At 71.1% G+C, this 220,312-nt stretch carries 211 protein-coding genes, 1 tRNA gene, 21 pseudogenes and 1 riboswitch; of the genes and pseudogenes, 138 read left to right on the top strand and 95 right to left on the bottom strand.

Features of this window, described 5'->3' with window-relative positions; translation table 11 throughout:
* Positions 1 to 602 (bottom strand): annotated as a pseudogene (locus ACWCP0_RS09730) (hypothetical protein); the annotation flags it as partial.
* A 281-nt stretch (positions 603 to 883) separates the two neighbouring features.
* Here ACWCP0_RS09730 and ACWCP0_RS09735 point away from each other — a divergent pair.
* Positions 884 to 2,941, top strand: a complete 2,058-nt coding sequence (locus ACWCP0_RS09735; RefSeq protein WP_451078541.1) for a PhoX family protein — start codon at positions 884 to 886, stop codon at positions 2,939 to 2,941.
* Between the two features lie 72 nt (positions 2,942 to 3,013).
* On the opposite strand, the gene ACWCP0_RS09740 is transcribed toward ACWCP0_RS09735, so the two are convergent.
* Positions 3,014 to 3,988 carry a hypothetical protein gene (locus ACWCP0_RS09740; protein WP_451078322.1) on the bottom strand — a complete coding sequence of 325 codons (975 nt, stop codon included), beginning with the start codon at positions 3,986 to 3,988 and terminating at the stop codon, positions 3,014 to 3,016.
* A 73-nt stretch (positions 3,989 to 4,061) separates the two neighbouring features.
* Positions 4,062 to 5,537: an APC family permease gene (locus ACWCP0_RS09745; protein WP_451078323.1), complete on the bottom strand. Its 1,476-nt coding sequence runs from the start codon at positions 5,535 to 5,537 to the stop codon at positions 4,062 to 4,064.
* Positions 5,538 to 5,658: 121 nt separating this feature from the next.
* On the opposite strand from ACWCP0_RS09745, the gene ACWCP0_RS09750 reads away from it, so the two are divergent.
* Positions 5,659 to 6,066, top strand: a complete 408-nt coding sequence (locus ACWCP0_RS09750) for an RNA-binding S4 domain-containing protein (protein ID WP_451078324.1) — start codon at positions 5,659 to 5,661, stop codon at positions 6,064 to 6,066.
* A gap of 577 nt (positions 6,067 to 6,643) precedes the next feature.
* On the opposite strand, the gene ACWCP0_RS09755 is transcribed toward ACWCP0_RS09750, so the two are convergent.
* From ACWCP0_RS09755 to ACWCP0_RS09770, 4 genes are all read right to left on the bottom strand, one after another.
* Positions 6,644 to 8,587, bottom strand: a complete 1,944-nt coding sequence (locus tag ACWCP0_RS09755) for an FUSC family protein (protein WP_451078325.1) — start codon at positions 8,585 to 8,587, stop codon at positions 6,644 to 6,646.
* A 4-nt stretch (positions 8,588 to 8,591) separates the two neighbouring features.
* A complete protein-coding gene (locus tag ACWCP0_RS09760; RefSeq protein WP_451078542.1) occupies positions 8,592 to 9,644 on the bottom strand; it encodes an endonuclease/exonuclease/phosphatase family protein in 1,053 nt (350 codons plus the stop codon).
* 55 nt (positions 9,645 to 9,699) lie between these two features.
* Positions 9,700 to 10,152 (bottom strand): FxLYD domain-containing protein, encoded by a 453-nt coding sequence (locus ACWCP0_RS09765; protein ID WP_451078326.1) that lies wholly within the window; start codon positions 10,150 to 10,152, stop codon positions 9,700 to 9,702.
* 204 nt (positions 10,153 to 10,356) lie between these two features.
* Positions 10,357 to 11,094 carry a TetR/AcrR family transcriptional regulator C-terminal domain-containing protein gene (locus ACWCP0_RS09770; protein ID WP_451078327.1) on the bottom strand — a complete coding sequence of 246 codons (738 nt, stop codon included), beginning with the start codon at positions 11,092 to 11,094 and terminating at the stop codon, positions 10,357 to 10,359.
* A gap of 206 nt (positions 11,095 to 11,300) precedes the next feature.
* Here ACWCP0_RS09770 and ACWCP0_RS09775 point away from each other — a divergent pair, with 206 nt between their 5' ends.
* Positions 11,301 to 12,128, top strand: coding sequence for an MBL fold metallo-hydrolase (locus ACWCP0_RS09775; RefSeq protein WP_451078328.1), 828 nt, complete (start codon positions 11,301 to 11,303; stop codon positions 12,126 to 12,128).
* A 207-nt stretch (positions 12,129 to 12,335) separates the two neighbouring features.
* Here the strand turns inward: ACWCP0_RS09775 and ACWCP0_RS09780 are convergent.
* The 3 genes and pseudogenes from ACWCP0_RS09780 to ACWCP0_RS09790 all read right to left on the bottom strand — a co-directional run.
* A pseudogene (locus tag ACWCP0_RS09780) lies at positions 12,336 to 12,965 on the bottom strand (ATP-grasp domain-containing protein); the annotation flags it as partial.
* Between the two features lie 23 nt (positions 12,966 to 12,988).
* Positions 12,989 to 13,420 (bottom strand): DUF7144 family membrane protein, encoded by a 432-nt coding sequence (locus ACWCP0_RS09785; protein ID WP_451078329.1) that lies wholly within the window; start codon positions 13,418 to 13,420, stop codon positions 12,989 to 12,991.
* Between the two features lie 37 nt (positions 13,421 to 13,457).
* Complete coding sequence (locus ACWCP0_RS09790) at positions 13,458 to 14,276, bottom strand: alpha/beta fold hydrolase (protein WP_451078330.1); 819 nt, start codon at positions 14,274 to 14,276, stop codon at positions 13,458 to 13,460.
* 74 nt (positions 14,277 to 14,350) lie between these two features.
* Between ACWCP0_RS09790 and ACWCP0_RS09795 the strand changes: the two genes are divergently transcribed.
* From ACWCP0_RS09795 to ACWCP0_RS09815, 5 genes and pseudogenes are all read left to right on the top strand, one after another.
* Positions 14,351 to 15,718, top strand: coding sequence for an aminotransferase-like domain-containing protein (locus ACWCP0_RS09795; protein WP_451078543.1), 1,368 nt, complete (start codon positions 14,351 to 14,353; stop codon positions 15,716 to 15,718).
* A gap of 493 nt (positions 15,719 to 16,211) precedes the next feature.
* A pseudogene (locus tag ACWCP0_RS09800) lies at positions 16,212 to 16,645 on the top strand (RidA family protein).
* 72 nt (positions 16,646 to 16,717) lie between these two features.
* Positions 16,718 to 17,092, top strand: coding sequence for a hypothetical protein (locus ACWCP0_RS09805; protein ID WP_451078331.1), 375 nt, complete (start codon positions 16,718 to 16,720; stop codon positions 17,090 to 17,092).
* A gap of 214 nt (positions 17,093 to 17,306) precedes the next feature.
* Positions 17,307 to 18,302 (top strand): ATP-binding cassette domain-containing protein, encoded by a 996-nt coding sequence (locus tag ACWCP0_RS09810; protein WP_451078332.1) that lies wholly within the window; start codon positions 17,307 to 17,309, stop codon positions 18,300 to 18,302.
* The gene (locus ACWCP0_RS09815; RefSeq protein ID WP_451078333.1) at positions 18,299 to 19,153 is read left to right on the top strand and encodes an ABC transporter permease; all 855 of its coding nucleotides are present in this window, start codon (positions 18,299 to 18,301) and stop codon (positions 19,151 to 19,153) included. The genes ACWCP0_RS09810 and ACWCP0_RS09815 overlap by 4 nt, the downstream gene beginning before the upstream one ends.
* Before the next feature lie 460 nt (positions 19,154 to 19,613).
* On the opposite strand, the gene ACWCP0_RS09820 is transcribed toward ACWCP0_RS09815, so the two are convergent.
* Positions 19,614 to 20,240: an FMN reductase gene (locus ACWCP0_RS09820; RefSeq protein WP_451078334.1), complete on the bottom strand. Its 627-nt coding sequence runs from the start codon at positions 20,238 to 20,240 to the stop codon at positions 19,614 to 19,616.
* 2 nt (positions 20,241 to 20,242) lie between these two features.
* On the bottom strand, positions 20,243 to 21,331 hold the full coding sequence (locus tag ACWCP0_RS09825; protein WP_451078335.1) for an LLM class flavin-dependent oxidoreductase: 1,089 nt from the start codon (positions 21,329 to 21,331) through the stop codon (positions 20,243 to 20,245).
* A 128-nt stretch (positions 21,332 to 21,459) separates the two neighbouring features.
* Between ACWCP0_RS09825 and ACWCP0_RS09830 the strand changes: the two genes are divergently transcribed.
* From ACWCP0_RS09830 to cobM, 3 genes are read left to right on the top strand one after another with little or no spacing between them, the layout of a single operon-like run.
* The gene (locus ACWCP0_RS09830) at positions 21,460 to 21,588 is read left to right on the top strand and encodes a DUF6126 family protein (protein WP_451078336.1); all 129 of its coding nucleotides are present in this window, start codon (positions 21,460 to 21,462) and stop codon (positions 21,586 to 21,588) included.
* A 49-nt stretch (positions 21,589 to 21,637) separates the two neighbouring features.
* Entirely contained in the window at positions 21,638 to 22,891 is a 1,254-nt protein-coding gene (cbiE, locus tag ACWCP0_RS09835; protein ID WP_451078337.1) for a precorrin-6y C5,15-methyltransferase (decarboxylating) subunit CbiE, read from the top strand.
* Positions 22,888 to 23,637 carry a precorrin-4 C(11)-methyltransferase gene (gene cobM, locus ACWCP0_RS09840; protein ID WP_451078338.1) on the top strand — a complete coding sequence of 250 codons (750 nt, stop codon included), beginning with the start codon at positions 22,888 to 22,890 and terminating at the stop codon, positions 23,635 to 23,637. The genes cbiE and cobM overlap by 4 nt, the downstream gene beginning before the upstream one ends.
* 6 nt (positions 23,638 to 23,643) lie before the next feature.
* Here cobM and ACWCP0_RS09845 read toward each other — a convergent pair whose 3' ends face one another.
* Positions 23,644 to 24,396 (bottom strand): cobalt-precorrin-6A reductase, encoded by a 753-nt coding sequence (locus ACWCP0_RS09845; RefSeq protein ID WP_451078339.1) that lies wholly within the window; start codon positions 24,394 to 24,396, stop codon positions 23,644 to 23,646.
* An 11-nt stretch (positions 24,397 to 24,407) separates the two neighbouring features.
* Between ACWCP0_RS09845 and ACWCP0_RS09850 the strand changes: the two genes are divergently transcribed.
* Together ACWCP0_RS09850 and ACWCP0_RS09855 are read left to right on the top strand one after the other, a co-directional pair.
* Complete coding sequence (locus ACWCP0_RS09850) at positions 24,408 to 25,568, top strand: cobalt-precorrin-5B (C(1))-methyltransferase (RefSeq protein WP_451078340.1); 1,161 nt, start codon at positions 24,408 to 24,410, stop codon at positions 25,566 to 25,568.
* Positions 25,569 to 25,640: 72 nt separating this feature from the next.
* Positions 25,641 to 26,060: a flavin monoamine oxidase family protein gene (locus ACWCP0_RS09855; protein WP_451078544.1), complete on the top strand. Its 420-nt coding sequence runs from the start codon at positions 25,641 to 25,643 to the stop codon at positions 26,058 to 26,060.
* Positions 26,061 to 26,087: 27 nt separating this feature from the next.
* On the opposite strand, the gene ACWCP0_RS09860 is transcribed toward ACWCP0_RS09855, so the two are convergent.
* From ACWCP0_RS09860 to ACWCP0_RS09870, 3 genes are read right to left on the bottom strand one after another with little or no spacing between them, the layout of a single operon-like run.
* On the bottom strand, positions 26,088 to 27,602 hold the full coding sequence (locus ACWCP0_RS09860) for a precorrin-2 C(20)-methyltransferase (RefSeq protein ID WP_451078341.1): 1,515 nt from the start codon (positions 27,600 to 27,602) through the stop codon (positions 26,088 to 26,090).
* Between the two features lie 8 nt (positions 27,603 to 27,610).
* The gene (locus tag ACWCP0_RS09865; protein WP_451078342.1) at positions 27,611 to 28,252 is read right to left on the bottom strand and encodes a precorrin-8X methylmutase; all 642 of its coding nucleotides are present in this window, start codon (positions 28,250 to 28,252) and stop codon (positions 27,611 to 27,613) included.
* Positions 28,249 to 29,610, bottom strand: a complete 1,362-nt coding sequence (locus ACWCP0_RS09870; RefSeq protein WP_451078343.1) for a cobalamin biosynthesis protein CobG — start codon at positions 29,608 to 29,610, stop codon at positions 28,249 to 28,251. Before ACWCP0_RS09870 ends, ACWCP0_RS09865 begins: the two co-directional genes overlap by 4 nt.
* 73 nt (positions 29,611 to 29,683) lie before the next feature.
* A riboswitch (cobalamin riboswitch) is annotated at positions 29,684 to 29,827 on the top strand.
* Between the two features lie 34 nt (positions 29,828 to 29,861).
* On the opposite strand from ACWCP0_RS09870, the gene cobN reads away from it, so the two are divergent.
* The 3 genes from cobN (at position 29,862) to ACWCP0_RS09885 (ending at position 35,336) form a co-directional block, all read left to right on the top strand.
* On the top strand, positions 29,862 to 33,500 hold the full coding sequence (gene cobN, locus ACWCP0_RS09875; RefSeq protein ID WP_451078344.1) for a cobaltochelatase subunit CobN: 3,639 nt from the start codon (positions 29,862 to 29,864) through the stop codon (positions 33,498 to 33,500).
* A 102-nt stretch (positions 33,501 to 33,602) separates the two neighbouring features.
* Positions 33,603 to 34,169, top strand: a complete 567-nt coding sequence (locus ACWCP0_RS09880; RefSeq protein WP_451078345.1) for a DM13 domain-containing protein — start codon at positions 33,603 to 33,605, stop codon at positions 34,167 to 34,169.
* Positions 34,170 to 34,181: 12 nt separating this feature from the next.
* Complete coding sequence (locus ACWCP0_RS09885) at positions 34,182 to 35,336, top strand: methyltransferase (RefSeq protein WP_451078346.1); 1,155 nt, start codon at positions 34,182 to 34,184, stop codon at positions 35,334 to 35,336.
* A 398-nt stretch (positions 35,337 to 35,734) separates the two neighbouring features.
* On the opposite strand, the gene ACWCP0_RS09890 is transcribed toward ACWCP0_RS09885, so the two are convergent.
* Positions 35,735 to 36,145 carry a rodlin gene (locus ACWCP0_RS09890; RefSeq protein WP_451078347.1) on the bottom strand — a complete coding sequence of 137 codons (411 nt, stop codon included), beginning with the start codon at positions 36,143 to 36,145 and terminating at the stop codon, positions 35,735 to 35,737.
* Between the two features lie 378 nt (positions 36,146 to 36,523).
* On the opposite strand from ACWCP0_RS09890, the gene ACWCP0_RS09895 reads away from it, so the two are divergent.
* From ACWCP0_RS09895 to ACWCP0_RS09905, 3 genes are all read left to right on the top strand, one after another.
* Positions 36,524 to 36,934, top strand: a complete 411-nt coding sequence (locus tag ACWCP0_RS09895; RefSeq protein ID WP_451078348.1) for a rodlin — start codon at positions 36,524 to 36,526, stop codon at positions 36,932 to 36,934.
* A 176-nt stretch (positions 36,935 to 37,110) separates the two neighbouring features.
* The gene (locus ACWCP0_RS09900) at positions 37,111 to 37,344 is read left to right on the top strand and encodes a chaplin (RefSeq protein WP_451078349.1); all 234 of its coding nucleotides are present in this window, start codon (positions 37,111 to 37,113) and stop codon (positions 37,342 to 37,344) included.
* Between the two features lie 108 nt (positions 37,345 to 37,452).
* Complete coding sequence (locus tag ACWCP0_RS09905) at positions 37,453 to 38,304, top strand: chaplin (RefSeq protein WP_451078350.1); 852 nt, start codon at positions 37,453 to 37,455, stop codon at positions 38,302 to 38,304.
* 139 nt (positions 38,305 to 38,443) lie between these two features.
* Here the strand turns inward: ACWCP0_RS09905 and ACWCP0_RS09910 are convergent, their stop codons facing one another.
* Positions 38,444 to 39,595, bottom strand: coding sequence for a glycosyltransferase (locus ACWCP0_RS09910; protein WP_451078545.1), 1,152 nt, complete (start codon positions 39,593 to 39,595; stop codon positions 38,444 to 38,446).
* Between the two features lie 296 nt (positions 39,596 to 39,891).
* On the opposite strand from ACWCP0_RS09910, the gene ACWCP0_RS09915 reads away from it, so the two are divergent.
* The 6 genes from ACWCP0_RS09915 to ACWCP0_RS09940 all read left to right on the top strand — a co-directional run bounded on the left by ACWCP0_RS09915 (position 39,892) and on the right by ACWCP0_RS09940 (position 44,045).
* Positions 39,892 to 40,131 carry a chaplin gene (locus ACWCP0_RS09915; RefSeq protein ID WP_451078351.1) on the top strand — a complete coding sequence of 80 codons (240 nt, stop codon included), beginning with the start codon at positions 39,892 to 39,894 and terminating at the stop codon, positions 40,129 to 40,131.
* A 231-nt stretch (positions 40,132 to 40,362) separates the two neighbouring features.
* Positions 40,363 to 40,602 (top strand): chaplin, encoded by a 240-nt coding sequence (locus tag ACWCP0_RS09920; RefSeq protein ID WP_451078546.1) that lies wholly within the window; start codon positions 40,363 to 40,365, stop codon positions 40,600 to 40,602.
* Positions 40,603 to 40,875: 273 nt separating this feature from the next.
* On the top strand, positions 40,876 to 41,673 hold the full coding sequence (locus tag ACWCP0_RS09925) for a hypothetical protein (protein WP_451078352.1): 798 nt from the start codon (positions 40,876 to 40,878) through the stop codon (positions 41,671 to 41,673).
* 303 nt (positions 41,674 to 41,976) lie between these two features.
* The gene (locus ACWCP0_RS09930; protein ID WP_451078353.1) at positions 41,977 to 42,261 is read left to right on the top strand and encodes a hypothetical protein; all 285 of its coding nucleotides are present in this window, start codon (positions 41,977 to 41,979) and stop codon (positions 42,259 to 42,261) included.
* A 273-nt stretch (positions 42,262 to 42,534) separates the two neighbouring features.
* Complete coding sequence (locus ACWCP0_RS09935) at positions 42,535 to 43,038, top strand: DUF5949 family protein (RefSeq protein ID WP_451078354.1); 504 nt, start codon at positions 42,535 to 42,537, stop codon at positions 43,036 to 43,038.
* Between the two features lie 365 nt (positions 43,039 to 43,403).
* A complete protein-coding gene (locus ACWCP0_RS09940) occupies positions 43,404 to 44,045 on the top strand; it encodes a vitamin K epoxide reductase family protein (protein ID WP_451078355.1) in 642 nt (213 codons plus the stop codon).
* A 2-nt stretch (positions 44,046 to 44,047) separates the two neighbouring features.
* Here the strand turns inward: ACWCP0_RS09940 and ACWCP0_RS09945 are convergent, their stop codons facing one another.
* Entirely contained in the window at positions 44,048 to 45,688 is a 1,641-nt protein-coding gene (locus ACWCP0_RS09945) for an IclR family transcriptional regulator domain-containing protein (protein WP_451078356.1), read from the bottom strand.
* 141 nt (positions 45,689 to 45,829) lie between these two features.
* Here ACWCP0_RS09945 and ACWCP0_RS09950 point away from each other — a divergent pair, with 141 nt between their 5' ends.
* The 8 genes and pseudogenes from ACWCP0_RS09950 to ACWCP0_RS09985 all read left to right on the top strand — a co-directional run bounded on the left by ACWCP0_RS09950 (position 45,830) and on the right by ACWCP0_RS09985 (position 53,535).
* Positions 45,830 to 46,630, top strand: a complete 801-nt coding sequence (locus ACWCP0_RS09950) for a CoA transferase subunit A (protein ID WP_451078357.1) — start codon at positions 45,830 to 45,832, stop codon at positions 46,628 to 46,630.
* Complete coding sequence (locus ACWCP0_RS09955) at positions 46,630 to 47,256, top strand: 3-oxoacid CoA-transferase subunit B (RefSeq protein ID WP_451078358.1); 627 nt, start codon at positions 46,630 to 46,632, stop codon at positions 47,254 to 47,256. The genes ACWCP0_RS09950 and ACWCP0_RS09955 overlap by 1 nt, the downstream gene beginning before the upstream one ends.
* On the top strand, positions 47,253 to 48,443 hold the full coding sequence (locus ACWCP0_RS09960; RefSeq protein ID WP_451078359.1) for a thiolase family protein: 1,191 nt from the start codon (positions 47,253 to 47,255) through the stop codon (positions 48,441 to 48,443). The genes ACWCP0_RS09955 and ACWCP0_RS09960 overlap by 4 nt, the downstream gene beginning before the upstream one ends.
* 8 nt (positions 48,444 to 48,451) lie before the next feature.
* Positions 48,452 to 49,246 carry a protocatechuate 3,4-dioxygenase subunit beta gene (gene pcaH / locus ACWCP0_RS09965; protein WP_451078360.1) on the top strand — a complete coding sequence of 265 codons (795 nt, stop codon included), beginning with the start codon at positions 48,452 to 48,454 and terminating at the stop codon, positions 49,244 to 49,246.
* Positions 49,246 to 49,818, top strand: coding sequence for a protocatechuate 3,4-dioxygenase subunit alpha (gene pcaG, locus ACWCP0_RS09970; RefSeq protein ID WP_451078361.1), 573 nt, complete (start codon positions 49,246 to 49,248; stop codon positions 49,816 to 49,818). Before pcaH ends, pcaG begins: the two co-directional genes overlap by 1 nt.
* The gene (pcaB, locus tag ACWCP0_RS09975) at positions 49,802 to 51,187 is read left to right on the top strand and encodes a 3-carboxy-cis,cis-muconate cycloisomerase (protein WP_451078362.1); all 1,386 of its coding nucleotides are present in this window, start codon (positions 49,802 to 49,804) and stop codon (positions 51,185 to 51,187) included. Before pcaG ends, pcaB begins: the two co-directional genes overlap by 17 nt.
* Positions 51,184 to 52,345 (top strand): annotated as a pseudogene (gene pcaDC, locus ACWCP0_RS09980) (bifunctional 3-oxoadipate enol-lactonase/4-carboxymuconolactone decarboxylase PcaDC). Before pcaB ends, pcaDC begins: the two are co-directional and overlap by 4 nt.
* Positions 52,345 to 53,535 (top strand): 4-hydroxybenzoate 3-monooxygenase, encoded by a 1,191-nt coding sequence (locus tag ACWCP0_RS09985; RefSeq protein WP_451078363.1) that lies wholly within the window; start codon positions 52,345 to 52,347, stop codon positions 53,533 to 53,535. Before pcaDC ends, ACWCP0_RS09985 begins: the two are co-directional and overlap by 1 nt.
* A gap of 342 nt (positions 53,536 to 53,877) precedes the next feature.
* Here the strand turns inward: ACWCP0_RS09985 and ACWCP0_RS09990 are convergent, their stop codons facing one another.
* The 5 genes and pseudogenes from ACWCP0_RS09990 to ACWCP0_RS10010 all read right to left on the bottom strand — a co-directional run bounded on the left by ACWCP0_RS09990 (position 53,878) and on the right by ACWCP0_RS10010 (position 58,089).
* Positions 53,878 to 55,164, bottom strand: a complete 1,287-nt coding sequence (locus tag ACWCP0_RS09990) for a phosphoribosyltransferase family protein (RefSeq protein WP_451078364.1) — start codon at positions 55,162 to 55,164, stop codon at positions 53,878 to 53,880.
* A 289-nt stretch (positions 55,165 to 55,453) separates the two neighbouring features.
* Positions 55,454 to 55,795, bottom strand: a pseudogene (locus tag ACWCP0_RS09995) (contact-dependent growth inhibition system immunity protein); the annotation flags it as partial.
* On the bottom strand, positions 55,774 to 56,910 hold the full coding sequence (locus tag ACWCP0_RS10000; RefSeq protein WP_451078365.1) for a sulfite oxidase: 1,137 nt from the start codon (positions 56,908 to 56,910) through the stop codon (positions 55,774 to 55,776). The pseudogene ACWCP0_RS09995 and the gene ACWCP0_RS10000, both read right to left, overlap by 22 nt.
* Before the next feature lie 47 nt (positions 56,911 to 56,957).
* Positions 56,958 to 57,707 (bottom strand): flavodoxin family protein, encoded by a 750-nt coding sequence (locus ACWCP0_RS10005; RefSeq protein WP_451078366.1) that lies wholly within the window; start codon positions 57,705 to 57,707, stop codon positions 56,958 to 56,960.
* A 115-nt stretch (positions 57,708 to 57,822) separates the two neighbouring features.
* Positions 57,823 to 58,089 (bottom strand): hypothetical protein, encoded by a 267-nt coding sequence (locus tag ACWCP0_RS10010; RefSeq protein WP_451078367.1) that lies wholly within the window; start codon positions 58,087 to 58,089, stop codon positions 57,823 to 57,825.
* A gap of 47 nt (positions 58,090 to 58,136) precedes the next feature.
* On the opposite strand from ACWCP0_RS10010, the gene ACWCP0_RS10015 reads away from it, so the two are divergent.
* Positions 58,137 to 58,796: an NADPH-dependent FMN reductase gene (locus ACWCP0_RS10015; protein ID WP_451078368.1), complete on the top strand. Its 660-nt coding sequence runs from the start codon at positions 58,137 to 58,139 to the stop codon at positions 58,794 to 58,796.
* Positions 58,797 to 58,800: 4 nt separating this feature from the next.
* Positions 58,801 to 59,160: a UBP-type zinc finger domain-containing protein gene (locus ACWCP0_RS10020; protein WP_451078369.1), complete on the top strand. Its 360-nt coding sequence runs from the start codon at positions 58,801 to 58,803 to the stop codon at positions 59,158 to 59,160.
* Between the two features lie 7 nt (positions 59,161 to 59,167).
* On the opposite strand, the gene ACWCP0_RS10025 is transcribed toward ACWCP0_RS10020, so the two are convergent.
* The 5 genes and pseudogenes from ACWCP0_RS10025 to ACWCP0_RS10045 all read right to left on the bottom strand — a co-directional run.
* Positions 59,168 to 60,112, bottom strand: a complete 945-nt coding sequence (locus tag ACWCP0_RS10025) for a DUF5996 family protein (RefSeq protein ID WP_451078370.1) — start codon at positions 60,110 to 60,112, stop codon at positions 59,168 to 59,170.
* A gap of 169 nt (positions 60,113 to 60,281) precedes the next feature.
* Positions 60,282 to 61,022, bottom strand: coding sequence for a PP2C family protein-serine/threonine phosphatase (locus ACWCP0_RS10030; RefSeq protein WP_451078371.1), 741 nt, complete (start codon positions 61,020 to 61,022; stop codon positions 60,282 to 60,284).
* A 74-nt stretch (positions 61,023 to 61,096) separates the two neighbouring features.
* Entirely contained in the window at positions 61,097 to 61,597 is a 501-nt protein-coding gene (locus ACWCP0_RS10035; RefSeq protein ID WP_451078372.1) for a hypothetical protein, read from the bottom strand.
* Between the two features lie 126 nt (positions 61,598 to 61,723).
* Positions 61,724 to 61,975: a CBS domain-containing protein gene (locus ACWCP0_RS10040; protein ID WP_451078547.1), complete on the bottom strand. Its 252-nt coding sequence runs from the start codon at positions 61,973 to 61,975 to the stop codon at positions 61,724 to 61,726.
* Positions 61,958 to 62,176, bottom strand: a pseudogene (locus tag ACWCP0_RS10045) (SLC13 family permease); the annotation flags it as partial. The pseudogene ACWCP0_RS10045 and the gene ACWCP0_RS10040, both read right to left, overlap by 18 nt.
* Positions 62,177 to 62,380: 204 nt before the next feature.
* On the opposite strand from ACWCP0_RS10045, the gene ACWCP0_RS10050 reads away from it, so the two are divergent.
* Positions 62,381 to 63,340: a D-2-hydroxyacid dehydrogenase family protein gene (locus ACWCP0_RS10050; protein WP_451078373.1), complete on the top strand. Its 960-nt coding sequence runs from the start codon at positions 62,381 to 62,383 to the stop codon at positions 63,338 to 63,340.
* A gap of 263 nt (positions 63,341 to 63,603) precedes the next feature.
* Here ACWCP0_RS10050 and ACWCP0_RS10055 read toward each other — a convergent pair whose 3' ends face one another.
* Positions 63,604 to 64,455 (bottom strand): maleylpyruvate isomerase family mycothiol-dependent enzyme, encoded by an 852-nt coding sequence (locus ACWCP0_RS10055; protein ID WP_451078374.1) that lies wholly within the window; start codon positions 64,453 to 64,455, stop codon positions 63,604 to 63,606.
* 183 nt (positions 64,456 to 64,638) lie between these two features.
* On the opposite strand from ACWCP0_RS10055, the gene ACWCP0_RS10060 reads away from it, so the two are divergent.
* Positions 64,639 to 65,043 carry a YybH family protein gene (locus tag ACWCP0_RS10060; protein WP_451078375.1) on the top strand — a complete coding sequence of 135 codons (405 nt, stop codon included), beginning with the start codon at positions 64,639 to 64,641 and terminating at the stop codon, positions 65,041 to 65,043.
* Positions 65,044 to 65,157: 114 nt separating this feature from the next.
* A complete protein-coding gene (locus tag ACWCP0_RS10065) occupies positions 65,158 to 65,481 on the top strand; it encodes an FG-GAP repeat domain-containing protein (protein WP_451078376.1) in 324 nt (107 codons plus the stop codon).
* A 131-nt stretch (positions 65,482 to 65,612) separates the two neighbouring features.
* Here ACWCP0_RS10065 and ACWCP0_RS10070 read toward each other — a convergent pair whose 3' ends face one another.
* Positions 65,613 to 66,161, bottom strand: coding sequence for a DoxX family protein (locus ACWCP0_RS10070; RefSeq protein WP_451078377.1), 549 nt, complete (start codon positions 66,159 to 66,161; stop codon positions 65,613 to 65,615).
* Between the two features lie 288 nt (positions 66,162 to 66,449).
* On the opposite strand from ACWCP0_RS10070, the pseudogene ACWCP0_RS10075 reads away from it, so the two are divergent.
* Positions 66,450 to 66,830 (top strand): annotated as a pseudogene (locus ACWCP0_RS10075) (cation transporter); the annotation flags it as partial.
* A gap of 142 nt (positions 66,831 to 66,972) precedes the next feature.
* On the opposite strand, the gene ACWCP0_RS10080 reads toward ACWCP0_RS10075, so the two are convergent.
* Both ACWCP0_RS10080 and ACWCP0_RS10085 read right to left on the bottom strand, forming a co-directional pair.
* A complete protein-coding gene (locus ACWCP0_RS10080; protein WP_451078548.1) occupies positions 66,973 to 67,395 on the bottom strand; it encodes a hypothetical protein in 423 nt (140 codons plus the stop codon).
* Between the two features lie 277 nt (positions 67,396 to 67,672).
* Positions 67,673 to 68,836 (bottom strand): NAD-dependent formate dehydrogenase, encoded by a 1,164-nt coding sequence (locus ACWCP0_RS10085; protein ID WP_451078378.1) that lies wholly within the window; start codon positions 68,834 to 68,836, stop codon positions 67,673 to 67,675.
* A gap of 164 nt (positions 68,837 to 69,000) precedes the next feature.
* On the opposite strand from ACWCP0_RS10085, the gene ACWCP0_RS10090 reads away from it, so the two are divergent.
* The 8 genes from ACWCP0_RS10090 (at position 69,001) to ACWCP0_RS10125 (ending at position 78,799) form a co-directional block, all read left to right on the top strand.
* The gene (locus tag ACWCP0_RS10090) at positions 69,001 to 69,477 is read left to right on the top strand and encodes a fluoride efflux transporter FluC (RefSeq protein ID WP_451078379.1); all 477 of its coding nucleotides are present in this window, start codon (positions 69,001 to 69,003) and stop codon (positions 69,475 to 69,477) included.
* The gene (gene crcB / locus ACWCP0_RS10095; protein ID WP_451078380.1) at positions 69,474 to 69,845 is read left to right on the top strand and encodes a fluoride efflux transporter CrcB; all 372 of its coding nucleotides are present in this window, start codon (positions 69,474 to 69,476) and stop codon (positions 69,843 to 69,845) included. The genes ACWCP0_RS10090 and crcB overlap by 4 nt, the downstream gene beginning before the upstream one ends.
* A gap of 179 nt (positions 69,846 to 70,024) precedes the next feature.
* On the top strand, positions 70,025 to 70,303 hold the full coding sequence (locus ACWCP0_RS10100) for an FmdB family zinc ribbon protein (protein ID WP_451078381.1): 279 nt from the start codon (positions 70,025 to 70,027) through the stop codon (positions 70,301 to 70,303).
* Positions 70,304 to 70,384: 81 nt separating this feature from the next.
* Positions 70,385 to 71,023 (top strand): AmiS/UreI family transporter, encoded by a 639-nt coding sequence (locus ACWCP0_RS10105; protein WP_451078382.1) that lies wholly within the window; start codon positions 70,385 to 70,387, stop codon positions 71,021 to 71,023.
* 25 nt (positions 71,024 to 71,048) lie between these two features.
* Positions 71,049 to 72,299, top strand: coding sequence for a formamidase (gene fmdA, locus ACWCP0_RS10110; RefSeq protein WP_451078383.1), 1,251 nt, complete (start codon positions 71,049 to 71,051; stop codon positions 72,297 to 72,299).
* A gap of 547 nt (positions 72,300 to 72,846) precedes the next feature.
* On the top strand, positions 72,847 to 74,076 hold the full coding sequence (gene thrS / locus ACWCP0_RS10115) for a threonine--tRNA ligase (RefSeq protein WP_451078384.1): 1,230 nt from the start codon (positions 72,847 to 72,849) through the stop codon (positions 74,074 to 74,076).
* 561 nt (positions 74,077 to 74,637) lie between these two features.
* Positions 74,638 to 78,216 (top strand): phosphodiester glycosidase family protein, encoded by a 3,579-nt coding sequence (locus ACWCP0_RS10120; protein WP_451078385.1) that lies wholly within the window; start codon positions 74,638 to 74,640, stop codon positions 78,214 to 78,216.
* 109 nt (positions 78,217 to 78,325) lie between these two features.
* The gene (locus ACWCP0_RS10125; protein WP_451078386.1) at positions 78,326 to 78,799 is read left to right on the top strand and encodes a hypothetical protein; all 474 of its coding nucleotides are present in this window, start codon (positions 78,326 to 78,328) and stop codon (positions 78,797 to 78,799) included.
* Here the strand turns inward: ACWCP0_RS10125 and ACWCP0_RS10130 are convergent.
* The gene (locus ACWCP0_RS10130; protein ID WP_451078387.1) at positions 78,725 to 79,579 is read right to left on the bottom strand and encodes an alpha/beta fold hydrolase; all 855 of its coding nucleotides are present in this window, start codon (positions 79,577 to 79,579) and stop codon (positions 78,725 to 78,727) included. The genes ACWCP0_RS10125 and ACWCP0_RS10130 overlap by 75 nt on opposite strands.
* A 307-nt stretch (positions 79,580 to 79,886) precedes the next feature.
* On the opposite strand from ACWCP0_RS10130, the gene ACWCP0_RS10135 reads away from it, so the two are divergent.
* From ACWCP0_RS10135 to kdpA, 8 genes are all read left to right on the top strand, one after another.
* Positions 79,887 to 80,597 (top strand): response regulator, encoded by a 711-nt coding sequence (locus ACWCP0_RS10135; RefSeq protein WP_451078388.1) that lies wholly within the window; start codon positions 79,887 to 79,889, stop codon positions 80,595 to 80,597.
* The gene (locus tag ACWCP0_RS10140) at positions 80,594 to 81,697 is read left to right on the top strand and encodes a sensor histidine kinase (protein ID WP_451078389.1); all 1,104 of its coding nucleotides are present in this window, start codon (positions 80,594 to 80,596) and stop codon (positions 81,695 to 81,697) included. Before ACWCP0_RS10135 ends, ACWCP0_RS10140 begins: the two co-directional genes overlap by 4 nt.
* Positions 81,698 to 81,772: 75 nt before the next feature.
* On the top strand, positions 81,773 to 82,216 hold the full coding sequence (locus ACWCP0_RS10145) for an N-acetyltransferase family protein (RefSeq protein WP_451078390.1): 444 nt from the start codon (positions 81,773 to 81,775) through the stop codon (positions 82,214 to 82,216).
* Positions 82,217 to 82,426: 210 nt separating this feature from the next.
* Positions 82,427 to 82,855 (top strand): SAV_915 family protein, encoded by a 429-nt coding sequence (locus ACWCP0_RS10150; RefSeq protein ID WP_451078391.1) that lies wholly within the window; start codon positions 82,427 to 82,429, stop codon positions 82,853 to 82,855.
* Positions 82,856 to 82,994: 139 nt separating this feature from the next.
* Positions 82,995 to 83,084 carry a K(+)-transporting ATPase subunit F gene (gene kdpF, locus ACWCP0_RS10155; RefSeq protein WP_351228163.1) on the top strand — a complete coding sequence of 30 codons (90 nt, stop codon included), beginning with the start codon at positions 82,995 to 82,997 and terminating at the stop codon, positions 83,082 to 83,084.
* The gene (kdpB, locus tag ACWCP0_RS10160; RefSeq protein WP_451078392.1) at positions 83,084 to 85,246 is read left to right on the top strand and encodes a potassium-transporting ATPase subunit KdpB; all 2,163 of its coding nucleotides are present in this window, start codon (positions 83,084 to 83,086) and stop codon (positions 85,244 to 85,246) included. Before kdpF ends, kdpB begins: the two co-directional genes overlap by 1 nt.
* Position 85,247: 1 nt before the next feature.
* Positions 85,248 to 86,129 (top strand): potassium-transporting ATPase subunit C, encoded by an 882-nt coding sequence (locus tag ACWCP0_RS10165; RefSeq protein WP_451078393.1) that lies wholly within the window; start codon positions 85,248 to 85,250, stop codon positions 86,127 to 86,129.
* Between the two features lie 2 nt (positions 86,130 to 86,131).
* Positions 86,132 to 87,781, top strand: coding sequence for a potassium-transporting ATPase subunit KdpA (kdpA, locus tag ACWCP0_RS10170; protein ID WP_451078394.1), 1,650 nt, complete (start codon positions 86,132 to 86,134; stop codon positions 87,779 to 87,781).
* A gap of 606 nt (positions 87,782 to 88,387) precedes the next feature.
* On the opposite strand, the gene ACWCP0_RS10175 is transcribed toward kdpA, so the two are convergent.
* From ACWCP0_RS10175 to ACWCP0_RS10200, 6 genes and pseudogenes are all read right to left on the bottom strand, one after another.
* The gene (locus tag ACWCP0_RS10175; protein ID WP_451078395.1) at positions 88,388 to 89,881 is read right to left on the bottom strand and encodes a nucleobase:cation symporter-2 family protein; all 1,494 of its coding nucleotides are present in this window, start codon (positions 89,879 to 89,881) and stop codon (positions 88,388 to 88,390) included.
* A 298-nt stretch (positions 89,882 to 90,179) separates the two neighbouring features.
* A pseudogene (locus ACWCP0_RS10180) lies at positions 90,180 to 90,578 on the bottom strand (DUF6114 domain-containing protein); the annotation flags it as partial.
* The gene (locus tag ACWCP0_RS10185) at positions 90,569 to 91,210 is read right to left on the bottom strand and encodes a DUF6230 family protein (protein ID WP_451078396.1); all 642 of its coding nucleotides are present in this window, start codon (positions 91,208 to 91,210) and stop codon (positions 90,569 to 90,571) included. The gene ACWCP0_RS10185 and the pseudogene ACWCP0_RS10180, both read right to left, overlap by 10 nt.
* Before the next feature lie 689 nt (positions 91,211 to 91,899).
* On the bottom strand, positions 91,900 to 94,014 hold the full coding sequence (locus ACWCP0_RS10190) for an MMPL family transporter (protein WP_451078397.1): 2,115 nt from the start codon (positions 94,012 to 94,014) through the stop codon (positions 91,900 to 91,902).
* 180 nt (positions 94,015 to 94,194) lie between these two features.
* Positions 94,195 to 94,452, bottom strand: coding sequence for a hypothetical protein (locus ACWCP0_RS10195; protein WP_451078398.1), 258 nt, complete (start codon positions 94,450 to 94,452; stop codon positions 94,195 to 94,197).
* The gene (locus tag ACWCP0_RS10200) at positions 94,449 to 94,814 is read right to left on the bottom strand and encodes an ArsR/SmtB family transcription factor (RefSeq protein ID WP_351228181.1); all 366 of its coding nucleotides are present in this window, start codon (positions 94,812 to 94,814) and stop codon (positions 94,449 to 94,451) included. The genes ACWCP0_RS10195 and ACWCP0_RS10200 overlap by 4 nt, the downstream gene beginning before the upstream one ends.
* A 371-nt stretch (positions 94,815 to 95,185) precedes the next feature.
* Between ACWCP0_RS10200 and ACWCP0_RS10205 the strand changes: the two genes are divergently transcribed.
* The gene (locus ACWCP0_RS10205; RefSeq protein ID WP_451078399.1) at positions 95,186 to 96,406 is read left to right on the top strand and encodes an FG-GAP-like repeat-containing protein; all 1,221 of its coding nucleotides are present in this window, start codon (positions 95,186 to 95,188) and stop codon (positions 96,404 to 96,406) included.
* A gap of 360 nt (positions 96,407 to 96,766) precedes the next feature.
* Here ACWCP0_RS10205 and ACWCP0_RS10210 read toward each other — a convergent pair whose 3' ends face one another.
* From ACWCP0_RS10210 to ACWCP0_RS10265, 12 genes are all read right to left on the bottom strand, one after another.
* A complete protein-coding gene (locus tag ACWCP0_RS10210; RefSeq protein ID WP_451078400.1) occupies positions 96,767 to 96,940 on the bottom strand; it encodes a hypothetical protein in 174 nt (57 codons plus the stop codon).
* A gap of 26 nt (positions 96,941 to 96,966) precedes the next feature.
* On the bottom strand, positions 96,967 to 97,392 hold the full coding sequence (locus ACWCP0_RS10215) for a hypothetical protein (protein WP_451078401.1): 426 nt from the start codon (positions 97,390 to 97,392) through the stop codon (positions 96,967 to 96,969).
* A complete protein-coding gene (locus ACWCP0_RS10220) occupies positions 97,392 to 98,858 on the bottom strand; it encodes a phytoene desaturase family protein (RefSeq protein WP_451078402.1) in 1,467 nt (488 codons plus the stop codon). Before ACWCP0_RS10220 ends, ACWCP0_RS10215 begins: the two co-directional genes overlap by 1 nt.
* Positions 98,855 to 100,573, bottom strand: a complete 1,719-nt coding sequence (locus ACWCP0_RS10225) for an ABC transporter ATP-binding protein (protein ID WP_451078403.1) — start codon at positions 100,571 to 100,573, stop codon at positions 98,855 to 98,857. Before ACWCP0_RS10225 ends, ACWCP0_RS10220 begins: the two co-directional genes overlap by 4 nt.
* Positions 100,570 to 100,749, bottom strand: a complete 180-nt coding sequence (locus ACWCP0_RS10230; protein WP_451078404.1) for a hypothetical protein — start codon at positions 100,747 to 100,749, stop codon at positions 100,570 to 100,572. Before ACWCP0_RS10230 ends, ACWCP0_RS10225 begins: the two co-directional genes overlap by 4 nt.
* Before the next feature lie 22 nt (positions 100,750 to 100,771).
* Complete coding sequence (locus ACWCP0_RS10235) at positions 100,772 to 101,509, bottom strand: class I SAM-dependent methyltransferase (RefSeq protein ID WP_451078405.1); 738 nt, start codon at positions 101,507 to 101,509, stop codon at positions 100,772 to 100,774.
* Entirely contained in the window at positions 101,506 to 102,051 is a 546-nt protein-coding gene (locus ACWCP0_RS10240) for a hypothetical protein (protein WP_451078406.1), read from the bottom strand. The genes ACWCP0_RS10235 and ACWCP0_RS10240 overlap by 4 nt, the downstream gene beginning before the upstream one ends.
* Positions 102,048 to 103,064 carry an alpha/beta fold hydrolase gene (locus ACWCP0_RS10245; protein WP_451078407.1) on the bottom strand — a complete coding sequence of 339 codons (1,017 nt, stop codon included), beginning with the start codon at positions 103,062 to 103,064 and terminating at the stop codon, positions 102,048 to 102,050. Before ACWCP0_RS10245 ends, ACWCP0_RS10240 begins: the two co-directional genes overlap by 4 nt.
* Positions 103,061 to 103,897 (bottom strand): hypothetical protein, encoded by an 837-nt coding sequence (locus tag ACWCP0_RS10250; protein ID WP_451078408.1) that lies wholly within the window; start codon positions 103,895 to 103,897, stop codon positions 103,061 to 103,063. Before ACWCP0_RS10250 ends, ACWCP0_RS10245 begins: the two co-directional genes overlap by 4 nt.
* A 102-nt stretch (positions 103,898 to 103,999) precedes the next feature.
* Positions 104,000 to 104,179: a hypothetical protein gene (locus tag ACWCP0_RS10255; RefSeq protein ID WP_073756738.1), complete on the bottom strand. Its 180-nt coding sequence runs from the start codon at positions 104,177 to 104,179 to the stop codon at positions 104,000 to 104,002.
* A gap of 104 nt (positions 104,180 to 104,283) precedes the next feature.
* A complete protein-coding gene (locus ACWCP0_RS10260) occupies positions 104,284 to 104,484 on the bottom strand; it encodes a hypothetical protein (RefSeq protein ID WP_451078409.1) in 201 nt (66 codons plus the stop codon).
* Positions 104,485 to 104,808: 324 nt separating this feature from the next.
* A complete protein-coding gene (locus tag ACWCP0_RS10265; RefSeq protein ID WP_451078410.1) occupies positions 104,809 to 104,991 on the bottom strand; it encodes a hypothetical protein in 183 nt (60 codons plus the stop codon).
* 337 nt (positions 104,992 to 105,328) lie between these two features.
* Here ACWCP0_RS10265 and ACWCP0_RS10270 point away from each other — a divergent pair, with 337 nt between their 5' ends.
* Complete coding sequence (locus ACWCP0_RS10270) at positions 105,329 to 106,261, top strand: ABC transporter ATP-binding protein (protein WP_451078411.1); 933 nt, start codon at positions 105,329 to 105,331, stop codon at positions 106,259 to 106,261.
* Positions 106,262 to 106,272: 11 nt separating this feature from the next.
* Positions 106,273 to 107,022 (top strand): ABC transporter permease, encoded by a 750-nt coding sequence (locus ACWCP0_RS10275; RefSeq protein ID WP_451078412.1) that lies wholly within the window; start codon positions 106,273 to 106,275, stop codon positions 107,020 to 107,022.
* Between the two features lie 285 nt (positions 107,023 to 107,307).
* Here the strand turns inward: ACWCP0_RS10275 and ACWCP0_RS10280 are convergent, their stop codons facing one another.
* Complete coding sequence (locus tag ACWCP0_RS10280; RefSeq protein ID WP_451078413.1) at positions 107,308 to 108,042, bottom strand: ABC transporter permease; 735 nt, start codon at positions 108,040 to 108,042, stop codon at positions 107,308 to 107,310.
* Between the two features lie 2 nt (positions 108,043 to 108,044).
* A complete protein-coding gene (locus tag ACWCP0_RS10285; RefSeq protein ID WP_451078414.1) occupies positions 108,045 to 108,986 on the bottom strand; it encodes an ABC transporter ATP-binding protein in 942 nt (313 codons plus the stop codon).
* A gap of 106 nt (positions 108,987 to 109,092) precedes the next feature.
* Here ACWCP0_RS10285 and ACWCP0_RS10290 point away from each other — a divergent pair, with 106 nt between their 5' ends.
* Together ACWCP0_RS10290 and ACWCP0_RS10295 are read left to right on the top strand one after the other, a co-directional pair.
* Positions 109,093 to 110,307: a sensor histidine kinase gene (locus ACWCP0_RS10290; protein ID WP_451078415.1), complete on the top strand. Its 1,215-nt coding sequence runs from the start codon at positions 109,093 to 109,095 to the stop codon at positions 110,305 to 110,307.
* A 14-nt stretch (positions 110,308 to 110,321) separates the two neighbouring features.
* Positions 110,322 to 110,984, top strand: coding sequence for a response regulator (locus ACWCP0_RS10295; RefSeq protein WP_451078416.1), 663 nt, complete (start codon positions 110,322 to 110,324; stop codon positions 110,982 to 110,984).
* A 340-nt stretch (positions 110,985 to 111,324) separates the two neighbouring features.
* On the opposite strand, the gene ACWCP0_RS10300 is transcribed toward ACWCP0_RS10295, so the two are convergent.
* Positions 111,325 to 111,525 (bottom strand): hypothetical protein, encoded by a 201-nt coding sequence (locus ACWCP0_RS10300; protein ID WP_451078417.1) that lies wholly within the window; start codon positions 111,523 to 111,525, stop codon positions 111,325 to 111,327.
* Between the two features lie 429 nt (positions 111,526 to 111,954).
* Between ACWCP0_RS10300 and ACWCP0_RS10305 the strand changes: the two genes are divergently transcribed.
* The 3 genes from ACWCP0_RS10305 to ACWCP0_RS10315 all read left to right on the top strand — a co-directional run bounded on the left by ACWCP0_RS10305 (position 111,955) and on the right by ACWCP0_RS10315 (position 112,730).
* Entirely contained in the window at positions 111,955 to 112,089 is a 135-nt protein-coding gene (locus ACWCP0_RS10305) for a hypothetical protein (protein WP_451078418.1), read from the top strand.
* A gap of 270 nt (positions 112,090 to 112,359) precedes the next feature.
* Positions 112,360 to 112,575, top strand: coding sequence for a hypothetical protein (locus tag ACWCP0_RS10310; RefSeq protein WP_451078419.1), 216 nt, complete (start codon positions 112,360 to 112,362; stop codon positions 112,573 to 112,575).
* On the top strand, positions 112,554 to 112,730 hold the full coding sequence (locus ACWCP0_RS10315; RefSeq protein ID WP_451078420.1) for a transcriptional regulator: 177 nt from the start codon (positions 112,554 to 112,556) through the stop codon (positions 112,728 to 112,730). The genes ACWCP0_RS10310 and ACWCP0_RS10315 overlap by 22 nt, the downstream gene beginning before the upstream one ends.
* Positions 112,731 to 113,061: 331 nt before the next feature.
* Here the strand turns inward: ACWCP0_RS10315 and ACWCP0_RS10320 are convergent, their stop codons facing one another.
* Positions 113,062 to 113,271, bottom strand: coding sequence for a hypothetical protein (locus ACWCP0_RS10320; protein WP_451078421.1), 210 nt, complete (start codon positions 113,269 to 113,271; stop codon positions 113,062 to 113,064).
* Positions 113,272 to 113,670: 399 nt separating this feature from the next.
* On the opposite strand from ACWCP0_RS10320, the gene ACWCP0_RS10325 reads away from it, so the two are divergent.
* The 4 genes from ACWCP0_RS10325 (at position 113,671) to ACWCP0_RS10340 (ending at position 116,880) form a co-directional block, all read left to right on the top strand.
* Entirely contained in the window at positions 113,671 to 114,219 is a 549-nt protein-coding gene (locus ACWCP0_RS10325; RefSeq protein WP_451078422.1) for a SigE family RNA polymerase sigma factor, read from the top strand.
* Positions 114,216 to 115,160: a hypothetical protein gene (locus ACWCP0_RS10330; protein ID WP_451078423.1), complete on the top strand. Its 945-nt coding sequence runs from the start codon at positions 114,216 to 114,218 to the stop codon at positions 115,158 to 115,160. Before ACWCP0_RS10325 ends, ACWCP0_RS10330 begins: the two co-directional genes overlap by 4 nt.
* Positions 115,161 to 115,763: 603 nt before the next feature.
* Positions 115,764 to 116,150, top strand: coding sequence for a hypothetical protein (locus ACWCP0_RS10335; protein ID WP_451078424.1), 387 nt, complete (start codon positions 115,764 to 115,766; stop codon positions 116,148 to 116,150).
* Positions 116,143 to 116,880 carry a histone-like protein gene (locus ACWCP0_RS10340; protein WP_451078425.1) on the top strand — a complete coding sequence of 246 codons (738 nt, stop codon included), beginning with the start codon at positions 116,143 to 116,145 and terminating at the stop codon, positions 116,878 to 116,880. The genes ACWCP0_RS10335 and ACWCP0_RS10340 overlap by 8 nt, the downstream gene beginning before the upstream one ends.
* A gap of 371 nt (positions 116,881 to 117,251) precedes the next feature.
* On the opposite strand, the gene ACWCP0_RS10345 is transcribed toward ACWCP0_RS10340, so the two are convergent.
* Positions 117,252 to 117,719, bottom strand: a complete 468-nt coding sequence (locus ACWCP0_RS10345; RefSeq protein ID WP_451078426.1) for an NUDIX hydrolase — start codon at positions 117,717 to 117,719, stop codon at positions 117,252 to 117,254.
* Positions 117,720 to 117,737: 18 nt separating this feature from the next.
* Here ACWCP0_RS10345 and ACWCP0_RS10350 point away from each other — a divergent pair, with 18 nt between their 5' ends.
* The 12 genes from ACWCP0_RS10350 to ACWCP0_RS10405 all read left to right on the top strand — a co-directional run bounded on the left by ACWCP0_RS10350 (position 117,738) and on the right by ACWCP0_RS10405 (position 125,049).
* Positions 117,738 to 118,517 (top strand): GntR family transcriptional regulator, encoded by a 780-nt coding sequence (locus ACWCP0_RS10350; RefSeq protein ID WP_451078427.1) that lies wholly within the window; start codon positions 117,738 to 117,740, stop codon positions 118,515 to 118,517.
* A gap of 138 nt (positions 118,518 to 118,655) precedes the next feature.
* Positions 118,656 to 119,012: an SCO3933 family regulatory protein gene (locus tag ACWCP0_RS10355; RefSeq protein WP_451078428.1), complete on the top strand. Its 357-nt coding sequence runs from the start codon at positions 118,656 to 118,658 to the stop codon at positions 119,010 to 119,012.
* A gap of 2 nt (positions 119,013 to 119,014) precedes the next feature.
* Entirely contained in the window at positions 119,015 to 120,373 is a 1,359-nt protein-coding gene (locus tag ACWCP0_RS10360) for an FtsK/SpoIIIE domain-containing protein (protein ID WP_451078429.1), read from the top strand.
* Between the two features lie 87 nt (positions 120,374 to 120,460).
* The gene (locus ACWCP0_RS10365) at positions 120,461 to 121,108 is read left to right on the top strand and encodes a DUF2637 domain-containing protein (protein WP_451078430.1); all 648 of its coding nucleotides are present in this window, start codon (positions 120,461 to 120,463) and stop codon (positions 121,106 to 121,108) included.
* A gap of 19 nt (positions 121,109 to 121,127) precedes the next feature.
* Complete coding sequence (locus ACWCP0_RS10370; RefSeq protein WP_451078431.1) at positions 121,128 to 121,322, top strand: hypothetical protein; 195 nt, start codon at positions 121,128 to 121,130, stop codon at positions 121,320 to 121,322.
* Position 121,323: 1 nt separating this feature from the next.
* Positions 121,324 to 121,518 (top strand): mobile element transfer protein, encoded by a 195-nt coding sequence (locus ACWCP0_RS10375; RefSeq protein ID WP_451078432.1) that lies wholly within the window; start codon positions 121,324 to 121,326, stop codon positions 121,516 to 121,518.
* A gap of 16 nt (positions 121,519 to 121,534) precedes the next feature.
* Positions 121,535 to 121,690, top strand: coding sequence for a hypothetical protein (locus ACWCP0_RS10380; protein WP_329163099.1), 156 nt, complete (start codon positions 121,535 to 121,537; stop codon positions 121,688 to 121,690).
* 25 nt (positions 121,691 to 121,715) lie between these two features.
* Positions 121,716 to 122,033, top strand: coding sequence for a SpdD-like protein (locus ACWCP0_RS10385; RefSeq protein ID WP_451078433.1), 318 nt, complete (start codon positions 121,716 to 121,718; stop codon positions 122,031 to 122,033).
* A gap of 91 nt (positions 122,034 to 122,124) precedes the next feature.
* Positions 122,125 to 122,310: a hypothetical protein gene (locus ACWCP0_RS10390; RefSeq protein WP_451078434.1), complete on the top strand. Its 186-nt coding sequence runs from the start codon at positions 122,125 to 122,127 to the stop codon at positions 122,308 to 122,310.
* Positions 122,307 to 123,677, top strand: coding sequence for a replication initiator protein RepSA (gene repSA / locus ACWCP0_RS10395; protein WP_451078435.1), 1,371 nt, complete (start codon positions 122,307 to 122,309; stop codon positions 123,675 to 123,677). The genes ACWCP0_RS10390 and repSA overlap by 4 nt, the downstream gene beginning before the upstream one ends.
* Positions 123,674 to 123,886 carry a helix-turn-helix domain-containing protein gene (locus ACWCP0_RS10400; protein WP_451078436.1) on the top strand — a complete coding sequence of 71 codons (213 nt, stop codon included), beginning with the start codon at positions 123,674 to 123,676 and terminating at the stop codon, positions 123,884 to 123,886. Before repSA ends, ACWCP0_RS10400 begins: the two co-directional genes overlap by 4 nt.
* Positions 123,886 to 125,049, top strand: a complete 1,164-nt coding sequence (locus tag ACWCP0_RS10405; RefSeq protein ID WP_451078437.1) for a site-specific integrase — start codon at positions 123,886 to 123,888, stop codon at positions 125,047 to 125,049. The genes ACWCP0_RS10400 and ACWCP0_RS10405 overlap by 1 nt, the downstream gene beginning before the upstream one ends.
* A 51-nt stretch (positions 125,050 to 125,100) precedes the next feature.
* Here ACWCP0_RS10405 and ACWCP0_RS10410 read toward each other — a convergent pair.
* Positions 125,101 to 125,174 (bottom strand) — tRNA-Gly (locus ACWCP0_RS10410).
* Positions 125,175 to 125,451: 277 nt separating this feature from the next.
* On the opposite strand from ACWCP0_RS10410, the gene ACWCP0_RS10415 reads away from it, so the two are divergent.
* The 3 genes from ACWCP0_RS10415 (at position 125,452) to ACWCP0_RS10425 (ending at position 126,813) form a co-directional block, all read left to right on the top strand.
* Positions 125,452 to 125,652 carry a hypothetical protein gene (locus ACWCP0_RS10415; protein ID WP_351237509.1) on the top strand — a complete coding sequence of 67 codons (201 nt, stop codon included), beginning with the start codon at positions 125,452 to 125,454 and terminating at the stop codon, positions 125,650 to 125,652.
* Positions 125,653 to 125,714: 62 nt separating this feature from the next.
* A complete protein-coding gene (dcd, locus tag ACWCP0_RS10420; protein WP_451078438.1) occupies positions 125,715 to 126,290 on the top strand; it encodes a dCTP deaminase in 576 nt (191 codons plus the stop codon).
* A 13-nt stretch (positions 126,291 to 126,303) separates the two neighbouring features.
* Positions 126,304 to 126,813, top strand: coding sequence for a phosphoribosyltransferase (locus ACWCP0_RS10425; RefSeq protein ID WP_451078439.1), 510 nt, complete (start codon positions 126,304 to 126,306; stop codon positions 126,811 to 126,813).
* A gap of 343 nt (positions 126,814 to 127,156) precedes the next feature.
* On the opposite strand, the gene ACWCP0_RS10430 is transcribed toward ACWCP0_RS10425, so the two are convergent.
* The 4 genes from ACWCP0_RS10430 to ACWCP0_RS10445 all read right to left on the bottom strand — a co-directional run bounded on the left by ACWCP0_RS10430 (position 127,157) and on the right by ACWCP0_RS10445 (position 132,524).
* On the bottom strand, positions 127,157 to 128,059 hold the full coding sequence (locus ACWCP0_RS10430) for a Yip1 family protein (protein ID WP_451078440.1): 903 nt from the start codon (positions 128,057 to 128,059) through the stop codon (positions 127,157 to 127,159).
* Positions 128,060 to 128,152: 93 nt separating this feature from the next.
* The gene (locus tag ACWCP0_RS10435) at positions 128,153 to 129,295 is read right to left on the bottom strand and encodes an FG-GAP repeat domain-containing protein (RefSeq protein WP_451078441.1); all 1,143 of its coding nucleotides are present in this window, start codon (positions 129,293 to 129,295) and stop codon (positions 128,153 to 128,155) included.
* 325 nt (positions 129,296 to 129,620) lie between these two features.
* Positions 129,621 to 131,918, bottom strand: a complete 2,298-nt coding sequence (locus ACWCP0_RS10440) for a heterodisulfide reductase-related iron-sulfur binding cluster (protein WP_451078442.1) — start codon at positions 131,916 to 131,918, stop codon at positions 129,621 to 129,623.
* Between the two features lie 84 nt (positions 131,919 to 132,002).
* Positions 132,003 to 132,524, bottom strand: coding sequence for a sugar transferase (locus ACWCP0_RS10445; RefSeq protein WP_451078443.1), 522 nt, complete (start codon positions 132,522 to 132,524; stop codon positions 132,003 to 132,005).
* 222 nt (positions 132,525 to 132,746) lie between these two features.
* Here ACWCP0_RS10445 and dnaK point away from each other — a divergent pair, with 222 nt between their 5' ends.
* From dnaK to ACWCP0_RS10465, 4 genes are read left to right on the top strand one after another with little or no spacing between them, the layout of a single operon-like run.
* Positions 132,747 to 134,615, top strand: coding sequence for a molecular chaperone DnaK (gene dnaK, locus ACWCP0_RS10450; protein ID WP_451078444.1), 1,869 nt, complete (start codon positions 132,747 to 132,749; stop codon positions 134,613 to 134,615).
* Positions 134,615 to 135,274 carry a nucleotide exchange factor GrpE gene (gene grpE, locus ACWCP0_RS10455; RefSeq protein WP_351234814.1) on the top strand — a complete coding sequence of 220 codons (660 nt, stop codon included), beginning with the start codon at positions 134,615 to 134,617 and terminating at the stop codon, positions 135,272 to 135,274. The genes dnaK and grpE overlap by 1 nt, the downstream gene beginning before the upstream one ends.
* A gap of 51 nt (positions 135,275 to 135,325) precedes the next feature.
* Complete coding sequence (gene dnaJ / locus ACWCP0_RS10460) at positions 135,326 to 136,504, top strand: molecular chaperone DnaJ (protein WP_451078445.1); 1,179 nt, start codon at positions 135,326 to 135,328, stop codon at positions 136,502 to 136,504.
* A gap of 4 nt (positions 136,505 to 136,508) precedes the next feature.
* Positions 136,509 to 136,958 carry a heat shock protein transcriptional repressor HspR gene (locus ACWCP0_RS10465; protein WP_451078446.1) on the top strand — a complete coding sequence of 150 codons (450 nt, stop codon included), beginning with the start codon at positions 136,509 to 136,511 and terminating at the stop codon, positions 136,956 to 136,958.
* Between the two features lie 81 nt (positions 136,959 to 137,039).
* Here the strand turns inward: ACWCP0_RS10465 and ACWCP0_RS10470 are convergent, their stop codons facing one another.
* Positions 137,040 to 138,758 (bottom strand): PA14 domain-containing protein, encoded by a 1,719-nt coding sequence (locus ACWCP0_RS10470; protein ID WP_451078447.1) that lies wholly within the window; start codon positions 138,756 to 138,758, stop codon positions 137,040 to 137,042.
* A 105-nt stretch (positions 138,759 to 138,863) separates the two neighbouring features.
* Positions 138,864 to 139,859 (bottom strand): helix-turn-helix transcriptional regulator, encoded by a 996-nt coding sequence (locus ACWCP0_RS10475; protein WP_451078448.1) that lies wholly within the window; start codon positions 139,857 to 139,859, stop codon positions 138,864 to 138,866.
* Positions 139,860 to 140,193: 334 nt separating this feature from the next.
* On the opposite strand from ACWCP0_RS10475, the gene ACWCP0_RS10480 reads away from it, so the two are divergent.
* Positions 140,194 to 140,511: a (2Fe-2S)-binding protein gene (locus tag ACWCP0_RS10480; protein ID WP_451078449.1), complete on the top strand. Its 318-nt coding sequence runs from the start codon at positions 140,194 to 140,196 to the stop codon at positions 140,509 to 140,511.
* Between the two features lie 121 nt (positions 140,512 to 140,632).
* Here ACWCP0_RS10480 and ACWCP0_RS10485 read toward each other — a convergent pair whose 3' ends face one another.
* Positions 140,633 to 141,046 carry a pyridoxamine 5'-phosphate oxidase family protein gene (locus ACWCP0_RS10485; protein WP_451078450.1) on the bottom strand — a complete coding sequence of 138 codons (414 nt, stop codon included), beginning with the start codon at positions 141,044 to 141,046 and terminating at the stop codon, positions 140,633 to 140,635.
* A 148-nt stretch (positions 141,047 to 141,194) separates the two neighbouring features.
* Between ACWCP0_RS10485 and clpB the strand changes: the two genes are divergently transcribed.
* Together clpB and ACWCP0_RS10495 are read left to right on the top strand one after the other, a co-directional pair.
* Positions 141,195 to 143,780 (top strand): ATP-dependent chaperone ClpB, encoded by a 2,586-nt coding sequence (gene clpB, locus ACWCP0_RS10490; protein ID WP_451078451.1) that lies wholly within the window; start codon positions 141,195 to 141,197, stop codon positions 143,778 to 143,780.
* 153 nt (positions 143,781 to 143,933) lie between these two features.
* Positions 143,934 to 144,476, top strand: a complete 543-nt coding sequence (locus ACWCP0_RS10495; protein WP_451078452.1) for a YbjN domain-containing protein — start codon at positions 143,934 to 143,936, stop codon at positions 144,474 to 144,476.
* A 24-nt stretch (positions 144,477 to 144,500) separates the two neighbouring features.
* Here the strand turns inward: ACWCP0_RS10495 and ACWCP0_RS10500 are convergent, their stop codons facing one another.
* Positions 144,501 to 145,577, bottom strand: coding sequence for a mannosyltransferase family protein (locus tag ACWCP0_RS10500; RefSeq protein ID WP_451078453.1), 1,077 nt, complete (start codon positions 145,575 to 145,577; stop codon positions 144,501 to 144,503).
* A 239-nt stretch (positions 145,578 to 145,816) separates the two neighbouring features.
* Positions 145,817 to 147,031, bottom strand: a complete 1,215-nt coding sequence (locus tag ACWCP0_RS10505; RefSeq protein ID WP_451078454.1) for a pyridoxal phosphate-dependent aminotransferase — start codon at positions 147,029 to 147,031, stop codon at positions 145,817 to 145,819.
* Positions 147,032 to 147,728: 697 nt separating this feature from the next.
* Between ACWCP0_RS10505 and ACWCP0_RS10510 the strand changes: the two genes are divergently transcribed.
* The 8 genes from ACWCP0_RS10510 (at position 147,729) to ACWCP0_RS10545 (ending at position 156,357) form a co-directional block, all read left to right on the top strand.
* Entirely contained in the window at positions 147,729 to 148,247 is a 519-nt protein-coding gene (locus ACWCP0_RS10510) for a DUF2617 family protein (RefSeq protein WP_451078455.1), read from the top strand.
* Positions 148,248 to 148,331: 84 nt separating this feature from the next.
* On the top strand, positions 148,332 to 149,861 hold the full coding sequence (locus ACWCP0_RS10515) for a polyamine aminopropyltransferase (protein WP_451078456.1): 1,530 nt from the start codon (positions 148,332 to 148,334) through the stop codon (positions 149,859 to 149,861).
* A 69-nt stretch (positions 149,862 to 149,930) separates the two neighbouring features.
* Positions 149,931 to 150,848 carry an SRPBCC domain-containing protein gene (locus tag ACWCP0_RS10520; RefSeq protein ID WP_451078457.1) on the top strand — a complete coding sequence of 306 codons (918 nt, stop codon included), beginning with the start codon at positions 149,931 to 149,933 and terminating at the stop codon, positions 150,846 to 150,848.
* Positions 150,849 to 150,919: 71 nt separating this feature from the next.
* Entirely contained in the window at positions 150,920 to 151,669 is a 750-nt protein-coding gene (locus tag ACWCP0_RS10525; protein ID WP_451078549.1) for an aldose epimerase family protein, read from the top strand.
* Positions 151,670 to 151,679: 10 nt separating this feature from the next.
* Positions 151,680 to 152,219, top strand: a complete 540-nt coding sequence (gene pyrE / locus ACWCP0_RS10530) for an orotate phosphoribosyltransferase (RefSeq protein ID WP_351234842.1) — start codon at positions 151,680 to 151,682, stop codon at positions 152,217 to 152,219.
* Positions 152,220 to 152,374: 155 nt separating this feature from the next.
* Positions 152,375 to 153,397: a class II fructose-bisphosphate aldolase gene (gene fbaA / locus ACWCP0_RS10535; RefSeq protein ID WP_451078458.1), complete on the top strand. Its 1,023-nt coding sequence runs from the start codon at positions 152,375 to 152,377 to the stop codon at positions 153,395 to 153,397.
* Positions 153,398 to 153,467: 70 nt separating this feature from the next.
* A complete protein-coding gene (locus tag ACWCP0_RS10540) occupies positions 153,468 to 154,619 on the top strand; it encodes a MalY/PatB family protein (RefSeq protein ID WP_451078459.1) in 1,152 nt (383 codons plus the stop codon).
* 256 nt (positions 154,620 to 154,875) lie between these two features.
* A complete protein-coding gene (locus tag ACWCP0_RS10545) occupies positions 154,876 to 156,357 on the top strand; it encodes an MFS transporter (protein ID WP_451078460.1) in 1,482 nt (493 codons plus the stop codon).
* Positions 156,358 to 156,424: 67 nt separating this feature from the next.
* On the opposite strand, the gene ACWCP0_RS10550 is transcribed toward ACWCP0_RS10545, so the two are convergent.
* From ACWCP0_RS10550 to ACWCP0_RS10560, 3 genes are all read right to left on the bottom strand, one after another.
* Positions 156,425 to 158,659 (bottom strand): xanthine dehydrogenase family protein molybdopterin-binding subunit, encoded by a 2,235-nt coding sequence (locus ACWCP0_RS10550; protein ID WP_451078461.1) that lies wholly within the window; start codon positions 158,657 to 158,659, stop codon positions 156,425 to 156,427.
* Positions 158,656 to 159,651 (bottom strand): FAD binding domain-containing protein, encoded by a 996-nt coding sequence (locus tag ACWCP0_RS10555; RefSeq protein WP_451078462.1) that lies wholly within the window; start codon positions 159,649 to 159,651, stop codon positions 158,656 to 158,658. Before ACWCP0_RS10555 ends, ACWCP0_RS10550 begins: the two co-directional genes overlap by 4 nt.
* Before the next feature lie 128 nt (positions 159,652 to 159,779).
* Positions 159,780 to 160,316 carry a (2Fe-2S)-binding protein gene (locus tag ACWCP0_RS10560; RefSeq protein WP_451078463.1) on the bottom strand — a complete coding sequence of 179 codons (537 nt, stop codon included), beginning with the start codon at positions 160,314 to 160,316 and terminating at the stop codon, positions 159,780 to 159,782.
* 130 nt (positions 160,317 to 160,446) lie between these two features.
* Between ACWCP0_RS10560 and ACWCP0_RS10565 the strand changes: the two are divergent.
* Together ACWCP0_RS10565 and ACWCP0_RS10570 are read left to right on the top strand one after the other, a co-directional pair.
* Positions 160,447 to 160,695 (top strand): annotated as a pseudogene (locus tag ACWCP0_RS10565) (antibiotic biosynthesis monooxygenase); the annotation flags it as partial.
* 155 nt (positions 160,696 to 160,850) lie between these two features.
* Positions 160,851 to 160,964, top strand: a pseudogene (locus ACWCP0_RS10570) (DUF3151 family protein); the annotation flags it as partial.
* A gap of 42 nt (positions 160,965 to 161,006) precedes the next feature.
* Here the strand turns inward: ACWCP0_RS10570 and ACWCP0_RS10575 are convergent.
* The gene (locus ACWCP0_RS10575) at positions 161,007 to 161,426 is read right to left on the bottom strand and encodes a DUF3151 domain-containing protein (protein ID WP_451078464.1); all 420 of its coding nucleotides are present in this window, start codon (positions 161,424 to 161,426) and stop codon (positions 161,007 to 161,009) included.
* 121 nt (positions 161,427 to 161,547) lie between these two features.
* Here ACWCP0_RS10575 and ACWCP0_RS10580 point away from each other — a divergent pair, with 121 nt between their 5' ends.
* From ACWCP0_RS10580 to ACWCP0_RS10595, 4 genes and pseudogenes are all read left to right on the top strand, one after another.
* Positions 161,548 to 162,996 (top strand): recombinase family protein, encoded by a 1,449-nt coding sequence (locus ACWCP0_RS10580; protein ID WP_451078465.1) that lies wholly within the window; start codon positions 161,548 to 161,550, stop codon positions 162,994 to 162,996.
* A 489-nt stretch (positions 162,997 to 163,485) separates the two neighbouring features.
* Positions 163,486 to 163,599, top strand: a pseudogene (locus ACWCP0_RS10585) (plasmid mobilization relaxosome protein MobC); the annotation flags it as partial.
* Between the two features lie 39 nt (positions 163,600 to 163,638).
* Positions 163,639 to 163,776: a hypothetical protein gene (locus tag ACWCP0_RS10590; RefSeq protein ID WP_451078466.1), complete on the top strand. Its 138-nt coding sequence runs from the start codon at positions 163,639 to 163,641 to the stop codon at positions 163,774 to 163,776.
* Between the two features lie 62 nt (positions 163,777 to 163,838).
* Complete coding sequence (locus ACWCP0_RS10595; protein ID WP_451078467.1) at positions 163,839 to 165,101, top strand: VanZ family protein; 1,263 nt, start codon at positions 163,839 to 163,841, stop codon at positions 165,099 to 165,101.
* Positions 165,102 to 165,182: 81 nt separating this feature from the next.
* Here ACWCP0_RS10595 and ACWCP0_RS10600 read toward each other — a convergent pair.
* Both ACWCP0_RS10600 and ACWCP0_RS10605 read right to left on the bottom strand, forming a co-directional pair.
* Positions 165,183 to 165,345: pseudogene (locus ACWCP0_RS10600) on the bottom strand (FAD-dependent oxidoreductase); the annotation flags it as partial.
* A 93-nt stretch (positions 165,346 to 165,438) separates the two neighbouring features.
* Positions 165,439 to 165,901, bottom strand: a pseudogene (locus ACWCP0_RS10605) (hypothetical protein).
* A 309-nt stretch (positions 165,902 to 166,210) separates the two neighbouring features.
* On the opposite strand from ACWCP0_RS10605, the pseudogene ACWCP0_RS10610 reads away from it, so the two are divergent.
* The 8 genes and pseudogenes from ACWCP0_RS10610 to ACWCP0_RS10645 all read left to right on the top strand — a co-directional run.
* Positions 166,211 to 166,361: pseudogene (locus ACWCP0_RS10610) on the top strand (DUF3151 family protein); the annotation flags it as partial.
* A gap of 214 nt (positions 166,362 to 166,575) precedes the next feature.
* A complete protein-coding gene (gene kynA, locus ACWCP0_RS10615) occupies positions 166,576 to 167,421 on the top strand; it encodes a tryptophan 2,3-dioxygenase (RefSeq protein WP_451078468.1) in 846 nt (281 codons plus the stop codon).
* A complete protein-coding gene (gene kynU / locus ACWCP0_RS10620; RefSeq protein ID WP_451078469.1) occupies positions 167,414 to 168,649 on the top strand; it encodes a kynureninase in 1,236 nt (411 codons plus the stop codon). The genes kynA and kynU overlap by 8 nt, the downstream gene beginning before the upstream one ends.
* A gap of 77 nt (positions 168,650 to 168,726) precedes the next feature.
* Positions 168,727 to 169,611: an alpha/beta hydrolase family protein gene (locus ACWCP0_RS10625; protein ID WP_451078470.1), complete on the top strand. Its 885-nt coding sequence runs from the start codon at positions 168,727 to 168,729 to the stop codon at positions 169,609 to 169,611.
* A 53-nt stretch (positions 169,612 to 169,664) separates the two neighbouring features.
* On the top strand, positions 169,665 to 170,513 hold the full coding sequence (locus tag ACWCP0_RS10630; RefSeq protein ID WP_451078471.1) for an NmrA family NAD(P)-binding protein: 849 nt from the start codon (positions 169,665 to 169,667) through the stop codon (positions 170,511 to 170,513).
* An 85-nt stretch (positions 170,514 to 170,598) separates the two neighbouring features.
* Positions 170,599 to 171,939, top strand: coding sequence for a sensor histidine kinase (locus ACWCP0_RS10635; protein ID WP_451078550.1), 1,341 nt, complete (start codon positions 170,599 to 170,601; stop codon positions 171,937 to 171,939).
* Positions 171,936 to 172,595, top strand: a complete 660-nt coding sequence (locus tag ACWCP0_RS10640; RefSeq protein ID WP_451078472.1) for a response regulator — start codon at positions 171,936 to 171,938, stop codon at positions 172,593 to 172,595. Before ACWCP0_RS10635 ends, ACWCP0_RS10640 begins: the two co-directional genes overlap by 4 nt.
* Before the next feature lie 306 nt (positions 172,596 to 172,901).
* Positions 172,902 to 174,161, top strand: a complete 1,260-nt coding sequence (locus tag ACWCP0_RS10645) for a cytochrome P450 (RefSeq protein WP_451078473.1) — start codon at positions 172,902 to 172,904, stop codon at positions 174,159 to 174,161.
* A gap of 92 nt (positions 174,162 to 174,253) precedes the next feature.
* Here the strand turns inward: ACWCP0_RS10645 and ACWCP0_RS10650 are convergent, their stop codons facing one another.
* Both ACWCP0_RS10650 and ACWCP0_RS10655 read right to left on the bottom strand, forming a co-directional pair.
* On the bottom strand, positions 174,254 to 175,930 hold the full coding sequence (locus ACWCP0_RS10650) for an ABC transporter permease (protein WP_451078474.1): 1,677 nt from the start codon (positions 175,928 to 175,930) through the stop codon (positions 174,254 to 174,256).
* The gene (locus tag ACWCP0_RS10655; protein WP_451078475.1) at positions 175,927 to 176,856 is read right to left on the bottom strand and encodes an ATP-binding cassette domain-containing protein; all 930 of its coding nucleotides are present in this window, start codon (positions 176,854 to 176,856) and stop codon (positions 175,927 to 175,929) included. Before ACWCP0_RS10655 ends, ACWCP0_RS10650 begins: the two co-directional genes overlap by 4 nt.
* Positions 176,857 to 176,945: 89 nt before the next feature.
* Between ACWCP0_RS10655 and ACWCP0_RS10660 the strand changes: the two genes are divergently transcribed.
* Positions 176,946 to 177,452 (top strand): GbsR/MarR family transcriptional regulator, encoded by a 507-nt coding sequence (locus ACWCP0_RS10660; protein WP_451078476.1) that lies wholly within the window; start codon positions 176,946 to 176,948, stop codon positions 177,450 to 177,452.
* A 297-nt stretch (positions 177,453 to 177,749) separates the two neighbouring features.
* Here ACWCP0_RS10660 and ACWCP0_RS10665 read toward each other — a convergent pair whose 3' ends face one another.
* Positions 177,750 to 178,565, bottom strand: a complete 816-nt coding sequence (locus tag ACWCP0_RS10665; RefSeq protein ID WP_451078477.1) for a diacylglycerol kinase — start codon at positions 178,563 to 178,565, stop codon at positions 177,750 to 177,752.
* A 142-nt stretch (positions 178,566 to 178,707) separates the two neighbouring features.
* Between ACWCP0_RS10665 and ACWCP0_RS10670 the strand changes: the two genes are divergently transcribed.
* A complete protein-coding gene (locus tag ACWCP0_RS10670; RefSeq protein ID WP_451078478.1) occupies positions 178,708 to 179,991 on the top strand; it encodes an adenylosuccinate synthase in 1,284 nt (427 codons plus the stop codon).
* A gap of 535 nt (positions 179,992 to 180,526) precedes the next feature.
* Here ACWCP0_RS10670 and ACWCP0_RS10675 read toward each other — a convergent pair.
* The 3 genes from ACWCP0_RS10675 to ACWCP0_RS10685 all read right to left on the bottom strand — a co-directional run bounded on the left by ACWCP0_RS10675 (position 180,527) and on the right by ACWCP0_RS10685 (position 182,977).
* A complete protein-coding gene (locus ACWCP0_RS10675) occupies positions 180,527 to 182,053 on the bottom strand; it encodes a substrate-binding domain-containing protein (RefSeq protein WP_451078479.1) in 1,527 nt (508 codons plus the stop codon).
* Between the two features lie 76 nt (positions 182,054 to 182,129).
* Positions 182,130 to 182,540 (bottom strand): DUF4180 domain-containing protein, encoded by a 411-nt coding sequence (locus ACWCP0_RS10680; protein WP_451078480.1) that lies wholly within the window; start codon positions 182,538 to 182,540, stop codon positions 182,130 to 182,132.
* On the bottom strand, positions 182,537 to 182,977 hold the full coding sequence (locus ACWCP0_RS10685; RefSeq protein ID WP_451078481.1) for a helix-turn-helix domain-containing protein: 441 nt from the start codon (positions 182,975 to 182,977) through the stop codon (positions 182,537 to 182,539). The genes ACWCP0_RS10680 and ACWCP0_RS10685 overlap by 4 nt, the downstream gene beginning before the upstream one ends.
* Positions 182,978 to 183,139: 162 nt before the next feature.
* Between ACWCP0_RS10685 and ACWCP0_RS10690 the strand changes: the two genes are divergently transcribed.
* Entirely contained in the window at positions 183,140 to 184,048 is a 909-nt protein-coding gene (locus ACWCP0_RS10690; protein WP_451078482.1) for a GNAT family N-acetyltransferase, read from the top strand.
* Here the strand turns inward: ACWCP0_RS10690 and ACWCP0_RS10695 are convergent.
* Complete coding sequence (locus ACWCP0_RS10695) at positions 184,036 to 185,904, bottom strand: serine/threonine-protein kinase (protein WP_451078483.1); 1,869 nt, start codon at positions 185,902 to 185,904, stop codon at positions 184,036 to 184,038. The genes ACWCP0_RS10690 and ACWCP0_RS10695 overlap by 13 nt on opposite strands.
* Before the next feature lie 222 nt (positions 185,905 to 186,126).
* On the opposite strand from ACWCP0_RS10695, the gene ACWCP0_RS10700 reads away from it, so the two are divergent.
* A complete protein-coding gene (locus ACWCP0_RS10700; protein ID WP_451078484.1) occupies positions 186,127 to 187,029 on the top strand; it encodes a glycoside hydrolase family 19 protein in 903 nt (300 codons plus the stop codon).
* An 85-nt stretch (positions 187,030 to 187,114) separates the two neighbouring features.
* Here ACWCP0_RS10700 and ACWCP0_RS10705 read toward each other — a convergent pair whose 3' ends face one another.
* Positions 187,115 to 187,366 carry a DoxX family protein gene (locus tag ACWCP0_RS10705; protein ID WP_451078485.1) on the bottom strand — a complete coding sequence of 84 codons (252 nt, stop codon included), beginning with the start codon at positions 187,364 to 187,366 and terminating at the stop codon, positions 187,115 to 187,117.
* A 417-nt stretch (positions 187,367 to 187,783) separates the two neighbouring features.
* Positions 187,784 to 188,677, bottom strand: a complete 894-nt coding sequence (sigJ, locus tag ACWCP0_RS10710) for an RNA polymerase sigma factor SigJ (protein WP_451078486.1) — start codon at positions 188,675 to 188,677, stop codon at positions 187,784 to 187,786.
* Between the two features lie 629 nt (positions 188,678 to 189,306).
* On the opposite strand from sigJ, the gene ACWCP0_RS10715 reads away from it, so the two are divergent.
* The gene (locus tag ACWCP0_RS10715) at positions 189,307 to 189,606 is read left to right on the top strand and encodes a hypothetical protein (protein ID WP_451078487.1); all 300 of its coding nucleotides are present in this window, start codon (positions 189,307 to 189,309) and stop codon (positions 189,604 to 189,606) included.
* Positions 189,607 to 189,855: 249 nt separating this feature from the next.
* Positions 189,856 to 190,131: a hypothetical protein gene (locus tag ACWCP0_RS10720; protein WP_451078488.1), complete on the top strand. Its 276-nt coding sequence runs from the start codon at positions 189,856 to 189,858 to the stop codon at positions 190,129 to 190,131.
* On the opposite strand, the gene ACWCP0_RS10725 is transcribed toward ACWCP0_RS10720, so the two are convergent.
* The gene (locus ACWCP0_RS10725; RefSeq protein WP_451078489.1) at positions 190,124 to 190,807 is read right to left on the bottom strand and encodes a class I SAM-dependent methyltransferase; all 684 of its coding nucleotides are present in this window, start codon (positions 190,805 to 190,807) and stop codon (positions 190,124 to 190,126) included. The two genes, ACWCP0_RS10720 and ACWCP0_RS10725, sit on opposite strands and share 8 nt — an antisense overlap.
* A 417-nt stretch (positions 190,808 to 191,224) precedes the next feature.
* Between ACWCP0_RS10725 and ACWCP0_RS10730 the strand changes: the two genes are divergently transcribed.
* On the top strand, positions 191,225 to 192,352 hold the full coding sequence (locus ACWCP0_RS10730; RefSeq protein WP_451078551.1) for a CapA family protein: 1,128 nt from the start codon (positions 191,225 to 191,227) through the stop codon (positions 192,350 to 192,352).
* Between the two features lie 105 nt (positions 192,353 to 192,457).
* On the opposite strand, the gene ACWCP0_RS10735 is transcribed toward ACWCP0_RS10730, so the two are convergent.
* Both ACWCP0_RS10735 and ACWCP0_RS10740 read right to left on the bottom strand, forming a co-directional pair.
* On the bottom strand, positions 192,458 to 192,922 hold the full coding sequence (locus ACWCP0_RS10735; RefSeq protein WP_451078490.1) for a MarR family winged helix-turn-helix transcriptional regulator: 465 nt from the start codon (positions 192,920 to 192,922) through the stop codon (positions 192,458 to 192,460).
* On the bottom strand, positions 192,919 to 193,539 hold the full coding sequence (locus tag ACWCP0_RS10740) for a DJ-1/PfpI family protein (RefSeq protein ID WP_451078491.1): 621 nt from the start codon (positions 193,537 to 193,539) through the stop codon (positions 192,919 to 192,921). The genes ACWCP0_RS10735 and ACWCP0_RS10740 overlap by 4 nt, the downstream gene beginning before the upstream one ends.
* A gap of 273 nt (positions 193,540 to 193,812) precedes the next feature.
* On the opposite strand from ACWCP0_RS10740, the gene ACWCP0_RS10745 reads away from it, so the two are divergent.
* From ACWCP0_RS10745 to ACWCP0_RS10760, 4 genes and pseudogenes are all read left to right on the top strand, one after another.
* Positions 193,813 to 195,174: an aminotransferase class III-fold pyridoxal phosphate-dependent enzyme gene (locus tag ACWCP0_RS10745; protein WP_451078492.1), complete on the top strand. Its 1,362-nt coding sequence runs from the start codon at positions 193,813 to 193,815 to the stop codon at positions 195,172 to 195,174.
* 77 nt (positions 195,175 to 195,251) lie between these two features.
* Complete coding sequence (locus ACWCP0_RS10750) at positions 195,252 to 195,932, top strand: GntR family transcriptional regulator (protein ID WP_451078493.1); 681 nt, start codon at positions 195,252 to 195,254, stop codon at positions 195,930 to 195,932.
* Positions 195,933 to 196,227: 295 nt separating this feature from the next.
* Complete coding sequence (locus ACWCP0_RS10755; RefSeq protein WP_451078494.1) at positions 196,228 to 196,878, top strand: hypothetical protein; 651 nt, start codon at positions 196,228 to 196,230, stop codon at positions 196,876 to 196,878.
* 67 nt (positions 196,879 to 196,945) lie between these two features.
* A pseudogene (locus ACWCP0_RS10760) lies at positions 196,946 to 197,166 on the top strand (TetR/AcrR family transcriptional regulator); the annotation flags it as partial.
* A gap of 126 nt (positions 197,167 to 197,292) precedes the next feature.
* Here ACWCP0_RS10760 and ACWCP0_RS10765 read toward each other — a convergent pair.
* Positions 197,293 to 198,066 (bottom strand): SLATT domain-containing protein, encoded by a 774-nt coding sequence (locus ACWCP0_RS10765; RefSeq protein ID WP_451078495.1) that lies wholly within the window; start codon positions 198,064 to 198,066, stop codon positions 197,293 to 197,295.
* Between the two features lie 312 nt (positions 198,067 to 198,378).
* Between ACWCP0_RS10765 and ACWCP0_RS10770 the strand changes: the two genes are divergently transcribed.
* The 8 genes from ACWCP0_RS10770 to ACWCP0_RS10805 all read left to right on the top strand — a co-directional run bounded on the left by ACWCP0_RS10770 (position 198,379) and on the right by ACWCP0_RS10805 (position 205,989).
* Positions 198,379 to 198,729 (top strand): YbaB/EbfC family nucleoid-associated protein, encoded by a 351-nt coding sequence (locus tag ACWCP0_RS10770; RefSeq protein ID WP_351229760.1) that lies wholly within the window; start codon positions 198,379 to 198,381, stop codon positions 198,727 to 198,729.
* Positions 198,730 to 198,847: 118 nt separating this feature from the next.
* Positions 198,848 to 199,447 (top strand): recombination mediator RecR, encoded by a 600-nt coding sequence (gene recR / locus ACWCP0_RS10775; RefSeq protein WP_242328889.1) that lies wholly within the window; start codon positions 198,848 to 198,850, stop codon positions 199,445 to 199,447.
* The gene (locus ACWCP0_RS10780) at positions 199,440 to 200,108 is read left to right on the top strand and encodes a DUF5063 domain-containing protein (protein WP_451078496.1); all 669 of its coding nucleotides are present in this window, start codon (positions 199,440 to 199,442) and stop codon (positions 200,106 to 200,108) included. Before recR ends, ACWCP0_RS10780 begins: the two co-directional genes overlap by 8 nt.
* 137 nt (positions 200,109 to 200,245) lie before the next feature.
* Positions 200,246 to 200,998, top strand: coding sequence for a hypothetical protein (locus ACWCP0_RS10785; RefSeq protein ID WP_451078497.1), 753 nt, complete (start codon positions 200,246 to 200,248; stop codon positions 200,996 to 200,998).
* 327 nt (positions 200,999 to 201,325) lie between these two features.
* Positions 201,326 to 202,597 carry an aspartate kinase gene (locus ACWCP0_RS10790; protein WP_451078498.1) on the top strand — a complete coding sequence of 424 codons (1,272 nt, stop codon included), beginning with the start codon at positions 201,326 to 201,328 and terminating at the stop codon, positions 202,595 to 202,597.
* Positions 202,598 to 202,640: 43 nt separating this feature from the next.
* Entirely contained in the window at positions 202,641 to 203,714 is a 1,074-nt protein-coding gene (locus tag ACWCP0_RS10795; protein ID WP_451078499.1) for an aspartate-semialdehyde dehydrogenase, read from the top strand.
* A gap of 278 nt (positions 203,715 to 203,992) precedes the next feature.
* Entirely contained in the window at positions 203,993 to 204,706 is a 714-nt protein-coding gene (locus ACWCP0_RS10800) for a SigE family RNA polymerase sigma factor (RefSeq protein WP_451078500.1), read from the top strand.
* A 119-nt stretch (positions 204,707 to 204,825) separates the two neighbouring features.
* Complete coding sequence (locus tag ACWCP0_RS10805; protein ID WP_451078501.1) at positions 204,826 to 205,989, top strand: hypothetical protein; 1,164 nt, start codon at positions 204,826 to 204,828, stop codon at positions 205,987 to 205,989.
* A 266-nt stretch (positions 205,990 to 206,255) separates the two neighbouring features.
* Here the strand turns inward: ACWCP0_RS10805 and ACWCP0_RS10810 are convergent, their stop codons facing one another.
* Complete coding sequence (locus ACWCP0_RS10810) at positions 206,256 to 207,005, bottom strand: SURF1 family protein (RefSeq protein ID WP_451078502.1); 750 nt, start codon at positions 207,003 to 207,005, stop codon at positions 206,256 to 206,258.
* Positions 207,006 to 207,116: 111 nt separating this feature from the next.
* Positions 207,117 to 208,952 carry a prolyl oligopeptidase family serine peptidase gene (locus ACWCP0_RS10815; RefSeq protein WP_451078503.1) on the bottom strand — a complete coding sequence of 612 codons (1,836 nt, stop codon included), beginning with the start codon at positions 208,950 to 208,952 and terminating at the stop codon, positions 207,117 to 207,119.
* A gap of 71 nt (positions 208,953 to 209,023) precedes the next feature.
* On the opposite strand from ACWCP0_RS10815, the pseudogene ACWCP0_RS10820 reads away from it, so the two are divergent.
* The 3 genes and pseudogenes from ACWCP0_RS10820 to ACWCP0_RS10830 all read left to right on the top strand — a co-directional run bounded on the left by ACWCP0_RS10820 (position 209,024) and on the right by ACWCP0_RS10830 (position 211,313).
* Positions 209,024 to 209,783 (top strand): annotated as a pseudogene (locus tag ACWCP0_RS10820) (class I SAM-dependent methyltransferase).
* A gap of 248 nt (positions 209,784 to 210,031) precedes the next feature.
* The gene (locus tag ACWCP0_RS10825) at positions 210,032 to 210,742 is read left to right on the top strand and encodes an alpha/beta fold hydrolase (protein WP_451078504.1); all 711 of its coding nucleotides are present in this window, start codon (positions 210,032 to 210,034) and stop codon (positions 210,740 to 210,742) included.
* A 322-nt stretch (positions 210,743 to 211,064) separates the two neighbouring features.
* The gene (locus ACWCP0_RS10830; RefSeq protein WP_451078505.1) at positions 211,065 to 211,313 is read left to right on the top strand and encodes a hypothetical protein; all 249 of its coding nucleotides are present in this window, start codon (positions 211,065 to 211,067) and stop codon (positions 211,311 to 211,313) included.
* A gap of 79 nt (positions 211,314 to 211,392) precedes the next feature.
* Here ACWCP0_RS10830 and ACWCP0_RS10835 read toward each other — a convergent pair whose 3' ends face one another.
* Positions 211,393 to 211,770 (bottom strand): hypothetical protein, encoded by a 378-nt coding sequence (locus ACWCP0_RS10835; RefSeq protein ID WP_451078506.1) that lies wholly within the window; start codon positions 211,768 to 211,770, stop codon positions 211,393 to 211,395.
* 258 nt (positions 211,771 to 212,028) lie between these two features.
* The gene (locus ACWCP0_RS10840) at positions 212,029 to 212,316 is read right to left on the bottom strand and encodes a hypothetical protein (RefSeq protein ID WP_451078507.1); all 288 of its coding nucleotides are present in this window, start codon (positions 212,314 to 212,316) and stop codon (positions 212,029 to 212,031) included.
* A gap of 6 nt (positions 212,317 to 212,322) precedes the next feature.
* Between ACWCP0_RS10840 and ACWCP0_RS10845 the strand changes: the two genes are divergently transcribed.
* On the top strand, positions 212,323 to 213,102 hold the full coding sequence (locus ACWCP0_RS10845) for a MerR family transcriptional regulator (protein ID WP_451078508.1): 780 nt from the start codon (positions 212,323 to 212,325) through the stop codon (positions 213,100 to 213,102).
* 515 nt (positions 213,103 to 213,617) lie between these two features.
* Here ACWCP0_RS10845 and ACWCP0_RS10850 read toward each other — a convergent pair.
* Positions 213,618 to 213,848, bottom strand: a complete 231-nt coding sequence (locus ACWCP0_RS10850) for a response regulator transcription factor (RefSeq protein WP_451078509.1) — start codon at positions 213,846 to 213,848, stop codon at positions 213,618 to 213,620.
* A 178-nt stretch (positions 213,849 to 214,026) separates the two neighbouring features.
* Between ACWCP0_RS10850 and ACWCP0_RS10855 the strand changes: the two are divergent.
* A pseudogene (locus ACWCP0_RS10855) lies at positions 214,027 to 214,158 on the top strand (MarR family winged helix-turn-helix transcriptional regulator); the annotation flags it as partial.
* A gap of 97 nt (positions 214,159 to 214,255) precedes the next feature.
* Here ACWCP0_RS10855 and ACWCP0_RS10860 read toward each other — a convergent pair.
* Both ACWCP0_RS10860 and ACWCP0_RS10865 read right to left on the bottom strand, forming a co-directional pair.
* Positions 214,256 to 214,664 (bottom strand): annotated as a pseudogene (locus tag ACWCP0_RS10860) (sigma factor); the annotation flags it as partial.
* A 447-nt stretch (positions 214,665 to 215,111) separates the two neighbouring features.
* Positions 215,112 to 215,679: pseudogene (locus ACWCP0_RS10865) on the bottom strand (IS982 family transposase); the annotation flags it as partial.
* Between the two features lie 64 nt (positions 215,680 to 215,743).
* Here ACWCP0_RS10865 and ACWCP0_RS10870 point away from each other — a divergent pair.
* Positions 215,744 to 216,244 carry a GNAT family N-acetyltransferase gene (locus ACWCP0_RS10870; protein WP_451078510.1) on the top strand — a complete coding sequence of 167 codons (501 nt, stop codon included), beginning with the start codon at positions 215,744 to 215,746 and terminating at the stop codon, positions 216,242 to 216,244.
* Positions 216,245 to 216,289: 45 nt separating this feature from the next.
* Here the strand turns inward: ACWCP0_RS10870 and ACWCP0_RS10875 are convergent.
* A pseudogene (locus ACWCP0_RS10875) lies at positions 216,290 to 216,988 on the bottom strand (transposase family protein); the annotation flags it as partial.
* A 40-nt stretch (positions 216,989 to 217,028) separates the two neighbouring features.
* Between ACWCP0_RS10875 and ACWCP0_RS10880 the strand changes: the two are divergent.
* Positions 217,029 to 217,725 (top strand): annotated as a pseudogene (locus tag ACWCP0_RS10880) (LacI family DNA-binding transcriptional regulator); the annotation flags it as partial.
* 1,243 nt (positions 217,726 to 218,968) lie between these two features.
* Here ACWCP0_RS10880 and ACWCP0_RS10885 read toward each other — a convergent pair.
* Positions 218,969 to 219,358, bottom strand: a complete 390-nt coding sequence (locus ACWCP0_RS10885) for a hypothetical protein (RefSeq protein ID WP_451078511.1) — start codon at positions 219,356 to 219,358, stop codon at positions 218,969 to 218,971.
* Positions 219,359 to 219,572: 214 nt separating this feature from the next.
* Here ACWCP0_RS10885 and ACWCP0_RS10890 point away from each other — a divergent pair, with 214 nt between their 5' ends.
* A complete protein-coding gene (locus ACWCP0_RS10890; RefSeq protein WP_451078512.1) occupies positions 219,573 to 220,004 on the top strand; it encodes an SMI1/KNR4 family protein in 432 nt (143 codons plus the stop codon).
* Positions 220,005 to 220,312: the final 308 nt, after the last annotated feature.

The following is a 220,312-nucleotide window of genomic DNA, read 5'->3' on the forward strand; positions in this document are numbered from 1 at the left end:
GCGTCGCGGGACTCAGCCGGCTCCGGCTCGGTGGCGGGCTCCGCGTCCGCCTGTGGGGCGGTTTCGGTGCCGGTGTCGGTGGCCACGTGGTCCTTGGCGGGCTTCGCGTCGCGGGACTCAGCCGGCTCCGGCTCGGTGGCGGGCTCCGCGTCCGCCTGTGGGGCGGTTTCGGTGCCGGTGTCGGTGGCCACGTGGTCCTTGGTGGGCTTCGCGTCGCGGGACTCAGCCGGCTCCGGCTCGGTGGCGGGCTCCGCGTCCGCCTGCGGGGCGGCCTCGGCGTCCGTGGTCGCGCGATCCTCGGCGGGCTCCGGTTCCCCGGAGGGGGTGACGGCGTGCTCGCCCCCGTCCGCCGTCACCTGCTCGGTCGTGTGCGCCGATTCCTCCGTCGTCCTCGCCGACGGGATCGCCGCGCGCGGCGTCGGGTTGTCGAAGGACGCCGCCACGAGGTCCGCCGCGCGATCCTCCGGGGAGGCGGTCCCGTCGGGGGCCTCGGCCTGGGACGGGACGGCGGCGGGGGCCTGGGTCGTTGTCGAGGCGGCCGAGGACGACGGCTCCGTACGCTCGCGTCCGAACACCTTGCGCAGCAAGCTCCGAATGCCCATGGGCGAGGCCTTTCGCGTGATTTGGGTGCGATCCATGTCCGGTCCGAGGACGTTGGGGCGGCAGCCCCGCATCCCTGGCCACGACGGACACGTAAGGTTAGCGGCCGCCCGCGCGTGAGCTCGGCAACCCCCTCCGGTGTCAAGGCCGCCCCGGTCGACCCGCATTCATTCCGTGTTCACTTGACCGCCGCCGCAGTGCACATGTGTGCCCCTAGCGTCGCGGCCGGACATATTCCGACACGATGTCGGCGCAGAGTGCGCCGAGAGGTCTGGGGGAAGAAGTGCGCAAACTGCTGCCGCTCCTGGGTACGAACCACGCGGGCGGCCGGTCCGCCCTCACCTGCCGTTACCGCTGTGGTGACGCCTGCTTCCACGAGGTGCCGAACACCAGTGGAAACGAGTACGCCGGCGACATCATCGCCGGTGCGCTCTCCCGCCGTTCCATGATGCGCGCCGCCGCCGTCGTGACCGTCGCCACCGCCGCGGGCGGTGCCGTCGTCACGCAGGGCGCGTCGCCCGCGCAGGCGGCGACGGCCGCCGCCGCTGCCGGCACCAGCCACGGCAGCACCGGTTCCGGCGCCCGTGGTCTCCGCTTCACACCGGTCGCGCCGAACACCGCCGACCAGGTGACCGTTCCTGAGGGTTACACCCAGAATGTCGTCATCCGCTGGGGTGAGCCCATCCTCCGCGGCGCCCCGGCCTTCGACGCCGACAAGCAGACCGCCAAGGCGCAGGCCGGCCAGTTCGGTTACAACAACGACTTCCTGAGCCTGCTCCCGCTGCGCGAGCACGGCCGCCAGGTCCTCGTGGCCAACCACGAGTACACGGACGAAGTCCTGATGTTCAAGGGCTACGACCCGGCCAACCCCACCCGCGAGCAGGTCGAGATCGCCTGGGCGGCCCACGGCCTCTCCGTCGTCGTGGTCCAGGAGGAGCGCAAGAGCGGCAAGCTCACGCCCGTCACCCGCCACTGGCTCAACCGCCGCCTCACCGCGACGAGCGAGTTCCGTCTCACCGGCCCGGCCGCGGGCAGCGATCTGCTCAAGACCTCCGCCGACCCGACCGGCACCAAGGTCCTCGGCACGCTCAACAACTGCGCCGGCGGCACCACTCCCTGGGGCACCACGCTCCACGGCGAGGAGAACTTCAACCAGTACTTCGCCAACGGCACCAGCGCCACCGACAAGCGCTACGGCCTCGGCACCGGCGCCACCGAGCGCAAGTGGGAGCGCTTCGACAAGCGCTTCGACGCCGCCCAGGAGCCCAACGAGTCGCACCGCTTCGGCTGGGTCGTCGAGCTCGACCCCTACGACCCCGACTCCACGCCCCGCAAGCGCACCGCCCTCGGCCGCTTCAAGCACGAGGCCGCGCAGCCCCGCCTCACTCGTGACGGCCGCCCGGTCGTCTACATGGGCGACGACGAGCGCTTCGACTACTTCTACAAGTTCGTCTCGTCGAAGCGGATGAAGAAGGGCGACTCGCGCGCCGCCCGCGAGCACAACCTCACCCTGCTCGACGAGGGCACCCTGTACGTCGCCAAGCTCACCGGCGACTCCCCGGCCGCCGAGATCGACGGCACCGGCAAGCTCCCGAACGACGGCGAGTTCGACGGCGCCGGCGTGTGGATCCCGCTGGCCACCGGCGATGTCTCGCACGTCGAGGGCATGACCGCCGAGGAGGTGTACGTCTTCACCCGCCTCGCCGGTGACAAGGTCGGCGCCACCAAGATGGACCGCCCCGAGGACGTCGAGCCGAGCCCCCGCACCGGACGCGTGTACGTCGCGCTGACGAACAACACCGACCGCGGCAAGCCCGGCAAGGCCGGCGCGGACGAGGCCAACCCGCGCAACCTCAACAAGCACGGCCAGATCCTCGAGCTCGCCGAGCACTGGGACGACCCGACGAGCGACGGTTTCGCCTGGCGGCTCTTCCTGGTCGCGGGTGACCCGGAGGACCCGGCCACGTACTTCGCGGGCTACCCCAAGGAGACGGTCAGCCCGATCTCCTGCCCGGACAACGTGGCCTTCGACCCGCACGGCAACCTGTGGATATCCACCGACGGCGCCCAGCTCGGCTCGCACGACGGCCTGTTCGGTGTCGCCACACAGGGCGAGCGGCGCGGTGAGCTGAAGCAGTTCCTCACCGTTCCGAAGGGCGCCGAGACCTGCGGTCCGATCATCCAGGACCGCCGCGTCATCGTCGCCGTGCAGCACCCGGGCGAGCTCGACGGCGCGACCGTCGAGAAGCCCGCGTCGGTGTGGCCCGACGGACCGGGCAAGATCGTGCGCCCGTCGGTTGTCGCCGTCTACCGCAAGGACGGCCGCGACATCGGCGTCTGACTCCAGTGACCCCCGTGGGCCCGGCCGCTCCCGCCGGGCCCACGGGGAGGAGCCCGCGCCCACCGCAAGGCGTCAGTCGAGACCCGTCGCCTTGCGGAAGCGTACGAACTGCTCCGCCGGGTCGCCCGTGTACGACCACGGCACCCGCGCCGCCCGCGTGCCCAGCATCCCGAACAGTCCGCGGGCGAGCTCCGTCTCCCCGGCGTAACAGGCCGCGTGCGTCAGATAGTTGAGTTCGGGGATCTCCTCCGGGAGCACGGGGCCGTTCTCCCGGCCGCCGATCCACCGCTCCCAGGTGCGCCGCACCTCCGTCACGGCCAGCTCGTGCTTCCAGTGCTGGCCGTAGTCCGGGGAGTCCCCGTGCCTGCGGCCGCGGCCCAGGGAGCCCTCGGCGACGTACCGGAACTCCTCCACGCGCGCGATCTGCACCAGGACCGGGAGCGGGGATCCGGACGGCGCCGCGCCCGCCGCGTCACGCGCGACGTCGTACATCGCGCCGTGGGTGCCGTGCCACCGCGCCGACCAGTAGCGCAGCAACTGCACATGCCCCTCGACGTTGTCGGGGTCGCGACGGCGCAACTCGTCCCACCAGCCGCGCAGTTCGCGCCGCCCCACCCCGCCCTCGTACAGCCGGGCCACCGTCAGCAGCGACACCCAGGGCATCGGGTCGGCCGGCGCCGACTCCGCCGCGCCGAGGCAGACCATCACCGCCACGTCGAGCCGGGCTCGGTCGATCCCGGCGCCCCGGCCCGCCGCGATGGCCTGGTCGAAGACCCTGACCACCTCGGTCGCGGCGCGCAGCACGGCCGCGTCCGGGTTGTCGGGTTCGGCCGCGCGCCACGCCTCGACCGCCGACGAACCCGCCGCCGCATGCGACAGCTGGCGCACCCGGTGCGTGCGGCGCGGCCAGTCGGCGCCGGTGGCGTGCAGCAGATCCCGTACGCCCTGCCAGCGGCCGATCACGATGTCGTGGCGGGCCTCGGTGAGCGCGCGGTCGCCGGAGTCGGGGTCGAAGACGGGCTCGAAGCGGCGGCGAGCAGCGGCCATGGGGGGTGCCTGCTTTCTCGGGTCCCCCCACGCCGCAGGGCGTAGGGGGAGGTCTGCCTACTGCTGGGGGTGTTCAGAAGTCGGTGGCCAGGGCGTCGCGGGCGGCATCGGGGCGGCCCGATGCGGCATCCGCGTACGGCTGCTCCACCTCGATCGCGCGGACCGCGTCGAGCTTCGCCGGCCGGTAGTAGGCGCTCCCCCGCCGCCAGTACCAGAGCATCGGCACCAGGCCGACCCCCAGCCCGCCCAGACCGATCGCGATCGCGACGCCGCTGAGCTCGCTGAGCGAGGCGAAGAACGTCCAGAACATGAAAGCGGCGCCGAGGAGCGGCCACAGCCCGCCGAGGAGGAAGTTTGACACCGTTGTCAGCAGCATCTTGCGGTACGCGACGACCGCGGCGACTCCCGCGAGGCCGTAGTAGACGGCGATCTGCAGCGAGATCGCGCTGACCGCGTCGCTGAGGATCTGGCCGACCGAGCCGAGGGCGGTCGCGGCGGCGAACATCGCGAGGGCCACCACCCCGACGACGGCGATCGCCACCCAGGGCGTGTTCCAGCGGCGGTGCACCGTGCCGAGCGCGGGCGGCATCGTACGGTCGCGGCCCATCGCGAAGAGCGAGCGCGTGACCTGGATCAGGGTCGTCTCCAGCGTCGCAACCGTCGACAGCATCACTGCGACGATCAGGAGTTTTCCGCCGACGCCGGGCCAGATCTCGTCGCCGAGCACGCCGAGGACGTTTCCGCTGCCTTCTTGGATCTGCTCGGAGCTGAGGATGACGTTCACGGCGATCGTGACGGCCTCGAAGAGCAGGAAGACCACACCGACGCCGACGAGGGCGGCGAGCCCCGCGGTCCTGCGGCTGTTACGGGTCTCCTCGCTGAGGTTGCTGGTGACGTCCCAGCCCCAGTAGTAGAACGCGGCGATCAGGGCGCCCGAGGCGAAGCCGGAGGCCCCGTCGAAGTGCGAGAAGCCCAGCCAGGACCAGTCGAAGGCGTGCGCGGCGCCCTTGTGCAGCAGGGCCGCGAGGAGGAAGAGCACGAGGAGGACCAGCTCGACGCCGGTCATCAACAGCTGCGCCCTTACGGTCAGCCGGGCGCCGCCGAGGACGACGAGCAGCATGACGAGGAACCAGCCGGCACCGACGACCGTGGCGAGCAAGGTGTTGTCGGCGAGGCCCGGGTCGAAGAGCGCGAGGGTCATCGCGCCGGCCGGCAGTGAGCCGGCCACCATGAAGATCGTCGCGGAGACGACCAGGGCCCAGCCGGAGAGAAAGCCGAGGAAGGGGTGGAGTGTGCGGCCCACCCAGGAGTAGCTCGCTCCCGCGTTGACGTCTATCCGCCCGAGGCGGCTGAACGCCAGGACGATGCCGAACATGGGTATCGCGCAGTACAGGAGCGCGGCGGGGCTCGCCAGCCCGGCGGCTCCGGCCAGGACCGCGGTGGTGGCGGCGAGCGAGTACGCGGGAGCGCTGCCCGCGATGGCCATCACGATCGTGTCGAACGTACCGAGGACATTGGGCTGGAGCCCTCTGCCGGAGTTGCTGCTCATCGAATGTCCTTGTGTGGCAGGGCATATGGCGATGTATCAGGATTCGTTCGCCGAGCTGAAGCGATCCTTCCGCGCCCGGGGGACGGAGCGCATCGTAGTCCTCCCACGTACAGTCGGTCGTATGGCGGATCACGAAGGGCCCGCGGGGCCGGCAGGGGCCGAGGGGACCGTACGGGTCGACAGCTGGATCTGGTCCGTTCGGCTCACCAAGACCCGCTCCCAGGCGGCGGCGGCCTGCCGCGGCGGCCATGTCCGCGTGAACGGCGAGCGCGTCAAGCCCGCGCATGCGCTGACGACGGGGGACGAGGTGCGGCTGTTCCACGCGGGGCGGGAGCGGATCGTCGTCGTTTCGCGGGTGATCCGCAAGCGGGTGGGCGCGCCCGCGGCGGTGAAGTGCTATGTGGACAACAGCCCGCCGCCTCCGCCGCGCGAGCTCGTGGCGCCGATGGGCGTCCGCGACCGCGGCGCGGGCCGCCCGACGAAGCGCGACCGCCGCGACCTGGACCGCCTGCACGGGCGCCCGGGGTAGGCGCCGCGACCCCCGCGCGGGCGTGCAGGGTACCGCCGGGCGGGGCGGGCGTCCGACGAAGCGCGACCGCCGCGACCTGGACCGCCTGCACGGGCGCCCGGGGTAGGCGCCGCGGCCCCCGCGCAGGGCGTGCACGGTACCGCCGGGCGGGGCGGGCGTCCGTCCTCGCCCCCGTGCTGTCCTGAGGCGCCGGACGGGCTGGAAACGCCTCGGTGCTGTTCTCCTGCGCCGGAGGGCTGGGAATGCCCGCGGTGCCGCCGGGCGGGGTGGGGGTGTCTCTCCTCAAGCGCCGAACGGGCTGTAAGGGTGCCCCTGTGCTGTCCTCGCGCGCTGGACGGGCTCAGTGTGCGGGTGCGGGCCGGTGGGTCGGTGGTGCCCACCCTTCCCCAGGGCTTTGCCCGGGGATGCTCCCATCGCTGCGGAGTCCCGGAAATTCATCCTCTCCGGCGTTTGAGGAGCGGGGATCCGAGGGCGGAGCCCCCGGGAGCGGGTCCGGGGCGAAGCCCCGGCGGGGGCTGGGGGCTCACCCCCGGTTCGGGAAGGGGCGGGGCAGGGAGAAGGCCCCCCGCAGGCGCCCCTAGCCGCCGCGGGGCGACGCGATGGCACGGGCTGCCGTCACTTCCTGGCGGAGCGCGGAGAGGACGCTGCGCTCGTCGCCGTGGAGGTCGGCCCGTACCTCGTAGAGCTCCTTGCTGGAGCGGAGGCCGTCGGACAGTTCGCGCAGGTGGTGGACGACCTCCGCGACCTCCGCGGGGGCAGGGGGCGGCGCCCCGTGCCTGACGCGGACCCGCGCCGCGGTCGTCGCGTCGGCGATGCGCTCGACGGCGACGACGAGCGGCCACCACGCGGTCGCACGGGTCCCGGTCGGCGGCGGCTCGGTCAGGGCCCGCTGGAATTCGCAGCGCACGGCGGAGAGCTCCCGGTACAGCCGCCGTCGCGACCGCGCGCGCATCCCCTGGCCGGCGTCCGCCGCGAAGGACAGCTCCACGTAGCGGGCCGCGTCCGCGACGGCGTCGGCGAGCCGGTCGCCGATGCGCGTGTGCCAGCTCTCCGGCCACAGCAGATAACCCGCGACCAGCGCGATCGCACAGCCGATGAGGCTGTCGACGAGCCGCGTCAGGATCAGGCCGGTGCCCTGCCGGTTGATCAGGTCGGAGAGGAGCAGGATCACGGGGGTGATCGCCGCGGTCTGGAAGGCGTACCCCTTCGCCGAGAACGCCGGGATGAGCGCGCCGAGCACCATCATCACCGGCACGTCCCACCACCCCCGCGGCACCTCCGCCAGCACGGCCGCGGCCACCACCAGCCCCGCCGCCGTGCCCAGACCCCGCGCGACGGCCCGCGAGAAGACCGAGCCGAAGTCGGGCTTGAGGACGAAGGTGACGGTCAGCGCGACCCAGTACGAGCGGTCCAGCGCGACCAGCGAGACCAGGGCCTGGGCGAGGCCGATGCACAGGGCGAGCCGGAGCCCGTAGCGCCAGGAGGCCTCGGAGAGCAGCACGTTGCGGGCAGTGCGGCGGGCCCGGATGCGCAGGGCGGCGGGGCGGCCGAGACGGTCGTCCACGTTGTTCGGGTCCGGGTCGGCCGCGTGGACGACCGTGGCCGCGTGGCGCACGGCCTCGTCCACGGCCCGTTCGGCGGTGGTGCGGGGAGGCGGCAGAGCGAGGCCGGGGTCGCCGGTGCGGCCCTCCTCGACGGCATCCGCGAGGGTCCTCACGGCGGCGGGGACCGCTGCGGGCACCGGGCGTCCCCGCTGATGGGCGGCCGGGGCGGCCTCGACGACGGGGATGACGGCGTTGAGCTGTGCGAGCAGCCGTGTGAGGGACGGGTTGCGGCCGTGGTCGCGGGTGCGGCGGGCGAGCATCACGTCGTAGGTGGTGTTGAGCGATTCGGTGGCCGCCTGCCGGCGGGTGTCGTAGGTGCCGATGTCGCCGCCCGCCGCTTCGAGGAGGTCGGCGACCGCGCGATAGGTGGCGGCGACCGCCGCCCGCTCGGGCACGCCGCCGCGCAGCGGCCAGCCGAGGAGGGCGAGCGCGAGGACCACGCAGCCGCCCAGGGCGAGCAGCAGCGGCGCCATCCACCAGGGGCCGGGCAGCGGCAGGCCGGACCCGACCACCGCGTTGAGCAGCAGCAGCAGACCGGACACGGAGGCGACCGCACCGATCGACGAGATCATCCCGGAGACGAGCGCGACGAAGGTGAGGACGCCGACGGCGAGCCAGCCCTGGCCGTACACGAGTGTGCCGAGGGTGACGCCGACGGCGCCGAAGAGCTGCGGGACCGCGATGTTGAAGATCCGCATCCGGTACGCGTCAGCGGTGTCGCCGATCACCCCGGTCAGGGCGCCCATCGACACGAGTGCCCCGTACACCGGCCGGCCGGTGGCGAAGCCGACCGCGAGGGGCGCCGACAGCGCGACGGACGCACGGACCACGGCGGCCCAGGGGATGGGCGCGGGCTGCGGGCGCAGGCCCCTGACCAGCCACGGGGGCGGGGAGAGCGGTCCGCGTTCCTGCGCCATACGGTCAGCCTCCGTGCAGTTCGAGGCGTACGAGCAGGGCACGGTGGTCGGTGTCGGCGAAGTCGAGGATCCTGGCGTCCAGGACCCCGAAGTCGTCGCTGACCAGCACGTGGTCGATCTGCGCGCCGAAAGGACGGGGGCTCGTCGCGGGCCAGGTGGGGGTGCGGAAGGCCCCGGCGACGCGGGCGCTGTCGTGCAGGGCCCCGGCGTCGAGGATGCCGCGGAAGGCGGCGTGGTCCTGGGTGGCGTTGAAGTCGCCCGCGAGGATCGTGGGCGTGCCCCTGCTGTCGGCGGCGTACGCGCGCACCCGGCCGAGGTCCTCGCGCCAGGACCCGATGCCGCCGGGGATGGGCGGCAGCGGATGTGCGAGCTGCAACCGGACCGCCCGGCCCCCGATCCGCGCCTCGGCCCCCGGCATGGCCAGCTCGCCGGGAATGCCCGGGCTGTTCCTGAGCGGATGGACGGAGAGGATCGCGGAGCCATGGGCGAGATCGCCCTCGACGACGTGCCGGTACGGGTAGTCGGCGCGCGGGATCCGGGCGGCGAGGGCGTCGCTGCAGGCGCGGGCGCACTCCTGGACGAACACCAGGTCCGGCTTCTCCCGGCGGACGGTGTCGATGAGGTCCAAGGCGGCCTGCCCGAACTCCACGTTCGCTGTGAGCACCCGGAGTTGGGCGACGGCGGGGCCGCGCGGGTGGGTCGCTCCCGCCCCGTACGGCCGCACGTACCAGCCCGTCACGGCCAGGACCACGACCGCGCACACGACGAGCACGCGGTGCCGGGCCAGCGCGGCGAGGAGCAGGGCGAGCCCGGCGGGCACCAGCAGCCAGGGCAGGAACGCGAGGAGCTGCGGAACGGGCGTGTACGCGTCCACTCCGGCGGCTCGGCAGCCGACGACGACGGCGACTGCGGCGAGCAGCAGCCCGGCGGACCAGGCGGTTGCGGTCCGGGCCGGGCGTGCCGTCCGCGCCGTCCACGTCGTTCGCGCCGCCGTCCGTGCCGCAGAGGCGGGGTCCGTGGTGGACTGCCTCGCCCGGCCGGTGTCGAGAGGGTCCATGCCCGTCGAACGGTCGGCGCCCGGGAAGAGTTCTGCGGCCACCGCCGTCCGTGCCTCAGTGCCGTACCGCCCGGGCGATCTCGGCCTCCGGGGTGCCGGACAGATCGCGGTTGCTGCGCGCCTCGCCCGTCTTCGAGCCCCCTGCCGGGACGTCGGTGATGGTGACGACCGCGGCGTCGAGGAGGTTGCCGTCCGCGTCCTTGAAGTTCACCTGGATCGTGTAGTCCGTGGTGCCGCCCGAGCTGTTGGTCGCCGTGATCTCGGAGACGGCACGGCCGTCCTTGTTCTCGGTGGCGCCCGCCTTCACGTCGCCCTTGGCGTTGAAGCCGCCCTGGATGTCGGACAGCCGGGCCGTCGCGGACGCGATGGCCTCGCTCGCCTTCGAGGCGAGGGACTCGGGTGTCTGGTCGGTGTCGGAACAGGCAGTGGCTCCCGCCGCGATCAGTACGGCGGTGGCGACGCCTATGAGTGCGTTGCGGGCGCGCGAGGCGCCTCGGGCCGTTCTCATACGCCCAAGCCTGCGCCGGCGCGCGGCGTTCGGCCACTCGGGCGTGTGGGGCCGGGGGCAAGCCTTCAGGCCCTCAGGCCCAGGCCCGGCCCGTCCGGGTTGCGCCGGACACCCTGGTCCCTCCTGCCGGTACGGGGCGCATACCGAGCCGGTCCGGGCGTTTGAGGACGGACCCCGGGCCGCAGGGGCGGTGCCGGGCAGACCTCAGACCGTCCGGCGCTGAGGCCCGCCGTCCGGCACCGGGACCGCAGCGGGCGCGGAGGCCCGGTCGCGGACCGGAGCGAGGCTCCGGAGCGCGTCGATCAGGAGTTCGACGCCGAACGCGAAGTCCGCCTCGTGGTCGTTCACCGCGAGGATCGGCGCGACCTTCGCCACGGCGGGGAAGCCCGAGCCCGCGAAGTACGCGGTGCGGGCTTCCCGTATCGCCGCCGGATCGCGGCCGGCGCCCGACGGCGACGTATGGACGTGCCACAGCAGGGAGCCGACCTGGAAGGAGATGAACAGCCGCAGCGCGTGCACCGCCGTCTCCTCGTCGAAGCCGTGGTCGAGCATCATCGCGAGCATCGTGTCGACGGGCGCGAGTGCCGTCGGCGTCGACAGCTGGCGCAGCAGGACCAGTTCGCACGCGCGCGGGTGCCGCAGCGCCGCCTGCCGGAAGGTGTACGCGATCGAGCGGACGCCGTCCTCCCAGCTTCCCGTCATCCGCCGAGGCATGCGCATCTGCGTCGTGACGTACTCGGTGACTCCGTCCAGGATGTCCGACTTGCCCTGTACGTGGTTGTACAGCGACATCGCCTGCACCCCGAGGCGGGCGGCGATCCGGCGCATGGACAGTCCGTCGACCCCCTCCTCGTCGATGATCACCAGTGCTGCTCCGACGATGCGCTCCCGGGTCAACGGTTCGCGGGGTCGGGGCAGTTCGCGTCCTGATCCGTGGGCCATGGATGGTGGCTCCTCTTTCGGGTGGCTACGCGCGGTAACGCTTGACGACTTACAGCGTAAGTGCTTCTCTCCTCTTCATACTTACGGTGTAAGTGGCACAACTGAACGGGAGGCGGGGCGAGATGCACGCATCCACGTCAGTACCGCGACCATCCTCTCCCAGCCCGGCCTCCCGCCGGGTCTCCCCCTGGCAGCAGGAGGCACAGATGTCTGTGCGTACCACCCCCACCCCTCAGCGGCGTTCCTCGCTGACCATTCACCACCTCGACTGCGCACCCATGCGCCCTCTCGGCGGCGCTCCGCTCGTCTCGCACTGCCTGCTGATCGCGACCGGCAGCGGGCTGGTGCTCGTCGACACCGGTCTGGGTGCTGCGGAGGTCTCGGAACCGCGGCGGCTCGGTGCGCTGTTCCGCCACACGCTGCGGCCCGAGCTCGATCTGTCCCGTACGGCCGTACATCAGGTGAGGGCGCTCGGCTACGACCCGTACGACGTGAGCGACATCGTCATCACCCATCTCGACCTGGATCACGCCGGAGGCATCGCCGACTTCCCGCACGCCCGGGTGCACGTGATGGCCGACGAGTACCGGTCGGCGATGCGCCGTGACACCCGCCTCGAGGCGAACCGCTATCTGCCCGCCCAGTGGGCGCACGGCGTGGACTGGATCGTCCACGACACCGCTGACTTCGACTGGTTCGGCTTCCCCGCGTCCCGTGTGCTGCGCGCTCCCGACATCCTGCTGGTGCCGCTGCCGGGCCACACCCGTGGCCACAGTGCGGTCGCCGTCCAGGAGCCGGACCGCTGGCTGCTGCACGCGGGCGACGCGTACTTCTTCCACGGTGAGATCGATCTCCGCCGGCCACGCTGCCCGCGGGCGCTCGCGCTGCACCAGCGGCTCGTCGCGGACGACCACGAGCTGCGGTTGAGTCAGTTGGAGCGGCTGATGCAGCTGCGCCGCGCGCATCCGCGGCTGGTCCGCATCTTCTCGTCGCACGACGCGCACGAGTTCGACGTCCTGGCCAACGGCGAGTAGGGGGCGAGCACCTGGCCCCGGTGCCGCCGGGTGGCCCGGGTGTCCCTCATCGAGGCGTGTGCCCGGCACCGGCGGGCGCAGGTCCCCGGAGATACCGGACATCCATCGGCGCGACCCGTCGGCGGGGCCGGCCGCGCGGACGACGACCTCGAGGATCGCGGCGGGCTCGGCGGCGTAGCTCTGCGCGAACCACGGCATGTTGGCCTCCACGACCGCCCACCGCCCGTCCCCGAGCCGCCCTATGCCGACGCCCACCGCGCTGGGCAGCGTCCCGCGCGCCGCCGCGAGTACGCCGCGGGCGAAGGCGCAGGCGTCGGCGTCGACCGGTGCGGGGTCGAGGCGGCCGTGCACGGCGTAGCGGCTGCCGGTGACGACCTCGCCGTCCAGCACGAACAGCCGGTACTCCGCCGCGAAGTCCACGACCTCGGAGACGAGTACGGGCGTCCCGGGCCCGATGCGCTCACCCGTGCGCGGCAGGCAGGTCCCGTCCTCGTACACCGCGGCCGGGACCGAGTTGTCGGACGGTGGCTTGACGAACGACCGCGAGGTCAGCGTCCAGGCGTCGGCCGGCGTGGTCAGCCGGATGCGGCGCCGCGTCAGCTCGTACGGGAGCGACGTCAGCCAGTCGTCGGAGGGCTCCAGCAGGCCGAGCCCGAGCGGCCCGCCGATCCGGTCGGCCGCGAGCGGGCCGCCGTACCGGTGGACGTCACGCCCCCGCACCTGCCCGGGCGCCGTGGCCACCTCGAACCCCCGCCACGCGGCCGCCCGGCCGAGGAGTTCGGCCGTGCCGGACCGGGGCAGGGGCGCGAGGAACACGGGCGCGGCGGAACGGGGCATGCGGGGACGGTACCCCGCGTCCCTCAGACCTTGGCAGGGGTTTTGTCCGTCGCCAGCGCCCAGATCACGAACACCGAGATGGCCATCGAGAAGATCGCCCACACCGGTGCGTAGGGCAGGAACAGGAACTGGAGGATGATGTTGAGCGATGCCAGGGCGATACCCAGGGCCCGGCCCCATTCCATGCCCTTGAGGATGCCGAAGCCCGCGATGACGGCGAGGATCCCGATGATCAGATGGATCCAGCCCCAGGCGGTGAGGTCCCAGGAGTAGATGTAGCTGCCGATGCGGACGTACACGTCGTCCTCTGCGATGCCGGCGATCCCCTCGAGGATGCCGATCACTCCGACGACCGCCAGCAGGATGCCGGCGAAGAGTGTGCCGCCCTCGGCCCAGCCGCTCTTGGCGCTCGTCCCGGAGGTCCCGGGAGAGGTCGGTGCTGTGTTCTGGCTCATGGCGCCAGCATGCGGCCGGGAATGCGGATCGGATATTTCAGCTGAGCCGTTCGAGGTACGCCCGCAGCGCCGCGTCGAACTCCTCCGGCCGCTCGAGATTCGGCATATGGGCCGCCCCCTCGATCACGCACAGCGTGGAGTCCGGGATCGCCGCGTGCATCGCCTCGGCATCGGCCACCGGGGTGTACGCGTCGTCGCGGCCCACGACCACCAGCACCGGGACCGGGACCCGCGTGAGCAGCTCGCGGTAGTCCGGGCGCTCGGCGCGCCCGCGCAGCGCGGCCGCCGCGCCCTCCGGCGGGGCGGCGAGCATCATCCGGTGGACGGTCTCCGAGGCCGCGGTGTTGTACGGCGCCACCATCGTGTCCCGCACCTCGTCCGCGTACCCCCGCATCCCCTCCCTGACGAGCCGGTCCGCCATGGCGTCGCGCCACACCTTGCCCTCCTCGGTCTCGGCGGCCGGGAAGGTGTCGGCGAGGACGAGGCCGGTGATGCGTTCGGGGAAGAGGCGGTAGCACTCCATCGCGATCTGGCCGCCCATGGAGAGGCCGCCGAGGACGAAGCGGGGCACGCCGAGCCGGTCGAGGAGGGCGGCCAGGTCGGTGGCGAAGTCGGTGAGGCGCGTCGTACCGGGGACGACGGTGGAGGCACCGTAACCGCGCAGGTCAGGGGCGATGACCCGGTGCGTGGCCGAGAACGCGGCGAGCTGCGGGGCCCACATCGAGCGGTCGAAGGGATGGCCGTGGACCAGGACGAGCGCCGGGCCGGAACCCTTGTCGTCGTATCCGACGGTGAGGCCGTCAGTGAGGTCGTCGGTCAGGTCGTCGGTGCGGGTGGCGATGAGTGCGGAGGGCATGCACCCGACGCTAGGCGCCTCAACTCCTCGGTGCAATAAGATCTTTGCTCTCGGTGCAATCCTGGGAGGCGGAGATGCAGGACTTCCGGCGGCTCGCCGACGAGATCGCGTACGACATCGCGGAGGGGCGGCTGCGGCCCGGCGACCGGCTGCCGCCGCAGCGGACGTACGCGCGCAGGCGCCGGATCGCGCCCTCGACGGCGATCCGGGTGTACGGCGAACTCGTGCGACGGGGCCTCGCGGTGGGCGAGGTGGGACGCGGGACGTTCGTACGGTCGGCGCCTTTGCTGCCCGGGCCCGCGCTCGCCGAGGCGGTCGGCGACGCCCCGGTCAACCTGGAGCTCAACTACCCGGTGGTGGAGGGTCAGTCGGGGCTGATGGCGCGCGTGCTCGCGGCCCTGGCCCGACCCGATGTGCTCGCAGAGGCGACCAGGCCTGCCGCGCCGGACGGCACGCCCGAGGCGCGCCGCGCGGCGGCCGCCGTGCTCGCCAGGAACGGCTGGGCGCCCGACCCGGACCGGGTGCTCTTCGCCGGCAACGGCCGCCAGGCGATCGCCGCCGCGATCTCCTCGCTCGTGCCGCCCGGTGGTCGCCTCGGCGTCGAGTCGCTGACGTATCCGCTGGTCAAAGTGGTCGCGGAACGGCTCGGCGCGAGCCTCGTGCCGATCGGGCTCGACGCGGAGGGCATGCGTCCGGACGCGCTTGCCGCGGCTCACCGCGGGGCGCCGCTGGCCGCCGTCTACGTACAGCCGACCCTGCACAATCCGCTGACGGTGACGGCGGGGACCGCGCGGCGGGCCGAACTGGCGGCGACACTCGACGGGTTGGGGCTCGCGGCGATAGAGGACACGACCTGGGCGTTCCTCGCGCCGGAAGGCCCGGCCCCGCTCGCGGCGCACGCGCCCGGGCGGACCGTCCTGGTCGACAGCCTGTCCAAGCGGCTCGCGCCCGGGCTGACGCTGGGCTATCTCGTTCCGCCCGAGGGGCACCGGGAAGCCCTCGTGCGGGCGCTGCGGTCCGGCGCTTGGACCGCCGCCGGCTACAGCCTCGCGGCGGCCACGCGATGGTCGGACGACGGGATCGTGGCGGCGGTGGCCGAGGCCAAGCGGGCGGACGCGGCGGCGCGCCACCTGCTGGTGCGGGAGTGCCTCGGCCGCTTCGACATCGGCACCGACCCGCGCGCGTACTTCTGCTGGTGGCGGCTGCCCGCTCCCTGGCGGGCGGAGACCTTCGTCGCGGCCGCCGCCGAGCGCGGGATCGCGGTGACGCCGGGCTCGGCGTTCGCGGTGGGCGTGGCGGGAGCAGGGGGAGCGGCGGGCGCGCACCCGGCGCCGGACGCGGTCAGGATCGGGCTGGCGTCGCCGCCGGCGGACGAACTGGCGCGGGCGCTGAGGACGCTTGCCGATCTCGCATCCCGTGCACCGGAAATCCTGGATATCTAACATCCAGGACATGAGGAGGGGCGAGGGCGTCGAGTGGGCGCTGCAGAGCTGCCTCGACCTGGCCCGGGTCGGTCCCGAGCGTGCGGTCACGGCTGCCCGGCCGGCGGCGTACCACGACCTGCCTCCCGCCCGTCTCAGCAAGCAGCTCCAGGCCCTCGCCCGGAGATCCGGCGGCAGGGGCCGGGAGCCGGGTCCGCGGACGCACCGGCTCCCCGGTGCGCCGTCGCCCGGGCGATGGGCGCGCCGAGCTCGCTTGGCGGCGTGGACCGGCCGGCCGGACGCCGGACGCGGTGCGGGAGCACGCGGAAGCCGGGCACCTGCCGCGCCGGAGCAGATCCGCAGTCGGCTCGTGGGCACATGACCGCCGGCCGGCCGCCTTGCCCCGGGCCGCCGCGACCGACGCCCCCCGGCCGGCACCGGCACCGGTGCCATTGCCGGCCGCGCGGGCCGCGCCCTGTGGCGGCAGCAGCCATCTCCGAAAGGACATCACGTCATGAGCGACAACCGGACCCTCACCAACCCGTCCGGCCTGCACAACCCCGTCCCCTTCGGCTACAGCCATGCCGCCTCCGCCCCCGGCGAGACGGTCCACATCGCGGGCCAGTACGCATCCGACGGGACCGGACAGGTCGTCCCGGCGACTTCGCGGCCCGGGTCGAGCGGGCCTTCGCCGATCTGCGCACCGCGCCGGCCGCGGTCGGGCTCCGCTTCGAGCACGTCGTACGCCTCGGCTCGTACATCGTGGAGCACGACCTGGAGAAGCTGGAGATCCTCGGCGAGGCGCTGCACGCCGCGCTGGGCGAGCGGCTGCCGGCCCGGACGCTCAACGGGGTCGCCTCGCCGGCGCTGCCCGGGATGCTCTTCGAGATCGACGCGGTGGCGGTCCGCCCCGCGGCCGGCGGCACCACCGCGGACGGGACCGCCTGATCCACTTGCCACGTGCGCCGTGCGGGTGTCCGCTGGTGGGGGAGTAGCGGTTGGAGCGGAAGGAGCTCTGCCATGGCACATGCGGCGGTACCGGCCCGGCACCACGGCACTCTCGGATGGGCGCTGCCCCTCACCATCGGCGTGATCTACGGCTTCTACACGTCGTTCATGACGCGTGAGGCCGGGGCGTCCGTCGGGGCACAACTCGTGATCGGCTTCGTCTCCGGCCTGGTGCTTGCGGGGCTGTGCTTCGCGCTGGGCCGCTTCCAGCAGTCGCTGCCCCGTGAGCTGCGCGCGGCGGCGTACGCGTCGCTGACAGGCATCGCGGTCGGCTACCTGTACAGCCTGAGCGGGCGCAGCATCCTCACGGTGACGGTGCTCGCCCTGGTGCTCGCGGCGGCCACGTTCTGCGTCACCTTCTACTACCTCTATACACACGAGGACTGACGTGCGGGACTGACCTGCGGGGTTGACCTGCAGAGCTGACCTGCCCGTCCTCACCCGGCCCACCGCGCGGCCGCCGGATCCGATCCGGCGGCCGCGCGGCGTCCGGTTTTCACCGGGCTTCATGCGGTGAGTTTGTGCAACGGCGGGAGTCTGCACCTCCTGGAAGACCGTTCCGCCCCGACCGAGCCGCCGAAGGAACCGAGGAAACCCGACGATGAGTACAGATCTGGCCATCGAGACGACGGGCCTGGTGAAGACGTTCGGTGAGAACCGCGCCGTCGACGGCGTCGATCTCCGCGTGCCCGCCGGCACCGTCTACGGCCTCCTGGGGCCGAACGGCGCCGGCAAGACGACCACGGTGAAGGTGCTGGCCACCCTGCTCAGGCCGGACGGCGGCGAGGCGCGGGTCTTCGGCAAGGACGTGCTGCACGACGCCGACGCCGTACGGAGCCGGGTGAGCCTCACCGGACAGTACGCCTCGGTGGACGAGGACCTCACCGGCACCGAGAATCTGCTGCTGCTCGCCCGGCTGCTCGGCCACCGCAAGCCGGCCGCCCGGGAGCGGGCCGGGCAGCTGCTGGACGCCTTCGGGCTGTCGGAGGCGGCCGACCGGCAGGTGAAGAACTACTCGGGCGGTATGCGGCGCCGTATCGACATCGCCGCGTCCATCCTCAACACCCCGGACCTGCTGTTCCTGGACGAGCCGACGACCGGCCTGGACCCGCGCAGCCGCAACCAGGTGTGGGACATCGTGCGGGCCGTGGTGTCGCAGGGCACGACGGTGCTGCTGACCACGCAGTACCTGGACGAGGCCGACCAGCTGGCGTCCCGCATCGCCGTCATCGACCACGGCAGGGTGATCGCCGAGGGCACGAAGGGCGAGCTGAAGGCATCCGTCGGCTCCGGAGCGGTCCATGTGCGACTGCGGGACGCCGACCAGCGCCCGGACGCCGAGCGCGTGCTGACCGCCGCGCTGAACGCGGTGGTCCAGCTGGACCCGGACCCGGTCGCCCTGACGGCCAGGGTCAACGGCCACGGCACCGAGCTGGGCGCGGCCGAGCAGGCCGCGCGGGCACTGTCCGAGCTGGCCAGGTCGGGCATCACCGTCGACAACTTCGCGCTGGGCCAGCCCAGCCTGGACGAGGTCTTCCTCGCCCTCACCGACAAGAAGGCCACCGCGGTGGCGGACACGAAGGAGACCGTGGCATGAGCACCGTGGCCACCAAGGAAGCCGACGACCTCGCCCTCGTCGCCCCGAAGGCCGAGGACCTGGCGGCCCTGCTCGTCGCCAAGGACCGCCCGCCGCGGCCGAGCGCGCTCTCCGCGTCGCTCACCTTCGGCTGGCGGGCCATGCTCAAGATCAAGCATGTGCCCGAGCAGCTCTTCGACGTGACCGCGTTCCCGATCATGATGGTGCTGATGTACACCTACCTCTTCGGAGGGGCGCTGGCCGGCTCGGTCGACGCGTACATCCAGTTCCTGCTGCCCGGCATCCTCGTGATGAGCGTCGTGATGATCACGATGTACACGGGAGTGGCGATCAACACCGACATCGACAAAGGCGTGTTCGACCGCTTCCGTACGCTCCCGATCTGGCGCCCCGCCCCGATGGTCGGCTACCTCCTCGGCGATGTCGTCCGCTACTTCATCGCCTCCGTCGTGATGCTGACGGTCGGAGTCGTCATCGGATACCGCCCGGAAGGCGGCGTCGTCGGCATCCTGCTCGGTGTCGCGCTGCTGATGGTGTTCTCCTTCGCCTTCTCCTGGATCTGGACGATGTTCGGCCTGCTGCTGCGCACGGAGAAGTCCGTGATGGGCGTCAGCATGATGGTGATCTTCCCGCTGACCTTTCTGAGCAACGTCTTCGTCGATCCGAAGACCATGCCGGGCTGGCTGCAGGCGTTCGTCAACAACAGCCCTGTCACCCATCTGGCCACCGCGGTGAGGGAGTTGATGGCGGGCAACTGGCCCACGGCGGACATCGCCTGGTCGCTGGGCTGGTCGGCGGCCTTCGTGGTCGTCTTCGGCGCGGTGACGATGCGCCTCTACAACCGCAAGTGAGGGACGCGGGCCGGGGGCGACGGCGGCCTGTGGCTCCGCGGGGGATGGAGCCACGGGCCGCCGCCGAGTTCGACTCCCTGCTCGACCTTCCCGGCGGGGGGAGCCCCGGCATCGGCGGGGCCGGACGAGGCGCCCGGTACGAGGAAGAGGGCGGGGATCGGGCATGGCGTCGCTGCTGGCCATCGGAGCTTTCGCACGGGCCTCCCGGCCGTCAGCGAAGACCCTGCGGCGCTACGACGACCCGGGCAGGGGACCGCTGTCTCCTCTGCTTCGACGACCCGTTCACGGTCGTCCCGGAAACGGACCTGCGCCGCGTGACGGTGATTGTCCCCGAGCCCGAGGAGGCGGTACGAGCCCTGATCGCGCCGGCGAACGAGGCGGGCGGGCCGGACAAGCGTGGGGTGTGTGGTGGCGGATGTGGTGGAGCGGTGAGGCGGCGGGTCACCGCCGCCGCCTCGGATCAGTCGAAGCGGAGGTCCGCGAGCTGCCGTTCGAAGTCCGTCACCTCGTCGGCCTCGTCCGCCTCCCGCGCCGGCCGGGCCGCCATCAGCCCGGCCAGCTCGCCGCCGGCCCGCCGGATCCGCGCGGGCAGGCCCTCGGTGTACTCGTCGCCGCCCGAGCCCCAGTCCTCCGACGCCGCGTACACGGCGGTCGGTACGACCAGGGCCCGCAGGTAGGCGAAGAGCGGCCGCAGGGCGTGCTCGAGGACGAGCGAGTGACGGGCGGTGCCGCCCGTCGCCGCGATGAGCACCGGCTTTCCGGTCAGGGCGTTCGGGTCGATCAGGTCGAAGAAGGACTTGAACAGCCCGCTGTACGAGGCCGTGAAGACCGGCGTCACGGCGATCACCCCGTCCGCGTCCGTCACCGCGCCGATCGCGGCGCCCAGCGCGGGCGGCGGGAAGCCGGTCACCAGGTTGTTGGCGATGGCGACGGCCAGGTCGCGCAGCTCGACGACCTCGACCTCCACCTTGCGGTCCTGCTCGGCGAGTTCGCCGCGTACCGCCTCCGCGAGGCGGTCGGCGAGCAGCCGGGTGGACGAGGGGCTGCTCAGTCCGGCGGATATGGCCACGAGCTTCAACTGCTCCATGGTCAGGCCTCCTTGCCGGTCGCACGAGCGGCGGCGACGGCGGGGTGCAGGGGCGCGTCCGGGACCCCGGCGGGCCGCAGGTTCGCGAACTCCTTGCGCAGGACCGGGACGACCTCCTCGCCGAGGATGTCGAGCTGCTCCAGTACGGTCTTGAGCGGCAGGCCGGCGTGGTCCATGAGGAACAGCTGGCGCTGGTAGTCGCCGACGGTCTCGCGGAAGGACAGGGTCCGTTCGATGACCTCCTGCGGGGAGCCGACGGTCAGCGGGGTCTGCTGGGTGAAGTCCTCCAGCGACGGGCCGTGTCCGTAGACGGGCGCGTTGTCGAAGTACGGCCGGAACTCGCGCACCGCGTCCTGCGAGTTCTTGCGCATGAACACCTGTCCGCCGAGGCCCACGATGGCCTGCTCCGGGGTGCCGTGCCCGTAGTGCGCGTACCGCTTCCGGTACAGCTCGACCATCTGCCGGGTGTGCTCGGCCGGCCAGAAGATGTTGTTGTGGAAGAAGCCGTCGCCGTAGAAGGCGGCCTGCTCGGCGATCTCCGGCGAGCGGATGGACCCGTGCCACACGAACGGCGGGACGCCGTCCAGCGGCCGCGGCGTGGACGTGAAGCCCTGGAGCGGCGTGCGGAACCGGCCCTCCCAGTCGACGACGTCCTCCCTCCACAGCTTGTGGAGGAGGGCGTAGTTCTCGATGGCGAGCGGGATGCCCTGGCGGATGTCCTGCCCGAACCACGGGTAGACCGGTCCGGTGTTGCCGCGGCCCATCATCAGGTCGAGGCGGCCGTCGGCGAGGTGCTGGAGGTACGCGTAGTCCTCCGCGATCTTCACCGGGTCGTTGGTGGTGATCAGCGTCGTGGACGTGGACAGGATCAGGTTCTCGGTCCGCGCCGCGATGTGCCCCAGCAGGGTCGTGGGGGACGACGGCACGAACGGCGGGTTGTGGTGCTCACCGGTCGCGAAGACGTCCAGTCCGACCTCCTCGGCCTTCAGCGCGATCGCGACCGTCGCCTTGATCCGCTCGTGCTCGGTCGGGGTGCGGCCGTTGGTCGGGTCGGTCGTCACATCGCCGACGGTGAAGATCCCGAACTGCATCGCGTTCGCCTCCAGAGTTCCAGTTGGTTGAACCTTAAACTATCAGGGTAACGGGAGCGACCTCGGTCGTATTCCGCCCGTACTCTGGACCGACGTACCCCGTACGCTGTGACACCCGAGGAGCCCGGATGAGCGAGAGCGAGCGCTGGAAGGAGCGCGGCGTCGCCCTGCGCGTCTTCGTGTACGTCTTCGCGACGCATCTCTTCGCGGGCTTCGTCTGGCTGCTGTTCTACGTGGGCGAGCACGCCCAGAAGTGATCGGCCCGCCCGGGTCGGGGCCCGGGGGCACTGAGTAGAGTTCCGGTCCGTGAGCCCCGACCCCCGCCCGATCCACCGCGCCGTCTCCGTCGTCGGGATCGGTGCCGACGGCTGGGCCGGGCTCCCCGGCACCTCCCGCGCCGCCCTGCGCGCCGCCGACGTGATCATCGGCGGGGAGCGCCAGCTGGACCTGGTGCCGTCGGCCTACTGCCCGGGCGAGCGCGTGACCTGGCCCTCACCGCTGCGGCCCGCTGTGGCGGGGCTGCTCGCCACGCATGCCGGGCGTCACGTGGCCGTCCTCGCCAGCGGCGACCCCCTGTTCCACGGGATCGGCCGCGCGCTCGCGGAGGAGCTCGGCGCCGACGCCCTGCGCGTACTGCCGCACCCCTCGTCCGTGTCGTACGCCTGCGCCCGCCTCGGCTGGCCGCTGGAGGACACCGAGACCGTGACCCTGGTCGGCCGGCCCCTCGGCTCGCTCGCGGCAGCGCTGCACGACGGGCGGCGGGTGCTGGTGCTCAGCGCGGGGGCGGGCACGCCGGGCGAGGTCGCGGGGCTGCTGCGGGAGCGGGGGTACGGGCCGAGCCGGATGCACGTACTGGAACAGCTGGGTGCCGTGCGGGAGCGCCATGTCACCGGCACCGCGGACACCTGGGCGCACGCCCCGGGGGACCCTCTCAACATCGTCGCCGTCGAGTGCGCGCGGGCGCCCGGTGCGCTGCGGCTGTCGGCCGTGCCCGGCCTTCCGGACGAGGCGTACGAGAACGACGGCCAGCTCACCAAGCGCCATGTCCGCGCGGCGACGCTGGCCGCGCTCGCGTCGGCGCCCGGCGAGCTGCTGTGGGACATCGGCGGCGGGTCCGGGTCGATCGCGATCGAGTGGATGCGTACGCACCGGTCGTGCCGGGCGGTCACCGTGGAGCGGGATCCGGTTCGGGCGGAACGCATCGCCCGCAACGCGGAGGCGCTCGGCGTGCCGGGCCTGCGCGTCGTGACCGCCGCCGCGCCGTCGGGACTCGACGGACTCCCCGTACCCGACGCGGTGTTCATCGGCGGCGGGCTCACCGCGCCCGGTCTGCTGGACGCCTGCTGGTCCGCCCTGCCGGCCGGGGGCCGGCTCGTCGCCAACACGGTGACGCTGGAGTCCGAGGCGCTGCTGGCCGACCGGTACCGGCGGCACGGAGGCGAGCTCGTACGGCTCGCGGTGGCGCACGCCGTCCCGGTCGGCGGCTTCACCGGCTGGCGCCAGGCGATGCCCGTCACCCAATGGTCCGTCACCAAGTCCCCGGCAGGAGCTGCCCCATGACTGTGTACTTCATCGGCGCGGGCCCCGGCGCGGCCGACCTGATCACCGTGCGGGGCGCGCGGACGCTCGCGTCGTGCCGGGTCTGCCTGTACGCGGGCTCCCTCGTCCCCCGCGAACTGATCGCCGACTGCCCGCCCGACGCCCGCCTCGTCGACACGGCCCGGCTCGACCTTGACCGGATCGTCGCGGAGATGGTCCGCGCCCACGAGGAGGGCCACGACGTCGCCCGGCTCCATTCCGGCGACCCCTCGGTCTTCAGCGCGGTGGCGGAACAGATGCGGCGGCTGGACGTGGCCGGGATCCCGTACGAGGTCGTGCCAGGGGTGCCGGCGTTCGCCGCGGCCGCCGCCGCGCTGAAGCGCGAGCTGACCGTCCCGACGGTCGGCCAGACGGTCGTCCTCACGCGCATCGCCCAGCAGGCCACCCCCATGCCTCCCGGTGAGGACCTGGCCACCCTCGGCCGCAGCGGTGCGCTGCTCGTAGTGCACCTGGCGGCCCGCTACGTCGACCGCGTCGTCGCGGAGCTGCTCCCGCACTACGGCGCCGAATGCCCGGCCGCGGTGGTCGCCATGGCCAGCCGCCCCGACGAGGTCGTCCTGCGCGGCACGCTGGACGACATCGCGGAACAGACGAAGGCGGCGGGGATCACGAAGACGGCGGTGATCATCGTCGGCCGCACGCTGGCGGCGTCGCAGTTCCGGGACAGCCACCTGTACGACCCGGCGCGCGAGCGCCACGTCTGCTGACCGCCGTCAGACCGGGCCGAGGCCGTCCACCCACGCCAGCGCCTCCTCCGGCGTCGTCGCCACAGGCACCCCGTCCGGCACCGTCGGGCGGCGGACGATCACCACGGGGATGCCCGCCTCGCGGGCCGCGGTGAGCTTCGGGACCGTCGCGGCGCCGCCGCTGTCCTTGGTCACCAGGACGTCGATGCGGTGCCCGCGCAGGAGTGCGCGTTCGCCGTCGATGGTGAAGGGGCCGCGGTCCAGGAGGACTTCCATCCGGGCGGGGTGCGGGGGCTCGGGCGGGTCGACGGAGCGGACCAGGAACCAGAGCGTGTCGTCGGCGTCCGCGAAGGCCGCGAGGCCCATCCGGCCGGTGGTGAGGAAGACCCTGCGGCCCAGCGCGGGCAGGGCCCGTGCGGCCTCCTTCAGGGACCCCACGGAGTGCCAGTCGTCGCCCGCGACCGGGGCCCACCCGGGCCTGCGCAGGGCCAGCAGGGGAACATGGGCGAGGCCGGCGGCTCGAGCCGCGTTGAAACTGATCGTCCCGGCGAAAGGATGGGTGGCGTCGATGAGCACGTCCACGCGGTGCCCGCGCAGCCACGCCGCGAGGCCCTCCGCCCCGCCGAAACCCCCGATGCGCACCTCGCCCTCGGGGGGCCTGGGCGCCGCGACCCGGCCCGCGAGCGACGTCGTCACCCGCACCCCGCGGGCGTGCAGGGCCCCGGCGAGGGCGCGGGCCTCCGTCGTACCGCCGAGGACGAGGATGTGCGTGCGGTCCATGAGGTCTTCCGATGAGTGAGGCCGGTGGTGGGCGGGACGCCCAACTCAAGCACACCGGCCTGCGCCCCGGCTGGACCACCGGTGCCTGCGCCACCGCCGCGACGACCGCCGCGTACACCGCGCTGCTCGGCGGCGACTTCCCCGACCCGGTGACGATCACGCTGCCGAGAGGGCAGACCCCGGCGTTCGCGCTGGCCGCGGAGGAGCTGACGGACGGGTACGCCATGGCGGGCGTCGTGAAGGATGCGGGCGACGACCCGGACGTCACCCACGGCGCGCTGGTCCGTGCGACGGTACGGCTCCTGCCGGCGGGTTCCGGCGTCGTCTTCCGGGCCGGTCCCGGCGTCGGCACCGTCACCCGTCCCGGACTGCCGCTCGACGTCGGCGAGCCCGCCATCAATCCCGTACCGCGCCAGATGATGCGCGATCACGTCGCCCGGGTCGCGGCACGGCACCGCGCCGCAGCCGCCGACGTCGAGATCACGATCTCCGTCGACCACGGCGAGGAGACAGCCCGTTCCACGTGGAACCCACGGCTCGGCATTCTGGGCGGGCTGTCCATCCTGGGCACGACCGGGATCGTCGTCCCCTACTCCTGCTCGGCGTGGATCGACTCGATCCGGCGCGGTGTGGACGTGGCCCGGGCGGCGGGCCGTACACATGTCGCGGGCTGCACGGGATCCACGTCCGAGAAGACCGTCGTCTCGCTGTACGGGCTCCCCGAGGACGCCCTGCTCGACATGGGCGACTTCGCGGGCGCGGTGCTCAAGTACGTACGCCGGCATCCGGTGGAGCGGCTCACCATCTGCGGCGGCTTCGCGAAGCTGTCGAAACTCGCCGCCGGGCATCTGGATCTGCACTCCGCCCGCTCCCAGGTCGACAAGGGCTTCCTGGCGGAGCTGGCGCGGGCGGGCGGGGCGGACGAAGCGCTGTCGGAGGAGGTCGCGACCGCCAACACCGGCCTGGCCGCCCTGCAGTTGTGCGCCGCGCGCGGTGTGCCGCTGGGCGACCTCGTGGCCGCGGCCGCCCGCGACCAGGCGCTCGGCGTGCTCCGGGGCGCGCCGGTCACGGTGGACGTGGTGTGCATCGACCGCGCGGGGTCGGTGGTGGGGCGAAGTGCCCCGGTGGGGCCGGGGGCTGTTCCCCCGCCCCGCCTCTCCCCGAAACCCTGACGGGATCCGGGACGGCGCCGGCCCCGGCGATGCAGCTGGGCGTCGCACCCGGGAGCCGGTCGGCCGGACCGGATCGCTCCCGCTCCCCCCGGGCGGCCCGTGCCGATCACCATCGACCAGACTCCGCGCCCGGGGCGGCCGGGAGTGCTGAGCAGCTATGCGCTCGGGGCCGGGGCCGTGCGGCTCGGCCGCCTGGATCCCGAGGAGCGGCGGGACGTCTGGCTGGGCGCGCTCGCCGAGCGTTTCGGCGCGCAGGCGCGCCGTCCCACCGCATACCTGGAGGCCGACTGGTCCGAGCAACCGTGGTCGCCGGGCGGGATGGTCGCCCATTTCCCGCCGGGCGCGCTGACCGGTTACGGCAGCGCGCTGCGCGAGCCCGTGGGCCGTGTCCACTGGGCGGGTACGGAGTCGGCGACGCTGATGCACGGACTGATGGAGGGGGCGGTGCGCTCCGGCGAGCGCGCCGCCCGCGAAGTCCTGGCCGTGAACTGATCGCCCGCGCGGCGTGTGCCGCCCGGGCTAGACGGGGTACGTACGCGGGGTCCAGACGACGGTCTCGCCCTCACTCTCGCCCTCGCCGTCGCCCGAGCCCCGCCTGACCGTGCGCGTCTGCGAGGAACCGACCAGCAGCAGCGTCCTCATGTCGACCACCGCCGGGTCCAGTTCGCCGAGGCGCACGATCCGCACGCTCTCCTCCGGGCCGCCCACGTCGCGCGCGACGACGACCGGGGTGCCGGGAGCGCGGTGTTCCAGGAGCAGCTCGCGGGCCTTGGCCACCTGCCAGGTGCGGCTGCGCGAGCCCGGGTTGTAGAGGGCCAGCACGAGATCGGCCGCGGCCGCGGCATGCAGCCGTTCCGCGATGACCTCCCACGGCTTGAGCCGGTCGGAGAGCGAGATCGTCGCGTAGTCGTGGCCCAGCGGAGCGCCCGCGCGAGCGGCCGCAGCGTTCGCCGCGGTGACGCCCGGCAGGACGCGTACGGGCACGTCCGCGTACGGCTCCTGCGAGGCGACCTCCAGCACCGCCGTGGCCATGGCGAAGACGCCCGGGTCGCCGCCCGACACCACGGCCACGCGCCGCCCGCGCCGCGCGAGGTCCAGCGCGAACTCCGCGCGCTCCGACTCCACCTTGTTGTCGGAGCCGTGGCGGCGCTGGCCCGGCCGCACCGGCACCCGGTCCAGGTACGTCGTGTAGCCGACCAGGTCGTCGGCGGAGGCGAGCGCGCCCCGGGTCTCGGGCGTCAGCCAGAGCGGACCGGCCGGTCCCGTGCCCACGACGACGACCTCACCCTCGGCACGCGCGGCCGGAGGCACCTCGTCGACACGGCTCGGCAGCACCGCCACCGAGAAGTACGGCACCGAATCCGGATCCACGTCCGCCAGCCGGTCCGTGCGCTCGCCGTCCATCGTGGCGCGCTCCACGTACCGCGCGTCGTCCAGCCGCCCCGCGCGCTCCAGCGCCCGCCGCACCGCAGGGAACGTACGCCCCAGCTTCATCACGACGGCCGAGTCGGTCGAGGCCAGACGGGCCGTCAGCTCCTCCTCCGGCAGCGTGCCGGGGATGATCGTCAGGACTTCCTCCGCCTCGCACAACGGCTTCCCGAGCCGTGCCGCGGCCGCGCTCACCGACGTGACCCCGGGGATCACCTCGGTCGGATAGCGGTGGGCCAGCCGCTTGTGCATGTGCTGGTACGAGCCGTAGAAGAGCGGGTCGCCCTCCGCGAGCACGGCGACGGTCCGCCCCGCGTCGAGATGGGCCGCGAGGCGCTCCGCCGCCTCCTCGTAGAAGTCGTCGAGCGCGCCGCGGTAGCCGCCGGGGTGGTCGGTGGTCTCGACCGTGACCGGGTACATCAGGCGCTCCTCGATGTGGTCGGGGCGCAGATGCCTCGCGACGATCGAGCGGGCGATGGAACGGCCGTGCCGGGCACTGTGATACGCGACGACGTCCGCCTCCGCGACGACTTCGGCCGCCCGCAGGGTCATCAGGGACGGGTCGCCGGGACCGAGCCCGACTCCGTACAGCTTCCCGGTCGTCATCCCGCTGCTCATTCCGCCTCACTCGCCATCGCGTTGATCGCCGCCGCGGCCATGGCGCTTCCGCCGCGCCGCCCGCGTACCACCAGGTGCTCGATGCCGCTGCTGTGCCCGGCGAGCGCGTCCTTGGACTCGGCGGCGCCTATGAAGCCGACCGGGACGCCGATGACGGCCGCCGGACGGGGTGCGCCCTCCTCGATCATCTCCAGGAGCCGGAAGAGTGCGGTGGGCGCGTTGCCCACGGCGACGACCGAGCCTTCGAGGCGGTCGCGCCACAGTTCGAGGGCAGCGGCGCTCCGGGTCGTTCCGAGCTCGGCGGCGAGTGCCGGCACGGACGGGTCGGAGAGCGTGCAGATCACCTCGTTGTCGGCGGGCAGCCGCTTGCGGGTGACGCCGCTGGCGACCATCCGGGCGTCGCACAGGATGGGTGCGCCGGCGCGCAGGGCCTCGCGGGCGCGGGCCACCACGGCGTGCGAGTACGCGAGATCGCGGACGAGGTCGACCATGCCGCAGGCGTGGATCATCCGCACCGCGACCTGGCTGACGTCGGCGGGGAGCGCGGAGAGGTCGGCCTCGGCGCGGATGGTGGCAAAGGACTGGCGGTAGATCTCCGCGCCGTCCTTCTCGTAGTCGAACACGGTGCTCTCGCTCATTTCCTCGTACGTGACGCCGCCGTCACGGCGTCGGCCAGTGCAGTTCGGGTGACGGGCACGCCGTTCACCTCGTAGCGGTCGCCGCCCGTCGCGACCACGTCCACGTACGCCCCGTGGGGACGCCCGCAGCGCCGTTCGCAGCCCGACCAGTACACGGGCAGGCCGCCGCCCGGCGCCGCGTCCGCCCGTACGTCGGACAGGGACTTGGCGCACCCGGGCCGGCCGGTGCAGGCGCCGTACCAGGCGGAGTGAGGTGCGGTGATGAACCCCGCCCGCGCGAGTGCGGCAAGCCGTGCATCGGCCGCGTCGCGATCCGCGAAGCCGGGCACGACCACCCCGCGCCACGGAGTGAGCCGCACCTCGCCCCCGGGCGCGGGCAGCAGCGCCCGCACCTGGCGGACGGTGAGCCGTCCGAGCGGCGCTCCGACCGACAGGGCCCAGCTTTCGGCCCCTTGGACGACCCCGGGGAGGGGGCCCGCGGCCGGCCGGCCTCCGGCGGTGTCCTCCCCACCCCGCCCCTTCCCGGACGGGGGCTCCGCCCCGGACCCCGGGACAGGACCGGGAACCGGCTGCGGGCCCGGATGTCCGTCCTCGACCGCCGGACGGGCTCCGAACGGGAAGAGCTCCGCCGCGACACCCGCCGCCTCCAGATACGCCCCCACCGGCACGGCCTGCCCCACGGGCAGCTCCCGCACCCGCCACGCCCCCGTGCCCGCCGCGGCCGCCGCGGCGAGGAACGCTTCGGCCGCGGCGAGGGCGGCACGCGGCGCGTCAGCGGTGCGGACGCGGAAGGCCTGCGGCCCGACGCGCAGGACCGCCACACCTCCCGGCTCTGCGAGCAAGGTCACATCCGCACCGAGCCCCGCCACATCCCCGCGCCCGTCGTCCAGCGCGAACAGGAAACGCCCCGAAAGCCCGGCCGCCCAGTCGCTCGCGCACAGCAGTTCGTCCAGTCGTCGTGCCCACAACTGCACATCGGCACAGCCGAGTCCGTCGAGTCCGGCGAGCGGCGATGCCACCAGGTTCCGTACCCGCTCATGGGTCTCGGAGGGAAGCAGCCCGGCTTTGCGGAGCAGCGCCGCGAGTTCTGCCCCGCAGCCCTCGCCGAGGCCGCGCAGCTCCACGTTCCCGCGCGAGGTGATGCTCAGCGCACCGTCTCCCAACGCCTCGGCGGACGCGGCCAGAACCTCGACCTGACGAGACGTCAGAAGACCTGCGGGAAGCCGGAGTCGGGCCAGCCCGCCGTCGTCCGCCGCATGCAGCCGCAGTGCTCCCGGGCAGGCATCTCCCCGGTCCCGTATGCGGGTTTCGCCCCGGTCCGGGGGTGTTGGTGGTGTCGGCGGCATGGCGGCGAGCATACCCACGTCCTCCCCACGTCCCTGCCCGCGTCCTTCGGGCTCCTCCGAGGTGACCGCCCCGGTGGCAGCGAGCAGCCTCTACTATGCAGACGGCACAGGGTCCCAGGACCCTAGGGAGGAAGCCCGGTGAGATTCCGGCGCGGTCCCGCCACTGTGAACCGGGCCTCGTCACGCGGCCAGGTGAGTCAGGAACTCCCGCCGTCCTACGACCACCCGGGGCGCGGACACCCCGAGGAAGGCCTGCGCACGCGATGACGCACGCGACGATCCTGCTGCTGTCGACCTCCGACACCGACCTGCTCAGCGCCCGCGCGGCCACAGGCCCGGTCGACCACCGCTTCGCCAACCCCTCCCGCCTCGCGCTGGAGGAGCTGCCCGCGCTGCTCGACGGCACGGACCTCGTCGTCGTACGCCTCCTCGGTGGCATCCGTGCCTGGCAGGAGGGGATCGACGCACTGCTCGCGCAGGCGCGGCCCGTGGTGGTCCTCACCGGCGAACAGGCCCCCGACGCACAGCTGATGGAGGCGTCCACCGTCCCCATCGGCATCGCGGCCGAGGCGCACGCCTACCTCGCGCACGGCGGGCCGGCCAACCTGGAGCAGCTCGCCCGGTTCCTGTCCGACACGGTCCTGCTCACCGGCCACGGCTTCGAGCCGCCGGCGCCCGCCCCCACCTGGGGCCCCCTCGACCGCACCCCGCGCAGCACGACCGGCCCCACGGTCGCGGTCCTCTACTACCGCGCCCACCACATGAGCGGCAACACCGCCTTCGTCGGCGCCCTCTGCGACGCCGTCGAGGACGCGGGTGGTCAGGCCCTTCCCCTCTACGTCGCATCGCTCCGCGCCCCCGAGCCCGAGCTGCTCGACCGGCTCCGAGGCGCCGACGCCGTCGTCACCACCGTCCTCGCCGCGGGCGGCACCAGGCCCGCAGAGGCACAGGCCGGCGGCGACGACGAGTCCTGGGACGCGGGTGCGCTCGCCGCGCTCGACGTGCCCGTCCTGCAGGCGCTGTGCCTGACCGGGTCGCGCAGCACATGGGAGGAGAGCGACGAGGGGCTGTCCCCGCTGGACGCCGCGAGCCAGGTCGCGGTCCCCGAGTTCGACGGCCGCCTCATCACCGTCCCGTTCTCCTTCAAGGAGATCGACGAGGACGGCCTGCCCGCGTACGTCGCCGACGCCGAGCGCGCGGCCCGCGTCGCCGGGATCGCCGTACGGCACGCGCGGCTGCGCCACATCCCGAACGCCGGCAAGCGCCTCGCGCTCGTCCTGTCCGCGTACCCGACGAAGCACTCCCGCATCGGCAACGCCGTCGGCCTCGACACCCCCGCGTCCGCCGTCGCTCTGCTGCGCCGACTCCGCGACGAGGGCTACGACTTCGGTACGGAGGAGATCCCCGGCCTCTCCCCCGTGGCCTCCGGCACGGGAGGTGCCCCCGGCCGCTCCGGCGACGAACTGATTCACGCGCTCATCGAGGCGGGCGGCCACGACCGGGACTGGCTCACCGACGAGCAGCTCGCCCGCAACCCGGTCCGTATCCCGGCGGCCGACTACAGGCGCTGGTACGCCACGCTCCCGCAGGAGCTGCGCGAGCACGTGGAGCAGCACTGGGGCCCGGCGCCGGGCGAGATGTTCCTGGACCGCTCCCGCAACCCGGAGGGCGACATCGTGCTGGCCGCCCTGCGGCGCGGCAACCTGCTGATCCTCATCCAGCCCCCGCGCGGCTTCGGTGAGAACCCGATCGCGATCTACCACGACCCCGATCTGCCGCCCTCGCACCACTACCTCGCCGCCTACCGCTGGATCGCGGCCGCGGAGGACGACGGCGGCTTCGGCGCCGACGCGATGATCCACCTCGGCAAGCACGGGAACCTGGAGTGGCTGCCCGGCAAGAACGCCGGCCTGTCCGCCGCCTGCGCGCCCGACGCGGCGCTCGGCGACCTGCCGCTCGTCTACCCGTTCCTGGTCAACGACCCGGGCGAGGGCACCCAGGCCAAGCGCCGGGCGCACGCCACGCTCATCGACCATCTCGTGCCGCCGATGGCCCGCGCCGACTCGTACGGCGACATCGCACGCCTGGAGCAGCTGCTCGACGAGTACGCGCAGATCTCCTCCATGGACCCGGCGAAGCTGCCCGCCGTCCGCGCCCAGATCTGGACGCTGATCCAGGCCGCCAGGCTCGACCACGACCTCGGCCTGGACGACCGCCCCGACGACGACGGCTTCGACGACTTCCTGCTCCACGTCGACGGCTGGCTGTGCGAGGTCAAGGACGCCCAGATCCGCGACGGACTGCACGTCCTCGGCGGCGCGCCCACCGGCCCCGAGCGGGTCAATCTCGTCCTGTCGATCCTCCGTGCGCGGCAGATCTGGGGCGGCACGACCACCCTGCCCGGACTGCGCGAAGCCCTCGGCCTCGACGAGTCCGCCGCGACCCGTACGACCGCCGACGAGGCGGAGGCCACGGCCCGTGCGCTGGTCGAGGCGATGGAGGCGGCGGACTGGAACCCGGCCGCGGTGCCGGCCGTGGCAGCGGGCCACGGCCCGCAGGTGGCCGAGATCCTGCAGTTCGCCGCCCAGCAGGTCGTCCCGCGCCTGTCCGCCACGACCGACGAACTCGACAACAGCGTCCACGCGCTGAACGGCGGCTTCGTCCCGGCCGGTCCGTCCGGCTCGCCGTTGCGCGGACTGGTCAACGTCCTGCCGACCGGCCGCAACTTCTACTCCGTCGACCCCAAGGCCGTCCCCTCCCGCCTCGCCTGGGAGACCGGCCAGGCCCTCGCCGATTCGCTGCTCACGCGCTACCGCACCGACAACGGCGACTGGCCGACCTCCGTCGGCCTCTCCCTGTGGGGGACGAGCGCGATGCGTACGGCGGGCGACGACGTCGCCGAGGCCCTCGCCCTGCTCGGGGTCCGGCCCGTCTGGGACGACGCGTCGCGCCGCGTCACCGGCCTGGAGCCCGTCCCGGCCGAGGAGCTGGGCCGCCCGCGCATCGATGTCACGCTCCGCATCTCCGGATTCTTCCGGGACGCGTTCCCGCACGTCATCGGACTGCTCGACGACGCGGTACGGCTCGCCGCCGCGCTCGACGAGCCCGCCGACGTCAACCACGTACGGGCCCATGCCCAGGCGGACCTCGCCGAGCACGGCGACGAACGCCGCGCCACGACCCGTATCTTCGGCTCCCGCCCGGGCACGTACGGCGCCGGCCTGCTGCAGCTGATCGACTCCCGCGACTGGCGCACCGACGCGGACCTCGCCGAGGTCTACACGGTGTGGGGCGGCTACGCGTACGGCCGCGGGCTCGAAGGACGCCCGGCGCGCGAGGAGATGGAGACGGCGTACAAGCGGATCGCGGTCGCCGCGAAGAACACGGACACGCGCGAGCACGACATCGCCGACTCCGACGACTACTTCCAGTACCACGGCGGCATGGTCGCCACCGTCCGCGCCCTGCGCGGCACCGCGCCCGAGGCGTACATCGGCGACTCCACCCGACCCGAGACGGTCCGTACGCGGACGCTGGTCGAGGAGACGTCCCGCGTCTTCCGCGCGCGGGTCGTCAACCCCAAGTGGATCGAGGCGATGCGCCGCCACGGCTACAAGGGCGCCTTCGAACTCGCCGCTACCGTGGACTACTTGTTCGGCTACGACGCCACCACCGGCGTCGTCGCCGACTGGATGTACGACAAGCTCACCCAGGCGTACGTCCTGGACCCCGAGAACCGCGAGTTCCTGCAGCAGGCCAACCCCTGGGCCCTCCACGGCATCGCCGAACGCCTCCTGGAAGCCGAGTCCCGCGGTATGTGGGCCAAGCCCGACCCGGCGGTGCTGGAGGCGCTTCGGCAGGTGTTCCTGGAGACCGAGGGCGACTTGGAGGGCGACGACTAGGTGGCTTCCGGTGAGCGCGCCCCTGCCGCACCGTCCCGCCGTAAGAATTCCGTCACCGGCCAAAAGGCCCGCCGGGGGCGCGGTCCCCGCTTCAATAGGGGCATGAAGGCAGCAGCAGTGTTGAGGAAGCCGGTCGTCGCCATCATCCTGGCGGTGGTGGCGGTGGCGCTCGGCTTCGGTCTGTACTGGTTCCAGCCGTGGCAGCTGTTCGTCGACCGGACCGTGCGCGAGGAGCTTCCGGCCGCGGTGCCCCCGGCCGCCTCCGCCACCCCGGACGCGTCCGCTTCCGCGCCCTCCTCGCCCGCGACCCCCGTGACCCTCGCCTCGGGCTCGTTCATCAGTCATGAGCACGCCACGAAGGGCACGGTCAGGATCGTCGAGCTCCCGGACGGCTCGCGCACGCTCCGGCTGGAGGGCCTCGACACGAGCAACGGCCCCGACCTGCGGGTCTGGCTCACCGACGCACCGGTGAAGGAGGGCGTGGCCGGCTGGCGCGTCTTCGACGACGGCGCGTACGTCAGCCTCGGGAAGCTCAAGGGCAACAAGGGCGACCAGAACTACGCGCTGCCCGCCGACGTCGATCTGGGCACGTACTCCAGCGTCGCCATCTGGTGCGACCGCTTCGACGTCTCCTTCGGCGCGGCGGAGCTCACGAAGGCGGCCGCGTAGCCTGAAAGGACGATGAACACCTTCACGACGTCATGGGGCGACCTCGGCCTCACGCGCTTTCCCGAGGACCCCCGTGACCAGCTCCGCGCCTGGGACGCCTCCGACGAGTACCTGCTGCGCCACCTGGAGGGCGAAGAGGCCGTCGGCACCGCCGTCGTCCTGGGCGACCGCTGGGGTGCCCTGACCACCGCGCTCGCCGCGCACCGGCCCGTGCAGATCACCGACTCGTACCTGACCCAGCAGGCGACCCGCGCCAATCTCGCCCGCAACCGCACGCCGGCCGAGGCCGACGGCGTACGGCTGCTGTCGACCCAGGACTCGCCCCCGGACCGGATCGACGTCCTGCTGGTGCGCGTGCCCAAGAGCCTCGCCCTCCTCGAGGACCAGCTGCAGCGGCTCGCGCCGCATCTGCACGCGGACACCCTCGTCGTCGGTACGGGCATGGTGACGGAGATCCACACCTCCACGCTGAAGCTGTTCGAGCGGATCATCGGCCCGACCAGGACCTCGCTGGCCGTGAAGAAGGCGCGGTTGATCTTCTGCACCCCGGATCCCGAGCTGCTCGCCTCCGCACCCGCGGCCGGCTGGCCGCGCCGCTACGACCTGCCCCCGGACATCGGCGCCATGTCCGGCCGCGCCGTCACCAATCACGCGGGCATCTTCTGCGCCGAGCGCCTCGACATCGGCACGCGCTTCTTCCTCCGGCACCTGCCGCAGCGCCGCGGCCCGCTCCGCGTCGTGGACCTGGGCTGCGGCAACGGAGTGGTCGGTACGGCCGCCGCCGTGGCGAACCCCGAGGCCGACGTGGTGTTCACGGACGAGTCGTACCAGGCGGTGGCATCGGCCGAGGCGACGTTCCGGGCGAACACGGGCCCGGCCGCGAAGGCCGAGTTCCTCGTGGGCGACGCGCTGTCGGGCCTGGAGCGGGAGTCCGTGGACCTCGTACTGAACAATCCGCCGTTCCACACCCACCGGGCCCTGACCGACAGCACCTCCTGGCGCATGTTCACCGGCTCACGCGCCGCGCTGCGCCCCGGCGGCGAGCTGTGGGTGATCGGCAACCGGCATCTCGGCTATCACGTCCGGCTGCGTCGGCTCTTCGGCAACTGCGAGACCGTCGCGAGCAACCCGAAGTTCGTCGTGCTGCGCGCGGTCCGACAGCGCTGAACCGCCCCGCGCGGGGCCGTGCCCGCCACGACGTGTCACACGAACGGTGCGAGCAGGTGCAGCACATGGCGCGCGTACTTCCTCTTTCGCGCCACGAGGCGGGGCTTTGGGGGATATTGGGGGCATGGCGGAGCACAAAGGGCGATGGGAACGGCAGCGACTGATTCCGGCGAGCCGGAGCGAGCCGGCACTCAGGCCGGCCGAGCCGATCTACGCATCACTCATGGCCCAGTGGTCCGATGAGGGCAGGACCGTCCCCGGCGTCCCCGACCGCGAATGGAACACGGTCGTCGCCCGGTCCTGCTGGCCGCGCTGGTAGGGCGCGCAGCCGCTCATGCAGAAGGGCCGGGCCGCCGCGGAGTACCGCGACGGCCCGGCCCGAAGACCGGCGCCGACGATCAGCTGTTGCCCTCGCCGTTGCCGGAGAGCGCGGCGATGTCGTCGAGTACGTGCGACAGGGACTCGTCGCCCTTGGCCTGCGTCGAGTTCTCGGTGCACTGCTGGTACTGCGGGTTGGCCAGCACATTGACGTCCTGGACCGTGACGGGCACCACGCCGACGAGAGAGCCCGCGTTGCCCTTGACCGGCAGGCCGACACAGGGCTTGTTGAGCGAGCCCTGGACGAGCGCCATCTGCGGGCTCATGTTGCCGTACGTGGCCTGGTTGCCGTACAGCTGTGCGGAGTTGGTGCCACTCTCCGAGATGGTGCCGGTGTCGTTACCGATGGCCAGGGCCTGCGGCGCCGCCGCGGCCGAGACGCCGACGACGGAGGCGGTCACGGCGACAGCCGCCATAGCCTTCTTGATCACGACTGATTCCCTTTCTGGGGGGTGAGAGGGGATACCGGAAGGCGCTGGGGCCCGATTCCGGAGCCTCCTGACCAACTCCCGCCACCGGAGTTGGTTCTTCCGCTTCACTCCAACGGGCGGCGCCGAACCGCCCGTCCTGACATAGAGGTGCGACGCCCGTCCCTCGCCCGTCAGGGCGTGGGGAACCGGGCGGAATGACGAGCGGCCCGTGAATGCGGAACGCGGTCGCGGAGCCCCGCTCTTCCGTATGCCGGTATCGGCGGGATGCATGAAGATCGCTGCGGGCCATCCGGGTGAATTCGCAGAACCAAGCCGCGGCTGACGAGTTGAACCGGCGCGCGGACAAGCTCATGCGCTCCGGCTGAAAGGGAAGTTTTGATGATCAAGAAGGTTATGACTGCGGTAGCCGTCACGGCCTCCGTCGTCGGCGTCTCGGCCGCGGCGGCGCCGCAGGCCCTGGCCATCGGCGATGACATCGGCACCGTCTCCCAGAGCGGCATCGGCGCCTCGCAGGTGTACGGCAACCAGGCCACGTACGGCAACATGAGCCCGCAGATGGCGCTCGTCCAGGGCTCGCTCAACAAGCCCTGTGTCGGCCTGCCGGCCAAGGCCAACGCCGGTTCGCTCGTCGGCGTCGTGCCGGTCACGGTCCAGGACGTCAACGTCCTCGCCAACCCGCAGAACCAGCAGTGCACCGAGAACTCGACGCAGGCCAAGGGCGACGAGTCCCTGTCGCACCTCCTCAACGACATCGCCGCGCTCTCCGGCAACGGCGAGAGCAACGGCTGATTCCGGAGTTTCCGGATCGACCAACATGAATCGTCCGGTGGACGTCCGAGTGGGCGCAGGGAAATGGCCGCCCGGGCGGCTTTCCCGGTGGACAACCCCTCGTTGTCAGTGCGTCAGTGGCCGGCCCGAGCGGGTTCGTCATGACACCGACACGATCGCAAGAAGAAGGAAGTCCGATGAAGTACAAGAAGACCGCTGCGGCTTTCGCCGGCGTGATGCTGGCCATGGGTATGGCCTCGCCGGCCCTCGCGGACTCCGACGCCGCCGGTGCGGCCACTGATTCGCCGGGTGTGCTGTCCGGGAATGTCATCCAGATTCCCGTGCATGTTCCGGTCAACGTCTGCGGCAATACCGTCAATGTCATCGCCCTGCTGAACCCGGCGTTCGGCAACTACTGCACAGCCGACTGACGTACGGCCTCGCACACAGCCCTTAGGGGTCGTTTTCTGCCGGTCCTGGGATGCACCGCCGGTGCGCTCCGGGACTGGTTCTCGAACTGAGAGCGGGAAAAAACACACATGATGCGACAGGTCATCAGCAAGGGAATCCTGACGGCCGCGGCGGCCACCAGCATTCTGTCTCTGAACGGTGCAACCGCCAGCGCCGACTCCCAGGCGGACGGGGGTGCCGCGGGTTCCCCCGGGGTGCTGTCGGGCAACCTTGTTCAGGCGCCCATCGACGTCCCGGTCAATGTCTGCGGGAACTCCGTGGACGTGGTCGGGTTGCTCAACCCGGCATTCGGCAACCACTGTGCGAACGTGTCGGACACCGACGAGCCGGGCGACGCGGCCTCCGGGTCCTCGGCGACGGGTGGCACGGCGGACTCCCCGGGAGTGGGCTCCGGCAACACCATCCAGGCCCCGGTGCACGTCCCGGTCAACGCCTGCGGGAACTCCGTGGACGTCATCGGTGCGCTCAACCCGGCCTTCGGCAACACCTGCGTCAACGGTGACGCAGAGCTGCCGGAGCCGCCCACGGGGCCGCAGACGCCTCCGGGGCCGCAGTCGCCTCCGGAGCCGGAGACGCCGACGGTGCCGGGCGGGCCGAACGTGCCGGAGACGCCGACGGTGCCGAACGTGCCGAACGTGCCGAACGTGCCGGAGACGCCGACGGTGCCGGGCGTGCCGAACGTGCCGGAGACGCCGACGGTGCCGGGCGTGCCGACCCAGCCGACTCCGGAGCCCCCGGTGATCGCGAACCCGCCGGTGCCCACCGACGAGGGCCGGACGATCACGCCGGCCGCCCCTGCGCCGCAGCTGGCCGAGACCGGCTTCCAGGGCGAGATGCTGGCTGCCGGCGCCGCCGCCGCGGGTCTGCTGCTCGGCGGTGGAGTGCTGTACCGGCGCGGCAGGGCTGCCGTCCGCCGCTGAACCTTCCGTACACGCACGTCACTTGCGTGGCTCCAGGCCGGGAGAGTCTCCCCTCGACTCTCCCGGCCCTTCGGCGTCCGAAGGGGTGCCGTCGACGCGATTGCACCGGTCTGCACCGGCCCGCTTCCTCCGACGGACCTCAGGGCCGGACGCCGACCAGTTCGCGGTACACATCGGCGACCGCCTCCGCGGTGTGCCGTACGTCATGTGCGGAGAGGACGTGGTGGTGGCCCCGGCGGCCGAGCGCGCTGCGCAGCGGCGCGTTGAGCAGCAGATCTCCCATCGCCGTGGCCAGCGCGTAGGGATCACGGGGCGGGGCCAGGCAGAAGAGGGCATGCCCGGGCGGCAGGCTCTCGCGCGCCCCGTCGACGTCGGTGACGACGACCGAGCGCCCGCAGGCCATCGCCTCCAGCGGCGCCAGCGCCATGCCCTCCCACCGGGACGGGAGGACCACCAGGTCGGCGGCCCGGTACCAGGGCGCCGGGTCCTGCACGGCGCCGGCGAAGCGCACGGACGCGGAGGCGAAGGAGTGCAGTGACTCCTCGTCGGGCCCTTCCCCGACGAGGACGAGACAGGCGTTGGGAAGTCTGCGCAGCACTTGCTCCCAGGCCACGAGCAGCAGATCCTGCCCTTTCTGCCGGCACAGCCGCCCCACGCACACCACGAGCGGCGCCGACTCGGGCAGATCGGCGACGAGCGGCGGCAGCGACCTCGGCCGGACGTCGGGGGCGGGCCGGAAGCGCTCGGTGTCCACGCCGTTGGGGATGACGCTCCAGTGCGCGTCGACACCGGCCGTCTCGCCCGTGCGCCGTTCCGCCTCGCTGACGCAGACGACACGGTCCGTCCAGCGCGCCCCGTACCGCTCCCAGCGCCGCGCCAGCAGGGCCGTGGCCCCGCCGACGGCCTCGAACGACCAGGCGTGCGGCTGGAACACGGTCGGGATCCTGCCGCGCACGGCGAGCCGCGCCGCCAGGCCGGCCCTCGCGCTGTGGGCGTGCACGACACGCGGTCGCAGCCGCCCCACCAGGCGGGCGAGCTGCCGGATCTCATGGAGCAGCAGCGGCCCCGGCACGCCGCCGGCCCGCCAGCGGTGGACGTCGGCGCCGAGTCCGCGTACGGCCTCGCCCAGGACGCCGCCGTCGGGGCATGCCACGGCCACGCTCAGCCCGTCACGGACCTGGTTCGTCACCAGGTCCGTGACGACCTGCGCGACCCCGCCGTCGACGGGCTGCACGACGTGGAGCACGGCCGGACGCCGGCCGTGCGGAAGGGAATGCGGCAGCACACGCAGATCGGTCACGGTCTCTGGTCGTGGAGTTCGGAACTTCATTTCCCGCGCCTTGGACGGCGGCACCCATGGAATGACGCTTTCACCGGCTCTCCGTATTCGCGGGCGAAGGGAGGGAATCCTTCTGCCAATGCTTCGCGTGTTACGCGGGGGCCGGGATGCGACTCTAACCGTCTTTCGGTCCGAGCCGCAGGGGACGGCGCGCGCCGAATCAATCCTTTTGATGTTCAGCCGTGTCCGGAAGTCGCCCATCGTCGTTGAGTGTTGTACCCCCATCGGATATCCGAAAGGAAGCAATGATGAAGCGAATCGCGAAGTCGGTCGCGCTGGCGGGCAGCGGTGCTGCCCTGGTCCTGGGTGGCGCCGGCATGGCCGTCGCCGACAGTGGTGCGAACGGCGTCGCCGAGGGCTCGCCCGGTGTCGCCTCCGGCAATGTCATCCAGGTTCCGGTGCACGTTCCGGTCAACGCCTGTGGCAACACCGTCAACGTCATCGCCCTGCTGAACCCGGCGTTCGGCAACGCCTGCGCCAACGACTGATCCGCTCGACGACGTACCAGACCTCATGGCTGCGGGGCTTCCGAGCGCCGAGGCCGGGGCGCTCGGCCCGACGTCTGGTCCTGGCAGCGTCTCGCTGCCAGGCCCGGCGTTCGTGCCGACCGACCCGTGTTCACCCCTTTGGCCGCACAACCTGACAGTCCCCCCTGCGTTGAAGCAGTGGCCGGGCAGTCACGCACGGCCACTGAACAAATGACCAAGGAGTACCTCTCCATGTCGCGTACCGCGAAGGCTCTTGTCCTGTCCACCGTCGCTGCCGCCGCCGTTGCGGGCTCGGCCGGCCTCGCCACCGCCGACAGCGGTGCGCAGGGTGCCGCAGCCATGTCGCCGGGCGTTCTCTCGGGCAACGTGGTCCAGGTACCGGTCCACGTGCCGGTCAACGTCTGCGGCAACACCGTCAACGTCGTCGGCCTGCTGAACCCGGCGTTCGGCAACGTCTGCGTGAACGACTGACCGCCCTTCACCGCGTTTCCCTCGGGCCGCTCTCCCCGTCATCTCGGGGAGAGCGGCCTTGCGCTGTGTCCGCCAGTGGGGTCCCTCGAATGGCGGGGGCGGCACGCGAATGCGCGACACGCCCGAGGATCAAGAACTGACCAGCGCAAACGCTCCCACGTGTGAACAGGGCGCGGACAGGTTTGAGGACGCTCCGCAGTCGAACGGTTGCGCCTGGCAGAGGCTCCTCGCACGGTGATCACAAGATCCGTCGATCACCGAAAGGGATGTTCCATGCGTGCTCAGGCAACGCGTCGCATCACCACAACTGCCCTCTCTCTCGCGCTCGTTCTGGGCGCCGGCGGGCCCGCCATGGCAGCGCAGGAGCAGGCTCCGCGCGCCGGCGCCGCCGCCGCAACGGACGCGGCAGGCGTTCCCGTCCCGGACGCCGACTCCCTGTTCGCCCAGGCCGCTGTGCTTGCCGAACTCGGCGGTGTGCTGACCCCCGTCACCGACCTGATCGAGGCCGTACTCGCGGCCGACAGCGGCCGGCTCTCCGCCGAAGAGGCCGCGAAGCACGCCGCCGCCATCAGGGCGGCCATCGAAGCCGCCGTCGGGGCTCCCGCCACGACGCCGCAGGCCCCGGCGGCCCCCGAGACCCCGGCGGCCCCGGAGAAGCCCGCGGCCGAGACCCCGGCGGCCCCCGAGACCCCGGCAGCCCCGGAGAAGCCCGCGGCCGAGACCCCGGCGGCTCCGGGAATCCCGGAGATGCCCGAGGGTCCTCTGGCCGAGAAACCGGCGGCCGTGCCGTCGGCCGGTGACGACAAGGCGGCTTCGACGGACGTGAGGGAAGACGCGCTCGCCGCGCTGCAGAAGAGCGTGGACGCGCTTGTCGAGGCGTCCCGGTCGGGTGAGGCCGAGGCCGTGGCCACCGCGGTGACGGCCGTCGTGACCGGCGTCGCCAACCTGATCGCGGCCACCCTGCACGGTGGCGGCCTGCCGGCTGCGGACCTTCCGGGTCTGCCGACGCTGCGGCCGCCCGCGGACGGCGCACAGACGCCCGCCGTCGCTCCGGCGCAGCCCGAGAGCTGACCCGGCTGTTGCTCCGACCGTTCGTGCCGGCCCTGCAAGGGGCCGGCACGACGTGTTTTCACGAGGTTCGGGCGCCGGAACGGACGCGTTCCCGGCAGTTCATAAGAGAATCCGGCCGGGGGCACTTCATTCGGGTGGGGATGCGGGAATTCCCGGGAGTCCGGAGTTTCTGACGCGCCGAGGGATCGTTACACAAGGCGTAGCCGAATGGCAGGCAGAGAGGCGGCCACAAGCATCCGCAATATGCCTGAACCGTAGGACGCTTGCGCGCGCGACACGCGTCACCGAAGGAGAGATTCACTGATGAAGCCCATGAAGGTTGCCGCGGTTGTCGCCGGTTCCCTGGTGGCCGCCGGTGCCGCCGCGCCGGCGTTCGCCGCCGACCTCGCGCCGAGCAGTCTCAACGGTGCGCTGGACACCGTCACGACCCAGTCGTCGGCCGCGGCCGGGTCGCTGGCGAACGAGAGGCTGGACACGGAGCAGAAGGGTTCGGTGCTGCACACCGTCAACGGTGCGGCGGGCGACCTGAACGATGCGGGGAAGCTCGGTCCGAAGGGTCTCCTCGGCGGGCTTCCGGTCGGCGCCTGAGCGCCGGTCACGCGACGGTGGCCGGAGGCGGCCGCGCGGCCGGTCGCGGATTCACCCGGATGAATCTCCGGCACTGCGCCGACGGAGGGACGCCGGCCCCGCGGATCCCTCCGCCGCGGGGCCGGTCCGCGTCGGCCCGCTCCCGTACTGCCCCTGCCCCCGATCCCGTACGGGCGAGCGAGCCCGACACCTTCGGAGTAATCGGCGGCGGGACTCCCCCGCGCAGGTGACGCAGGCGCCCGGAGGGTCCCGGTAAGTCGCTAAGGTCCGACGGTGACCTCAACCTCCGGCGCCGTGCGCGCCTTCCGCCCGGCCCAGTTGGGCACCCTCGGCGTCATCGCCTGGAGCGGTGAACACCCCGACGACGAGCGGGACATGCCGTTCCTGCTGGCGTACTCCCTCGGTGACGGCGACCTCGGTCCGGAGGGGGTGGAGGTCGCCGCCCGGCAGCTGCTCGACGAGGTGGGACTGCCGGTCGGCACCGAGTACGTGGACGCCGCGCAGGCAGTCGGCTTCCCTCTGACCCTTCTCGTCGAGGCGGATCAGGCCGTGCTGACGATGCCTCATCTCAGCGCCCAGTGCCCGGTGCCGCCGGAGTGGCTTGCGGCGGTCCGGGAGCGGGGTCACGTCTACTTCCTCTTCGCCACCCGCCCATGGCCGCAGGCGGCACCCGGGGTGCCGGTCACCGAGGAGCAGCTGCGCAACTTCGTCGGTGACGAGGAGATGCTGGTCAGGGCCGCGCACTGTTTGCTGCCGGTGCGTCAGCTGCGCGGATGAATGGCGCCGTGGTCCGCGCGCAAAAGGGCCCGGCGGGCGGCCGGTGGGCCGCCTGCCGGGCCGTGTCTACGCCTGGCGGATCAGATATGCGGGGGTCGGCTCGCCGGGCGGGCGGCCGCGGGGTGCGCGACCTCCCGGGTGGCCCCGGCGAGCCTGAGTGTTATGTGGCGAAGCGTCAGCTGCATGATCGAGCTCCTCGCTGCACGGGTCGGGTCGATCCGACGCTAATCGGAATCTGACGATCCGTCGCGTTGGGCGGGAGGCGATTACTGCGTGCGCGCATCGGTCCACGTCGGCGAGGGTCGCCGAAACGATCTTTCCTGGTCTGCCTGAGCAGGGCGGGGGAGAGGGAGAGGGAGAGCGGTATGGAGACACGTACGAGGACGCGCATCCCGCGTCCGGCGCAGGCCCCGGACGACACCCCGTCAGATGCCGCCGGCGGCAGCCGCGGTTTCGCCTGGCTGCTGATCGTCACGGGCGCGGCGGGGCTGCTCGCGTCATGGGTCATCACGATCGACAAGTTCAGACTGCTCGAGGACCCGGGCTTCACGCCGGGCTGCAGCCTCAACCCCGTCGTGTCCTGCGGCAACATCATGAAGAGCGAGCAGGCCGCGGCCTTCGGCTTCCCCAACCCGATGCTGGGCCTCGTCTCGTACGCCGTCGTGATCGGCGTCGGCGCCGGGCTTCTGGCGGGTGCCCGCTACCGCCGCTGGTTCTGGCTCGCCCTCAACGCCGGCGCGTTCTTCGGTGTGGCTTTCTGCACCTGGCTCCAGTTCCAGTCGCTGTACCGCATCAGCGCGCTGTGTCTCTGGTGCTCGCTGGCCTGGGTCGCCACGATCCTTCTGTTCTGCTCCGTGACCCGTCACACCGTCGAGCACCGGATGCTCCCGGCTCCGGCGGGCCTGCGCCGCGGTCTGCGCGAGTTCGGCTGGGTGCCGCCGGTGCTGTGGACGGGGGTCATCGGGATGCTGATCCTGACCCGCTGGTGGGACTTCTGGATCAGCTGACGTCAGACCTCGGCGATGCGGGCGAAGCGGCCCACGATGTGGAGGTCGGTCTCGATGTGGGCGGCGGTGACGCGGAGTTGGGGGAGCACCTCGGTGAGGCACTCGTCCGGGGTGCGCCGGGTCGTGTGCATGGCGACGTTGAGCGCGGCGACGGTGCGGCCCGTGTGGTCGTGGACCGGGACGGCCAGGGACCGCAGGCCCTCCTCCAGTTCCTGGTCGACCAGGGAGTAGCCCTCGTCGCGGACGCGGTCGACGAGTGCGGAGAGCCGGGCGGGGTCGGTGACGGTACGGGGGGTCAGGGCGCGCAGATGGCTGCGGGCGATGAGGGCCGTGCGCTCCTCCTCGGGGAGGCCGGCGAGGAGGACGCGGCCCATCGACGCCGCGTACGCGGGGAAACGGGTGCCGATGGTGATGTTGACGCTCATGATGCGTTCGGTGGCGACGCGGGCCGTGTAGCGGATGTCGTCGCCGGCGAGGACGGCCAGGGACGCGGAGTCGTGGACATGGCGGACCAGTTCCGCCATGTGCGGGACGGCGATGTCGGGGAGTGTCGTCCGGGAGAGCGGGGGGCAACCGAGGGCGAGCACGCGCGGGGTGAGGCGGAAGGTCCGGTCCTCGGAGGTGACGTAGCCGAGGTGCTCCAGCGTGAGGAGGGCGCGGCGGGCCGTGGCGCGGGCGAGGCCCGTGGCCTCGGCGATCGCGGTGAGGCCGAGCTCCGCGCGGCCCTCGCCGAAGGCGGTGATCACGGTCAGCCCACGGGCGAGCGACTCCACGAACTCCGCGCCGAGCTCCTGCTTGGACGCGGCGGTCCCGTGCGCAAGGCCCTGCCCGGCGGTGCTCTCGGCGGCTCCGACCGTCGCGGTCGGCTCGGCGGCGGGCGGCGCCTGCCGCAGCTCGTGCTCCATCGCCGCCACGGCCTCGCGGACGCGGGGAAGCAGCGCGCGGCGCAGTGAGTCGGCGCTGTGGCGGCTGGTGTGGCTGACGACGCCGAGCGCGCAGGCCGTCCGCCCCTGCGGGTCGTGCACCGGGACCGCGAGGGCGACCAGTCCGGGCTCTATCAGCTGGTCGTCCAATGCCCAGCCGTCCTTCGCGGCGCGGGCGGCCCGTTCCTCGAAGTCCTCCCCCGGTGCGGTCCCGGGGCCCGCTCCGCGGCGCCACGCCGCCCACTCCTCGTCCGTCCACGCGGCGGCGAACAGCTGCCCCGGTGCGGTGCGTTCGGCAGGCAGCAGGTCGCCGATGCGGAAGGTCAGCGACATGGCACGCCGCCGCGTGGACTGGTGGATGAAGCGGATGCCGTCGCGGTCCGGCACGGCGAGCGACACCGACTCGTCGAGCTCGTCGGCGAGCCGTTCGGCGAGGGGGCCGAGCGGACCCGGCAGACCGACCGCGGCCAGATAGGCGTTGCCCAGCTCCATGAGCCGTGGCGCCGGCCTCGCCTCATGGCCGTCGAGGCGCAGGTAACCCATGCGTGCGAGGGTCGCGGCGACCCGGTCGACGGTGGAGCGGGCCAGCCCGGTCGCGCGGACGAGCTCGCTGAGGGGTACCCGGCCGCCGGCGTCGCTGATCGCGCGCAGTACGGCGATGCCGCGCATCAGCGGACCTACGGCCTCGGCGGGGGGCTCGGCAGGGGGCGTGGCCGGCATCGGATCTCCAGGGCGTTGACATGCGTGTCCGGTGCACGCACACTCAGGGCGAGTTGTTCATGAACTCTAGTTCATCTGGCGAACACACACGCCGAGCGTGACACGACAGGCGTCCCACGACAGGCATCGAACGGAAGCCCCATGGACAAAGTCGAACGGTCCGCGGCCGACGCGGTCGCCGGCATCGCGGATCACGCGTCGCTCGCCGTCGGCGGCTTCGGCCTCAGTGGTGTGCCGAATGTACTGATCGAGGCAGTGCACGCGCGCGGGGTCCGCGGACTGGGCGTCGTCTCCAACAACTGCGGCGTCGACGGCGGCGGCCTCGGCATCCTGCTCGCCGCGGGCCGCGTCGCCCGTGTCACCGGCTCGTACATCGGCGAGAACAAGGAGTTCGCCCGCCAGTACCTCGCCGGCGAGCTGGAGGTCGAGCTCGTCCCCCAGGGCACGCTCGCCGAGCGGCTGCGCGCCGGCGGCTGCGGTGTCCCGGCCTTCTACACCCCGGCCGGCGTCGGCACCCAGGTCGCCGACGGCGGACTGCCCTGGCGCTACTCCGCCAGCGCCGAAGGCTCTGGGGGACGCTCGGTCGCGGTCCCGTCCCCCGCCAAGGAGATCCGCACGTTCGACGGCCGCGACCATGTCCTGGAGCACGCCATCACCACCGACTTCGCGCTCGTACGGGCCGCCAAGGGCGACCGCCACGGAAACCTGGTCTTCCGCCGGGCCGCCCGGAACTTCAACCCGCTCGCCGCCATGGCGGGCCGCGTGACGATCGCCGAGGTCGAGCAGCTGGTCGAGCCGGGGGAGCTGGATCCGGACGCGATCCATGTACCGGGTGTCTTCGTGCAGCGCGTGCTGCCGCTCACGCCGGAGCAGGCCGCCGCCAAGGACGTCGAACACCGCACGGTGTCCGCTCCCCCGGCCCGAGGGGCGGTGCGCGCCTGATGGCCTGGACCCGCGAGGAGATGGCCGCCCGTGCGGCAGCCGAGCTGACCGACGGTTCCTACGTGAACCTCGGCATCGGGCTGCCCACGCTCGTGCCCGGCCACCTGCCGCCCGGCGTGGACGTCGTCCTGCACTCCGAGAACGGGATCCTCGGCGTCGGACCGTATCCGTACGAGGACGACATCGACCCCGATCTGATCAACGCGGGCAAGGAGACCGTCACGGTCCGGCCGGGCGCCGCGTTCTTCGACTCCGCGCTCTCCTTCGGCATGATCCGCGGCGGGCACATCGATACTGCCATCCTGGGAGCCATGCAGGTCTCCGCGACCGGCGACCTCGCCAACTGGTCCGTCCCCGGAAAGATGGTCAAGGGCATGGGAGGCGCGATGGACCTGATCCACGGCGCCCGCCGCGTCGTCGTCCTCACCGACCACACGGCCAAGGACGGCTCGCCGAAGCTCGTCCGCGCGTGCACGCTGCCGCTGACGGGCAGGGCATGCGTGCACCGCGTCATCACCGACCTGGGCGTGCTCGACGTGACCGGCGAGGGATTCGCCCTCGTCGAGACGGCACCCGGCGTCACCCCCGACGACGTACGAGACAAGACTGGAGCTGAGCTGACATGACCGACCGTCTGCGCGATGTGTACGTGGTCGACGCCGTCCGCACCCCCATCGGCAAGTACGGCGGCGCCCTGTCCGGCGTACGCCCCGACGACCTCGCCGCGGGAGTCCTCGGCGCCCTCGTCTCCCGCACGCCCGACCTCGACCCGTCCCGTATCGACGACGTCTTCTTCGGCGACGCCAACGGCGCCGGCGAGGACAACCGCGACGTGGCCCGCATGGCCGTGCTGCTCGCGGGCCTGCCGGTCACCGTGCCCGGCACGACGGTGAACCGGCTCTGCGGCTCCGGCATGGAGGCCGTCATCCAGGCCGCCCGCGCCATCGCCGTCGGCGACGCGTCGATCGCCGTCGCGGGCGGCGTCGAGTCGATGAGCCGCGCGCCCTGGGTGGTGCAGAAGCCGGAGCGCGGCTTCCCCGCCGGACACCAGCAGATGCACTCCACGACCCTCGGCTGGCGCATGGTCAACCCGCGCATGCCCGAGGAGTGGACCGTCGGCCTCGGCGAGGGCGCGGAGCTGCTCGCCGAGCGGTACGGCATCGAGCGCGAGGAGCAGGACGCCTTCGCCCTCGCCAGCCACAGGAACGCGGCCCGCGCCTGGGCCGACGGCCTGTACGACGGCGAGGTCGTCCCCGTACACGGCGTGGAGCTCGCGCGCGACGAGTGCATCCGCGACAGCACGTCGACGGAGGCCCTCGCCAAGCTGAAGCCGGTCTTCCGCAAGGACGGGACCGTCACCGCCGGCAACTCGTCCCCGCTCAACGACGGCGCCGCCGCGCTCCTGCTCGTGGACGAGGACGGACTGCGCGCCACCGGCCGCGAACCGCTCGCCCGCATCGGCGCGTCGGCCGTGACCGGCATCGAGCCGCAGTACTTCGGCGCGGGCCCGGTCGAGGCCGTCCGCCGGGCCCTGAAGAAGGCCGGCCGCGAGTTCGGCGACCTGCACACCGTCGAGCTCAACGAGGCCTTCGCCGCCCAGGCGCTGGCCTGTCTGCGCCAGTGGCCGGGGCTCGACCCGGCCGTCGTCAACCCGCGCGGCGGCGCCATCGCCATCGGGCACCCCCTCGGCGCTTCCGGTGCCCGGCTCACCGGCGCCGTGGCCCACCAGCTGGCCGCCGCGGGCTCCGGCACGGGCCTCGCCACGCTGTGCATCGGCGTCGGGCAGGGCCTCGCGCTCGTCCTGGAGAGGTGACGCCGCCGATGAGCCCGAGCACACGCGTGACCCCGGCGATCCCCAGCCAGGAGCAGATCAGCACCGAGATCGCGGCCGCGCACCGGGCCGCCGCGGCCGACGGCACCGCGTCCCCGCCGCACCACCCGGCCCGCGACTTCGCCCCGTACCGCAGCAGCGTCCTGCGCCACCCGCGGCAGCCGCTCGTCGCCGTGGCCGACGACCCGGAGGCGGCCGAGCTGTACGGCCCGGTCTTCGGCGCCGCCGACGTGAGCGAGCTCGACGCGGATCTGACCCGGCAGCACGCGGGCGAGCCGCTCGGCGAGCGCATCACGGTCACCGGCCGGGTGCTCGACCGGGCGGGACGGCCCGTGCGCGGCCAGCTCGTCGAGATCTGGCAGGCCAACACCTCGGGCCGGTACGCCCATCGGCGCGACCGGCACCCGGCGCCCCTGGACCCGAACTTCACGGGCGTGGGCCGCTGCCTGACGGACGACGAGGGGCGGTACGCGTTCACGACGATCAGGCCCGGGGCCTATCCGTGGCGCAACCACGTGGGCGCCTGGCGCCCCGCGCACATCCACTTCTCCCTCTTCGGGACCGCGTTCACGCAGCGCCTGGTGACGCAGATGTACTTCCCGGGAGACCCGCTCTTCCCGTACGACCCGATCCTCCAGTCGGTCACGGACCCGGCGGCACGGGCCCGGCTCGTCGCCGCGTACGACCACGGGCTTTCGCAGCCCGAGTGGTCCCTCGGCTACCGCTGGGACATCGTGCTCGACGGCCCGGCGGCGACGCTTCCGGACCCCGAGGAGAGTCTGTGATGCCCGCTCCCACTCCCTCTCAGACCGTGGGCCCCTTCTACGGGTACGCCCTGCCGTTCGCCGGGGGCGGGGACATCGCCCCCTCCGGGCACCCCGACACCATCACCGTGCACGGGTACGTGCGCGACGGGAACGGCGATCCGGTGCCGGACGCGCTGCTGGAGCTCTGGCAGCCGGCCGGGCGTCCCGGTTCGCTGCGCCGCAACGGCGTCGACTTCACCGGGTTCGGGAGGGTGGCGACCGACGCGGACGGGCGCTGGGTGGTGCGGACGCTCCCGCCGCGGGCGGCGACGCCGTACCTCTCGGTGTGCGTGTTCGCGCGAGGGCTGACGCACCACCTGTTCACGCGGGCGTACGTGGGTGACGCGGGCGCGGATGCGCTGCCGGCGGCTGTTCCGGAGGAGCGCAGGTCCACCCTGATGGCCGTGCCGGACGGGGAGCGGACGTACCGCTTCGACATTCATCTGCAGGGGGAGAAGGAGACGGTCTTCTTCGACTTCCACGACTTCCACGACTTCCACGACTTCCACGACTTCCACGACTTCCGTGGCGTCCGTGACGTCCGCGGATGACGTCGGGCTGCTCGCCCCGGTGTGGGCGGGCACCCCCGTGGAGGCCGCCACGGGCGACCGGGCGTTCCTCCGGGCCTTGCTGGACGCAGAGGCCGCGCTGGCGCGGGTCCAGGACGCGGCGGCGGGTGGGACCGTCACCGCGGTGGCGCGGGCCTGCGACCGGTTCGATGCGCGGTCCCTCGCGCTGCGCGCGCGGGCCGGGGGCAATCCCGTGATCCCACTGGTCGCCGACCTCACCGCGGCGGTGGCCGAAGTGGACGCGGTGCACGCGGAGTTCGTGCACCGGGGCGCCACCAGCCAGGACATCCTGGACACCGGCCTCATGCTGGTGGCCGCCCGGACGCTGGACCTGGTCCTCGGCGATCTGGAGCGGACCGCCGACGCCCTGGGCGCTTTTGCCGCGGAGCACCGCGCCACCCCGATGCCCGGCCGCACCCTCACCCAGCACGCCGTCCCCACCACCTTCGGACTGAAGGCGGCGGGCTGGCGGTCCCTCGTGCTGGACGCGCACGAGCGGCTGGCGCGGGTGCGGGCGTCGCTGCCCGCGCAGCTCGGGGGCGCGGCGGGGACGCTGGCGGCGTTCGGGGACGCGGGGCCGGGTCTCGTGGGTGCCTATGCCCGTGAACTCCGGCTCGCGGAACCGGAGTTGCCCTGGCATGTGCTGCGCACGCCGGTTGCCGACCTGGGCGCCGCGCTGGCGTTCTGCGCGGGTGCGCTGGGGAAGATCGCGGCGGACGTGCTGGTCCTGTCGCGTACCGAGATCGGCGAGCTGGCGGAGGGCGCAGGAGGCGGCTCGTCCGCCATGCCGCACAAGAGCAACCCCGTGCGGGCGACGCTGATCGCGTCCGCGGCCCGTCAGGTGCCCGCGTCGGCCGCGGTCCTCCTCGGCTCACTGGCCGCCGAGGACGAACGCCCGGCCGGGGCGTGGCACGCGGAGTGGCAACCGCTGAGGGAGGCGCTCCGGTTGACGGGTGGCGCGGCCGCGGCGGCGGTGGAGCTGTGTGCGGGGCTGGTCGTCCGGCCGGACCGGATGCGGGCGAACCTCGAGCTGACGGGCGGGCTGATGCTGACGGAGCGCGTGGCGGCGGCGCTGGCGCCGAGCCTGGGGCGGGCGGAGGCGCGCCGCGCGGTGGCGGAGGCGTCGCGCCGTGCGGCGGAGGAGGGTGCGGATGTGTTCCACGTCCTCGCACGGAACGAGGAGCTGCCGGACCTCGGCACCCTCGCCGACCCGACCCGGTACCTGGGCTGCGCCCCAGCCCTGGTCGACCGGGCCTTGTCGCGCGTCCGGGGCCCGGTGGGCGGTCTTTCGCCCACCCGCCCCTCCGCGCGGGACGACGGCCCACAGAACCAGGGGGACGACGCCGCGTGACCTCCTTGCTCCATCACCGCATCGACGGCCCGGCGGGTGCACCCACCGGCCCGCACCCGGATCAGGACACCGACGCGCCCTCCCTCATCCTCGGGCCGTCCCTCGGGACCTCCCTCTCCGTCTGGGACGCCCAGGCCCCCGACCTCGCCCGGGACCACCGCGTCATCCGCTGGGACCTCCCCGGCCACGGGGCCTGCGCGGCCGACCTGCTGCCCGCCGGCGCGAACGTCGCCGACCTCGGCCGGCTCGTCCTCGACCTCGCGGACGCGCTCGGCGGCCGGACCTTCGCGTACGCCGGCATCTCCCTCGGCGGCGCCGTCGGAACCTGGCTCGCCGCGCACCACCCGGAGCGCGTGGCGTCGCTGACGCTGGTCTGCTCCTCGGCCCGCTTCGGCGATCCGGGCCCCTGGCGGGAGCGCGCCGAGCTGGTGCGTACGAAGGGACTCGAGCCGCTCGCCGCGACCGCGCCGGGGCGCTGGTTCACGCCCGCGTTCACGGCGCACGGCACGCTCGTCGCCGACCAGCGCTCCGCCGACCCGGCCGCGTACGCGGCGTGCTGCGAGATCCTCGCCGCCCTCGACCTCCGCGCCGACCTGGCCCGTGTCACCGCCCCCACGCTCGTCATCGCGGGACGGGACGACGTGGCCGCCCCGCCAGTCCACGCACGCGAACTCGCCGACGGCATCCGCGACGCCCAGCTCCTCGAACTGCCCCGCGCCGCGCACCTCGCGAACGTCGAGCGCCCGCAGGCGGTGCTGGCCGCCCTGCGGGCGCATCTGGGTCGCCCCGACGGCATGGCGGTACCGCCGTGAGGTCCTCGGTGACGCCCACGTCGACCGGGCCGTCGCGCGGACCACCTCCTTCACGGCCCGCTTCCAGGACTTCATCACGCGCTACGCCCGGGGCGAGATCTGGGCCAGCGGCGTCCTCGACCGGCGTACGCGCAGCTGCATCACCCTCACCGCGCTCGTCGCGGGCGGCCACAAGGACGAGCTCGCCACGCACGTGCGCGCCGCGGTGCGGGGCGGCCTCACGCCCGAGGAGATCGGCGAGGTGCTGCTGCAGTCCGCCGTGTACTGCGGAGTGCCCGCCGCGAACTCCGCCTTCGCCGTCGCGGAGCAGGTCCTGAACCAACTCGAACAGGAGAAGGAGCGCTGATGCACACCACCGTCGGCATCATCGGCGGCGGCCCCGCAGGACTGCTCCTGGCGCGGCTGCTGCACAACGCGGGCATCGACAGCGTCGTCCTGGAGCGCCGCGACCGCGCGTACGTCGAGCAGCGGCAGCGCGCCGGCATCCTCGAACAGGCCACCGTGGACGCCCTCCGCGCCGCCGGGGCCGGGGAACGGATGGACCGCGAGGGCACGCCCCACCACGGCATCGAGCTGCGCTTCGGCCGCCGCGCGCACCGCGTCGACTTCCCGTCCCTCACCGGCGGGCGCAGCGTGATGGTCTACGCGCAGACCGAGGTGGTGAAGGACCTCATCGCCCTCCGGCTCGCCGACGGCGGCCCGCTGCTGTTCGGCGCCGAGGTGACGTCCGTCGAGGGCGCGGACAGCGACAGCCCGACGATCCGTTACCTCCACGAAGGCCGCGAACAGACGCTGACCTGCACGTACGTCATCGGCTGCGACGGCTTCCACGGGGTGGCCCGCGAGGCGATACCCGAGTCCGTACGGACCACGTACGAGCGGACGTACCCCTACTCCTGGCTCGGCATCCTCGCCGAAGCCCCGCCCGTGTACGAGGAGTTGGTCTACGCCCACTCGGAGCGCGGCTTCGCGCTCGCCAGCATGCGGTCGGCATCGGTGAGCCGTCTGTACCTGCAGGTCCCGAACGGCACCGATCCCGCCCACTGGTCCGACGAGCGGATCTGGGACGAGCTCGACGCGCGGTTCGCGACGGACGGCGACCCGGGGTGGAAGCTGGAGCGCGGGCCGGTGACGTCCAAGGCGGTGCTGCCGATGCGGAGTCACGTGACCGAGCCCATGCGGCACGGCCGGGTCCTCCTGGCGGGGGACGCGGCCCACATCGTCCCACCGACCGGAGCGAAGGGACTGAACCTGGCCGCCGCCGATGTGATCGTGCTGGCCCAGGCCCTGATCCGGTGGCGGGAGACCGGCTCGACCGAGCTGCTGGACACGTACTCCGACACCTGCCTGCGGCGGGTGTGGCGGGCGGAGCACTTCTCGTACTTCATGACGACGACGCTGCATGTCGACCCGGCGCAGTCGGCGTTCGAGACGCGGCTGCAGTTGTCGCAGCTGGAGCGGGTGGCGGCGTCGCCGCACGCGGCGGCCGAACTGGCGGAGAACTACACGGGTCTGCCGCTCCCCCCGCTGACCTGAGCCTGCGGTCGTCACCGGGTCCGGTGACGACCGCGAGACCGAGGGCGGTCTGCGTGGCGGGGCGAACTCCATGACCATGGCCAGGCAGAGCGGCATCAGCCCGCCGAGCCCCGGCCCGGCGACGAAGCGCCCGGCTCCGAAGGCCGCGGGGCTTCCGGCGCGGTGGGTCATGCCGGTCCCTGAATCCGTCCGCCAGGTGAACTTGAATTCACTCTTCGCGAGGGGTGTGAGTGTCAGGTCGGCACGGCCGGGTGTCACGGAGTCGGACAGAAGCCGATCGCCCCGGGGCGGCGGGGCGACCGGCTTCTGTTCTCCTCGCCAGGCCTGCAGGCTCTGCGGGCCCTATGGCTCCTGCGGGGTCAGATGCAGCGTGAACCAGTCCCGGGCGAGCGCCGAGACCTCGTCCAGTGCGCCCGGCTCCTCGAAGAGGTGCGTCGCGCCGGGGACGACCTCCAGGCGGTTCCCGCAGCGAAGCGCCGCCTGGGCCTGGCGGTTGAGGTCGAGCACCGTCGTGTCACGGCCGCCGACGATGAGCAGCGTCGGCGCGCGGACGCCGGGAAGCCGGGGCCCGGCCAGGTCGGGGCGGCCGCCGCGCGACACGACGGCGCCGACGTCCGTACCGGCGGTCGACGCCGCCCACAGCGCCGCCGCGGCTCCGGTCGACGCCCCGAAGTACCCGATCGGGACGGGCGTCCGGGTGCGCAGCCAGTGCGTGGCGCCCGCGAGTCTGCGGGCGAGGATCTCGATGTCGAAGACGTTCGCCCGGTCGGCGCCCTCGGCCTCCGTGAGCAGGTCGAAGAGCAGCGTGCCGAGGCCGGCCCGGTTCAGGGCGGCGGCGACCGAGCGGTTGCGCGGGCTGTGGCGGCTGCTGCCGGAGCCGTGGGCGAACATCACCGCGGCCGCGGCCCCGTCCGGCAGCGTGAGCTCCCCGGCGAGCCGGACCCCGCCCGCGTCCACCTCGACCTCCTCGGTCTTCGCGGGGGCGGGCGGCGCCGTCTTCGCGGCGCGCTCCAGCAGCGCGACGACCTCCTCGTCGGGGGTCTGCGAGAAGTCCCGGTACCACTCCCCGACCGCCGAGAACGCACGCGGCGTCGACAGGCACACGACCTCGTCCGCCTCCGTGCGCAGCCATGCCACGGCGTCCGGCGGTGCCACGGGCGCGGCCAGCACCACCCTGGCCGCGCCCTGCGCCCGGACGACCTCGCACGCCGCGGCGGCTGTCGACCCGGTGGCGATCCCGTCGTCCACGACGATCACGGTCCGCCCGGCGATGTCGACCCGCTCCCGACCCGCCCTGAACTGCCGGGCCTGCCGGGCGAGTTCGGCTTGCTCGGCGTGCTCCACCGACTCGACGTCCGCGCGGGAGACACGCCCGCGCCGCACGATGTCGTCACTGATGACCCGCACCCCGCCCTCCCCGATCGCCCCGAACCCGAGCTCCCGGTGGTACGGCACTCCGAGCTTCCGTACGACGATCACATCCAGCGGCGCTCCCAGCTCCCGCGCCACCTGGAACGCCACCGGCACCCCACCCCGCGGCAACCCGAGCACCACGGGATCCGCCCCCCGCAGGTGCTTCAGCACATCCGCGAGGCGCCGCCCCGCGTCCACACGGTCGGTGAACAGCACAATGGCTCACCCCCAACAGGGGTTCTCCTTCGAACCAACCCCATGGCGGGCGGCTTCGCAACTCGGGGCGCACCGGGTGGTGACGGCGAGAGGCCGGCCCGATCACGTCGGGCGACACCGGCGGTCGGCGACCGGCGACCTCCGGGGGCAGCGACGCGAGGAAGCGCTCGATGCCGCGCCGCACGTACGACGGCAACGGCTGCCGCACGTCGCCGACGAGCGCCCCCAGTTCGCGCGCACACTCCGGATCCGCCGTCCAGGCCGCCGGGCCCCTCGTCAGCGCCACGGTCAGCAGGTCGTCGTCGTACCAGCCGCCCGCGTGCTGCGCGGGCAGTGTGTCCCGAAGGATCTTGAGGGCGACGGGCATCGGGAAGAGCAGCCCGACGTCCTGTCCGATCAGCCGCACCAGCTCGTCCACGGCCAGCGAGCCGACCGGCCGCTTGCGCAGGGCGTGCACGGCCAGGACGAGGCCGGTGGAGCCCTCGGGCGCGGGCGGTGGCCGGCCGGTTGTCCTCGAGTTCTCCGACCGTGCGGGACAGAGGGACGGGTCGGGGCATCGAGCGATTGTGCCCTGGGGGGCGATTGCCGGCGGCCGCGGGGCTCCCGGCCTCAGTCGTCGTCCTCCAGGCACACCACGGGGATCCGCTGGACGAGGTTGTTGCCGAAGCCGCCGCGGTTCCAGTGCTGGTCGAGAGGTTGCGTACGGCCTTCGGCGTCGGTGGCGCGGACGGTGAGCACATGGGTGCCGGGGGTGGCCGTCCAGGCCGTGTGCCAGTGGAGCCAGGCCCAGGCGTGACCTTCCGGCGGGTCCAGAGCGGCGTCGTGCCAGGTGTGGCCGTCGTCGGTGCTGACCTCGACCCGGACGACCGGGGCGTGCCCGGACCACGCCCTGCCCTCCAGTCCCATCCGGCCGGGGCGCACGGCGCGGGTCCGGGACATGAAGTCCGGGAAGCCGGGCGGGATCATCAGGGCGCGGGGTGCGATCAGCGTGACGGGTTCGCCCGGGTCGTCGGGGGACTGCTTGTAGCGGTAGGCGACCGCCTGCTGGAAGCCGGTGAAGGGGGTGGTGGTGAGGCTGATGTCGCACAGCCACTTCACGTTCGCCATGCCGTACCAGCCGGGTACGACCAGCCGCAGCGGATACCCGTGCTGCGGCGGCAGGGGCGCGCCGTTCATCTCGTACGCGACCAGCACCTCGGGGTCGGGGCCCGCGGCCACCGGCACGGGGAGGCTGCGCCGGTAGTCCTGCTCGACGCCGCGCTCGACCCCGTGATCGGCGCCCGTGAAGACCGCGTCGACGGCGTCCGGCTCCACCCCGGCGTCGGCGAGCAGTGCCCGCAGCGGCACTCCGGTCCACTCCGCCGTCCCGACCGCCTCGACGAGCCACGGCTGGCTCACGGGGCGCGGGCTGAGCCGGGCCCTGCCGTTGCCGGCGCACTCCATCGTGACGCGCTGGGTGACCGGCTCGTACGACCTGAGCGCCTCCAGGCCGAGTGCCAGCGGCGCGCGCACCCGGCCCCGCACGGTGAGCCGCCACTCGGCGGCCTCGGCGGCGGGGATGTCGTAGTGGACGAGGACGTAGTGCAGCCCGGGCGGCGTCACGCCGTAGCGCAGGGCCTCCAGCGGCATGCCGTGGTTGCGGGCCGCGAGCGCCAGCTCCTCCTCGCTGATGCCCTCGCCCGGGTCCGCGAGGCGCCCGGGTGCACTGATCTCCGCGAGGCTTTCCCCGCTGGGGAAGTCGTCCATACCTTCATGGTGCGATGCCCGTGCACCGCCCGCCCGCCGCCCGCGCTTCAGCGGTGCTCGGGGTTCGGGAAGTCGAAGCGGCAGCCCGCGTCCCACTGCGAGCGCTGGTTGCCGTGCGCGGGGATGCCGCCCGCGCGCTTGAGCAGGCCGGCGACGTGCATCAGGTTCCAGGTCATGAAGGTGGTGTTGCGGTTGGTGAAGTCGTTCTCCGGCCCGCCGGAGCCGGGGTCGAGATACGAGGGCCCGGGCCCCGCCTCCCCGATCCAGCCCGCATCGGCCTGCGGGGGGACGGTGTAGCCGAGGTGCTGGAGGCTGTAGAGGACGTTCATCGCGCAGTGCTTCACGCCGTCCTCGTTGCCGGTGATCAGGCACCCGCCGGCGCGCCCGTAATACGCGTACTGTCCGCGGTCGTTGAGCAGTGACGAGCACGCGTACAGCCGCTCGATCACCTGCTTCATCACCGAGCTGTTGTCCCCGAGCCAGATCGGCCCCGCCAGCACCAGAATGTCGGCCGCCATCACCCGCTCGTACAGCGCGGGCCACTCGTCGCTCTCCCAGCCGTGCTCGGTCATGTCCGGCCACACGCCGGTCGCGATGTCGTGATCCACGGCCCGCACGAGCTCGGTGGCGACGCCGCCCGCCTCCATGACGGCACGGCTCCTGTCGATCAGCCCTTGGGTGTTGCTGACCTCGGGCGAGCGTTTCAGCGTGCAGTTGATGAACATCGCGCGCAGGTCGTCGTAGCGCAGGTCGTCGTGGTGCGGGGAATCGGGGCGCGGGGAGTCGGGGGATGCCATCGGAGCCTCCGGGGACGCGGCCGGTCGTCGCCGGGAGCGTAGTGCCGGAGCGACGGCGAGTGTGGGACGGCGCGTGTGGGACGGCGCGTGTGGGACGGTCCCGCCACGGTGACGCTCAGTGCTGCGGAAGCGTGCGTTCGAGATCGCGCAGGTCCTTGGTGATCGAGATGCGGACCTTGCGGGCCATGAGTGGTTCCGCCAGGCGGTAGGGGCCGCCGGGGCCGCCCCGGAGGCGGATGCGGGCGCGCGTGCGCCGCGGACAGAGGGCGAAGGTGTACGTGACGTGCATCGGCACCGGGCCCGGCCACGGACACCGTCCTCCTCGCCGCACGGGACGCGCGGCCAGGGCGCCGGGCGCCCGGTCCGATCGCGGGGTGGCCATGCCCGGACCAGACTGGTCCGTGTCGGTACATCGGAAGGATGTCAGTCATGCCCATGGACTCCCCACCCGGTCCCCTGCGAGTGCTCGTCTTCGGCGCGGCGATGCGGGCCGATTCCACCAACGCCCGCCTCGCCGCCCTCGTCGCACGTCTGATCGCCGACAGCGGCGCCACCGCCGACCTCGCCACCATGCGCGAGTTCGAGATGCCGCTGTACGACGGCGATGTGGAGGCCGCCGAAGGGGTGCCGGCCGGCGCCCTCGCGCTGCGCGGGCGGCTCGAGCAGTGCGAGGCTTTCGTGATCTCGTCCCCCGAGTACAACGCCTCCGTGCCCGGCGTGCTGAAGAACGCGATCGACTGGGTCTCCCGGGTCCAGCCGCAGCCGTTCAAGGACAAGCACGCGATGCTTGTCTCCGCATCGCCGTCCATGGTGGGCGGCAACCGGGGCCTGTGGGCGTTGAGAGTGCCGCTGGAGCACCTCGGCACCCGGGTCTACCCGGACATGTTCAGCCTTGCCAATGCCCATCAGGGCTTCACCGACGACGGGTCTCTCACCGACTTCGGGCTGCAGCAGCGCCTGGCCGAGACCGTCGAGGCCTTCCTGCGGCTCGTCGAGGCCGATGCGCGCTACGTCTGCCTGCAGCGCCGGTGGTACGAGTTCCTCGGGGACCGCACCGAGGCGCCCGTCACCCTGCGAGCGGAGGACTGAGGACATGGCACACGACCAGATCCCGGGCATCGATCCCACTGTGACACCCAGCGGGGACGGCTGCGCCGATTGCCTGGCGGGCGACGGGCCGGGGTGGTGGCTGCACCTGCGGCGCTGCGCCGCGTGCGGGCACATCGGATGCTGTGACTCCTCGCCGTCGCAGCACGGCACGAAGCACGCGCGCGTGGCGGGACACCCGTTCCTGACCAGCTTCGAGCCGGGCGAGGAGTGGTTCTGGAACATCGAGACCGGCGAGTACTACGAGGGGCCGCAGCTGTCCGGCCCCGACTGCCACCCGGCCTCCCAGCCGACCCCGGGCCCCCGGGGCAAGGTTCCCGCGGACTGGCAGGAGCACCTGCACTGAAGCGCGATCAGATCGGTGGCAGCGGCAGGTGGGGGTCCGTGATTCCGCCGGGGCACGCGAGTTCGTCGATGTCCCAGCCGGCGCGGGTGGCTCCGGCCCGGTACGCGCCGTCGTAGAAGTCGAGCACGGCGGCACGGGGATCGGACTCGGCGCGGGCGTCGTCGTACCGCAGCACGGCCAGATGGCTGTCCCCCCGCGGAACCCAGCGCGCGGACGCGGGTCTCAGCGGCTCCGCGGCCAGATCGGCGGGCTCGGGAGCCGTGTAGGAGTAGAAGGCGGGCTCGGGGAAGGTCTCGTCGCCGAACCAGAAGCCGAAGCTGATCACCTCGCGGGAGTACGCCTCCCGCGTCACCGGGTCGACCTGCCGCGGCTGGTCGACCCGACGCCCGGAGAACCGCGTGTGGGCGATGTCGAAGGTGTGCCAGAAGTGATGGACCGGGCTGGCCTTGCCCGAGAACCGGGCCGCGAACTCCTCCAGCACCGATGCCACTTGGCTGAGGACCTGCCAGTAGCGGTTGGCCTGCACGGGATCGTAGGTCGCGTGCTCGGTGTCCTCGGAGAAGGGGCGGGCGGAGTCGGGCAGGTCGAACGGCCGCGGAATGTCGATGTCCACGGCGACGCCCAGCGCGGCCAGCGAGTCCAGGGTCGTGCGGTGGAAGGACGCCACGGATTGGCCGAAGAGCGGGAATGAGACCGTCCGGCCGTCCAGCGTCGCGACGATCAGCTGGTGGCCGACGAAGTCGAAGTCCATGGTGAAGATCGGATTGCCGTCGACGTGGCCCATCGGGCGGGTGGTGATGCCACGCCCGGTGAGATGGAACGGAACGTTCCACCAGTGGTTGCGCCGGTCACTCGCGGCCAGGCGGATCTTTCCGACGACCTGCGCGAAGCGGTGCAGCGTCTCCTTCGTGTCCCGCCACTCGGCGAGCGGCATCGGCGGGAACAGTGCCATCGCCTGCTCCTTCCTGCCCGACTGCTCGGATGCCGCGACGCTTCCTCACTGCTCCCCTCAGCATGCCTGCCGCGCACACCAGGCGCAGCCGGAACCTCCGGCCACGCCAGGCGCGGCCGGAACCTCCGGACTCCGTCGGCACGCGGGGCCGGCCGCCCCATGTCCGGCGCTATTCGCCGATGCGGACCAGCGCGAGCGTGATGTTGTCGGGGCCCCCGGCCTCCATGGCGGCCTTCCAGAGTTCGAACGCGGCCCTGCCGTCGTCGTGCACCCGCAGCAGGCTCTCGACCTCTTCGTCCGGCACCGGGTCGGTCAGTCCGTCGGTGCACACCAGACAGCGGTCGCCGGCGGACATCGCCGAGACCGTGACATGGGGCGTGACGGCGGTGAAGACGGGGCTGCCGCCGAGCGTCTGGGTGACGGCGGAGGTGGTGCGCCGTCCCGGTGGCGGCGGCGGGCTGTCGTCGACGCTCACCTGGCGGAGCCCGTCGTCGGCCATGTCGTAGACCTTGCTGTCGCCGACGTTGAACGTCAGCAGCGACTTCTCCAGCACGACGGCTCCGGCGACCGTGGTCCCCATGGTGACCAGTTCCGGATCGCGGTCCGCGGCCGCGTACACCGACTGATTGCAGAGGGCCAGAATCTCACGGACGGCTTCCTCGTCCTCCAGCGAGGGCCCGAGCGAGGCGAGGTGGCGGACGACGAGCCCGCTCGCCACCTCCCCGGCGGGCTGCCCGCCGAGCCCGTCGGCGACCGCGACGACCAGGGGGGTGCCCAACGGGAACAGAAGCGTCTGGGGATTCTCGGTCACGGTGCCGGAGAGGGTCCACGGCCCGACGACGAGGCTGTCCTCGTTGTGGTCGCGGATCAGCCCGACGTCGCTCAGGGCGGTCACGGCTACGTACGGCACTGGCATCCCGCCTCTCCGCAGCGGCAGAGGTCCCCCTCCTCCCCATTGTGACCCCGGCGCATCGACGCCGCGGGTCAGTGCTTGAGCAGGGCCTTCGCGCCCACGATGACCAGTCCCATAAGGAGGATGACCACACCGGTGACGACGACCAGGCGGCGCGGGGCACCGGCTCTGACCAGGGGGACGGTGGCCCAGCCGACCTGCTCGGCGAGGGCGACGCCGAGCGCCAGCCATGCGGTGTCGCCCTCGCCGAGCCCCAGGGCTGGGCTCACCGCCACGGCGGCGGCAGGCGGGACGGCGGCCTGCACGATCGGCCATTCCCTGCGTGCCTCGTGGCGGACCACCTCCCACGACAGCGTCTGATGCGCCAGCCGGTCGCCCACGAGGCGGGCGTAGACGTGCGTGATCCAGAAGATCACGCCGGTGGTGAGCAGCATGACCACGAGCTGGAGCCGGGGGAAGGCGCCCAGCGTTCCCGCCGTGGCGATCACCGAGGCGGCCAGGAGCGAACCGTAGACCGCGCCGGAGTAGTCCCGGGCCGTCGATGCCGCCGGTTCGGGGCTGCGATGACTCATCCGCTCAGCATGCCGGGCGTTCCACGGCGTACGAGGGCACCGCGCCCGACGGGAAGCCGGTACGGATCAGTGTCGGTGTCCCGCCCGCCGGTGTCCTGTAGGCCGGGTCGTGGCGTGGTAACGCCGTCACTGCATCCGTGGGACCCCTGCGCCGCTGACGCCGCCGTCGCCGTCCGCCGCGCCGAGGAGTGTGTGCAGCAGGTGGGCGGCGGTGATCACGCCGAGCAGACGGGTGCCGTCCTTGGTCTTCCCGGCCACGGCCACCAGCGGGCTGCGGACCCGGGCCATGAGCGCCGCCGCCTCCAGCGCGGTGTCGTCGGGGCCGGTCGGCGGCGGGGCGATGGTGGTGGGCAGGCAGTCGCCGACGATCACCATCATGCCGAGCAGCAGGAAGACGACGTTCCAGTCGATGCCGCGGTCCTGGAGGTAGAACGCGGAGACGTCGTCGGTCGCGCCGATCGCGAGCATCAGCCCCGCGCCGCCGAGTGCGGCCGCGACCCGGTGGATCTTCTCGCTGATGATCAGGGCGTACGCGCCGACGAAGGCGACGATCGCGGCCCAGCTCTGCCAGTCGTTCACGATCCTCCGATGGGTGGCTCCGCCGGCCGGGCTTCCCGGCACAGGTACGTTGCCGGTGTCCGACCGTCACCGACACGACCGACACGACCGACGCACCACCCGCTCACGACCGACCCGCCCGCCGACCCACGACCGAGTCACCACCGATCCGCCCGGCGACTCACGACCGATTCGCCGACGGAACCAACCGAGGAGAGCGCCGACATGAGACTCCGCTGCGCCGTGCTCGACGACTTCCAGTCCGTCGCGACCACCGTCGTCGACTGGTCGCCCGTCACCGACGACGTGGAGGTCGTCACCTTCCCGGAGCACTTCGGTTCCGAGGACGAACTCGTCGCCGTCCTCGCGGACTTCGACATCGCCGTCACCCTCCGCGAACGCGTTCCGTTCCCGGCCACGGTGTTCGCCCGGCTGCCCCGGCTCAAGCTGCTCGTCGCGTCCGGCATGCGCAACTCCGTCATCGACTTCGCCGCCGCGGAGCAGCACGGCGTCACCGTGTGCGGCACCGCCAGCTCCTCCATCCCGCCCGTCGAGATGACCTGGGCGCTTCTGCTCGGCCTCGCCCGCGGGATCGTGGCCGAGGCCACCGCACTGCGTACCGGCGGGCCGTGGCAGTCCACCCTCGGCGCCGATCTGCACGGCAGGCGGCTCGGCCTGCTCGGCCTCGGGAAGATCGGCAGCCGGGTCGCGCAGATCGGGCTCGCCTTCGGCATGGACGTCGTGGCCTGGAGCCAGAACCTCACCAGGGAGCGCGCCGACGAGGTCGGCGCCGGTCTCGCCGCCTCCAAGGAGGAGCTGCTGGAGACCAGCGACTTCGTCTCCGTGCATCTGGCCCTGAGCGACCGTACGCGTGGTCTGCTCGGCGCCGCGGAGCTCGGTCTGATGCGGCCGGCCGGCTATCTGGTCAACACGTCCCGGGCGGCCATCGTCGACCAGGACGCGCTGCTCGCCGCGCTGCGGGACGGCACGATCGCGGGCGCGGGTGTCGACGTGTTCGACATCGAGCCGCTCCCGGCCGACCACCCGATGCGCACGGCGCCGCGGCTGCTGGCGACACCGCACCTCGGCTATGTCACCCGTGACAACTACCGGACGTACTACGGCCATGCCGTCGAGGACATCCAGGCCTTCCTCGCGGGCTCACCCGTCCGGCGGCTCGGCTGACACCATGTCCCGCCTCGCTCCGGTCCCGTGCCTGCCTGCGTGCCTGCGTGCCTGCGTGGCGTGCGGGCGGCTCGTTGCGATCCTTGCCTGGAAGCGCACGTCACGTCGTGGGACGCGGACGCGGCCGACCGCGCGGTGGCGGTGCTCAAGGCGGTGGCCGACCCGTCGCATTACCGGCTGCTGTGGGCGCTGAGCAGGGGCCTGACCTGGAAGAGGGTGCCCCTTGTTGCGCTGTACGCACATAAGGGTGACCGGAGGCGAGCTCAGGGCGCCGTGAAGAGCGTCGGGAAGCGGGGGGCGAGCCAGGGCTTGCGGCCCCAGGCGAGGACACGGCCCCGGGCCATGGCACCCCACGGTGCGCAGCGGCCGAGCGCCATGAGCAGGAACGTGACGGGCTCGATCAGGATCGTGCAGTCCGGGCGGCCCGGCGCCTGCGCGCCCACGGCGACCTCGCCGTCGGTGAAGGTGACACCGATGCCGGCGCCGCCCCGCAGACGGACCGCGTAGCGGGCGTTGAGCCCGGTGGTGGCGGCGGCGTTGACGACCCGCGGCATGGCCGTGATCAGGAAGGGCAGGGTCAGCCCGACCCGGGTGCGGTCGATCATGTGCGGACGGCCCAGCGCGCGGGCGAGGTCGTAGCCGTGCCCGAGCATGTGCGTGAGCAGATACGAACCCAGCTCGGCCAGGCCCATCGGGCCCAGCGGCGTGACCGGGGTACCCGCGGCGGACCCCTGCTCCGCCGCCTTGAGGGAGGCGGCGAGGAAGGCCTCCGCCTGCGCCACGATCATGTCCGCCAGCGGGCCGGCCCCGCGTTCGTCGAACGCGGCGAGCGCCTGCTCGTTGGCCGCGGCCAGGCTCTGCGGCGTGCCGTCCCCGTAGCTGCGTTCGGCCCCGGCCGCGAGGTCGGCCATCAACTCGTTGGCCTGTGCCAGATGCGCCGCCGCCTCCCCGAGACTCCACTGCGACCCGGGGACGGGCACGCCCGTGTCGGTGACACCGCGCAGCAGCGCCGCGATCTCCTCGGCGGTGCTGCGTATCGCGTCGCCGAGTCCCTCGGGCAGCACGCCTCGGTCTCGTACGTCCTGTTCCTGCTTCTGCCCGCTCGTCGACTCCACGCGCCACCCCTCGGCATCAACCTCGTCCGCGCCCGATCGCGCTGCGCGTACCCAACCAGGCGGCGGGTGCCGCGACAAGAGCCGGCCGGTGACCGATGACTTGCGCGTGCCGCGAGGGTCCTCATTTCATACACATCCGCACAAGTCCGCCGTACAGGGCGGCACCGGTGAAGGGGCGCGGTCATGGCCGACGACGAGAGGGAGATCAGGGCGCTCATCGAGCGCTGGGCGCAGGCGGTGCACGAGGGCGACATCGACGGCGTCCTCGTCGATCACGCCGACGACATCGTGATGTTCGACGTGCCGCCGCCCAACGACGGGGTACGGGGCATCGACCGCTACCGCGACACCTGGCCGCCGTTCTTCGTGTGGCAGCGGCAGGGCGCCTCGTTCGAGATCGTCTCGCTCGACGTCACGGCGGGCGATGACGTGGCCTTCGCCCACGCGCTCCTGCGCTGCGGGACCGAGCGGGAGCTGCGGGAGGACCCGGACAACCGGCTACGCCTGACCATCGGGCTGCGCAAGGAGGGCGGGCGCTGGGTCGTGGCGCACGAGCACCACTCCTTCCCGCTCCCGATCGAGGAGTGACGGGGCGCCTCGCGTCTGTATGCGCCTGTACGCGTCCGTGTGCGTCGGGCTCGATACAGGAGAGCACGTTGTTCAGAGATACCTGTATTCAGGATCTTCTGTATCGTCGAGGCTGTGCTGACTCTTGCCACGGAGGTCGAGGTGCTGGCCCGGTTCGGCCGCGCCCTCGCCCTCGACAACTCCGGCGAACTCTGGCGCTACAACGGCACCCGCACCGGAACCCTCAAGGACCGCGTCCTGGTCTTCAAGGACTGGGGCGGCTCCTACAAGGACGTCATCGGCGCCGGAGACTTCAACGGCGACGGCAGGAACGACCTCGTCTCCCGTGACACCTCCAACCGCCTCTGGCTCAACGCGGGCACCGGCACCGGCACCTTCGCCAACCGCGTCCCGGCCGGGGACGCCACGTACTGGAAGAGCTGGGCTTCCCTCGCCTGACCGCGATCCGCGCGGTGGGTCGCCGGCCCGAGGTCCACGAACCTCGGGCCGCGCGCCCCGACTCGACCACGCACCCGGCGTCCCGGACGGTCAGCGGCGCTCTCGCCGCGGGACGTACGCCGAGAGGCCGGTTACAGCGCCAGGACGATCACGGCCCCGACGACGCCGAGGCCCAGGGCGACCGCCGCCGGGAGCCATCCGCCGTCCCGCCAGGGGAAGGGCGCGTCGAGCGAGAGGCGTCCCGGGCCCACGGCGGCGATGGTGAGGGCGGCGACGGCCAGGACCATGGGGTAGGCGAAGGCCGGTCCGGCCGCCGACCACAGCGACATGTCGGTGGCGACCGACATGGCGTTGATCATGACCCCGATCGAGGCCGCCGCGGCGAGCGGAGTGAGCAGTCCGACGGCAAGGCCCAGACCGCCGAGGAACTCGGAGGCTCCCGCCAGGCCGGCGAAGAAGAGGCCGGGTTCGTAGCCGAGCTTCGCGAAGCCCCCGGCCGTGGCGTCCAGGCCCGGCCCTCCGAACCAGCCGAACAGCTTCTGGGCTCCGTGGCCGGCCAGGATCACGCCCACCGCCAGCCGCAGCAGGAGCATGCCGACATCGGCAGCGCTCACCGTCGCCGGCGCGGGCCGCGCGCCGTGGGCGGCGGAGCCTCGACCACGCTCAGTAGGCAGTTTCATGGGGGAATCCCTTCCTGCGACGACAGCCGTGCCGGCGGCCGGTGCGGTCAGGCGAAGCAGTTGTCGGGGCTCGTGGTACGCCGCTGGGCGTGAGGGCCCGGCTCGCGGCACCCTCACTCACCGATACTCCCCGCTCACCGCCCCGGGTGCAGCCCGACCGCCCCCGCGACGCCGCCCCGCGACGGCGCGTCCGCGGGCACGACCGCTACGCGGGCCGGGCACGTCTGCCCCCACGCCACTGTCGGAGACGGGCCGTTTGCGCGGTCACGCCGTGCCCGCTGGTACGCGATCGCGTACAACCTGATCGAGGCCGCCGTCGCCCTGACCGCGGGAGTCACGGCCTCGTCCACCGCCCTCGTGGGCTTCGGCCTCGACTCCGTCATCGAGGTGTCGTCGGCCGCCGCCGTCGCCTGGCAGTTCTCCGCCCGTGACCACGCCGTGCGCGAGGCGCGCGAGCGCAGGGCGCTGCGGATCATCGCGGCGTCGTTCTTCGCGCTCGCGGCGTACGTGGCGGTGGATGCCGTACGGGCGATGACGGGCGCCGGCGAGGCGGACCGCTCCTCGACGGAAGCCAGGAGTTGCGCGGCTCCGTCGCGCGGATACGCACCGTTCGCCGCCCGCCGGCTCCAGGCCCCGCGGATTACCGGCTGTGTGGCCATGGCGTCGACCGTGCGTTCGCGTCAGTCGTGGAGAGACGCTGACGCGCGGCCCGCTGCGGGTCCTGCTCAACGCCGGAAGAGGGAGCCCCTGGCCCGGGGCTCCCTCTTCCTCTGCTCACGTTCCTCTTCTCAAGCAGGCGGACGCGAGCTTCTCAGAGCTTTCCGCCGATCTCGCACGCCCGGCACGGCGGCCGGCCGCAGGTGCACTGCATGATCGCCTCGAGGACCTCGCGATCGTGGTAGAGGCACTCGTCCTTGCAGGTGTGGCGCGGGATGAAGCCCGCCGGGATCTCACCGGGCCACGGCTCGTGACCGTCCCGGCAGCGGGCGAACCGCTCGGGGTCGGTGGAGTGCAGGTCGTGCATGCTCGACCGCGCCTCGTCCTCCAGCTCCCGCACCCGCTGCACCAGGCCCCTGAGCTCGGCGGCGATGCCGGCGTACCGGTCGGCGCCCGTCCTCACGTGTGCGGCCCGCAGCGCCATGGCTGCGTTGCCCAGAAACCGGCCTGCATCCTGAAGGTCGGTCACGTGATGCATCTGAATGCCGTTCACGCCCCGTACCCACACGGCGTCCATGCTGCTCACTGATCCACCTTCCCGGCCTTCACCTTGGTCTTTTCTTGCGAAACAGTATGCGCGGCGCCGGTGCCTCCGCATATGGAAAAGTAAAACTAATTACGGACGCTAAAGGTTTCCCTCGGCGTCCGTCCAGCAATTTCGGCGTGAGTGCGCTCACAGCAGGGCGGTGGATCTCATGCCCGGTCTTCTTCCGGGCCCTCTGCCGGGCCTTCTGCTGGATCTTCCGGCGAATATTCCCGGACCTTCTGTCGATTCGTCCGCCGGTCGTTATTCGTTATCCCGCGACCGTGTAGGAGCGCGCTCCCGTCCCGGCGAGTCCGCCGCCGTCGACGATCAGGTACTCCGGGCGAATGGGGCGCCCGTCGAGCCAGCTCTCCAGGATCTCCCGGGTGCCGGCCGCGTAGCGGGCCTGCGCCGAGAGGGTCGTACCGGACACGTGCGGCGTCATCGCCTCGTACGGCATGGTCCGCCAGGGATGGTCGGGCGGTGGCGGCTGCGGATACCAGACGTCACCGGCGTAACCGGCAAGTTGGCCGCTGTTGAGGGCCTGGACCACGGCGTCGCGGTTGACGATGAGCGCGCGTGCCGTGTTGACGATGTACGAGCCTCGCTTCATGGCCCCGATCAGCTCTTCGTCGAAGAGGTTCTGCGTCTGGGGATGCAGCGGGGTGTGGATCGACAGCACGTCGACCGAGGGGGCCAGCGCACGGACGTCGGGATGATAGGTCAGCCCGAGCTCCTCCTCGACGTCCTTGGGCAGCCGGTGCACGTCGCAGTAGTGCAGGGTGACGTCGAACGGCTTGAGGCGGCGCAGTACCGCCTGGCCGATGCGGCCGGAGCCGAGGACGCCGACGTCCATGCCTTCGATGTCGTAGGCGCGCGTCACACTGTCCGCGATGTTCCAGCCCTTCTTGGCGGTCACCCACTCATGGGCGGGCATGTAGTTGTGCACCAGGGTGAGAATCTGCATGACGGCGTGCTCGGACACGCTGATGCTGTTGCTGTAGGTCACTTCCGCCACGGTCATGCCGTGGGAGATGGCGCTCGGCAGGTCGACGTGGTCCGATCCGATCCCGGCCGTGATCGCGAGTTTGAGCTGCGGAGCCGCGGCGATCCGTTCGGGGGTCAGATAAGCGGGCCAGAAGGGCTGCGAGATGACGACGTCGGCGTCGGGAAGCTCGCGGTCCAGGGTGGAGTCCGCGCCTTCCTTGTCGGACGTGACGACGAAGGTGTGGCCCCGCTCCTCCAGGAAGCGGCGCAGCCCCAGTTCTCCGGAGACGCAGCCGAGGAGCTGTCCCGGAGTGAAATCGATGGCTTGCGGGGTCGGTGCGGTCTGACCGCCCGGATAGCCGGTGATGGTGGGAATCTCGTCGCGGGCGTACTCGGGTGGATAACCGCCCACGGGATCCGGATAGAGCACCGCAAGGATCTTTGCCATGGCCGTCCTCCATCGGTGGGGCCACTGCTCCGGTCGAACCGGCAGGGCACCGGTGAACCGGACAGGCGCCGATGATCTTGAATTTTAGTCGAGCAGGCGTCGGCGCTGCAATCCCCGGCAATAATGGGGGAGGTGTGCGAGCGGATAGGAATGCGGCTATTTCCATGAGACCGTCGAGCGAGCCGTTCCGCTCGCGTCTGCGCAGGGACGTCCTGGCGGTGATCGCGCTCGGAGGGCTCCTGGGCGGCACGGCCCGTTATGCCCTGGAGCTGGCTTTTCCCAGGCCCGGCACGGCGTTCCCGGTGACGACGTTCGCCATCAACGTGTCCGGTTCGTTCCTGCTGGCGCTGCTGCTCGTGTACGTGCTGGAGATCTGGCCGCCGACCCGGTACGTGCGGCCGTTCGCCGGCGTCGGGTTCCTCGGCTCTTTCACCACCTTCTCGACCTGGATGGTCGACACCGATCGCCTGCTGGGCCACGGCCATTACGCGACCGCGGCGTTCAACGTCCTCGGCAGTCTCCTCGCCGGACTGGCCGCCACCGTGCTCGGCCTGGCCGTCGGCAGGCGTGCGGCGGCGCGGCGGGCACGGCTCGCCACACGACGCGGCCCCGCACGCCGGTACGAGCGGTGGCTGCGGTGATCACTCTGCTCGCCGTCGGTGCGGCGGCCGCGGTCGGGGCAGTTGCGCGCTACGTGCTCGACCAGTACGTGCAGTACCGAAGCCCCGGCGGCTTCCCGCGCGGCACGTGGCTGATCAACGTCACCGGCTCGTTCGTGCTCGGGCTTCTCGTGGGCCTCGGCGCACGGCACGGGCTGCCGGAACAGGTCGTGACCATTGCCGGCGTCGGTTTCTGCGGCGCCTACACCACGTTTTCCACGTTCAGTTACGAGTTGATCCTCCTGGGCAGCAAAGGGCGGACCGGAAAAGCCGTGTTGTACGCCGCGTCGAGCCTCGTGGTCGGTCTGGCGGCGGCAGCGGCAGGGCTCGCCGTCGGGTCGTTCGGATAAGGGCCCCGCACAAGCGCCGGCAAGGGTTCCGGCGAGGGCCGGCCCAGACCGTCCTGCACTTGACACGTGGATGTACGAGACGTCTCCTTGAAAGAGGAAATGCGCTGTGGCGTGCGCCGATCGGGGCGCGTCGCACACTCTCGGGTTGGCCAGCGTCCACCGGCATCCGGAGGCTGCTGATGGCAACCTATGAATATCTATGCAGTCGCTGTGGACCTTTCGACGTGAAGTTGGCCATCGGAACAGCGCCCACCGTTCACGGCTGCCCTGTCTGCGCAGGTGCTGCGAGACGTGTGTACACCTCGCCCGGGTTGACGCTGTCCTCGCATTCGGTCGCTGCCCTCCATGAACGGGAGGAGCAGTCCCGTGATGCCCCGGCGGTGGTTTCCGAAGTGCCGCCACGCAGGGCGGTGCCACGGCGCCCGCACCCCGCGCTCTCACGGTTGCCACGACCCTGAGGGCGGTGGTCGACAAGGCACAACGTCTCCAGGCGGGTTACGACGATTCCGGCCCCCACGTGGGCTGAGGAGGTGCGTCCCGTGGGCAACGTGGGACTGCTCTTTGTCGGTGCGGTGCTCTTCATCAACGGAATGCTGCTGCTCGGAAAGGTCGACGCCAAGGCGGCGGCGGTGTTCAACCTTTTCGTCGGCGCACTGCAGGTGCTGACGCCGACTTACCTCATCTTTGCCGCCGCCGGAGACCCCGCAGGGATCCTGGCGGCATCCGGCATCTACCTGTTCGGCTTCACCTACTTGTATGTAGGCGTAGGCCTCCTCGCCGGTATCGACAGCACCGGCGTCGGCTACTACTCGCTGTTCGTGGCGGTTACGGCCCTGGGATACTCGTTCGTCAATTTCCGGCTCTTCCAGGACTATGCGTTCGGGGTCATCTGGCTCTACTGGGCATTCCTGTGGTTCCTGTTCTTCCTCCTGCTCGGTCTCAAGATGGACGGCCTCAGGATCTATACGGGCTGGGTCACGGCGATCCAGGGCTGGGTCACAGGCGTGATTCCCGCGGCGCTGCTGCTCTCCGGTTACTGGGTGAACCCCACCGAAACCGCCATTGCGCTGGCGGTGTTCGGCGTGGTGGTTTTCGCGGCGTTGTGGCCGCTCACCCGGAGTTCGCGGCAGCCGGCCCCAGCGGCCCCGCCGGCCGGAAGCGTTGGCGCACCCACGTGACCTGATCCGAAAATGAGGAGCTGTTATGCCCGAAGAAATCTTCCATGTGGACCACAGCAAGTCGATGCGCGACCAGGACGTTCCCGGACACAACAGGTGGCACCCGGACGTCCCCACCGTCGCCATGGTGAAGCCAGGAGCGGAGTTCCGCATGGAATGCCGCGACTGGACCGACTGCCAGGTCGGCAACAACGACACCGCGAACGATGTACGCGACATCGACCTGACCATCCCTCACATGCTCAGCGGTCCGATAGGCGTGGAGGGCGCCGAGCCCGGCGACCTGCTCGTCGTCGACATACTCGACCTCGGCCCCGTGCCGCAGCAGACCGGCGACGCGGCGGGCCAGGGCTGGGGCTACACCGGCATCTTCGCCAAGGCCAACGGCGGCGGCTTCCTGACCGACTATTTCCCGGACGCCTACAAGGCGATATGGGACTTCCACGGACAGCAGGCGGTCTCCCGGCACCTTCCCGGGATCCGCTTCACCGGGATCACCCACCCCGGGTTGTTCGGAACAGCTCCGTCCGCCGAGATGCTCGGTCGCTGGAACGCCCGCGAGCAGGCGCTGATCGACACCGACCCGAACCGGGTCCCGCCACTCGCCGTACCGCCGGACAGCACCAACGCACTCGCCGGCACGGCCACCGGGGACCTCGCCAAGCGCATTGCCGCGGAAGGCGCACGCACGGTGCCGGCCCGCGAGAACGGAGGCAACCACGACATCAAGAACTTCACGCGCGGTTCGCGGGTCTTCTACCCCGTACACGTCAAGGACGCCAAGCTCTCCGGAGGCGACCTGCACTTCAGCCAGGGCGACGGAGAGATCACCTTCTGCGGCGCCATCGAGATGGGCGGCTTCATCGACTTCCACGTCGACCTGATCAAGGGCGGCATGGAGACGTACGGCATCTCCACCAACCCCGTGTTCATTCCGGGCAACGTCGAGCCGAGGTACACGGAGTTCCTCACCTTCATCGGGATCTCCGTCGACCACGACACGGACACGAACTACTACCTGGACGCGACGCTGGCCTACCGCCGGGCCTGCCTCAATGCCGTCGAGTTCTTCAAGAAGTTCGGCTACAGCGGAGAGCAGGCCTACCTGCTGCTCGGCTCCTCGCCCATAGAGGGACGCATCAGCGGCATCGTCGACATCCCCAACGCCTGCTGCTCGCTGTACGTACCCACCGCCATGTTCGACTTCGACGTCCGGCCCTCCGCCGCCGGGCCGATGAAGGCCGACCGTGGCAAGTGCGCGACGGCCAGCGCCTGAGCGCCCGACCGTTCGACCCGACAACGACGGCCCCGCAGCCCGGAGGGACTGCGGGGCCGGACTGCGGGGCCGTCCGGTGCGGTGCCCGGCCCACCAGGGCGCCGCGCCTACCTGCTGGTGGCCTCTCGGTTGAGGAGGCGGCCCGCGCCCACGGATGGCCCACCAGCGTGAGGCCGCGCACCAGGCGGCCCCGATGACAGCTCGGGGCGTGCGAGCCACGGACCTCGGCCGGCGACATCCGGGTCGAGCGGGCGGGAGCCGCGAAGCCGAGGACGAGCTACGGCGACATCGTCGTCGACCACGCGGCGGGGAACGCCGGGGGTCACCCGCCTGACCAGGGGCGCGGCCGCACCGGAAATCCGATCGCCCGCGGCTCCGGCACGGCGGTACGGTGGCCGGCATGAAGCGCGCTGCTGTGAGCATGACGACGACGCCGGAGAGTGTCCCGGCGCGCTGACAGCTGCTTTGTCCGAAGCCCCGGGGCGAGTGCCCCGGGGCTTCGCCGTGTGGTCACCCGTCCCGACCCGACGTCCGCGAGGAGACCACGATGCCTGACCACCGCAAGCTCGGCCGCGAACTGGACCTGTTCGACACCGACCCGCTGATGGGCGCGGGACTGCCGTACTGGCTCCCCGACGGCGCGGCCGTGCGACACGCCCTGGAGGAGTACATCCGCGGCGCCGAGCGCCGGGCGGGCTACCGGCACGTGTACTCGCCCGTGCTGGGCAAACGCGAGCTGTACGAGATCTCCGGCCACTGGTCCCACTACAGCGACGACATGTTCCCCCCGATGGACCTCGGAGGCGAACAGGTCGTCCTGCGGCCGAGCCTGTGCCCCCACCATGCGCTGACCTACCGCTCCCGGTCCCACAGCTACCGCGAACTGCCCCTGCGGATGGCCGAGCTGGGCGGCATGTACCGCTCCGAGCTGTCCGGCGTGCTCGGCGGACTGACCCGCGTACGGGCCATCCAGCTCAACGACGCGCACATCTTCTGCACCCTGGACCAGGCGGCCGACGAGGCACGGGCGGCGCTGGAGCTGATCCGCCGCGCCTACGAGGCCCTGGGCGTCCGCGCTGTCCGCTACCGGCTGTCACTGCCCGGTCCTGGCGGCAAGTACGTCGCCGACCCGGGGATGTGGCAGCGGTCCTGCGCGCTGCTCACCGACGTCCTCGACCGTTCCGGCGTGGCCTATGAGGCCGTCGAAGGGGAGGCGGCGTTCTACGGCCCCAAGATCGACGTTCAGATCGCCGACAGCGCGGGCCGCGAGAGCACCCTGTCCACCGTCCAGGTCGACTTCCACCAGCCCGAGCAGTTCGATCTCCACTACATCGGCCCCGACGGCGCCGGACACCGGCCGGTCATGGTCCACCGCAGCATCATCGGCAGCGTGGAGCGGGCCGTCGCGCACCTCATCGAGGTCCACGGCGGCGCCTTCCCCGCCTGGCTGGCCCCCACCCAACTGGTCGTGCTCCCGGTCTCCGACGGGGAGCTGGACCAGGCGGCCCGACTGGTGCGCCGCTGTCTCGACCAGGGGCTGCGCGCGGAGCTCGCCGCACCGGACCGGGGCACCCTGGCCGCTCGTGTCCGCGCCGCGCGGCTCGTCCCCTACCAGGCGGTCATCGGAGCCAAGGAGGCCGCGCACGATCACGTCGCCGTACGCCTGCGCGACGGACGCCGCCTGGACGCCCTGCCCTCCGACGAGGTCCTGGCCCGGATCGGCGCCCTGGTGAGCGCACACACCACCGAGCTGTGGGACGGCGACGCGGCGGGGTGACGGGCCGATCCGGAGGTCCAGGGCGGTGCCCCGGGCCTCCGGATCCGACGGTCGGCCGGTGAACGGGACGGGCGGGGCCAGGTCCGCACGAACCGCGTGGGGCCTCGGCCGGAAGCCCGGGCTGTCCGGAGCTGCCACCCTCCGTCCGTGTGCCGTTCGGCACCGAGGCCGAACGCGCCTCGCCTGTCGCCGTATTCGTTGCCCGGGTCGTTCCGTGCCTCCGCCTCCAGGACGAGCGGGATCATGGATGCCGCGAGCGCGGCCGGCGCGGCCAGGCGTCCGACGCGGGACTGCTTCGCCCCGTGTTTCCCCCGAATTGGCCGAGCGGCCACCGGTGCGCGCGGTCGGCCTGACCGCATGCGGAGTGACATCCACGGCACAACTGCACGAAGTATTACGGAAAGTGACGAACGATCACCACGGTTGCACATATGTATGCCGTCACGACGAGCCACGCGTCGCAGGACCGGGCCGAGTGAACTGGTCGAGACCATTTGTTCTTCCCGACGTCGCCGACGCCCCCTGGTAAGCCGTCACAGGCACGGCGATCCTGAATCGCTGATGAGTGCGCGGCAGGCGCGCACCTTGTCCGCCTTCACCGGAGTTGCCGTGCTGTTTTCTGGACTCGCAAGACCCGCGGTCGTCGTGGCGGCGTGTTCGGCCCTGGCGCTGGGCGCCGCCGGGCCGGCCGTCGCCGGGACCGTACCGCCGCCCGAGCCGCTTCCACGGTCCGCAGCGGAGATGCTGCGGGCCGTTTCGCCGCCCGGCGCGAGCAACGCGGACGACGGCGGCCCGGGCGGGGGCTTCGGGAGCTTCTCCGTTGCCGACGGCGACGGGCTCGAGACCGCCCGGACCACCCGTCCCCTCGCCCCGGGCGTCGCGTTGACCTCGTACGACCGGCTGGAGTCCGACAAGTGGCTGCGGGTCGACGCGCTCTCCGTCGACCTCACCGGCGACGCGAAGGTCGACTACCTCTACCCGGGCAAGGTCGCCGCCCGGAAGACCGTGTCGCAGCTTGCGGCCGAGCACGATCCCGGACCGGGGCGGCGCACCGTGGCCGCGATCAACGGTGACTTCTTCGACATCAACCAGACCGGGGCTCCGAGCGGTGTCGCCGTCGACGACGGACAGCTCGTCAACTCGCCCGCGAGCGGCTACCACCGGGCCATCGGCATCGGCCCGGCCGACGCCGGCCGCATCCTCCAGCTGTACTTCGACGGGACGCTGACCCTCCCCGCCGGGGCCCGCCCGCTCGCCGCGCTCAACGCCGCCAACGTTCCGGCGGGCGGCGTCGGCGCCTACAACGCCCAGTGGGGCGAGGCGGACCGCGCCCTCACCGTCGACGGAGCGCAGCGCACCGCCGAAGTGACCCTCGTGGACGGCAAGGTGGCCACCCTGGCCGCCGCGCCCGGCAAGGGGCCGATACCGGCCGGGACGACCGTGCTGGTCGGCCGCGACGCCGGTGCCGACGCGCTCGCCCAGCTGGCCGTCGGCGACCCGGTCGCCCTGGAGTACCGCCCGCGCGCCGACACCGGCGACGTGCCGCACACCGCCATCGGCGCCAACGAACTCCTCGTCGTCGACGGCAAGCCGGTCAACCACGAGGGCGGCGGCAACAACACCGCGGCCCCGCGCACCGCCGTCGGCTTCTCGCAGGACGGCAGCAGGATGCACATCCTCAGCGTGGACGGCCGCCAGGCCGACTCCGGTGGCACCACCCTCACCGAGCTCGCCCTGATGATGCACCGCGCCGGCGCCTACAACGCCATCAACCTCGACGGCGGCGGCTCCTCGACGCTCGTCGCCCGCGAGCCGGGCAGCGACACGACGCAGGTGGAGAACAGCCCCTCGGACGGCACCGAGCGGACCGTCCCCAACGGTCTGGCCTTCACCGCCCCCGACGGCAGCGGGAAGCTCGAGGGCTACTGGGTCGAGACGGCCGTGAATCCCGGCTCCGCACCCACCGTCGACCCGGTCAGGGGCGGCCACCCCGAGCGCGTCTTCCCCGGACTCACCCGCCGCCTCACCGCGGCCGGATACGACGAGACGTACGGTCCTGCGGCTGGGGCGGCGGGCTGGTACGCCGAGAACCCCCTGGTCGGACGGGCCGGGCCGGACGGTGTGTTCACGGCGCGGCACAGCGGCAGCACCGAGGTCACGGCACAGCGCGGAAACGCCCGCGGCAGCGTCCGGTTGACCGTCATCGACGAGCTGGACCGGATCACGCCGTCCACCCGGCGGGTCGGCCTCGCCGACGCGCAGGCGTCCGGGCGCTTCGGCATCGTCGGCCTCGACGCACACGGCACGAGCGCCCCCATCGAGCCGGCCGACGTGAGGCTCGACTACGACCGGGGTCTGTTCGACATCACGCCGGACGCCGAGGGCGGCTTCACCGTCAAGGCGCGCACCACGCAGCCCGCGGCCGGTCAGGTCAGGGCGACCGTGGCCGGCAGGAGCACGGTGCTCGCGGTCACCGTCGGTCTGGCCGAGCAGCAGGAGGCGTCCTTCGACGACGCCGACCGCTGGACGTTCACGGCGGCCCGCGCCTCCGGCTCGGTCGCGCCGACGGCCGACGGGCACACCGGCACCGGCCTGGAGATCGCCTACGACTTCACCCAGTCCACCGCCACCCGCGCCGCGTACGCCAATCCGCCGGGGCAGCGGATACCGGTCGACGGCCAGCCGCAGTCGTTCGGGCTGTGGATCAAGGGAGACGGCAACGGCGCCTGGCCGACCCTGCACCTGAAGGACTCGGCGGGCTCCGACCAGCTGCTGCGCGGCCCCTATGTGACCTGGACCGGCTGGAAGTACGTCGAGTTCGCCGTCCCCGCCGGGGTCTCGTACCCGCTGACCGGCTACCGCTTCTACCTCGCAGAGACCGGGGCCGCCCGCTCGTACACCGGAAAGATCGTCATCGACGACCTGACCGCGAAGGTCCCGCCGGCCGTCGAGCTGCCGGCCGAGCCGGCGCACCGTGACCCGCTCGTCGACCCGGCCGCGAAGGTCGAGGGCCGCGACTGGCAGTTCGCGGTGATGTCGGACGCGCAGTTCGTCGCCCGCAGTCCCGGCAGCCCGATCGTCGCCCAGGCCCGGCGCACCCTGCGGGAGATCAAGGCCGCCCGGCCGGACTTCCTGGTCATCAACGGAGACCTGGTCGACGAGGGGTCGCCCGAGGACCTCGCCTTCGCCCGCAGCATCCTGGAGGAGGAGCTGGGCGACGACCTGCCCTGGTACTACGTGCCGGGCAACCACGAGGTCATGGGCGGGAAGATCGACAACTTCGTGGCCGAATTCGGGCCCGCGCAGCGGACGTTCGACCACGACGGCACCCGCTTCGTCACCCTCGACACCTCCAGCCTCGGGCTGCGGGGCGGCGGCTTCGCGCAGATCAAGGAGCTGCGCCGGCAGCTGGACCTGGCCGCGGCCGACCCGGGGATCGGCTCGGTGATGGTCGTCCAGCACGTGCCGCCGCGCGACCCCACGCCGCAGAAGGGCAGTCAGCTGGGCGACCGGAAGGAGGCCGCCATGCTGGAGAGCTGGCTCGCCGGCTTCCGCCGCACGACGGGCAAGGGCGCGGGGCTCATCGGCAGCCACGTCGGCACGTTCCACGCCGAGCACGTGGACGGTGTTCCGTACCTGATCAACGGCAACTCCGGGAAGAACCCGGCCACTCCCGCGGACCAGGGCGGCTTCACCGGATGGTCGCTGGTCGGCGTCGACCGGGTGTCCAGGGCGCAGCAGGCAGCGGCCCGTTGGCAGCCGTGGAACGGCGGCCCCGACTGGGTCTCCGTCCAGACCAGGGCGCACGTCGACGGCCTGACGCTCACCGCCCCGGCGGCGCTGCCCGCGGGGCAGGACACCGGCGTCACGGCGACGGTGCTCCAGGGCGAGGGCGCCGGTGCGCGTGAGGTGCCGGTCGGCTTCCCGATGAGCGCGGACTGGAGCGGCTCGCCGAACGTGTACGTCGGCGACCCCGACCGGGCCATGCCCTGGCACGTCGCGGCGTACGACCCGGCGACGGGCCGCCTCACCGGCCTGAGGCCCGGCGCCGGGTCGCTCACGGTGACCGTCAACGGAGCGAAGGCCGAGGCCCGCTTCACCGTCGCCCGCCAGGCGCAAGGCCAGGCCCCGGCGGCGTAACCGCACGCGAGCGACCAAAGGGCGACTACGGTGGCCAGGCGCGCGGGGCACGCGCATCGCGCACCCCGCGCGCCTCGCCACCAACGCCCGCTCGTTCAAAGGAACCTGCATGAGCCGGATGCCCGGCACGGCCCGATGCGCTCGCGCCATGCTCTTCGTCGTGGGCGCGTCGAGCGTCGTCCCCGTCGTGTGGCTGACGGTGGTCGCCGCGACGTTCGAGACCGGTGCCCTGGGCGAGCTCATCCTGGGCATGCTGCTCCTTGCGGCGCTTCCGTTCGCGCTGTTGGCCGCGGCCTCGTTCGTCATCGCGGCGAAGTTCGCCGACGGCGGCAACAAGGTCCGCGTCGGCGCGGTCGTCATCGGCTGGGTGATCCTCGTCGGCAGCGCGGTCGCCGTGCCGGCCGGATACGAGATGTGCGGTGCCGGCGTCGCGGCGGGTGCTCTGCTGATCGCCCTCTCGACCAGGGAGGGCACCAGGGACTGGTTCGACCGTGCGCGTCTTCCGTCGTCACCGTGCGAGGGCGACCACGGGCCGCTCGCGGCGGACGACCCTGCGGCAGGTCTGGACGGGCAGGTGGTGTGAGGCGAGGAACGCCCACATCGCCGGAGCCATCGTCTGCGCCAGATCGTCGGCGGTGAGCAGATCGCCGGAGAGGGTGACCTTGGCGAGATGCCCGTGGGGGAGGGCATCCGCGATCTCCTCGGCCGAGGCCGCGGGATGACGGTGCTCGCTGCCCGGAACGATCAGGGTCGGAACCGGAATGGACGCGAGCTCGCTGACGCTCGTGAAGGCGCGGTCGCGGCCGATCGCACAGGCGGCGGCGATGCTGGCGGGGTCCGAGCGGGTCATGGCGTCACGGACCAGATTCCTGATCACCGGTGCGAGATCGGGCAGCACGGCCTTCCACGCGGCGTCGATCCCTTCCTGCATGACGCGCTCGGCGAAGCCCTCCATCACCGCCGTCTCCGGCTCCTTGGCGGCGTCCTCGATGTCGTCGACGCTCATGACGACCGCGGCCCGTATGCGCTCGGGGTGTGCCGCAGCCGCACGGAGTGTGATGGTGCCGCCCAGGCCCGTCCCGCCCAGGGCCACCGAGTCGAGGCCCAGATGGCCGAGGAGTGACCCGACGTCGTCGGCGTACTGCGCCCATGTGTGCCGATCGGGGTCGGCGCACACCGAGCGTCCGTATCCGCGTACATCCGGCAGGACGATCGTGTAGCTCTCCGCGAGCCGGCGTGCCAGCGGCACCAGACTGTGATGGTCCGGGCCCCCGCCGTGCAGGAGGATCAGGGCCGGTCCCGTCCCGAGCGTGGCGGCGTGCAAGGAGCATCCGTCGCTGCCGTGGTAGCTGAACGTGTCCATGATTCATCCAGGGGGTGGGGGCCCGTCCGGTCATCCGATCAGGCGGGCGGGGTGGTGGCGGCACCCGGCGGGTGTTCCGGCGGTCCCCGCCGGAAGAGCCGGTGCGCCTGCCCGGAGCGAGTCCTGCGTCATGAGCCCAGCGTCCGGGAAGCTGCCCGGTTGCAACCATCCGGCATCTGTCCGGAATCGCCCCCGCCGACCGGCTGCCCCGGCCCCGCCGTACGGCCGGATTCGGCGCTGGGCACGGCATGCTATGCGCCGACATGGTAGGAATCGGACAGTGGTCCGACAGCGAGTGGAGCACACCGTGATCCGGGTAATGGTGGTCGACGACGAGGCCCTGATCCGTACGGGCTTCCAGCGCATCCTCGACGCGGCGGACGACATCGAGGTCGTCGCAGCGGTTCCCGGTGGTCAGGCGGTCCGGACGGCACAGGAGATCTGTCCCGACCTCGTACTGCTGGACATCCGGATGCCGGACGTGGACGGACTCACCGTTCTGGCCGGACTCCGCCGGCTGCCGCACCCTCCGGTGGTGGCCATGCTCACGACGTTCGACATGGACGAGTACGTCGCAGCGGCTCTTCGCTCCGGCGCCGCCGGGTTCCTGCTCAAGGACACCGACCCCGAGGAGCTGCCGTTCCTGGTCCGGGCCCTGGCCGACGGCGGCACGGTGCTGTCGTCGAAGGTCACCCGGACGGTCGTGGACGGCTATCTCGAGGCCGGGGCCCAGGAGCCGGCCGCCCGCCGTCTGTGCCGGCTGACCGAGCGTGAGCGTGCCGTACTCGTCCTCATCGCCGAGGGACTGTCCAACGCAGACATCGCCACCCGCATGCATCTCAGCACCGGCACGGTGAAGGACCATGTGAGCGCCATCCTCACCAAGCTGGAGGTGGCGGGCCGTGTCCAGGCCGCCCTGCTCGCCGAGCGGGCCGGCCTGCTCAAGGCGCCGCAGGACCGGCAGTGCCCCGAGGGCCCGCCGGACCGGCCGGACCAGCAGCACCAGGAGGGGGAATGACTTCCCGCCGTGTGCTCGTCCCGCTGCAGAACGCCCTTCTCGTCGCGGCCTCGCTGCTGGACGTCTGGGCCAACGTCGACACCGGTCAGCCGGTTCGCCTCGCCTTCGCCCTGGGCGCCGCCTGCGTCCTTCCGCTGCGCCGTCGCCTGCCGCTGGTCGTCTTCCTCCTCACCCTGCCCGCGGTGCTGCTCTCCGACGCGGGCGTCGCCGCCCTGGTCGCGCTGTACACGCTGTCCTCGCTCAGCCGCCGCCGCACTTTGCTCGCCGTCTGCGCCCTGGCGTTCACGATCGCCGACATGACCTCGTGGCCGTCCCCGAACTTCGACCTGACGGACACCGCCACCCTGATCACTCTGGGTTACACCGCGGCGACTGCGGCTGCTCCTGTCTTCCTCGGCCAGCTCGTCCAGACCCGGCGCGATCTGTCGCTGCGGCTCGCCGAGATCTCCGAGGCGCGTGACCACGAGCGGATGCTGACCGCCCAGACCGTGCTGGCCAGGGAGCGCGCACAGCTCGCCCGGGAGATGCACGACGTCGTCTCGCACCAGGTCAGCCTGATCGCGGTGCGGGCCGGAGCGCTCCAGGTCGGCACCCGCGACGCCGAGGTCAAGGAGGCCGCCGCCACGATCCGGCGGCTGAGTGTGCAGACCCTGGACGAGCTCCGGCACATGGTCAGCGTCCTGCGCGCCGCCGGGGGCCGCCCCACGGAGCTGACGCCGCAACCGTCCCTGGTCGACCTCCCGCGGCTGGTTGGCAGCAGCGGCATCGAGGCCGAGCTGCAGACCGATGTCCCCGACGGCCTTCCCCATACCGTGCAGCGCGCGATCTACCGCACCGTCCAGGAAGCGCTGACCAACGTACGCAAGCACGCCCCCGGCGCCGTCGCGACCGTCCGCGTCCTCCACGAGGGCGACACCGTCCGTGTCACGGTCGTCAACACCGCACCGACCCAGTCGGCGCTCCCCCTGCCCAGTGCGCACTACGGCCTGGTCGGCCTGCGCCAGCGCGCCGCGCTCCTCGGTGGCACCGTCACCTCCGGCCCGACCGCCGACGGCGGCTACGAGCTCCGCCTGGAGCTCCCGGCCCAAGGCAGGCCGTGACGAACGGAGTCGTCACAAGCGGACGCGGGACAAACAGAGTTGACGCTCCGAGCCGCGCTCGGCTTGGCTGCTGCGATGTCTGACCTTCGCATCGAACAGCCGGACGGCGACGCCGCACTCGAGGAGTGGCGGTACGTCCACAACGTCATCATCCCGACCCATGTCCTGTCCCTGGACGAGGTACGGGAACGTGCAGGCCGCAACCACCTGGAGGTCGCCTACCTCGGTGACGCCCCCGTGGGCTGCAGCACGGTGCGCCCGCCCACGGACGACAACGCGTCGACGGCCACCGTCATCGCCCGCGTGCTCGCCGCTCACCGCGGGCGGGGGTTCGGCGAGGAACTCTATGCGCGCGGCGTCGCGCGGGCGCGGGAGCTCGGTGCGGAGGTGATCGAGACCGTCGTCCTGTCCTCCAACGTGGACGGGCTGCGGTTCGCGCAGAAGCACGGATTCGTCGAGACCGAGCGCTATCTCCTGCCGGGGGACACCATCCCCTGGATCGACCTCCGGCTTTCCTGACGACGGCGCCGACAGCGCCACGGCGCCCCGACGCGACGACTCGCCCGGGGATCCTTGCTCCGGGCGTCAGCGTCGCGTTACGGGTGCGGCCCTTCCTGTCAAGCATCCGTCAGCGGGGCGGCCGTTGCCCTGGCGGACGGGCATACCTTCGCCTGAGCACATCCGGCCGGCCCGGCCGGGCGGCGCATCTCGTCTCTCAGGAGCGGAACCATGTCTGCAGTCGACCATTCCGAGGACCCGGAACCTTCTGAACCCGTCCCGGCCGGACGTCTGTTCGTCCCCGTCCGGCCGGGACCCACGGGTTGGACAGCCCGCCTCTTCCGCACCCCCCTGGGCCGCCGCACGGCCGTCGGCTTCACCTCGGCGGAGAAGCTCACCGCCACGCTGGGCAAGGACCAGGCCTGCGTCAGGCTCTCCGAGCCCGCGCTGCGCGCTCTTGCCGCGCCCCTGGGCGTCACCGCCCTCACCGTCGACCCCCAGTTCTCCGCCCCGGCGCCTGCCCGCGCGGCAGCCCCGGCCCCCGCGCCCGCTTGCTCCGCGGGGCGCCCGCCCGTCGTCGCCGTCCCGCAAGGCCGTGCCCGGGTGCTCGTGGGCCGTGCATCGCGGGCCGACATGGGCAGCCGCGACATCGGTCTCTAGCAGCCGGGGTGCCCATGTCGGCCCGGCACCCGTTCCCTGAACCCCCGCCGGGCTCTCCCCCGGCGGGGGGCTGCTCATTCCCTGGCGTGAGCAGCCCGAAAGATTCCTGAACATCCCTAAGTATGAGGACGAGGTCTCGATGACCGTCGAAAACACCGTCGGCCTGATCGTGGCCGTCGCACTGCTGGCCTACCTCGTGGTGGCCCTGATCAAGCCGGAGCGTTTCTGATGTCCGCTCCCGCACAGGTCCGACCCGCGCCCGTACCGGACGCCCACCCACCGGCGCCCGAGCGGCCGCGCCGGATCGGCGCCGGAATGCTCGATCCGACGCAACTGTGGCGCGCACTTCCGCAGGCGCTGCGCAAGCTGAACCCGGTGACCCTGTTCCGCAACCCGGTCATGTTCGTCACCGAGGTCGGCGCCGCGCTCACCACCGGCATCGCCGTCCTCCACCCCACGCTGTTCGGCTGGCTGATCACCGGCTGGCTGTGGCTGACCGTGGTCTTCGCCAACCTCGCCGAGGCCGTGGCCGAGAGCCGCGGCAAGGCGCAGGCCGACTCGCTGCGCAGGACCCGGCAGCAGACCACGGCACGGCGGCTCGCCGGCTGGGAGCCCGGCGCGGCGGGGGGCGCGTACGTCGAAGAGACCGTCGCCGCAGCGGAACTCCGGCGCGGCGACATCGTGTCCGTGCCGGCAGGGGAGCTGATCCCCGGCGACGGCGATGTCGTCGAGGGCGCCGCGAGCGTCGACGAGTCCGCGATCACCGGTGAGTCCGCGCCGGTCATCCGCGAGTCCGGTGGCGACCGCAGCGCGGTCACCGGCGGCACCCGGGTGCTCTCCGACCGGCTCGTCGTGCGGATCACCCAGGAGCCCGGAAAGAGCTTCCTGGACCGGATGATCTCCCTGGTCGAGGGTGCCAACCGGCAGAAGACCCCCAACGAGCTGGCGCTCAACCTGCTGCTCGTCATGCTGACCTTCGTCTTCCTGGTCGCGGTCGTGACCCTGCAGCCGATGGCGATCTTCTCCAAGGGCGTCATGGCGGCCGCGCCCGACACCGCGGCGCTGACCGCGGACGGCGTCACCGGCATCGTGCTGGTCTCGCTGCTGGTCTGTCTGATCCCGACCACCATCGGCGCGCTGCTCTCCGCGATCGGCATCGCCGGCATGGACCGCCTGGTCCAGCGCAACGTCCTCGCCATGTCCGGCCGGGCGGTCGAGGCCGCGGGTGACGTGAACACCCTGCTGCTCGACAAGACCGGCACGATCACCTTCGGCAACCGGCGGGCGAGCGCGTTCCTGCCGGTCGGCGATGTGCAGGTCGAGCGGCTCGCGAGGGCCGCGCTGCTGTCCAGCCTGGCCGACGACACTCCCGAGGGCCGCTCGATCGTCGAGTTCGCCCACGAGAGGCACCAGTTGACCGAGCGGGTGGTGGACGGCGCCGAGTGGGTGCCCTTCACCGCTGCCACCCGGATGTCCGGCGTCGACCTTCCGGGAGGCCGGCGGCTGCGCAAGGGAGCCGCGGCGTCGGTCGCGGCGTGGGTGCGCGAGCAGGGCGGCGAGATCCCGGCGGCGCTGGAGTCGACCGTCGACCAGGTCTCCGCCTCCGGCGGCACCCCCCTGGCCGTGGCCGAAGTGGACGGCGGCTCCGCCCGGGTGCTCGGTATCGTCCACCTCAAGGACGTCGTCAAGCCCGGCTTGCGCGAACGTTTCAGCGAGCTGCGCCGGATGGGCATCCGTACAGTGATGATCACCGGCGACAACCCGGTGACCGCCAAGGCGATCGCCGAGGAGGCGGGCGTCGACGACTTCCTCGCCGAGGCCACCCCCGAGGACAAGCTCGACCTGATCAAGCGCGAGCAGGCCGGCGGCCACCTCATCGCCATGACCGGCGACGGCACCAACGACGCCCCGGCCCTGGCCCAGGCGGACGTCGGCGTGGCCATGAACACCGGCACGTCGGCCGCCAAGGAGGCCGGCAACATGGTCGACCTCGACTCCGACCCCACGAAGATCATCGAGATCGTCGAGATCGGCAAGCAACTCCTCATCACGCGCGGCGCGCTCACGACCTTCTCGATCGCCAACGACATCGCGAAGTACTTCGCGATCCTGCCCGCGATCTTCGCCGCGGTGTACCCGGGGCTCGGCAGCCTCAACATCATGGATCTGCATTCGCCGCTGTCCGCGATCCTGTCCGCCGTCGTCTTCAACGCGGTGGTCATCGTGGCGCTGATCCCGCTCGCCCTGCGCGGCGTGCGCTACCGGCCCAGCAGTGCCTCGGCCCTGCTCACCCGCAATCTGTGGATCTACGGACTCGGCGGGATCGTCGCGCCGTTCCTGGCCATCAAGTTCATCGACGTCGCCCTCGTCCAGTTCATCCCGGGGATCTGACATGACACGCATCCCGCACTGGCTCGCCCAGCACATCGCAGCACTCCGGGTGGTCCTCGTCCTCACGCTGCTGACCGGTCTGGCCTATCCGCTCGCGATGACGGCCTTCGCCCAGGTTCCCGGTCTCAACGGCAAGGCGGAGGGCTCGCGGATCACCGGAGCCGACGGCAAGGCGGCCGGCAGCTCGCTGATCGGCCAGTCCTTCACCGACGCCAAGGGCAACCCGCTCACGCAGTACTTCCAGTCCCGGCCCTCCAACGCCGGTACGGGATACGACGCCGCCGCCTCCGCGGCCGGGAACCAGGGCCCCGAGTCCGTCGTGGACACCAAGGACAAGCCGAGCCTGCTCACCCTGGTCTGCGGGCGCAGCAAGGCGGTCGGCGACCTCGAGGGCGTCGACGGCTCGCGTCCCTACTGCACGGACGACGGCGTCGGCGCGGTCCTCGGCGTCTTCCACGACGGCGGTACGAGCGGACGGGTCACCAAGGTCGTCAGCCTCAACCAGGCCTGCCCCGCCAAGCCGTTCCTCGCCTCCTACCAGGGGGTCGCCGTCGAGTGCGCCAAGGACGGCGAGGACTACAGCCGCGCCGTGGCCGTGCCCGTACGCGGCAAGGCACCGGCCCACCCGAAGGTGCCGGCCGACGCGGTCACCGCGAGCGCGAGCGGTCTCGACCCGCACATCAGCCCGGCGTACGCCGAACTGCAGGCGCCGCGCATCGCGCGTGAGCGGTCCGCGGACGAGGCCGCCATCCGCAAGCTGATCGCGCGGTACACCACCGGGCGGGCGCTCGGTGTGCTCGGCGAGCCGGGCGTCAACGTCGTCGAACTCAACATCGCGCTCGACCGCACCCATCCGGTGCCGTCCCCGAAGCAGGGAGCCTGATCATGGCGGCCTGGATCCAGGCATCGATCGTTCTCGCCGTGGTGGTGGGGCTGCACGTCCCGCTCGGCGACTACATGGCCCGCGCCCTCGACGGCGGCAAGCACTGGCGGGCGGAGAAGGCCCTCTACCGCGTCTGCGGCATCGACCCGGACAAGGAGCAGACCTGGCGGCACTATCTGACGGCGCTGCTGGCCTTCTCCTTCATGAGCATCGCGGCGCTCTTCACCCTCTTCACCCTCCAGGGCAAGCTGCCGTGGTCGACGGGGCACGAGGGCATGCCGTGGCGGCTCGCGCTGCACACGGCCGTCTCGTTCACGACCAACACCAGCTGGCAGAACTACGCGGGTGAGTCGACGACCGGTCACCTCGCCGTCATGGCGGGCCTGGGCGTCCAGGCGTTCGCCTCGGCGGCCGTCGGCCTCTGCGCGGCCCTCGCCCTGATCCGTGGCCTGGTCCGGCGTTCGACGGACGACCTCGGCAACTTCTGGACCGACCTGCTTCGCACGATCTTCCGGATCCTGCTGCCGATCGCGGTCGTCGCCGGACTGGTCCTGATGGCCGGCGGCGTGGTCCAGAGCCTCGGCGGCGGTCAGACCGTCACCACGGTCGCGGGCGGCAAGCAGACGCTGCTCGGCGGCCCGGCGGCTTCGTGGGAGGGGCTCAAGCTCTTCTCCGGCGACGGCGGCGGTGTCTTCAACGCCAACAGCGCCCACCCGTTCGAGAATCCCTCGGCGTGGACCAACGCCTTCGAGATCGTGCTGATGCTGCTCATTCCGACGGCCTGCATCCGCATGTTCGGCCGGATGACCGGCAACCTGAAGCACAGCTGGACGCTCCTCACGGTGGTCGGCATCCTCTTCGGCCTGCTGCTCGCCGCCGGCTCGCTCGCGCAGAGCGCCCACACCGGCACGGTCACGGAGGCGGTCGGCGGATCGTACGAGGGCACCGAGACGCGCTTCGGCGTCCCCGGCTCCACGCTCTTCGGCGTGGCCGCCACGGGCTCCGCCGACGGCGCGGCCAACGCCGCGTACGACAGCTTCTCCAGCCTCGGCGGCGGTGTGCTGCTGGCCGCGATGATGCTCGGCGAGATCGCCCCCGGCGGCACCGGCAGCGGGCTCTACGGCCTGATCATGGTGGTCCTGGTGGCCGTCTTCATCGGCGGTCTGATGGTCGGCCGCACGCCCGAGTACCTGCGTAAGCGGATCGGGTTCGCGGAGATGCGGTGGGTCGTCGTGTACGCGCTGATCCCGCCCACCGTGATCCTCGGGTGCGCGGGCCTCGCGCTCGCGCTGGGCCATGCCCAGACCTCGATGGGCAACCCGGGAGCGCACGGTCTGACCGAGCTCATCTACGCGTACACCAGCAACACCAACAGCAACGGCAGTGCGATGGCGGGCTTCAACGGCGCCACCGACTTCCACAACCTGCTCATGGTGGTGGCGATGCTGGCCGGACGCTATCTGCCGATAGTCTGCGTCCTGGCGCTGGCCGGCCGCCTCGCCAAGCAGCAGCCGGGAATCGTCACCGTCGGCACGCTCCGTGCCCAGGGCGCCAACTTCGTCGTCCTGGCCACCGCGGCGTCCATCATCCTGGCGCTGCTCAACTTCCTCCCCGCCCTGTCCCTCGGCACCATCGCCGACGCACTGCTCTGACGCGGGCACCGGCCGGGCCCGTGGTCCTCCACCGGCCCGGCCGGGACGGGAGGATGCGGACGACGACGTCCCACCGGGTTCCGGGCACGGGGTGGGTGAGGCGCCGTCGCGCAGCTGCCGGGCCTGCTCGGTGAGCCAGGCCCTGCGGACCAGCGCGACGTTCCGACCCATGGCGTTGGCAGCTCGGACGAGTGCTTCGGCGGCCGCCCGGGCGTCGGCACGCTCCGGACACGGGCAGCCTCGGCCAGGGCCTTCGCCGCCGTCACCTCCGTCGCCCCGGCGATGTCGAGCGACACGGTCGCCCGCTGGCCTTCCTGGTCGCCTGCCCGTACTGGCCGTCGGTCCGGTACGGGCAGGCCAGGCTGCAGAGGCAGACGCTTTCAATGGCCCAGCTGCGAGATCATGTCCGCCCGGCGGCAGCAGCGGGTCTCCCGAATGCCCGGCGCGGAGACAAGATCGCTCAGCGCGCGAACGGGCCGTCGGGCATGGGGACTTGCCGATTCCGCCGCGCACATTCATGCGGCGAACAGCAGTGGCGAGCAGAGGTGGCGAGCGGAGGTGGCCCCGGCCGGGCGGCGAGCTCGGCCGGGGCCACACCTCGAGGGCTCAGGCGGTCGGCGACGGGGCGGCTTCGCCCTCGGGGGCCTCGCCCTTGGCGGCCTTGTCCTCAGAGGCCTTGCCCTCCGAGGCCTCGGCAGAGCGGGCCGGGACGACCGCCGCAGGCTCTTCACCCTTCGGGGCCTCGTCCTTGCCCAGACCGTTGAAGATCAGGTTCAGCACGATGGCGGCCGTGGCGCCGAGAGTGACACCGCTGTTGAGCAGCGAGGACAGGTCGGCGTTCATGTGCTCCTCGAAGAGCACCGGGACGGTGGCGGGGAGCAGCGCGAAGGCCAGGGAGACGCCCACGACCAGCGCGTTCTTCTCCTCCTTGAGGTCGACCTTGGCCAGGGTCTGGATGCCGGCCAGTGCCACCATGGCGAACATCACGGTTGCCGCGCCGCCGAGCACCCCGTGGGGGACCGAGGCGACGAACGCGGCGCCCTTCGGGAGCAGTCCCAGGATGATCATGAACACGCCGGCGGCGACCACCACGAACCTGCTCCTGACCTTGGTCATGCGGACCAGGCCGACGTTCTCCGCGAAGGCCACGTACGGGAAGGAGTTGAGGGCACCGCCGAGGGCCGTGGCGGCACCGTCGGCACGCAGCGCGCGGGCCACGGTCTCGCTGTCGACGTCCTTGCCGACGATGTCACCGATGGCGTACGTGTCGCCGGTCGTCTCGACCATGGTGATCAGCATGACGATGAGCATCAGCAGGATCGGGAACCACTCGAACTTCGGCACACCGAAGTGGAAGGGGGTGGTGACCCCGAACCAGTCCGCCTTCCCGACGTCGCCGAAGGTGGCGTCGCCGAGCAGGAAGGCGGTGGCCGTGCCGCCGACCAGGCCGAGCAGGATGGCGATGCTGGAGACGAACGGCCTGCGGAGCTTCATCAGGATCAGGATGAAGAGCATGGTGCCGCCGGCGTAGGCGAAGTGCTTGGGGTCGCCGAAGTCCGGGCTGCCGACGCCGCCCGCGGCGTCGTTGAGCCCGACCGGGATGAGCACGATGCCGAGGACGGTGATCACCGTTCCGGTGACGACCGGGGGGAAGGCCCGCATGACGGTCCGGAACGCCTTGGCGGGCAGCCAGGCGAACGCGAAGGTCGCGATGCCGGCCGTGATGACGGCTCCGTAGATGACGAGGAGGGCGGCCGTGCCGCCTCCGGCGCCGAGACCGATGGCGATCATCGGGGACACGGCGGTGAAGGTGACGCCCTGGATCAGCGGCAGCCGCGCACCGATCCGGCCGATGCCCCACGCCTGGATGATGGACGCGATACCGCAGGTGAACAGGTCCGCGTTGATCAGGTAGACCAGCTGTTCCGTGGTGAGTCCCAGGGCACCGCCGACGATGATCGGGACGATCACCGCGCCCGCGTAGAACGCGAGTACGTGCTGGAAGCCGTAGAGGGCGAGCTTGGGGAGGGGGAGCACCTCGTCGACCGGGTGGGTGCTCTGCTCTCCGTCCGTGGAAAGCCGGGCGGCGACACGTGCCATCTCTGCCTTGCCCTTCAAGAGGTAGGTGAGTGGGAGGAGGTCTGGTTGTCCCTGGTCCGGCACCGTCGGCGGCCCCAGGGTTGTCAGTACAGTCACGTGCATCGAAGCCCCGCTGTGTTACCAGCAGCGTCTCGTCGTGTGACCGGAATCAAACCCCGTGAGGCCCCTCACGAACATCGTCGTCTTCTACAAAGTGTTGAGCCGGCCGGTGCGCGGATTTGTCGCTTCGTCCACTACCGCGATGCCCGGGCGCGCGCTATGAGGGGTCGTGCGCGGACCCGCGGTTCGCGGCGGGCAGCGGCTCGGGGGTGCCTGTGGGCGGGACCCAGGCACAGGCCAGGGAACCGCCGATCAGGCCGCAGAACAGCCCGATGAAGAGGCCCCCGAAGTTCGCCACGGGAAACGAGACGAGGGAGAGCAGCATGGCCGTGATCCCGGCGAAGACGCGCACCTGCTGGTGGAACCAGAGGGAGATGCCCAGGACCACGAGCAGGATCCCGATGACCAGCGCCCCCGCGCCGGCCGTGGTCGACAGGGCCAGCGGGATGCCGCCCAGGCTCATGTCCGCGTACGGGAAATAGACGATGGGCAGGCCCGCCGCGAGGGTGAACAGCCCGGCCCAGAAGGGCCGCTCACCCCGCCACGTCCTGAATCCACGGCGGGCGTCGGCGGCAGCGGCGCGCAGGTTCAGAAGCACTCGTGACGGCCTTGCTCGACCCGCACCTCGAGGTCGGGAACCGTGAACGTGGCGGCCGAGACCGCGACCGTGGTCCACTCCACGTCGGTCAGGGACGCCGAATCCGCCTGCTGGGCGAAGCCGTTGGGGTCGAAGAACTTCGAGTCCCTGTCCCCCGGATCGATCGGGCCCTTGGTGATCGCTCCCGCCGCCACACCGATGTCGAGGTCGTCGAAACTCGCCTCCCCGAACGACGAGGATGTTGCGTCGAGGAACAGGTTCCTCGCCTCGGCCCTGCGCTCTTCGCCGCCGGTGAGCCTCAGCGTGTACGGGCCCAGAACCGGGACCTGCACCACCACGGTCTGGCACAGGCCGCTGATCGTCGCGTGCCGGGCTCCGGTGACCACGACCGGGACGAGGGTGCCTTCCTTGGTCACGTCCACCATGCCGTAGATGCTCACACCACGGGCCTCCAGGGTGTCCATCGCGACCTGGAACCGCTTGCCGGAGATGAAGAACGAGGCGGCCAGCGCTCCCTGCGCCATGCCGATGCCGAGGGCGGCGGCGGCCACGACGCCCGGGACGAGAACGGCGGCGAACCGCTTCCAGTGGGTCCGGCCGGAGCCGTGCAGCATCCCGTCTCCTCCGGTCATGAGGGGCCCTGCCGATGCCGGGCAGGGGCGGGCGACATCCCTGCGTCTGGTGACGGATCCTAGGGTTCCGCTTGCGGCGGGCGACGGCACGTCAGGTTGGCCAGACGGGTGATGGGGTGTCCGTCGGGGCTCGGTCCCCCGTCCGCACGGCGCTGAGCGGGGCCCTCTCCCCATCCGGGCCTTGGACCCCGTCCGGGCCCCAGACGTCCCGCCGGGCGAAGCTCACCGCGGCCGGCGTCACCACACCCGTCGTCCACAGCAGGAGCACGGCCTCTCCGGCCAACGGCGTGAGGCCGCCGACTTCCTGATGGACCTGCATCAGGCGCAGTCCGGCGCGGTCCGGGAGGAAGCGGGCCGATGAACGGAGCCGGTCGGAGGCGGCCAGAATGCTGGAGACGAGCCGGCCTGCGCAGGGGAAGGCAAACCCCCGCTGACGGCCGTGACGGAACGGGCCGAACGGCTCGTGGCCCTGGCCGCTCCTGGCCAGGCTCCCGCACCATCGCCGCGCGACGGGGGCCGCGGACCTCGGTGACGCCCTTCGGCGCCTGGGCGGTTGACCGGCCCGGTCCCGTGGACGCGGGCCCGAGCGGGTGCACGAGGCGTCACGTTGCTTCCCGGGCGACCGGTCGCCCGCTCGCCCGGTGACCGGGTGACCGGGCGACCGAAAAGCCCTGGCGCAGCCTCTGGGATCAGGCGGGCTCGTGTGTCCGGTCCGCCACCGCGGTGTGCGATGCACCCTCGGTGCCGTCACGCCGGCCCAGGCTCCGGAACAGGCGGCCGGGCCACCAGAACCAGCGGCCCAGGTCGAGCGCGAGGGCCGGGACGAGGATCGTGCGGACCAGGAAGGTGTCCAGGAGAACGCCGATGCCGACGAGTACGCCCATCTGCGCCATCGTCACCAGCGGCAGGCCGGCGAAGACCGCGAAGGTGGCGGCGAGGACGATGCCCGCGGAGGTGATGACGCCTCCGGTGCTGGTCAGGCCCTCCAGTACACCGCGGGTGTGGCCGATGCGGCCGACCTCTTCCCGTACGCGGTGCATCAGGAAGATGTTGTAGTCGATGCCGAGGGCGACGAGGAAGACGAACCCCAGGAGGGGGAGCGACCGGTCCACGCCCGCGAACCCGAAGACGTGCTCGAAGAGCAGGTTCGAGGCGCCGAGTGCCGCGAAGTACGAGACGACGACCGTGGCGAGCAGCAGCAGCGGGGCGACCAGGGATCGCAGCAGCCAGATCAGTACGAGCACGACGACGGCGAGCACGGCCGGGATGACCATCTTCAGGTCGCGGTCGGACGCGCGCTGGATGTCGAGGGTCTGCGCCGTGGTGCCGCCGACGAGCGCCTCGGCGCCGTCGACCGCATGCACGGCGTCGCGCAGACCGTCGATGGTGTCCTTGGCCGCCTCGCTGTCCGGGACGTCCTTCAGCACGACGGACAGGGTGGCCAGTCGGCCGTCCGCCGTACGCTCGCCGTCCTCGATCCGGGCGACACCGTCCACCTCGGATGCCGCGGACCCGACGTCCGAGACCTTCGCCGCGCGCGTGACGATCCTTGCCGGGTCGGAAGCGCCGGACGGGTAGTGCACGGAGATCCTTTCCTGGGCGACGACCGACTCGGGCTTGTCCTGGAACATCTCGGCCTGCTGCAGGCCCATGGAGATACCGGCCGCGCTGAGCGCGAGGACGCCGGTGACGGCGACGGACATCATCCAGGACCAGCGGGGGCGCCGGGCGACGGCGGCGCCGATGCGGGACCAGACGGTGTGCGCCTTGAGGGCGGGCGTGCCGGACCGCGGTACGAACGGCCAGAAGACCCAGCGGCCCGCGACGACGAGCAGCGCCGGCAGGAAGGTGATCATCGCGAGGAAGCCGCAGAGCACGCCCACCGCGCCGACCAGGCCGATGGAGCGTGAGGGGTCGAGGTCGGCGAGGGCCAGGCAGGCGAGGCCGACGGCGATGGTTCCGGCGGAGGCGAGGATCGCCGGTCCCGAGCGGCGCAGCGCGATCTGCATGGCCTCGTGCCGGTCCTCGTGGCGGTGCAGCTCCTCGCGATAGCGGGCGATGAGCAGCAGCGCGTAGTCCGTGCCGACGCCGAAGACGAGCACCATGAGGATGCCCGAACTCTGCGGATTGACCGGGAGGTCCGCGTACTTGGCGAGCAGATACGTTCCCACCTGGGTGAGGACCGCGGCGAAGCCGACCGAGAGCAGCGGGAAGAGCCACAGGACCGGGCTGCGGTAGGTGATCAGCAGCAGGACGGCCACCACCAGTCCGGTGGCGATCATCAGGGTGGAGTCGAGGGAGTCGAAGACCGCGACCTGGTCGGTGAGCGAACCGGCGGGACCGCCCACGGCGACATCCACGCCCGGTGGGGCGTTGGTGGACGCGATCTCGCGCATCTCGTCGATCGTGGCGGTGATGTCGTCCCCCTCGGTGGAGAGCGGGACGACCGTCATCAGGGCCTTGCCGTCGCCGGACGGGACGGGCGGCGAGACCTGCTCGCCCTCGGCCGCGAACGTCGCAAAGGCGGCCCGGTCCCCGGCGGCCTTCGCGTCCGCGCCCTGGCCGGTGTAGACGACGACCGCGGGCATCACCGTGTCGGTACGGAACTTCTCCAACTCCGTGTTGACCTGCGCGGATTCGGATGCCCCCGGCAGGAAGGCGTTGGCGCCGGTGTCCTCGACGTCCCCGAGTTTGCCCGCGAGCGGACCGAGCGCGACGGCGAGGATCAGCCATGCGACGAGGACGAGCCATTTGGTGCGGCGACCGCCGGGGGCGCTCGCCGCGCGCCTGAGCAGCGCGTTCATGAGTAGTCTCCTGGGTGTGGAGTACGGCCGGTCTCCGACCGGTGAAAGGGCGCACGGGACCCGCACCACGGCGTGATGGTTTGCCGACCTGCCGTGGCACAGGGGTGGGTGCCTGGGATGCGTTCTCCATCAGTGCGGCCGGGAGTTGCCGCTCCCGGCCGTACGTCATGGGGCGTGGTGCTACTCGATGGAGCGCATCATCTTCTCCATCGAGGTGATCGAGGCGCGGGCCTGCGACAGCTCGTCCAGCGTGCGACGGTGCAGCTCGACGTTGTCCTCCAGCAGCTCGGCGTACTTCGCGGCGAGCTGCCTGTACTGCTCCTCGCGGGCGGCGAGCATGCGGGCCCGCCAGGTCGCGGCGAACTGCCAGACGACCACGATGAGGAGGAAAAAGACCCCGCCGGCGCCGACCACGCCGGCCCAGTCCGTTCCGTTCATTTCGCCTTCTCCTTCACGGTCGCCGCCTCTTCCTTCTCTTCCTCGGTGATCGTCCGCGCCGCGGCCGCCACGACGTCTGGGGTGAGCGTGTAGGCGAAGGGCGTGACCTCGAAGTACTTCATCGCCTTGCCGTCCTCCGACAGCTCCAGGGAGCCGGCGACCAGTCCGGCCGCCTCCAGCCGCTGCAGATGCATGTGCAGCAGTGGACGGCCGATCTCCAGCTCGCGGGCGAGCCGGCTGACGTAGTTCCGGCCCCCGGAGACGAGCGCCTCCACGATCCTCAGCCGGTGCGGGTTCCCGAGCGCCGCGAATACCTTCAGCAGCTCGTCCCCGGTCGGCTGAGGGTGCGGGACCCCGGCCATCGCGACCCCCTTCGTACCTACCTGTCAGTCAAAGCTGACAGCACTGTGCGACACCTGTCAAAGGAGGCTGACACATATCAGGGATATCTGGGGGTTCTCAGGGTCGAGAAGACGCCCGGGTGCAGGTGCGGCTGCACCGTCGCCGTCGGCATCTACCGTGCTGCCACACGGCCCCGTGTAACCGCAGCACCGGCCGGTCCGAGCGTGTGCGTGTGCGGGCGCGGGTGTGCGGACGCGTCCGGCACTCAGGCGTGCCGCTGCTTCCCGGCCTGCGACGGCCGGCAACTGGAGACCCGCAGCACTGCCCCGCAGCCCCGTCGGTCCGACGGGATAAGGTGCCGACGCGCATCAAGTGGGAGGGGATACAGCACATGCAGAACCGTTTCGTGCGGGGGGTGGCGACGCTCGCCGGCCTCGTGCTCGCCGGCACCGGCCTGGCCACCGTGAATGCCGCTCCGGCGGCGGCCGGCGCGTACGACTGCCCGGCGGGCTACTGGTGTGGCTGGTCGGGCGGGAGCGCGACCGGGCAGATGTACAAGACGAACAAGAGTGTCGCGGACCTGGGCAGCTGGGACAACAAGATCCGCTCGCACGTCAACCGGACAGGATCGATCGCCTGCGTCTACGAAGACAAGAACTACGTGCCGTGGGGTGGCTACTTCCCCGAGGATCCCGCCGGTCCCGGCGAATACCACTCGTACCCGACCGCGACGACCAGCTCGGTCAAGTTCGTCCGCACCGAGCGCGAGTGCAGCCAGCCCGCCTACCCGCGCTGGTACTCCGAGACCTCCCCCAAGGCCCTGGGCTTCGGTGACATGAACGGCGACCGCAAGGCCGACGTGATCGCCCGCGACACGGCCGGACGGCTGTGGTTCACTCCGGGCGACGGCACCGGCCGGCTCATCGGCACGGGCGGCTGGAACGGCATGAACGCCCTCGCCCGGCACGGCGACTTCAACCGTGACGGCCGCGAGGACCTCATCGCCGGCGAGGCGTCCACCGGCAAGCTGTGGCTCTACCCAGGCACCGGGACCGGCTCCCTCGGCACCCGCAAGCTGATCGGTGCGGGCGGCTGGAACGGCATGCGCAACATCACCGCCTTCGGCGACCTGACCGGTGACGGCCGCTCCGACCTGATCGCGGTCGAGAAGACCACGGGCAAGCTGTACCTGTACCCGGGCACCTCCACCGGCACGCTCGGCGCGCGCAAGCTCATCGGCACCGGCGGCTGGAACGCCATGAACGCGCTCGTCGGCGTGGGCGACATGAACGGCGACGGGCGCCCCGACCTCTACGCGCGCGAGGCGTCCACCGGCAAACTGTGGCTCTACCCCGGCCGCTCAGCCGCCCTCGGCGGGCGCGTCCTGGCCGGCAAGGGCGGCTGGAACGCCATGGCCAACCTTATTGCGCCCGGCGACTTCTCCGGCGACGGACGTCCCGATCTTGCCGCCGTGACCAACGACAAGTACGTGATCGACGGCTACCCGGGTCACCTCGGCTGGCTGGTCACCTACCGGGGACTGGGCAACGGCCTCCTGTCGGGCGGCGAGCGGACCGACGGCGAGTGGTGGGGCCTCAACGGCTTCTGCTAGGCCCCGGCCGGCTTCTGCCGAGCCCGTTTGCACGAGACGGGCACGGGGGCCGGGACCTTGTGCAGGCCCGGCCGCAACGAGGGCTGGACCCGCACCTGTTTCTCTCCCCCGTTCCCCCGTTCCGCATCCAGCCCCCCTCCGGGAAGACGCACACTCGGAGGGGATCGGGCTCATCCGTCGTGGCTGCCCGAGCATGCACCCTGCCCGCCTGCCCCTGGTGGTGCTCACCGCCCTGAAGGGCACGGACAGGGCACGCGCAGGGGGTAGCCGATTCGATCGGCTGCCCGGACAGCGGTCGCACACGACAGCGTCGGTCCTCAGGGCCACCATCAGGGCCTGAGGACCGACGCTTCGCGGTGGCTAGCTGCCGGCGTGCTCCTCTCGCAGGATCTGCTGCCGCAGCTCCACCAGTGCCCGCAGAGCATTGCTGTACATCTGGATGCTCTTCTCGCTGTGCGTGTTCACGGCGGTCTTGACCTCGTTGAAGGTCTTGGCGATGACCTCGTCGAGGTCGTTCCTGTCGATGCCGCTCATGCTGCTTCTCCTTTCGGTGGGCGTGGTCAGTCCCGGTTGGCGGGCCACGAGGTGATGTTCTGCCAGGGACCGCAGTCCCTCATGTTTTCGGTGCCTTTGCACACCGTGAGCCGGCCGGAGGAGGTGAGCCGGTGGGCCTGTCGTGCCGTGACGTCGACAGTGCCAGGGCCGCACACCTCGGCCTGCTTCCTGAGCGGACCCGGGGCAAGGTCGTTGACGAACCGGGTCCACACCGAGTAGCAGCCCTCACCGGTGTTGGACAGCTTTCCGCTGATCACCAGGTCGCGGGGCTGCTCGATCCACCGCTCACCGGTGGCGGTGGCTGTTTCGTGTCCGGCCGACCAGGCGACGGTCCGCGCCGGCTTGGTGACGTCCGCAGCGGTGGCCGGGGTGGCGACGGTGAGCAGGGCGCCGACGGCGGCCGCTGCGGCGACCGGGACGCGAGCACGCATCAGATCAACTCCTTCTTCGGTGGAGACAGGTTGGGCGGGGTCCGTATGCCGTGATGGCGGCGGAGCGCGGACAGGGCGGCGAGATGGCCGCACATGCCGTGCACGGAAGGTCCGGGAGGGGTGGACGCGGAGCACAGGTACACCCCGGGCAGCGGGGTGGTGTACGGGTCCCAGCGCGCGGTCGGGCGCGCCAGTGACTGGCGTAGGGTCATGGCTCCCGCGGCGATGTCCCCACCCACGTAGTTGGGGTTGTACATCGCGTACTGGGCGGCCGAGAGGCCACGGGAAGCGATGACTGTGTCGGTGAAGCCCGGTGCGTACTCCTCGATGCGCCGACGGATCAGGTCGACCGGGTCGCGGGTGTCGCCGTTGGGGACGTGGGCGTAGGCCCATACGGGCCGTTTGCCCCCTGCGACCCGGGACGGATCAGTGGCGGCTGGGTCCACGACCAGGACGAACGGGTCGCGGACCCGGTTTCCCGCCGCGGTGGCGGTTTCCTGACGGAAGATGTCGGCCCGGGTGCCGCCGAGGTGGACCGTGCCGGCCTGCCGCACGAGCGGGTTGGCCCACGGGATGGGTCCGGAGACGAGGAAGTCGGCCTTCGCCGCGCCTGGGCCGTAGCGGAAGCGGCGCAGGGCGCGCCGGTAGCCGGAGGGCAGCCGCTCACCGGTGATCGCCAGGAGTTCCTTGGGACTGACGTCCATCAGGACGAGCGGGAAGTCGGCGAGCTCGACCAGGTCCCTGATGCGGTGTCCGGTGTGGAAGACGCCGCCGTGCGCGGTGATGTCGGCCGCCATCGCGTCGGCGATGCGGGCGCTGCCACCCTGGGCCAGGGGCCAGCCGCTGCTGTGCGCGGTGTGCGCGAGGAGCATCGCGACCGCCGCCGACGCGATCGACGGGAGCCTGCCGACGGCGTGCGCGGCCACGCCCGCCATCAGCGCCCGCGCCGGCTCGGTGGTGAAGGGTGTGCGCTCGGTGGCGTGGGCCAGCACGCGGGGTGCGAGTAGCAGAGGCGTCAGAAGATCCGGTGGCAGGGTGCGCTGACTGGACAGGAGTAGGTCGACCACGGCCTGGGACCGGTTGGCCAGGGGGCCCATGAGTCGTGCCCAGCGCGGGCCGTCGGCGCCCAGGTGGTCCGCAGTGCGGCTGACGCTGCGCCATGCGGCCGCCGCCCGCCCGTCGGGCAGGGGGTGGGCGTACGGCATATCGGGCTGCAGCAGCCGCACTCCGCGAGCGGGCAGGTCGAACTGCCGGAAGAACGCGGAGGCGGCGGCCATGGGGTGGACGGCCGAGCAGATGTCGTGCACCACGTCCTGGTCGAAGAGCGGCTCGGTGCGCAAGCCGCCGCCGATGGTGTCAGCCGCCTCGAACAGGGAGACGCTCAGGCCGGCCCGGGCGAGGGTCACGGCGGCGGCGAGCCCGTTGGGCCCGGAGCCTACGATCGCGGCGTTCGTCGCGGGGCTCATGAGGCGGTCCCGGAGGGGGCGAGCTGTCGGCCGGAAAGCCGCCGGTAGGTGCTGTCGCCGTCCATCAGCTCGGCGTGCGTGCCGATGGCGCGCAGGCGCCCGTCCTCGATGACGAGGATACGGTCGGCGCCGATGGTGGTGGACAAGCGGTGCGCGATGGTGAGGACCTGGCAGCGGGCACCGATGGTGGTGAGGGCGTCGCGAAGGGCCGTCTCGGAGTCGGAGTCGAGGTTCGAGGTGGCCTCGTCGAGGAGCAGCACATCGGGACGGGTCAGCAGGGCCCGGGCGATGGCGAGGCGCTGCCGCTGCCCTCCGGACAGGCCGGTTCCGCCTTCACCGAGTTCGGTGTCCAGACCGTCCGGCAGGGCGTCGATGACCTTGGTCAGGTGGGCAGCCTCCACCGCCACCGCAATGTCCTCGGGGGTGGCGTCCGGGTGGGCGTACGTGAGGTTCTCCCTCACCGTGCCACGCATCAGCGGGGAGTCCTGCTCGACGAGACCGATCCGCGAGCGCAGTTCGCCGAGCGGCATGCTCGCGGTGTCGGTCCCGGCCAGGCGGATCGTGCCCCGGTCGGGGGTGAAGAAGCGCTCGACGAGCTGGAACAGGGTTGTCTTGCCGGCGCCGGACGGGCCCACGATCGCGGTCACTCCGGTGGCGGGCAGGGAGAACGACACGTCGTTCACGGCGGGGGCCGCGGTGTCGCCGTAGCTGAAGGTGACGGCCTCGAACTCGACCGCCGGTGCCCCTGCGACGGTGACGGAGCCGGTCGCGTCGCCGGTCTCCTCCTGCTCGATGGCGGCCAGCTCCTGCACCCTGTCGATGGCGGCCCGGCCCTGTTGGAACTCCCCGAGCGACATGAACAGCATCACCAGCGGAGACACCAGATAGAACAGGTACATGATGAATGCCGTCAGGTCCTCGACAGGGAGGGCTCCGGTGGCGGTCCGCGCCATGCCCCACGCGATCACCACGGCCAGGGACACCTGCGTACCGACGTTCATGGCGGGCATCAGCATCGCCGACAGCCGGGTGACGCGGAGCCCGCTGCCGCGTGCGGCGTCCGCGAGGGTGTGGAGGCGCTCCTCCTCACGCTGCTCGGCACGGGACGCCTTCACGGTGGTCAACGCTCCCAGCACCCGCAGGAGTCCTGAGCCGTAAGCGCTGGTGTCCTCCCGGTTCGTCACTGCCGCTCTGCGGACCGCGCGGGCCAGCCCGAGGGCGATCGCCGAGGCGGTGCCGAGGCAGCCGGCCGTGGCCAGCAGCATCTGCCAGTCGATCCACGCCATGACGGCGATGCAGCCGACGGCGGTGAACCCAGAAGTGATCATCTGGGCCACGGACGAGGACAGGGCGATCCTGGCGATCGAGGTGTCGGCGACGGTTCGGGTGAACACATCGCCGTGCTCCAGCTTGTTGAACGCCCGTATCTGCGCGTGCAGGAGACGGCCGGTGAGCGTGGTGCGCATGTCGAGGACGATGTTCTCCCCGGCACGGCCGATCAGATAGAAGTGGGTCGCGGCCAGTAGCGCGTCGGCGGCGAACAGGGCGGCGATGAACACGATCGGCCACAGCACCGGCCGATCCGTCGCGACGGCCTCGATCAGGTCGCCGATGAGAAGCGGCTGTACGAGGGTGGCGACGGTGCCCATCAGGCCGAGGAGGGTGCCGGCGCCGAGCAGCAGTCGGTGGCGGCGGACGATCACGGATATGTTCACAGGTTGCCCTTACCGAAGACGACCGAGATGACCGTGGCAGCGGCCGCGGCGAGAATGAAGCTCTTGACCCACGCGTCCCGAGTGACCACGCCGTTGTCGCGGAACATCACCAGCGTGCTCGGTACGGCGAAGGCGAACGCGATGGCGAAGCACGTCAGACGGCTTGCTGTCAGCACCGCCGGCCCCTCCCTTCCCTGCCTACTCGGTGGCGCGCGCGGTGTACCAGTCGTACGGCTGCGGGCTCTGGGCCGGGTACACGTGCTGGACGGTGAATCCGGCGCGGTTCAGGCAGGCTTCGACCTCGTCGCGCTCGATGAGCAGGACGTGCTCGCTGAATTCCACCGGTGGTGTGCCGACTGCGTCGATGCGGGTGCCCATGGTGAGGAGATCCGCGTCGTCGAGGGTGATGGTGAAGGTGGTGGTGCCGCCGTGGTGCGGGGTGGGCAGCGTCACCGTGTGCTGCGCCACGAGCGGCCGGTAGGTGCCGGTGGCGTAGTACTCCAGCGACAGCGTCGCGCCCGGCGCCAGCACGGCGCGTATGTGGGCGAGGGCGGCCGTCAGCTCTTCGCGGTCGGCCACGCACGCCAGCGAGCCCATCGTGGAGTATGCCGCGTCGAACGGGCCGGTGACCGGAAGCGGCTCCCGGAAGTCGGCCCGCACCAGCGACACGTTTCCGGGGACGGTCTTGGCGCGGAACTCGTCCAGCATCGGCCGGGAGTTGTCCAGGCCGACCACCCGGGCGGCGATGGCGGCGACGGGGATGGCGACACGGCCGGTGCCGACGCCGATCTCCAGGACGTGGGCGCCGGTCACGTGCGGGCGGAGCCGGTCGACGGCGGCCTCGGCGGGCATGGCGGGAGCGATCAGCGAGTCGTACACGGAGGCGACTGCGATCCCGTACTGGACGTCGTGCGTGTCCTGCGCGTCCTGAGTCACGGGTTCACCTCTTCGTAGTCGAAGACCATGTCGTACTTCGGATCTTCGCTGTGGTCGTAGCCGGAGTAGCGCACCAGCAGCACCTGGAACAGCGGGAAACCCGGCTCCGGAGTGAGGCGTTGACGGACGAATTCGTTGACGAGCCGGTACGCGGACTCCTTGGCCTCCTTGTGCAGCGGGGTCATCGCACCCGGGTTGTTCAGCAGGGTGGAGGCCACGTCGAAGATGGCCTTCTCGGCGCGGCGGCCGGGGAACCAGAAGGCGTGGATCAGCTTGCGGGGCGCGATGGGGTACACCTCCCGCCACTCGGTGTGCTCCGTCCTGTCCTCATTGGCGAGCCGGTAGAGGAAGTGCTGGTCCTCCACGGCCGGGTTGGGCGCGAAGAACCGCCAGTTGGGGATGAGGATCCCCGTGCCCGTCTTGTCGCCGCTGCGGACCTTGTCGTAGCTGCGGTCGGGGTGCTGGCCCAGTACCGACGCCACGAACCAGCCGGCGAGGATCGCCGGTACCGCCCGTTCCATCACCGTGGACGTTCTGCTCACGCCGCATCCCCCTGCTTCTGCCGGTCTTCTCCGCCGTTCTGCGCCGCGGCCGCCGCCACCACGTCCTCGATGGCCCTGGTGGTGAGCGGGGCGTGCTCGACCCCGCCCGTGATGGACAGATGACTGGAACCGGGGATGGTCACGATCCGGCCGCCGCTGCCCGACGCGATGTACTCGTCGTACAGGTCCTGGTGCTCGGGGGTGTCCCGCATGGTCGACTCGGCCGCCACCACGGAGACGGGGATCCGCAGCCGGTCGAGGGGCCGCCCGCCGTCGAGCATGAAGGCGTACGAGTAGTCCCACTCGCGCCGTCCGGCTCGCCATGTGGAGGGGGCGGAGCCTTCCAGACGCAGTGCCCGCAGGTGAGGACTGTTCTCCGCGAAGGAGAACAGTCCCTTCTTGTCGATGAGCAGGCCGGCCCCGAACACCGACGACCACGGGCCGAGCTTCATCGTCAGGTTCACGCCGCGGGAGCCTTCGCGCTGCCTGCGGGAGTGCAGCAGCTCACGCGGGTGGGTGGGGTCGACCAGTACCAGTCCGTGGATCCGGCCGGTGGTGGCGGCGGCCGCGCGGTGGGCGAGGTAACCGCCGAGGGAGTGCCCGGCCAGCACGCAGGGGCCGTCGGTGGAGACGGCGTCGGCGATGACTTCGGTCAGGTCGTTCACGGACTCGCCGAGCGCGTAGTCCTCCGGGCAGCGCCGCAGCGAACTGCGGTATCCAGCCCGGTCGTACAGCACCAACGAGATCGCCGGGTCGAGGTGGTCGGCGACGAGCAGCCACGCCGCGGACGAGTTCATCAGGCCGGCGTCGCACACCAGTGTCGGACCGCCCGCCGCACCACGCCGTACGTGGTAGGTGATGAGGTTGCCGCTGTCGCAGCGCAGGCGGCGCCGCTCGAAGCCCGCGTGGCCGGCCTGGGTGGCGAGGGTGGCGTAGCCCTGGTGGGCGAGACCGGCGGCCAGGCACGCGGCCAGGCCCGCTGTGGTGAGTTTCGGGAACGTGAGCCTGCTCATGCCGCCTCACCGGTGCCTTTGGCGAGTGCCCTGACGGACGGATAAGTGGATGCGAACGCCCATGCGAAGCGGGACAGGCCCATGAAGCGGGCGTTGGCTACGTGGAAGGCACCCATGACGAGCAGGCCGGCGTCGATGTACTTGCCCTTTTTGAGCAGCAGTAGGGGGAATCCGCACTCCAGCGCGAGAACGGTGTGGCAGACCGCGCGGGACAATGCCGGGTACTTCTCCAGTTGGTTGTAGAACCACTCGTCGCCGTAGGTCCGGGTGCGCATGATCTTCGCGAGGGCGTCGCCGGACCGCCAGGTGTCACCAGGGAGTTTGGCCCAGCCGGACGCCCCGTAGGACAGGACGGTCTGGGCGCCGATGAACTGCACGGCGGCGGTGCGGCTGGCGTCGGTACCGCCGGCCCGGCCGAGTGCGGCGGCTGTCTGCACCAGGAACGACACCTGGTCGGATCCGTCCGTGCCGAACAGGTGCCGTGGATAGATGAGGAGCTGACTGCCCGCCAGATAGGCGTTGGCGGCCATCCGTACCTTGTTGCTCTTCACCGGTGAGATGAGGACCGCTGCTGCCAGGGCGCGGGAGCCGTGGAGGGCCTGGGTGACCGGTTCGCGGGCGATGAAGTCCTTGACGGCCTGCATCGCCCTGGTTTTGGCGGGCACTTGGGACCTGGTGTGGTTCCAATCGTTCAGGCCGCCCGGTTCCCGGTCCGCCCTGCGCACGATGTACTCGAGGCTGGACAGCAGGTGTGTGGCGGCGGACAGCCGCTCGGCGGTGGTGAGCGGCTTCGCGCACGCCGACTCAGCGGCTCTGCGGAGACGTGACAGCATGATCTGTTCCTGGTCGCATGTCAGTTGAGGTGGCGTGGGGCGTGGGGCGGTGAAAGGGACAGGCGGGAAACCCCGGACCGCTGGGCTTCCCGCCAACGCCCGCTACTTCTGGGCGGCCTTGACCGCGGCGCCGACGCCGGCGGCGGCGGTGATGACGGCGGACACCTTGCCGCCGGCCACAACGCCTGCAACGAACGCAGCGGGGGTCGCCATCACGGGAGCGACCGAGCCGTCGGCCGCCTGACCGGCGCCTGCGTTGACCTTCTCAACGAGCACGGACATGGTGCATCCTCCAATAATCTGATACATGGGAGAGTGCTCCGGTTCTGGCAGACACTTGCACTGTCTGCCAGAACCGGAGTCTCCGGAACCGGGGCTCACCGGGCTCAGCCGGTGGCCACCTTGTACGCCGCGTAGGCAGCACCGGTAACCGCACCGGCACCGACCACGGCACCAGCGGCCTTGGCGATCACGGGGGTCGCGAAGATGGCCGGAGTGGCCATGACGGGAGCCGTGCCGCGAGCGGGCGCGCCCGCCTCGAGCGCCCCCTTGAGGGACGCGTTGGCGTTCACCTTCTGCGTCAGCATGTGTTTTCCTCCTCTCCGTTATGTGTCGGGGCAGGGAACATCCCGCCACCGCGGGGAATGCCCGGCGGCGGGAAGTCGGACGGAAAAATAGGCGTCACTTCGGTCGTTGAGAAAGCCGATATTCTCGACCGAATCACGGTAGGCCCGGATATGGGAACAGCAGGCCGTGGTCGCCGTGAACAGGAAATTCTGGACGCGCGTCAGACAGGGCTTCTGGTAAGTGGCTGATTGACTTCGGCTTTACCGTGGCGTACGCAGGGTCAAGGAGAATCAGCGTGCGCACGCAGGTGTGACAGCGGCGACCGTGAGGGGCGCCGCGAGGTGCTACTTGACCGCCTTGGTCGCCATGTAGGTGGCGACCGCGGCGCCGGCGCTCACGCCAACCTTGACGGCGGCCGGCGTGAAGATGGCCGGAGTGGCCATGACGGGCGCGATGCGCGCCTCGGGACCGCGCTCGGCCACGAGATCGGCGAGCGAGGCGTCCTGATTCACCTTGTCCAGAAGCATGAACTTCCCCCTTGACTGAGATCACGTGGACTGCGCGGACGGACTGGGGCGGCCACACCTGGAGGGCGGGGCGACGAAGCGTCGGGTCCGCGGCACCAGGCGGAGGGTGGTCAGTCCCTGCCGCCGGTGAACGTGCCGTCAGTATATGAACGACCGGATCCACTTGATCAAGTAATTACCCGCGTGATCGGCGTCACAATGTGATTATTTTCGCGGAATTTGAGGTTCCGATTACATCGGGCCCTTTCACGGAATCTACAATTCCACGCCTGGCTTCTCGCTGTTCGCACGTGAAAGAATCGCCTCATCCCCCATCCATTCATTTGAGGAAGGACGCATGGCTCAAGAGGGAAGCAGTCATATTCATGCCGAGGACGTATGGCGCCGATACGGGCGGGGAAGGAACGCGTTCGACGCCGTACGCGGGGTCAGCTTCACCGTCCGGCCCGGGCAACTGTTCGCCCTCCTCGGAACCAACGGCGCCGGCAAGACCTCCACCGTCGAACTCCTCGAGGGCCTCGCCGCCCCGCACCGGGGCCGCGTCCGTCTGTTCGGCGGACTCGATCCGGTCGCCGACCGGGGCCGCATCCGGCCCCGTACCGGGGCGATGCTGCAGGAGGGCGGCTTCATATCCCATCTGACGGTGGCGGAGAGCGTGGAGATGTGGTCCCAGCTCACCTCCCGGTCCCGACCCGTTGCCGAGGCCATCGAACTCGCCGGGCTGCCTCACCGCGCCGACGTGATGGTGCAGAACCTCTCGGGCGGCGAGAGGCGCCGACTCGATCTGGCCGTCGCAACGCTGTCGCACCCTGACGTGCTGTTCCTCGACGAACCGACCGCCGGCATGGACGCTGAGGGCCGCCACGCCACATGGCAGCTCGTCCGGAGCCTGCAGGAGAAAGGCACGACGATCCTTCTGACCACGCACTACCTGGAAGAAGCCGAGTCCCTCGCAGACGAGTTGGCGATCATGCACCGGGGTCGGATCGCCTCCTCCGGCACCGTCTCGGAGATCGTCGCCGGCCACTCGTCGACGCTGTCGTTCGGTCTGCCGGACAAGTGGGCCGTTCACGAACTGCCTGTCAGCGGCAGGGCGGAAGAGCGGGGCGGACGGGTGATCGTCACGACCAAGCAGTTGCAGAAGGACGCCGCCCGGCTCCTCGCCTGGGCCGAGGACCGTGACGTGACGCTGGACCGGTTCACCGCGCGGCCGGCCTCCCTCGAAGAAGCCTTCATCAGCATCGCGAGCCAGGAAGGGGCGGCGGAGTGAACGGTCTGGCCATGCGGCACATGAAGGCCCTGTTCCGTATCGAGTGGAAGCTGTTCAACCGGATCAAGGCGAACTACATCTTCGTGTTGTTCGTGCCGTTGATGATCACGGTGTCGATGCGGTTCGTGCAGGACCAGATGGAGCTCGACAAGCACGGCCTGAACCTGGGCCCGCTGATGGTGTCGACCGCCGCCGGGATTCTGATGATCTTCTCCCTGTACTCGTCCGTCACCGGACTGTACGTGGCCCGCAGAGAGGAACTGGTGCTCAAGCGGCTGCGTACGGGAGAGGTGTCCGACCAGGTGATCCTCGCCGGCGGCGCGTCCATGTACGTCACGATCGCCGTGGTGCAGATCGTGGCGGTCGCGGCCGTGCTGTCGGTGATGTTCGGTGTGGCACCCCGGCAACCGCTCTCGGCGGTCACCGGGTTGCTCACCGGAGTTGCGCTGATGACGGCAATGGCAGCCGCGACGGCGGCGTTGTGCCGGACCGTCGAGTCCGTGCTGATTGCCACGCTCCCGGCCGTCTTCATCCTGCCGATGATCTCCGGGATCTACATCCCCCGCGAGGTGCTGCCCGAGATGCTCGGCGACGTGCTGCTGTTCGCGCCGATGTCCCCGACGGTCGACCTGATGCGCTCCGGGTGGACGGGTGAGCTGACAGCGGGCGATGCGTTGATCCGAGGCGTGCTGGCGATCGCGTGGACGGCTCTGTTCGCTTGGATCGCGGCCCGCAGATTCCGCTGGGAGCCCCGCACCTGACTCCCTGTCGGAACGAATCGCCGCAATGGCTGGTGAGGCGATCCGGTGGAACGGTTCCTCGGCTCACCGTTGACGGCGGTCGTCCGCTCTGTCCGGCACGGATCTGGAACGAGCGCTGCCCAGCGGGTTCAGCCTTCTTCACCGAGGGAGGCACGCTTCACCGCCGCGTTCCGAGCATGGGTGTCGAGTCGTGGACGACGCTCGTCGTCGACGTTCCGTCGGCGCACGGGCAGGCTGGTGGCTGTTTGGATCGGCCGCCGGGGGCGCGTGCCGGGCGCCAGAGAGTCAGACGTCGCGTCGGCGCACCGCCTGCCAACCGGCCAGCAGTGCGGCAGCCGCCCACAGCGCGGTCACCGCGAGCCCTGTCCAGGGGCCGAGGCCTCCCGCCGGATCCTGGTGCAGCACTTGTTGACCGGCGCGGTCCGGCAGGTAGGCGGCAGCTCCCTCGGCGATGTCTCCGACGACGAAGGACACGATCAGAATGAACGGGATGAGCAGGCTCAGCACCGCGACGGCGCTGCGCAGCAGGAAGGCGAGCCCCGCGGCGAACAACGCCATCAGAGTGAGGTAGATCCCTGCGCCCAGGCAGGCTCGCAGCGCACCTGGTTCGCTGAGGCCGATGGCGTACTTCCCCAGGAACGCCTGCCCCACGAAGAAGGTGGCGAAGGCGGTGGCGAGCCCTACGACGAGAGCGGCGCCGGCCAGAACCGCCGCCTTGGCCGCGTAGAAGAGGTCCCGGTGCGGCACTGCGGACAGCGAAGTCCGCAGGGCGCCGCCCGCATACTCGGACGACACAGCGGTGGCCCCGAAGGCGATGGCCGCGATCTGTGCGAAGTTGATCGCGTAGAAGGCTTCGAAGACGGGGTCCCCGCCGTTGTCCGCCTCGGCTCGGCCCACGGTGGCGAAGACGAGCAGAGTGATGGCCAGGGCCGCGGCGAAGACCGCGATGAGCGATCCGAAGCTCGCCCGGACCGACCGCATTTTGATCCACTCGGAGTGGAGCACCGCTGTGACCGACATGGTCAGGCCTCCTGAGGGGCGATGGGAAGGGCTGGGGCGGTGGCGGAGAACTCCGTCTCGTCCGCGGTGAGAGCGAGATAGGCCTCCTCCAGGGACGCGTGTTCATCGGCGAGTTCGAGCACGGTGACGCCCTCGCGGGCGGCGATGGCCCCGACCTGCTCGGCTTCGGCGCCTTCGACGACCCATCGGCCGTCATCGCCTCCTGTGACCGTGTATCCACCGGCCAGCAGCGCGGCTCGCAGCCGGGCAGGGGCGCCGGATCGCACGCGTACGCGCGCGTGGCCGTGCTGTTCGATGAACTCCCGCATGGGGAGATCGGCGAGGAGCCGGCCCCGTCCGAGGACGACGAGGTGGTCGGCGAAGGTCGCGGTCTCGTTCATCAGGTGACTGGAGACCAGGATCGTGCGGCCCTCGCGGGCGAGTCGGCGCAGCAAGTGGCGGATCCGGACGATCCCTTCGGGGTCCAGGCCGTTGGCTGGTTCGTCCAGCAGGAGAACAGCCGGGTCTCCGAGCAGCGCGGCGGCGATGCCGAGGCGCTGACGCATGCCGAGCGAGAAGGTTTTGATGCGGCGGCGTGCCGCCGTGGCCAGACCGGTGTCCTGCAGGACCTCGTCCACGCGGCGGGCCGGGATGCGGTTGCTGACGGCGAGGAAGCGCAGATGGTCGAGGGCGGTGCGGGAACCGTGGGCGGCCTGCGGGTCCAGCAGGGCGCCGACCGTGCGAAGGGGTTCGCGCAGCGTCGCGTACGGTCGGCCGTCGACCGTGGCGGTTCCGGCCGTGGGGCGGTCGAGGCCGAGGACGAGGCGCATGGTGGTGGACTTGCCGGCGCCGTTGGGGCCGAGGAAACCGGTGACCCGGCCCGGCTCGACGCTCAGCGTCAGACGGTCTACGGCCCGGGTGCTGCCGTACTCCTTCGTGAGGTCTTTGACATCGATGCTGCTCATGGCTTCAGCGTCGTCGTGCGGGCGGGGCCGTGCATCCCGCGCCGGAGGAGACCGTCTCCCCCGCGCGGGGGAACCCCAGTCCTGCTCGCTCTGACACGATGACCGCATGCCAGGCTTCCTGTCGCCCCTGACCCGTGCGGTCACGTACACCCGCTGGCTTCACCTGCTGGTCGGGTCGATCGTGCCCTTCGCCTGCGCAATGGTCTATCCCGGGCTGACCAGCCCGACGCCGTCCGACTGGGTACTCATCGCCGTCCTGCCGATCCCCTTGATCCTGACCGCGGCCATGGTGCCCGAGGTGCGCCGGGCGGAGGGGCTGCAGGCGCGGCTGATGCTGTTTCCCGGGCCGCACGCACGCGTGAGGGGCAAAGAGGATTCGGGTGTCTCCGCCGTCCCGTCCGCTTCATGGAGCGATCGGGCGAGAACTGGTGCCTGGATGGTGCTGCGCCTGGAAGCAGGGCTCGCCGTCGCACTGGTGACGGGGCAGTTGATGGCGCTCTTCCTGTCGCTTGTCGGGGCTGCCGCCGGAGATCCTGACGTGTCCGACCCACTGGTGGGGCCTTCCGGTACGGGCTGGGCGTACGCCCTGCTGACCCCGTTTCCCGTGTTGTTGCTGGTCGCAGTGGCGGCTGGTGCAGGTGCCCTCATGGCAGAGGCGGCCCGCCGACTGCTCGGACCGTCGGCGAAGGAGCGTCTGGCCGAGTTGGAGGAGCGTACCGAGCGGCTGCTGGAACGCAACCGCATCGCCCGGGAGTTGCACGACTCTCTCGGCCACGCCCTGACCCTGGCCGTAGTGCAGGCGGGTGCCGCCCGGACGGCCGCCGACGCGGACTTCACGGATCGGACGCTGGAGATCATCGAGGAGACGGGCCGGGCTGCGCTGGAAGACCTGGAAAGGGTCCTGATGGTGCTGCGCGAACCGGCGCGGCCAGTCGGCACCCGGCCCGGCCTCGGCGCGGCGGACCGACTGCTGGACTCCGCCCGCTCCTCGGGTGCGCAGGTCGATGCCCAGGTGACCGGGGCGTTTGACCATGTGCCGGCTCCGGTGTCCCGTGAGGGGTACCGGATACTCCAGGAGGCTCTCACCAACGTACTGCGGCACGCGGGTGCCGTGCCGGTCCGTGTCCGCATCGCCGTGGAGGAGACACGGCTGCGAATAGAGGTGCGCAATCCGATGACCACGACAGCATCGGTGACCGGCGTGGGCGGTGGCAGCGGGCTGCAGGGGATCCGGGAGCGCGCCGCGTTGCTCGGCGGCGAGGCCCGGGCGGGGCAGGACAGCGGTAACTTGCTGCTGCACGTCGACCTGCCGCTGCAGTGATCTAGGCTGCCGGAATGCCGCTCACCGTTCTCCTCGTCGACGACGAGCCGCTGGTACGGGCGGGCCTGCGCGCCGTGCTGGAGGCCCAGCCGGACATCACGGTAGTGGGCGAAGCGGCCGACGGCGCCGCCGTGATCCCCCTGGTACGGCGACTGCGCCCCGACGTCGTCGCCATGGACGTACGGATGCCGCTCATGGACGGCATCGAGGCCACCCGGGCGGTGCTGCGCACGGTTCCGGACCCGCCGAAGATCGTCGTGGTGACGACCTTCGAGAACGACGAGTACGTGTACGGGGCACTGCGCGCCGGCGCCGACGGGTTCCTGCTGAAGCGGGCCCGGCCGGCGGAGATCGTGCACGCCGTGCGGCTGGTGGCCGAAAGCGACTCGCTGCTGTTTCCCGCAGCGGTGCGGCAGTTGGCCGCCTCGTACGGCAAGGACCACGGCAATGCGGAGGTCCGGGCGGCCATGGAGCGCGCCGCGCTGACCGAGCGAGAGGGGGAGGTGCTGCGTCTCATGGCAGGCGGCCTGTCGAACGCGGAGATTGCCGCCCGCCTGGTGGTGGGTACCGAGACGGTCAAATCACATGTGAGTTCCGTGCTGACGAAACTCGGGGTGCGGGATCGCACGCAGGCGGTCATCGCGGCGTACGAGTCCGGCTTCGTTTCCCCGGGCTGATGACGTGGCGGCAACGGACGCCGGGTGACGCACGTTGTCCTGGTCCTCGTGGCGGACGCCGACCGAAGTCGGCCGGACATCCGCCCACAGTTCACCCCTCCCCGTCGACGTCGGCCCGGCCGCGTAGGGGCGCAGTGCCCCGCCGACGGGAACGGACCTACGTTCCGCAGCAATTCGGGTGGGCGCCCGGCCATGGGCCGGTGCGCCTCTCACTCGCTGCGATGGTCCACAGGCGCGCGCTTGCTTGTCCGCGCCGGCCACCGGCAGGCCTCCACGTGTCCGGGAGATCCGCGTCTCCGGGAGATCCACCGGTGGCCGTCACGGGCAGCTGCTGTCCGCATCACCACCTGTTGTCATCGTCGTCATCGTCGTCGCCGTCGTAGCCACTGCCGTGGTCGTAGCTGTCGGACGAGTAGCTGGACCCGTGGTCCCAGGAGGCCCAGCTCTGGGCACTGGCGACGCCGGCACTCGCGAAGGCGAGGGCGATCGTGGCGAACAGAACGGCGAGCAGACGGCCGATCCTGGACACAGTCGTGTGCATGATGCTCCCCCTTCTGGGGATGACGAAGGTTTTCTCGCAGGCCCGGAAGCCGCGGAACTCACGCGCTCACGGCGCCACACGAGAGCTTGCGTGGGGATTCGTCTGCGGCCCGTGTCTGGTGCCCTGCACCACAAATCCGAGCCTGCCGCTTGGCCGTTCGGGCCGCGACCTTGATGCGTCGCGATCCCCGACCGGCTCCGAGACGCCTGTACATCCATCCGTATGGCGGCTTCTGTGCAAGTCGTCTCATTTGCACCAGCGCAGCCAGCCTAGGTGCGAGGCCGGAATGAAGTCAAACAGTAAATACCAGGCAAATTAGACATCGAGTGAGGGGTCGATACCAACCGTGGGCCCCGAGACCGGAGTCTGCCCGCAGCGCAGGCCGCGCAGCGGGGAGTCCCGTGAAGCCGCCCTCGCGCGGTCCAGGGTGTGACCGCCGCAGCCACCGCGGTGGTCACGACCGCCCTGTTGGTGCTGCTGTTCGCCAGGAACCAGCCGTGGGAGGCCGTGCTGCTGGAGAACAGCTACGCATCCCCGTGGTACCTGGTCGGCATCGGACTCTAACGCCCTCGGCCCGGCCGAGCGCAGCTGGATCATCCTGGCGGCCGGCACTGCTCACGCCCTGCTGCTCACCGGCTGTCTGGGAGCCTCTTGGGGCAGCGGGTGGCTCCCCTGGGAGCACCCCGCTCACCCAGGCTGGACCGACGGCCCGCAGGCCAAGGCGCTCCTGCTCGCCGTCATCCTGCTCCTCGCCGGTCTGGCCGAGTGGGCCAAGGTCCGTCGCCGGGCCGCCTCGGGCGCCGCTGGTGCGGCCGGTGCGCGTACGGTCGTCTCATGAGCGTCGGGGACTCGTCCGCTGCGCGGGACGACCGCGAAGGACTGCATCCGGCCCATGCGCTGGATGACACCGTCCACCAGCGCGTGCGGCTCGGCATCCTCACCATCGCCCGCGAAGCCGACCGGGTCGAGCCCGGCTTCCTGAAAAGCAACTGGCCGTCACCGACGGAAACCTCTCCAGGCATCTCAAGGTGTTGGAGGATTCGGGCCTGATCACCATGGAGAAGGGCCACGCCGGCCGGCGCCCCCGAACATGGATCGCCCTCACCCGAGAGGGCGCGCATGCACCGGATGCTGAACTTCGCGCTCTGCGTGCACTCGTCCATCGCCTGGAAACTCACAGTGCGCCCGGCCCACCTGACACGTGATCACCGCTTCAGGGGCGAGATCGGGTGTCACTGGCGGGATTTGCATGCTCCTTGTGCCGGCCGTACCTCGGGTTCGAGTCCGCCGTTCGCTCCGATTCCCTGTGACTGCCCGCTTGTTGTGGCACGTGTGACACAACGACGGCCTACCGGGGTTGGGTTGAGCGGGGTGTGGCCCCGACCGGTTGCCCGGCCGGTGTCTCGTGCCTCACTCCCTGCGCATCCAGGAATACAGGAACCAGGGCCACAGGAACCAGCCGACGATCCCCGCCGCAAGCACGATGACTGCGATCTTCCATCCCCGTGACATTGCGCCTCCCCCTCTGACGGTCCGCTACTTCCGATCGTGTGGTGGCCACTTCATCTGAAACGGGGGTTCGCCCCGTGGCCCTTCGGTGGAGGTAGCGCTCTGAATCAGCGTCAACGGCGCCAGAACGGTGATCCGGCCGATCGCCGTCCCCTGCTCCGCCGCGGCGGTCCCTGCTGTCGGCAGACCAGCAGCGACGACGATCCCCACGGCCAGCACGGCGCGTTTGATGAGCACTTGAGCCTTCCTAGGGCAACCGGAGTTTCCGGCCCCAGTACATGAGCGCAACCTGATCAAGAAACATGTCGCAAGGCCGGCGGTCTGGGGCACCGTGGCGAAGGTGGACGAGCGTGACTAGCAGGCGGTGACGAAGGCCAGCGTATGCTTCGCGCCGTCGCCCACTCCCCGGCTACGTCCACGAGATGGGGCACTGGATCAGCTTGTGTGGTGCGGTCACTGAGCGCCAGGCCAGGAAGGCGCGCTTGCAGAGGAGAGCGGCTTCATCGATGAGGCGCCGCTGACCTCCTCTGGCTTGGCCGCCAGACCGGCGCTGGCACCTCCCCTCGAAACCCGGCCTCGGATCCCGGGCAACCGAATCCCCGGAAACGGTGGTCTGGAGGGCGAGGAGGGTGCTTGATGCAAGCCGAGCAAGACGCTCAGTTCCAGGAATTCGTCAGAGCGCGGTGGTCCCATCTCGTGCGGACCGCGTATCTGCTCACGGGCGACGTGCACCACGCCGAGGACCTGACACAGACGGCGCTGGCGAAGGCGTACCGCTCATGGCGGCGCGTCTCGCGCAGCGACAGTCCGGAGGCGTACATCCGCCGGATGCTGGTCAGCTGCAACAGCGACCGGTTCCGCAAGCGGCGCGTGACGGAGGCGCTGACCGCCGCGCCGCCTGAGGTGGCGGGGCGCGACGAAGCCGTCTCGTGGGCCGGCGAGCGCAGCGCCCTGCTCGCGGCGCTGGCCCGACTTCCGTCCAAACAGCGGGCGGTGGTCGTCATGCGCTATTGGGAGGACCTGTCCGAGGCGGAGGTTGCCGAGGTGCTCGGCTGCTCCACCGGCACGGTCAAGAGCCAGGCGTCCAAGGGACTGGCGAAGTTGCGTACGCATCCGGGGCTCGCGCAGGTCATGGACGGACATGACCGCAGCCAGGTCCCGTCCGGGCAGGGAGGCATCAGGTGAACGAGGAGCAGAAGCAGCAGGAGATGGGAACCGGCGGGGACTTCGAGGAGCAGCTGCGCGGGCTGCTCGCCGAGGACGCGTACACGATCCGGCCCTCGTCGGCACCGTATCCGGCGATCCGCCGCCAGGGCACGGTGGAGCGGCGTCGCCGGGTGGCGGCGGCCGGGGCGGTCCTGATGACGCTGGCGGCGGTGCCCGTGGGGGCGTACGCGCTGGTCGGCGGGGACACGGGTGGCGACACGGCGGCGCCGACGCCGTCGTTCAGCGCCACGCAGCCGACGTCGGCGGCGCCGACACCGGCGCAGTCCGCGTCCCCGTCGGGGCCCGCGCGGCCGGCCACGGACGGTCAGCTCCTCGACGGAATCACCTTCGAGCAGGCCACCGAAGGGCTGGAGAAGTGCCTCGCCTACGACCGTGGGCACCAAGGCTTCATGGGCAGGACGGACCTGGGCTCGGCCGACGGCTACCGGATCATCCTGGCGATGAGGAGCACCGGCGACTCCAACGCGCCCGGCGACGGCATGTTCGTCGTCGCGGTGAAGGAGAAGCCACAGCAGACCCGGCTGATCTGCAGAATCAAGGACGGCGAGGCCCAGGGCATCAACACCAGCGTCGGCGCCGACGGTCCGCCGGACGCCGGCCCCGTGATGGCCGACATCAACGGCGGCAAGCTCTACCAGCAGTCGGTCCTCGACCGCGGCAACTGGAAACTTCCGTTCCGCTGGGGCGCCATCGGCCGGGCCGAGCCGTCGGTCGCCCGGGTGACCGTCTCCTACGGCGACGCCACCAGCCAGGCCGCCCTGGACCACGGCTGGTTCGTCGCCTCCGGCGTCCTGAACCAGCAGGTCTCCGCGGCCCCGCACATCAAGGGGTACGACGCCGAGGGCGAGCTGGTCTACGACTCCGACCAGGACAAGGGCTACCAGAAGACGCTGCCGTAGCGCCGCCCTCGGGCCGGGGGGCGCTGCACAGGGGACAGCGCCCCCCGGCCGCCCATTTCGGACGCGGCAAGAGCTCCGTGCTGATCCATCAGCACTCGGACCTGAAGCGGCAGCGGGAGGTATCCGCGGGGCTGGACCGGCTGGTGCGGGCACGGCGTGATGCAGTGGATTCCCCAGCATCTGGCACGGATATGGCACGAGACGCTTGACGCGGTCCAGACAACAACAAAGCCCCGGGCCACTGGCCTGGGGCTTTCGCGTGGAGCGGGTGACGGGAATCGAACCCGCGCTCTGAGCTTGGGAATCACCGTGCCTTGGGGTGTCGTTGGCGGCCTGACCAGCGGCAACGGGTGTCAGGGCGAGCCGCACGGCTCTTCCTTGCACCCGCTGTTGACCGTGGTTTACCGGCCTGTCGGGCACGGATCGGGCACAGTCACCTTCTGATCCGTAGCTCTAGCCGGATCGGTCAGCAACGGCCATACCAGCCGCTACGAGGCCCCGGAGGGACGGTAGCGGACGGGGGTGGTTGCTGGGGTTGCGGTACAGAGCTGCTGTACCGCCAACTGCCGGACGTGAAGCCACAAGTCTCATAGCCTGTTCCTCGTGGCATCGGACGACCTGACAATCGAAGTTTCGGGCAGCTCCTCGCTTGCTGACCCTGCAAGGCAGGCACTTGAGGAGTGCATGAAAGCGTACGGAGAGGATGTCCTTCGCGAGGCGAGTCGTCTGGAGGAGAGCCTACACGTGGGGAGCGGTGCTCCTATGATCACGAACAGCATGATCCAGGAAGCTAACCTACTCGGTCGACGTGGACACATCCAGCGCCGGGTACCCAAGTTGAAACATACGATGCAGCTCGTCTCCTACGCTGCCGCCGTTGTGGCTGGTGTATTCGCAGGCGATCTAGATAAAGCTACTGGGTCTATCGGATTTGCCGTCTCCGCCACCATTGGAATTGCCGCGTTTGTCCTGGGGCGGAATGATGGATGATGCGAAGAGTGAGGCGTACGGCTACACCCTGACCAAGGACGCCGAGCAGGTTCTAAATAGAGCCACAAGTGAATACGCATACGAAATCCTCGTAAAGGCCAGACTTGTCGCCGATGGGCGGAAATCGAAGACCGTTACAGGCAGAGATGTCACCTTGGCGATTAAGAGCCTATCGAGTGACCCCGTCGCCTACTACAGAATCTCCAAGAAATCTGTTTTTCGATCCCTCCTTGTTGTGGCTGGCCTTGGGGCGGGAGCGTTGACAGGCTACGTAATCTCACTGGATTCCGGCGACAAAGCGGATCTAATTGCGAGCGCGGCAGCTGCGCTTATCTCCATGCTGGCAGCCGCGGCGACCTTCTCCTCTCACCGGCAAGCAAAGGAGTCGGCAGTACAGGCTGCCTCGCTGGCGCGCGCGACCTCCTCAGAAGCGAGGACGTGGGAGGTCGTGCAGGCTTGGCAAAGTATCGAGCAAGCCATTCAAGATGAGCTAAAAGAGCGCGATTCAAGCAGGAATCAGGCGGGCCCATTGGGGGAAATGCTCAGGGATTATGCCGACCTGTACGATCTCGGTCCTGAGTTTCGCGAGTCACTCAGAGGGCTTATCGACACGCGGAACAGGATTGCACATGGAATGCCGGTAGACCTCACGGCAGAAAAGTATGCTGCCCTCATGAAGCAGGCGCACGACGCAATGGATGAAATTGACAGAAGAAGGGCGCGAAAGTAGCGCGAAGCAGAATTAGATGCTGCCTAGGTCGGCGGAACGGGTTTGGCCGGTGTCCTGCCCGGTCTGGGGTCGAGCATGATCAGGGGGCCGTAAGCTTGCCAGCAACTCGGGCAGGCTTGTCCCCTGCCCGCAATGTGTCCGAGTGGCCCCCTGGTCTTGCTCGACGCGGGACCCGGATCGGGGAGGTGGCTAAAGCCGTGGAGCCGACCGCCCCAGCCACAGAGGGGTTCACCCCATCAAGCCCTCGCCTATCGGCGTGCGGCCGGCGGCCGGGCCAGAGCGGGGCGAAGACAGGAGCGCGGCCCGAGTCGCCGGGCCGCGCGACGCCGCGCTGTGCGCGGCGGATGCGCCTTGATGAAGTAGAGAAACTCTTACCGCGCTTGGATCAGCTGCTTGCCGTCGTGGCTCCGGACGTGGGGCCCGTGCCCGTCCAGTGCATCGAGCAGCCGGACCGCGTAGACCTCGGCCATGCGCTCGGCGACCTCTTCGGGCGTGAGCCAGTCAACTGCCATCGACTCGGCAGAGGTTCGCTCAATGCCGCCGGACGGCTTGCATCGGAACACCAGAGCGACGATGCCGCGCGTCGTGTTCTTGTAGACCCCGGTGAGCTCGTCCACCTCAACCCGGATGCCGGTCTCTTCCCAGACTTCTCGGGCCACCCCGTCTTCAGGGGCCTCGGTGAGCTCGAGCACGCCGCCCGGGAGCTCCCACGTTCCGTTGTCGGCTCGGCGGATCGCCAGGAGTCGCCCGTCCTCACGCACCACTGCTCCCGCCACGGACACGGAGTGCAGTGGCGTTGACTGGGTCTCTCGGGCGCTGTTACTCATGTACAGGAGCATAGGAGAGTGAGAAGGACTATGGGAACAGCCGTAGGAGGTGGGAGGGCCGTACCTCGGTACGTTCAGATCGCCGACGAGATCATCCAGCAGATCCGGGCGGGCATCCTCAAGCCTGGTGACTTGGTGCCGAGCGAATCCGAGCTGGTGGAGCGCTACGGCGTCTCCGGCGGCACCATCCGCAAGGCGATGGTGGAGGTCCGGGCCAGTGGGCTCGTGGACACTCGCCACGGTAAGGGCTCGATCGTGAAGGACCGGCCGCCCGTGCGGCTACGCTCCTCGGACCGGTTCAGCGCCTCGCATCGCCGCGGCGGCAAGGCCGCGTATCTCGCCGAGTCGGCCCAGTCCGGAGCCACGGCCAAGGTCAGCGTTCTGTACATCGGCCCGATGGAGGCCCCGGAGGACATCGCCGACCGGCTCGGCGTTTCTGCCGGCACTCAGGTCCTCGCCCGGCGGCGGCTCTACTTCCGCAACGGCGTCCCCGTCGAGACCGCGACGTCGTACTTGCCGTGGGACGTGGTCAAGGACATCCCCGAACTGTTCGCCGAGAACCCAGGCCCCGGTGGCATCTACGCCCGGCTGGAGGACGACGGCCACACCTTCGCCGAGTTCGTCGAGACGCTGACAGCGCGCCCGGCCGCCAAGGCTGAGGCATCCGAACTGGCACTGAGCCCAGGCGCACCCGTCGTGCACCTCCTCCGCAACGCGGTCACCGAAGCGGGCCGGGTGGTGGAGGTCTGCGACACCCTCATGGCCGCTGACCAGTTCGTTTTCGAGTACCGCATTCCCGCCGCCGACTGACGCTCGCTCAACTCTCTTCAACCCGCTGGGACTTCTTCGCCCTGGCGGGTTGACTCATGTATAGGAGTCGTGCACTCTTCTTCATGTCACTCATGTACATGAGTGACGGAGTCCAGCACTTCTAGAGGAGTGATCTCTGTGCGTCAGATCCCCGTCGACACTTCCGCCGCCTCCGTGATGGTGGCCCAGCCCCCGCTGCCCAAGGTGAAGGACCGCCGTACCGGAGAGCGTGCGATGGACGCCGAGTCCGGTGCCGCGCTGTCGACCGTGGACGTGATGTTCGCGGCGAACGGCGAGGTGGAGATCCTGACCGTGACTGTCCCGGAGAACAGCATCTCCGGTGACCTGGCCATGGGTACGCCGGTCGCGATCACGGGCCTGATCGCCCGGCCGTGGGAGAACGAGTTCAACGGGCAGCGCCGTCACGGCATCGCCTTCCGCGCGGTCGCCGTCACATCGCTGGTCGAGGGCGCCACGAAGCCCAAGGCGGCCTGATCATGACCGGCTTCACGGTCGCGCTGCTGGTGGTCGTCGCCGTCGCGGGTCTCCTGCGGTGGCGGCGCCCCGCCTGGTACTGGCTGACCTTCGGCGTCACCCTCGCGACGCTGCGCGTCCTGGTCCGCTACGCCTCGGTCATGGAAGCGTGCGGGCTGACCGTCCCGCCCCCGCGCTGGCGGCTCGCCCTCGCCCGGATGGCGAACCGGCCCGCCCCGGCCTCGCGGGCCCCGAGGATCCTGCGGCTCCGCCCGACCCGCACCGGCCTCGTCCTGCGGCTGGGGCTACGGCCCGGTCAGGATGCCTTCGACATGGCCGCCTCGTGTGACCGGCTGCGGCATTCGTTCGCGATGTACGGCGTCACCTCGCGCGAGATCCGCTCCGGTGTGGTCGAACTCCGGATGACCGGATACGACGTCCTGGCCCAGGTGCAGATGCCCACCAAGGTCGAGCGTGTGCCGATGCGGGTCCCGGTCGCCCTGCGCGAGGACGGCGCCGTCCACTACCGCGACTACCGCACCACCCCGCACGCCCTGACCGTCGGGGCCACGAAGTCCGGCAAGTCCGTCTACCAGCGCAACCTGGTCGCCGAACTCGCCGCACAAGACGTGGCCTTGGTCGGCATCGACTGCAAGCAAGGCGTGGAGCTGTTCCCGCTGGCCCGCCGGTTCTCCGCGCTGGCCGACAACCCCGACACCGCCGCCGAACTCCTCGACGCACTCGTCACACACATGGAGGGCGTCTACCAACTGATCCGCGCCGACCAGCGCATCACCGCCGACATACCCGACGCGGAGATCGCCGCCGACATCTGGGACCTGCCCGACCACCTTCGTCCGACCCCGATCGTCCTGCTCGTCGACGAGGTCGCCGAACTCGCTCTGTTCGCAACCAAGGAAGAGGAGAAGCGCCGGGACCGCATCATCACCGCGCTCGCCCGGCTCGCCCAGCTCGGCCGCGCTGCCGGCTTCTATCTGGAGATCTGCGGACAGCGCTTCGGCTCCGAACTCGGCAAGGGCATCACCATGCTCCGCGCCCAACTCACCGCCCGTACCGCCCACCGCGTCAACGACGAGACCTCCGCCAACATGGCCTTCGGCGACATCGCCCCCGACGCCGTCCTGGCTGCCATCTCCATCCCGACCGACACCCCCGGCCTCGCCGTCACCGGCGACTCGACCGGCGGCTGGGCCCGCATCCGCACCCCGCACACCTCGATGCGCCAGGCAGTCAACGCCTGCAACCGGCACGCCCACCGCACCCCCGAGCTGCCCGGCCTCGCCGCCTTCCGGCCCGAGCTGCCGCCCACGGTCTCACTCGTCAAGACCCCGGCCCCGACCGAGGCACCCGCCTCCGTCTGACCCGTCCTTCACCCCGGTCGGCGCGACCGCCTCGCGCCAGCTCCTTACCCCCGCCATGCCCAAAACGCCCGCAAAGGAGGTGAAGACATGACCCGCTCACTCCGCGTCGACGCCGTTCTGGTGCAAGCCGTGATCGCCGGTGCCCTGTCCTTTGCCCACCTGCACGACCTCGCCACCGCTGCCGGGCAGACCGGATGGAAGGCATGGGCCTACCCGGTCTCCGTCGACCTGCTCCTGGTCGCCGCCTGGCGTCGGCTGCGCAACGACGGACCGTCCCGGCTGGCCTGGTGCTGGTTCCTGATCGCCCTGGTCGCTTCGCTCGGCGCGAACGTCGCCACCGCTGGATTCCTCGACCTGGCGCATCCGCCCGCCTGGCTGCGCTTCGGCATCGCCGGATGGCCCGCGCTCGCCTTCCTAGGCGGCACCCTCCTCGCCCACTCACCGGCCGCGACTGACTCGGAGCCGGAGCTGGTCGAGGTTGTGCCGGCCGAACCGGAGTCCGCCCCCGAGCCGGTCCCCGTCGCCGAGGCGGAGCCCGCCCCGGCGCTGCCCGCAGCTGCCGAACCTGCTCCCGTCCCGGCTCCACCGGTCCCGGCCGCCCTGGTCGACCACGCCCGCAAAGTCGCCGCCGACCACCACGCCCGTACCGGCACCCCGATCGACACCGACACCCTGCGCGCCCGCCTCGGCGTCCCCGCCCCGATGGCCGACGCCATCGCCGCCCAACTCGCGTGACCTCGAAGGGAGAAGCCCCGTGACCCGTGACCCGGCCGACCTGACCGCCGCCGACTACCTCGACAGCGCCCGCGAGATGACTGCCGCTGACCGGCCCTACCTCGCTCACCTGCTCGCCGAGGAAGCTGCCCAGCTCACCGCCGACCCGGCCACCGCCGCCGGTATCCGCGCCACCTTCCCCGACCCGACGACTACCCGAACGGAGAGCGACTGACATGCCCGCACGCGACCACTTCCACTCCGTCATGCGTATCGGACCCGTACAGATCGGCACCCACCGCGACCGGCACGGCCGCACCAAGCACGCCGCCGTCTGCTCCGCCGACCGCTGCGGCTGGTCCGCCGACTTCTCCAGTTCCTCGGCCGCCCAGCTCGCCGCCCGCACCCACCGCTGCCGCATCACCGACTGAACAGGAGAACACCGCCATGGACGTTCCGCTCTGGCTCGCCCTGATCGTCGTCGGCGCCCTCGGCATCAAGCTCATCCGCCCGCCCTGGTGGCTCGTCGCCGTGCTCCTCCTCGGAGGCTTCCTCCTCGCGGACAGCCTGCTCGCACCGGTCATCGACACCGCCATCAAGTAGCCCAACCGCAGAAGGGAGATCGCTCATGCTCCGTCCGAAGATCCCGACCATGCCGATCCCGACCGGCATCGTCACCCCGCCCGCCGTCGAGCCGACCGCGATCGTCCAGCACACCCCCGCCCCGGCCCCGGTCCCCGTCGCCCCGGCGGCACCGGTCCGGCCCACGGTCCAGCTCACGCCCGGCACCGCGCTCGCCCTCGTCGGTGGCGGCACCGCCGTGGTCCTGGTCGTCGGCGCGGTCCTGGTTTCGATGCTCCTGGCGGTCGCCGTCACCGCGGCCTCGGTCGCTGTGTGCGCGCTCGTCGTCCGCTCGCTGATCGCCTCCGAGCACAAGCGCCGCTGACCGGCCCCCGGGGCGGTCTCAACCGCCAAGTCTTGCCCGCCCCGGGAGCCGTGCCCCTGCCCGAACCAAACGATCCGGAAGGAACCCCATCATGGCCCAGCCCACCACCCCCGCCTTGCGGGTCTGCTCGAACTGCGACGGCTTCCCCACCGTCCGCGTCACCCTCGGCGGCCGCGACCGGCACGGGAACCTGCGCACCATCACCGTCCACTGCCCGGCCTGCCACGGCACCGGCACCCGCCCCGTCCGCCGTGCCCTCGCTGAGGTGGCCGCGTGACGAACACCGCCACTGCGGCGGGCCTGGACCCGGCCACCCTGGACGATGTCCTCCGGGTGGCCGGGTCCCCCGGCTTCGACCGCTGGAAGGACCAGGTGCACCGCACCGGCGGCTGCTCCGACCCCATCCACCTCACCGGCTGGACCCTCGCCAAAGACCGCACGACTGGTGAGACCCTGCGTCGCTACTCGACCGACACCGAACCGGACGGACGGCTCCGCGTCGCCTGCGGCAACCGCCGCGCCTCCCGCTGTCCCACCTGCGCCTACACCTACGCCGGAGACACCTACCACCTCATCCGCGCGGGCCTGGCCGGGGACGAGTCCAAGGACATCCCCGCCACCGTCCGCGATCACCCTCGCGTCTTCGCCACCCTCACCGCCCCCTCGTTCGGCCCCGTGCACAACCGGCCCGACCGTGGCGTCTGCCGCTGCGGCACCCGCCACCCCGAGGACGACCCTGCCCTGGGCGCCGCCCTCGACCCGGCCACCTACGACTACGCCGGGACGGTCCTGTTCAACAACCACGCCGGGCAGTTGTGGCAGCGCTTCACCACTCGGCTGCGCCGCGAGATCGCCGCCCGCGCCGGACTCTCCCAGCGGGAGCTGAAAGACGTGCTGCGGGTCTCGTACGGGAAGGTCGCTGAGTTCCAGAAGCGCGGCGCGATCCACTTCCATGCCGTGATCCGCCTCGACGGACCGGACGGTCCCGACTCGCCGCCGCCGTCCTGGGCGAGCGTGCAGCTGCTCGACGACTCGATCCGCGCTGCCGTCGCCCACTCGTACACCTCGATCACCGTCCCGGCCGCCGGGGACCAGCCCTGCCGGCCTTTCCGCTGGGGCAGACAGCTCGACATCCGACCGGTCAAGGCATTCGGCGACGGCACCGACATCACCGAACAGGCAGTTGCCTCCTACGTCGCCAAGTACGCCACGAAAGCCGCAGAGTCGACCGGCAGCCTCGACCGCAGGATCGGAAACCGGGAAGTCCTCGACCTCCTGGACGTGCCCGAGCACCCGCGCCGTCTCATCGAAGCGTGCCTCGACCTCACCCCGCTCTACCCCGACCGGAAGCTGGGCGCCTGGGCTCACATGCTCGGCTTCCGCGGCCACTTCTCCACCAAATCCCGCCGCTACTCCACCACCCTCGGCGCCCTACGCCAGATCCGCGCCGACTACCGCGCCGCCCAGGAGCAAGACGCCCTCGGCGACCCGGACACCGTGCTCGTCCTCGCCTCATGGGAGTACGCCGGACACGGCCACACCCCCGGTGAGTCCGCACTCGCCGCCTCCATCGCCAGAGACATCCAACTCAACCGCGAGACCGCCCGCGAAGCACTCGCCGCCTTGGAAGGAGACCGGTCGTGAGTGACCTCCTGCTGACCGTCGAGCAAGCTGCCGAACGCCTCGGCACCACCGTCCGTTTCCCTCGGCGGCTCATCGCCGAACGGCGGATCGCCTTCGTCAAGGTCGGCCGCCATGTGCGGATCACCGAAAGCGCGCTGGACGCATACATCGACGGCAACACCGTCCAGCCCATCCGCCGTCGCCGCGCTCGGTACGGGAGGGCTGCTTGATGGCGAAGAACAAGCGGCGCTTCGGTCGCATCCGAAAGCTGCCCTCCGGCCGCTATCAGGCGCGGTACCTCGGCCCTGACGGGGTCGACCGTCCGGCACCGCACACCTTCGAGACCGCACGGGACGCTGACGACTGGCTGGCGGAGCAGCAGACAGAGATCCGGCGTGGTGACTGGGCGGACCCTGACGCCGGTGCGGTCAACTTCAAGGACTACGCGCTGCAGTGGGTCAAAGAGCGTCGTCTCTCGCCGACCACGGACGAGCTGTACCGGCGGTTGCTCCGCCTGCACATCCTGCCCGCCTTCGAGGACCTGGACCTGGACGAGATCACCCCGCCCAGCGTCCGCTCCTGGCGCTCGGAACGCCTCGACACCACCGGGGCGGAAACCACGGTCGCCAAGGCGTACCGGCTGCTGAAAGCCATCATGGAGACCGCCGCCGATGACGAGTTGATCCGACGCAACCCTTGCCGTATCAGGGGCGCGGGCAAGGAAATCGCCGAGGAGCGTCCGACTGCCACCGTCGCCCAGGTCGACGCGCTCGCCGACGCACTCGGGCCTCGCTGGCGGCTGATGGTCTACATCGCTGCGTACGGACCTGCCCGGCCGGAGGAACAGGCCGCGATGCGCCGTCGTGATGTCGACCTGGAGAACGTCGGCATCTGGGTGCGGACCGCTGAGCCCGAACTCACCACCGGTCGGCGGGCACCGGGCGACACCAAGTCCGATGCGGGCAAGCGGTTCCTCGTCCTGCCGGCCTTTCTGGAGAAGGACCTCAAGCGGCATCTCGCCTGGTACGCGGAGAAGCAGCCGGACGGACTGCTGTTCGTGGGGGAGCGGGGCAAGCCGTTCCGCCGCTCCACGTTCGGGCGGAAGTGGGGGAAGGCCCGTGCCAAAGTCGGGCTGCCGGAGAACTTCCGCTTCTACGACCTTCGTCACACCGGTCACACGCTCTCGACCCAGTCCGGTGCCACGCTCAAGGACACGATGGTCCGCGCCGGGCAGTCTTCCGAACGGGCCGCGCTGATCTATCAGCACTCGAACTTGGAGCGTCAGCGGGAGGTGGCGGACGGGATCGACGCCCGTGTCCGCGCTGAGCGGGAGAAGGCTGCCGACGTGCCCGATGATCAGGGATCGGGCACGGAACGGGCACGCGAAGCCTGATCCGGTCTAGACAACAAAGAAGCCCCGGGCTGCTGGCCTGGGGCTTTCTCATGGAGCGGGTGACGGGAATCGAACCCGCGCTCTGAGCTTGGGAAGCTCATGTTCTACCATTAAACTACACCCGCGAAGCGGACCGTTTGATCGGCATCGCATCGTCGCACACTGTACCCCATCGAAGGCCCCCGGTGAATTGAGCCGAGGGGCCTTCGGGCTGTCAGGGCCCCTCGGTCGGAGCGTGCCGGGGCCCGCCGGAGGGCTTGGTCGAGCGAGGAAGGTGGGGGATGTGAGGGCGCGGTGGAGGGGTGGGGCGTACCTTTGGCGGGGCGGAGTGCCGCGTGGAGTGGTGTCCTGTTGATCCCCTAATGTGGCTATCTCGTCCACGCTTGTTGGGGAAGGGGCTTGATGAGCTTGATGGACTCGACGGACCAGGGCCATCCGCTGGAGCGCACCGTCGTTCGCTGTGCCGAAGGGCACGTCTTCACCACGTCGTCGTTTCCGATGCAGCAGCTCGGTGCCGGCCGGATCGGGCCCGGGCGGCTCATCCGGTGTCCGCGGTGTGCGAGGCTGCGGCATTCCGTGCCTGTGGAGCCGGTGAAGCGGTAGCGGTGGGTGCGCGCGGGGCGTCCGATTGGGGCGGGCCCGCGCGCTCTGCGTATCCTCGGGGCGTGCTTCTCTCAGACAAGGACATCCGGGCCGAGATCGACGCGGGACGGGTGCGTATCGACCCGTACGACGATTCGATGGTGCAGCCCTCGAGCATCGACGTGCGGCTCGACCGCTATTTCCGGGTGTTCGAGAACCACCGCTATCCGCACATCGACCCCGCCGTCGAGCAGGCGGACCTGACGCGGCTGGTCGAGCCGGAGGGCGACGAGGCGTTCATCCTGCACCCCGGCGAGTTCGTGCTGGCGTCGACGTACGAGGTCATCTCGCTGCCCGACGATCTTGCTTCCCGGCTGGAGGGCAAGAGCTCCCTCGGGCGGCTCGGGCTGGTCACGCACTCCACCGCCGGCTTCATCGACCCCGGGTTCTCCGGGCACGTCACGCTGGAGCTGTCGAACCTGGCCACCCTGCCGATCAAGCTGTGGCCGGGGATGAAGATCGGGCAGCTGTGCATGTTCCGGCTGAGCTCGCCGGCGGAGCACCCGTACGGATCCGAGAAGTACGGCTCCCGGTACCAGGGACAGCGAGGGCCGACGGCCTCGCGATCGTTCGTCAATTTCCATCGGACGCAAGTGTGAGGGTCGGCACGCGATGAGCGAGTCACGCGAGAACCTGACGTACGAGAAGTTCGGCGACGCGATCCGCGAGCTCGCGCAGACGATCGCCGACGACGGGTACGAGCCCGACATCGTGCTGTCCATCGCGCGCGGCGGTGTCTTCGTCGCGGGCGGCCTGGCCTACGCGCTGGACTGCAAGAACATCCACCTGGTGAACGTGGAGTTCTACACCGGCGTGGGGACGACCCTGGACATGCCGGTCATGCTCGCGCCCGTACCGAACGCGATCGACTTCTCCGACAAGAAGGTCCTCATCGCGGACGATGTCGCCGACACGGGGAAGACCCTGAAGCTCGTCCACGACTTCTGCGTCGACCACGTCGCCGAGGTGCGGTCCGCCGTGATCTACGAGAAGTCGCAGTCGCTCGTGAAGTGCGAGTACGTCTGGAAGCGCACGGACGACTGGATCAACTTCCCGTGGAGCGTGCTGCCTCCGGTGCGTAAGCCGGGCACGCCGGTCACTCCGTCGCGCGAGGCTCTGTAGAGACCCTCGCGCTGTCGCGCGACTCGATTCGGCCCGACCTGCACCGGCCCGCGTGGTGCGGCTCGGTGTCCGGGGGACGACGCCTGTGGGCAGCTCGGTCTGGGCGACACCGCGAACCGCACACCACCGGTACAGGTCGGCACGGTCGCCAACTGGGCGGTGCCGACGACGGGGTACGAGCACACTTGCGCCACCCGGACCGACAGGACCCTGTGGTGCCGGGGATCAACAGCTCCAGGCAACTGGGCCTGGGCCATGCCACCAGTCGCACCTCGCCGGCCCCCACCGCTCAGGTGGGGGCCTTCCTGTATCGGTTCGATCGGTTCGATCGGTTCGAACCGCGTCAGATCGTTCCGAGCTTGATGATCGACAGCAGCGCGATCAGCTGGATCGCCGACGCTCCCAGTGCCTTCGGCCACGGCAGGTCGTGCGACTTGCTCACCATCGACGTGAACAGCGCGCCCGCCGCCAGCCAGGTCACCCAGCCGACCACCTGCACCAGCGAGTTCTCGCCGCCCAGGAAGAGCGCGACGACCAGTCGTGGGGCGTCCGTCAGGGACATGATCAGCATGGAGAGGCCGACCGTCGGCTGCCAGGAGCCGTCGCCGCCGAGCTGGCGGGCCAGGGTGTGGGTGACCGCGCCCAGGATCAGGCCGCCGATGACGAAGACCACGCCTGTGATGAGCACCGAGACGAGCGCGGTCGCGAACGGCGCGCTGATCGCCTCCTTGCGCGTCTCGTCGAAGCCGAAGATCGCGAGCAGGCCGTAGAGGAACGTGACGGTCAGGGCCGGGCCCCAGACCGGGTAGTCCCGCATCTGCAGGAACGTCGGACCCGGGCGGAACACGATGCCGCTCAGCAGTTCCTTCCAGTGCAGGCGCGGGCCCGCGGGAGCCGCGGGCGCGGCGCCGGCGCGGTAGGTGGAGCCGTCGCCGTACGGGTCGTCGCCGACGGTGAACGCCCGGGTGTGACCGGGGTTGTCGGCGTACGGGTCACCCGCCGCGTACCCGCCCGGCTGCTGGTGGGGGTGCGGGTCGCCGAAGTACTCCGGCTCGCCGTATGGCTGCTGTTGGTGCTGCTGCTGCCACTGATGCTGCGGGGGGTACGCGGGCGCCGCCCGGCCGCCCGCGTGCGGGCCTCCGTGCTGTGCGCCGTACTGACCGTACGGCGGCGGGGGCGCCTGCTGCGGTTGTTGTCGCGGGGTGCGGTTGTTGTCCCGGCCGCGTCCGATCCTGAATCCAGCCACGTATTCGAACGTACCTGTTCCCGCTGTGTCCGGTGTCCCGGGCAGGAGAACCGGGGGCCTTTGCTGCCGACCTGTGACATCCCTTGAGGGATGTCACAGGAAGATCGACGAACTGAAAGTGATCAAGGGTCTTGTGCGGTCGCCGGAAGCCGGGTACAGGGCGATGACGTCGGCGTTCTCGCCCCGATGGGTGCGTGTCACGATGTCCGCCCGCTTGTCGCCGTCGAAGTCCGCGTAGCGCAGCAGCTCGGTCACGGGCGCGGCTTCGCCGGCGGGGAGCGGGGGCGCGGGCGGGATGCGCACGGCCTTGAAGCTGTACGAGCCTCCGGGGCGGGCAGGGCCGCCCGGGCCGCCCAGCAGCAGCCGGGCCCCGGCCGCCTCGCCGGGCGTGCGGGGGTGCGTCGCGTGGACGAGGTCGTCGTAGCCGTCGCCGTTCGGGTCGGCGTCGGGCTCCGGGGCGGCGATCACGGGGCCTGCGCCGGGGAGCGGGGCCTTGGCGGCGCGCGGTGCGCCCGTACGGGTGAAGGGGCCGCGCAGGAAGCTGATCCGGCCGCCGCTCGCGGTGACCGCGAGGTCCTGGGCACCGTCGCCGTCGAAGTCGCCGCAGGCGGGGTGGTCGGGCCACTCGTTGCCGTACCGCGCCTGTTCGGGGATGCGGAGGGCGACCGCCGTGCCCGTGAGGCCGGCGGGGCCGCCGAAGAGCAGCTGGAGGGGGACGGGCGGGCGTCCGATGCCGTCGTACGGGGGGTCCGTGGCCACGATGAGGTCGCTGAAGCCGTCCTGGTCGAGGTCGCACGCGGCCGCGGCGTCGAACGCGGAGGGGAGCACGCCCGCGACGCGGGCGCCGTTCCCGCGCGGAGTGAGGAGCTGGCGCACGGAAGGGGCCAGGGAACCCTTCGCGGCTCCGTAGACGATGCCGATGCCCGCGTCGTCGTCGTGGGCCGCACCCGGCGCCTTGACGAGGTCGTCGAGGACGAGGTCGCGGCGCCCGTCGCCGTTGAAGTCCTCCGGGACGCGGCTGCCGTCGCCGCGCGGTACGGGGAGGGCGGGGGCGGCGGCCTTGCCGGCGAGTGCGGAGGCGGAGGCCGAGGCGGAGGGGCCGTCGCCCGGGGCCGGGGCGTCGGACGTGGCGGCCGGGCGGGCCGATGAGGGCCCGCAGCCCGCCAGTGACGGCGCCAGCAGCAGCGCGCCCAGGCCGGCGAGCGCGGCCTTGCGCAGTCGATGTCGACGCACCACGGCGGAACCCACCCCATCCGTCTCTCCGGAACCAGCCGCCTCATCATGCTCCTGCCAGACACCTGAGGCCAATGGTTGGGCGCTGCGTAGCCGTCCGCCCGCCACCACGGCTGGACGTATCTGCTCCTCCCGAACGGCAAGCACCCGAAGTTCGTCGTGATCGACGGCAGGCACGGCGGCGACGCCTGGGTCGACGACTTCGGCGGCAAGCGCGTCGCGTCGTACAGGGCCGAGCGGTGAGCGCCCGGTGACGCGAGAAGCGGCCGGTCCTGCCCCCGAGGCAGGTCCGGCCGCTTCTCGCTTCCCGTACTGAGGACGGGGACGGCTACTTCACCGGCTGCGGTTCCGGCGCACCCCCGGCGCTGCCGCCAGGGGTGCCCCCAGCCGGCTCCGCCGCGTCAGCGCCCGGGTCCACCGGCGTCCTCACGGAGTCGAGCAGCAGCTGCGCGACGTCCACGACCTGCAGGCTCTCCTTCGCCTTGCCGTCGTTCTTCTTGCCGTTGACCGAGTCGGTCAGCATCACGAGGCAGAACGGGCAGGCGGTGGACACGATGTCCGGGTTGAGCGACAGCGCCTCGTCCACACGCTCGGTGTTGATGCGCTTGCCGATCCGCTCCTCCATCCACATGCGCGCACCACCGGCGCCGCAGCAGAAGCCCCGCTCCTTGTGGCGGTGCATCTCCTCGTTCCGCAGGCCCGGCACCTTGGCGATGATCTCGCGCGGCGGCGTGTAGACCTTGTTGTGGCGGCCGAGGTAGCAGGGGTCGTGGTACGTGATCAGGCCCTCGACCGGCGTCACCGGGATCAGCTTGCCCTCGTCGATGAGGTGCTGGAGCAGCTGGGTGTGGTGGATGACCTCGTACTCGCCGCCGAGCTGCGGGTACTCGTTCGCGATGGTGTTGAAGCAGTGCGGGCAGGTCGCGACGATCTTCTTCGACGACTTCGGCTTCTTCGTCTCCGGGTCGTCCTCGTCCTCGCCGAACGCCATGTTCAGCATCGCGACGTTCTCCGCGCCGAGCTGCTGGAACAGGAACTCGTTGCCGAGGCGGCGCGGCGAGTCACCCGTGCACTTCTCCTCGCCGCCCATGATCGCGAACTTGACGCCCGCGATGTGCAGCAGCTCCGCGAAGGCCTTGGTGGTCTTCTTGGCGCGGTCCTCGAGGGCACCGGCGCAGCCGACCCAGTACAGGTACTCGACCTCGGACAGGTCCTCGACGTCCTTGCCGACGACCGGGACCTCGAAGTCGACCTCCTTGGTCCACTCGAGGCGCTGCTTCTTGGCCAGGCCCCAGGGGTTGCCCTTCTTCTCCAGGTTCTTGAGCATCGTGCCCGCCTCGGAAGGGAAGGCGCTCTCGATCATCACCTGGTAGCGGCGCATGTCGACGATGTGGTCGATGTGCTCGATGTCGACCGGGCACTGCTCCACGCACGCACCGCAGGTGGTGCAGGACCAGAGGACGTCCGGGTCGATGACGCCGTTCTCCTCGGCGGTGCCGATCAGCGGGCGCTCGGCCTCCCCGAGGGCGGCCGCCGGGACGTCCTTCAGCTGCTCGTCGGACGCCTTCTCCTCGCCCTCCATCGTCTTGCCGCCGCCGGCCAGGAGGTACGGGGCCTTGGCGTGCGCGTGGTCGCGCAGCGACATGATCAGGAGCTTCGGGGAGAGCGGCTTCCCGGTGTTCCAGGCCGGGCACTGCGACTGGCAGCGGCCGCACTCGGTGCAGGTCGAGAAGTCGAGGATGCCCTTCCAGGAGAACTGCTCCACCTGGCTGACGCCGAAGACGTCGTCCTCGCCCGGGTCCTCGAAGTCGATCGGCCTGCCGCCGGACGTCATCGGCTGGAGCGCGCCCAGCGCGGACTCGCCGGTGGCGTTGCGCTTGAACCAGATGTTCGGGAAGCCGAGGAAGCGGTGCCAGGCCACACCCATGTTGGTGTTGAGCGAGACCGTGATCATCCAGATCAGCGAGGTGCCGATCTTGACCGTCGCGGCCAGGTAGACCAGCGTCTGGAGGGTGGGGACGCTCAGGCCCTTGAACGCCAGGACCAGCGGGTACGAGACGAAGTACGCGGCCTCGTAGTGGTCCACGTGGTGGATCGCGCCCTCCAGGCCGCGCAGGACCAGGATCGCGAGACCGATGGTGAGGATGACGTACTCGACGAAGTACGCCTGCCAGGCCTTGGAGCCCGCGAAGCGCGACTTGCGGCCGGCCCGCGAGGGCAGGTTCAGGAGCCGGATCACCATCAGCGTGACGATGCCGACGACCGTCATCAGGCCGATGAACTCGATGTACATCTCGAACGGCAGGAAGCCGCCCACGATCGGCAGGGTCCAGTCGGCCTGGAACAGCTGGCCGTACGCCTGTGCGAGCGTCGGAGGCAGCGTCAGGAAGCCGATCGCGACGAACCAGTGGGCGAAGCCCACGATCCCCCAGCGGTTCATCCGCGTGTGGCCGAGGAACTCCTTGGCCAGGGTGATCGTGCGAGCCTTGGGGTCGTCGGTGCGGCTGCCCGCGGGCACGGGCTGGCCTAGCTTCACGAACCGGTAGATCTGCGCGACGGCTCGGGCGATGAGCGCAACGCCGACCACGGTCAGGACCAGCGACACGATGATCGCGGCGAGTTGCATTTTGGGGCTCCCTCGGGCCTGCGAGGTGGGAAGATCGGGACTTACTAAGCGGTAACTTATTCAGTCCGTGCTGAGACTACCCACTTATTCGGCCGCACTGTAGTTGCGCAAGCGGTGATCTGCGTCGCTCAGGTCACCCTGAGTGCGCGGCGGCCGCAGGGCCGGGAGCGTACGTACGAGGATGGCCAGGTCGAGACCCATCCAATGGTGCTCCACATAGTGCTGATCGAGCAGCTCCGGCTCGTCCCAGGGCATCGCCGAATGCCGCCGGACCTGGGCGAGGCCGGTCAGGCCCGGCTTGACGGCCTGCCGCCAGGGCGCGGCGGCGCGTGGATCGTCCGGCGCCAGCGCCGCCGGCCCGACCAGGGACATCTCGCCCCGCACGACAAGAGGCAGCCGCGAGAGCAGGTCCAGCCGCCAGCGTCGGGTGCGCAGCGAGCGGACCGTCAGCGGGCGGCCGTGCAGTCCGCTCCTCGTCTCCCGCGCGAAGGGGCCGCCGGGTTTCCGGTGCAGCACGGCCGAGCAGGCCGCTGCCGCCAGCAGGGGTGCGACGAGGGTCAGCAGGAGCGAGCCGAGGGCGAGATCGAGAAGACGCTTGGGCTGCATGGCTCTCACCCGACCGTTCCGCCGTTCCTGTCATGCTTTCGCGGGCTTTATGCGAACAATGGCACGGTGGGTGGCGCGGGATGTGCAGGCCCGCGCCCGGCGGGTCGCCGGGACCGCGCACCATAGTTGAGTCCGGTCGACTCAGGTCTGTTGACTCGATGGGGCCAGTGAGGCATCCTTGAGCCAGTTCCACTCAAGTTCAGCCCCACTGGAGGATTCGAAATGGCACGTGCGGTCGGCATCGACCTGGGCACGACTAACTCCGTCGTCAGCGTTCTGGAGGGCGGGGAGCCCGCCGTCATCACCAACGCCGAGGGCGCCAGGACCACGCCGTCCGTCGTCGCCTTCGCCAAGAATGGTGAGGTGCTCGTCGGCGAGGTCGCGAAGCGGCAGGCGGTCACGAACGTGGACCGGACCATCCGCTCCGTAAAGCGTCACATGGGTACGGACTGGAAGATCGAGCTCGACGGGAAGACCTTCAACCCGCAGCAGATCTCCGCGTTCATCCTTCAGAAGCTGAAGCGCGACGCCGAGTCCTACCTGGGTGAGAAGGTCACGGACGCGGTCATCACCGTCCCGGCGTACTTCAACGACTCCGAGCGTCAGGCCACCAAGGAGGCCGGCGAGATCGCGGGCCTGAACGTCCTGCGCATCGTCAACGAGCCGACCGCCGCGGCGCTGGCCTACGGCCTCGACAAGGACGACCAGACGATCCTCGTCTTCGACCTCGGTGGCGGCACCTTCGACGTCTCGCTGCTGGAGATCGGCGACGGCGTCGTCGAGGTGAAGGCCACCAACGGTGACAACCACCTCGGTGGTGACGACTGGGACCAGCGCGTCGTCGACTACCTGGTGAAGCAGTTCGCCAACGGTCACGGCGTGGACCTGTCGAGGGACAAGATGGCTCTCCAGCGTCTCCGCGAGGCCGCGGAGAAGGCGAAGATCGAGCTGTCGTCCTCGACCGAGACCACGATCAACCTGCCCTACATCACGGCGTCCGCCGAGGGCCCGCTGCACCTGGACGAGAAGCTCACGCGCGCCCAGTTCCAGCAGCTGACCGCGGACCTGCTGGACCGCTGCAAGACGCCGTTCCACAACGTGATCAAGGACGCGGGCATCCAGCTCTCCGAGATCGACCACGTCGTTCTCGTGGGTGGCTCGACCCGTATGCCGGCCGTCGCCGAGCTCGTCAAGGAGCTGACCGGCGGCAAGGAGGCCAACAAGGGTGTGAACCCGGACGAGGTCGTCGCCATCGGCGCCACGCTCCAGGCCGGTGTCCTCAAGGGTGAGGTCAAGGACGTCCTGCTCCTCGACGTGACCCCGCTGTCCCTCGGTATCGAGACCAAGGGCGGCATCATGACCAAGCTCATCGAGCGCAACACGACGATCCCGACGAAGCGTTCGGAGATCTTCACGACGGCCGAGGACAACCAGCCGTCCGTGCAGATCCAGGTCTACCAGGGCGAGCGCGAGATCGCGGCGTACAACAAGAAGCTCGGCATGTTCGAGCTGACCGGCCTGCCGCCGGCGCCGCGCGGTGTCCCGCAGATCGAGGTCTCCTTCGACATCGACGCCAACGGCATCATGCACGTGACCGCGAAGGACCTGGGCACGGGCAAGGAGCAGAAGATGACCGTCACCGGCGGTTCCTCGCTCGCCAAGGACGAGGTCGACCGCATGCGCCAGGAGGCCGAGCAGTACGCGGAGGAGGACCACCGCCGCCGCGAGTCCGCCGAGACCCGCAACCAGGCCGAGCAGCTCGTCTACCAGACCGAGAAGTTCCTCAAGGACAACGAGGACAAGGTCCCCGGCGACATCAAGACCGAGGTCGAGACGGCGGTGACCGAGCTCAAGGAGAAGCTGAAGGGCGACTCCGCCGAGGGCGACAACACAGCGGAGATCCGCACCGCCACCGAGAAGGTCGCCGCGGTCTCCCAGAAGCTCGGCCAGGCCATGTACGCCGACGCCCAGGGCCAGCAGGCCGCGGGCGGTGCCGGTGACGCCGGTGCCTCCCGGGCGAAGGCCGACGACGATGTCGTCGACGCCGAGATCGTCGACGACGAGAAGGACCAGAAGGGTGGCGCTGCCTGATGACGGAGGAGACCCCGGGCTTCGAGGAGAAGCCCGACGTCCCCTCCGGCGCCACTCCTGACGAAGCGGCGCAGGCCGCCCCCTCGGAGGGGGCGGCCCCGGCCGGGGACGAAGCACAGACGGGGACGCAGGCCGGGCAGTCGGCCGCCCTGACGGCGCAGCTGGATCAGCTCCGGACCGCGCTCAACGAGCGCACGATGGACCTCCAGCGGCTCCAGGCCGAGTACCAGAACTACCGCCGCCGGGTGGAGCGGGACCGGATCACGGTCAAGGAGATCGCCGTCGCGCAGCTCCTGACCGAGCTCCTGCCCGTCCTCGACGACATCGGCCGTGCCCGCGAGCACGGAGAGCTGGTGGGCGGCTTCAAGTCGGTGGCCGAATCGCTGGAGATGGTCGCCGCCAAGATGGGTCTGCAGCAGTTCGGCAAGGAGGGCGAGCCCTTCGACCCGACGATCCACGAAGCCCTGATGCACTCGTACGCGCCGGACGTCACGGAGACGACCTGCGTCGCGATCCTGCAGCCGGGCTACCGGATCGGTGAGCGGACCATCCGCCCCGCGCGGGTCGCGGTGGCCGAGCCCCAGCCGGGCGCGGCGCCCGCGGCGCCGAAGGAGGAGCAGTCGGCCGGCGAGGAGAGCGGTGGCCCGGACGAGGGCTGACGTGATCGATTACGGGTACGGATACGGAGTTGTCCGAGAGGAGGGACGTCGGTGAGCACGAAGGACTTCGTGGAGAAGGACTACTACAAGGTTCTCGGCGTCCCCAAGGACGCCACCGAGGCGGAGATCAAGAAGGCGTACCGGAAGCTCGCCCGCGAGTTCCACCCGGACGCCAACAAGGGCGACGCCAAGGCCGAGGAGCGCTTCAAGGAGATCTCCGAGGCCAACGACGTGCTCGGCGACCCCAAGCGGCGCAAGGAGTACGACGAGGCGCGCGCCCTCTTCGGCAACGGCGGCTTCCGGGCAGGCGGCCCCGGCCCCGGCGGAACGTTCAACTTCGACCTGGGTGACCTCTTCGGCGGCACCCAGCCCGGAGGCGGCGGCGCCGGCGGCTTCGGGGGCGGCCTCGGAGACGTGTTCGGCGGGCTGTTCCACCGCGGCACCGGGCCGGGTGCGCGGACGCAGCCGCGCCGCGGCCAGGACATCGAGTCCGAGGTGACGCTCAGCTTCACCGAGGCGGTGGAGGGGGCCACGGTCCCGCTGCGGATGTCCAGCCAGCAGCCCTGCAAGGCCTGCTCGGGCACCGGCGACAAGAACGGCACACCGCGCGTGTGCCCGACCTGTGTCGGCACCGGACAGGTCTCGCGCGGCGGCAGCGGTTCGTTCTCCCTGACCGACCCCTGCGTGGACTGCAAGGGCCGCGGGCTCATCGCGGAGACCCCTTGCGAGGTCTGCCACGGCAGCGGCCGCGCCAAGTCGTCCAGGACCATGCAGGTCCGTATCCCCGCCGGGGTGAGCGACGGCCAGCGGATCCGGCTGCGCGGCAAGGGCGCACCGGGCGAGCGCGGCGGCCCGGCCGGCGATCTGTATGTCGTCGTCCATGTCGACGCCCACCCGGTCTTCGGCCGCAAGGGCGACAACCTCACCGTCACGGTGCCGGTCTCGTTCACGGAGGCGGCGCTCGGCGGCGAGGTGAAGGTGCCGACGCTCGGCGGGCCCCCGGTCACGCTGAAGCTGCCCGCCGGCACGCCCAACGGCCGTACGATGCGCGCCCGTGGCAAGGGCGCCGTCCGCAAGGACGGCACCCGCGGCGACCTCCTCGTCACCGTGGAGGTCGCGGTGCCGACGGATCTCGATCCCGAGGCGCGTGAGGCACTGGAGGCGTACCGGAAGGCGACTGCGGGCGAGAATCCGCGGGCAGAACTGTTCCAGGCTGCGAAGGGAGCATGACGCGATGGACGGCCGACGTCGTAACCCTTATGAACTGACCGACGAGACGCCGGTGTACGTCATCTCGGTGGCGGCTCAGCTGTCCGGACTGCACCCGCAGACCCTGAGGCAGTACGACCGCCTCGGCCTCGTCTCTCCGGACCGCACGGCCGGCCGGGGCCGCCGCTACTCGGCCCGCGACATCGAACTGCTCCGCCAGGTGCAGGCGTTGTCGCAGGACGAGGGCATCAACCTCGCCGGCATCAAGCGCATCATCGAACTGGAGAACCAGGTCGCGGCGCTCCAAGCCCGGGTCGCCGAGCTCTCGGCGGCACTGGAGGGTGCGGCGGCGGCGATGCAGCAGCGCGAGGCCCAGGTGCACGCGTCGTACCGGCGCGATCTGGTGCCGTATCAGGACGTGCAGCAGGCGAGCGCGCTGGTGGTGTGGCGGCCGAAGCAGAAGCGGGACGGCTGACGCCGCCGGGGCGCGGGACAGATCGCACGAAGGGGCCGGGAGGTGTGACCTCCCGGCCCCTTCGGTGTCGTTCACGTCAGGTCACTGCGCCGGTGCGGTGACCGCCCAGTCGCCCGCGGGCAGGGACTCGGTGCCGTCCGCGGCCACGGCGGTCACCCAGTAGTAGGACGTGGTGCCGCGCTTGCCGCCGGTGTCGAAGTATTCGAACCCGTACCTGTCGAGGTCGGCGATCTTCTCGTAGGCCTCGGTGGCCGGGTTCCAGCGGAAGACGCGGTAGCCGCCCGCAGCCTCGGGGGAGTCCTCGCCGAGCCCGCGCCACGTCACCTGGTTGCCCTCGTCGCCCTCCGCCGACCACACGTCGACGGACAGCGGCGAACCCTCGGGCGTCGCCACGCTCGGCGTCGTGTCGAGCTCGGTCGCGACCACGATCTCGGGCGAGCGGGTCCACTTGTAGTGGGAGTTCCAGTCGTCGTCGACGGCGTCGATGAAGAAGCAGCGCTCGTCGCCGTCCGGGTGGGTGGCGTACGCGTACGAGGTCGTGTCGGCCGACAGCCACTCCACCTCGTGGACGGAGCAGACCTTCTCCTCCTCGTCGCCCAGGAGCTCGCCCGCGTAGACGACGTACCGTGCCAGGTCAGGCGTCGGATTCGCGTCCCAGTGCAGCTCGAAGCCGTACTCGGTCGGGGTGACGGCCGGTCCGGTCACGGCGGACGGCGGGGTGAGGTCGCTGCGCTTTCCGCTGACGGCGGCGGAACGCACGGACTCGTTGCCCGCCGCATCGAGCGCGATCACGCGGTAGTAGGAGGTGGCGCCCTCGACGGCCGAGCTGTCCAGGTACGAGACCTGACTCGTGCTGCCGACCTTGGCGAACGCGCCGTCCGCGCTCGACGCCCGGTAGACGCGGTACGACACGGCTCCGGCGACGCCGCTCCAGCCGATGCGCAGCCCGCCCGTCTCGGAGGCGACGGTGAGCCCGGTGGGGGCGGCCGTCGGGGTTTTGTCGGTGGTGGTGACCGACTGGAGGGCCGAGCCGCCGGACTCGTTGCCGGCCTTGTCGACGGCGCGTACGACGTACTGGTACGCGGCGCCGGTGGCGGGCGGGGTGTTGGTGGAGGACGTGGCGGTCAGCGGGGTGCTGGTCTGCCTGGTCCAGGTGCTGGTGCCGGCGGGGCGGCGGTAGACGTGGTAGTCGGCGAGGTCCATCTCGGGGCTCTTCGTCCAGCGGACCGTGGCCTTGAGGGTGGCGGGGTCGTAGGCCGTCGAGACGCCGGTGGGGGCGAGGGGCTTGACGGTGTCGACGGTGGCCGAGGTGCGGGGTGCGTAGGCGAACTTGACGTTCGCGTAGCCGGTCCAGGCGACGAAGTCGACGCGGATGGTGTGGCGGCCGCTGGGGATGGTGAGGTTGACGGTCCTGGACTGCGTCGTGGAGACGTTCTTCCAGATGTCGATCTTGCGGATGCCGTCGACGTAGACGCGGATGCCGTCGCGGACGGCGGTGGTGAACGTGAAGGGCCCGCCTGAGCCGAAGTTGCGTGTGGTCTGCCAGCGGACGGTGAAGTTGTCGCTGGGCAGTGTGACGCCGGCCGGGTCGCCGGTGCCGTAGTCCTCGCTGATCGAGGTGTCGCAGGTGGTCAGCCTGGGCGTGCCGCTGAAGGAGGTGTTCGGGTGGTACGTGGCCTTCCACACGCCGTCCGCGCAGGTGACGGTGGCGGCGTGGGCGGTGGCCGGCAGGGCAACTCCCGCGGTGGCCGCGGTGATGGCGGCGGCCGTGGCGCAGGCAGCGCGGAAACGCTGGTGCATGGGTATCGGTGGGTCGCTCTCGGTCGTGGGGAGCGTGGGGGCGGCACCCGGGGGCGTGGGGGGAGCGCCGGCAGCCGCGATGATCGCACGCCGGCGCGGCCGCTGTCAGCCCTGCTCCGGCGGGGCCGAGAGGATCCCGGACTGGGCGATCAGATAGCCCAGTTGCGCTCGCGAACCACTGCCGAGCGCCGAGGCGAGCTTGGCGATGTGGGCGCGGCAGGTGCGGACGTTCATGCCGAGCCGGCGGGCGATCGCCTCGTCGACGTGGCCTTCGACGAGGAGCTTGGCGATGGAGCGCTGGACGCCGCTTATGCCGTCGAGTTCCGGCGTGTATGAGACGACCTGGTCGTCCCAGGGGACGCCGTGGAGCCAGAACTGTTCGAAGACGCCGACGAGATACTGCACCAGGCCCTCGTGGCGCAGCTCCAGGGCCACCCGGCGGTCGCTGCGCGCCGGAATGAAGGCAACTTTCCGGTCGACGATGATGAGCCGGTCGATGATCTCCTCAAGGGTGCGGACCTCCGCGCCGTACGGGGCGACCCGCTCGACGTAGGCCATCGTGGCGGGGTGGTGGCGCGCGGTGTGCTGGTAGAGCGTGCGCATCCCGACGCCGCGGTCGACGAGCATCTCCACGCGCCGCAGCCCGTCCTGCAGGGTCGCAGGCCTGCGTCCGCTGCCGGGCTGCACCGTCAGCAACTCCTCGGTGCACTCGACGATGACGCGGTCCAGCGTCGCGTTGATCATGCTCAGGCCCTCGAGCACCGTGATCGCGTGCGTCGTTGATGCGTCGTGCGCGCTGATGGCCATGAATGGCTCAAACGCGTCCGTCAGCGACAGCGTGCGACGTCTTCGCTCTTGGATCTCCCGCTCTATGGGGTGTATCAGCTGATGCAGAGCGACGGCCGGGGAAACCGGACGGAGCCATTCACTGTCCTCCGGATCCGGGCGCACCATGGCCAGATCGATGAGGCAGGGGGCGTCGGCCACCTCGGAGCGGGCTATGCGGCCATTGCGCAGAGCGGACGCATAGAGGTTTCTCCCCGCCTCGCACAGCTCGTCGTGACTGTGCTTCTCTCCCGAATCGCCCCTTTTCGCCTGCATTTGCACCCCCCTCAGGGTCCTGAATTACAGGAACATGATGCCTGCACTCGCTGGTGGAAGCGTTCGGAGTGAGCCATCGTCTTAGGCGCGGGGGAGGAGGTAGTACTAAAAAGAGGTGGAGATCGGCGATGACCAGGATGGTTCGTGCACTTTGCGCTATAGCCGTTGCGGCTGCTCTCGGTGGTCTCGCGGCGAGCGGCTGGCCCACGTGGGACACCGCGCCCGCGTCGGTGACCGCGGCCCCGGGTGAACCCACCTGGGAGACCGTGCCCGCCTCGGTACTCACGACGCCCGGTGAACCCACCTGGGAGAGTGCGCCGGCGGACGTCGAGGCATGACGGTTCCCGAGGATCCTCGCTTTCGGCGGGAGATGGCGACTGCTTACCGCTCCGGGTGGCATTTCATCGACCTTGTCACGGCGGTGCCGCACCGTGGCGATTCGTTGATGGTCACCCTCTTCGGTGAGCCGGTCGTGATCAACCGTGGCGACGACGAGGAGATCCGCGCGTACCGCTGCCTGAGGAGGCCCCGCGGGTCTCCGCAACCCGTCCGCTGTGCCATCAGGTACGGCATGATCTTCGTCAATCTCGACCAGCGCGACCACCAGCTGGTCGAACCGCAGACCACCACCGCCACCCCCCGCAGTGCCTGAGCGGTTCCCCCGTCGTTCAAGATCGCTCAGGCGCTTCCCCCACACAGCGGCGCCATCGTGGACCTGAAACACGATGGCGCCGCTGTGCTGTGTGCGCGCGGCGGGCCCCCGGGGCGTGTGCCTATGCCCGGCCCATCGCGCGGGTCAGGGCGATCTCGATGACCACCCGGTCCGGGTTCGGAGCCGGAGTGCGTCCGTACCGCTCCGCGTAGCGCGCGACCGCGTCCGCGACCACCTCCGGCTCCGTACGGACCGTGGCCAGGCCCTCCAGCGTCGCCCAGCGCCCCTTGTCCACCTGGCAGACTGCGACCCGTGCCGGCTCCGGGGACGCGGCCAGGACGTTGGCGACCTTGCGGCTGTGCTTGTTGGTGATGACGCGGGCGATGCCCCGATCGCCGCCCTCGGGGTCGTACGTGACCCCCACCGCGACGACGTGCGGGGTGCCGTCCGGGCGCGGGGTGGTGAGGGTGCACATGTGGTACTCGCGCCAGAAGCCGAGGTAGGACGTGTCGGGGTTGCGTGGGTCGATGGCCATACCTGGAAATCTATCCCGCAGGAGCCTGTTCCTCCCCCACCTTGAGCGGAATAGACTCAACTTTGTGTACGTTGGACGAGTCACATGTGAGTGACGTGACGAGTCGTGACGTGACGAGTCGTGACGAGCCGAGGAGGAGAGACCGCACGTGGACGCCGAGCTGACCAACAGGAGCCGGGACGCGCTCAACGCCGCCACCAGCCGAGCCGTGTCCGACGGGCACCCCGATCTGACCCCCGCGCACCTTCTGCTCGCACTCCTCGCGGGTCAGGACAACGAGAACATCACCGACCTGCTCGCCGCCGTCGACGCGGACCAGGCCGCGGTACGGTCCGGGGCCGAACGGGTCCTCGCCGACCTGCCCAGCGTGACCGGCTCGACCGTCGCGCCGCCGCAGGCCAACCGCGAGCTGCTCGCCGTCATCGCCGACGCCGCGAACCGCGCCAAGGGGCTCGGTGACGACTACATCTCGACCGAGCACCTGCTCATCGGGACCGCGGCCAAGGGCGGCCGGGCCGGCGAGGTGCTGTCCGGGCAGGGCGCGACGGCGAAGAAGCTGCTGGAGGCGTTCGAGAAGGCGAGGGGAGGGCGCCGGGTGACGACACCCGACCCCGAGGGGCAGTACAAGGCCCTGGAGAAGTTCGGTACGGACTTCACGGCCGCGGCCAGGGAGGGCAAGCTCGACCCCGTCATCGGCCGCGACCAGGAGATCCGCCGGGTCGTGCAGGTGCTGTCGCGCCGTACCAAGAACAACCCCGTGCTGATCGGTGAGCCCGGCGTCGGCAAGACCGCCGTCGTCGAGGGGCTCGCCCAGCGGATCGTGAAGGGCGACGTGCCCGAGTCGCTGCGGAACAAGCGGCTGGTGGCCCTCGACCTGGGCGCGATGGTTGCGGGTGCGAAGTACCGGGGCGAGTTCGAGGAGCGGCTGAAGACCGTCCTCTCCGAGATCAAGGAGAGCGACGGCCAGATCATCACGTTCATCGACGAGCTGCACACGGTCGTGGGTGCGGGCGCCGGCGGCGACTCCGCGATGGACGCGGGCAACATGCTGAAGCCGATGCTCGCGCGCGGCGAGCTGCGCATGGTCGGCGCGACGACCCTCGACGAGTACCGCGAGCGGATCGAGAAGGACCCGGCGCTGGAGCGGCGCTTCCAGCAGGTGCTGGTCACCGAGCCGACGGTCGAGGACACCATTGCGATCCTGCGCGGCCTCAAGGGGCGGTACGAGGCGCACCACAAGGTGCAGATCGCGGACAGCGCGCTGGTCGCGGCCGCGACCCTGTCCGACCGGTACATCACGTCCCGCTTCCTGCCCGACAAGGCCATCGACCTCGTGGACGAGTCGGCGTCCCGGCTGCGGATGGAGATCGACTCCTCCCCCGTCGAGATCGACGAGCTCCAGCGCGCCGTCGACCGGCTGAAGATGGAGGAGCTGGCGCTCTCCAAGGAGACCGACGAGGCGTCCAAGCAGCGCCTGGAGAAGCTGCGCCGCGACCTCGCCGACAAGGAGGAGGAGCTGCGCGGCCTCACCGCCCGCTGGGAGAAGGAGAAGCAGGGCCTCAACCGCGTCGGTGAGCTGAAGGAGAAGCTCGACGAGCTGCGCGGCCAGGCCGAGCGCGCCCAGCGCGACGGCGACTTCGACACCGCGTCCAAGCTGCTGTACGGGGAGATCCCCGCGCTGGAGCGGGAGCTCGCCGAGGCCTCCGAGGCCGAGCGGGAGGCCGCCAAGGACACCATGGTCAAGGAAGAGGTCGGCCCGGACGACATCGCGGACGTGGTCGCCTCCTGGACCGGGATCCCGGCGGGCCGGCTGCTGGAGGGCGAGACCCAGAAGCTGCTGCGCATGGAGTCCGAGCTGGGCAGGCGGCTGATCGGCCAGACCGAGGCGGTGCGGGCCGTGTCGGACGCGGTGCGCCGCTCCCGTGCGGGCATCGCCGACCCCGACCGTCCCACCGGCTCCTTCCTCTTCCTCGGCCCGACCGGTGTCGGAAAGACCGAGCTGGCGAAGGCGCTCGCGGACTTCCTCTTCGACGACGAGCGGGCCATGGTCCGCATCGACATGTCGGAGTACAGCGAGAAGCACAGCGTCGCACGCCTGGTCGGCGCCCCGCCCGGCTACGTCGGGTACGAGGAGGGCGGCCAGCTCACCGAGTCGGTGCGCCGGCGTCCGTACAGCGTGGTCCTGCTCGACGAGGTGGAGAAGGCACATCCCGAGGTCTTCGACATCCTGCTGCAGGTCCTCGACGACGGACGGCTCACCGACGGCCAGGGCCGGACGGTGGATTTCAGGAACACCATCCTGATCCTCACCTCCAACCTCGGCAGCCAGTACCTCGTCGAGCCGCTGACCAGCGAGGAGGAAAAGAAGCAGCAGGTCCTGGAAGTGGTGCGGGCCAGCTTCAAGCCGGAGTTCCTCAACCGCCTCGACGATCTGGTCGTCTTCTCGGCCCTGTCGAAGGACGAGCTCGCCCGTATCGCCGAGCTCCAGATCGACCGCCTCGCCCGGCGCCTCGCCGAGCGCCGGCTGAAGCTGGAGATCACCCCGGCCGCCCTGCAGTGGCTCGCCGACGAGGGCATGGACCCGGCGTACGGCGCCCGCCCGCTGCGCAGGCTCGTCCAGACCGCGATCGGCGACCGTCTCGCCAAGGAGATCCTCTCCGGCGAGATCAAGGACGGCGACACGGTCCGTGTCGACCGCTTCGACGGCGGCCTCATCGTGGGCCAGGCGCAGTGACGCCCGGGGGCGCGGGGCACGGCGCTGCGCCCCCGCCCCACGGCGCCCCGGGGGACTCGATCCGGACACGTCGCGCCGAAGGCCCGGTGGGGGTTGCCAGCCACCGCCCGGGATGGGAGAGGATGGCCGCATCCGTACGAAGGGAAACACCCCGTGAGCATCGACCCGTCCTCGATTCCGAATTTCGGGGGCCAGCCCCAGCCTCAGGCCCAAGCACCGGCGGGCCCGGTCATCCCCGACCAGGACCTGGTCAAGCAGCTCCTCGACCAGATGGAGCTGAAGTACGTCGTCGACGACGAGGGTGACCTCGCGGCGCCGTGGGAGGAATTCCGCACGTACTTCATGTTCCGCGGCGAGGACGAGCAGCAGGTCTTCTCGGTGCGCACGTTCTACGACCGCCCGCACGCCATCGAGGACCGGGCCAAGGTCCTCGACGCGATCGACGACTGGAACCGCCGCACCCTGTGGCCGAAGGTCTACACGCACACCCACGAGGAGGAGGGCCAGCCCGCCTCCGTCCGCCTCATCGGCGAGGCGCAGATGCTCATCGGCACGGGCGTCAGCCTGGAGCACTTCGTGTCGTCGACGGTCAGCTGGGTGCGCGCGTCGATCGAGTTCGACAAGTGGCTCGTGGAGCAGTTCGGCCTCGAGCCCGCGGGCGGCGACGACGAGAAGCCGGCCGACGACGCCTCCTGAGGCCCCCCAGCGCGGGCCGTACCGCTACAGCGCCATCGGGCCCAGCGTCAGCAGGTACGCCCCATAGCCGAACGACAGCCCGGCCAGGGCCGCGATCACCGTGATCGCGGCTCTCGGCCGGGCTTTCGTCAGCGCGGACGCGAGCGGCAGCAACAGCGGGAACGCCGGCAGCAGAAAGCGCGGCTTCGACTCGAAGAAGCCCGAGCCGCCGATGGTGATCAGCACCAGCACACCCGTGTACACCAGCAGGGGCAGGGCCGGCCGGTCCAGGACGAACAGCACGAAGAGCAGCACCCCCGCCCCCACGATGACCAGCGCCATCGGGAAGCCGAAGAACACCGGCGTGGTCACCATCGACCGCACCACCCGCAGGGAGCCGAGGCCCAGGTCGAACCGCGACGTCCAGCCGTCCTGCACGGCGAAGTACCCGCCGAGCGGGTCACCCTGGCGCGCCCCCACCCAGAGCAGATAGCCGAGCCACCCGGACGGCGCCAGCGCGGCGGCCGCCCACACCCGCCGTCCGTTCTTCCCCCTGCGTCTGACGAGCTCGCACGCCGCGACGGCGACGACCGCCGCCGCGACCGCGATCCCGTTGGGACGGGTCAGCCCGGCCAGCGCCGCCAGAGAGCCCGCCCAGAGCCAGCGGCGGGTCACCAGGGCGTAGAGCGACCACGCCGCGAAGGCGGTCAGGAGTGGCTCCGTGTAGGCCATGGACAGCACGATCGCGTGCGGCAGCAGTCCCCACAGCAGCACGAGGACGGTCGCGAGCGTCCGGTCGTACAGCCGCTCGACGACGGCGTGGATGCCCCACGCGGCGGCGCCCGCGGCCAGCCACGACAGCGCAAGGCCCACCGTGCCCCCGGTCACCGGAAGGACCGTCGTCCCGGCCCGCACGAGCGCGGGGTAGAGCGGGAAGAACGCCAGGTCGGACTGGACGGCGCCGTCCGGCCAGTACAGCGTGCGCCCGTAGCCGTGCGCGGCGATGCGGACGTACCAGTCGGAGTCCCACGACGTGGCGAGCAGGGCCCGCGGAGACTTGCCGATGTGCCAGGCCCACAGGGCCATCAGGCCCATCCCGGTGAGCCGCGCCGCCGCGAACATCCCGAGCGCGGGGGCCGCCCGGTGCAGGGCGGCGCGCCGGCGGGGAACGGACCGGGCATCGACTGACGGGGCTTTGTCGAGCGTCTCGGCGGACAGGGGACACCTCCGTGCGCGCGTGATCGGTCAGTCAACCCGACGATCAGCGGCGGGCGGACGCGGCGCGAGTGCTGCGAGGCCGTCCGGGTGAACCGTGGCCCGGCTGGGCGGTGCGTACGTGTGCCGCCTTGACGGCCCCCCGCTCAGCCGGTAGCGAGCCCCTTCAGCCGGGCAACGGCCTCCTCCAGCACGTCCACGCGCTTGCAGAACGCGAACCGCACGAACGGCGCGCCCTGCTCCCGGTGGTCGTAGAAGACCGCGTTGGGGATGGCCACGACACCGGCGCGCTCCGGCAGCGCCCGGCAGAACGCGAAGCCGTCGTCCTCGCCGAGCGGCCGGATGTCGGTCGTGACGAAGTACGTCCCGGACGGCCGGTACACGTCGAAGCCGGCCGCAGCGAGCCCGGAGGCCAGCAGATCCCGCTTGGCGCGCAGATCGTCCCTGAGCCCGTCGAAGTACTCCTGCGGCAGCGCGAGCGCCTCGGCGACCGCGTACTGGAAGGGCCCGGCGGAGACGTACGTCAGGAACTGCTTGGCCGAGCGGACGGCGGTGACCAGCCCGGGGACCGCCGTCACCCAGCCGACCTTCCAGCCGGTGAACGAGAAGGTCTTGCCCGCCGAGCCGATGGTCACCGTCCGCTCGCGCATCCCGGGGAAGCTCGCGATCGGCGTGTGCTCGCCGTCGAAGACGAGGTGCTCGTACACCTCGTCGGTCACGACCAGCAGATCCCGCTCGACGGCGAGCTCGGCGACCGCCGCCAGCTCCTCGCGGGTCAGGACGGTGCCGGTGGGATTGTGCGGCGTGTTGAGCAGGATGAGCCGGGTGCGGGCCGTGACGGCGTCCCGCAGCTCGTCCAGGTCCAGCTGGAAGCGTCGACATGCGACTCCGTCGCGTGGCACCGTGCGCGGCCTCAGCGTCACGGGCACGCGGGTCCCGCCCGCCATGGCGATGCAGGCGGCGTACGAGTCGTAGTACGGCTCCAGCGCGATCACCTCGTCGCCGGGCTCGACGAGGGCGAGCAGCGCGGCCGCGATCGCCTCCGTGGCCCCGGCCGTGACCAGCACTTCGGTGCCGGGGTCGTACGTGAGCCCGTACCGCTGCCGCTGGTGCCCGGCGATCGCGGCGCGCAGCTCGGGGACGCCGGGGCCCGGCGGGTACTGGTTGCCGCGGCCGTCGCGCAGCGCGCGCACCGCCGCCTCCCGGATCTCCTCCGGGCCGTCGGTGTCGGGGAAGCCCTGGCCGAGGTTGATCGCGCCGGTGCGCACGGCCAGGGCCGACATCTCGGCGAAGATCGTCGTTCCGAATGCGGCGAGGCGGCGGTTCAGCAGGGGGCGCGCGCTGGAGGTCATGGCGGCCATCCTGCGCGCAACCTCTGGACTTGCTCAAGTCTTCTTTGGGTCGACGGGGCGGGGGGCATCCCCCTCACACGCAAGGAGCGAGAACGAAGGGGGACGGTGAGGACGATGGAAGCAGTGATCATTGTGCTCGCGGGGATCGTGCTGCTGGGGGCCATGGGTCTCGCGGTCAGGAATGCCGGCCGGGGCGGCCGGAGGCGCTCCCGCCGCGGCAGCTGGTGGGCCGGCGGGGGCAGCGGGGCCGGCGGGGGCAGCGGAGGCAGCGGGGGCGGCTGCGGCGGGGGCTCGTCGTGCGGCTCCTCCTCCTGCGGGGGCGGAGGGGGAGGCTGCGGCGGAGGCAGCTGACACGGGGCAGCTGGTCCGTCGCGCACGGAGGACGCCCGGGTGGGAGAGGAATGTAACTCCCCCCGGGCGTCCTCCTGTTGACGCACGATGCACATATCCGCCGGTCTCCCGCACGGATCGGACGGGTTTTCTGTTGAACAGTTGAACAGCAAGGCCCCCGAGGGGATGGAAACCACGTCAAGTTGGGTAAAAGCGCTGTGAGCGCCGCGCACTTCATGGTTCCCTCGCTGTCGAGAACGTCCAGCCCTCGGACCTTCATCTGGACCCGAGCCGGCGGTCCCACCCCCCTCTGTGCTTCCTCCCGGACGCCCTGGACCGCCCGTCTACCCGTTACGCGTGTTTGCGGAGCCGACCCATGCTCACGACCCTGACAACGTCCTACACCGACACCCGCGCGGCCGATCTGGCCTGGGCGCTGGGTCGGGAGCCGCTGCCCGCCCTCGCTGCGCTGGACCTCGAACTGAGCGGCGCGAAACTGCAGTTGAGACTGCTGGGCGCATCCCACCAGGTGCTGCTCGAGGAGGATCAGGGCGTCTGCTCCGAGACCGTCGCCTGCATTCCCGGCAGCAGCACGCCGCTGCCGCTCGGTGTGGCCAAGCGGATCGGCGTGTGGGAGTACGAGTTCGCGGCGCGCGTCGAGACGTTGTCGAAGGGGTCGTTCGCGGGGCGCGCGCAGGAACTCCTCGCGCTGGTCGCGGACCACCCGAACGGTCTCGCGGGCACCTTTCCCGGCTCGCCGCACGCGTTCACGGCGATGGTGGCGCAGCGTCTCGACGGCCAGGTGCGGTGGCGTACGTGGCATGCGTACCCGCAGGAGGGGCAGCTCGTCGTGACCCGGACGTGCGTGGGCGCGCGAATGCCCGCCGGGCGCTGATTCCACACATCACGGCGGCATTTTGCGGCAGTTGCACTCGTGTGGGTGACGTGATGCGACGGGCGCGTAACGTAGCGTTACGGCATGATCGACCCGTCTGCGTCAACACGGCTCCGGGGCGGCGAGGCGCGACCGCTTCAGGGCGGGGCGCGGCTGCCCGTCCGTCCGGGCGCGGGCCGGTTCCTCGTCCTCCTCGTGGTCTTCGTCTGCGCCGCCTGCGGGTTGGTGTACGAACTCGAACTGGTCGCCCTCGCGTCGTACTTGACCGGTGACCCGGTCACCCAGGCCTCCGTGGTCCTGTCCGTCATGGTCTTCGCGATGGGCCTCGGCTCGCTGCTCGCGAAGCGGTTGCGCTGCCGTGCGGCCGTCGGCTTCGGCCTGGTGGAGGCGGCGCTCGCGCTGATCGGCGGCTGCTCGGTGTTCGTGCTGTACGCGGCGTTCGCGTGGCTCGGTGAGGCGCGGTACGTACTCGTGGGGTTCTCGCTCGCGATCGGGGTGCTGATCGGTGCGGAGATCCCGCTGCTGATGTCGCTGATCCAGCGGGCGTCGCGGCGCGGCGACCGGGAGCCCGACGCGGCGGGCACGGTCGCCGACCTGTTCGCGGCGGACTATGTGGGCGCGCTCGTCGGTGGGCTCGCCTTTCCGTTCCTGCTGCTGCCGTGGCTCGGACAGCTCACGGGCGCGCTGCTGACGGGCGCGGTGAACGCGGTGGCGGGCGGGGCACTCGTGCTGTGGCTGTTCAGGCGTGACCTTTCGGCACGGGGCCGGTGGTGCCTGATCGTCGCGAACGTGACGGTGCTGGCGGTGCTGGCCACGGCGACGGCGCTGGTCGGGGAATTCGAGGCGGCGGCGCGGCGTGCGGTGTACGGGGAGCCGGTGCGGGTGGCCGTGCGGACCGGGATGCAGGAGGTCGTGCTGACCGGGACGCGGCACGGTCCGCCCGGCCTCTTCCTGGACGGGCGTCCGAGGGTGAGCGGCCGCGAGTCGCGGTACCACGGGGCGCTGGTGCACCCCGCGATGCGCGGGCCGCACGCGCGCGTGCTGATCCTCGGCGGCGGTGACGGGCTCGCGGCCCGCGAGGTGCTGCGGCATCCGGGCGTGCGCTCGGTGACCCTCGTCGAGCGGGATCCGGGGATGGTCCGGCTGGCCCGCACGGACCCGGCGCTGGCCGGGCTGAACGGTCATGTGTACCGGGACGCCCGGCTGCACGTGGAGTACGCGGACGCGTTCGCCTGGCTCCGCTCGGCGGCGCACGGCGACTACGACGTGGTCGTCTCGGACCTTCCCGACCCCGGGACGACGCCCAGCGCGAAGCTCTACTCCCAGGAGTTCTACGGCCTCGCGGCGGGGGTTCTGGCGGACGGCGGCCGTATCGCCGTGCACGCGGGAGCGCTTGTGCAGCGGCCGCGCGTCTTCTGGACGGTCGACACCACGGTGCGCGCAGCGGGCCTCGCGACCGTGCCGTACCGGGCGCCGGGTCTGCCGCACCGCGGCTTCGTCCTGGCGGGGAGGGGCACGCCGCCGACGCTGGGGGCGGGCGCGGTGAGCGTGGCGGACCGGCGGCTCCGGGGGCTGCCCGAGTCGACGCTGGTGCGGCCGCGGTACACCGAGTGACGGCGTGAACGGTGCCGGTTCTGCGCAGAACCGCTCCATGCGGGCCGGGGCTGAGTAGGCTCGGCTGTCATGGAGCATGAGGTGTTCGTTCCGGTTCCGGCAGAGACCCTCCGGCAGACGCTGGCCGACCCCGCCCGCGTCGCGCGCTGCGTCCCCGGACTTCAGCAGGACGCCGACGCCTCGGCGGGCCCTCTCGCGGGCCGGCTGAAGATTCGTGTGGCCGGCCACACGATCACCTATCGCGGCGCCCTGCGGATCACCCAGCAGGACGGCGACTTCGCGGTCGAGGGCGAGGGCACCGAGGCCCGCGGCCCGGGCTCCGCCAAGCTCGCCCTGACCCTCCGGCTCACCCCGGCGGAAGGCGGCACCACCCTCACGTTCGGTGGCACGTCCCACGCGGAGGGCCGCCTCGCGGATCTTCCCGCGGACACCACGTCCCAGGCGGCGACCCGCCTCCTGGACCGTTTCGCGTCGTCGCTGGCGACGGCGGCGGCAGCAGCGGTGGCAGAGGCGGCGACACCGGCGAACGACGAGGTGGTCTCGGCCGACGCGGATGAGGCGTCCGCCCGCGAGGGCGCCAAGGGCGTCGAGGGCGTCGAGGAGCCCGAGGCCGTCGCGGAAGCCGAAGCTGTCGAGGACGTCGAGGACGTCGAAGGTGCCGGCGGTGTCGAAGGCGCCGAGACGGAGGAGACCGACTCCGCGTCCGTGTTCGAGGTCGACGTGCCGCCCTCCGCCCTGGACCCGATGGCCCAGGAGGAGTTCGGCGACGGCGACGAGCCACCGGCGGAGGCCGCCCATGCGCGGCGGACCATGATCGGGCGCAGTGCGGAGGAGGTGGACCATGCCCCGCCGCGCGGGCGGTACGCACCCGTCCCCGCGCCGCAGCCCGCCTCCGCGGGAGGCACCCTGCGCTGGCTCGCGCCCGCCGCCGCCATCGCCCTCGCATCCGCCGTCGTGGTGAGCCGGGCACTGCGGCGCCGCAGATAGGGCCCCAGTAGTGTCGGGGTGTGAGTAGCGAAGAGAGCGTCCGGCTCACTGCCGGCGACGTCGAGCTGACCATGGCCCCTGCGAACGGCTGCCGGATCGGCAGCCTGCGGGTCGGAGGGACCGAACTGCTGCGCCAGGGCGAGCGGTACGGCTGCTTCCCCATGGTCCCCTGGTGCGGCAGGACCGAGAACGGCCGGTTCATCAACGGCGGCGTACCGCACCAGCTGCCCGTCAACGCCCCGCCCCACGCCATCCACGGCACCGGCCGCGACACCGCCTGGCGCACCGCCCGCACCGGCCCGGCGTCCGCCGTGTTCACCTACGGGCTCGGCGACCCCTGGCCGTACAGCGGAGTGGTCACCCAGACGGTGGAGCTGACCGAGGACTCGCTCACCCTTCAGCTCGGCATCGAGACGTACGACGTGTCGTTCCCGGCCCAGGCCGGCTGGCACCCCTGGTTCCTGCGCAACGCCTTCCCCGGCGGCAAGGACGTCCAGATCGCGTTCACCGCCGACTGGCAGGAGGAGCGCGGCGCTGACCACCTCCCCACCGGCCGCCGTATCGGGCCCACCCCCGGACCCTGGGACGACTGCTTCGGCATGCCCGACGGCGTCGATGTCACCCTCACCTGGCCGGAGTGCCTGGAGCTCACCGTGAAGAGCCGCGCCGAGTGGGTCGTGATCTACGACGAGGAGGCGGAGGCGGTGTGCGTCGAGCCGCAGTCCGGCCCGCCGAACGGCCTCAACACCCACCCGCGCCTGGTCACCCCCATCGATCCCCTCGAAGTCGCCACGACCTGGACGTGGCGCCGCCTGGCCTAAGCTCATGGCCATGACTGACGTACGCGCTGAGCTGCTCCAGCAGATCAAGGACAAGGCCGTGGTGCACGGCAAGGTGACCCTCTCGTCGGGGCTCGAGGCCGACTGGTACATCGACCTGCGCCGGATCACGCTGGATGGCCAGGCGGCGCCGATGGTCGGCCAGGTGATGCTCGACGCCACCGCCGAGCTGGACTACGACTGCGTGGGCGGTCTGACGCTCGGTGCCGACCCGGTCGCCACGTCGATGCTCCATGCTGCAGCGGCTCGCGGGCAGCGTCTTGACGCGTACGTCGTCCGTAAGGCGGGCAAGGCGCACGGTATGCAGCGCCGCATCGAGGGCACGGACGTAAAGGGCCGTCGCTGCCTGGTCGTCGAAGACGTCTCCACCACCGGTGGCTCCCCGCTGACCGCCGTCGAGGCGGTTCGGGAGGCCGGCGGCGAGGTCGTCGCGGTCGCTGTGATCGTGGAGCGGGGCGCCGCACCCAAGATCGCGGAGGCGGGACTCCCGTACGTCAACGCGTACTCGCTGGAAGACCTCGGTCTCGCCTGACCTGCGGTTTCGCCGAGGGGTGGGAGTTTCACGTGAAACGTCCCGCCCCTTGGCCCCGGAGCCCCGGTCGGCTTCTGGAAAGATAGGTGCGACGATGTCGTCGCCCCCAGGTCAGGGCCAAGCAACGCAAACCGCACATCACAAGGAGCGGACAGATGCCCATCGCAACCCCCGAGGTCTACGCCGAGATGCTCGACCGGGCGAAGGCAGGCAAGTTCGCCTACCCGGCCATCAACGTCACCTCGTCCCAGACCCTGCACGCTGCGCTGCGCGGCTTCGCGGAGGCCGAGAGCGACGGCATCATCCAGATCTCCACCGGTGGTGCGGAGTTCCTGGGCGGCCAGCACAGCAAGGACATGGTGACCGGCGCGGTCGCGCTCGCCGAGTTCGCCCACATCGTCGCCGCCAAGTACGACGTCACCGTCGCGCTGCACACGGACCACTGCCCCAAGGACAAGCTGGACGGCTACGTACGTCCGCTGCTCGCGATCTCCGCCGAGCGCGTCGCCAACGGCCAGAACCCGCTGTTCCAGTCCCACATGTGGGACGGCTCCGCCGAGACCCTCGCCGACAACCTGGCCATCGGCCAGGAGCTGCTGGCCCAGGCCGCCGCCGCCAAGATCATCCTTGAGGTCGAGATCACCCCGACCGGCGGCGAGGAGGACGGCGTCACGCACGAGATCAACGACGAGCTGTACACCACCGTCGAGGACGCCATCCGCACCGCCGAGGCGCTCGGCCTGGGCGAGAAGGGCCGCTATCTGCTGGCCGCGTCCTTCGGCAACGTCCACGGTGTGTACAAGCCGGGCAACGTCGTGCTCCGACCCGAGCTGCTGAAGGACCTGCAGGCCGGCGTCGCCGCGAAGTTCGGCAAGGCCGACCCGTTCGACTTCGTCTTCCACGGCGGCTCGGGCTCCACCGCCGAGGAGATCGCCACCGCGCTGGAGAACGGCGTCGTGAAGATGAACCTCGACACCGACACGCAGTACGCCTTCACCCGCCCCGTCGCGGACCACATGTTCAAGAACTACGACGGTGTGCTGAAGGTCGACGGTGAGGTCGGCTCCAAGAAGACGTACGACCCGCGCAGCTGGGGCAAGGCGGCCGAGGCCGGCATGGCCAAGCGTGTGGGCGAGGCGTGCGCCTCGCTGCGCTCGGCCGGCACCAAGCTCAAGTAAGCGTTGAACGTCCGACGGGCCCGGCACCCACTCGGTGCCGGGCCCTCGGCATGTCATCCGGAGGGTCATCGTGGAGTACGACTTCGACGCCGCCGTCGACCGGCGCGGTACGGCGAGTGTGCAGTGGGACGGTGTCGCCGACCGCTTCGGGGTGGACGGACTGCTGCCGTTCACCATCTCCGACATGGACTTCCCGTCGCCGCCGCAGGTGCTCGACGCCCTGCGGGAGCGGCTTGCGCACGGGGTGTTCGGCTACACCGACTGGCGGCTCGGCGACTTCCGCGCGGCGATATGCGAGTGGTACGCGACGCGGTACGGGACGGAGCTCGACCCGGAGCGGATCGTGTACGGGCCGTCCGTGCTCAATCAGCTGTCGCAGCTGCTGCGGATGTGGACGGAGCCCGGCGACGGCGTGGTCGTCCACACGCCCACGTACGACGGCTTCCGCAAGGCGGTCGACGGGCTCGGTCGCGAGCTGCGCGGGGTGCCGGTCGGCGACGTCGCAGGTCTTGAGCGGGAGCTGGCCCGGGGCGACAGCCGCGTCCTGCTGCTGTGCTCGCCGCACAACCCGACGGGGCGGGTGTGGACGGAGGCGGAGCTGCGCGAGATGGCACGGCTCGCGGAGACGTACGACGTCGCCGTGATCAGCGACGAGATCCACGCGGACTTCGTGCACGAGGGGTACCGGCATCTGCCGTGGACGCGGTTCGCGGGGGAGCGCGGTCGGTGGGCGGTGATCACGTCCGGGTCGAAGTCCTTCAACTTCCCCGCACTGACGGGTTCGTACGGGATCGTCGGCGATCCGGGGGAGCGCGCGGCGTTCGTCCGGCGGATGGAGACGGGTGAGGGCCTCGCCTCGCCCGCGGCGCTCTCGCTGACCGCGCACGTCGCCGCGTACCGGCGGGCGGGGGAGTGGCTGGATGCGCTGCGGTCGTACATCGCCGGCAATCTGACGATGATCGCGGACCGGCTGAACGGGGCGTTCCCCGAGCTCGGCTGGACTCCGCCGCAGGCCGGGTACCTCGCGTGGATCGACCTGCGGGCGCTCGGTGTGCCCGACGAGGCGCTGCAACGCGAGCTGATCGAACGCGAGAAGGTCGCCATCATGCCGGGCGGGGTGTACGGCGCGCCCGGCTTCGTCCGCCTCAACGCCGGCTGCCCACAGGCGAAGGCGGAGGCGGGGACGGATGCGCTGGTCCGGGCACTGTCGCGGTTGGTGTGACGCCTCTCCACCCCGCCCCTTCCCGGCCTGGGGGAGCCCCCGGGCCGCCCCCGGTTCGTGACCGGTGCCGTCCGGTGAGCCCGGGTGCCCGTCATCGAACGCCGGACGGGCCGGAACGGAACCCATGCCCGGCAAGGTGTAGGGGGCCGGGAAGGGGCGCGCAGGGGCGGGGCCGGGGAAGGGGCGCGGAGGGGCGGAGCCCGCCGCAGCGCCCCGCGCGATGGCCGCGGGCGGCAGCAGCGGGGATGATCGGCGTATGGACATCAGGCTGGCGTCGGCAACCGGTCGGTGGGTGGTCCTGACGACCGTCCTGGGGTCCACCATGGCCCTGCTCGACTCCACCGTCGTGAACATCGCACTGCCGCACATCGGCGACGATCTCGGCGCCGACCTGGCCGAACTGCAGTGGATCATCAACGCGTACCTGCTCACCCTCGCCGGGCTGATCCTGCTCGGCGGGGCGCTCGGCGACCGGTACGGGCGGCGTCGGGTGTTCGTCATCGGGGTCGTGTGGTTCGCGCTCGCCTCGCTGGCCTGCGGGCTGGCGCCCAACGCACCCGTACTGATCATCGCCCGGGCCCTTCAGGGCGTCGGCGGGGCGCTGCTCGCGCCGGGATCGCTGGCGATCATCCAGGCGAGCTTCCACCCGGACGACCGGCCGCGGGCCGTGGGCCTCTGGTCCGGGTTCGGCGGGGTGGGCGCGGCCGTGGGGCCGTTCGTCGGCGGGTGGCTGGTCGACGGGCCCGGCTGGCGGTGGGTGTTCCTGCTGAACGTGCCGCTGGCCGCGCTGTGCGTACCGATCGCGCTGCGGCACGTACCCGAGACGCGGGATCCGGCCGCGCACGGCCGGTTCGACGTGCTGGGCGCGGTGCTCGGCGCGCTGGGCCTCGGGCTCGTGACGTACGGGCTCATCGACAAGTCGTGGTGGGCCGGCGCGGCCGGTGTGCTCGTGGGCGCCGCGTTCGTGGTCGTCGAGCGGCGCAGGTCCCACCCCATGCTGCCGCCCTCGATCTTCGCCTCGCGGCAGTTCACCGCGGTGAACGTGGTGACGGTGTGCGTGTACGCCGCGTTCAGCGGGTTCTTCTTCCTCGCCGCGCTTCAGCTCCAGGTCGTCTCGGGCTATACGGCCCTCGCCGCCGGTACCGCCCTGCTGCCCACCACCGTGCTGATGCTCCTGTTCTCCGCCCGCTCGGGGGAGCTCGCGGAGAAGATCGGCCCCCGCATTCCCCTCACCGTCGGCCCGCTGCTCTGTGCCGCCGGCATGCTGCTGATGCTGCGCGTCGGCGCGGACGCCTCGTACGTCGCCGACGTGCTGCCCGCGACGGCGGTGCTCGGGCTCGGCATGGTGACGCTGGTCGCCCCGCTGACCGCCACCGTCCTGGCGTCCGTCGACACCGCGCGGGCGGGCATCGCGAGCGGGGTCAACAACGCGGCCGCCCGCGCGGCGGGCCTCCTCGCGGTGGCCGCGCTGCCGCTGCTGGCCGGAATGGGGCCGGAGGCGTACCGGGTGCCGGAGGAGTTCGCGGCGACCTTCCGGCGGGCGATGCCGATGTGCGCGGGCGCGCTCGTGCTGGGCGCGGTGATCGCCTGGGCGACGGTACGGCGGCCGTCGCCGACTTGCGCCCGATCCGAGTGCAGGGTGCAGTGCGGGGTCGGCGCGCCCGCCCTGGAACACCTTGCGCGGCCGGCCCCCGCGCAGGACGGCGGCCACGACCGGCGGGGCGAGGCCACCGGATGAGGTCGGAGCCTGCCCCTGCTCAGGGTCCTGGCTCGTTCCTGCGCTCAGTGTCCTGGCCCGGTTCTGCTCAGAGCATGTCCTCGATCGTGATCGGCAGTTTGCGGATCCTGCGACCGGTGGCGTTGTGGACCGCGTTGGCGATGGCGGCCGCGACGCCGACCTGACCGATCTCGCCGACGCCCTTCACCCCGAGCGGGTTGACCACCGCGTCCTCGACCTCGATGAGTTCGACGTCCACGTCGGGGGCGTCGGCGTTGACCGCGACAAGGTATTCGCCGAGGCTCGAGTTGGCCCAGCGCCCCGTCCCCGGCTGCATGTAGTTGGCCTCCAGAAGTGCCTGCCCCAGACCCCAGAGCATGCCGCCCATGAGCTGGCTGCGGGCCGTCTTGGGGTTGAGCACCCGGCCGGGGGCGAAGGCGCCCGTCATCCTCCGCACCCGGACCAGTCCGAGTTCCGGGTCCACGGCCACCTCGGCGAACTGCGCGCCGAACGTGAGCATGCCGTACTCCGCGTCCCGGCCGGGCGGGCTCCAGGAGCCGGTGGCCTCCGCGTCCGGCTGGAAGCTTCGCTGCAGAAGCGCCGCGTACGACTCGCTCGACGTCCCCGCGGTCATGACGCCGTCCTGGACGACGACATCGACCGGAGCCGCGCCGTGCAGCGGCGATCCCGGATCGCCCACGGCCCGGGCGATCATCTGGTTGCGCAGGGCGGTGGCCGCGCTGTGCACCGCTGCACTGATCATCCCGCTGCCGGAGGAGCCGACGGCGGCGGCGATGCTGGGCAGGTCGGAGTCGCCGTTCTCGAAGCGGCAGCGGTCGAAGGCCATGCCGAGGCCGTCGGCGGCGACCTGGGCCATGACGGTGGCCACGCCGGTGCCGAAGTCGGGGGTCGCCGCCTGGACGACGGCCGTGCCGTCGGCGTAGAGGCGGGCGCGGGCGCGCTGCGGGTTGGCGGGCGGGGTGACCGGGTATCCGGCCGTCGCCGTGCCGGTGCCGATCAGCCAGTTCCCGTCGCGCCGGGAGCCGGGCTCCACGGTGCGCCGGTCCCAGCCGAAGCGTGCGGCGCCGCGCTCGAAACACTCCCTGAGGCCGGTGCTGGACCAGGGATTGCCCGTGTTGGGGTCCCGGTCGCTGACGTTGCGCAGGCGCAGCTCGATCGGGTCCAGGCCGATTTCCGACGCGAGTTCGTCCATGGTGCACTCGAGGGCGAACATCCCGGACGCCTCGCCGGGCGCGCGCATGAAGGTGGGCGTCATGGTGTTGCCGCGGATCAGCCGGTAGACGCCCTCGTAGGCGGGAGCGGCGTAGATCTGCGAGGAGAGACCCATCGACGGCTCCGCCCAGTCGTCGAAGTGCGAGCCGACCGAGATCTTGTGGTGGCGAATCGCGGTCAGCCGGCCCTCGCGCGTGGCGCCGACGGTGAGGTGCTGCTCCTGCTCCTCCCGGTGACCGACCGAGGTGAACATCTGCTCACGCGTGAGGGCGAGCTTGACGGGACGGCCGACGTCGCGCGCGGCCATCGCGGCCAGCGCCGCATGGTTGTGGATCATGGCTTTGCAGCCGAAGCTGCCGCCGACGAAGTGACTGATGACGCGGATCTTCGCCAGCGGGATGCCGAGCAACTGGGCGACGGTGATCTGGGTGGCGTTGACACCCTGGGTCGCGTCGTACAGCACCAGCTCGTCACCCTGCCATTCGGCGGTGGTGGTCGAGGGCTCGATCGGGTTGTGGTTGTTCGCGGCGTACGTGTACGTGGCCTCCACCCGCACGTCGGCCCGGGCGAGCCCCGCTTCGGCGTCCCCGCGCTCGATACGGCCGGGCAGGAACCCGCCGAAGATCCTCTCGGGTTCGTACGCCTGGTTGCGGCCTTGGTCGATCGTGGTGATCGACGGAGTCTCCTCGTAGGTGATCCGCACCAGGCTCGCCGCGTGCTGGGCGCGCTCGTAGGTGTCGGCGACGACGAGAGCGACCTGCTGGCCCGCGTAGTGGACGACGTCGTCCTGCATGGGGAAGAACGTCTGGCCGGGCGCGGCCGTGCCGGCGAGCGAGGGGATGAGCGGCGGCTGGGCGGCGATCTTCGGCAGGTTCTCGTGGGTCAGCACGGCGAGCACGCCGTCCTCGGCCAGGGCGGCGCTCGTGTCGACGGCGGTGATACGGCCGCTGGGGACGCGGGCTCCGACGATGTACGCGTACGTCAGGCCCGGGATCGGGACATCGGCGGAATAGCGTGCCGCACCCGTCACCTTGGGGCGGCCGTCGACGCGGTCGAGGGCCTGTCCGATGGCCGGGGTTGCCGTGGTCATGCTGGGCTCCCGTTCCCCGCGAGGGTTTCGAGGGCGCGTACGATCGCGCGCTGGGCGAGTTCGACCTTGAAGGCGTTCATCGCGGTGGGCCTCGCGTCGGCGAGCTCCACCCGAGCGGCCTGCACGAAGTTCACCCGCTCCGCGACCGCCCCGATCAGGAAGTCCTCCGCGCGCCGGGCACGCCAGGGCTTGGTGGCCACACCGCCGAGGGCCATCCGTACGTCCGCCACGGTGTCGTCCACGAGCGACAGCGCCACGGCCACGGAGGCCAGGGCGAACTCGTAGGACTCCCGGTCGCGGACCTTCAGATACAGGGACGTGCGGGCGACCGGCGCGGCCGGCACCTCGATGGCGGTGATCAGCTCACCGTGCGCCATGGGGTGCTCGCGGTGCGGGGTGTCGCCGGGCAGCAGGAAGAAATCGTCGATGGCGTAGGCGCGCTCGCCGTCGGCCCCCTGCGTGAGCACCTTGGCGTCGAGGGCCATGAGGGCCACGGCCACGTCGGAGGGGTGCGTTGCGATGCAGTGGTCGCTGGTGCCCAGCACCGCGTGCCCGCGGCTGAAGCCCTCGATCGCGGAGCAGCCGGTGCCCGGGTCCCGCTTGTTGCAGGCTGATTCGGCGTCGCGGAAGTACGAGCAGCGCACGCGCTGGAGCAGATTGCCCCCCAAGGAGGCCATGTGGCGAAGCTGCGCCGAGGCGCCGAGCTCCAGTGCCTGGGCGATGACCGGGAAGCGGTCCCGGACGACGGGTGCCGCGGCGACGTCGCTCATCCTGGCCAGGGAACCGATGCGCAGGCCCCCCTCGGGGGTGGCCTCGATCCCGGTGAGGGGAAGGTCGTTGATGTCGACCAGACGGCGGGGGGTGAGGACGTTCTGGCGGAGCAGGTCGACCTCGGTGGTGCCGCCGGCGAGGAAGTCGCTGGTGGGGTCGGAGCTGACGGCGGCGATCGCGCTGGCCGTGTCAGGGGCGCGGGAGTAGGTGATGGGCCGCACGGCGGGCTCCCTGCACTCGGGTCGGTCACATGTCGGGGTCGGTCGCGCTCTGCTCGACCGGTGTGCTTGTGGGTCGGTGTGCTGGTCGGTCGGGGTGCGTGCGCGCTGGTCCGGGCCGGACCGGAGGTCTAGTCGGCTCGGTCCGCCCCGTCACGGACTGCGCGAATGGCGGCCCGGATGTGCGGGTACGCGGCGCAGCGGCAGATGTTGCCGCTCATCCACTCCTTGATCTCGGCGTCGTCGCTCGCGTGCCCCTCCTTGAGGAGCGCCACGGCCGACATGATCTGGCCGGGTGTGCAGAAGCCGCACTGGAACGCGTCCTCCGCGATGAACGCCTGCTGCATGTCGTGCAGTTCGTTCTTCTCCGCAAGCCCCTCGATGGTGGTGATCTCACGGCCCTCGCAGGTCATCGCGAGAGTGAGGCAGGCCAGCACGCGCCGCCCGTCCACCCACACCGTGCAGGCGCCGCACGTGCCCTGGTCGCAGCCCTTCTTCGCCCCGGTCATGTACAGGCGCTCGCGCAGGGCGTCGAGCAGGCTCACACGTGGCTCGATCTCCATCGTGCGCTCGGCGCCGTTGACCCTCAGGGTGACCTCGACCGGGCCGGGTCCCCGCTCCTCGAGCGTGCGACCACGTTCGGTGATGGCCGAGCGACGTGCAGGCATGAGCTCCTCCTGGGCGCTTTTCCCCCCAATGCTCATACAGCGACAAATTGCCCGCAACTGGACGTCCGGGACGCTACTGGATGTCCGGTACGGGTCGGGCGCCACGGGGGTGCGGGAAGGCGGAATGACCATGCGAGACGGCGGAGTTGGCGCGCGAAGGCCGGTCACCGTGGTTTTCACCCGGGACGTCGCCGAGGGCAAGGAGGCCGGGTTCGAGCAGTGGGCGCACGGGCTCCAGCACACGGCGGCAGGCTTCCCCGGCAACGAGGGAGTGACATGGCTGCGGCCCGAAGGGGACAGGGCCCGGCTTTACCACGCGGTCGTCAGGTGGGCCAACCCCGACTCCCTCGACCACTGGATGACATCCGCGGACCGGGCCACCTGGCACGACAGGGTGCTGCCGCCGGCACGCACCGCGCGTCCGGAGCTGACCACCACCGGTCTGGAGGCCTGGTTCGACGTCCCGCACACCGCGGCGGTGCCGCCGGCCCGCTGGAAGATGACCCTGGTGACGATCGTCGCCGTCCACCCGTTCGCGCTGCTGTTCAGCGCCGTCTTCGCGCGCTGCGCCGCAGCGGCTGGAAGGGCCACGGCCCGGTGCCGTGGGAGGATGGTCCTACAAGTAATCGTGCACTCTGTGCCGCCGTCTCCTGCTGAGTGACGGCGGCACAGTCAACTCCGCCGCGGTGACTACCGCTTCAGCTCGGCGTACGCCTCGGCGCTGCTGTCCTGAAGGAACTGCCAGCAACGCTCCGTCTCGTCCTTCTCGTTGATCTTGCCGGCGGCACGAGCGAGGGCGGCGAGGCAGCGCAGGAACCCGCGATTGGCTCGGTGGTCCCAAGGGATGGGGCCATGTCCTTTCCACCCGGCCTGGCGGAGCGCGTCCAGACCGCGGTGGTAGCCGGTGCGCGCGTACGCGTACGACTCGACCACTCGCCCCGCCTCGAAGGCGTCGTCGGCGAGCATGGCCCAGGCGAGCGAGAACGTGGGGTGCTTCGCAGCGACCTCGGCCGGAGGCTGGGACTCCTCGCCCAGCAGGCGGTACGCCTCTTCGTTCTCCGGGAGGTACGTCGGCTCCGGGCCGCCGAGCAGGTTCTTGTGAGTCGTCATGGATGCAGTCTGCCACTTGCGGCCAGGTGTTCGGGATGCCCGCGAGAAAATAGGCCGTAGTCCAGGTAGAGATGAGAACAGCGGTTGATGTACCCGATTGCGATATGCGACGATCCGGCGCATGGCGGCACGACGGGGGTCCTCCGGGGCCATACAGGTGGGCATCTACACCCGGATCAGCAAGGACGACGAGGCAGAGGGATTGGGCGTCGCTCGGCAGGAGGAGGACTGCCGACTGCACTGTGCTGCCCGAGGGTGGGAGGTCGCCAAGGTCTACGAGGACAACGACCTCTCGGCGTACAAGCGCAAGACCGTGCGCCCGGAGTTCCGTCAGATGTTGGAGGACCTCAAGGCCGGGCGGATCGACGGAGTCGTCGCCTGGGATATCGACCGCTTCACGCGCCAGCCACGTGAACTGGAGGCGTGGATCGACGAGTACGAGGACGCCGAGCGCCGCAAGCGGCGCCTCGTCTTCGACTCCGTATCGGCGTCGGACATCGACCTGTCCACGGAGAACGGTCGGTTCATTGCGCGGATCAAGGTCACCATCGCCAACAAGTCCTCGGCGGACACCTCTCGGCGTACGAAGCGCAAGCACCTGGAACTCGCGACGCAGGGCAAGCTCCCTGGTGGCCGGGCGCCGTACGGCTGGAGCCGCGAGGACCGCAGGACGCTGGTGCCGGAAGAGGCGGAGAACCTCCGCAAGGCCGTGAAGGACTTCCTGGGCGGCATCCGCTGGGCGTCGATCGCGCGCGCGTGGCGGGACAAGGGGGTCAGGTCGCACAGCGGCGGCTACTTCGACGACTCCAAGATCAAGCGGATGCTGATGAACCCGCGGATCTGCGGCTACCGGATGCACCAGGGTGAGTTGTTCCTGGACGAGCGTGGTGAGCCAGTCGTCGGCGACTGGGAGCCGATCATCACCCCCGATGACTGGTACCTGCTCACGGAGAAGGTTCGGCGGGAGTCGGAGGGACGAGCCACACGAGACAACGCCACCAAGTACCTGCTCTCCGGCATAGCCCGGTGCGGGCGGTGCGGTGCGAAGATGCGGGCCTTCCCGTCGTACCGGAAGTCGAAGACGTCATCGCAGTTCAAGTACGCGTGCCCCGGCAAGAACGACGGGGGATGCGGGGGAGTGGCCAGGGCGGGCGAACCGGTGGACCGCCTCATGAGGAACGCCGTGTTCCTCAGCTCGGACAAGGCGCTCGCGAATGTCCGTGAGCGTGCGCCGGAATGGACCAAGGAGGAGCAACTGGCCTCCCTTGAACGGGATATGGTCGAGTTCAAGCAGGCGTGGAAGGAGAAGCGCATGTCGGCCGCTCGCTACATCGCGCTCACCGAGGACCTGGAGAAGCAGATCGCGGAGCTGCACCGGGAGCGGGCCCTGCACCGAGCCGAGGCCGCGACCTTCGCGGCCGGCCCCATCGACATACGGGAGCGGTGGGAGAAGCTGACGATCGAGCAGCAGCGCGCCGCTGTCCTCAAGGTCTTCCGCGCGGTCATCATCAAGCCCGCGTCCAACGGGCCGATCTTCGACCCGGCGGACATCGAGCCGGTGCTCAGGTGACAAACGGAAGCCGGGCCCCCGTTGCGGCTGGGGACTCGGCTTCGTTCGTTCACGACCGGTCCATGCCGAAGATGCGGAGCAGGTCTTCGACCCACTCCTCGTCCCGGTCAGGGAGCTGAGCCTCTACTCGGCGCAGCCACTCGTCCTCAGTCAAAGAGCCCGACCTCCCTCGCCGCGCCACCGTGGCCGCCGGATGGGCGGAAACACGGCGGTGGGACACGGTGAGGGAGGCGTGGGAGGCCGGCGTCCGTGTGCGGGGTCGGTGCGGAGGCAGGGGGTATTGCGGGTTGGCGCAAGGGGTGAGTCCTCTTCTGGCGGCCATGGGTGCGGCAACACCGGTCCGTCGGTCGATCGCTCTGGATGAGGTGAGGTGTCCGTGCTGGGGGTTTGCGGGCCCAGGACGGGAGTGGGTGGAGGCCGGAGGCTACGCCTCGTCGGAGGAGCCGGCCTCGTTGCGGTGCTCGCCGGACGGCGGTCCGTACGACTCCAGACCTCACCCCGCCCGACATCCGCCAGCGCCTCGACGAGCTCCACCACCTACTGGACCTGATCGCCGAGGCCCTGCGCGAGCCCGCCGCCCCCAGGAAGGGCCTGGCTGCATGATCGCCGCCATCAAACCGGCCGGATCCAACACCCGACGCCATGAAGGTCTCGAAGGGACAGACGAAGAGCAAGAGCTGGGGCGGCCACCCCAAGTCCAGGACCGAAGACTGCACCATCGCCGGCTACATGGTCGCGACGACAGGCAAGTACTGGACGCCCTCCCTCCCCGTCTGCTGATTCCCGATCGTCCAGCGGTTGGCACGCTTCAGCGGCCCCAACCGCAGCCCTAAGGTGGGCCAGTGATTGAAGCATCCATCGGAGCCGTCCCAGGACTGCTCCTTTTCTTCCTTGTCGCGTCGGCGGTAGTCAGTAGTCTGACCATCCTCGCTGCTAAGGCGCGCAAGAAGCCACCGCTAATTCCCACCGTGCTGTCCGTGGCCGTGGTAGGAATTCTTGCGGTTACGCTGCTGCCCAGCGGCGCCGGTATCGACACCGGGCAATGCGACGCGGGAGTGCCGCGTCATGTGCTGACCTCTTCGAGCGCACTGCTGAACATTGTTCTGTTCGTTCCCGCTTCCGTTCTTGCCGTCGTGCTCTCACGCCGTCCGCTGACGACAGCAGCTGCATTCGTGATTCTCAGTGGCGGCATCGAGTTCTTCCAAGCGGTACTTCCTGTGGGCCGCTCGTGCAGCCTTACGGACATGACCGCCAACTCGATCGGGACGCTGGTGGGCGTCGGTGCAGCCACCATCTGGTTGAAGCAGAACCGGCGGCTCCTCGGTCGGCCGTTTAGAGACCTGTCGTGGGGAGCTGTCGTCGGTGTCCTGGGCGTGGCTGCGCTGGCTGGCATGTTCCACAGCCAGGTGAAGGCGGTCAACGTCGTCGCCATGGATGACCAGCGTCGGGCCTATGTGGACAGCGTCGACGGTTCAGACCAGTGGATCGCAGACGCGGCGGAAGGTGTTTTCGGCAAGGGGACCGTCGTCGAGCAGACTTCCGCTGAACTAGAAGGGTCACGTTCTCTAATCACGGCAACGACGAACCGCGGCACCATCGCGGGCTGGTGGCCGGACCGCACACTGCAGCAGGCGTGGTCGTCGGACGACAAGGGTGACACAGGGACCTACGACGAGGTACAGGCCCTGCGGGTAGGGAATGCATACGCCGCGAAATGGTTCCCGGAGAGCTTGGCAGGCAGCAAGGAAAAGGTCAGGGAACTCGGAGAGGGAAACGACCCGACGGCACCCTACATGGTCAGCTACCGCCGCTATGTCAACGGCGTCATGATGCCCATGCGCCTCGACATCACGGTGACCAAGGCAGGACGCATCATGGGTTTCACCTCCAAACCCGAGAAAGACCCCGATCTACCCAAGGTGACCCTTGAGGAAGACGCTGCGAAGCGAATCGCGAGTCAGATGTCTGGGAAGAAAGCAATAAGCGCGCTCCTGCTCGCACAGAAAATCGGTGGACAATGGTGGCCTGTATGGCTCATCGGCGTGAACGACGCAGACGTCTTCGTGGACGCCGTCACCGGAAGGTCTGTGACCCCAGATGCGTGACTACTGCGTGTGAATTCCTGGTGCCGCAGGGTGGTCACGGGGTGGCACTTGATACCTGCGCTGTACCGCGGGTATGCGGCGTCACCCGAGCGATGCCAGCCTCCGAACATCCTCGGCGCATCCCCATGACAGCGTGACACCAGCACCACCGTGCCCAATAGTCGTGGACGACCCAAGGGCCGTCGTCTCGCTGCTCGGCCTCGACCCGTACTGCGCTGCGGGTCGGGCGGGTGCCGATGCGGTGTCCGTCGACTGGGGGTTTGGGTTCTGGCCTGCGGCGGCGGTCCGATCGGCTTCTGGAGATGCGGAGCTGCCCTCCGCTCCGCGCGCGGGAAGGTCAGTCGCGTGTCGCCCCCTCGGGCGACAGTACGCGGACGGGGACGCCCTTGCTATCGGCGTAGGTGACGACGTCGGCTGTGCCGCCGTAGCCGCGGGCCGGCTTTCCGTCCCACACCGCGAGCAGCACATCGACCCGGTCGACGAGCAGTTCGCTGCCCTCCATGTGTGCGTGCGAGCCGGAGCCGTCAAGGCCCGTGCGGTGCACCTCCGTGGCATGGCGTAGCAGCTCGTCGTATGTGGGGTGGTGCCAGTCGGGGAGATCGGCGCGGTACTGCTCAGCGGGCAGCACGATCTCGATCCGGCCGCCGTGGTCGAGCACGGCCTGCGCGAACCAGGCGTCGGGCCCGTCCGCGATGCAGCTCACGCCGACCAGCTCGGCAGGGGCGTAATCTCCGACCGCCTCGACCAGGGCGCGGCGTACGTCGCGCTCTACCACGGTGACCAGTGATCCCGACTTTCATGTCTTCCTCTCGTCCACAGGTACGCGTGAAGAGGTCATCGGTTCAGATCCCGTCGGTATGAGCGGACGCCTGGAACCCCCGTCGACTCCTTGGTCGGGCTCGAAACTTCGCCGTCATGGGGGGACACTTGTGTCGGCGGGTTTGCAAGCCTCCCCCGTAGGGGGCTTGACGCCCATCCACTCCGTGGAGCAGATCCTGGCAAGCTCCGACACCCATTCCAGGTTCCGCTCTGGCAACTGGGCCGCGACGTTGTCCAGCCACTCCTGCTCGGTCATGCCGTAGTTCCCTCCCACTCTCGGGTACATTCCACCATTCTCATGGGAGCACGAGCCGAACCGCGCTTCTTGCCCTGCACGCCCTCGCCCGCGCCGCGCAGGCCATCGGTGAGCAGGCGGAGTACGAGCGCTGCACGACGTTCCTGCGCGACTCGTCCGAGACGGCCGCCGAGACCCTCGGCTGATCCAGCCCCTCGGCTGATGCGGGCCTTCCACTGATCCAGGCCCTCGGCCGACCGCGACTCCCGGCGGACCGGGGCGGGCGCCCTCTCCCTGGCGTCCGCCCCTGGCGGAGGGGTCGGAGCCTCTGTTTATGATGCCCGCAGGGGACCGGAGCTCCGATACCACCAACGGAAAGGGGCGGACCGCTACCCGGACACTTGTGTCAGGAGACAGCGAATGTCGCAGCATCCCGATGCCTCCGGAGCCGGTTCGGACACCCCGAACCTCGACTTCGCGGGCACGACCCCGTACGAGGACTACGTCCAGGCGGACGTCCTCACCCATCTCCAGCACCCTCGCTCCGACGATCCCGGAGAGATGGTCTTCCTGGTCACCACCCAGGTGATGGAGCTCTGGTTCACCGTCATCGTCCACGAGTGGGAGACCGCGTCCCGTGCCCTGCGCCGCGACGATCTGCCCGTCGCGATGGACGCACTCAAGCGGTCCGTACGTGAGCTGGACGCGCTGAACGCCTCCTGGCGGCCCCTCGCGCAGCTCACCCCCATGCAGTTCAACTCGTACCGCGGCGCCCTCGGCGAGGGCTCCGGCTTCCAGTCGGCGATGTACCGGCGCATGGAGTTCCTGCTCGGCGAGAAGTCGGCGTCGATGCTCGTCCCGCACCGCGGCGCCCCGCGCGTCCACGCCGAGCTGGAGAAGGCCCTGCAGGAGCCGAGCCTGTACGACGAGGTCCTGCGGCTGCTCGCGCGCCGTGGGCTGCCCGTCCCGCAGGCCGTCCTCGACCGAGATCTGTCCCAGCGGTACGAGCCGTCGCCCGAGGTCGAGCGGGTGTGGGCGAGCGTGTACGAGGACGACGACCAGCACGCCGAGCTCGTACGCCTCGGCGAGGCGCTGACCGACGTCGGTGAGCTGGTCTGGCGCTGGCGCAACGACCACCTGGTCGCCACCCGCCGCGCCATGGGCTCCAAGACGGGCACCGGCGGTTCGGCGGGCGTCGCGTGGCTGGAGAAGCGGGCCGTGAAGAACGTGTTCCCCGAGCTCTGGACGGCGCGCAGCCATGTCTGATTCTTCAGCGGACCTGGCCGAGAAGGCCGCGGCGCTGGACGCCGCAGACGAACTGGCCAAGCAGCGCGAGCTGTTCGCGCTCACTGCGTCCGATCATGCGGCCGATGCCGCGGACGTCGTGTACCTCGACGGGAACTCGCTGGGCGCGCTGCCCCGCCACATCCCCGAGCGCATGGCCGACGTCATCACCCGCGAGTGGGGCGAGCTGCGCATCCGCTCCTGGACCGAGAGCGGCTGGTGGACCGCGCCCGAGCGGATCGGCGACCGCATCGCCCCGCTCGTCGGCGCCGCGCCCGGGCAGATCGTCGTCGGCGACTCGACGAGCGTGAACGTCTTCAAGGCGCTGGTCGCGGCGGTCCGGATGGCGGGCGACGACCGGGACGAGATCGTCGTCGACGCGACGACGTTTCCCACGGACGGATACATCGCCGAGTCCGCCGCCCGGCTGACCGGCCGCCGTCTCGTGCCCGTCACCCCGGCGGAGCTGCCCGCCGCGCTCGGACCGCGTACGGCCGTCGCGCTCGTCAACCACGTCGACTACCGCACCGGCAGGCTCCACGATCTGCCGGCGCTCACCGCGGCCGTGCACGAGGCGGGCGCGCTCGCCGTCTGGGACCTGTGCCACAGCGCGGGCGCGCTGCCCGTCGGGCTCGACGCGCACGGCGTGGACCTCGCGGTCGGCTGCACGTACAAGTACCTCAACGGCGGCCCCGGTGCGCCGGCGTATCTGTACGTCGCCGAGCGCCACCAGGACCGCTTCGACTCGCCGCTCCCCGGCTGGAACTCGCACGCCGACCCGTTCGCCATGGCCTCCGGGTTCAAGGCGGCGGACGGCGCGGTCCGCGGCCGGGTCGGTACGCCCGACATTCTCTCGATGCTGGCGCTCGAGGCCGCCCTCGACGTCTGGGACGGGGTCTCGGTGGAGGCGGTACGGGCCAAGTCGCTCGCCCTCACCGACTTCTTCCTGGAGTGCGTCGAGGCGTACGTCCCCGACGGGAGGGTCACCTCACTGACGCCCCGTGCGCACGCCGAGCGCGGCAGCCAGGTCGCGCTGTCGTGCGAGGGGGCGCCCGCCGTCATGGAGGCCCTGATCGCACGCGGCGTGGTCGGCGATCTGCGCCGCCCTGACGTGCTGCGATTCGGATTCACTCCGCTGTACGTCGGTTTCGCGGACACCGAGCGCGCGGCCAGGGTCCTGGCCGAGGTCCTGACCGAGGCGCACGGCTGATCGCGGGGGGCCGGGGGCCTGATACCGTCCCCGCTGGTCAGGCCGATTCGGCCCCCTCACCGAAAGGTTGGAGCAGCATGCCGGACCCCGCCGCCGCTCGCGACGCCGCCGAAGAGGCCTCGGCCCTGTCGCATCCGGCCGTTGCCCCGGACGCCACCGTCGCGTACGGCGAACACCCCGACCAGGTCGTCGACTTCTACGCGCCGCGCGACAGCCGGGACCCGGTGCCGCTCGTCGTGGTGCTGCACGGCGGGGCATGGCGGGCTCCGTACGACCGGCAGCACGTCACCCCGTTCGCGGACTTTTTGGCCCGGCGCGGTTTCGCCGTGGCGAACGTGGAGTACCGCAGGGGTGGTTCGCTGCCGCAGCAGCGGGACGACGAGGACGCCACCGGTCCGGTGGCCGGGCGCTGGCCGGAGACGTTCGACGACGTGGCGGCGGCGCTGGACGCGCTGCCGGGGCTGACCCGTACGGCACTGCCCCAGGCGGACCCGCGGCGCATCGTGCTCACCGGCCACTCGGCGGGCGGCCACCTCGCGCTGTGGGCGGCCGCGCGCCATGTGCTGCCCGTCGGGTCGCTGTGGCGGCTCGCGGCGGCGCCGGTGCTGCGCGGAGTCGTCGCGCTGGCTCCGATCGCGGACTTCGGCAGGGCGGCGGAGCTGTCCGTGTGCGGCGGCGCCGTGCACCAGCTGCTCGGCGGAAAGGACCGCTTCGAGGAGCGTGCGGCGCACGCGGACCCGGCGGTGCTGCTGCCCACCGGGATCGCGACGGCGGTCGTCCAGGGCCGCGAGGACACCGTGGTGCCGCAGGCGGTCGCCGAGGCGTACGTGGACGCGGCGGCGAAGGCGGGCGAGACGGTCGGCTTCACCCTCCTCGAGGACGTCGGGCACTTCCCGCTGATCGATCCGGCGGCGGACGCGTGCGCGGTGGTGGCGGAGGAGATCGCTCAGCTCGCCTGGTGAACCGCCTGGCCTTGCGGACAGAACCTGACCGCAAGGCTTCGTACGGTCATGCCATGACGAACACCGCGCACCACCAGAAGGTCCTTGTCACCGGTGCCACGGGCACCGTCGGCCGCCAGGTCGTCGCCGAGCTCCTCGCCCGTGGCCATGCCGTCCGCGCCCTCACGCGCGACCCCGCGAGGGCGAAGGCGTCCCTCCCGGCCGTCGTCGAGGTCGTCCAGGGCGATCTCACCGACCCGGACAGTCTGATCCCGGCCCTGGAAGGCATTGCCGGACTGCACCTGATCACCTTCGGCGGGGAGTACATGGCCCCGCTGGAGACCGGCCCGCGGATCGTCGGACTCGCCCGCAAGGCAGGGGTCCGGCGGGTCACGGTCCTGCACGGCGGCGACCGTACGCCGCTCCAGGACGCGGTGGTGGCGAGCGACCTGGCATGGACGGTGCTGATGCCGGTCGAGTTCATGGCGAACGCGCTGGAGTGGGCCGAGTCCGTCCGCGCGGAGGACACGGTCGGCGAGCCGTTCACGGGCCGGCTGAGCGCCATGGTCCATGAGGCGGACATCGGCGCGGTCGGGGCCGTCGCGCTCACCGAGGACGGCCACGGCGGACGGTCGTACGTCATCACGGGCCCCGAGGTGCTGACCCTGCAGGACAAGGTGGACGCGATCGCCGCCGCGCGCGGAAAGGCCGTCGAGCTGGTCGAGCTCACCCCCGAGGAAGCCGTCGGGAAGTGGCGCGCCGCCGGGTTGCCGCAGGACGTGATCGACTTCCTCCTCGTCGCGTACGGGAACACCCCGGAGGTGGGCCGTACCGTCGTCGACGCCGTGGAGAAGGTGACCGGACGCCCGGCGCGTACGTTCGCGGAGTGGGCGGCGTCGCACGCGGCGGCGTTCCGGGCCTGACCAGGGGCGGACCCATGTAGTACCTGCGACGGACGCGGAAGGATCCGCATCGCAGGTGACGACCGCGTCCGTCCCGGCCCGTACCTTGGCTGACGTGACCGACACGCAGACCACACAGCGCGTACCGCGCGCCGACGCCGCGAGCCGCAGCCCCGAGTTCCGCCTGGCCATGGGCGCGCTCGGCGGTCTGCGGCAGGACCTCTTCCACGACGCCTTCGCGTACCGCCCGCTGCCGCCGCTGGCCACGGATGCGCCGGTGATCCGCCGGCTGCCGGGCCGGATACGCAGGTACGCGGTCTGGACACCGCACGCGTTCGTCGCGGGCTGCGCGCTGATCGTGCTGCTCGCGGGCGCCACGACGAGCGGCATGAACGACCTCGGCGCGTTCGTCTTCGGCGCGGTGCCCGCGGCCGTGGTGCTGATGACGCTGGTCCGTCCGGTGCTGGCGTTCTGGGCCTCGCTCGCCGCCACGCTCTTCGTCGCGGTCCTTGCCAACCCCTGGGGCGACTGGCCCTGGTCGGGCGCCACGATCGCCTCGCACCTCGCCGTCCTGACCTTCGTCGCGGCGCGCACCCGCCCGCGTACCGCCATGTGGATGTGGCTGCTGACGGGCGCGTTCGGACTTGTGACCGAGACAGCACTGAGCCGCGGGTACAGCACCGGCAGCACCGGTCCGCTGATGGTCCTCTCGGCCTTCGTGCTGCTCCTGGTCGCCATGGTCCAGGTCCGTCGCGAGGCGCGCGAGGAGGTCGCCGTCCAGCAGAGCGTCACCGCGGTCGAGCGCGACCGCCGCACCCTGCTGGAGGAGCGCACCACCATCGCCCGTGAGCTGCACGACGTGGTCGCCCACCACATGTCGGTCGTCGCGATCCAGGCGGAGGCCGCCCCTTACCGGGTGGAGAACCCGCCGCCCGAGCTGGAGCAGGCCTTCGTGACGATCCGGGAGAACGCGGTGGCCGCGCTCACCGAGCTGCGCCGGGTCCTCGGAGTCGTACGGGCGGAGGACTACGAGGCGCCGGACGCGCCGCAGCCGACGCTCGCCGATCTCGACGGGCTGCTGGGCAATGTCCGTGACGCCGGTCTCGACGTCGGCCTCGCGATCACCGGCGCGGTCCGTGAACTGCCGCAGGGCGTCGAGCTGTCCGCGTACCGCATCGTCCAGGAGGCCCTCAGCAACGCGCTGCGCCACGCACCCGGCGCGCCCGCGAAGGTAGAGGTCTCGTACGTCCTCGGCGGGCTGGGCCTCCGTATCGTCAACGGACCGGCGCGCGGACTCGTCAAGCCCTCGCCCGGCGCCGGCCACGGCATCACCGGCATGCGGGAGCGCGTGACGATGCTGAACGGTGAGATGACGGCCGAGCCGACGGAGGACGGCGGCTACGAGGTCGCCGCGTTCCTCCCCGTTGCGAGGGACGAGACCGCATGACCATCCGTGTCCTGATCGTCGACGACCAGATGATGGTCCGCGAAGGCTTCTCCGTCCTGCTGAACGCGATGCCCGACATCGAGGTGATCGGCGAGGCGGTCAACGGGCGGGACGCGGTCGCCCAGGTCGCCGCCCTGCGCCCGGACGTCGTCCTGATGGACATCCGGATGCCCGAGCTCAACGGCATCGAGGCGACCCGCGAGATCGTCGCGGCGGACACCGACGCGAAGGTGCTGGTCCTGACGACCTTCGACCTCGACGAGTACGTGTACCAGGCCCTGCGCGCCGGGGCCTCCGGCTTCCTCCTCAAGGACGCCTCGGCCCGGCAGCTCGCGGACGGCGTCCGGGTGGTTGCGGCGGGCGAGGCGCTCCTCGCGCCGACGGTCACGCGCCGTCTGATCACCGAGTTCTCGCGCATCTCCACGGCCCCGCGGCCCCCGGCGATGGCCCAGATCGGCGATCTGACGGAGCGCGAGACGGAGGTGCTGGTGCTGATCGCGCAGGGCCTGTCGAACGCGGAGATCGCCTCGCACCTGGTCGTCGCCGAGTCCACGATCAAGACGCATGTCAGCCGCATCCTGGTGAAACTGGGCCTGCGCGACCGCACCCAGGCGGCGGTCTTCGCCTACGAGGCGCGGCTGGTCACGCCCGCCTAGGGCGTGACGGAGGGCGCTGCGGCGGGCTATCGCCCCGCCCGCCCCTCCCCTGAACCGGGGCTCCGCCCCGGACCCCCTTCCTGACGGCTCCGCGCCGTACCGCCCCGTACCGCCCTTGCCCCCAACGGCTCCTGTGGAGCCCGTTGGGGGCAGAGGAACGGGCCCGGTCGACCGCAACCTGCGCCCCGAGCCCGCAGGGCGTAGGGGTTCGGGGCATGCCTCCCGTTCGGGAAGGGGCGGGAAGAGAAGCGCCGCGGGCGTCGCCCATGGTCGCCGGAGACGGCCCGGGCGGGCTAGCGTCCGGGCATGGACGCAGCCTTCGCACCCTGGTCCCCTGACTTCGTCGCCGATCCCTACCCCGCGTACGCGGACCTGCGCGCCCGCGGCCGCGTGCACTGGTTCGAGCCCACCCGCCAGTGGCTCGTCCCGCACCACGCCGACGTCTCGGCACTGCTCCGGGACCGGCGCCTGGGCCGTACGTACCTGCACCGCTTCACGCACGAGGAGTTCGGCCGCACGCCCCCGCCCGCCGCGCACGAGCCGTTCCACACGCTCAACGACAACGGGATGCTGGACCTCGAAGCACCGGACCACACGCGGATCCGGCGGCTGGTGACCAAGGCGTTCACCCCGCGCACCGTCGAGGCGCTCGCCCCGACCGTGCGGCGGCTCGCGGCCGGGCTGGTCGCGGACCTGAGGAAGGCGGGCGGGGGCGATCTGCTCGCGGAGGTCGCCGAGCCGCTGCCGGTCGCGGTGATCGCGGAGATGCTGGGTGTCCCGGAGGCGGACCGGGCACTGCTGCGGCCCTGGTCGGCGGACATCTGCGGGATGTACGAGCTGAACCCGTCCGAGGAGACGGCGGCACGGGCCGTCCGCGCCTCGCTCGAATTCTCGGCGTACCTCAGGGACTTGATCGCCGAGCGCCGCAAAGCCCCGGGCGATGACCTGATCTCGGCGCTGATCGCCGCGTACGAGGAGAGTGAAGAGGCGCGGCCCGAAGGGCCTCCGTGCAAGGGCGGTGGCGGGGGACGGGCGGGACGGCTGAGCGAACAGGAGATGATCTCCACCTGTGTGCTGCTGCTGAACGCTGGCCACGAGGCGACCGTCAACACCACCGCGAACGGCTGGTGGACGCTCTTCCGCCACCCCGAGCAGCTGGCCGCCCTGCGCGCCGACCACTCCCTGCTGTCCACAGCTGTGGAGGAACTGATGCGCTACGACACGCCGCTCCAGCTCTTCGAGCGCTGGGTCCTCGACGACATCGAGATCGCCGGCACGCTCATCCCGCGCGGCTCCGAGCTCGCGCTCCTCTTCGGCTCCGCCAACCGTGACCCGGCCCGCTTCGAGCGGCCCGACGAGCTCGACCTGTCCCGCCCCGACAACCCGCACATCTCCTTCGGCGCGGGCATCCACTACTGCCTCGGCGCCCCGCTCGCCCGCATCGAACTGGCCGCCTCCTTCGGCGAACTGCTGCGGGAGGCACCGACGATGCGGCTCGCGGCGGAGCCGGAGTGGAAGCCGGGGTTCGTGATCCGCGGGGTACGGGAGCTGCGCGTGGAGCTCTGACCCTCTCCCGCGGGCCCGCACACCGACGGCACGCGGCGCCCGGACTCCGCTGCAGGTCCGGGCGCCGAGCGTCCGAGGGAGCCGTCCGGGCTTCAGGTCTGCAGGTCCCGGCGGCGCAGGCCCGCCAGGCCCGCCGCCACCAGGGCGGCGGCCAGCGCGGTCAGCACCAGCACCGGCGGCCAGTCCATCTCCGGTCCCGGCAGCTTCGGCAGATGGCCGAAGGGCGAGAGATTCAGCACGGACTGCGGCAGGTTCAGCGCCGGGCCGATCCACCCGAGCGCCAGGCACAGCCCCGCCACTCCCCACCCCGCCGGCGCAGCCTTCGGGAAGACGCCGTACATCAGCATCGCCAGGCCCGCGAGCGTCCACACCGCGGGAACCTGGACCAGTGCCGCGCCCAGGATCGCCCCCAGCTCCCCGCCGTGGCCGATCGCCATGCCGGCCCCGCCGAGCAGCAGGATCAGCCCGGCGCCGCCGAAGGCGATGGCCAGGTGGCCGGCGGCCCACGGAATCCGGCCGACCGCGTTGGCGAGCACGGGTTCGGCGCGCTGTGAGGTCTCCTCGCCGTTCATGCGCAGGACCGACCCCACCGCGTAGAGCGCCGCGATCATCCCGAACATGCCGATCATCGCCGCCAGGAAGGCGTCCGTGAGCGCCGCCTGCCCGCCCATCCGCTGGAAGATCTCCCTGGCCTGCTCGTTGTCGCCGACCAGGTCGGCCGCGCCGCTCGCGATGCCGCCGAAGACGATCCCGGCGAGCAGAAAGCCGGCCGCCCAGCCGAAGAGGGTCGCGCGCTGCAGCCGCCAGGCGAGTCCGCCGGCCGTCGCGATCCGGCCCTCGGCCGGTCCGGGGCGGGTGGGCAGGAAGCCCATGCCGACGTCACGGCGCCCGGCCAGGGTGAACGCGACGACGCACTGCGCGGCCACAGCCGCGGCGATCAGCAGGAGCACCCACCACCGCTCGTCGGCGAAGGCCCGTACGTTCTCGGCCCAGCCGATCGGCGACAGCCAGGTCAGCACGGACGATCCTCCACCCAGGCCTTCGGCCTGGGTGGGGGTCCCCCCGGTGGAGCCAGGGGGAGCACCCCCGGCGGTGCCGGCGTCACCGGCCGCCCGCAGCACGAACGCCAGCCCCAGCACCCCGGCCGTCAGCCCCTTGGCGAGCCGCGCGCTCTCGGTCAGCTGCGCGCCGATCGCCGCCATCGTGGCGAAGAGCACTCCGGTCCCGCCGATCGCGAGGCCGAGGGCGAGTGCACCTCCGGTGCCCTGCCCGGACAGACCGGCGGTGATCACCAGAGCCACCGCCGCGTTGGCGATCACCGCGGTCAGCAGGGCCGCGGTCAGCGCCGCCCGCCGCCCGACCATCGCCGACGACAGCAGCTCCTGACGGCCCGTCTCCTCCTCCTCGCGTGTGTGGCGCACGACGATGACGAGGCTCATCACGGCCGCGAGCACGGCGGCGAAGGTGCCGAACCGCCATGCGACCAGCCCGCCGACACTGTCGTCGAACACCGGCCCGTAGAGGCTGCGCAGTGAGCTGTTCGTGGACATCGACGCGGCGAGCTGTGCCCGCTCGGCGTCGGTGTCGTACAGCGTCTCGAGCGAGCCGACGCCGCTGACGACCATCGCGCCGACCACCACGACCCAGATGGGGAGCATGACCCGGTCGCGGCGCAGGGCGAGCCTGAGCAGCGCGCCCGTGCCCGCCAGCGGCCGGCTTCCGCCGGTCCGGGGCGCGAATGCCGCACCGGTCTCCGCTACGGCAGTCATCGGACCATCGCCTCTTCCGCGCGTACGTCGTCCTGGTAGTGACGGAGGAACAGCTCCTCCAGCGTGGGCGGGGTGCTGGTCAGCGACCGTACGCCCGACTCGGTCAGGGAGCGCAGCACCGCGTCCAGCTTGTCGGTGTCGACCTGGAGCTTGACGCGCTTGCCCTGGCCCCCCTCGATCGTCCGAACGGCGAGGTCGTGCACACCGGGAAGGCGGGAGAGACCGTTGGGCGCCCCCGCGAGCTCGGCGCTCACACTCGTACGGGTCAGATGGCGCAGGTCGGTGAGCGACCCGCTCTCGACGGTCCGGCCCTTGCGGATGATGCTGACCCGGTCGCAGAGCGCCTCGACCTCGCTCAGCACATGACTGGAGAGCAGGACGGTCCTGCCGCGGTCGCGCTCCTCGGCGACGCACTGCTGGAAGACCTCTTCCATCAGCGGGTCGAGGCCGCTCGTCGGCTCGTCGAGGATGAGCAACTGCACGTCGGAGGCGAAGGCGGCGACGAGGGCGACCTTCTGCCGGTTGCCCTTCGAGTACGTACGGCCCTTCTTGGTCGGGTCCAGCTCGAACCGCTCGATCAGCCGGTTCCGGCGCGCCTTGTCGAGGCCGCCGCGGAGCCGGCCGTAGAGGTCGATGACCTCGCCGCCGGAGAGGTTGCGCCAGAGCGTCACGTCGCCGGGGACGTACGCGATCTGCCGGTGCAGCTCGACCGCGTCCTTCCAGGGGTCCTTGCCGAGCAGCTGGGCGGCGCCGGAGTCGGCGCGCAGCAGGCCGAGGAGGACCCGGATGGTGGTGGACTTCCCGGCGCCGTTGGGGCCGAGGAAGCCGTGGACCTCGCCGGTCTCGACGGCGAGGTCGAGGCCGTCCAGTGCGTGTGTGCGCCCGAACGACTTGTGCAGTCCGGCGACCGTGATTGCCTTCGTCATGATTTGGAACGTACGCTAGTTTCACAAATTTGTGAAGTTAAGGAAACGTATAAACTCGCGGCAGGGGTGTGAACAGGGGAGATGATCCGGTGGTGACTGAACAGAACGCGAAGCAGCGCGGCGAGCGGGACGAAGCGGCGGTGTCCGACTTCGTCGAACGCTTCGCGGCGCAGCTCGTCGAGGCGGGCATGACGCGCATGCCCGCCCGGGTCTTCGCCGCCCTGCTCTCCTCCGACTCCGGCACCCTGACCTCCGCGGAGCTGGGCGAACAGCTCCAGGTCAGCCCGGCCGCGGTCTCCGGCGCGGTGCGCTATCTGGCGCAGGTGCACATGGTCTCGCGGGAGCGCGAACCCGGTTCGCGGCGCGAGCGCTACCGCGTGCACAGCGATCAGTGGTACGAGGCGCTGACCAACCGCGACGCGATCCTGAAGCGGTGGTCGGACTCCCTGCGCGAGGGCGTCACCAGTCTCGGCCCGGACACCCCGGCCGGGCGCCGGCTGACGGAGACCGTCGCGTTCTTCGACTTCATCCAGCACGAACTCGTCGACATGATGGAGCGCTGGCGGGAGCACCGCGAGCAGGTGTTCGGCTCCTGAGGGCTCCTGAAGACTCCTGACGGTCGGGGCCGCACCGCTCCCGCGGCGCACCCGGGAGCGCGTCCTGCTCTCAGACCGACGACGCCCCGGCAACCAGCCGCTCGAGGGCTCAGCACGGCCACGACGAAGGGTGCCACGCCCGCCGGCGCCCAGCCCCGCCACCGTCTCCGGTACCGGTCGAGCGCCTCCTCGGTGGAGAGCAGCCGCAGCGCTCTGTCCCCGCCGTCCCCGATGTTCATGAAACCCACCCCGACCCGACCCACCCCTGCCGATGTCGGCGCGAGGCTGCTCCGGCGGTCACGCGGCCGGCAGCGTCAGCGACCAGCCCTTCGGCCGCAGCGTCCACGTCCGGTGCCGGACCGGGCCCAGGATCAGTGCGTCCGCGCGGTAGCGGAAGCTCGGGCCCGAGACCGTGATCACCTTGGCCAGGGTGCGCAGCGTCTCCGCGCCCGCCGAGCGGTGCACGGTCACCTCCGCCGCTCCCTCGGCCGCGCGCACCCGGACGTCCTCGACCGGCTCGTCCAGGTCGCTCAGCAGCACCCCGTCCGCCTCGACCCGCAGCCGGTGCGTGGACGCGGCCGGAGGAGCGGACGGCGACGACGGGCGGACCAGCGTGCGGACGAGGGAGCGGCAGGTGTGCCAGACCGAACCGGCGGGCGCAGCTGGCGCGACGGCCGCCGACGAGGCCGGGATCAGCAGCTCCCCCAGCACCACCCCGTCGCTGTCGTCCACCAGCAGATCCAGTGACCGCGCCACCCCGTCCAGCACCGCCCGCGCCGCCGCCACAGGACCCGTCGGCACGCCCAGCGACCCGGCCAGCTCCACCGACGCGCCGACCCCCACCGGCACGAGCGACAGCGCATCGTCCGCGAGCCCGCGCCCCCGGTGCAGAGCGGCGACCGCACGCACCAGCGCACGGTCATCACCGACCACGACAGGCCGCCGGGCACCCCTTCGGGCCAGTGCCCGGCAAAATTCCTCGGGCCCGTCGGGCAGGCAGATCTTCGCCGCTGCCCCGGCACACAACACATCCTTCACGATCCGAACGGACTCGCCGTCAATACGGCGGGCGACCGGGTCGATGACCACCAGGAGCTGGTCGTGAGCCGACACCTCGGTCCTTCCTCGGGTAGCATCTTTGTGCAAGAGCCCCTTGCGCTATTGCGCCAGGGGCTTCGTCTATTCCGGGGCACACCGGTCGGCGGCTCAGGCCCCCTGACCTTGGACATGCCCCGCCCGGAAGGGGTGTACGCCTGTGCCCGCACTTGTGCTGCTCGGTGCTCAGTGGGGTGACGAAGGCAAGGGAAAGGCCACCGACCTCCTCGGTGGATCCGTGGATTATGTGGTGCGTTACCAGGGTGGCAACAACGCCGGCCACACGGTCGTCGTCGGCGACCAGAAGTATGCGCTCCACCTCCTCCCTTCCGGAATCCTCTCGCCGGGGTGCACCCCGGTCATCGGCAACGGAGTCGTCGTCGACCCGGCGGTCCTGCTCTCCGAGCTGAGCGGGCTGAACGAGCGTGGCGTCGACACGTCCAAGCTCCTGATCAGCGGTAACGCCCATCTGATCACCCCGTACAACGTCACGCTCGACAAGGTGACGGAACGGTTCCTCGGCAAGCGCAAGATCGGCACCACCGGCCGCGGCATCGGCCCGACGTACGCCGACAAGATCAACCGCGTCGGCATCCGCGTCCAGGACCTGTACGACGAGTCGATCCTGGCCCAGAAGGTCGAGGCGGCGCTGGAGAACAAGAACCAGCTCCTCGCCAAGGTCTTCAACCGCCGCGCGATCGAGGCCGACCGCATCGTCGAGGAGATGCTGGGCTACGCCGAGCAGATCAAGCCGTACGTCGCCGACACGACGCTGATCCTGAACAACGCCATCGACGAGGGCAAGGTCGTCCTCTTCGAGGGCGGCCAGGGCACGCTCCTCGACGTCGACCACGGCACGTACCCCTTCGTCACCTCCTCCAACCCGACCGCCGGCGGCGCCTGCACCGGCGCCGGCGTCGGCCCGACGAAGATCAGTCGCGTCATCGGCATCCTCAAGGCGTACACGACCCGTGTCGGCGCCGGCCCGTTCCCGACCGAGCTCTTCGACGAGGACGGCGAGGCGCTGCGCCGCATCGGCGGCGAGCGCGGCGTCACCACCGGCCGTGACCGCCGCTGCGGCTGGTTCGACGCGGTCATCGCCCGCTACGCCACCCGCGTCAACGGCCTGACCGACTTCTTCCTCACCAAGCTGGACGTGCTGACCGGCTGGGAGCAGATCCCGGTCTGTGTCGCGTACGAGATCGACGGCAAGCGCGTCGAGGAGCTGCCGTACTCGCAGACCGACTTCCACCACGCGAAGCCGGTGTACGAGTACCTGCCGGGCTGGTCCGAGGACATCACCAAGGCCAAGACCTTCGACGATCTGCCGAAGAACGCGCAGGATTATGTGAAGGCGCTGGAGGAGATGTCCGGCGCGCCGATCTCGGCGATCGGCGTCGGCCCCGGCCGCACCGAGACGATCGAGATCAACTCCTTCCTGTAGGAGCCGGGCGCCAGGTGCGCGCGAAGGCCTGCAAGAAGTACGAAGCGGCCTGCGGGACTCGCGTCCCGCAGGCCGCTTTTCGCTGCGCGCCGGGGGCCTGCCCCCGTCATGCCGCCGGGCGGTGGCCCTCTCCGTGATCGTGGTCCCGCCGGTCGCTGTCCGGCCGGTCGGGGTCGTGCGGCCGGTCCGGGTGGTCGGCACCGTCCTGGCAGCGGTCGGGGCGGTGGGGGCCGGGCGAGAAGGTGACGGCCCCGTCGGCGGGGGGCCTGCCGTCGTCGCAGCGCACGGTGGCGCCGTGTCCGGCCCGCCTCAAGCAGCTGAGCTGCACACCCGTCCGGGTCCCGCATCCGCGCCGCCGGTTTATCCCGGGGCGTGGACGGCGGTCGCCGGCAGCGGTGTCCACGGTGGCATCGATGAATTCATGCCCCCTATCGCGCTGCTTTCGCCGGAATCTACGAACTCGAGATCGGCAGCGCGCGCCGGTGTCCCAAGTCATGGGCGAATCCGGCGTTTTCCCCGCCCTGGACCGACGCGCTCACTCCTCCCCGCAGATCCGCAGCCCCTTCGGCGTCGCGCACGACAGATGGCCGTGGGTGGTGACGATGTCCTGGCCGCCGCCCTGCCGCATGTAGCCGAGGAAGCTGGAGGCGAGGGAGTCGGCCGGGGGCTGGCCGTAGGTGTAGGCGTACTCGATCTCGCGGTACGGGTACGCGCTGGTGCCGATGGTCTCCACCGACGGCGGTTCGCCGTCGATGTCGAGCCGGCGGACCCCCTTCAGGCCGGAGCCGGCGCGCAGTTCGCTGTAGCCGATGGCGCCCGGGAGCCTGGCCACCGTGGTCAGCACCTGCTCCGTGCTGTCGAGTTCGCAGCGGACGACCCCCGACTCGGGGTCGTCCTTGTTCACGCAGTCGCGCGAGGAGTTCGCCGGCTCGTTGCGGCCCAGCACCCGGCGCTGGAAGACCTCGCGGGTGCCGGAGTTGGCGTCGCGGCTGACGAGGAGGATCTTGAGGTCCGGGCGGCCGAACCTGCCCCAGTCGGTGATCTCGCCGCGGTAGATCGCGCGGATGTCGGCCAGGGAGAGGTTCTTCACCGGCACCTTGTCGTTGACGACGAGCGCGAAGGCGGAGACCGCCACCCGGTTCTCGCGCAGCTGCGGGAAGCCGCCCGGCTTGGGCCCGTCGGAGAGCGCGATCACGGTGGGGGAGCCTTTCTCCGCCTTCTCGCCCGCCGCGGCGAGCGACCGTATCCCCGCGGCGCTGCCGTGGGCGTCCACGGTGATGGTCGAACCCTCGCAGTCCTGCTCGTACTTCTTCGCCATCTCGCGCACGACGGGGGCGAACGCCGTCGAGCCCGTGACGGTCAGCTCGCCCTTGGCGCAGCCGATCGGCGGCCGGGTGTCGTCGCGTACGACGATGATCGCGGCGAGCGCGACCACACAGGCGGTCAGCAGCACCGTGATGTTGCGGGCCGCGGTGCTGAACAGCGGGGGCTTGTCGTCGGGCAGGATCGCGCGGTTGGGCATCACCTCACCGTCCCGGATGCCGCCGGTGATCCTCACCGTGCAGCCCACCGGGCCGCCGGAGAGCAGCACGAGCAGCTTGAAGTGCTCGCCGCGGTTGAGCGGGACGCGCGGGATGTAGAGGGTGTTGCCGACGTACCGCAGCCCCGCGGCCGGGGTGAAGTGCTCGCCCAGGTGTTCCGTCTCCTCGGTGTGGGTGACGGCCAGGCCGCGCACGAAGCGGTCGGTGAAGTCGACGGTGAGGCCGTGCAGTTCACGGCCGGTGTAGTCGTTGTCGGCGATGCTCTGCGAGCCGTCGTTCTCGATGCGCAGGAGGACGAGCGTCCCGTCGGACATGTCGGGCGTGTCGTTGAACAGCCCGAGCCGGATGTTGGGGCGTCCGTTGCGTACGTTGCTGCCGATCGGCGTGTCGAGCTGGATGCGGTAGCCGATGCGCTTGCGGCTCGGTATCCGGCGCTCGTACCAGAGCACGCCTGCGGAGGCCAGGATGCCGAGCACAGCGGTACCCACGGCCACGACGTTCTCGGCGCTCACCCATTCCACGGTTCGTCAACGTACGTGCGTGCGAGGCGGGTTGGGAGCTTCCGCAGGACTCCGTCGGCTGCTGTTCGCCGCCCGTTCAGGCGCGGGACGTCGTGTCCTCCGAGCGCGGGCCGCGCAGCCGGTCACGTAGCTCGTCGAGGTCCCGGACGAACCAGAAACCCCTCCCGCGGTTGCCCTCGCGGACCAGGTCGCGCAGCGCGTCACCGGCGGCTGTGTACGCGGCGATGTCGCCGACGACGGCCAGGCCGACGCCGTACTGCGCGAACTTCTGCGCGAACTCGCCCGCAACGCCCGTCCGCAGCCGGAAGGAGTCCTCGTCGAGGCGCCCGAAGGGAACGGCCGCCCAGGAGGCTCCGAGGCCCAGTGCCGCGCCGATGACGTCGAGGGCGCCACGGCCGTCGCGCAGCGCCGGACCCTCGCTCGAGCAGAGCAGTACCGGCACGCCGTTCATCTCCTCGACCCCGTCGGTGTCGGCGACCTGCGTCATGAGGGCTCCTCCACCACTGCCCCGAGCAGGCTCAGGGTGCTCGCGACGCGCTCGAGCCCGCCCAGGAGAATGACCTTCAGGACCGCCCGCTCCTCGTCGTAGACGGTCTCGATGCGCAGCGGCGCACCGTCCTGCGGCGGTGAGACCATCGCGGCCCCGAGGACCGAGCTGATCCGCGACACCGTCTCCGGACTGGCAGCTTCCACCTGCACGATCGTGGTCGCCTCCGCGCGCCGTGTGCGGCGGGCGCTCTCACGCGCGCTTCTCGCCGCCGGACGGCCCGTGAACGCCTCGAGGTCCTCGGCGGCGATGCGGTACTGCTTTCCGACCCGGGTGCCCTTCAGCTTTCCGTCGCGTACGTAGCCACGCACCGTCTTCACGTGCAGGCCGAGCAGCTCGGCCACCTGGTCCACGGTGTAGAGGCGAGCGTTCTCCATGATCACCCTGTCTGGCTTCTTTCTGAGCATGCTTCCCTAATCTTCCCTGAACGGTAGCAGATGGGGAGTGATAGAGGAGGATGAGGAACGATGTGCCCATGCGGGCGCGGTGCGATGCGCACGCCTGCGCAGGTCGTCCGCCACGTGGAAGGATCACGGCCCATGACCGCGAGCGCGAGCGTGACGAGGCGGGCGTACGAGGGCCCGGACGATCTGCGTGCGATGCAGGAGCTGACGAGCCGCACCTGGTCGGCCGCGAGCACGTACCACGTCGGCGACCTGGCCTGGGGCCGCTTCATGTTCCCGCCCGAGCGGGCCGACTGGCCCGGGGCCCTGTGGGAGGCGGCCGGCGGGCGGGTCGTGGCCTGGGGCTGGGCGCACTTCCCGGACGATCTGCGGATGGAGGTCGATCCGGCCCACCCGGAGCTGATCGACGAGGTCCTGGACTGGTTCGACGCGCACGATCCGGGCGGCCCGCGCGAGATCGTCGTGCTCGACGCCCGGACCCGGCTGCGCGCCGCGCTGACCGCCCGCGGCTACCGGCAACAGACCGATGACGAACCGCACTTCGCCCACCACATCCGCCCGCTCGCCGGCCTCCCCGCCGTCCCGGCGCTCCCCGCCGGCTTCACGGCACGCGCCGTACGCGGCGTAGGCGGTGAGGCGGACGAGGACGAGCTGGAGCGGCGCGTGGCGGTGCACCGGGCCGCGTGGAACTCGACCGGGGTCACGGTCGGTTCGTACCGTGCGGTCAGGGCGTCCTGGCCCTACCGTCCCGAGCTGGACCGGGTGGTCGAGGCGCCCGACGGCAGCTTCGCCGCGTCCTGCCTGATCTGGTACGACGACACGCACCGCACCGGCCTCGTCGAACCTGTCGGCACCGCGCCCGGCTTCCGGCGCCGCGGCCTGTCCCGCGCGGTGTGCCTGGCCGCGCTTCACGCGCTGCGCGACGCGGGGGCGAGGGACGCGGTGGTCTGCCCGCGCGGGGACGCGGGATACCCCGTGCCCCGAATGCTCTACCGGAGCCTCGGTTTCCGGCAGTACGCGCGGACGTACACCTACTCGCGGTAGTACTCCCCGGGCTCCCCGTCCGCACTCATCCCGTGGATGAGCAGACGTTCCTTGCCCTGGAAGCGGTCGGCGCGCAGGTACTGCGCGGGAAGGGGCGAGCACTCGGGGTCCCAGGAACCGGAGTCCGGCGTCTGCGGCCCGATGATCAACGGGCCGCCGACACCGCCCAGCACAGCCGTGCTCGCACAGTTGACGGTGCCGTCGACCGGTTGACCGGTGTCCGGGTCGGTCCTCGGGTACGAGTCCTCGAAGCGCACGAGAGGCGCGCCCACGGGGCCCTGGGTGATGGTGACCGTGTTGTCGAACGTCTCGCCCTGATCGCCGCCGGAGATCTCGTCGAAGTGCTGCTTCCACCTGCCCACGAGTTCGGCGGGTACGACCTGCGGACCGGTCTTCGCCCTGCGGAAGGTCGCGGAGACGGCTCCGGACGTCCACTGCATGACGTCAGGGGAGCGCACGCTGAGGGTCTGGTGCGCGGCGGGCAGGCACTGCTTGGCCGGGACGCCGGTGGTCACGTCGCTCTCGCCGAAGACGATCCCGTCGTCGTCCGCCGAGACGAGAACCGACCGGCCCATGCACAGCCGTTCGCCCGTGACCTGGACGTACACGGCCGTCTTGCGGCCCTTCCTGCCCTGGCTGATCTCGATGCGGCCGGTCGACCTGGGGTGCTCGTCGGTGCCTTCGAGCACTCCCTCCCAGGCGCCGATGAACACGTCCGGTACGTCGCCGCCCTGGTCCTCGCTCTTGTCTCCGCCGCCTGAGCCCTCCGTGGGCTTGTCGCTGTCGTTGCCCCTGGGCTTCTCGTAGGACTCGGGAGCCTGGTCCGGCCAGAGCGCCCTGGCCGCCACGCCTCCGCCCGCGAGCACTGCCACCGCGGACACGACGGCGAGGACGGTACGCCACCCCCACCGCCGCCGTACCCCCGGCAGGGGCCCGTCGCCCGGAGCGGTGGCCTCGCCCGGCACCGGCGTGTCCGCGTCGAGCAGTTGCGCCGCGTGCGCCCCGAGCCGGGCCAGCAGCGCGGGCGGCAGCCAGGCGTCACCGCGGCCAGGTGCGGTACGCGCCAGTTCGGCGGCGGTGGGCCGCCGGGCCGGGTCCTTGTCCAGGCAGGCCCGTACGAGCGGGCCGAGTTCGTCCGGCACCCCCTCGAGGTCGGGCTCGTCGTGCGCGATCCGGAACAAGACGGCGTGGACGCCGCTGTCGCTCGCCCCGAACGGCTGCCGTCCGGTGACCGCGTACGCGAGCACCGCACCCACGCAGAAGATGTCCGACGCCGGGGTGACCTTCTCGCCCCGCACCTGCTCGGGAGACATGAAGCCGGGCGAACCGACCACCGCTCCGGTGCTGGTGAGCCCGCCGTCCGTGACCGTGTCCACCGCGCGCGCGATCCCGAAGTCGATGATCCGCGGGCCGTCCACGGCCAGCAGGATGTTGGACGGCTTCAGATCGCGGTGCACGAGCCCGGCGGCGTGAATGTGGTCCAGGGCCCGTCCGAGCCCGGCCGCGAGGGTGTGCACCGAATCGGCGGGCAGCGGTCCGTGGTCGTCCACGACGGTCCGCAGCGACGGCCCCGGTACGTACGCGACCGCCACCCAGGGCGCGTCGGACGCCGTGTCGGAGTCGATCAGGGGCGCGGTCCCGTCCCCGCCGACCCGTTCCAGCGCGGCCACTTCGCGCGCGAACCGCAGCCGGAACTCCCGCTGTGCGGCCAGCTCCGCGTGCACGACCTTCACGGCGACCGTGCGCCCGCCCTCCGACCGGGCGAGATACACACGGCCCATTCCGCCGGAGCCGAGCCTGCCGAGAAGTCGGAACGGACCGATGGCGCACGGGTCTTCGGGCATCAGCGGATCCACGGCGGGATCCTCGCACACCGCACCCGGCGGTGACCGTCCCCGGCCGGAAGCCGTCCCCGGCCGGAAGCCCTCCCCGGCCGAAGTCCGCCACCATCGCGACAATCATGGTCTAGACCCTTGACAGGTCCAGACCATTCCCGGTTCAGTGCTCAACACGCCCCATGGCAACACCCTTTGCACCTCCCACGGCTCCGAACCCCCCACAGGGAAAGGTCGATAACGTTGTCACGACGCATCGTGAGCTTGTTCGCCGCCTTCGCGGCGATCCTCGGATTCGCGGTCTTCCTGCCCGTCTCCTCCGCTGCGGCGGCCGCCTGTGCCGCTGCCTGGAACTCCTCCGCCGTGTACACCGGCGGCATGGTCACCTCCCACAACGGCCACAACTGGCAGGCCAAGTGGTGGACCCAGGGCGAGACGCCCGGCACTACCGGTGAGTGGGGCGTCTGGGCCGACCAGGGCACCTGCGGCACGGGCGGCGGCGATCCCGGTCCCGGCCCGTCCCCCTCCGGTTTCGTCGTCACCGAGGCGCAGTTCAACCAGATGTTCCCGAACCGGAACGCGTTCTACACGTACAGCGGGCTGACCGGGGCGATGAGCGCCTACCCCGCCTTCGCGAACACCGGAAGCGACACGGTGAAGAGGCAGGAGGCCGCGGCCTTCCTCGCCAACGTCTCGCACGAGACGGGCGGCCTGGTCCACATCGTCGAGCAGAACACCGCCAACTACCCCCACTACTGCGACGCCGGCCAGCCCTACGGCTGTCCGGCCGGCCAGGCCGCGTACTACGGTCGCGGCCCGATCCAGCTCAGCTGGAACTTCAACTACAAGGCCGCGGGTGACGCCCTCGGCATCGACCTGCTGAACAACCCGTGGCGGGTCGAGCGCGAGTCGGCCGTCGCCTGGAAGACCGGCCTCTGGTACTGGAACACGCAGAGCGGCCCCGGCACGATGACCGGCCACAACGCCATGGTCAACCAGGCGGGCTTCGGCCACACCATCCGCTCCATCAACGGCTCCCTGGAGTGCGACGGCAAGAACCCGGCGCAGGTCCAGAGCCGCGTCGACAACTACACACGCTTCACGCAGATCCTGGGTGTGCCGACGGGCGGCAACCTGTACTGCTGATTCCCTCGTTCCCCTGATTCTCCTGATTCCCCTGGAACGCGGGCGGGGGCGGTGCGGCGGCGGCCGTACCGCCCCCGCCCGTCGTTCACGCGGTGGCCGGTCCCAGCGCGAGCGAGCCGGCGGCCGGCACCAGGAACAGGCCCGGGTACGGGATGTGGGAGTACCGGCGAGCACGCGCGACGGTGATGACGGCGCCGGCGAAGTACAGGACGAGGCCGGTCGCCGCAGCGACCCCGACGGCCGGTGAGGCAAGGCCGGCAAGGAGCCCGAGCGCACCCGCCGCCTTTGCCGCCCCCAAGGGATGGATCCATGCGTGCGGGACGCCGTACTCGGACATGTTGCCGAGAAGCGGCCGTCGACACCGATCCGGTCGTCCGGGACTTCGTCCGCTTATGCCTGGACACCATGAGCGACCGTCGGGGCCAGGGAGGAGTGTCTTCCGGATCAGGCCCAGGCCGACGACGGCGATGGCGGACGGACCGGCGCCGACGGTGGTCGTGGCGATGTCGTCCTGTCCGTGGCGTCGATCACCGTCACGATGTGCGTCTCCTGACCGGCCGCCGCGTCCTGTGCGGAGAGCTCTGAGGCTGGTGGGTGCGGCCCCCTGACCGGCGGTGCCGGCCGTGGCTGATCGGCCACCCTCGGCCGCCTTGAGGCGTTTCGGGCCCTGGCCATGCAGCCTCGGCCGAGGGAGTGGTCACGCTCCGGGCCCGACCGGCGGCGCCGAGCGGGCCCGGTGGGGCGTGCCGTGCCGTCAGTCGTCCAGGTTCGGCAGGTTCAGCGCGCGCAGGCGCTCCGGGTCGGCCAGGATGTCGAGCTGGACGACCTTGCCGCCGGAGACGGTGAAGGCCATGACCGCGGCCGCCTTGCCCTCGGGCAGCGAGACGATGCCGGGCACACCGTTGACGAGCGCAACCCGTGCGTACGGCGAGAACCGCTGGTACATGAGTGCCTGACCGGCCACCGTCTCCGCCCCGCGCACCACCTTCGACGCGCCGAGCGCCAGGACGCCGCCGTCCACCCGTAGGACGACGTCCGGGTCGAGCAGCGAGACGAGGGCCTCGAAGTCGCCTCCGCGCGAGGCGGCGATGAAGGCGTCGACGACCTCCCGCTGCCGGGCCTGATCGGCGTCGGGCGCAGGGCCCGCGTCCTGCACCCGCCGCCGCGCCCGGCTCGCGAGCTGCCGGGCCGCCGTCGGCGTACGCCCCACGACGGGCGCGATCTCGTCGAAGGACACGGCGAACATGTCGTGCAGGACGAACGCGAGCCGCTCGGCCGGCGACAGCGTGTCCAGCACCACCAGCATCGCCAGCCCGACGGAGTCGGCGACGAGCGCCTCCTGCTCCGGGTCGGTACCGCTGATGCCGCTGACGACCGGGTCAGGTACGTACACGCCGAGCGGATCCAGCGGATCCTCACGCCGCGACGTGCGCGAACGCAGCATGTCCAGGCACACGCGGCCCACAACCGTCGTCAGCCACCCCGCCAGGTTCTCCACGTTGCTCGTGTCCGAGCGGCTCAGCCGCAGCCACGCCTCCTGGACGGCGTCGTCGGCCTCGGCGAGCGAGCCGAGCATGCGGTACGCCACCGAGCGCAGATGGGGCCGGTTGGCCTCGAAACGTTCCGCCAGGAACTCGCTGTTGTCCATCCGACCCATTCTCCCGTCGCAGTCCTTCGTTGCCATGACGCATCAAACCGACCGGATGCGACCGTAGCGATCATCACCCCGACGAGTGATCTGTGTGGGGGTACGGAGGTGGACGGCGTGCGCTTTCACGCCGCTGTTCCGGACAAACCGCAGGTCGGCGGTGGCCCGGTTTCCGGGCTCGGATCTCGAACTCCGGCTCGGGGCAGCGCAGTCGGCATGTGGCCCCGGATCTCCGCCTCATGCACCGCATGACGGGCGGACGGCACCGGCCCCGTCGTCACCCAGGCGACGGGTCGGCAGGCGGTCCACTTCCCGCTTCCGGCGGGCTGTACCACCCACCGCCGCCGGCCGCGTGAGGTGAGCCGGTTCAACGCCGCCTCGGGCCACATCAGTTATGTGCCCGTTCCCGCTCTCCGCGGCCGGACCTGGCCGTCGGCCTGGTGTTCCTCGCCCGGTGACAGGGGAACGGCCGAGGCCGCTCAGGTCGTTGCGCTCGACGAGGCCGGTGAACGCGTACGTCGCCGGAATCGCCGGGGGAGCAGGGAGAGTTGGCGTCCAGTCCAGCGTCATCGGACCGGACGGGGTCCGGGGGCACCGCTCATCGAGATACGGCGTTCACCTGCGCCGCGGTGGAGGGCTTCTCCCGGACCCTGGCGGCGCAGCTCGGTCCCCACGGTGTGCGCGTCATCTGCCTGCGCTCGGCCGGATCGGTGGAGTCGATGCCGGACGTGCTGGAGAGGCGCGCCACCCGCGCCGGGGTGACGCGTGACGAGTTTGTCGCCTTCCTCGCGGACAGGACGCTGCTGAAGCGTCTGCCCTCGCTCGCCGACGTTGCCGACGTTGCCGACGTCGGCAACGTCGAGGCGCCGGACTGCGCCGGACTGCGCCGGACTGCGCCGGTGCTATCACCGGGGCGGTCCCCGACGTGACCTGCGGCAGGGTGGTCGACTGACGGGCGTCGCGGCCGCGCCGCGCCGGGGCAGGGCAGGGCCGGGCCGGGGCAGGGACCGGGCCGCGCCGCGCCGGGGCAGGGGCGGGGCAGGGACCGGGCCGCGCCGCGCCGGGGCAGGGGCGGGGCAGGGACCGGGCCGCGCCCGGACCGCATTGTCAGACCCCCCTCGTAGCGTCGTGGGTGAGGGCCTGGACCGGCCGGGTCCCTTCGGGAACGGGGAGCCGTCGTGGGTGAGATCAGTGTGGGCAGGCAGCACCTGGACCGGCTGCTGGCCGACAGCGCGAGTGCGCCGGGTGCGTCGGGGACGTACGGGGTTCCCTACCAGCAGGCGTTCGCACGGCTCGCCGCGTCGCACCGCGGCCGGCCGGTGACCGAGATCCTGCCGCTGCTGCGCCGGGCGGCCGACGAAGCCCTGCTGGGGTTCACGCACGCAGATCTGCGCGAACAGGCGGAAGCGATCAGCACCGGCCGGCCCTACGTCCTGCGCGTCACCGTCACCTGACCGAGGACGGGGCTGCGGCCGCGCGGCGGACCCGCAGGACGTTGTCCTTGCGGGTGCCGGGCCGGCCGTCGGGCGCGGTCAGGTCGCGGCTGACGACATCCTCGACCTCGACGTGCCACTCGTCCGGGGCGAGGCCGAGGGAGTCGAGGACCTCGCGGGTGGTGGGGAAGTGGTGGTCGAAGGGCGGGGTGTCCTGCCACGACGGCCAACCCGCGTGGCCGGTGATCAGCAGCACCCCGCCCGGCGCGACGGCGTCGGCCGCGCGGCGCAGGATCTGCTCCCGCTCGCCCGGCGTCGCCACGGGGGAGTGCAGGAACTGGGCCGAGACCAGGTCGAAGACGCCTGCGGGGAACGACTGCGACAGGTCGTGCCGCTGCCAGTCGATCCGCTCGGCGAGCCCGGCCCCGGCCGCGCGGGCGGCGCCGCGGCGCAGCGCGGTCCCGGACACGTCGACGGCGGTGACCTGCCAGCCGCGCTCGGCCAGCCACATCGCATCGGCACCTTCGGCACACCCGAGATCCAGCGCGGTGCCCGGCGTCAGGGCGCCGACTTCCCGCACCAGCAGCCCGTTGGGCTTCCCACCCCGGCCCCCGGCACCGCCCCCGGCCCCGTCGCTCTCCTGGTAGAAGCCCTCCCAGTACTGCTGAGCCGTGCTCTTCGGTGAGGCGTCGGTCATCGCTCGGTCTCCCTCGTCGGCCGGACCTGTTCGTCCACGACCCTGCGCCCGCGCTCCCGGCCTTGACAAAGATGTTTGCCGGGGTGGCAAATGAGCGGTACGGCCGATCTCGTCAGGGCAAGGGATGCGCTGCGCCGGCGCCCGCTCCGGCCGAAGCCACGGGGACCGAGCGTCGTCGCGCTGCTCATCACGGTCGTGCCTTCGGCGCGACGTGCGACGCGGTTCTGGTGGATGGCTCCGGGTCCGGTCCTGGTGGTGGCTTCTGCGATGTGCTGCATCTCCATCGAGCAGTGGCGACGAAATTCCGTGCCGAGGCGAGCGCGGCGGAACGGGAGACGGCCGCACACGGCTGGTCGTTTTCGGATCCGCCGAGGCCGCACCCGGCCGCGAGGCCCCGCAGGTGGGAAAATGACCGGCATGGGCCAGGCCCTCGTAACGCTGTTCCTCAGCGGCGACGTCATGCCGGGCCGGGGTGTCGACCAGATCCTGCCGCACCCCGGTGACCCGGAGCTGCACGAGGGGTACATCCGCGACGCCCGCGACTACGTCGCCCTCGCGGAGGCCATCAACGGGAAGATTCCGCAGCCTGTGGACTTCGTCTGGCCCTGGGGCTCCGCCCTGGACGTGCTCGACGACGCCGCGCCCGACGTACGCGTCATCGACCTGGAGAGCAGCATCACGACCAGCGACGACTTCGCGCCCGGCAAGGCCGTGACGTACCGGATGCACCCCGCAAATCTGCCCTGTCTGGCCGCCGCCCGGCCCGACGTCTGCGCCCTGGCCAACAACCATGTCCTCGACTTCGGGCGCCAGGGCCTCGAGGAGACCCTGGACGTGCTGCGCGAGGCCGGTCTGGGCCCGGCGGGGGCGGGGCGGAACGGCGAGGAGGCGCGGCGGCCGGTGGCGGTGGCCACGAGAGGCGGGGGACGCGTACTCGTCCTGTCGTGCGGGATGGCGTCCGCCGGGGTGCCGTCGCGCTGGGCGGCGGGGGAGCGGCGGCCCGGAGTGGACTTCGTACCCGACCTCTCGGTCCGCAGCGCCGACGCCCTCGCACGGCGGCTTGCGGCGGTGCGGAAGGAGGGTGACCTGGTGGTCGTCTCGATCCACTGGGGGTCGAACTGGGGCTACGACGTCTCGCAGAGCCAGATCACCTTCGCGCGGCGGCTCGTCGACGGCGGCGTGGACGTCGTCCACGGGCACTCCTCGCACCACCCGCGGCCCGTCGAGGTGTACCGGGGCAAGCTCATCCTCTACGGCTGCGGCGACCTCATCGACGACTACGAGGGCATCTCGGGCTACGAGCGCTACCGCGACGACCTGCGGCTCATGTACTTCCCGGCGCTGGACGCGGCCACGGGCGAGCTGGCGCGTCTGCGGATCGCGCCGATGCAGGCCCATCAGATGAAGTTGCGGCACGCGTCGACGGCGGACGCGGGGTGGATGTCCGAGGTGCTGAGCAGGGCGGGGCGGGCGTTCGGGACGCATGTGGAGCCGGAGCTGGGCGGAGACGGATTCCTGACGCTGCGCTGGTCCAGGCGGAGTTGAGGGCGGCAGGTCCTGAAGGGTCTTGTAGGTCAGGAACTGGCCCAGTCCCTTCGTACGGTGGAAGCCGGTCCCGATCACCGTCCGCCGGGGTCGGTCCGAGCCGGGTCAGTCCGACCCGGACCGGTCCGGCCCCGTCACCGAATCCATCGCCGCGCCGAGCCTCTCCAGCACCCGTACCGTCTCCGCGAAGCCCTCCTCGCCGAGCTGGTCCGCGAGGCGGGCGGCGAGGTCCGCGTGCACGGGGTCGATCCTGTCGATCGCGGCCCGGCCCTCCGCAGTGGGGCGGAGGAGCTTGGCGCGGCGGTGGGCCGGGTTCGGTACGTACTCGGCGAGCCCCTTGTCGACCAGCAGGTCCGCGATCCGCTGCACGCTCTGTCGGGTGATGCCCATCGCGCGGGCGATCCCGGCGACGGGCAGCGGCTCGCCCAGCACCGCGCCGAGGACCTGCCACCACGCGGCGGTCAGCCCGGCCGGGCGGGCCAGTTCCTCGGCGACGGAGAGGAACTGGCCGTTCAGCCGGAAGACGCCCAGCGCGGTGGCGCTGAGCAGATCCTGCTGCTCCCGGCTCATGCGTTGAGCTCTTCGAACGCGGCCGGGTCCGAGTCGTGGAACAGCCGGTACCAGGCGTCCAGCCGGCCGCCCTCGAACGCGCCCAGCTTGCCGAGCACCTCGCGCGCGAACGCGACGGGCTCGGTCGGCCCGGCCGTGATGAGGTCCCCGTCGGTGACGGCGTCGGTGTCGACGTAGTGCTCACCGCCCTTGTAGCCGGTGGCCGCGAGGTAGAACGACACCGCGCTGGTGTGCTTCCGCTCGTCGAGCAGGCCCTCTCTCGCCAGACCGGCCGTCGCGCCGCAGATCGCGGCGACGGGCACACCGGCCTCCAGGAACTGCCGTGCCTTGCGCGCGAACGGAGCGAGGTCGTCCCCGCCGTCCCACAGGTCCGCGCCGGTGAGGATCAGCAGTGCGCTGTCCTCCGGCTTCACGTCGTCGAGCGCGAGGTCGGGCTGAATGCGCAGCCCGCCCAGGGTGGTGACGGGCTTGTCGGCGGCCGGTCCGACCGTGCGGACGGGGTGACCGCTGCGGGCGAGAAAGGCGGTGGCGTGGCCCGTCTCCCAGTCGGCGAAGGTGTCGTAGACGGCGAGATGGACGGTCTTGCGGGGCGTCGTGCGGGTGGGCGTGGTGTCCATGGTGACCTCCTGAGCGCGGTGCGTCCCGTCAGCGGATGACAGAAGACTGTCATGACGACAGCATGCTGTCAATCGATACTGACCATCGTCTCCGTCGTCACCCCGTCGTTCCCCATCGGCCCCTCTGGCCCCGCGAGACCTCGGGAGTCACCACGAGTCCTCGGCGAGTCACCACGAGCCCGGCGATCCCCCGACACCTTGCCGACCAAAGTGGCCGAGGCCATACAAGGTGGCCATGTCGGCTCCCACCTGCGCGTCCTTAACCTGTTCGCCATGACCCCTCATGTCGAACCCGATCCGCAGACCGGCGCTGCAGTCAAGGCCGCCGACCGTGCGCACGTCTTCCACTCATGGTCCGCCCAGGGCTTGATCGACCCGCTCGCCGTCGCCGGCGCCGAGGGTTCGTACTTCTGGGACTACGACGGGAACCGCTACCTCGACTTCACCAGCGGCCTCGTCTACACCAACATCGGCTACCAGCACCCGAAGGTCGTCGCCGCGATCCAGGAGCAGGCCGGCCGCCTCGCCACCTTCGCGCCCGCGTTCGCCGTCGACGTACGCTCCGAGGCCGCACGCCTCATAGCCGAGCGCACCCCCGGCGACCTCGACAAGATCTTCTTCACCAACGGCGGCGCCGAGGCCGTCGAGAACGCCGTCCGCATGGCCCGGCTGCACACGGGGCGCCCGAAGGTGCTCTCCGCCTACCGCTCGTACCACGGCGCCACCTCCACCGCGATCAACCTGACCGGCGACCCGCGCCGCTGGCCCTCCGACACCGCGTCCGCCGGCGTCGTCCACTTCTGGGCGCCGTTCCTCTACCGCTCGCCCTTCTACGCCACCACCGAGGCGGAGGAGTGCGCGCGGGCCCTCCAGCACCTGGAGGACACGATCGCGTTCGAGGGGCCGCAGACGATCGCCGCGCTCGTCCTCGAGACCATCCCCGGCACCGCCGGCATCATGACCCCGCCGCCCGGCTACCTCGCGGGCGTCCGCGAGATCTGCGACCGGTACGGCATCGTCTTCGTCCTCGACGAGGTCATGGCGGGCTTCGGACGGACCGGCAAGTGGTTCGCCGCCGAACACTTCGACGTCGTACCCGACCTGATGACCTTCGCGAAGGGCGTCAACTCGGGGTACGTGCCGCTCGGCGGCGTCGCCATCTCCGCCGAGATCGCGGCGACCTTCGACAAGCGGCCGTACCCGGGCGGACTCACCTACTCCGGTCACCCGCTGGCCTGCGCCGCCGCCGTCGCGACCATCCAGGTGATGGAGGACGAGAAGGTCGTCGAGCACGCCGCCCACATCGGCGAGACCGTCCTCGGCCCCGGCCTGCGCGACCTGGCCGAGCGCCACCCGTCGGTCGGCGAGGTGCGCGGCCTGGGTGCTTTCTGGGCCCTCGACCTCGTACGGAACAAGGAGACGCGCGAGCCGCTCGTTCCGTACAACGCGGCGGGCGAGGCGAACGCCCCGATGGCGGCCTTCGGCGCGGCCTGCAAGAAGAACGGCCTGTGGCCCTTCATCAACATGAACCGCACGCACGCCGTACCCGCCTGCAACATCAGCGAGATCGAGGCAAAGGAGGGCCTGGCGGCCCTTGACGCGGCCTTGGCGGTCGCCGACGACCACGTGGCGTAAGCCTCATCCACAGGCTGTCAAAAGGCCCCTCCGGCTGGCTTAAGGTGTCCCGAAACCCGGACGGAGGGGCCGACGCCATGCCCGCGAGCGCAACTGTGACCCGCAACACCCTGCGGCAGCAGATCGCGGACGCGCTGCGTGACGAGGTGCTCGCCGGGCGCCTCCAGCCGGGCCAGGAATTCACGGTGAAGGAGATCGCCGCCATGTACGGGGTGTCTGCGACCCCCGTCAGGGAGGCGCTCGTCGATCTCACGGCGCAAGGGCTGCTCGACTCCAACCAGCACCGCGGTTTCCAGGTGCACCGCTTCTCGGTGGAGGACTACCGGGGCATGGTCGAGGCCCGCTCGCTGATCGCGGAGGGCGTCTTCCGTGCCGACGGCGCACCGCGCGCCAACGCGACGCACGGTCCCGCCCTCGTCTCCGTGCGCCGCCGGGCCGAGGAGGCCTCGCGAGCCGCCCGCTGCGGGGAGCTGGACGTCCTGATCGGATACGACCTGCGGTTCTGGCGGGAGCTCGGCATCCTCGTCGCCAACCCGTACATCGCGGAGTTCCTGCACCGGCTGCGCATGCAGGCCTGGGTGTTCGCCGTGCCGCGTCTGCGCACCGAGCCCGACCTCAAGGCCTGGCTCTGGGGCGGCCACGAAGACCTGGTGGACGCGATCACCCTCGGCGACGCCCGGACGGCGCGCGCCGTGATCGTGGCGCACCACGAGCACGCCCTGCGGTGGGCGGACCGGCTGGAGCAGCAGACGCTGTGATCGCGCGTGGGGACCGCGGGCCGCGACACGCAGTGACCGCGGGCGGCGACGGCGCGGGGGCCATGGGCCGCGACGGGGCCGGGACGATGCGCTCCGACGGGACGGGGATCATGGGCCGCGGTCGTGCGCCGCGGTCGTGCGCGGTGATCGCGCCGGGATCGTACGCGGTGGTCGCGCGCCCGGGACCCGCTCCGGATCCCGCCCCCGACCGCTGACTGTGCGGGTCGGCCTCCTGGCACTACGCTGTCCCGACCATCGCCAACCCTGCACGACCCCGATGGAGAGCGAGCCCGTCTTGGCCTGTGACCTGTGGCTGGTCCCCCTCGTCGATGTGCTGTGCCACAGCCCCGACAATCCGTTCGCCGAAGAGATCGCGTCGTACGACAAGGCCCTCACCGAGGCCGGTCTGCCCACCATTCCCGTCTTCGCCTACATGCCGGGCCTGTCCGGCGATGTCGCGCCGGTCGCGGGCTTCGACTACGACGCCCTGCACTTCCTGCGCCGGGCGTACCTGCTCCAGCTGTGCGGCCTGCCGGTGACGCCGGTCGACGAACTGGGCGGTGACTACGAGCAGCTCCTCGAGATGTTCGAGTCGACGGCCCAGCAGTCCCATCTCGTCTGGCACTACGACCACGCGGGCGCGTACGTGCCCGTCGACTTCCAGGCCCCCCTGACGAACGAGGAACTCCTCGCGGGCGGCGGCCCCCTGGGCTCCTCCCAGGGTCTTCTGCGTGAACTCGAGGTCGTGGCCCCCGCGATCGGCATCGACTCCGCCAACCCTCCCTCCGCCCCAGCCCCTCCGGCCCACCCCACCTCCCTGGAGGAACCGGCGGGCCCGATCCCGTACGACGAGAGTCCCTTCGCCCGCGAACGCCATGTCTGGCTGGGCCTGCACGCTGCGGCCACCCGCAGCCTCGGCCAAGGGTCCATGATCATATTCAGCTGATCCGTCGCGATCTCGCCTTCGCTTCGGCCCACTTCGCTCGTAGACACTGCCCACCGCTTGGTAGGCAGTGTCGACGAGCGAACACGACGTGGGTCTCCGAGACCGCTTGGTGGCAGTCGGTGTCGACCTGGTCGCCGCGGAAGCGTGCAGGCCCTGTCCCTGCGCGAGATCGCCCGCCGGGCGGGGGTCTCGCACGGCGCTCCGCGCCGCTACTTCCCGACACACCTGGCCCCGCTGTCCGCCATCGTGCGCCAGGGCTTCGCCGACCTGGCCGACAGGGCTGCCGCGACGCGGTCCGGTTCGAGGACGGATGTGCCGGCCGCCGGGTGGGCGCCGTGCGCAATAGAGCCCTCGTGCCTCCCAGCCGGAGTCACGCCGGCGGAGCGAGGAGGCGTTGCCCCACCCGGGCGACGGCTAGCGCGGCTCCGGCGGGCGCTGGCGGGGCATGTTCGGCCGCGTCGGCGGGGACAAGGGGAAGCGACCTGCCTGGTGGCCCGACTCCGGGCGGGCCGGGGGCGACGCCAGCGACTGCATCACCAGCGGCGCCGGGCCGGACCGGAACTCCACCATCCAGTCCGCCGTCTCCGCCCGTACGAGTTCCGTGATGTCCTCCGAGAAGCGCCGCAGCACCCCGAGACACCGCTCGGCCGCCTCGCTCGCCGTGCCCTCCGTCGGGCCGAGCACCTCGCGGACGCTCTCCGACGCCCAGTCGAACTGGAGGGCCTGAAGGCGGCGCTGCACCGCCTGCGCCGTGGCGACGCCCCTTATCCAGCCCGACGTCAGCCCGAAGTACCGGTCGCAGGCCAGGCAGGCCGCACCCAGCAGCAGCGAGAGGTAACCCCAGCCCGCGGCGCCCGTCAGTACGTCCGTCAGGTCGAGGAGCGGCAGCGCGGCACCCGCGATGCCCCCCACCGCCGTACCGACGCGCAGCGCGCGGGCCCAGCGGCGCTTGCGGGCGCGGTCGGAGAGGTACCACTCCGCCGTCCGCAGCGCGTTCGCCTCGACCCAGCGGTACAGCTCGTCGAGGCGCTCCGCCGGCTCGCCCCAGTCCCCGAGGGGGAACGGCCGTCCGGTCAGGTCACCCTGCAGGTCGCCCTGCGTCGCCTCCCGGTCCGGGGCGCCCCCGTTCCGAGAGACCCCGCTCTCTTCCCGGGCCGACCCCCCAGGCTGCATCTCCGGCTGACTCACCGGGGCACTCCTCTGCGCTCTACGCGACTGCTGTGCGTGACTGCTGTGCGTGACTACGTACGTAACCCTGCTAACCCTGCGTGACGTGCGATGCGCGCGTGGGTTCTGGTGCGCAGGGTCTTCCTACCGCCGAATGGTGGGCCGCGGGGACGAAATCCCGGTATTTCCGCCCGCAAGGGGGTCCCTCTCAGGTAGGGGGAGGACGGTGGCTCTCACTCGAAAGAGTTGGTGTCGACCGGGCGGGGCGAGGCGCCCCGTGACCACGTAGGCTCGGTTTACCGAACTTTCGTCGTCGAATTGCCAGGAGTGACCGTGATTCCCGGTGGTGGTCAGCCCAACATGCAGCAGCTGCTGCAGCAGGCCCAGAAGATGCAGCAGGACCTCGCCCGGGCGCAGGAGGAGCTTGCGGCGACGGAGGTCGACGGCCAGGCGGGCGGCGGTCTCGTCAAGGCGACCGTCACCGGCTCCGGGGAGCTGCGCGCGCTCGTCATCGACCCCAAGGCGGTGGACCCCGAGGACACCGAGACCCTCGCCGATCTCGTCGTCGCCGCTGTCCAGGCCGCGAACGAGAACGCGCAGACGCTGCAGCAGGAGAAGCTCGGCCCGCTCGCCCAGGGCCTCGGCGGTGCCGGCGGCAGCGGGATCCCGGGGCTGCCCTTCTGACCGGTCTGCCGACGGCCTGTCGGCGACCTGTCGGCGGACCTTCTGACGGGTCTCCCTATCTAAGGCGCACCGGCAGCTACTACCGTAACGAGCGAAGCACACCGAGAGAGGCGTTCCGTTGTACGAAGGCGTGGTTCAGGACCTCATCGACGAACTGGGCAGGCTGCCCGGCGTCGGTCCCAAGAGCGCGCAGCGGATCGCCTTCCACATCCTCCAGGCCGAACCGACCGACGTCCGCCGCCTCGCCCACGCCCTCCTCGAGGTGAAGGACAAGGTCCGTTTCTGCGCGGTGTGCGGCAACGTCGCACAGCAGGAGCAGTGCAACATCTGCCGGGACGCGCGCCGCGACCTCGCGGTCATCTGCGTCGTCGAGGAGCCCAAGGACGTCGTGGCGATCGAGCGGACGCGCGAGTTCCGCGGTCGGTACCACGTCCTGGGCGGCGCGATCAGCCCGATCGAGGGTGTCGGCCCGGACGATCTGCGGATCCGTGAACTGCTCGCGCGGCTCGCGGACGGCGCGGTCACCGAGCTGATCCTGGCGACCGACCCCAATCTCGAGGGCGAGGCCACGGCCACGTATCTGGCGCGCATGATCAAGCCCATGGGACTGAAGGTGACGCGCCTCGCCAGCGGACTTCCCGTTGGCGGCGATCTCGAATACGCCGACGAGGTCACGCTCGGGCGTGCCTTCGAGGGGAGACGACTTCTCGATGTCTGACGCAACGCTCCACTCCGCCACGCAGGACCCGGACGACTTCGCGGTCCAGATCGCCGACTCGATCGAGAGCTTCATCGTGGCCACCACGGAAGTGGCGAGGGGCGACGAGCCCGACAGCGCGGTGCCCTTCCTGCTCCTGGAGGTCTCCCAGCTGCTGCTCGCGGGCGGCCGGCTGGGCGCGCACGAGGACATCCTCCCGGACGAGCGGTACGAGGTGGACACGGGCCCGGACCTGGAGGTCGACGACCTGCGCGAGCGGTTCGCCGAACTGCTCGACCCGGTCGACGTCTTCTCGGAGGTCTTCGACCCGTACGAGCCCCGCAAGGCCCCGGTCCCGTGCCGGATCTCCGACAACCTCGCGGACATCGTCAGCGACCTCGGCCACGGTCTGGCCCACTACCGTGCGGGCCGCACCACCGAGGCGCTGTGGTGGTGGCAGTTCTCGTACTTCTCCAACTGGGGACCGACGGCATCCGCGACCCTGCGCGCCCTCCAGTCCCTCGTCTCCCACGTCCGCCTCGACCAGCCCCTCCAAGAGCTGGACGGCCTGGACACGGACGAGGACCTTCCGGACGACGACCTCGCGGAGGAGGCGGGTCGCGTCATGGCGGAGGAGATCGCAAGACCGCTGGGGCTGCGGAAGGTGCGCACCGCCCAGTGAGGCGGCGGCCCGCTCCGACGCGGCGGGCGCCGTAGCAGAAGCGATACGTTCCGCCTGCTCCCATGGCGGCCCGGCACCGCTACGTTGACGATCCTTCGACATTCAACGTCGGTGCTGGGCTCTGGGGAGTGGACGACGTGAGACGTACGTACGAGGCAACCGCCGCCGCCGCGATCGTGGTGGCGGCACTGCTGTCAGGGCTGCTGTCAGGGTGCGGCCCCGAGTCGTCCCCGGCGGGCGCCGCGGCCTCCGTCCCGGCCCGGCCGTCCGAGTCCCCGACCCTGCCGCTGACCCCGGGGCCCACGCCCCCGCTCTCGGCGACGCCGCAGGCCGGTCCGTCCGGGTACGAGGGCTCCGCCACGCCGTCCGCCGCGCCCGCCTCACCCACGCCGGCCGCGACGACCGTGCGCACGCCCCCTCCCCGGCCGACCGAACTGACCATGTTCGCCTCCACGCAGGGCGGCAGGATCGACCTGGTGCGGGGCGGCCCCGCCAAGGAGTTCACCGTCTCCGTCCACAACGGCAACACGCGCACGTACGCCGAGGTCGCCGTGGCCTTCCAGATGGAGATCCTGGAGAGTGGGGCCCCGGACCCCGCGCCGCGCCAGAACGGCTTCGTCGTCGAGCGCCGCAACCCCGCGACGGGCCGCTGGACCGATGTCGAGCTGCGCGTCGCCAACGACGTCCAGCCGCTGTGGCTCACCGCCACCGGCAACTCCCTCGCGCTCGAAGCCTCCCGTGTCGAACGCTTCCGCATCCGCGCGATCGCGGAAGGGCCCCAGGGCTCCACGCCGCTCATGATCGAGCTGGTGGACGCCACGGCACCCGAGGACGCGTTCGAGACCGCCTTCCTGAGCCGTACGAGGCTGATGGTCAGCGCGAAGAACTAGCGCCGCGTGCCTCCGGGCCCTGCGGGGCATCGCCGGGCGTCCCCTGACCGCTCCGGACGGAGCCGGACCGCGGACGTGGGTGCGCGGACGCGGACACGCCGCTGGATGTGAACCGGCCCACACTCCGCGTACCTCCGTCCGGCGCGGGCAGGTGCGAGCCCGAGCGACCAGGAGCGCCTTGCCCCGCGCGGGCCGCCACCCGACGCGGATGATCACTTGGTGAGCGGGACATCTCACGATGTGATACAGGCGGGGTGTTCCTGGCTCGCTCGTTAAACTGAGCCGACCGCAGTAACGACTGCGGCACAGACCGAGCGAGGAGCGCACGTGGGCCTTGTCGTGCAGAAGTACGGAGGTTCCTCCGTTGCCGATGCCGAAGGCATCAAGCGCGTCGCCAAGCGAATCGTCGATGCCAAGAAGAACGGCCACCAAGTGGTCGTCGTGGTCTCGGCGATGGGCGACACGACGGACGAGCTGATCGATCTCGCCGAGCAGGTATCCCCGATCCCTGCCGGGCGCGAGTTCGACATGCTGCTGACCGCCGGAGAGCGGATCTCCATGGCCCTGCTGGCGATGGCGATCAAAAACCTGGGTCACGAGGCCCAGTCGTTCACCGGCAGCCAGGCAGGCGTCATCACCGACTCGGTCCACAACAAAGCGCGCATCATCGATGTCACGCCGGGCCGCATCCGGACGGCGCTGGACGAGGGCAACATCGCCATCGTCGCCGGCTTCCAGGGCGTCTCCCAGGACAAGAAGGACATCACCACCCTCGGCCGCGGCGGCTCCGACACGACCGCCGTCGCGCTGGCCGCCGCGCTGGACGCCGAGGTCTGTGAGATCTACACCGATGTGGACGGTGTCTTCACCGCCGACCCCCGGGTCGTGAAGAAGGCCCGCAAGATCGACTGGATCTCCTTCGAGGACATGCTGGAGCTCGCCAGCTCCGGCTCCAAGGTGCTGCTGCACCGCTGCGTCGAGTACGCACGCCGTTACAACATCCCGATCCACGTCCGCTCCTCCTTCTCGGGGCTGCAGGGCACCTGGGTCAGCAACGAACCGCAAGGGGACCGCAAGGTGGAGCAGGCCATCATCTCCGGTGTCGCCCACGACACCTCCGAGGCGAAGATCACCGTCGTCGGCGTGCCGGACAAGCCGGGCGAGGCCGCCGCGATCTTCCGTACCATCGCGGACAACGAGATCAACATCGACATGGTGGTGCAGAACGTCTCCGCCGCGTCGACGGGTCTCACCGACATCTCCTTCACCCTCCCCAAGACCGAGGGGCGGAAGGCGATCGACGCGCTGGAGAAGACCAAGACCGCCATCGGCTTCGAGTCGCTCCGCTACGACGACCAGATCGCCAAGATCTCGCTGGTCGGCGCGGGCATGAAGACCAACCCGGGCGTGACGGCGTCGTTCTTCGAGGCGCTCTCCGACGCCGGGGTGAACATCGAGCTCATCTCGACCTCCGAGATCCGCATCTCGGTCGTCACGCGCGCGGACGACGTCAAGGAGGCCGTCCAGGCCGTCCACACCGCCTTCGGGCTGGACAGCGACTCCGACGAGGCCGTCGTCTACGGAGGCACCGGACGGTGACCACGGGGCACCGCAGCCCTGCGGTCGCACGACGGGTCGCACGATGAACGGCAAGCCGGCGCTCGCGGTCGTCGGCGCGACCGGGGCCGTCGGCGCGGTGACGCTCCAGATCCTGTCGCAGCACGCCGACATCTGGGGCGAGATACGGCTCGTCGCCTCGCCGCGCTCGGCCGGCCGCAAGCTGGCCGTGCGCGGCGAGGAGACCGAGGTCGTCGCGCTCTCCGAGGAGGCGCTGACGGGCATCGACGTCGCGCTGTTCCTGGTGCCGGCCGAAGTGGCCGCCCAGTGGGCCCCGATCGCCGCCGCCAAGGGCGCGGTCGTCGTGGACAATTCAGCCGCTTTCCGGCTGGACCCGGACGTTCCGCTCGTTGTGCCCGAGATCAATCCGCATGCCGTACGGGTCCGTCCGCGCGGCATCGTGGCGAGCCCCGGCTGCACCACGCTCGCCATGATCGTCACGGTCGGCGCGCTCCACGCCGCATTCGGCCTGGACGAGCTCGTCGTCTCCGCGTACCAGGCCGTCAGTGGGGCCGGGCGCGGCGGCGTCGACGCGCTGCGTGCGCAGCTCTCGCTGGTCGCGGGTACGGAACTGGGCACGAACCCCGGTGACGTGCGTCGTGCCGTCGGCGACAGCACGGGCCCCTTCCCCGCCCCGATGGCCCTCAACGTGGTGCCGTGGGCCGGTGTCCTCGGCGAGGGCGGCTGGTCCTCCGAGGAGCTCGCGATCCGGGCCGAGACCCGCAAGGTTCTCGATCTGCCGGCGCTCCGGGTCTCCGCGACCTGTGTACGTGTGCCGGTCGTCACCACGCACTCGGTGTCCGTGCATGCCCGCTTCGAGCGGGAGGTGAGCGTCGACCACGCCCACGAGATCCTTGCGACCTCGCCGGGTGTGGTGCTCTTCGACGACCCTGCCGCGGGCGAATTCCCCACGCCCGCCGATGTGGTGGGTACCGACCCGACATGGGTGGGGCGGGTCCGGCGGTCCATGGACGACCCCCGGACACTCGAGCTCTTCGTGTGCGGCGACAATCTGCGGAAGGGTGCCGCGCTGAACACGGCTCAGATCGCCGAGTCCATCGCCGGTGCCCTCGCCGGCGTCACGGCAGGAGAATTCTGAGCGCCGGACTTCGTAGATCTTTGTAGGATCTGTGAACACCCTGTGGGCAAGTCGCTTGCATGTACCACTTGAACTGGGGTGATGGCATGTTCGACGATGCTTTCCCGCCACTCTGCAACCAGCGGACGGGTGGAAGGCGTCTTTGCGGTTGCCCCTTCACGGTGCCGCGATAAATGGGGCATTGGGGAAGAGCGGGTACGCATGAGGGCATACGGTGCGCGGTCAAAAGCCGTTGCGCGCGCGTACAACCCTGACGGGGGGAAGCGTGTCCAACAGGCGTGGCAGAGGTACTCGACATCACAGCGGTGGTCCCGGCCCGCTTCGGCGTGGGCGGACTTCCGGCACACGCCGTCGGCGTGGCACCGGTGCGTGGCGCTGCGGTGCGACCGCTCCGGCGGCCCCGCACTCCCGGCGGCATGCCGGTGATCGCCCCCATGCCCGCCGCGCGTAACACCCGCATACCGTCCCAGCGCGAGAGCGCCGACGACATGACGGTCGCGGGCACCACCGTCGACCACCTCACCGAGACCTACCGCGCCCACTACCGGTCGCTGCTCGGTCTCGCGGCACTGCTGCTCGACGACACCGCGTCCTGCGAGGACGTCGTCCAGGAGGCCTTCATCCGCGTCCACTCGGCGCGCAACCGCGTCCGGGACCCGGAGAAGACCCTGGCGTACCTCCGCCAGACCGTCGTCAATCTGTCGCGCTCCGCGCTGCGCCGCCGCATCCTCGGGCTGAAGCTGCTCTCCAAGCCGATGCCGGACATGGCGAGCGCCGAGGAGGGCGCGTACGACCAGCTGGAGCGCGACGCGCTGATCAAGGCGATGCGCGGGCTCCAGCGGCGCCAGCGAGAGGTTCTCGTCCTGCGGTACTTCGCGGACATGACCGAGGCTCAGGTCGCCGAGACGCTGGGCATATCGCTGGGCTCGGTGAAGGCGTACGGCTCGCGCGGCATCGCAGCGCTGCGCGTCGCCATGGGGGCCTCGGCATGAACAGGCATGAGCATGAGCACGAACTTGGGCCGGATCGCGAACCCAGGCATGATCGTGAGCAGGAAACTGAGCTGTACGGGCCGGACGGGCCGTTGAACGACCGGACTGGGAACGGAATTGTGAGCAACGGGCCGCTGGGCGGTTTTGAGGAAAAGCGCGCCAAGGGCGACGTGCCCGACGGGCGCGACACGCACGACGGGCACCACGGGGACGACGTGCGGGTCGCGCGTGCCGGGCACGACGTGCGTGGTGGGCACGACGAGGAGCCGGGCGGCGACGTGCTCGCTGACGCGCTCGGCGGCGACGAGCCGGCCCTTCGGCGGCTGCTCCAGGGCGCCGTCGAGGACCTCGCCCCGTCCGAAGGGGCCCTGGACCACCTGCGCAGGGCGGTGCCCGCGCGGCGCGCCCGTAAGCGGCAGGCCCTCGTCGGCCTGGCCGCCTCGGTCATCCTGCTCGGTACCGCCATCCCCGCCTTCGTCCATGTCGCGAGCTCCGGAGGCGTCTTCGAGGACCGCCCCGTCAACGCGGGACACGGCGAGCACGCCCAGGGCGGCACGGGCACCGAGACCGGTGAGGACGCGGGCGAGAAGGGCGGCGACAGCCCCTCCGGGCAGCAGCCCGGAACCCCGGGCCGCCTCGAGGAGTCGGAGAAGCCCGAGGAACCGGGCAGCGAGGCGTCGGACGAGACGCCCGGCGCCCCGGCCGACCCCGCCGAGAGCATCCCCGCCACGACGCCCACATGCGAAGGCACTCAGCTCGGCGTGGACAAGACGGAGATAGGCGCACCGGACGCCGAGGGCAAGGTGTACGGCACGTTCCGCATCGCCAACGTCTCAGGCACCGCCTGCGCGGTCACCGGTCCCGGTTCGGTCGGTTTCCAGACGCAGGGCGCCGCCGATCCCGCGAAGATCAGCGTGGTCGAGCACACGACGGGCGACGCCGCGACCGGACTGCCCGACCCGAGCGCCCAGGCCGGCGCGGTGCTCCTGGAGCCGTCGACGTCGTACGAGGTGATGTTCGCCTTCGTCCCGTCGGAGACCTGTCCCACGACCGGTCCTTCGCCCGACCCGTCGCCCACGGAGGGCGGATCGTCGGGCACGACCGACGGCACGGGCGCGACCACCACCGAGACCCAGTTCGTCGCGGAGGACGGTGGCACGGCGGACGGCAGCATCGCGGTCTCGCACACCCCGGAGGCCGGTGCTCCGAACGTCTCGGCGACCGTTCCGAACGCGTGCGCAGGCACGATCTACCGCACGAGCGTCCTGAACCCGTCGTCGTAGGCGTCGCGTAGCACGTCGTCGGGGTGGGACTGGGACGCGTCCCATAGCACTCCACGGGCCGCAGTCGACGCGGCCTGCCCCGCTTTCTGTACTTGCGCGCCCGGATGCTGGTGCGCGCGCCCTCCGGCCGAACGCGCTACGCCGGGTCCAGGCCGAGCGGCGTTGCGCGGGGTCCAGGCCGAGCGGCGTTGCGCGGGGTCCAGGCCGAGCGGCGTTGCGCGGGGTCCAGGCCGAGCGGCGTTGCGCGGGGTCGAGGCCGAGGCGCATTATGCCGGGTCGAGGCCGAGCGCCTGGTCCTTCGCCGCCTCCGCCTCGCGGCGTGCGAAGCGGAACCACATGAACAGCACGAAGCCCGCGAAGGCGAACCACTCCAGCGTGTAGCCGAGGTTCTGGAACGCCTTCAGATCCAGCGTGCTGCCCTGCGGCGCGGCGGCCGGTACCGCCTTCATCCCGTCCGACGCGGTGGTGAGCGTGATCCACGCGTCATACACGTCGTCCGGCACCAGATTGACCAGCGACGCCGCGCTGATCATGCCCACCTGGCCGCGCGGCAGCCCGCCCGCGGTGTTCACCCCCTCGGTGCTCGACGTCTCCGACGCCTGCAGGGCGCCGGTCACCGTCACCTCACCTGCGGGTGCGGCGGGCGGCGTCCCTCCGGCGGGCAGCCAGCCCCTGACGACGGGCAGTGCCTTGCCGCTGTCGGTGCGCAGCAGCGTCAGCACGTACGAGCCGCGCTTCCCGTCCAGCTGCCGGTCCGGCACGAGGAACTGCTCCCCGTACCGCCCGGTCGCCGAGGCCCGCCGGCCCGACGTCTCCTTGTCGACGGGCAGCAGCTCGTCGAGCGGGGCGGCGGCCCGCTTGCCCGCCTCCGGCCGCTCCTCGGCGGCCCGGTGCGTGTCGACGCGGTCCTCGAACCGGCCGAGCTGCCAGGTCCCCATGAAGAGACAGAAGGGGATGCTCAGCACGACGAAGACGTTGATCCCCCACCAGCGGGGAGTCAGCAGGAACCGGTACACCCCTCCACGGTACGGAACGCCCCCGTTTACTCCTCTCCCGGGTCTCCCTCTCCCGTCAGGCGCCCCTCGTCGGGGCCTCACCGTCGGGCGTCTCTCGTCGGACGGCCCCCGTCAGACGCCTCCCTTCAGATGCTTCTCGGCGAAGGACAGCTCCAGCCGCACCTGCTTGATCCGCTCCTCGACCACGAGCGACCCGTGCCCCGCGTCGTACCGGTACACCTCGTGGACCGCGCCACGGGCCGCGAGCCGGTCCACATAGTTCTCGACCTGTCGGATCGGGCAGCGCGGGTCGTTGACCCCTGCCGAGATGTAGACCGGCGCCTTCACCGCGTCCACGTACGTCAGCGGCGACGACGCCTCGTACCGCTCGGGGACCTCTTCCGGCGTGCCGCCCAGCAGGGTGCGGTCCATCGCCTTCAGGGCCTCCATCTCGTCGTGGTACGCCGTGACGTAGTCCGCGACCGGCACCGCTGCCAGGCCCAGCGCCCACGCATCCGGCTGGGTGCCGAGCCCCAGCAGGGTCAGATAGCCGCCCCAGGAGCCGCCCGCAAGGATCAGCTTCGACGGGTCGGCGAGCCCGGAGGCCACGGCCCACTCGCGGACCGCCGCGATGTCCTCCAGCTCGATCAGCCCGACACGGTGCTTGAGCGCGTCCGTCCACTCCCGCCCGTACCCCGTCGAGCCGCGGTAGTTGACCCGGACCACCGCATAGCCGTGGTCGACCCAGGCCGCGGGACCGGCCGCGAACGCGTCGCTGTCGTGCCACGTCGGGCCGCCGTGGATCTCGAAGACCGTCGGGAACGGGCCCTCGCCCTCCGGGCGCTGCACCAGCGCGTGGACCCGGCCCCCGGGCCCCTCCACCCATGCGTCCTCCACGGCCACCGACGTGGGTGCCGCCATCCCCGGAGGGTCCAGCACCTCCCGGCCGGCCGTGGATCGGACCTTCGGCGGCTGCGCGGCGGACGACCACAGATACTCCACGGTCCCGTCCGGCCGGGCCGAGGCCCCCGAGACCGTCCCGGCCGGGGTCTCCACACGGGTCAGCTCGCGCGTCGCCGCGTCGAAGCGCCACAGCTCGCTCCGCGCCTCGAAGCTGTGCGCGATCAGCAGGGCCGAGCCGTCCGGATACCACTCGGCGGCCACATCGCCGGGCAGCTCGATCGCCAGGTCGGTCTCCTCGCCCGACGCCACGTCCCACAGCATCGGCTCCCAGCGCCCGCGCCGCTGGTGGCCCACCAGCAGCCGGGTGTCCCCGTCCACCGGCGCGAAACCGAGGACCTCAAGGCCCAGCTCGACCGAGCCGCCCTTGGTGTCGTCCAGCTCCGCGACCGTCGTCCCGTCGAGCCGGACGACCCGGAGCGCCGGGTGCATGGCGTCGCCGTGCTCCGTGTGCTCGATCGCGATCAGCGTCCCGTCGTGCGAGAGGTCACCGACGCCGGCCGACTCCCGGTGCCGGTAGATCTCGACCGGCTCCGTCCCCGGCCGTGCGACATGGATCGTCGTCCCGTCCTCGTCGGTCGAGCGGCCGACCACCGCCGTGCCGTCCCGCCCGAGCGCCAGCCCCGCCCCGTACGAGGCCTCCAAGCCGGGCGCCGCGGGCTCGTCGGCGCCGCCGCCGAAGGGCTGGCGCATCCAGATCCCGAACTCGTCCCCGTCCCGGTCCGAGAACCACCAGATCCACTCGCCGTCGGGGGTGAGCACGCCGTCCGTCGTCCCGTTCGGCCGGTCGGTCACCTGGCGCCGCTCGCCGGTCGCGCGGTCCCATGCGTACAGCTCGTACGTCCCCGTCGCGTTCGACACGAAGAGCGAACGGTCCGGGGCGTCCTCCGCCCAGTCGGGCAGCGAGACGCGGGGAGCCCGGAAGCGCTGCTCCCAGGCGGGCATGCCCGCGGCGTCCGCCGAGGAGCCCGAGGTGGAGTCCGGCGTGGACTCGGTGATCTCAGTCATGCCCCCCATTCTGCGCTGCTCCGCCCACAATCCGTTCGCGTCGTCCGCAGCCTGTGGATAACCTCCGCGACATGTACTCGTCTCCGCCCCCGGACGACTGGCGCGAGGCACATCGTTCCCGCTGGGACGAACGCGTCCCGATCCACGTCTCCGGCGACTTCTACGACCTCGACGCCTTCCGCGCAGGCAAGGACTCCCTGTGCGACTTCGAGGCGGCCGAGGTCGGCGACGTCACCGGGCGCACCCTGCTCCACCTCCAGTGCCACATAGGACTGGACACGCTCTCCTGGTCCCGCCGCGGCGCAGCCTCCGTCGTCGGCCTCGAGTTCTCCGAACCGGCCGTCGACGCCGCCCGCTCCCTCGCCGCCGACCTCGGCCTCGGCCCCGACCGGGCCGCCTTCGTCGCCGCCGATGTGTACGACGCCGCCGAGGCCGTACCGGACCGCCGCACTCGTCGCGCCGGGCGGCTTCCTCCACCTCGCCGAGTTCCATCCGCTCACCGACAGCCTCGACGACGCCACCGGCTCGCGGATCACGCACGACCACTTCGCCCGGGACGCGTGGGTCGACGCGACACCCGGCACGTACGCCGACCTCGACGCGCCGACCGTGCACAACCGCAGCGTCGAGTGGCAGCACCCGATCGGCGAGGTCGTCTCGGCCGTCGCCGCGGCCGGTCTGCGCATCGAGTTCCTGCACGAGCACGACGTCTCGCTGTTCGAACGCTTCGGCTCGCTCGCGCGCCACGAGGACGGCTACTACCGCTTCCTGGCGGACCGGCCCCGTATCCCGCTCATGTACTCGCTGAAGGCGACGAAGCCGACGGCGTGATCGCGGTCGTGCCCTGCGCCGGCTGAGGATGCGCCGGACGCCGTCCTGCGTGATCGTGCCTGTGCCTGTGCCTGTGCCTGTGCCTGTGCCTGTGCCTGTACCTGTGCCCGTGGCAGGGGCGGTCGCCACCGTGCGCCCGGCGAGGTCGCGGAGCTCGGCGCGGGTCCGGCGGAGCTCCCTCGGCGCGAGTGACCCCGATCGCGGGCGAAACCGGGCCCGTTGTCGGAGCGGCGCGCTACGTTGCTCCCATGGTGGAATTCGTACTGGTGCCGGGCGCGTGGCTCGGAGCGTGGGCGTGGGACGACGTGGTGCCCGAACTGCGTGCGGCCGGCCACGGCACCCACCCGATGACCCTGTCCGGCCTCGGCGACAAGCAGGGCGTGCCGGCCGGCCAGCAGGTCCACGTCCGGGACATCGTCGACGAGGTGGAACGCCGCGATCTCCGCGACGTCGTCCTCGTCGGCCACAGCTACTCGGGCATCCCCATCGGCCAGGCCGCCGAGCACATCGGCGACCGGCTGACCCGCGTCGTCTTCGTCGACTCCAACGTCCCGGCCGACGGCGAGTCGTTCGCCTCCGCCTGGTGGCAGGGCCCGGCGGCGCTCGAGGTCTCGATCGCCGGGAACGGCGGCTTCTGGGCGCCCCTGACCGCGGCCGGCTACGACGGCCAGGACCTCACCGACGACCAGATCGCCCGCATCGTGGCGGGCTCGACGCCTCACCCGGGCGCCACGCTGACCGAACCGGCCGTACTGCCCCGCCCGCTCGGCGAGCTCCCGGCGACGTACATCAAGTGCCTTCTCGACGGCCCCGAGCCGACCGACGACGTGACCAAGCTGCTGACCAGCGAGTGCTGGCGGCTGGTCGAGATGAACACCGGCCACTGGCCGATGTTCTCCCGGCCCCACGAACTGGCACGGATCCTGCACCAGTCGGCCGTGGAGTCCCTGAGTCCCTGAGTCCCTGAGTCACAGGGCAGCTCTGCCATGCGGCGACTCGCCGCTGGGAGCCCGACCCTGCCCGTGACGGCCGGGCGCGCCGAGCCTGGAAACATGGGGCCGTTGAGGAGGGGAAGACGGCTCTGCCCCGAGGTGGTTTCAGCCGGTCGTGAGCCGACCACTGCCCAACCGCCGCAGGCCGTGGTCCCGCGCAGTCCGCGTGTTTGCGGCATCGGCTGCGCGCCGTGCCCCGGGCGCGGCTGGAACTTCCGGCTCATCCCGCCCCGGGGGACCTCCTCGCGCCGCGGCCCTCCCCGGCGTCGCCGGGCGTCTCACGGACCGTATGACAGGCCCGTTCATGGACAACGGCAACGGCTCGGACGTCAAGGTCGCTCCCCTGACCGACGAGGAATACCTCTGGGAGCCGGTGCCCAACTGCCGGTCGGTCCGCCGACGCGCCGACGGCCCGGGCCCCGGGGCCACGCTCCTGACCGGCACGGGCGACTGGGGCCGTGACGCACCCCTCGCCACCGGTCGCCCACTCGAGCCGCCGGATGGGGTTCTCGGCCTCCTGTCGCTCTCCTGCCGCTGAAAACGGAGCCAGTCGCGCAAGGTCTTCCGCCTCTTCAGCCGCTTTCACGCGACAGGTCGGGCATCGTGGGCCGCCTTCGCTACGCCGCCGCGTCGGCGACCGCATCGGTGTCGGTGTCGGCCGACACGGCGTCCGTATGGCGCTTCAGCGCCATACGCGCATCCACCACCGCCGACCTGTCGAGGGTGGCCCAGTACGGATGGGCCGACACCTCGATCGACAGCTCCCGGACCAGGGCCCAGAGACTCGCCTCCTCCGCCTTCTGCTCCTCGGTGCAGCCCGCGGTGGCCGGGAAGTCACGGTGGTAGCCGGAGTACTGCCCCTCCACGGCGGTCCAGCCGTCGGAGGGCACGACCGACCACGGCATGGCCTGGCAGAGGCGCCGGTACTGGGCTCGGGCCTGGTGGAGGCGCAGTTGGGCGACGCGCAGATCGTCGGGGAAGTCGTATGTGGCCACGACTCGAATGGTACGCCTGTTCGAATAGTTGCAGGGTGCTGTTTGCACGGGCCGCCTGCACTGCGTTGCAGCCGGGCGATTCGATTTCCACCACCTTTCGGATCTCGAACGTCCGACCGGGCATCGGGGACCTGACCTGACCTGACCTGATCGCACGCGCACCAGTCCGGCCATGCCGAACACTCTGGCCCGAGCATGGCCGCGAGCCGGACCCGATGGCAGCGGCCCGGGGCGCCGCTGCGGCGGCAGGTCGGATCCTCAGTCCTGATGCCCGTCGGCCGGTGCCTTCAGCAGCCGTTCCAGCTCCTTCCCGGCCTCCTCGTACCCGGCGTCGGAGATCCGTTGCAGCTCGCGCAGGTCGCCGGTCGCGGCCGCGCGTCGAGTGAGCAGGAACCCGGCGTGCAGGGATCCCTCGTCCAACAGCTCGCTCAGCTCCCCGAGGTCGCCGGCTTCGTCGGCGAGGTCGGCCAACCGGTCCAAAGCGGTCTCGTTGCCCTCATCGGCCAGCTCGCGCAGGGTCTCCCGATCGACATTCATGTTCGCCATGCCGCCATGCTGCAGCCCTGCCCCAGGGGCAAGGTCAAGTGGAACAATGACCGAGTGATCACCATCGGGCAGCTGGCCAGGTATGTCGGAGTGTCGATCAAGACCATCCGCGTCTATCACGACAAGGGGCTGTTCCCCGAGCCCGACCGCGATGCGTCCGGCTACCGCCGGTACGGCGCGAACGACGCCATCGACCTGATCAAGATCCGAACGCTCGCCGAAGCCGGCGTCCCCCTGGCCCGTGTCCGGGACCTGAGATCAGCGACCGACGAGGAGTTCCAGCAGGCGCTGCGCGAGATCGACGACGAGCTCGCCTCCCGCATCCGTGGCCTGCAGGCAACGCGAGGGCGTCTGCGCCAGCTCGCCGCCGGGCATCTGGCGCCGCTGCCCACCGAGGTCGGTGCCCACCTGGAGGACCTGGCCCGCTGGGGATTCACGCCTCGATGGGCGGACCTTCAACGCGACCTGTGGATCCTCGTGTTCGCCACTCACCCGGACCGTGCGATCACCCTGTTTCACGAACAGGCCGAGACCCTGGCCGACCCGGCGCTACGGCAGCTCTTCCTCGACTACGACCACGCGCACGACCTCGACGCCGACGATCCCCGCATCGACGACCTCGCCCGCCGGATCGCCGAGGCGAATCGGGAACGCTACGGACCCGACGAGCTGCCCGGGCTGGATGCAGGCTCCGAGATTCCCGCCCTCATCCAGGGCACGGTCAACGCCTCGTCCCCGGCATGGAAGCGACTCGACACGCTCATTCGCGCACAACTGGACGCGTGACTCGACGTGTATGGACGCACGGTCCCGGCTGCGTGCGGAAATCAGTCAGCGCGCCACGAACGACGGGGCAGACGTTGCGTGATGTGGCACTGGCTCGCGCCAGTCGGCGAGTGCGGCGGGCGAGTTGGATTCGGTCGAGAGCGTGGCGAGATCGTCGAGGGACATGGCGAGGGCTGCTGCAGTCAGGCTCTGGAAGGCCCCGGGGCGGCTTGATGCCGCCCTGCGCGAACACAAAAGTGAGCGTGCCTAAAGACAGTGTTTAGGGTGAAACCGGGGCTGGCGGCGACCTTGCTCGCATGTCTGATCGTCGGCCCGCCGGGTCTGCGACGGCCTGCTCGCGGCACGGGCATGTTTGCCGGCGCAGCCGCGCATCCTCGATCAACCCCTCCGAGTGGAACGTCAGGCGCTGAACGGGGCCGGCATCGGCGGCGCCGGAGGGCGCGAGGTGGGCCGCGGCGCCGTGCACTGGTGCTGGATCGTCTTGTGAGCGGTGCTCCGCGCGGGCGGGAGGGTGGTCACAGGCCGAGGGAGATGGCCAGGCGCGTGAGTTCCGCCGTGGTGTTGATGTCGAGCTTGGCCCGGATGCGGCGGAGATAGGCGTCGACCGTGTGCTTGGAAAGCCCCATGTGGCGGGCCGTCTGCACGTAGGTGCGCCCGGCGGCGATATGGCGCAGCGTCTCCTGCTCGCGCGGAGCCAGGGCGGGTGCGGGGGCTTCGGCGTGCGGCGTGGCGAGTGCGAGGCTCATGGGATTTCCTCCGACGGATCGGCCCGGTCATCGCTGCTCACGTCCTCGGAAGCAGGGAGCAAATGCCCGAATAGTGTGTTTTGCCCTCTTTCGAAAAGGCTGCCTCCGTGACTTCATGGCGGTGTCCGCGGACTGTCACAGGCGCGTCACGAGGCGCGTCGGCAGACCTCTGTGGCGGATGAGCGACCTCGCCTATTTCACCGGTAGCACGTTGTCGCGGCTGTCCAACGTCGTCAGCAGGCTGGAAAAGCGCGGCTGGGTGCGCAGGAGCCCGGACCCGGCAGACGGTCGCACCACCCTGGCCCGCCTCACCGAGGCCGGCCGGGCCAAGGTCGCGGCGAGCGCCCCCGCCCACGTCGACGAGGTCCGCCGACTGGTCTTCGACCCGCTCACCAAGGCCCAGCAGCGCTCTGGTCCTCCCAGTACCGCAGCACGACCATGGCCCGGGCCCTGGGTGGCAGCCCGGCCAGTGCCGACAGCGGGGTCACCCGCAGATCAGCGTGGTCGGGCGTGGGCCGGGGGCGGGCTGGGAGTGCGCGAGCAGGTCCCTGAGCCGACGCCGGCGTCGGCCAGGTAGGTCCGGGTCAGCACGGTCCTGGCATAGGCCTCGATATGGTCGGCGGCACTCGCCCGCCGCCAGTGCTGGAACATCTTGGCGAGCGTGGTCTGCGTCAGATCCCGGGCCGTGTCCGTGTCCCCGCACAGCAGGTACGCGGTGCGGTACAGCCGTCTCTGGCTCGCCCGGGCGAAGGCCTGGAAGCTCTCGGGCGCCTGGGAGCCCTCCGGCGCTTCGGAGCCCCGGCCGTTCTCCGGCATCTGCTCTCCTCTCCGGACCCTGTCAAGGAGCCCTGTCCTGTCACCCCTCTTCAGAGCGCTGTCGTACGCCAAAGGTTGAAACCGAATTCGCCTCCGCCGACGCGCACCCCCGGCCCCACACGGTGTCCGCCTCCGACAGGGGGCGATGGGACCGTGACCGCGCATCCCTGGACAAGGAGCCGCACGAAGTCGCCTCGGAACCACCGCGAAGAGGACCACGGCCCAGTAGCCGCGGCCAAGAAAGCCGCGGCCAAGAAGGCCGCGGCGAACAGGACGCCGACGAGACGCCCGTTGCTCGGTCCGTTCAGGGTAATGCGCCAAGATCCCGCGATTCTCTGCCTCTGCCGCCATGCAGACCGTGATCCGCTCCACCGGCTCCAGCAATCGACGGGCAGCCACCTGCAGCACCTGGTCGTACGGGCGAACCTGGTCGACCGCCTCGTGCTAGGGCCGGTCGGCGACCAGTCCGGCTTCGACATCGAGCATGGCCTGCAGGATTTCCCGTTCGTCGATCTTCGGGCTGGCCAGAGCCCACAGCATCGGCATCCCGGTCGGGGTGCAGACCCGGTACAGGCGCAGGCCCCAGAAGAACCGGGAGTGTGAGGCGCAGTACCCGTATCCGGCCCAGCCGGCCAGGCCGGAGCGCTCCACCGTCGGCCTGGAGCGGCCGCACTCGCCCGGCGTGGAATCCACGATCCAGTGGCTGTCGAACCAGAAGTCCGCGTCGACCGCGATCACGCGTATCGCCTTCTTGACCAGCGGCAACGCGGCCCGAAGCCGTTTGTTCCAGCCCGGCTGCTTCGGCAGGTACGGGAACATCGACGTCAGGTTCCTGCCCGCGTACCGCAGCCACCGGGCCTCGGACCTGAACCCCGGCATCGCCTGGGCCACCGCCAGGCAGACCAGCTCGGAATCAGTCAACTGCGGCGGCCTGCCCAGCCAGCGCTGCCCTTTCGGCTCGTCATCGATCTTCACGTAACAGTGCGGTGAGGAGGGCATCCAGGTCGGTCGTCACAACCTGATCTTGGATTCCCTCTTCTCGCGCTCAGCGACGACCAGCGCTGGCTACCCTTGCCCGCATGTCCACGCTCTCCCTTTCCCCGCTTCGCTTTTCTCCGGAGGAGATCGCCGAAGTGGTCGACCTCTACGCGAGCAACCCGGAGTACTGCCGCGCCGCCGGCGAGTACGACCCCGAGAACGTCCGGGCCGACCGGGTCGAAGCCGACCTGCGCGAGGAAGCCGGTACCGAGGGCTGCGACGTACTGCTCGCCCGCGATGCGCAGGGACAGCTCGTCGGGCTCCTGTGCCTGCTCGACCGCCATCCGACAGACGGCTATCCCTGGATCGGGCTGCTGCTGGTGCACGGCAGCCTTCACCGCAAGGGCATCGGCCGGCTACTGGTCAACCTGGTCGAAAAACAGCTCCGCAGCAAACGCCGGAACGGCATTCGACTCGCAGTTCTGGAGAACAACCCCTCCGCCCTGACCTTCTGGAGCTCCCTGAGCTGGCAGGAGATCGACCGCCGTGCCGACAACCGGCACGGCCGCCCCTGCATCGTTATGCACAAGCCACTGAGCTGAGTCCTTTGGAACAACTCGTCCAGTGAGCCTTTTCCCACCCCAGGTTGAGGCGTTGTGAAGGACGAGGACGGCCTTCACGATGTCGGCGATCCGGTTGGTGCTGCAGCGGAGTTTCCGTAGCAGGCGCCGGCCCTTCAGGGTGGCCATGGCTTGCTCGCCGAGGCACCGGATCTTGGCGTGGGTGCCGTTGTGGCGTCGCCTCCATCCCTTGAGACGGCGGCCCCGGAAGGGCACTCGCACGAGGTGGCCGGCGCCTTGGTACGCCTTGTCCGCCCAGCACTTCAGCCCGGCGGCGGCGAGGGCATCGATGATCCCGTGGCTTCGGGCGGCGGTCAGATCGTGGGTGGCTCCGGGCAGCGCGGGCGAGGCCCACAACAGCCGCCCGAAGGGGTCGGTCAGGACTTGGACGTTCATGCCGTGCCGCTTGTGCTTCCCCGAGTAGTACGGGGTGTCGGCGGCGATCCGGTCGATCGGCAACAGGGTGCCGTCAAGGATGACGAATGCCTTCGTCCGGATGGCCTCCATCGCCTCGGTCAGGGTCGGGGCGAGGGCGGCCGGCACCTCGACGGCCTCGCGTATGTAGCGGAACACGGTCGCGATTCCGATGCCGAAACCCCCGGCGAGCTGGGCGTACGTATCACCGCACCGCAGGCGGCCCAGGACCAACAGCGCCTGGCGACCGGCCGGCAGGCGGCGCCACCGTGTCCCGATCTCTCGCTGCCGGGCGGCGAGTTGCCCCGCCAGACGGTCCCCGAACCCGTCACCGCGGCCTACGACCGCCTCCGGGCGCGAGGACCAACCGAAGGGCTTCGGCTGGCGCGACTTCCGCGACCTGACCGTCCGCGCCCGCATCCAGCTCGGCGGCCACGGTCCTGCCAACGGTGCAGCCCGCCGCGCCGACGTCTCCGCGGCAACGGTCTCGAACGTGTTGAACCGGCCGGACATGGTCGCGGAGCGGACGCGGATCAGGGTGGAGAGGGCCATCGCGGAACTCGGTTACGTCCGCGCTGGCCAGTCGGGGGAGACGGCGGCGCACTGGCGGCGGACCGGATTCGCGACCTGGCTGTTCCAGCCGGCCACGACGGGGCGGTACCCGAAGAAGGCTCCGCAGGAGACGCGCCCTGTACCGGTGATGGCGGACCCCTGGCCGGGTGTGCCGGCGCGGGGCCGGAATGCCTCTGGCCGTGCGGACGCGTGTTGGCTGCCGATCGCACAGGGCCTCACTCCGCACGGGCTCAGGCACTCCCACAATACGGTCATGGAGGAGCTCGGGATCCCGCCCGAGCTCATGGATGAGCGCCTGGGGCACGAGGACGGGTCGGTGCAGGCGCGCCACTCGCACATCACCGCGCGGATGCAGGAATCGGCTCATGGACGAACTGACCGAACAGTGGGAGGAGGGGTTGGAGGCACGGTTGGCCAGGCAACCGCGGTCCCCGGTACGTGCGCTCGATGCCTTGCTGAGAGCGCGACTGGGGTGACGGTTGGGCAGTGTGGATTTTCGTGATCCACTCCCCAGCCACTCCCGAGAGACCCCAGAACGCCGCAGGGCTGGTTTCCCTTGAAGGGAAACCAGCCCTGACTGGCGTTTCAGCTGTCGGGGTGGCGGGATTTCAACCCACGACCTCTTCGTCCCGAAGCAACTTGAGTAGGCACTCCACCTTGGGCCCGGGCGCTGCTCACCTGCGGCGACCGTCCATGGGCGTCCGTGGGTGTCCGCCGCTGTGCGCGGGCGTTGTCACGCAGTAAGATATTCACCAACTATGCGGTGGTGTCGTAGGGCACGACTGAGTTGCCCGCATGACTTACATCAGCGCGGCTCGACAAGGGCGCGTCGGCGACGGCGTATCGAAGGCACCTCCGGACAACCCGGTCTCCGTAAACACAGTGTCCGCGGCCGTCGGAAGCAACCGCCGCCGGCGGTGACGGCAAACCTGCCCGGTTTGTGGGTCCCCAAGGGGGCGAATAGCCTAGTCGCAGGGGGTCGGTTCGATCAGAGGGGCCGCCCATGAGTAAGTACCGAAACCGCGCCTGGCGCGCGACGGGAGTCATCACCGCACTCGCTACGGCCGCCGCGATCGGCTTCGTCGCCCCGGCTCAGGCTCAGTCCACCGCGCAACTGAACGCGTACGTCAGTGACGGCTGGGGTGGCGGAACCATCACCAGCAACCCCGCCGGGATCAACTGCCACACTTTGGCGTGGGATCCGTACGGCGGTGACCCGGCGCCTGACCCGACCGGCACCTGCACTGCGAGCTTCCCAATCGGGACGACGGTCCACTTCAGCGCTACAGCTGACGCGGGTTCATACGTCAACTTCCCCCCCGACCCAAATCCCGTGACCATACGGGGTGGCTACAACTACACGGGGGTTGTGTTCTGCCCGAGCGACGGCCTCTGTTCCGCAGGCTAGTCGCCCGTTGCAGTTCGGTGTGTGGCCGCGCTACCCCTCCACCTGAAGTGGCCTGGGTGATGGTCTTTTCACCGTGATTCCCCGCTGTTACCCGCCCGATCTGGTGCGGTTGTGGTGCGGGTTCTGGTCCGCCTGTGCCCCAACCGTTGCTAACGGGCGTAGGGCGTACAACAACACGATGACCACCACGATGCCGAGCCAGATCGGTATCCCGGTCTTGGTGAATCGCCCGCGGCTGTCCCTAGGCTGCGGCCTTCGGGACCGAACCGCGCTGAATGAGACGGAAACTGAGACGGAAGAATGGATCGTGATCACTCATCCCCGGGCGGGATGAGGCGGTCAGCGCTTTCCGCATCATCGACGTGCCCATGAGCGTCCACGGTGATGGGAGTGGCTCTCTCCCTGCCTCGGTGATCAGCCACGCGAGAACCTGCTCGGTCAGCGGACCGTTGTCTGGCCCTTCGTCCTTGCCAGTAGGCCCGCCAGCCTCCTCCCGGGATGGCAGCAACTACTTGGTCGGCGCGCTCTAGGTGGGAGAAGTCGGGGTAGTCGGTAACCGCCCGTCGGGTGCCTTGCTTGGAGTCGACGACGAGGGCAACCCCCGTCGTCTCGTCCCAGACATCTACATGGACGGTCCGCCCGATCATGGTCTCCGTGCCGGTGAAGATGGCCAGCCAACCTGTCCCGTTGAAGTAGCGCATGCGGTCATTCTCCGGATGCGCCGGCACCCGACTTCGTGGCCTTGCGTAGCTCCTGATCCGTAGCTCTAGCCGGATCGGTCAGCGGCGGCCATACCGGTCGCTTCGCAGTCCTGGAGGGACGGTATGGGACGGGGGCGGTTGCTGTGGTTGCGGTATGGCGCTGCTGTACAGCGCCCGTTGTCGGGGCGGTCAGCCCTCAGCCTAAGCTGCGCCTATGTGGAAAGAAGCCGCTGCCGAAGCCTTGCCCGAGGTCGAATTCCGCGCACCCGTTGGCGCGACTGCTCTAGCCGAGGCGGAACGGCGCCTTGGCCGAGGCCTTCCGGCGCAGCTGGCTGCTCTGCTGATGGAGACTAACGGGATAGTCGGCGAGTACGGGAAAGACGTCGTCTGGACCCTGGATCGGATTGTGGAGCAGAACCTGCTGTTCTGGTCCCCCGACACGTTCCCGGGCCTGTACATGCCCTTCGATCCGCTGCTGTTCTTCGGCGACAACGGCGGGGGCGACCAGTTCGCCTTCGTGCTAACGCCCGAGCGTCCGGACATCTTCGTCTGGGACCACGAGGATGACAGTCGGCTGTGGGCTGCATGCGAGCTGGAGGACTACCTGCACCGTTCCCTCGCGGGCGATGGCGACTGGTACCGGTAGCCACCCTCTATGTCCCTAGTTTGGAAGACGCCGTATGCAGATGGCGGCTGACCTGGCAGCTCCCTGACCTGGGCCGGAGCGCGATCGGCGCCGCTGTTCCCCGTGAGTCCCCGCTGCGTCCCGCCGGACCGGGCACGCAACGGGCACGGGGGCACAGCCCACCCTCTGCTTTTCAGCTGTGTTTGGGCTTGCGTGAGCTTGATTACGCGGGGGTGTGGGAGACCTTGGTCGGCCGTGGGCCGCGCGCTGCCAGTCGACGCTCTCCAGCAGCACGAGCTGACCCGAGCGCCCGACGCGCTTTCCGGGCG

This window comes from Streptomyces sp. NPDC001970, assembly GCF_053594115.1.

Bases quoted from the DNA above. Each gene is read 5' to 3' on its own strand.
- ACWCP0_RS09880 (WP_451078345.1), top strand. From the start codon at position 33,603: ATGAAGGCAGCAGCAGTGTTGAGGAAGCCGGTCGTCGCCATCATCCTG.
- ACWCP0_RS09805 (WP_451078331.1), top strand. From the start codon at position 16,718: ATGGCACATGCGGCGGTACCGGCCCGGCACCACGGCACTCTCGGATGG.
- ACWCP0_RS09895 (WP_451078348.1), top strand. From the start codon at position 36,524: ATGATCAAGAAGGTTATGACTGCGGTAGCCGTCACGGCCTCCGTCGTC.
- pcaH (WP_451078360.1), top strand. From the start codon at position 48,452: ATGAGCCCGAGCACACGCGTGACCCCGGCGATCCCCAGCCAGGAGCAG.
- ACWCP0_RS10830 (WP_451078505.1), top strand. From the start codon at position 211,065: ATGACAGGCCCGTTCATGGACAACGGCAACGGCTCGGACGTCAAGGTC.
- dnaK (WP_451078444.1), top strand. From the start codon at position 132,747: ATGGCACGTGCGGTCGGCATCGACCTGGGCACGACTAACTCCGTCGTC.
- ACWCP0_RS10745 (WP_451078492.1), top strand. From the start codon at position 193,813: ATGACCCCTCATGTCGAACCCGATCCGCAGACCGGCGCTGCAGTCAAG.
- ACWCP0_RS10590 (WP_451078466.1), top strand. From the start codon at position 163,639: ATGAAGGTCTCGAAGGGACAGACGAAGAGCAAGAGCTGGGGCGGCCAC.
- ACWCP0_RS10340 (WP_451078425.1), top strand. From the start codon at position 116,143: ATGGATGATGCGAAGAGTGAGGCGTACGGCTACACCCTGACCAAGGAC.
- ACWCP0_RS10265 (WP_451078410.1), bottom strand. From the start codon at position 104,991: ATGCTTCTGGACAAGGTGAATCAGGACGCCTCGCTCGCCGATCTCGTG.
- ACWCP0_RS10365 (WP_451078430.1), top strand. From the start codon at position 120,461: ATGACCCGCTCACTCCGCGTCGACGCCGTTCTGGTGCAAGCCGTGATC.
- ACWCP0_RS10350 (WP_451078427.1), top strand. From the start codon at position 117,738: ATGGGAACAGCCGTAGGAGGTGGGAGGGCCGTACCTCGGTACGTTCAG.
- ACWCP0_RS10750 (WP_451078493.1), top strand. From the start codon at position 195,252: ATGCCCGCGAGCGCAACTGTGACCCGCAACACCCTGCGGCAGCAGATC.
- ACWCP0_RS10000 (WP_451078365.1), bottom strand. From the start codon at position 56,910: ATGGACGACTTCCCCAGCGGGGAAAGCCTCGCGGAGATCAGTGCACCC.
- ACWCP0_RS10100 (WP_451078381.1), top strand. From the start codon at position 70,025: ATGGCAACCTATGAATATCTATGCAGTCGCTGTGGACCTTTCGACGTG.
- kynU (WP_451078469.1), top strand. From the start codon at position 167,414: ATGTCTGATTCTTCAGCGGACCTGGCCGAGAAGGCCGCGGCGCTGGAC.
- ACWCP0_RS10625 (WP_451078470.1), top strand. From the start codon at position 168,727: ATGCCGGACCCCGCCGCCGCTCGCGACGCCGCCGAAGAGGCCTCGGCC.
- fmdA (WP_451078383.1), top strand. From the start codon at position 71,049: ATGCCCGAAGAAATCTTCCATGTGGACCACAGCAAGTCGATGCGCGAC.
- ACWCP0_RS10145 (WP_451078390.1), top strand. From the start codon at position 81,773: ATGTCTGACCTTCGCATCGAACAGCCGGACGGCGACGCCGCACTCGAG.
- ACWCP0_RS10645 (WP_451078473.1), top strand. From the start codon at position 172,902: ATGGACGCAGCCTTCGCACCCTGGTCCCCTGACTTCGTCGCCGATCCC.
- ACWCP0_RS10260 (WP_451078409.1), bottom strand. From the start codon at position 104,484: ATGCTGACGCAGAAGGTGAACGCCAACGCGTCCCTCAAGGGGGCGCTC.
- ACWCP0_RS09945 (WP_451078356.1), bottom strand. From the start codon at position 45,688: ATGCCGGCCACGCCCCCTGCCGAGCCCCCCGCCGAGGCCGTAGGTCCG.
- fbaA (WP_451078458.1), top strand. From the start codon at position 152,375: ATGCCCATCGCAACCCCCGAGGTCTACGCCGAGATGCTCGACCGGGCG.
- ACWCP0_RS10730 (WP_451078551.1), top strand. From the start codon at position 191,225: ATGGGCCAGGCCCTCGTAACGCTGTTCCTCAGCGGCGACGTCATGCCG.
- cobM (WP_451078338.1), top strand. From the start codon at position 22,888: ATGACTGTGTACTTCATCGGCGCGGGCCCCGGCGCGGCCGACCTGATC.
- ACWCP0_RS10640 (WP_451078472.1), top strand. From the start codon at position 171,936: ATGACCATCCGTGTCCTGATCGTCGACGACCAGATGATGGTCCGCGAA.
- ACWCP0_RS10735 (WP_451078490.1), bottom strand. From the start codon at position 192,922: ATGAGCCGGGAGCAGCAGGATCTGCTCAGCGCCACCGCGCTGGGCGTC.
- ACWCP0_RS10070 (WP_451078377.1), bottom strand. From the start codon at position 66,161: ATGAAACTGCCTACTGAGCGTGGTCGAGGCTCCGCCGCCCACGGCGCG.
- ACWCP0_RS09750 (WP_451078324.1), top strand. From the start codon at position 5,659: ATGGCGGATCACGAAGGGCCCGCGGGGCCGGCAGGGGCCGAGGGGACC.
- ACWCP0_RS10415 (WP_351237509.1), top strand. From the start codon at position 125,452: ATGAGCTTGATGGACTCGACGGACCAGGGCCATCCGCTGGAGCGCACC.
- ACWCP0_RS10560 (WP_451078463.1), bottom strand. From the start codon at position 160,316: ATGCCTGCACGTCGCTCGGCCATCACCGAACGTGGTCGCACGCTCGAG.
- ACWCP0_RS09845 (WP_451078339.1), bottom strand. From the start codon at position 24,396: ATGGACCGCACGCACATCCTCGTCCTCGGCGGTACGACGGAGGCCCGC.
- ACWCP0_RS10545 (WP_451078460.1), top strand. From the start codon at position 154,876: ATGGACATCAGGCTGGCGTCGGCAACCGGTCGGTGGGTGGTCCTGACG.
- ACWCP0_RS09770 (WP_451078327.1), bottom strand. From the start codon at position 11,094: ATGGCCCACGGATCAGGACGCGAACTGCCCCGACCCCGCGAACCGTTG.
- ACWCP0_RS10525 (WP_451078549.1), top strand. From the start codon at position 150,920: ATGGCCCCTGCGAACGGCTGCCGGATCGGCAGCCTGCGGGTCGGAGGG.
- ACWCP0_RS10050 (WP_451078373.1), top strand. From the start codon at position 62,381: ATGAGACTCCGCTGCGCCGTGCTCGACGACTTCCAGTCCGTCGCGACC.
- ACWCP0_RS09820 (WP_451078334.1), bottom strand. From the start codon at position 20,240: ATGGAGCAGTTGAAGCTCGTGGCCATATCCGCCGGACTGAGCAGCCCC.
- ACWCP0_RS10650 (WP_451078474.1), bottom strand. From the start codon at position 175,930: ATGACTGCCGTAGCGGAGACCGGTGCGGCATTCGCGCCCCGGACCGGC.
- ACWCP0_RS09795 (WP_451078543.1), top strand. From the start codon at position 14,351: ATGCAGGACTTCCGGCGGCTCGCCGACGAGATCGCGTACGACATCGCG.
- ACWCP0_RS10060 (WP_451078375.1), top strand. From the start codon at position 64,639: ATGGCCGACGACGAGAGGGAGATCAGGGCGCTCATCGAGCGCTGGGCG.
- ACWCP0_RS10270 (WP_451078411.1), top strand. From the start codon at position 105,329: ATGGCTCAAGAGGGAAGCAGTCATATTCATGCCGAGGACGTATGGCGC.
- ACWCP0_RS10575 (WP_451078464.1), bottom strand. From the start codon at position 161,426: ATGACGACTCACAAGAACCTGCTCGGCGGCCCGGAGCCGACGTACCTC.
- kdpA (WP_451078394.1), top strand. From the start codon at position 86,132: ATGGCGGCCTGGATCCAGGCATCGATCGTTCTCGCCGTGGTGGTGGGG.
- ACWCP0_RS09985 (WP_451078363.1), top strand. From the start codon at position 52,345: ATGCACACCACCGTCGGCATCATCGGCGGCGGCCCCGCAGGACTGCTC.
- ACWCP0_RS10280 (WP_451078413.1), bottom strand. From the start codon at position 108,042: ATGTCGGTCACAGCGGTGCTCCACTCCGAGTGGATCAAAATGCGGTCG.
- ACWCP0_RS10195 (WP_451078398.1), bottom strand. From the start codon at position 94,452: ATGAACGGAACGGACTGGGCCGGCGTGGTCGGCGCCGGCGGGGTCTTT.
- ACWCP0_RS10190 (WP_451078397.1), bottom strand. From the start codon at position 94,014: ATGAACGCGCTGCTCAGGCGCGCGGCGAGCGCCCCCGGCGGTCGCCGC.
- ACWCP0_RS10380 (WP_329163099.1), top strand. From the start codon at position 121,535: ATGGACGTTCCGCTCTGGCTCGCCCTGATCGTCGTCGGCGCCCTCGGC.
- ACWCP0_RS10250 (WP_451078408.1), bottom strand. From the start codon at position 103,897: ATGCTGTCACGTCTCCGCAGAGCCGCTGAGTCGGCGTGCGCGAAGCCG.
- ACWCP0_RS09915 (WP_451078351.1), top strand. From the start codon at position 39,892: ATGAAGCGAATCGCGAAGTCGGTCGCGCTGGCGGGCAGCGGTGCTGCC.
- ACWCP0_RS10705 (WP_451078485.1), bottom strand. From the start codon at position 187,366: ATGTCCGAGTACGGCGTCCCGCACGCATGGATCCATCCCTTGGGGGCG.
- ACWCP0_RS10005 (WP_451078366.1), bottom strand. From the start codon at position 57,707: ATGGCATCCCCCGACTCCCCGCGCCCCGATTCCCCGCACCACGACGAC.
- ACWCP0_RS10685 (WP_451078481.1), bottom strand. From the start codon at position 182,977: ATGGAGAACGCTCGCCTCTACACCGTGGACCAGGTGGCCGAGCTGCTC.
- ACWCP0_RS09870 (WP_451078343.1), bottom strand. From the start codon at position 29,610: ATGCTCGCCGCCATGCCGCCGACACCACCAACACCCCCGGACCGGGGC.
- ACWCP0_RS10655 (WP_451078475.1), bottom strand. From the start codon at position 176,856: ATGACGAAGGCAATCACGGTCGCCGGACTGCACAAGTCGTTCGGGCGC.
- ACWCP0_RS10295 (WP_451078416.1), top strand. From the start codon at position 110,322: ATGCCGCTCACCGTTCTCCTCGTCGACGACGAGCCGCTGGTACGGGCG.
- ACWCP0_RS09760 (WP_451078542.1), bottom strand. From the start codon at position 9,644: ATGGACCCTCTCGACACCGGCCGGGCGAGGCAGTCCACCACGGACCCC.
- ACWCP0_RS09950 (WP_451078357.1), top strand. From the start codon at position 45,830: ATGGACAAAGTCGAACGGTCCGCGGCCGACGCGGTCGCCGGCATCGCG.
- ACWCP0_RS10890 (WP_451078512.1), top strand. From the start codon at position 219,573: ATGTGGAAAGAAGCCGCTGCCGAAGCCTTGCCCGAGGTCGAATTCCGC.
- ACWCP0_RS10505 (WP_451078454.1), bottom strand. From the start codon at position 147,031: ATGGCCGCCATGACCTCCAGCGCGCGCCCCCTGCTGAACCGCCGCCTC.
- ACWCP0_RS10220 (WP_451078402.1), bottom strand. From the start codon at position 98,858: ATGAGCCCCGCGACGAACGCCGCGATCGTAGGCTCCGGGCCCAACGGG.
- thrS (WP_451078384.1), top strand. From the start codon at position 72,847: ATGCCTGACCACCGCAAGCTCGGCCGCGAACTGGACCTGTTCGACACC.
- ACWCP0_RS10815 (WP_451078503.1), bottom strand. From the start codon at position 208,952: ATGACTGAGATCACCGAGTCCACGCCGGACTCCACCTCGGGCTCCTCG.
- ACWCP0_RS09930 (WP_451078353.1), top strand. From the start codon at position 41,977: ATGAAGCCCATGAAGGTTGCCGCGGTTGTCGCCGGTTCCCTGGTGGCC.
- ACWCP0_RS10470 (WP_451078447.1), bottom strand. From the start codon at position 138,758: ATGCACCAGCGTTTCCGCGCTGCCTGCGCCACGGCCGCCGCCATCACC.
- kdpB (WP_451078392.1), top strand. From the start codon at position 83,084: ATGTCCGCTCCCGCACAGGTCCGACCCGCGCCCGTACCGGACGCCCAC.
- ACWCP0_RS10010 (WP_451078367.1), bottom strand. From the start codon at position 58,089: ATGGCCACCCCGCGATCGGACCGGGCGCCCGGCGCCCTGGCCGCGCGT.
- ACWCP0_RS10780 (WP_451078496.1), top strand. From the start codon at position 199,440: ATGTCTGACGCAACGCTCCACTCCGCCACGCAGGACCCGGACGACTTC.
- ACWCP0_RS10680 (WP_451078480.1), bottom strand. From the start codon at position 182,540: ATGACGCAGGTCGCCGACACCGACGGGGTCGAGGAGATGAACGGCGTG.
- kynA (WP_451078468.1), top strand. From the start codon at position 166,576: ATGTCGCAGCATCCCGATGCCTCCGGAGCCGGTTCGGACACCCCGAAC.
- ACWCP0_RS10870 (WP_451078510.1), top strand. From the start codon at position 215,744: ATGTCCACGCTCTCCCTTTCCCCGCTTCGCTTTTCTCCGGAGGAGATC.
- ACWCP0_RS10255 (WP_073756738.1), bottom strand. From the start codon at position 104,179: ATGTCCGTGCTCGTTGAGAAGGTCAACGCAGGCGCCGGTCAGGCGGCC.
- ACWCP0_RS09765 (WP_451078326.1), bottom strand. From the start codon at position 10,152: ATGAGAACGGCCCGAGGCGCCTCGCGCGCCCGCAACGCACTCATAGGC.
- ACWCP0_RS10205 (WP_451078399.1), top strand. From the start codon at position 95,186: ATGCAGAACCGTTTCGTGCGGGGGGTGGCGACGCTCGCCGGCCTCGTG.
- ACWCP0_RS10035 (WP_451078372.1), bottom strand. From the start codon at position 61,597: ATGAGTCATCGCAGCCCCGAACCGGCGGCATCGACGGCCCGGGACTAC.
- ACWCP0_RS10845 (WP_451078508.1), top strand. From the start codon at position 212,323: ATGCTGCAGCCCTGCCCCAGGGGCAAGGTCAAGTGGAACAATGACCGA.
- ACWCP0_RS09825 (WP_451078335.1), bottom strand. From the start codon at position 21,331: ATGCAGTTCGGGATCTTCACCGTCGGCGATGTGACGACCGACCCGACC.
- ACWCP0_RS10015 (WP_451078368.1), top strand. From the start codon at position 58,137: ATGCCCATGGACTCCCCACCCGGTCCCCTGCGAGTGCTCGTCTTCGGC.
- ACWCP0_RS09940 (WP_451078355.1), top strand. From the start codon at position 43,404: ATGGAGACACGTACGAGGACGCGCATCCCGCGTCCGGCGCAGGCCCCG.
- ACWCP0_RS10085 (WP_451078378.1), bottom strand. From the start codon at position 68,836: ATGGCAAAGATCCTTGCGGTGCTCTATCCGGATCCCGTGGGCGGTTAT.
- ACWCP0_RS10025 (WP_451078370.1), bottom strand. From the start codon at position 60,112: ATGGCACTGTTCCCGCCGATGCCGCTCGCCGAGTGGCGGGACACGAAG.
- ACWCP0_RS10285 (WP_451078414.1), bottom strand. From the start codon at position 108,986: ATGAGCAGCATCGATGTCAAAGACCTCACGAAGGAGTACGGCAGCACC.
- ACWCP0_RS10090 (WP_451078379.1), top strand. From the start codon at position 69,001: ATGAGACCGTCGAGCGAGCCGTTCCGCTCGCGTCTGCGCAGGGACGTC.
- ACWCP0_RS10140 (WP_451078389.1), top strand. From the start codon at position 80,594: ATGACTTCCCGCCGTGTGCTCGTCCCGCTGCAGAACGCCCTTCTCGTC.
- ACWCP0_RS10150 (WP_451078391.1), top strand. From the start codon at position 82,427: ATGTCTGCAGTCGACCATTCCGAGGACCCGGAACCTTCTGAACCCGTC.
- ACWCP0_RS10345 (WP_451078426.1), bottom strand. From the start codon at position 117,719: ATGCTCCTGTACATGAGTAACAGCGCCCGAGAGACCCAGTCAACGCCA.
- ACWCP0_RS10885 (WP_451078511.1), bottom strand. From the start codon at position 219,358: ATGCGCTACTTCAACGGGACAGGTTGGCTGGCCATCTTCACCGGCACG.
- ACWCP0_RS10275 (WP_451078412.1), top strand. From the start codon at position 106,273: ATGCGGCACATGAAGGCCCTGTTCCGTATCGAGTGGAAGCTGTTCAAC.
- ACWCP0_RS09790 (WP_451078330.1), bottom strand. From the start codon at position 14,276: ATGCCCTCCGCACTCATCGCCACCCGCACCGACGACCTGACCGACGAC.
- pyrE (WP_351234842.1), top strand. From the start codon at position 151,680: ATGACTGACGTACGCGCTGAGCTGCTCCAGCAGATCAAGGACAAGGCC.
- ACWCP0_RS09955 (WP_451078358.1), top strand. From the start codon at position 46,630: ATGGCCTGGACCCGCGAGGAGATGGCCGCCCGTGCGGCAGCCGAGCTG.
- ACWCP0_RS10325 (WP_451078422.1), top strand. From the start codon at position 113,671: ATGCAAGCCGAGCAAGACGCTCAGTTCCAGGAATTCGTCAGAGCGCGG.
- ACWCP0_RS09960 (WP_451078359.1), top strand. From the start codon at position 47,253: ATGACCGACCGTCTGCGCGATGTGTACGTGGTCGACGCCGTCCGCACC.
- ACWCP0_RS10795 (WP_451078499.1), top strand. From the start codon at position 202,641: ATGAACGGCAAGCCGGCGCTCGCGGTCGTCGGCGCGACCGGGGCCGTC.
- grpE (WP_351234814.1), top strand. From the start codon at position 134,615: ATGACGGAGGAGACCCCGGGCTTCGAGGAGAAGCCCGACGTCCCCTCC.
- ACWCP0_RS10480 (WP_451078449.1), top strand. From the start codon at position 140,194: ATGACGGTTCCCGAGGATCCTCGCTTTCGGCGGGAGATGGCGACTGCT.
- ACWCP0_RS09785 (WP_451078329.1), bottom strand. From the start codon at position 13,420: ATGAGCCAGAACACAGCACCGACCTCTCCCGGGACCTCCGGGACGAGC.
- ACWCP0_RS10175 (WP_451078395.1), bottom strand. From the start codon at position 89,881: ATGGCACGTGTCGCCGCCCGGCTTTCCACGGACGGAGAGCAGAGCACC.
- ACWCP0_RS09885 (WP_451078346.1), top strand. From the start codon at position 34,182: ATGAACACCTTCACGACGTCATGGGGCGACCTCGGCCTCACGCGCTTT.
- ACWCP0_RS10515 (WP_451078456.1), top strand. From the start codon at position 148,332: ATGATCGACCCGTCTGCGTCAACACGGCTCCGGGGCGGCGAGGCGCGA.
- ACWCP0_RS10500 (WP_451078453.1), bottom strand. From the start codon at position 145,577: ATGTTCGCGGCGGCGCGGCTCACCGGGATGGGCCTGATGGCCCTGTGG.
- ACWCP0_RS09905 (WP_451078350.1), top strand. From the start codon at position 37,453: ATGATGCGACAGGTCATCAGCAAGGGAATCCTGACGGCCGCGGCGGCC.
- ACWCP0_RS09830 (WP_451078336.1), top strand. From the start codon at position 21,460: ATGAGCGAGAGCGAGCGCTGGAAGGAGCGCGGCGTCGCCCTGCGCGTC.
- pcaG (WP_451078361.1), top strand. From the start codon at position 49,246: ATGCCCGCTCCCACTCCCTCTCAGACCGTGGGCCCCTTCTACGGGTAC.
- ACWCP0_RS10520 (WP_451078457.1), top strand. From the start codon at position 149,931: ATGGAGCATGAGGTGTTCGTTCCGGTTCCGGCAGAGACCCTCCGGCAG.
- cobN (WP_451078344.1), top strand. From the start codon at position 29,862: ATGACGCACGCGACGATCCTGCTGCTGTCGACCTCCGACACCGACCTG.
- ACWCP0_RS10465 (WP_451078446.1), top strand. From the start codon at position 136,509: ATGGACGGCCGACGTCGTAACCCTTATGAACTGACCGACGAGACGCCG.
- ACWCP0_RS10290 (WP_451078415.1), top strand. From the start codon at position 109,093: ATGCCAGGCTTCCTGTCGCCCCTGACCCGTGCGGTCACGTACACCCGC.
- ACWCP0_RS10425 (WP_451078439.1), top strand. From the start codon at position 126,304: ATGAGCGAGTCACGCGAGAACCTGACGTACGAGAAGTTCGGCGACGCG.
- ACWCP0_RS10360 (WP_451078429.1), top strand. From the start codon at position 119,015: ATGACCGGCTTCACGGTCGCGCTGCTGGTGGTCGTCGCCGTCGCGGGT.
- ACWCP0_RS10040 (WP_451078547.1), bottom strand. From the start codon at position 61,975: ATGATGGTGATCGTCGGCGACTGCCTGCCCACCACCATCGCCCCGCCG.
- ACWCP0_RS10510 (WP_451078455.1), top strand. From the start codon at position 147,729: ATGCTCACGACCCTGACAACGTCCTACACCGACACCCGCGCGGCCGAT.
- sigJ (WP_451078486.1), bottom strand. From the start codon at position 188,677: ATGGACAACAGCGAGTTCCTGGCGGAACGTTTCGAGGCCAACCGGCCC.
- ACWCP0_RS09900 (WP_451078349.1), top strand. From the start codon at position 37,111: ATGAAGTACAAGAAGACCGCTGCGGCTTTCGCCGGCGTGATGCTGGCC.
- ACWCP0_RS10200 (WP_351228181.1), bottom strand. From the start codon at position 94,814: ATGGCCGGGGTCCCGCACCCTCAGCCGACCGGGGACGAGCTGCTGAAG.
- ACWCP0_RS09920 (WP_451078546.1), top strand. From the start codon at position 40,363: ATGTCGCGTACCGCGAAGGCTCTTGTCCTGTCCACCGTCGCTGCCGCC.
- ACWCP0_RS10475 (WP_451078448.1), bottom strand. From the start codon at position 139,859: ATGCAGGCGAAAAGGGGCGATTCGGGAGAGAAGCACAGTCACGACGAG.
- ACWCP0_RS10725 (WP_451078489.1), bottom strand. From the start codon at position 190,807: ATGACCGACGCCTCACCGAAGAGCACGGCTCAGCAGTACTGGGAGGGC.
- kdpF (WP_351228163.1), top strand. From the start codon at position 82,995: ATGACCGTCGAAAACACCGTCGGCCTGATCGTGGCCGTCGCACTGCTG.
- ACWCP0_RS09925 (WP_451078352.1), top strand. From the start codon at position 40,876: ATGCGTGCTCAGGCAACGCGTCGCATCACCACAACTGCCCTCTCTCTC.
- ACWCP0_RS10550 (WP_451078461.1), bottom strand. From the start codon at position 158,659: ATGACCACGGCAACCCCGGCCATCGGACAGGCCCTCGACCGCGTCGAC.
- ACWCP0_RS09865 (WP_451078342.1), bottom strand. From the start codon at position 28,252: ATGAGCGAGAGCACCGTGTTCGACTACGAGAAGGACGGCGCGGAGATC.
- ACWCP0_RS10385 (WP_451078433.1), top strand. From the start codon at position 121,716: ATGCTCCGTCCGAAGATCCCGACCATGCCGATCCCGACCGGCATCGTC.
- ACWCP0_RS09810 (WP_451078332.1), top strand. From the start codon at position 17,307: ATGAGTACAGATCTGGCCATCGAGACGACGGGCCTGGTGAAGACGTTC.
- ACWCP0_RS10690 (WP_451078482.1), top strand. From the start codon at position 183,140: ATGACCGCGAGCGCGAGCGTGACGAGGCGGGCGTACGAGGGCCCGGAC.
- ACWCP0_RS10405 (WP_451078437.1), top strand. From the start codon at position 123,886: ATGGCGAAGAACAAGCGGCGCTTCGGTCGCATCCGAAAGCTGCCCTCC.
- ACWCP0_RS10185 (WP_451078396.1), bottom strand. From the start codon at position 91,210: ATGACCGGAGGAGACGGGATGCTGCACGGCTCCGGCCGGACCCACTGG.
- ACWCP0_RS09815 (WP_451078333.1), top strand. From the start codon at position 18,299: ATGAGCACCGTGGCCACCAAGGAAGCCGACGACCTCGCCCTCGTCGCC.
- ACWCP0_RS10210 (WP_451078400.1), bottom strand. From the start codon at position 96,940: ATGAGCGGCATCGACAGGAACGACCTCGACGAGGTCATCGCCAAGACC.
- ACWCP0_RS10125 (WP_451078386.1), top strand. From the start codon at position 78,326: ATGAGCCGGATGCCCGGCACGGCCCGATGCGCTCGCGCCATGCTCTTC.
- ACWCP0_RS09850 (WP_451078340.1), top strand. From the start codon at position 24,408: ATGAGTGAGGCCGGTGGTGGGCGGGACGCCCAACTCAAGCACACCGGC.
- ACWCP0_RS10165 (WP_451078393.1), top strand. From the start codon at position 85,248: ATGACACGCATCCCGCACTGGCTCGCCCAGCACATCGCAGCACTCCGG.
- ACWCP0_RS10485 (WP_451078450.1), bottom strand. From the start codon at position 141,046: ATGGCCATCGACCCACGCAACCCCGACACGTCCTACCTCGGCTTCTGG.
- ACWCP0_RS10300 (WP_451078417.1), bottom strand. From the start codon at position 111,525: ATGCACACGACTGTGTCCAGGATCGGCCGTCTGCTCGCCGTTCTGTTC.
- ACWCP0_RS09860 (WP_451078341.1), bottom strand. From the start codon at position 27,602: ATGACGACCGGGAAGCTGTACGGAGTCGGGCTCGGTCCCGGCGACCCG.
- ACWCP0_RS10245 (WP_451078407.1), bottom strand. From the start codon at position 103,064: ATGAGCAGGCTCACGTTCCCGAAACTCACCACAGCGGGCCTGGCCGCG.
- ACWCP0_RS10825 (WP_451078504.1), top strand. From the start codon at position 210,032: ATGGTGGAATTCGTACTGGTGCCGGGCGCGTGGCTCGGAGCGTGGGCG.
- ACWCP0_RS10215 (WP_451078401.1), bottom strand. From the start codon at position 97,392: ATGCGTGCTCGCGTCCCGGTCGCCGCAGCGGCCGCCGTCGGCGCCCTG.
- ACWCP0_RS10840 (WP_451078507.1), bottom strand. From the start codon at position 212,316: ATGGCGAACATGAATGTCGATCGGGAGACCCTGCGCGAGCTGGCCGAT.
- ACWCP0_RS09745 (WP_451078323.1), bottom strand. From the start codon at position 5,537: ATGAGCAGCAACTCCGGCAGAGGGCTCCAGCCCAATGTCCTCGGTACG.
- ACWCP0_RS10580 (WP_451078465.1), top strand. From the start codon at position 161,548: ATGGCGGCACGACGGGGGTCCTCCGGGGCCATACAGGTGGGCATCTAC.
- ACWCP0_RS10445 (WP_451078443.1), bottom strand. From the start codon at position 132,524: ATGCAGCCCAAGCGTCTTCTCGATCTCGCCCTCGGCTCGCTCCTGCTG.
- ACWCP0_RS10130 (WP_451078387.1), bottom strand. From the start codon at position 79,579: ATGGACACGTTCAGCTACCACGGCAGCGACGGATGCTCCTTGCACGCC.
- ACWCP0_RS10120 (WP_451078385.1), top strand. From the start codon at position 74,638: ATGAGTGCGCGGCAGGCGCGCACCTTGTCCGCCTTCACCGGAGTTGCC.
- ACWCP0_RS10850 (WP_451078509.1), bottom strand. From the start codon at position 213,848: ATGAGCCTCGCACTCGCCACGCCGCACGCCGAAGCCCCCGCACCCGCC.
- ACWCP0_RS10390 (WP_451078434.1), top strand. From the start codon at position 122,125: ATGGCCCAGCCCACCACCCCCGCCTTGCGGGTCTGCTCGAACTGCGAC.
- ACWCP0_RS10440 (WP_451078442.1), bottom strand. From the start codon at position 131,918: ATGCAACTCGCCGCGATCATCGTGTCGCTGGTCCTGACCGTGGTCGGC.
- ACWCP0_RS10630 (WP_451078471.1), top strand. From the start codon at position 169,665: ATGACGAACACCGCGCACCACCAGAAGGTCCTTGTCACCGGTGCCACG.
- ACWCP0_RS09775 (WP_451078328.1), top strand. From the start codon at position 11,301: ATGTCTGTGCGTACCACCCCCACCCCTCAGCGGCGTTCCTCGCTGACC.
- ACWCP0_RS10740 (WP_451078491.1), bottom strand. From the start codon at position 193,539: ATGGACACCACGCCCACCCGCACGACGCCCCGCAAGACCGTCCATCTC.
- ACWCP0_RS10375 (WP_451078432.1), top strand. From the start codon at position 121,324: ATGCCCGCACGCGACCACTTCCACTCCGTCATGCGTATCGGACCCGTA.
- ACWCP0_RS10080 (WP_451078548.1), bottom strand. From the start codon at position 67,395: ATGGACGCCGTGTGGGTACGGGGCGTGAACGGCATTCAGATGCATCAC.
- ACWCP0_RS10020 (WP_451078369.1), top strand. From the start codon at position 58,801: ATGGCACACGACCAGATCCCGGGCATCGATCCCACTGTGACACCCAGC.
- ACWCP0_RS10310 (WP_451078419.1), top strand. From the start codon at position 112,360: ATGAGCGTCGGGGACTCGTCCGCTGCGCGGGACGACCGCGAAGGACTG.
- ACWCP0_RS09755 (WP_451078325.1), bottom strand. From the start codon at position 8,587: ATGGCGCAGGAACGCGGACCGCTCTCCCCGCCCCCGTGGCTGGTCAGG.
- ACWCP0_RS09740 (WP_451078322.1), bottom strand. From the start codon at position 3,988: ATGGCCGCTGCTCGCCGCCGCTTCGAGCCCGTCTTCGACCCCGACTCC.